Genomic DNA, 229,362 nt, shown 5'->3' with positions numbered 1-229,362 from the left:
AAACTCCAGATAAACAGCATTGAATTCTTTCCAGCGTGTCATGTCTTCCATCATGATGGTGCATTTGAATATTTGTTCCATGTTGGAGCCAAGAGAGGCAAGGGCATTGGAAATGTTCGTCATGGTATTACGAGTTTGGTCGGCAAGGCTATCTGGCAGGGTGCCGTCAGGATTATTACCAATTTGGCCAGAGAGGTACAGAATATTGCCAACCTGTACAGCCCTTGAGAAGGGAGAACCGGGCCGTGTGCTTGGGAAAAATAAAATACCGCCATCATCTGATTTTGTATGGGGAATATGTGTCATGACATTGTCCTCTGAAAAGGGGGATTAATCAGGTAAAATACGTAAAAAGTTACGGCCCATTATGTCGGCGACTTCATGTTCATGCATGCCGCGTGCAAGTAAGGCTGCAGGAATCAGTGCCCAATCATGGTATGATGTGAAAACGGGCTTATACGTAAAATCCATATCGGTACCAATCACAACATGATCGGTTCCGAGTAAGTCACTCATACGAATGATCGTATCAATATAATCAGTGAAGTTTTTTTGCCCAAAGCCCGCAGGAACTGCACCGATAATACCGCCTGTTTCTGTTACCAACTTTGCGTGCTCAAGGCTGATAAGCCTGGGGTGCGTGTCATTGCTCTGTGCTATATTTGAATGTGAGATCATCATCGGTTTTGATGAAACCTCGGCAGCAGCAATACTTGCCTCAAAGCTTGCGTGTGCAAGATCAACGAGAATGCCCACGCGGTCCATTTCACGGATGATATTTTGGCCTAATTTTGTCAAGCCATTATGAAATGGGGTTTCTGTTTGAGTGTCACCAATCTGGTTAATATTATAATGAATAATAGTGATGGAACGAACACCGTTACAGTGTGCTTCTGTAATGCGGTCAAGCTGGTCTTCAATAAAATCGCCACCTTCAACAGAAAAAATACACGATACCGCACCGTTGCTATGACCAAGCTTGATGTCATGTTTATTGGTAGCATGTTGAAGTTTACTGTTTTGAACGAGAGACTGAAGAACAGAAATTTGACGGTTATGGTCTTCTAGCGCTTCGCCGGGATTGAAAGATCGCTGCGCCCCCATACCCGTTTTGGAGATTCCAAGTAAGGCATGATCTGCAACAGTGGCAAACATAACAGCACTAATGCCGCCCATGGCCATGTCTGAAATGGCTTGATCAGGGAATGGTGGGGTGTAATGCTTGTCAAGCGCTGAGCCAGCGTGAGGCCCAACCATGAAAAAGCGACCAGGGTGTGCATGGATATCAATGGTAGGGTATTTTTTTAGGAAAGCATGACCAGTATAGAGTTCAGCTTCAGTGAGGTTGTGCTCTATTTTTTGAAGTTGCGGCACTTTATCCGCAGCTTCGGTCTTGGTGGCTGAATCAAAATTTAAGCAGATACCACACATATCTTACCCTAACATTTTTGCCATGCGTTCAGCAGCTTCCTTGCGCCTTGTTGTCATGCCTTTTGTTAGGCTATTATATTTATCAACAATAGCTTTGGGGGCAGTAAACGGGGAGCCTGAATTAAAGGGCGGTTGCGGGTTATATTCATTCCCTAATTGGATCAGCTGTGCGCGTTCGGTGCCCCACAACTCTGCAATAACGGTTAGGGCAAAATCTATGCCTGCGGTCACGCCGCCACCTGAAATACGGTTACGGTCAATAACAACCCGTTCGTAAACCGGTGTTGCACCGAGAATGGGTAACAGATCCATTACGGTCCAGTGTGTTGCTGCCTTGTAGCCTTTAAAAAGGCCCGCTGCACCAAGAACAAGTGTTCCGGTACAAACAGCTGTAATCCACTTTGCGCCCGGCGCTTGTTTTTTGAAAAAGCCGATTACTTCCTCATCCTCCATCAATGCCGTTGTGCCGGGGCCACCTCCCACAAAAAGCATATCAAATTGTGGGGCGTCTTTAAGGGTCATTTTAGGGATGACTAAACAGCCAGAGTCTGTGAGAACGGGTTCGAGAGTTTTACCCAGTATCGTAACTTCGGCTTCACGCACACGGGACAGCATGTCGCAAGGCCCAACAAAATCAAGATTGGTCATATTGTTGAAAATTAGCATGCCAATTTTGAACGGCTGTTCCGGCTTTGTCATCGTGGTTGATCCTGATGCGGTTTTACGCGTTTCTGCAACAGCACCAGTATCTGCGATACCGGTGTTAGACACTGCGCCTGCAATAGCAGAAAGCCCAATAAGACGATTAAATGTTCTACGGTTCATGATTGTTGCCTCTAGAGCGTATTTTTGACTCGGCCCGTAAGGCGGTTAGCCTTCCTTGGGAACTGTAGCCGTACTCGTTTTTTCGTTCTTTTTTATGAAGAAAACTGGTTTGAGTGATAAAGTCATGCAGGCTGCAACTAATGTTGCGACAATAAAGATGATAAAAGTAGAATCGTAACTTCCCGTTGCGTCGTGCAGGTAGCCTGCAAGGGCTGGTCCAACAGCGCTACCAAGCATAAAGAAGGTAGATAAAACGGCAATTGCCCTGATCATTGCCTTTGGTCCAAAACAATGTTTTGCAAGAACGGGAATGTTAACAAGCATGCCACCTTGAGTAGGGCCGTAAATAAGGGCGAAAATGACAAGGCTTGTTATACCCGTAACAGGGAAAGCCATAGCAACACCAACGATAACCACACACCAGCAAAAGGCCATTCCTTTAATAGAGAAGCGGTCATAGAGCCAGCCATACCCTATCTTGCCAACATTGCTGAGAAGCATCACAAGTGAAAACCCTAGGGCCGCCATTTCTGCGCCTAACCCAACATCAGAGCTGAAATAAATAACCAGATGTGCAGACATCCCGTGGTCTACCATGCCGATTAAAAAATTGATAATGATGGCAAAAATAAAGGCTCGACCAAAACGTATTTCACTGAATGCAGGCACACTAGAAGGCTGTGCCGCCATTTCTGTTTTGGCTTGCTGTTTCTGCTCACCATTTAATTCTTTCGCCTTGGTGATGAAAAGAGGCAGGGCAATACACCATATGACAAGGCTCATGAGCGCACATGTGGCGCGCCAACCATAAGCTTCAGATAAAATGGTTGTAACGTAAGGTATAGCAACGCCTGCGCAGCTTGTCCCCATAAGGCTTATGCCTATGGCGAGGCCTTGGCGGGCAGAAAACCACTGCGATATAAATATCTTCATGCCTGTCGTTACGCCGAGTGCGCTAAAGCCCAGAAGAATACCCAGTAAATAGAGAAACGCGAGGCTGTTAACTAAAAGCATGGAAAGCAGGCACAAACCTGCAAGTATAGAACAGAGTATGGTAAGGATTCTTACACCAAAACGCTCAACAAGCGGCCCCGTTAAATAAGCGGCAATTGCTCCAAAGCCGAACTTTAACGAGCTAAACATCGCAACATCGCCGCGTGACCAGCCTGTGTCATTAATGATCGATTCGTATAGAACCGGGATCATCATCGCGGGGATACCAAGGACAGAGAAAAATATAATAAAAGCGCAGGCTACATTCCAGTTAGCATCGCTGTTTCTTTGCCTTAAGGCCCCTGCCGCGTCTGTCGTCATAAGATATTTTCCATTCTTTTACTGATACAGGATGCAACAGGCAAAACTCTAACGTTTTTTCATTGCGTTTTGAGAAATACACGATTTACAAGTAACGTCAAGTGCAATAGCGTATCGTAATACGTAACAAAAAGGAAATGGTAATGTTTACAAACTTGTCCGTAGCACCAGCTGATCCAATTCTAAGCTTGGCTCAACTCTTTGCGAACGACAAGAGCGCCGATAAGGTGGATCTTGGGATTGGAATTTATAAAGATCATACAGGCAAGGCTCCTGTTTTAAAGGCAGTTAAAAAAGCCGAGCAATGGCTTCTGGAGACACAGGCGACCAAGGCTTATATCTCATCGGCGGGTAACCCGGATTATAATCTTGTGACGCGAGAGCTTTTGTTCGGGGCGAATAAGGACTTGCTGGGGCGTAGCCTGACGGTTCAAACCCCGGGGGGTACAGGGGCGCTTCGGATCGCGGCAGACTATATTCGTAAACTTCAAGGCAAGACCCGCATTTTTATCCCTGACCCAACATGGACGAACCATAAAGCAATCTTCACAGTGGCGGGTTATGAACTGGTGCCGTATTCTTACTATGATGTCGCTTCTGGTGAGCTCACTTTTGATGCGATGATGACATCCCTCAAGGGTATGAAAGAAGGTGATGTTCTTTTATTACATGGGTGCTGTCATAACCCAAGCGGGGCTGACCCTGACCTTGAGCAGTGGCAACAAATTGCAGACCTTCTGGTGAAAACAGGTGCGTTGCCGCTTGTTGACCTTGCTTACCTTGGCTTTGGTAATGGATTAAATGAAGATGCGGAGGGCCTTCGTTTACTGGCATCATGTGTGCCTGAAATGGTGATAGCAAGTTCATATTCGAAGAACTTTGCCTTGTACCGTGAACGTGTGGGGGCCCTAACACTGGTCGCAAGAGATACGGACAATGTTACGCTTGCTCGGGCCCATATGATGCCGGTTGCCCGCACAAACTATTCCATGCCACCTGATCACGGTGCTGCGATCGTTGCAAAAATTCTGGGTACACCAGATCTGCGCCGTGAATGGGAAGTGGAGCTAAGTACTATGCGCAACCGTATTAACACTATGCGATCAAGATTGGTTACATTATTAGCAGAGCATGGCAGTAAGCGTGATTATAGCTACCTTGAAAACCAGCGCGGTATGTTTGCTTTACTTGGCATTTCCCCAGAAGCTGTTGAGAAACTGCGCTCAGAGCACCATGTTCATATCATTGGCTCAGGGCGGGTAAATATAGCTGGATTAACGGAAGACAATATCCTTCATGTGGCGCGGGCTATTGCTGCCATTAGTTAGGCTTCGGTGCAGCTTAGTTTATAATAGAGCCAAGCAGTTCGTTTGTTGAACGTATTCCAAGGCGTGCATAAGCCCGCTGGCGGTATGTAAGAACTGTATTTGGGCTTATACCAAGAGTATTTGCAATTTCTGGTGCCTTGATCCCGGCAAGGGTCAGGGCACATATTTCTGCCTCTCTCACGGTTAGCATTGGATATCTTTCATTGATAATTGAATGGAGTCTGTCTGCGAGAGGGCAAGCGTGCTTCTCAAGGATATCTCTGTGATGTATCAAGACCGTTAGGCACATATTACCAAATGCTTCAAATAGCGGTGTAGAAGGAAGTTCATTTTTGTCTTTCACATAAAAGGTAAGGACAAAGCTCTCCTTGCCGCGCTGCCAGCCAAAACAAAGTTTGTCTGTAAAGCCTGGCTTTTCAAAACAGTGCCAGCGGTAATCCCCGCGCTCGATTTGGGAAATATTCACATGCTGATAAAAACCCGTATCAGGCTTGATGTTATACCGTGTTTTTCTGATAGGGTCGGATATAAAGAAATGTGCCGCAAAAGATGTTGCTCGTCGTTCTGCGCCGCTATCCATTCCGTATGATAGCAGCATCTCAGGAGTACTGCTTTCAGTTGCTCTATAAGCAAATATCTCCTTTGCAGGGATCATTGTTTGGGCTGCGGCAAGCATGGCCTCAGAAAGCAGGTTGGTGCCTGCCTTTTCAAACAGCCTAAGGCCAATATCTGGATTTATAAACTTCATGCAAGCAATCTAGTTGATTTATCAACAAAATAAAAGATGTAATTAGAACTAATGACAAGGATATGTGTGGGCCATCTTTATGGTGGCTACAAACCAAAGTATTCAGGAGCTTATTTATGTCAAAGCCATTTGCATCATCTACTGACCTAACAGAAAAAAAAGAAACACTCGAAGTCCTTGATAAGGGTGTTTATGCACTCACCGCTGAGGGGGACCCGAATGTAGGTGCCATTGAAGGTGAGGACTTTCTGGTTTGCATAGAAGCGCGGGCGACACCTGCGGCGGCTGGCGACTGGCTTAAGAAGCTGCGGGTGCATACGGATAAACCCATAAAATACCTTATTTTGACACATTACCACGCTGTGCGCGTGCTGGGCGCCAGCGCTTTTGGGGCAGAGACAATTATCACATCTTCTGTAACCAAAAAACTGATCGAAGAACGCGGTAAAGAAGATTGGGATAGTGAGTTTGGCCGTATGCCACGCCTATTTAAGGAGCCAGAAGGTATTCCGGGTCTTACGCGGCCCAATATTACTTTTGATGACCATATGACGATTGAGCTAGGCGGTAACTATGGGATCCTTGATCTGCAGTTTTGTGGGCGTGGACATACGGCTGGAGATATTGCTGTCTACCACGATAGATCAAAAACCCTGTTTGCAGGTGACTTGGTGGAGGCACAGGCAGCCCTTTACACGGGGGACGCCTTCCATATGGACTGGAGCGAAGGCACCCTCGATAAGGTAAAATCCTTTAGGGCAGAAAAACTGGTTGGTGGCCGGGGTGCCGTTGCAATTGGTGTTGACGCCTGTGATGCTGCGATCGAACAAACGCGAGGCTTTTTGAATGGTATGATTGACAATGTTGGTGCAGTGCACAAACGGGGTGGCACCTTGAAAGAGGCTTTTGAAGCAACGCACAAGGCTCTTGCGCCGAAGTTTGGTCACTGGCCTATTTTTGAACATTGTCTGCCTTTTAATGTGCAACGCCTGTGGGATGAGTTTGACGGTATAGACTGGCCGCGCATCTGGACAATGGAACGTGACCGGGAAGTTTGGGCACAGTTGCAGGACTAAGACAATGGCGAATGTTTCCGGGATTCCCGTTTGGCGGGAAATTGGCCAAACACCGCTGCCTTTAATGGCCACAGGTGTCGAAGATGCTAGGGTGGTGATTGTGGGAGCAGGTCCTGTTGGCCTTGCTGCAGCTCTTGATCTTGCTCAGCGGGGTCACAAGGTGCTGGTTCTTACGCTGTTTGATTTTATAGCAGCAGGCTCGAAAGCAATCTGCTTTTCAAAGCGCTCACTCGATATTTTTGACCGGCTTGGTGTTGGGGATAAAATGGTTGAAAAGGGCGTGATATGGAATGTTGGAAAAGTCTTTTGGGGCGATAGGGCTGACGCGATTTACCAGTTTGATTTGTTGCCGGTGAAAGACCAGAAACGGCCAGCATTTATTAATATTCAACAGTATTATGTTGAAGAGTATCTCTATGAAGCTGTCTGCCGTAACCCTAACATAACAGTGCGGTGGGGGCACGGGGTTGTGGGCGTGGAGCAACAGGAAGGGTATGTACAGCTTGAGGTTCAAGCAGGTGATTACGCGTATTCAGTGAAGACAGAATGGTTAATTGCTTGTGATGGTAGTCGCTCGCTCGTTCGCACTGCGCTTGGGCTTGATTTTGATGGAAGAGTTTTTGAAGATAACTTTCTGATATCAGATATAAAGATGACTGGAAACCACCCGCCGGAGAGGTGGTTTTGGTTTGACCCACCTTTTAATCCAGGGCAGTCAGCATTGCTACACAAGCAGCCTGATGATGTGTGGCGCCTTGATTTTCAACTTGGTTGGAATATTGACCGTCAGGAGGCCATGAAACCAGAAAATGTTGAGCCCTTGGTAAGAGGAATGCTTGGGGATAATATCGAATTTACTGAAGAATGGTATAGTGTTTACACTTTTCAGTGTCGGCGTATGAGTAGGTTTGTACACGGGAATATCATTTTTGCGGGCGATAGTGCCCATTTGGTTTCGCCTTTCGGCGCGCGAGGCTGTAATGGCGGCCTTGCTGACATTGATAACCTTGGCTGGAAGCTGGACCTGATTTTACGAGGTGAAGCCGGTGAAGGGTTGCTGGAGAGTTATAATACAGAAGCCATTATCACGGCCGATGAAAATATCCTTAATTCAAGCCGTTCAACTGATTTTATGACACCAAAAACAGAAATGAGCCGGATTTTTCGGGATGCCGTACTGGAGCTTGCTTCTGAGGTAGCTTTTGCGCGACCACTGGTAAATTCAGGCCGGCTATCAACAGCTGTATGCTACCCAGAAAGTAGCTTGAACACGCCTGATAGAGATGATTGGTCAGGTAAGGGAATAAAGCCCGGCGCGCCAGCTCTAGATGCCCCTATAGGCAATGGTTGGCTTTACGATTTTCTTCAAGCTGGTTTTGTGCTTCTAACAAAGGGTGGTGGGGTTGACTGTGACCTAGGTATTATGGTTGTAGATATTGATAACGCGGTAGGTGATTGTCGCATTGTTCTCGATCGGTATGACCTTATGTCGGGTAGTGCCTACTTGATTAGGCCTGATCAGTATGTTGCGGCTAGGTGGAAACAGGTTGATGTGCCTAGCCTACGTGCAGCTTTGAAAAAAGCGAAAGGGTATTAATATGAGCTTGTTAAACACCTCGGCTAATATAGCTGCGGCTGATGATTTTTACGGGTCACTCATCAGGCTGCATGATGGCCGCAAGATAGAAGATAGTATGAGGATAAACGCCCGCTTGATCCTGATCCTCGCAAATCATGTAGGGGATAAAGATATTCTAGAGCAGGCTCTTCGTCTTGCCGCAGGTAATAGCCTTAAATAATGAAAATACTTCTGAATTTTTAAGCCCGTAGCCCTTCTTGTAAACAGGCGTTAGGCGTTGCTCTATTATAATTGGTGTTCTGGTGTTAGTGCGCCAAAGCGTTTGCTTTACGTTAGAAACTTGTCTTTTTCATGCGGTTTGGGCAATGTGGCATTAAGTAGATTTTCCAACGATAGAGAGTCCTGAATGGCCTATGCTTTTGAATGCCCAAGCCCGATTGTAGCTGCAATTGCTGGCGGCGCAAAATTTCCTGTACGTCGAGTTTTTTGTGTTGGCCGAAATTATGCGGAACATGCTCGTGAAATGGGGCAAGACCCTGAACGAAACCCACCCTTCTTTTTTACAAAATGGTCTGAGACTGTGGTGCCATCGGGTAGTATTATACCTTATCCTCAGGGCACTACTGATTTTCACTATGAAGCAGAGCTTGTTGTTGCCATTGGCAAGTCAGGGCGTAATATTCAAAGTGCCGATGCGTTGAGCCATGTATTTGGCTATGCGACAGGGCTGGATATGACCCGGCGCGATATTCAAACTATGGCCCGCGAAAAAGGCTGGCCTTGGGATACCAGTAAAAATGTGGAACAGTCAGCACCGCTAGGGCTTATTCACCGAGTTGCTGATGTTGGGCATCTGAGTTCTGGTTCTATAAGCTTGTCAGTGAACGGTGATACTAGGCAGCAAGCTGACCTAGCGGACATGATTTGGCCGGTCGCTGATATTATTTCGCTCCTGTCGAGGCTATATCGTGTTGAGGCTGGCGATCTGATTTATACAGGGACGCCAGCTGGCATCGGACCTGTTGAGACAGGTGATGAAATACTTGTACAGATTAGCAAATTGACAGACTTGAAAGTCAGTATAGGCCCTATCGCTGCTGATTAATCTTTAGTGCCTTGAGGGGCACGTCTCTTCTTGCCTCATTATAGATAACTGGTTAATAGGGAAAAATGATCCAAGAAAGCACAAAAAAACCTGAGGAAAAAACGCTGGGCAGTTTGCTTGGTGCGGTAAGGCGCAGTAACGGCTGGACTTTGAAGCAGATGAGCCAAGTGATTGGTATTCCGCTCTCAACTCTTGGCAAGGTTGAAAGTGATAAGCTTTCCCTTACTTTTGATAAATTACAACAGGTAACAGCCCGCTTGGGTATGAGTATTGCAGAATTCGTGGCAGGGCCTTCAGACAAGCCTGAAACGGTAACTATCCCTGTTACGGCACGTCGCAGCCTTGTGAATGGCGCAAACCAATTGCGAGTTGAAACCGCTAATTACGATTATAAATATCTGTGCGCTGATCTTAGAAAAAAGAGAATGGTACCAATTCTAGTGACGGTCCGCACAAAAAGCCTTGAAGAATTTGGCCCTCTTGCTGAACACGACGGTGAAGAGTTTCTATATGTGCTTTCAGGATCTATTGAGGTGCATTTGGCTTTTTATACACCCATAAGGCTTGATGCAGGGCAAGGCATATATATTGATAGTGGTATGGGGCACGCCTATATTGCGCTAGACTGTGATGAGGCAGAAATTCTCTGCATTTGCTCCAGCGATGACCACGAGTTTCAGTCAAAACTTGTAACGCTTGCTGAGGCAGAACAAAAAAGGCTCTCCGCCGTAGCAGAGAGCTAGTTGCTCGTCCCTTGATGCCGTTAAGGCATAATAGAAAACTCTATATAGGAAGCTGCGTCTATAGTGTGGTGTACACTATTCCGTGCAGTAACACTTTCGCTTTCGGTCACATTATCGCCACCTGTGTTGAGATTTCGGGCAAACTTTGGAAAGTTTGACGATGTGATTTCAATACGAATTTTGTGGCCTTTTTCAATGGTCAGGCTTGTTGTCATGGGGGAAAGCTCAAGTTTGTAAACTTGATCTTTATCCATCATTACTTCTTTATCAAAGCCTTCCCTGTATCGTGCTCGCAGAATCGTATCACCAATTATGTATGCAGTGCCCTCTGGTGTTACATCAACAAGTTTGACGGCAAAGTCTGTATCTTTTGCATCTGAAGAAACATAAATAACTGGTGTAATCGCACCCGTTATCTCAAGCGGCTTATCAAAGGCTTCAGTTGTGTAAACTAACACATCGTTTCTTGCTTCAATAATGCGCTGATCATATGCACCCGGTATCACGAGGCCGCCGTTGCAGCAATCAGCCCCCCCAATTGTTTGTACCGGGTTCTGCGGGTCATATACAAATGTGTCAGCTGCTTGATCTGTTTCAGGAGCAGTTGCTCTCAAGGTGCCGTCACCGTATAGGCTATTGGCATTGCCATCACTATGCAGGTAAAAACGTTTTGATTTGGTTTTGCGCGGTGGCCACTCGTTCGAAGAGTTCCATTTATTCTCGCCCATTGTGAAATATTGAACAGGCGGGGTAGATTTAGGCCACGCAGACTTGTTGCCTTTTAGCCAATAGTCAAACCAAGCAAAGATTGATTTATCAACCTCAAAACTTGTGTCACCCATAGGACGTTCGCCTACCACTGTGTCAGGGCCAAGCTTGTTGTACTGGCAGTGTGGCACCGGCGCGATGACAGCATATTGGTTTGCGCTCGCTTCTTTGTCTGTTTTGGCGTTACGGGCATGGTTAAAGAGTGCGAGATTGGGGCCAATAGAAACATCATACCATGAATTGAACCATAAAGCCGGAACGCCCCAGCCCTCATTGTCGTGATATAAGCCACCTTCGAACCATTCTGGATCATTTGGTTTGCGAGCAATGAATTTTTCGTATGTCCCTTCAGGTTCACCCAACCCGGTTAGCAGGTCAATTAAAGGTAAATGTTTAATGCGTGTGGGCCAATCTACCTTGGGTTTTTGGGCTGCCAGGTCATTATAGCTTGCTATTCTGGCGCGTGTTTCTTGATCAAGGCCAAATGGGATTGTAGCGCGTAAGGGGTTGTCTACATGATAAAGCCAGACAAAAAACAGCGTGCGGGGTACGCCGCCTGTATACCAGTTGCCCTGTTCTTGGAAGGGTCCGACACGGCCAATGCCAGCACCTGATGCCATGGGTACCATCGCAGCATGTGCCGGGTGGTTTTGTGCGGCAAGCGCTAATTGCCATTCAGCTGATGACGAGCACCCAAGCGTACCTACCTTGCCATTTGACCAAGACTGTTTTTCAATCCAGCTTAAGGTATCATAGCCATCTGTGCGAGGGTGGCCTAGAATTTCAAATTCACCTTCAGAAAAATAGCGTCCGCGCTCGTTTTGGATAATAAAAATAAACCCATTGTCTATTGCTTCAGCGGCATAACGTAGTTGAAGCCAGTTAAGCTTTGAATAGTTATAGGGTGTTCGCCACAGAATAGTTGGCAGCACGCCCTTGGCGCCTTTGGGTATGTAAATATCTGATGCGAGGCTGGTACCATCGCGTGTTGGAACCATTTCCTTGGAGTGCAGATCGGCTTTTTGTGCCAAAATATTTTGAAGAGCTTCTTCGCTATACAGGCTATAGTCTTTATCTACTGCTGTAACGGCAAAGGATAGTAAGGCCAGTATGGCTATCGCTGCGTGTCTCATTTTATCTCCCCTTATTTTACCGCGATGTAAAACCCTGTATCCCGCGATGTCAACCTAATTGGAGAATATATTATATAATCAGAGAATATATTGCTGATAGAGTTTGACTTTTTAAAAGACCAAGACATGATGGCGCATCTGGACGGCAGGGAAAATACCAGACAGGCAAGGGGCTTTTGTGCAGCATAGATGGCAGGGGGTTATACGAATCCTGTGGTTTGAGGCATATATCAAGCTCCTTTTATAACAATAATAAGGAGAAGTTTCATGAAGTTTATCAAATATTTGGGCGTTTGCGCCTGCCTGATGTTTGCAGGGCAGGCTGTTTGCGCCGCTGACGATACAATTTATCTTCAGGTTGGGCGTGTACTGGCAGATCCTGAAAACGGAAAAGTTCTTGAAGATAAAACCATTGTGGTAACGGATGGAAAAATTACTTCCATTGAAGACGGTTTTGTTGGTGAAGGCACGGTCATTGACCTTAAAGATAAATTCATATTACCGGGTTTTATGGATTCTCATGTGCATTTATACGGTGTGGCTGGGAAGAGTGACGAGTTAGATGCCTTCAAGAAAACGGATTCTGATTATACGTTTGACGCTATGTTAAATGGGCAAAAAACCTTGCGGGCCGGTTTTACAACAGTGGCGGACCTTGGTGGTCCAACCGAAGCTATATATGCCCTGCGCGATGCGATTAAAGCAGGCAAGGTTCAGGGACCGCATATTATTGCCTCAGGCGGCGTTGGTGTGCACGGCGGCCACGGCGACATTAACGGATTTATTCCTGATGTGATAGCGGCCTTTCGGTCGCCTTTGGTGTGCACAGGCGCAGATAAGTGTGCCCAGTCTGTGCGTATGGCCATTCAGAACGGAGCTGATGTAATCAAGATCGCTTCCACGGGTGGTGTTATGTCTAACACCGCGACGGGCGTTGGTCAGCAAATGACAGATGCAGAGTTAGAGGCAATTGTAACCACAGCGCACCGTCTTGGTCGGCAAGTTGCATGTCATGCACACGGCACTGATGGTATTAATGCGGCTGTTAAAGCGGGTGTGGATTCGATTGAACACGGTAGTTACCTAGACGGCGAGTCTATTAAGCTCATGAAGAAAAATGGCACCTATCTTGTGCCTACACTTCTTGCTGGCGCAACAGTTACGCTTGCGGCGGCTGAATCAGACTGGATGCCAGATGCTGTAAGGGCAAAAGCTAAAACAGTTGGCCCCATTATGGTGGCTGCTGCTAGCCGTGCTCGTGAAGGGGGCGTTAAGTTTGCTTTTGGTACAGACAGCGGTGTGTCTGAGCACGGTGATAACGGAAAAGAGTTTGCGCTTATGGTAAAAGCAGGTTTTTCCCCACTTGATACCATTCGTTCAGCAACGGTCTGGGCCGCAAAACATTTGGGTGTTGATGCTCAGTCAGGGTCGCTTGTTGCGGGTAAGGTTGCAGATCTTGTCGCGGTTAATGGTAACCCACTTGAAGATGTAACAGTGCTTGAAAAAATGGCTTTTGTTATGAAGTCAGGCGCGGTTGTACCGATGGAAGATTAAAGCAAATAACAGCGCAGGCCCAAAAGGCCTGTGCTGCTATTGTTATTTTAGGAAGCTGGGCCGTGCAACAGCGGCTTTATATTCGGCTTCAATACGGGCAACAATATTTGCAACAGGCTCGATCTTTTTCACGGTGCCCACACCGTGACCTGCAGACCAGACATCCCGCCATGCGTTTATCTTTTGCTGTGACCCTGCAAAATTAGGCCCGTCTTTACTGCCGGGGTTATTGGGGTCAAGCCCCATGCGAATAAGGCTCTCTTTCAAATAGTAAGCATTAGCCCCTGATAAAGCATTTGTGAGTATCAGGTCTTCATATTCTGCGGCCAGTAACATGTCTTTATAGTCGCTACTTGCGATGCTTTCGTTTGCCGCAATAAAACTGGTTCCAATATAGGCAAGATTAGCACCAAGTATTTCAACCGCACGTACAGCAGCGCCTGTTGAAATACTGCCACCAACAATAAGAGGCCCGTCAAAAAAAGTTCGTACAGCTGTTACAAACGCCAGCGGCGACATATGGCCAGTATGCCCACCGGCGCCAGAGGTGACAAGCACCAGGCCATCTGCACCGGCAGATAAGGCTTTCTCGGCGTATGTTACTGAATTCACGTCAGCAAATACCAGCCCACCGTATTGATGTACTACATCTACAACAGGTTTGGGGCTACCGAGAGCAGTTATAACAATAGGGGGTTGATACTTGGCGACTAATTCTAGTTCAGCAGCTAATCTGTCATAGGAACTGTGTGCCACCATATTGGCTGCAAAAGGTGCTATTTTTGCTTCGGGCTGTTCTTTTTTCCATAATGCAAGTGTTGCGGTGACTGTTTTAAGCCATGCTTCCAGCTCTTCAAGCGTGCGGGCATTAGGAAATGGAAATGACCCCATAACACCGTTCCTGCATGCGGCGAGAACCAAATCTGGGCCGGATACCAAAAACATAGGCGCCGCTACAACAGGTAGGCTCATGCTGGCCATGAGCGTTAAAAGCTTATCTTGAGGTGTTGATATATGGTGTGTATCAGTGCTGTTCATATACATAACTTTCATAATAATACCTTTTGTTTATAATGGTTCGTTATGCTTTGCAATGGCATTATTATGCAGATAAGCCGCATTAAATATATAACTTGCAAAATAATACCAATAAACTACCTTACAGCTTAGCACTCTGTATCAAACTGAAAGGGGAAGGTATGAGCAAGGAGCTTACATTCTATTTTGATTTTTCATCGGCCTATTCTTATATCGCCCAAAAAACCGTGGAAGAGGCTTTTGCAAATACAGGTGTAACTGTTAAATGGCAGCCTATTTTGTTGGGTATTATTTTCCGGGAAAATGGCTGGTCCCCAGTTACGCCTGATACACCAAAGGGTAAATATACTTTTTGTGATGTGGCCCGCTATGCACGGGCTGAAAAGCTTGTATTCAAGCTACCTAAGGTTTTTCCTTACAACAGTATGCTTGCAGCCAGAGTTTTTTATACGTTGCCTGAAGCGACGGCGGTGCTATTTGCAAAGGCTATATTCCATGCTGTTTTTGCAGAAGGGCAAGATGCAGCAAGCCAGGAAGTGATTGGCAAGCTTTTGCAAAAACTGAACGTGGATGCTGCAAATATACTGGAAAAAAGCGGTAGTGATGAAATCAAGGCAGCGGTGCGCAGTGCAACGGCTATAGCATTGGAAAAGGGCGTATTCGGTGCGCCGACGTTTGCGATTGGAGATGAGCTTTTTTGGGGAGCAGACAGGCTTGAGCACGCAAAACGCTGGTGTGAAACAGGCGGTTGGTAACAGGGAAAAGAAAATGGCGAATGATGTTTTTATTTTAGGCGGCTACCAGACGGATTTCAGCAGGAACTGGGCACGCGAAAACCTTGAGCTTATGGATATGTTCAAGGAAACTCTAGAAGAAGGCATGGCAGAAACTGGGCTTGCCGCTACAGATATTGACGCTGCTCATGTGGGTAACTTCACGGCGGAACTTTTCTGTGGTCAAGGTCATTTAGGTGGCTTTTTTGCCGAAGCTGATCCGGCTTTTTCTGGCATGCCCGCAGGGCGTCATGAAGCGGCATGTGCATCAAGTAGCATTGCCATGCTTTCTGCCACTGCAGAAATTGAAGCGGGCCGATATGATGTGGTGGCTGTGCTAGGCATTGAAATGATGCGCAATATACCGGGTGATCAGGCTGCTAAATTTATCGGTGGTACTGCAATGTGGGCAGGTCATGAATGCACAGATGTGAAATACCCTTGGCCACATATGTTTTCCCGCCTTGGGGATGAATATGATAGGCGTTACGGACTAAAGCAGCAGCATTTGGCAGGCATCGCGGAAGTGAACTTTGCGAACGCAAAACGAAACCCTAATGCACAGACCAAAAAATGGGAGTTTGGCCCGAAAAGCTTTACTGAAGATAACGAGGCAAACCCTGTTATTGATGGCCGCATTCGTCGACAAGACTGCGGTCAAGTAACGGACGGGGCTGCTGTTGTGTTTCTGGCAAGCCGCAAAGGCGCAGAAAAATATGCTAGCAAACACGGCCTTGCCTTGGAAAATATTCCCCGTATTCAAGGTTGGGGGCATTCTGTGGCGCCCATTTCTCTTGATAGCAAATTGGCAGAAGGTATGAAAAGTAATTCACCTTATATATTTCCGCATGTAAGGCGCGCGATTATGGATGCGTTTGGCCGTGCCGCGATAAATGGCTCGTTCGATTTGGATGCCATTGAGACACATGACTGTTTTACCACAACAGAATATATGGCGATTGATCATTTTGGTATTACCAAGCCCGGTGAAAGCTGGAAAGCTATTGAAGATAGCACCATTGCGTTTGACGGAAAACTACCTGTTAACCCAAGTGGCGGGCTTATCGGGCTCGGGCACCCTGTTGGTGCAACCGGTGCCCGAATGGTGCTTGATGCGGCAAAACAGGTTGCAGGTAAGGCTGGCGACTATCAGGTGGAAGGGGCCCGCCGTGTTGGTACACTGAATATCGGGGGTAGTGCGACCACCACTGTATCCTTCATCGTGGGACGATAACCAATTATACTCATGAAGGTATAAAACGGGCAGCAAAAGCACTGCCCGTTTTTCTTTACAGGAAATCGCTAAGTTGCTGGCGCACGACTTTGTTCATGGCATTGCGGGGCAAGGCGTTTGTAATTACAAGTTTTTCTGGCCATTTGTATTTTGCTACACCGCGCTCGGCCAAATAGGCCTTGAGAGTTTCGAGTGTGAAGTCTGTCTGTGATGTTACGATAACGGCAGCAACTTTTTCGCCCATCACGTCATCAGGGTATCCAACAACAGCAGCTTCTGTAATGTAGGGGTGGTCACCGACCACAGTATCTAGTTCTTCTGGCGATATATTCATGCCGCCTCTGATAATCAGCTCCTTGCGGCGACCGACAAATATATAAAAACGTCCATCATCAGATATTTGGAACAAGTCGCCCGTTCGAAAATATCCTTCTGGGTCAAAAACCGCCGGGTTATTAGGTATGTCTCCTAAGTAGCCGTCAAAAACATTGGGCCCAGTTACGAGCAGTTCTCCGGTTTCTTTGGCGCTAGTAATTTCGCGGTCGCCATTTTGCCAGTCCACAAGCTTTGTGCGGCTGCGGGCAGCAAATCTGTTTGACCATTTTATCTCGGGTCGGCCAAAGCGTGGGAACATGGTCGCGCGCACTTCAGTATCTGGCACATCTACAGGGCCACCAACAAGGCCAGCGCCCTCATTTGATCCAAAGAAATTTACGATTTCAACATCAAACAGCTCTTTAAAGCCTTTGGTAACGGCAGGGCTTATCGGGGCTGATCCTGAAGCTATATAACGCACATGACTAAGGTCGACTTTGTCGTGCAGTTCTGTGTGTTGCAAGAACATGCTGAGCACAGCTGGCGGGGCAATAGTATAGGAAACTTTCTCCTGCATAATCTGGGTAAGGAAAAGTTGCAGATCAAATGGGTGATGCAAAACAAGGCAGGCTTTGGCCATCGGCCAATAGTATAGAAATCCTGAAATTGCGCCCATGTTGGTAAGAGGGAAAGGGTTTAACATGACGGCACCGTCATCAACTGGGGCGGCATCTCGTACAGCATAAACTTGTGATAGCCAGTGATTATGATGGCGTGGCACACCCTTTGGCACACCTGTTGTGCCAGATGTCCAGCAAATAGTGTATATATCATCAGCGGAACTTATCGCTCGGTCAAAGACAGCTTGGCCTTCAAGCGTTTCGGGGCTGATATCTGAAAAGTAGGGTACTGTTATGTAGTTTTCTTTTGGTTCTGCGGCAAAAGTAAACAGTTTAGTTTTTGCCGGAAACGCAGTGAGCCGGTTTTCCAGATAATTTTTGCCGTTAAAATCTGCGACCGTAAGGTAGGCATCAGCTTCAGTTTCCTGTGCAGCATGTGATAACTCAAACCTGCCATATTGCATGGGAACCGGGCTTAATATGGCACCAAGGCGGTCAAGTGCCAGATACGAGATAACCAGCTCTGCAATGTTAGGTAATTGCACTATAACCTTGTCGCCTTGCCCAATTCCTTTTTCTCTAAACCTGTGCGCCAGAAAATCAGCAAGCCTTGACACATCAGTGTACGTGAGCCGGCACTGTGTGCCACCCGTGATGACGGCGCGGTTCAGAGGGTCAATGAGGGCTACTCTATCTGGCGCTCCCAAAATGGCTTCATCCATAAGGCTTGTAAAGGTGGTGTTCCCCCACCAACCTTTTTCCCTAAAATATGCGGACTTAGCCGGATCTGTTGTTTGCATGTGTGGTGCCCTCCCGTCCCATTTATAACTTGCATAAAGATACCAATATACAGGTCTTATGGAAAGTCAATATGGGCTGAAAATATCTTATACCAAAGATTGTGATAAAGTGACAGCCACTTCGGGGCCTAGACTATCTGCGGAAATGGGGTATTATGCAGAGAAATAGCTTGACTAGTTAGTGATCTAAAAATTCAGTGTGTAAGGGAAATCTGTGGCAGAACAAAAATTTATACGTACATGTTCTATATGGCGTGCACTAGGTGTTGTGGGAGATTTTGCCACGCTGCTGATTTTAGAGTCTATTTGGCAAGGTGCCCGGCGCTTTAGCGAAATTCAAACACGCACGGGTATGCTGAAGGCGCTTGTAAGTGGTCGCCTGAAGCAATTGATTGCTAATGGTCTATTAGTGAAAGTAGCTTACAGCGAAACGCCCAAGCGCTATGATTACCGTATGACTGAAAAATGTATGGAGCTTTATTGGACCGCGCTCATGATGCTGCGCTGGGAAAAAAAATGGAGCTCTGGACAGGAAAAGACCAGTGTCCAGCTTACACACAAGGTGTGTGGGCATGTGTTTGACCCAGTACCAAGTTGTGGCCACTGTGAGAAAGAAATCTTTGCGCGAGATGTAACGTGGGACGAAGGCCCAGGAGTTGGCTGGATGGCACCATCTTACAGCAGGCGCAGGCAAGGTGAAGGCCGCCAAAATGTTGCTGAGTGTACAAGCTTGTTTCATGAAATTGCGATGGTGACGGGCGACCGGTGGGCTGGTCTTATCTTGCGGTCTGTTTTTACAAGGTTGCGCAAGTTTGATGAAATCAGAAAAGACACAGGTATTGCCACAAATATTTTGTCTGACAGATTAAACCAGCTGGTTGATAATGGTTTTTTGTATACGCACGCCTATCAAGATGCGCCTACACGGTATGAATACAGGCTTACAGACAGGAGCTGGGATTATTACCCTGTGCTGCTGATGCTGCTGCAATGGGGTGATAAATGGTATGCCTCACCCGAGGGGCCACCGCTGCTGCTTAACCATACACCTTGTGGACACGAGCTTACACCAACAGTGAATTGTTCTCATTGTGGGGGCGCTATTAGGGCTGGTGATGTGGCTTATGAGTTATCAACCGTAGCAGAAAAGCCAGCTAAGGTGTTTGCTGAATAAAATTTCAAAAAGTAACTTTTAAAATCATACTTACTATGCTAGCGTCTCTGTTAGATAACGGGGAGGTTATGTATGACTATGGCAGGCATATCTTTATGCAAAACTGCTGTTATAACAGGTGCAGGCAAAGGCTTGGGTCGTGCTTTTGCGCATGCTTTAGCGGCAGCTGGTTATAATGTTGTGGTCAATAACCGTGTGCACGCAGACCAAGAGAACGCCGCAGATAAAGTGGTTTCTGAAATACTTTCTCTTGGAGGCAAAGCTGTTGCTGACTATAGCGACATGCAAGATGGTAACGCTGCAGAGACAATCGTTAAAACAGCGCTGACGGCTTTTGGCAGCATTGATGTTTTAATCTTGAATGCAGGTATTTCAGGCACGGCAAGTAAAGTGCAAGATACAGCATTATCGGCCTTTATGTCTGTTTTTGAAACTAACTTGTTCTCTGCTATTTCTATCACGCAGGAAGCCTTGCCTTATATCCAAAAGTCTTCTGCTGGGCGGGTGATTTTCATTGGTTCTACAGCGGGGCTATACGGTGTGCGGGGGCGCGCCCCTTATTCGGCATCAAAAGGCGCTCTTATTGCTTTTGCTAAAACATTGGCTGCAGAAGTCCGACGCTCTGATATTTATGTGAATGTTGTGGTGCCTTATGCAGAAACACAAATGACAGCAGGTATGGGCGGCGATAGTGCTGCTCCTGATATGGCTCCTGCTAAGGTAGCCCCACTAATAGAATGGTTGGCAAGTGATGCCTGCAATCGAACAGGGGATGTGTGGGTTGCAGGCGGTGGTTATTTTAGGGTTGCTGAAACAGTTGAGAGCACAGGGGCCGCTGTTACACCTAATGTGGATAGTACATCGGCGTGGTTCGATGAAAATCTAGATACGCTTACGGATATGAGTGGCGCTTGTGGTTTTGTAGGTGCGGAAGCATCGTTTGTTGATCTGGTAAACAAAATAATGGTTTCAAAAAAGGCGCTGCCATGACCTATAAAGTTGTACAATGGGCAACGGGTGCCATGGGGAAAACCTGTTTAAGGGCTGTGATAGACCACCCAGATCTGGAGCTTGTGGGCCTTTATGTTTATAATCCCAAGAAAGTTGGTGCTGATGCAGGCGACATTGCCCACCGCGCCAAAACAGGCATTCTTGCAACAAATGCTATTGATGATATTTTAGCACTGAATGCTGATATTGTTATTCACACCCCTATGGTGCAGCCGCCGTATACAAGCCATGACAGCGACATCCAGCGCTTATTGGCATCCGGTAAGAATGTTATTAGCATTAATGGTCATAGCTATCCACAGCATTGGGGTGCCGATCACTTTAGCAAGTTTGAAGATGCTTGTAATAAAGGGCAATCCACCTTGTTGGGTGGTGGTTTAAATCCTGGATTTATTGTTGAGCGTATTGCTGCAACGGCAACGGGTATATGTACGCGCCTTGATAATATTACAGTTCGTGAGATTGTTAAATGTAATGAAATGCGCAGCCCGCAGTATGTATTTGATATGCTGGGTTTTGGCTCTAAACCCGGCAAGATAAACCCGAATAACGTCAAGTGGCCACCTGCGGAATTGTTGAACGGTCTCTATAGCGAAGTGGTTGCCCAGTTGGCAGCGCGCCTTGGCCGTGTGCCAGATGTAATTGAAACAGAACATAAGATGCTGCCCGCCAGTACCGATATTGAAATGGCAGCAGGCATTATTCCAAAAGGAACGATCAGTCACACGGCATGGTGCTGGCATGCAATGTCTGGCGGAAAGCCTTTTGTGTCGCTTGCAATTGATTGGATTATGGAAACTGTACATCTGCCAGAGCCGGAGTTCCCCCTTTGGCATGTTTCCATCACAGGTGACCCGTGCGTTGATTTGAAAATAGACCTGAGCCGCAGAGCCGATGACCCTTATAAAACATCACCAGAACAATACGGTGTTGCTGGGTCTGTGATGAATTCCATTCCATTGCTTATGAGCGCCGCGCCGGGTGTGCTGGCTATGCCATCTGCACCAATATTTCAGTGCCGTTTGGCACCTGACGATCAGTAAGGAGAAATAGTATGCCAGCCACCCTAGTGCAGCATGTGCACAGCACGCTTAAAGAAAATGACCACCCCTATATGAATGGGGCATGGACACCAAACTTTGATGAATATAACGCTACAGATATGGAAGTTATTGGCGAAATACCTTCTGATATTGACGGTGTTTATGTGCGCAATACTGAAAACCCTGTCCATGAAGCAATTGGTAAGTATCACCCTTTTGACGGTGATGGCATGGTGCACATCATGCGGTTTGAGGATGGCAAGGCAGAATATCGAAACCGATTTGTGCGCACAAAGGGCTTTGATGAAGAAGCCGCTGTTGGTCATGCTCTTTGGGCGGGTATTGCAGAAAACCCCAATAAATCACTACGCCCGGGTTGGGGCGCGCAGGGTGCTTTAAAAGATTCGTCCTCAACAGATGTTGTAGTTCATGCGGGCAAGATTATGTCGACCTTTTACCAGTGCGGTGAAGGATACCGGCTTGACCCTTATACTCTTGATCAATTTGGCCCTGAAAGTTGGGTTCCCAAAGGCGGTATATCAGCGCATCCCAAGGTTGATGAAGCAACAGGTGATATGCTGTTTTTCAATTATGGTAAAGATGCACCCTATATGAATTACGGGGTAGTTGGCCCTGACAATAAACTGAAACACTATATACCGGTAGACTTACCCGGCCCGCGCTTGCCGCATGATATGGCCTTTACTGAGAATTATTCCATAATGGCAGATCTACCCTTGTTCTGGGACCCTGAAGGGCTGAAAGTCGGCTATCATACGAGCAAGTTTTTCCGCGATATTCCTACCCGTTTTGCCATTGTGCCGCGCTACGGAAACCCAGAAGATATTAAGTGGTTTGAAGCTGCACCCACATATGTATTGCACTGGATGAATGCTTATGAGGACGGTGATGAAATTGTCCTTGATGGATATTTTCAGGAATCGCCGTATCCGAAGCCGCTTGAAGGCATGCCGCCAAGCGCCGGCCTGATGATGGCGTTTCTGGATGAACATTCCTTTAAACCCAAGCTGCACCGCTGGCGTTTTAACCTAAAAACCGGTGAAACCAAAGAACAGCGCCTTGATGACCGGGTGTTGGAGTTTGGGTCCTTTAACCAGAAAATAGCAGGCCGGTATGGCCGCTATCTCTATAGCACCACCAGTAAGCCCGGTTGGTTTTTGTTTACCGGTGTTGTGAAGCATGATCTGGAAACGGGAAAAAGCTGGTCGTATGAGTTTGGTAAAGGGCGTTATGGTAGTGAGGCTCCGTTTGCACCGCGGATAAACGCAAAGACGGAGGATGATGGATATATCGTAAGCTTTATTACCGACATGAATGAAAACCGGTCCGAATGTGTGCTGCTTGACGCTGCAGATATTGAGGCTGGCCCAGTATGCCGGATTATCCTGCCACACAGGATTTCAAGTGGAACACATGCTTGCTGGGCAAATGCGAGTGATATTTCGCATCCCGGCTACAAAACTTCATAGCTACGGGGTCTTAAAGGGGAGTAAGGCAAAATGGAAATTTCGGGTTTAGCTGAACTTTTGGCAGTTGAGTTTGCTGTTATTATGGCTTGTATGATCGTCTTATGGCTGCTGTCTATTGCCATTGATGATGTATCATTTGTTGATAGCTTTTGGGCGGCAGGATTTGTGGTTCTTGCGGGTTTTGGCTACTGGGTAACCGGTGCTGAAGGAGGCGGTATTAAGCAACTGGTTCTGATAGTCGCTGCGGTTTGGGGAACACGGCTTGGCCTTTATATATTTGTGCGGTGGCGCAAAGACGGGCCAGATGGCCGGTATGTGGCCCTAAAGGCAAAAGCAAAAGGCAATGTGCATATCTATACCCTGAAAAATGTATTCCTTATTCAGGGCGTTATGCTGTGGATTGTGGCGCTGCCAATTCTCTTTGTGATGGCGGGACCTACGATCATGCCTTTGGGCCTTCTTGCCTTTGTTGGGGTTGGATTATCAACACTTGGTTTTTTCTTTGAAAGCGTGGGTGATTGGCAGATGGCGCGTTTTCGAAGTAAGCCAGAGAATAAAGGTAAAGTAATGGACCAAGGGTTGTGGCGCTATACCCGGCATCCAAATTATTTTGGTGACGCTTGTGTTTTCTGGGGCCTGTACCTTATCGCGTTAGGGGCACCGTATGGATACCTTAGTATTTTTGGTCCGGCCCTTTTGACATGGACACTTGTAAAATGGTCTGGTGCCGCCCTTTTGGAACGGCGCTTGTCACGGTCAAAACCTGGGTATGAAGACTATTTGGCGCGGACACGGTCATTCATTCCGTGGTTTCCAAAGAACGTAAAGGGGAGGGTGTAATGGCTGAGTATGATGATGCCATACAGGCACTGCTTGATAAAAAAGCAATTGAAGAAGTTTTGGTAAAATATTGCCGAGGGGCGGACCGCGGGGATGCGGACCTGATTGCAGAAGCTTATCATCCTGCTGCAACGGAAGATCACGGCGGCACTTTTCTTGGTTCGGCGGCAGACTATCTTGAAATGATTAGAAAAGTTCTGCCGTCTGCAGGGCGCATGAGCCATGCGATTACAAACATGCTGATTGAGCTTGAAGATAGCACCCATGCCACCAGTGAATGCTATATTATGACCTTTTCCCGGCGCGAGGCAAAAGGCGAGGCTTTTGACAGCCTTACGATGGCACGCCTGATTGACAAGTTTGAAAAACGGGGTGGTAAGTGGGCGATCGTGCACCGGCGGCTTGCATGGGAATGGAATCATGAGATGCCAACTCGTGAAACATGGGGGCGCGGCATGATAGCCCCAGATGTTTCAAAACTGATCAGAGGTGGCAAAAAGCCGAATGATATTCTCTATAATTTTGGTTTCGGGAGGGAATGAAATGAACATCGAGAACGCAGTTGCCCTTGTAACTGGTGGCAATCGAGGCATAGGGCTTGGTTTTGTAACCGAGCTTTTAAAAGCGGGCGCTAAAAAAGTATATATTGGTTGCCGGTCCTTATCAGAAGGTGAGGCTATTGCCACAGAAAACCCAAAACAACTGGTTGCTGTTGCACTTGATGTTACGAGGCCAGAGACTATTGAAAATGCTGCCATGAACTGCACCGATGTTTCTTTGCTGGTGAATAATGCTGGGGCCTTTATTAATGAAAGGCTTATTGGCGCCAAAGACATGTCGGCCATGCGCACTGAGATGGAGGTCAACTATTTTGGTGTGGTTGCTATGTGCCGTGCGTTTGCCCCTGTTTTGAAGCGAAATGGCGGCGGGGCAATTGTTAATGTGTTGTCGGCAGGTGGCATTGTTGCCGTGCCGGGCATGGGGGGGTATAGCCCGTCCAAGTTTGCATCGCGGGCAGCCTCAACCTGTATCAGGGCAGAGCTTGCGGGGCAGGGCACTACAGTTTCTGCGCTTATTGTTGGATCAGTTGATACGCGCATGGCTTCTCATATAAAACGAGAAAAATCTACACCGGAAGCGATTGCAAGAGCAGGTATCGCTGCTGCCCGAAACGGTGTTGATGAAATGGATACAGACCCGCACGCAATGGAAGTGCGGGCAGCACTAGCCCGTGACCCAAAAGCCTTGGAACATGCCATGGCAGCGCAAGTACGTACCTAGAAGGGATAAAAGTATGACACAGCCAAATACGCTAGAAACATTACTTGCGAAGCAGGATATTCATGATGTTCTTGTGAATTATGCACGTGCGGTCGACCGGGCAGATGCACCTCTACTTAAGTCCTGTTATCACAGTGATGCTATTGAAGAACACGGTAATACATACACCGGGCCAGCCCACGCTTATGCGGACGGTGCGGCAGAGCGGCTTATGAAGCTCAAACATCCGATGGCACACTATTTGTGCAATGTGCACATTGATCTGAATTTAGGCCAAAATATTGCGTATGTTGAAAGTTATTTACTGACATTTGCACGCTTTGATAAAGGCACAGATCCATGGGATACACTAACCGGAGGGCGTATTGTTGATCGTTTTGAATGCCGTGATGGTGTGTGGAAAATTGCACACCGTAAAATGGCGTTTGACTGGAACCATGACATGCCATCAAGCGAAGGTTGGTGCCTCGGTCTTTTTAAGCCCGAAGACCCAGGCATGATTATGGGTAAGCGCGGACAGGCAGACCTATCCTACCAGCGCTTCTAGTTATCTGTTAAAGGTGGTGGCTATGAGGCCGTTTCTATATCGCGCAGTGCTTTTGTCCACATAGATTGTGAGCCACCTTCTTTGACCTTTTGCAGCAGGCTTGAATCAAAATAGTCACGCCAGCGAATAACAAGGCCGTCTTTTAATTCCAGAATACCCATATAGGGCATTTGAATATGGACGCCTTCGGCGTTTACATAGTCATCAATGCCTTCAACCAGTACGGCATTTCCGGTTTCGGCATAGTTGGTTAAACGCCAATTGATGTTCGTTTGCCCTGATCCAAATTTGTCCAGAAAGGCTTTTACTGCAGTCTTGCCTTCAAGGGGCGGTGATCCAATATGGTAGTGATAGACAACATCATCAGCGAGTTGAGCAAGGATTGTTTCTATATCGCCAGCTTTCCAAGAAGAAATGAGCGTTTTAAGGGTTGAGAGCGCAGTCATTTATGATGTCCTTTGTCTAAGGTCTAATATACTGGGTTAGATGACAGGCCTGTATCGATTTTTGTTGGTCTTTATGTAACATTTTGTTACTTTCATAAAGAAACAAAAATAATATAAATATGCCTTTTTTGGTTAAATTTTGTTATTTTACTCATTAAAAATGATCATAAGGTATTATTGTGCAACTATCAATAAAAGATGCTACCCTTAGAGAGATAGACCTGCCTGCGGTGGATTTGGATATCAAGAAGCTATCTGACGGCACAATATTTTTAAAAAACAATGTTGCGCTACCGGACTTTGACCCCCTTTTGTATGGGCATCTGAAAAAACGTGCTGCCATAAGCCCGGATAAGATTGCTTTGGCAGAAAGAGACAAGGTAACAGGCGCATGGAGGACATGCACATTTGCTGAACTGATGGCGCGAATTAGGTCTGTAGCGCAGTGGCTTTTAAAGTTTGAGGTGGGTTCTGAGCGGCCCCTTATGATTATTTCAGGCAATACAATTGGGCATGCCGTTATGCGTTTGGGGGCAGTTGCGGCAGGTGTCCCTGTGTGCCCTATCAGCAGTAATTACGCCCTGATGGGGGGAGACTTCGGTCGGTTAAAATATGTTTTCGAGCTGGTAAAGCCTGCTCTGATCTATGCCGAAGAAGGGAGCCTTTATAATAAGGCGCTTTTATCCCTCGATTTGTCGGCCTGTACTATCATTTCAGCTTTAACTGACAATATGTCTGTAAAAACAGTAAGCTATTCGGAGCTTCTGGAAACTGTGCCAGCCCAATCATTGGAGGATGTTATTGGTTCGGTCAATCCAGATGGTCACGCGGTTTACATGTTAACATCAGGATCAACGGGCAGGCCAAAAGCAGTTATTTTGACCCAGCGTATGATTATGACCAGCATCTTTCAGGCCCATGCTATTTTGGGCGCAGGAATGCACTGGGATGATAAAATACTCGACTGGTTACCTTGGAGCCATGTTTCGGGTGCTACTAATTTGGTGGGCGCCCTTGTTTTTGGCGGTAGTTTTTATATTGACGACGGTAAACCAGCGCCGGGCCTCTTTGAAAAAACACTGAAAAACCTTAAAGAACTGTCAGTGCCTTATTTTGCAAATGTGCCGTTTGGCTATGCAATGCTGGTTGGGGCACTGGAGGACGACCCGCTGCTTCGTAAAGCTTTTTTTAAAAACCTGCATTTAATGCTCTACGGGGGTGCGGGCCTTTCGCAAGACCTTTATGAGCGATTGCAGGCAATGGCGGTGGCCGAAACGGGACACCGGATTTTTATCACAACAGGGTATGGAGCAACCGAAACAACATCTGGCTGTATGGCTATTTTCTTTGATACCCGCAAGGTGGGTGTTGGGCTACCTCTACCGGGTGTAGAGGTGAAGCTGGTGCCAACGGACGGTGAGTTTGAAATCCGTATGCGCGGCCCTCATATCATGTCTGGCTATCTTGATGACCCAGAAAAATCGGCGCAGTCTTTTGATAGTGAAGGCTTTTACAAGCTTGGGGATCTGGTTAACTTTCATGACCCGAATGATTTTGCAAAGGGTATGTATTTTTCAGGCAGACTTGCAGAACAGTTTAAGCTTGGTACGGGTTCATGGGTGTCGGGGGGGCAAGTGCGGGCGGGCATAATAGCGTGTCTCTCGCCGCTTGTTACAGATCTTATTCTGTGCGGTGAAGGCCGTGATGCACTTGGGGCGCTTTTGGTGCTTAATGCGCCGGGCCTAAAATCCATTTTTGGTCTTACGCTGGCCGATGATCTATCAGCGCATCCTGAAGTACTTGGGTATGTAAAAGAAAAGCTTACAGCCTATAATGCGGTAAATCCTGGTAAGTCTAGCCGTATTGCTAGGGCGGCTTTTCTTGCAACCCCCCTAAGTGCTGATCAGCACGAATTGTCAGATAAGGGGACTATTAATCAGGCAATAGCGTCTAAAAATCGGGTTGAAGAAATTGAGGCACTTTACGCCGACGACCCCTCTGAAAAGGTTATTGTGTTTTAAGGCGCGGTGCGAAAAAAAGGCACCCAGTACTGGATGCCTTCATTGCAAGTATGGGAAAATTTAATGTTTGTTTAGTGCCGGGCTATCAATTTGTGCCACACCCATTTCTGATAGTAGTTGAGCACGGTCATAATATTCACGCCATTCCTGAACATGGCCATCTTTGATCACCAGAATACCGACAACCGGAACAGCGCCTTCCTGTTCGCCAACCTTAAAGGTGTCTACACGTTCAAGAAAAACAACATTTCCTGAAACGGCAACATTCTTTAATTGCAGCTCCAGATAACTGGCACCTTTTAAAAGGGCAGCAAGGTGAGCACGTAGAACTTCACGCCCCTGTATGGGTTCTATCATGACAGAATGTAGAACGGCATCCTCTGCAAAAAGATCAGCAATTTTATCAACGTCTAGCTCATTCCATGCCTGCACCATATCCATGGCAACGCTTAGAGAGGCTTTTTCAGTTTCTGTTTCAGCGATTGCTTGTGTTGACATGGCAAATATTACTCCAATTAAAGCGGTTTTTAAGTGTTTGATCATGGGTATGTTCCCGTTCCAAAAGGTTTTCTGATTTAGAGAAATAGCTGCCCGACCATTCAGTAAAGAGAAGGTCGGGCAGGACTGGGGTTATTAGAAGTCTAGTGATAACTCAATGCCATAGGTTCTTGGTGTGCCAAGGGTAGATACTTCGTCACCGAGGAAGGCAATAATGTTCGTGCGATAAAGTTTATCTGTCAGGTTTTTACCCCAGATAGAGAATGACCAGTTGGAATCTGCGGGGTGCAATGTGATCCGTGCATCAAGAAGACCGTACGAATCTTCATACTGGAAGTTGTCTGGTAACCAGTATAGTTTGCCTTGCTGCGAGTAATTTGCCCGTATTTGCAGGGCATCGGGCATGTCCATAAAATCAGTTGTTACTTCTGCGCCGATGTTAAACTGATAGTTTGGTGTGCGTTGCAGTTTGTTGCCGGTGTTCACAAGACCATTACTGTCGATAAAGTCTTTATATTCAGTGTCAAGAATTGTACCAGCAGCCCAGATATACAGGAAGTCAGTGGCTACAAATTGTAGCTCTGTTTCTATCCCTTTGATTTTTGCATCTGCGGCATTGTCTGTAATGTTGCATAAGCAGCCATCATCGGTTTGTGTGACTTGCAGGTTTTTATAATCCATTGTGAAAGCTGCAGTATTGAGCCTTGCACGACCGTCAAGGAACTCCCACTTTGCGCCCACTTCATAGCTTGTAACCGTTTCAGGGTCATATGCAATTTGAGCAGCAACAGCGTTGGCTGGAGTGTCTTCAAAGCCGCCACCTTTGTAGCCCTTTGCGGCGCTTACATAGAGCATCAGATTGTCTGTTGGTGTAAACTCAAGGATTGCTTGCGGTGTAAATTCACCCCAGCTTTCACCGTACTCGGTTGTAAAGCTTTCACCTTCCGCAAGGCCGACAATAGGTGTTAGCGAAACTGTGTCATTCGGGAAGAACTGGTCACCCGTTTCAACCGCAATACCTGTAACTGTTCCGCTTTTTTTGTCTCGGGAATAGCGAAGGCCAGCTGTTAGTTTCCATGCGTCAGCAAATTGGTACCCAACTTGGCCAAAGGCTGCATAACTGGTGGTTTTACCGACATTATCCCAGTGAGATTCACCAGAAATAGAAGGTAAACCCACAGGAATCTCGCCCCAGTATTTATCGTACTTATCAACTTTGTCATGTTGATAATATGCACCTAAAATCCAGTCAAAACGACTATCGCTATAATCAGATGTTAAGCGTAGCTCTTGTGTGAACTGAGAAATTTTTTCTTCTTCATTCACAGGAAATGAAAACGCAAAGGGGCTTATGACTCCAAAGCCGCTGTCTGGGCCAGCGCCGGATTGGTCGTACACGCCTGTTGCATCACCGTCGCGGTACCCTGTTATGCTGGTGAGAACAATATCATCGCTGATTTTGTTCTCCATTTGCAAGGTTAGGCCAAGGGCTTCACGTTTATGGCCTTGGGGTGTATCGAAGTTGTCACCCTTATAACGTGGGTGCTCTGGCAAGCTTTCCCTGATGCTAAGCCCACCTTCGCGGTTTGCTGCAATGAAGGCACGCGTTGTGCTCCATGGGTTTAACCCAGGGTTGTTTGGGTCTGCAATAGCGACACGGTGAATGCCGTTAGAGCTATCTTTCATATAATCTACAATCAGGCGGGCACTGAAATCAGAGCCATCTGGTGCATATGCAAGCTGGCCGCGCATCTGTATGGAATCAAGGTTATCAAGGTCGCGGTCATGCAGGATATCATGGTTGTAGCCATCATGGTGCCGGGCCTGAAAGGAGAAACGGCCTGTGAGAGAATCGCTTAAAGAACCAGTAATATAACCAGATGTATGCATGGCATTATAATTACCGTATCCAAACGTAACATGGGCTGATGTTTCTTCTTCTGGTTTTGCTGTAATAATGCTGATAGCACCGCCAACAACATTACGACCAAGTAGCACACCTTGTGGGCCGCGCACCACTTCTACGCGTTCAATGTCGTAAAAGTCTGCGTTTAATAAGCCAGAGCGGCCAACATATACATCATCGATGAATATACCGATAGATTGGTCGGCGGACGGCGCATCAAGGCGCGTGTTGGTAATGCCGCGAATATTGAATTCTTGGTCGAGCGGCGAGTTTTCTGTGTATGAAAGTGAAGCAACACTACGAGCAAGGTCAGAGTAGTTATAAATCCGATCTTTCTCCAGTGATGCGCCTGTAACCGCAGAAACAGCAACGGCGCTGTCTTGCAAGCCAACTTCGCGGCGCTGCGATGTAATAAGTATTTCTTCAAGTTGCCTTGGTTCCGCAGCGGCATTCTCTGCTGTAGCTGCTGCGGTATAGGTTGAAGACGCAAGCAAAGCCCACGCCATGACAGAAAAAGATGTGGTTGAATGGTAGCGCATTTTTTTTCCTTCCCCTTGACAATCCCTAGGCCTCCCCGCCTGTGTCTCCTCAAATAAGCTTGTGGAGCTGGGATTTCATGAAAATACGTTACGCTGGAAATAGTAGGTATGTCAATGCAAGTCTTATATGAGTAATTAATTTTATAAAAATGTCACTATATAAGCCAATAATAAGAATTTTTTTATTATCTATTATGATTGTATAAAAATACTATATTGCAATAAAATGCCGTGTGCTGCTTGGGGTGACGTGTGGGGTTTATTGCAAGAGTTTCTTTTGTAACCCTATATCATATTTAATTGCATAATAGTACTTATAATCATTTATTTTTCAGTAATTTTGAAAATATATTGAGATTATTTATGGAATAAAAGGAAAAATCTGGCGATTGACAGTTTGCTAACTGCTTATTAGTACTATTAAGCAAGTTACTTATTTTTAATGAATAGCGATCGTGCCGTATAAAATATGTCTAGATCAGGATGGAGTTTCATGCATGTCGCCTGTTTTTATATGTGATGCAGTTAGAACGCCGCGCGGTAAGGCGCGTGCAGGCGGTGGGTTACATGCTGTTAAGCCTGTTGATCTTATGGCATTAGTCCTTAAGGCTCTAGAAGAACGTAATAGGTTTGATACTAAAGCTGTCCATGATATTATTTTAGGCTGTGTAACGCAGGTTGGTGATCAGGGCGGTAACATTGCCCGTACGGCATGTCTAGTGGGGGGCTGGTCTTCTATGGTGCCCGGCATGACAATTAACCGTTATTGTACATCAGGTCTTGATGCGGCGGTTCTTGCAAGTTCCAAAATTATGGCAGGTGTCGATTCCCTCTCTGTCGCGGGTGGAATAGAGGTTATGTCGCGTGTGCCAATGCTGTCTGATAACGGCGCATACTATGCAGACCCGGATGTGGCGAGCCGCGCGCCTTTTATACCACTGGGTATCGCTGCTGATTTGGTAGCCACACTTGAGAATATATCCCGCAGTGATGTTGATGGCTACGCAGCTACATCACAGCAGCGTGCCGCCCGTGCTCGCAGGGATGGGTATTTTAATAAGTCAATGGTGCCTGTAACTGACCCGCTATCTGGTGACACCATTGAGGCGGATGAAAACATTAGGGAAGATACAACAGTTGATAGTTTGGCTGCCTTTGAGCCAATTTTTGCGGACCTTGGTAAAGAAGGATATGATGATCTGGCCTTGAAGCGCTATCGAGCACTGAATGCTATTAATCATGTACATCATATTGGTAATTCCCCAGCAATGGCGGATGGCGCCTCTGCAATTTTGCTGGCAAACCAAAATGCTGTTTTGGCACATACCTTAAAGCCACGGGCTAAAGTTCTTTCCATGGCGAATGTAAGTGTTGATCCGGTTTTAATGCTGACTGGTGGTATTGATGCAGCAGGGCTGGCCTTGAAACGTGCTGATATGGTGGCCTCTGATATTGATCTGGTTGAGTTTAACGAGGCTTTTGCTGCGGTTGTTATTAAATTTATGCGTGATATGCGGTTTGATATGGACCGCGTAAATGTCAATGGTGGTGCTATAGCGCTTGGCCACGCAATGGGCTCAACAGGTACAAGCCTGATTGGTATGGCGCTGGATGAACTAGAGCGTAGGGATTTAACAACAGGGCTGATTTCGGTTTCTGGTGGTGCGGGTGTTGGAACGGCGATGGTTATTGAGCGAGTTTAAACGTAAAGTGTCAGCTTTCATAGCTGCGGCGTACGTTAACCGCATGGTTTTTTAGTTTATCCAGCAAGAAGCAAAGCTGCTGTTTTTCCTGTAGGTTAAGGCCTGCGGTTAGTTCTTCTGCTTGGCGAATAAAATGCGGTTCTGTTTCGCGGTAAAAAGCTTTGCCCTGTTTTGTAAAAGCAAGAATTGGACTGGATTTGTGTTGATCATTAGCAAGGCGTTTTAAGAGGCCTTTTTTCTCAAGCTCAGTTGCTGCTCTGCTTAAAGTGGATTTGTCGTGGAAAATAATTTTTGCAATTTCCCCAAGTGTTAAAGGGCCTGCATTTGCGATAGACCCTATAATACGCCACTGACACAGCGTTAACCCATAGCGTTTTTGGTTTTCTTTAGTGCCGCCAAACGCCATCAAGTTTGATACAATGGTCACCTGATAGCTGATGTGCGAAGCAGGTTCCATATTGTGCGTTAGTAAGTCTTTTTCAGGCGTCTCATTTTTCATAAAGCTACTCTTGCGTAATTGGGTTGAAATATCAATTGCAATCGCATGTGCCCTAAGTGTTGCATATGCAACGAATTGCTGATACGATTTTATTGAATTTTCAACGTTTGTTGTGAATTTACCGTAATATTTAGGGGGATACCAATGCAAAAGAATGTGGGACTTAAAACAGCACTTAAGGTGCTGAGTGGTGCGCTAAGCGTATCGTATTTGACAGCAGGATTGCTCGCGGCTGATTACGACCTTGTCATTAAAAACGGTATAATGGTTGATGGCACTGGTGTGCCCGGCGTTGCCGCAACCATAGGTATTAAAGATGGTTTGATCACATATGTTGGGGATGCTGAAAGCCTGGATGCAGACGAGGTTGTTGATGCTAAGGGGCTTGTTGTTTCACCAGGGTTTGTTGATGCACATAACCATTCGGAAAGTGTGTATATAAACCCTGCAGACCATTTAAACACAGCTTATTTGTTGCAAGGGGTGACAACTACTATTGTTGGAAACGATGGTTTTTTAAACCCAGAACAGATCAAAGGTTTGCAAAAATATATCGCCGAATATGGAACGGGCACAAATGTGGCTGCCTATGTCGGGCATAACGGTGTTCGGCGTGTTGTTATGGGTAGTGAGCAGCGCGCCCCGACCAGTGAAGAACTGGCAAAAATGAAGGCATTAGTGCATGAAGGCATGGAAGAGGGCGCAATAGGCTTTTCAACAGGTTTGATGTACGATCCGGGTAAGTTCTCTGATACTGCGGAAGTTATTGCACTGGCAAAAGAAGCTGCTCCGTATGGCGGTACGTACGATTCGCACATCAGAAATCCGGTACACGACTTAATTGGCTCAGCAACAGAAGCAATTGAAATCGGCCGTTCTGCAGGTATTGGTGCTAAAATAAGCCACGCAAAGCTTGTTGGGTTGCCAAACAAATCGAAGATGCCAGAATTCCTGAAACTGGTAGAGGATGCCCGCAGTGAAGGATTGAATGTGGTGACAGACCAATACCCTTATAACGGTGCTGCAACCAGTTTTTTGTGGGACATGATTGCTCTGCCAGAGCAATTTGCAGAGTCTCAGAATAAAGATGACGCATATGGCAGTGCAAAGGACAGGGCTACTTTAAAGACCTTACTTGCTGTGCAGGAAAACCTGCCTTCAATTGCAGCGTTTAATGAAGCAGGTGGGCGCGGTTTTAGCTGGGTTGACGCTGTAGGATACACAGCGATGCGTATTGTGGATGCGCCCGAAAACCCTGAGCTTGTAGGTAAGCATATCTCAGAGCTTGCATCTGAATGGGCTGTTTCGGGGTTTGAAGCGCTGGCCCGTATCATTGTTAACTCAAGCCAGCCTATTTTAATGACTTTGGGATCTGTTGAAGAAAGCAATGTCCAGAAGCTTCTCGTGCAGCCATGGAACATGGTTTCCAGTGATGGAGCATGGGCAGATGCCAGTAAAGAACTGCGTATGCATCACCCCCGCTCAACGGGTAGCTTCCCACGTGTTGTGGGGCATTATGCTCGTGATTTGAAGCTTATGAGCATGGAAGAAGCCATTCGTAAAATGACCTCGTTTCCTGTTGCTTTTATGGGGCTTGGCAAGCGTGGTATCATCCGGGAAGGGTATGTGGCCGATATTGCCATCTTTAACCCGGATGAGATTGTTGATCGCTCAACATGGGTGGACCCTGATTTAATGTCTGTGGGTATGGTGGATGTTATTGTTGCTGGTAAGCTTGTTCTTAAAGATGGCAAGCCTACAGGTACAGCTAGTGGCACATTCATTAAGCTTGCACACGACTAAAACAGGCTAAATTGGCGGGGAGTGCTTAGCGGATGCACTCCCTGAACTGATGTGGATCAATATTCCCGCCACTTATTACCAGCACAGTATTTTTGTTCTGTGTGGTGCATTTTTTTGCCAGTATAGCGGCTAAGCCTGTTGCGCCGCCGGGCTCAATAATTATTTTAAGGGCCTGATAGGCAAATCTTATAGCGGCCTTTACTTCATCGTCTGTAACCGAAATGCCGCTGACGCCTTTTGCATGCATAATGGGAAAGGTAAGCTCGCCGGGTGAGGGTGCCATTAAGGCATCACATATGGATGTGCTATCAGGTGTAAGCTTTATACGGTGGCCTGCTGCAAGGGATTGCTCGGTATCATTATAGGCTGCGGGTTCAAGGGTATAAATCTGTGTGTTTGGGCTGGTTTCTTTCACGGCAATGGTAACGCCAGCGCACAAACCGCCGCCGCTACACGGCACAAGAATAGCATCCGGCTTTATACCCAGTACGGTTAAGTCCGCCATGATTTCAAGCCCAATGGTACCTTGCCCTGCAATAATATAAGGGTCGTCAAAGGGTGGTACAATTACTGCACCTTTTTCAGCAGCAATGTGAGTACCAATTTCTTCTCGGCTTTCAGTGTAACGGTTGTAAAGATGTACATGGGCCCCAAATGCACGTGTATTTTCAATTTTCATATAAGGGGCATCTTCGGGCATGATGATAGTCGCTTCGATGCCGAGCATCTTGGCGGCTGCTGCAACACCCTGTGCATGGTTCCCTGATGACCATGCCACCACACCAGCTTGGCGGGCGGTTGTATCAAGTGCTGAAAGGCGGTTATAAGCCCCACGAAATTTGAAGGCTCCAACATGCTGGAGGTTTTCGAGTTTTAGAAAGACTCGGCCTTCAGTAAAGTCATTAAGGTAGAGATTCTCGATTAAAGGGGTTCTAACCGCAATGCCTTCAATACGGCTGGCTGCGTCTAGGATGTCTCTGTAAGAAACGGGGTTTTCCATATAAACCTGAAACCTTTTCATGTGTTTGTGCCAGCTTAGCATAGTAGGCTTTCTGCGGCTTACAAGCATATAAATCTGATTTTGCTACTATTGTTTTCAATCCCGTCTGTTTGCTGGAAAGCTAGTAAAAATAGGCGAAAATATCCACAGCTAGACCACTGGGTAAAATGTGGGATGAGATAGAATCGTTGCGTTTTTATTAAAATTGCTTCAAATTTCTTGTTGTTAGAGGGTGTGATTTAGGGGACTTGATTATGAAAACCCAATTTGTACGTGTAGCTGCACTTGGTGCAGCATTTGTTGTTTTTGGTAACCAATCTGTATTCGCTGGTGATGAAGGCGCAGAGTGCCTGCAACCACTGATGAATTTTACGAACGGTTTACCTGTTAATGAAGGTGCTAGTGCTCTTTCAAATAACCAGAAGATTGAAGAAACCACAACAATTTTTAAGGCTGCCATGAAAGGTGCGACAGAAGCACAAGAATGTTATGCTGGTAAAATTGCTGCGACGAGCGATGCAGCAAAAATAGAAAAACTGCAAGCTGGTGCAGAAGAGGCATCTCGTATTTTCCGCTTGGCGCAAGCCCAGTTTGAAAAAACACTTGATGATATCTCAAGTTCTGCCTTGTCTGATATGGCACCAGCTGCTGGCCCTGAAACTGCTATGGGGAGCGATGACACCATGATGGTTGATTCCATGGAACAGGTATTTGATTCTTACATGGTTCTGGAACGTTCTCAGCAAATCAGCGCACAGTTTGCGAGCCTAAAAGCTAAATAAAGCAGCTTTGGCATATTGAATCTTTAAAGGCGTCTTTTTAGGCGCCTTTATTTTTTAGGCTATAGGGTATCAATGCCTTGTTATTTGACGGCTGCCTATGTACAAAGCCGCTATTAACAAGCACTTGGGTATGCTTGTTTGTATGTATAGCATAACGAGAAATACAATGACGACAGCACATATCCGACCAGAGATTCTGGCTGCAATAAAAAACACTATAGTGCCGGAAGATAAAACTTTTGGACGGGCTCTGTTTCCGGTCATTGCGGCGGCCACTTACCGCAATGGTACATGGTCAGATCTTGAGATTAAGCTTGATACAGAACATGCGGTATCGGCTGGGTCTGTTGTTGTACAGTACGGACAAAGTATTTTTGAGGGCATGAAGGCATACAGGGTTACGCAGGATATACCGCAAATTTTTCGCCCCTACGATCACGCGAAACGGTTTCAGCGGTCTGCTGACCGTTTGTGCATGCCTCATGTACCAGAAGAGTTGTTTGTAAGTGCGGTTAAAAAAATAGCCGATTTATATACAGACCTGATCCCACGTGAACATAATAGCGCGCTTTATGTTCGGCCCGCCTTATTTGGTGACGATTATTCGCTCGAAATAACGCCTTCGGCTGGCTACAGCTTTACCGTTCATGTAGCGCCTACTGTGCCGTTTTCAGTGAATATGAAATCGGTTCTGATAGAGCGGGAAAACACCCGCGCAGCGGTTGGCGGTACGGGGGGCGTGAAAGCGGCAGGGAATTATGCTGCAAGTTTCCTTTCTGTGCAGCGGGCACGCTCGGTTGGTTGTGCAACCAGTATATGGTTGGATCCTATCGAACATAGGTATGTAGAAGAACTGTCTCTCATGAACTTTTTTATTGTGAAGGACGAGAAATTATACACACCAGAGCTTACAAAAAGCTTCCTGCCGGGCCTTACCCGCCAGTCTATTTTGCAGATGGCAAACCACCTAGGTATCGAAACGGTGGAACAGCCAATTGATATTAATGAGCTGGTGGCAGACCTTAAAAAGGGACGTGAGATTGAGGCTTTTTCAAGTGGAACTGCCGCTGTAATCTCGCCAATTAAATCCTTTAAGGAGATTGACGGGCAGGAGTTTGTGGTGGGCACAGAGCCGGGCCCGGTCACAAGCAAGCTTAGGGCTGCTCTGGTTGATATTCAGGAAGGCCGTGCCGAAGATTTGTTCGGCTGGATGCAGAATGTGAAATAAACTCACGGGAGTTTATTTCACAAAAGATGCTTGCCTGCTTGGAGTTTTCTTCAGGCACAAATGACTATAGGCGCTGCTATTCCCCGCCTTTTACATATTTGTTATACCAGTCAATATAACGCTCATATTTATCTTTTATAAAGCTTGGACGGGTGAACCCATGCGATTCACCGGGATAAACGACAAGCTGGGTGGGTACGCCGATACGTTTTAGGGCTTGGTAGAGCTGCTCTGAATTTAAAATTGGTACGTTCCAATCTTCCTTGCCGCCCATAACTAGGGTTGGTGTGGTAATATGCCCAAGGTTGTTGAACGGGTTTATGCGCTCCCATGCATCCTTGTTTTCCCACGGCAAGCCCAGCTCTGCCTCCCATAGAGCCTGATAAATATCATGGCCATAGTTTGCAGTATGGTTAACTTCGCTTGCACCAGATATGGCACCTTTAAAGCGTCCCGTTTTTGTAATGACATAGTTGGTCAGAATGCCACCATAAGACCAGCCGCCAACGCCCATTTTGTCGGGGTCGGTGTAGCCTTCTTTAATGGCGTAATCTATAGCGGCGTTTACATCTTCAAAGTCTTTATTACCCCAGTCTGCCAGCAGGACGGCGGAAAAATCCTCGCCGTAGCCAGAAGAACCCCGCGGATTAGAGATCACCACAACATAACCCTGTGCAGCGAGTAGCTGCGCTTCATAATTGAAGGAAAAATCATACTGGGAAACCGGGCCACCGTGTATGCGCAGTAACGTCGGGTATTTTTTACCCGCTTCATAGGAGGGGGGCAGGAATATAAATCCTTCTATTTCTGTTCCATCACTTGATGGAAACGTAATATTTTTAACGCTGGCTAGGGGTTTGTTGGCCAACAAGTTTTTGTTAAGGTTTGTTACCTGTTTAAGAGTGTTATTTTTATAGAAAAACACTTCATCTGGTAGGTCGGGCTTGGAAATAAGCAGGGCTGTGCCGTTTTTAGTGTTATAGTCAAAGCTGCTTATCGCGAGGTCGCCTTTAACCAGCCGGTTTATTTTACCAGACTTTAGCGTGAGGCTAGCAAGTTGTTGCTCGGCGCTATCTTCAAGGGAAAAAACAATGCCTTTATCGTCTTGTGTGAAAGCGGGGCTGTTAATATTGCGGTCAAGGCCGGCCGTTAGAATCTGAAGCTCCCCACCCGTTGCGGGGGTGATTGCAAGATGGTTGGTGGCATACCAGATTTTGTTAACAGCCGTTACGGAAACATGGGCTATGGTTTTGCCGTCATGGCTCCACGCTGGGCTATGGTCTGCGCCCGGATTAGAGGTGATTTGACGCAGCTCTGCAGGCGCGCCAGAGGGTGTTGCTGAAACAACCCAAATATCGCTGTTTGTATTGCTATCAGGTTCCTCTGTGCGGTTGCTGACAAAGGCAATCTCGCTACCATCTGGCGACCATAATGCTTCACTGTCATCATAATCACCGAAAGTGACCTGTTCAGCTGGTGCCATCATACCATTTTGTATATAAATGTGGGTCCGGGTCCGGTCTAGGTAACCTACATAGTCTTCTTTAAACTGAAGCCGGTCTATAACCCATGGGCGGGGTTTTTCTTCTTCATCCGGGTTCTCTAGTTGCTCTTTTTCTGCGTCGCTCATGTCTTGCACAATAAGCAGCATTTTTGTGCTGTCGGGTGCCCAAGAAAAATCAGACACGCCTTGTTTCACATTAGTATATTGTTGTGCTTCACCGCCGCGCATATCTAGCACCCAAACTTGGTCTGTGGCATCATCGCCGCCTTTTGCTGCCATAAAGGCAAGCCATGTACCGTCAGGTGACCAGCGCGGTGTGTTGGCAGAATAATCATTTGCGGTCATAGGAAGGCTGGTTTTACCGTCAGATGACGTAATCCAAAGCTGATTGGTGCGTTTGTCTTTTTCCATATCGTTGGTGCGCACCTGATAGGCAATCCATTTACCATCTGGGCTTAGCGCAGGGTTTAGGGGCACTTTAAGCGCGAGAATATCATCGGGGTTGATAACAGGCGTGGTATCAGCTTGAACAGCATAGCTTGCTAGAAACACGCTGAGTGCCAGCAGGTTTGATATTGGATTATTTTTTTTGCGCATTGTTATCCCCTTGTCTATCCTGTGATAGGTTGTTGCAAGCATCAGAACGAAATGTTTGAATAATCGCAAGCTTATTTTGCTGCGAAAGGGGAGCATGACATGCTGAAAAAGTGCTGTATTCTAGCAATGGACCAAGGAACAACCAGTAGTCGGGCAATGGTTTTTGGCCTTGACGGCTCTGTTATTGCTGTGGCGCAGCAAGAGTTTAGACAAATATATCCTCACGATGGCTGGGTAGAGCATGACCCTGCTGATATATGGAAAACCAGCCTTGCAACAGCGCAGCAGGCTTTTCAGGAAGCTGAGGGAAAAGGGTTTAGTGTTGAAGCTATCGGTATTACAAACCAGCGTGAAACCACCCTTGTTTGGGATAAAAAAACGGGTGAGCCAGTTTATAATGCAATCGTCTGGCAAGACCGCCGCACAGCGGCTGAATGCAGGCGCCTAAAGTCTGATGCCGGGGCAGAAGAAAGCGTTCAGCAAAAGTCAGGGCTGCTACTGGACCCTTATTTTTCAGCCAGTAAAATTACCTGGATTCTAGATAATGTTGAAGGTGCCCGTGTGCGGGCTGATAACGGTGAGCTTGCTTTTGGAACAGTAGACAGCTTTCTCATATGGCACCTAACCGGGGGCACACAGCACGTGACGGATGCCACAAATGCAAGCCGAACAAACCTGTTTAATATAACAACTCAGTGCTGGGACCAGGAATTGCTTTCACTTTTTAAGGTGCCAGCTTCGATGGTGCCAGAAGTGCTCGACTGTGCGGCACAATACGGCGTAACAGCGGAGGGTATTTTAAACCGAGAAATTCCTATTATGGGCGTTGCGGGCGACCAGCAAGCTGCGGCATTTGGCCAGTGCTGTTTTGATAAAGGCACTATTAAAAGCACCTATGGAACAGGGTGCTTTGCTATACTTAATACAGGATCTGAGCCGCTATTTTCCAAAAACCGTTTGCTTACAACGACCGCGTTTCGACTGGGCGGAAAACCAACATATGCCCTTGAAGGCTCTATTTTTATAGCGGGTGCCGCTGTGCAGTGGTTAAGGGACGGCTTGAAAATTGTTCAGAGCGCGGCAGAAACGGAAGACCTGGCAGCAAGTTTGAAGTCAAACAACGGTGTTTATATGGTGCCAGCTTTTACTGGGTTAGGCGCGCCCTACTGGGACCCGGAGGCGCGAGCCAGCCTGTTTGGTATGACTCGCGCCACAGGCAAGGCAGAAATTGTTAGGGCCACACTCGAATCTATTTGTTTTCAAACAGCAGACCTTTTAGAGGCTATGGCCGCTGATGGTACGCACCCGGCTGACCTTAGGGTTGATGGTGGTATGGTTGGAAACGACTGGCTGGTGCAGTTCCTTGCTGATGTTTTGCAATTGCCAGTTTCAAGACCTGTAATTATGGAAACAACGGCTCTGGGTGCGGCTATGCTTGCTGGGTTATCAGCGGGGTTATATGGCTCTTTGTCAGAGGTCGCAAAAATATGGCAACAGGACAGGCTTTTTAAACCGGCGGCGAGTAAAGCTAAAGAACTGACACGGTGGCGACATGCGGTAGAGGCTACCCGTGCTTTTGCGAGGGATGGCATGAGTGATGAAGGGTGAAAAGTGCATGACACACTATTGCCTTAAAGGATGAATACATTCATCTCAGAGGAAAAAGAGGCATTATAAAGCAATAAAACTGTAAAAAAGTCTGTTGATTTATTGTTTTTCCAGATCACGGTTGTATTTAAAAGTGTAGTAATATCAATTGATTATGTATGTTTTATGCTATTGATTAAATTTTAACTAAAATTTTAATCAATTCTTTACGGAGACACTAGCAAAGGCCATTATCCTCTAGTTTGCATGGGTGATGCGTAGCGGGGTCGTATTTAAAAATGGATTTGAAAACTTTAACAAGTATGTTTCCAGATCATAAGCTGGTAATGGGTGAACAGTTCGCACAAGAAAGCATTAGCGCCTTGAAAATTAAGGCGATCTTGAATTGGTCTGATACTATTTTTGTGAATTGTGACTTTAGTGAAACTCAGTTCCATTTGCTTATGATGACAAGTGCGATCTTTTTTAAGTGCGACTTCTCTGGTGCCCATTTTCGGGCGTGTGATATTGATGGCTGTGAGTTTATTTCCTGTAACTTGACGTATACAGATATTAAAGGTGCATCCGTTATTGATACAAGTTTTACGGACTGTATCATCGGCGGGTTGATAGGACCTGAGGATTTTTCTAACTGTACCTTTGTTTACCCACGATATTCACGGACAACCCAGATTACATCACCTATACCCTACTTTATCATCACCACTGAATCTGACCCTTTGTATGTTTTTAAAACTGAAACTATGTGGCGAATTCATCGTGGCACCAAACATCATAATATCGACTTTTCAGCTATGGACGAAGCTCCGATGTTATACCGCACGGCAATAGCGTATGCTGAAATAGCAATTCAGGAACATCTTGAAATACTTGCAAGTTCTATGGCGGAATATAGCAACGCCTGATGTGCTTCCCATCATAACCTCGGTTTGAAATTCAACATTTGATGAATGTGCAAGCAGTTGTGCTTGACCACTGTAGTCATCTGCCACTAGTCTCACTCATGTTCTGGAGGGGAGACCAGTTTTGAAGCCAATCTATCTTGTTTTTGTGTTGTTGCTGATGCTGGCAGCCATAACAGTTTTTGTCTTGCTGAGTGGGGAACCTCAACACGCAACAGGTATCAGCTCCGAGTTTGCGAGAGGCATGAAGATGGGCGGAGATGGTGCCGCCCGCCTTGAGACTATTGGCCGCGCGCCATTTTATTTTCAACTGGTTGTAACAGGGCTTGCTGGCGTACTCCTGTATATGGGGATTGCCCCTGCAAGGCGCGATAAACCGCTTATCGGTTTTATAGTGCTTGTCACGTTTGTTAATTTGGCTGTTTGGGCGTTTTTATATACAGGGTATGAGGCGTATCTGCAAACAGGGGAAACCAGCATTGCGTTTGGGTTTCCTGCACCAACCAATTGGACCTTTTGGGGTATTTGGCTTGGGTACATGCTGTTTAATATTTTTTATGTCATAGGGTTTCGTCGGTATTTTTTCACCCACGATGATGAGGCCGCTTTTAAAAAGCTTGTTCAGGAATGCAAGAGTTCTGAGAGGGGCATATAATGGAAGATATGCGTCAGGCCATCATACTGTCATGCGTTTTTATATATTTGCTCATCTGTATTGGGGTCGGCGTTTGGGCTATGCGCCGTACAAAGTCGGCAGGGGATTTTTTTGTAGCAGGGCGCGGCCTTGGGCCTGTTGTTGTTAGCCTTGCGGTATTTTCCTCGACACTTTCCGGCTTTGGTTTTGTTGGTGGGCCGGGGCTTGTTTATGCAAGTGGCCTATCGTCGGTGTGGATGGTGGTGTGTGCAGCTCTTGGATATGCAACAGGATTTTACCTGATCTCAAAGCGTATCCGCATGATCGCCGAGGTCAGAGATACAATGTCGCTGCCTGATCTCATTTTTGCCAGATATAACAGTGAAGCTACCCGGCTCTTGACAGCAAGCACGATCTTGCTGGGGGTAATGGGGTACATGGCAACACAGATTTTGGCTATGGCGCTTGTTTTACAGTCTATCCTGATTTCAACAGAAATGTTTGCAGGGATCAGCCTGTTTACCTGTGTGGTTATTTCGTCAACAGTGCTTATTTTTTACTGTGTTACGGGCGGTATTATCGCGTCAGTATATACTGACCTGGTACAGGGTATTGTCATGATTGTGTCTGGCGCGCTTGTTGTAATTACTGCGGCGCATGTGTTTGAGGGCGGTTTTGCGGAAGCAAGCAGCATTTTACTGATGCATGACGGCGAAGATATTATGCCCTTTGGTACAATGGGGGCAATGGCCTCACTTTCATGGTTTTTCCTATTTGGGTTAGGGCTTTCTGGTCAGCCGCATGTTGTTACCAAAATGATGATGAATAGGAATATTTCTGATAACCGTATTATCCTGCCCATGACAACACTTGGCTATCTTGTTGCTGCAATGCTATGGATTTCTGTTGGCGTTGTGATGCGGGCACTGGTGCTTGGTGATGTTGCCTTGCCGCTTGGTAGCCCGGATGAAGCAGCTCCCTTTTTTCTAACAGCATACGCACCGCCTTTACTGGCAGGCATTGTGTTTGCAGGGTTATTTGCGGCCATTATGTCTACAGCGGATAGCTTTTTAAACATTGGGGCTGCGGCTATTATTCATGATATTCCAAAGGCTTTGCGGGGTAGGTCTCTCAATAATGAATTGTTGTGGGCGCGTGTTGCAACGGTAGGGTTGTCTGTGTTGGCGGCGGGTTTTGCGCTGTATAGTTATTATGAAAATGCGGCTCTTGTTGCTTTGCTGGGGGCATTTGGCTGGGGCACATTTGCTGCAGCTTTAACGCCAATTGTACTTTTTGGTCTGAATTGGAAAAAGGCATCAGCTAATGCCGCCATTGTTGCTATCATAAGCAGCGTAGCCATTAACCTTACGGTTCATCTTTTACAGATTAAAATACCGTACGGTATATCTGCGGGTTTTTTAGCAATGCTAACATCAATGATCCTTTTTATTGGCATCTCTCTTTTGGAAAAGCAGAAAGCGCTTCCTAAAGATATTGACCGGATACTCGATTTGTAACTATATCGGCCCTGTATGGAAACGCCTTTAATAGTTTTAATGAATAATGCCCTTCGGCTCGCAGACCATCCTGCTTTGGCGGCGGCATGCGCTACATCCGGCCCGGTTATACCGCTGTATGTATATGATAATACGCATGATAACGCACCGGGTGCCGCTTCGCGCTGGTGGCTGTTGCAATCTCTTTCTAAACTTGATGCCAGCCTTAAAAAGCTAGGTTCAGGCCTTGTTGTAAGGCGCGGCACCGTTGCAGATGTAGTGATGGATGTGTGCACGGAGACTGGGGCATGCGGTGTTTACATGACACGAGGTTACAGCGAGCATGATAAAAAAACCGAAGAATACCTGCATGACTTTGCCGAGAAAAATGGGCTGACGTGTAAGCGCTATGCTGGGCGGCTGCTTTTAGAGCCAGAGCAGGTCGTGAGCAAATCTGGCACGCCGTACAGTGTTTTTACGCCGTTCTGGAAACAGGCCCTGTCGTTAATAGATAACGCAGTGCCGCTACCTGTGCCCCAAAAAATACAGGCGCCAGTAAGCTGGCCCGCAACAACCAGTATTGGCGCATTAGGGCTTGAGCCAAAACCAGCATCATGGGCTGAACCAATAGCAGCAGAATGGCAAGTGGGCGAAGAGGCGGCTATTGAAAGGTTAGACTTTTTTGTAGATGCCACGATGGATGAATACCAAACAGCGCGTGATATTCCGGGGGTTGATGGTACTTCAAAAATATCTCCTTATTTAGCTTTCGGGGAAATAAGCCCGCGCCAAATCTGGCATAAGGTCAGTATGCACCTTGGTGATGCGACTAAAAGCACGGCAGCGCTTGCGTATCTTAGGGAGTTGGGTTGGCGTGACTTTAGCTATCATCAGCTCTTTTATAATCCAGAGATGCGCATCAAGCCGTTGAAGGCTAAGTTTCTGCATTTTCCGTGGCATGAAGGCACAAGCCCCGCGGTGAAGGCATGGCAAAAAGGAATGACAGGGTTTCCTATTGTGGATGCAGGGATGCGCCAGCTTTGGCAAACCGGGTGGATGCATAATCGTGTCAGGATGATTGTTGGCTCATTTTTGGTCAAAGATTTGCTATGGCACTGGCATGAAGGCGAGACATGGTTCTGGGATACCCTTGTTGACGCCGATATTGCCAGTAATGCGGCTAGTTGGCAGTGGGTAGCAGGGTGCGGTGCTGATGCATCGCCGTATTTTAGAATTTTTAATCCTGTAACGCAGGGTGAAAAATTTGATCCGGCGGGTGCCTATATCCGTAGCTTTGTACCAGAATTGTGCGATTTGCCGAATGAATGGATTCATAAACCTTTTGATGCCCCGCTTGAGGTTCTTGCAGTGGCAGGTATTACGCTTGGGCACACATACCCGGCACCTCTGGTAGACAGAAAAAAAGCTAGGGCATCAGCCCTTGCCGCCCTTGCCAGCATTAAAGATTAGCTACTTTTTAGGTCGGTAATTTCTGCGTCAGTATATCCAAGTTCCCTTAAAAGGGTTTCGGTATCAGTGCCATTTGGTGTTTGGCCAAATTGCACTTCTGGTTTTGTTCTGGAAAATTTGGGTGCCGGGCCGGGCTGAAGCATCCCGTCAATTTCAATAAAGCTATTGCGGGCTTTATTGTGGGGGTGGTTATGGGCCTCCCAGAAGGGTAAAATAGGGGCAAAGCAGGCGTCTGTACCTTCAAGGATTTCTTGCCACTCTACACTGGTTTTAGTTCTGAAAAGCGCTGTTAGCTCTTCCTTGAGTTTTGGCCACATAGAAGGGTTCATATGGTTTTGCAGCCAGCTTTTATCTAACCCAACTTTATCTATGAATGCTTGCATGAATTGAGGCTCAATGGCCCCAAAGCTGATATATTGATCATCGGCTGTTTGGTATGTGCTGTAAAAGTGCGCGGCACCATCAAGCATATTGGAGGCTCGCTTTTCTGCCCATAATCCACTTGCTTTCAAGGAATGCATCAGTGACATTAGAAGGGAAGCCCCTTCAACCATACTAACGTCAACCGTTTGGCCTTTGCCGGACTTCTGTGCTTCAAGCAGCGCGCTTACCATGCCAAATGCCAGCATCATGGCACCACCGCCGTAATCACCAATCAGGTTAAGGGGTACAGTTGGTGGTATGTCTGGGTTACCAATAGAATATAAGGCGCCAGATAGGGCAATGTAATTGAGGTCGTGTCCAGCTGCTTTCGAAAGCGGCCCGGTTTGGCCCCACCCTGTCATGCGCCCATAGACAAGTTTTGGGTTTCTACTTGCAACATCATCAGGCCCTAAACCTAGCTTTTCCATAACACCAGGCCGAAAGCCTTCAAACAGGCCGTCTGCTGTCTCTGCAAGTTTTAATAAAGCTTCTTTGCCAGCATCTGTTTTTAGATCGAGGATTACAGTGCGCTTGCCGCGCCGGTTCATATCCACTTTTAAGCCAAGTGGGTTATTAGGCCCGGGTCTGTCTACCGCAATAACGTCTGCACCCATATCAGCAAACATCATACCAGCAAACGGGCCGGGGCCGATGCCTGATATTTCTATTATTCTTATACCAGTTAGAGGCCCCATTGCTTTCTCCCTCAAGTTCGTAAAACAATGTAGTTTTGTATATGAGGAAAGCAAGTAATGAAACAGCTGGCTAAGGCAATATGGTTGGGCGCACAAATTTTACTTGGTTCACAAAGGCCCCTTACCCATATAAGTTATCTATAAGCATTAAGGCCGGAGAGAATGTATGAGTTTTGATTATGATTTATTTGTTATAGGCGCAGGGTCTGGCGGGGTTCGTGCCAGCCGTATTGCTGCGGGCTTTGGTGCAAAGGTTGCTGTAGCAGAAGAGTACAGGGTCGGTGGTACATGTGTTATCCGGGGCTGTGTCCCTAAAAAGCTGCTTGTTTACGCTTCTCATTTTGCGGAGGATTTTGAAACAGCTGAAGGCTATGGCTGGTCTGTTGGTGAGAGAAAATTTAACTGGCAAACACTGATCGCCCGTAAGGATGCAGAAATTGACCGGTTAAATGGGCTTTATCTTAAAACTCTTGAAGGCGCTGGGGTGCAGCTTATAGATGGCCGCGCAGTTATTACAGGCCCCAATAGTGTTTCAGTTGGCGGTAAAACATACACGGCCAGCAAAATTCTGGTGGCAGTTGGTGGCTGGCCTTCCATACCGGATGTCCCCGGTATAGAGCACGCAATCACATCAAACGAGGCACTGCATCTAGACAAGCTGCCTAAGGATATTGTTATTGTTGGCGGCGGCTATATTGCTGTTGAATTTGCCAGCATTTTTGCTGGTATGGGCAGTAAAGTAACCTTGCTCTATCGCGGCGAGCAAATTATGCGCGGCTTTGATGATGATATTCGCGAAAGACTAGCGAAGGAACTTGTTGCAAAAGGTATTGATCTTCGGCTTCAGACAAATATTACCGCGATCGCTGAAACAGCACAGGGTGTTAGCCTGACCCTCACGGATGGTTCAGTCCTTGAAACGGAAAAGGTTATGTATGCAACAGGGCGGTCACCGAAAACAGAAGGCCTTGGTCTTGATGCCGCAGGTGTAGCTACTACCAAATCCGGTGCCATAAAAGTTGATGAGTTTAGCAAAACAAGCTGCGACAGTATTTATGCAGTTGGTGATGTGACAGACCGTGTCCAGCTAACGCCTGTCGCTATTAAAGAGGGGCATGCCTTTGCCTTAACTGTGTTTGGTAATATAGCTGTATCACCTGAGCATGATGCAGTGCCTTCTGCTGTATTCTCGCAGCCTCCAATTGGCACTGTGGGGCTAACAGAGAAAGAGGCTCGCGCTAAATACGGTGATATTGCTGTTTTTGTGTCCGACTTTAAGCCAATGAAACATACGCTTGGTGGGTCAAGCGAGCGTGCCTTTACAAAGCTTATTGTTGATAGGGCAACAGATGTGGTTGTTGGAGCACACATGATTGGCATGGATGCTGCCGAGATTATTCAAGGTATTGGTATTGCTGTAAAAGCAGGGCTGACAAAGGCGCAGTTTGATGCCACGGTAGCTGTACACCCCTCAAGCGCAGAAGAGTTTGTTTTAATGCGCACAGAGAGAGCGGCTTCATAATTACTGGGGCTGTGATGATATTTTCGAAGTAAGCTTTGTGCCGCAAACGTGGCACAGAGTGCTGGCACTCTGTGCCTAGGTGAACTGATGATATAGCTCTTAATATTCGGCGCCGATATGACCCGGTATGGTGCATGAAATGGTGCTGGCAGTATAAAACCATCCTTGATACCTGTGTCGTTTTTCCATAGGGTTACTTTATGGTTAACATAGACATTGGTGGCTGTGGCCACGTGTGCCGGGAACAGGTATGATTAAAAAAACACTGTTGTGGCTGTTAAGTATTGTTGCAGGGGCCATTTTACTTGGCTGGTTTTTCTGGCCAGCTAACTGGTCTGTACGCGGCCCTGTGTTCGACTTTATAACGGGCAGGCAAGCTGCTACTCCGTCAGATGCTATGTTGCAGGCGCGCCTAAAGTTACCTGCTGGTTTTAGAATAGGCATTTTTGCAGATAATGTACCACATGCCAGAATGATGGCTGTCACTAAAACCGGTGATATTGCGGTTTCCAGTATGAGGGATGGAAATGTCATTCTGTTACACCGTGATGTAAATGCTGATGGTAAAAGTGATGGACGCACTATCCTTTTTTCAGGCTTGAATGTACCGCACGGGATCGCATTCCATGACGGTTATATATATATCGCAGAAACTGGGCGCATTGTACGGGCACCGTATAATGATGCGGCCCGCAGCGTAGGTGCGCTTGAAACGGTTTTTGATGGTCTGCCACCGGGTGGCAACCACCGTACCCGAACCATTGGTTTTGGCCCTGATGGCTGGCTATATGTGACGGTTGGCAGTAGCTGCAATGTATGTGTTGAAGATCACCCATACAGGGCTGCCATGCTGCGGATGCGCCCCAACGGCAAAGATGCTATCGTTTACGCGCATGGCCTTAGAAATACAGTAGGCTTTGATTGGCAGCCGGGCACACGGCGGCTTTACGGTACTGATAATGGCCGTGACCTCTTGGGCGATAACATTCCAAACTGTGAAATAAATTATATTGAGGAAGGCCAGTTTTATGGATGGCCCTATACCTATGACGATAAGGTAGTAGACCCTGATGTTGGTGCCGGGCACAGTAAAGAGATTGCAAGAGCAAGAGTTATGGAACACGGCCTTGGTGCTCATGTGGCGCCTCTTGGAATTCGGTTTATTGCGCCCAGCCTTTCTGTGCCGGGGCTTGAAAATTCTGCTCTTGTGGCACTTCACGGTTCGTGGAACCGCAGTACACTATCTGGCTACAAAGTGGTTGCGCTGCATTTTGCGGCAGATGACACTATAACGGAGGAAGACTTTCTAACCGGCTTTGAGAAAGACGGTGATGTTATTGGTCGGCCCGTGGATATTGTTACAGGGAGCGATGGTAGTATTTATATTTCAGACGATTATGCGGGCGTTGTTTACCGTGTTGGCTGGGATACTATTCCGGTCTCGTCAGATCAGGTGATTGCACCGGAAGATAAAACAGATGGTGACCCTGTGGACGCAGCGCTTGAGGTGCCGTCTGCTGCGCTTTTGGCACAGGGTGCAGCGCTGTTTGAACAAAATAACTGTGCCCAGTGCCACGAACCGTTAGCGACTACAGGTAAGCCATCAGTTGAGATATTTAAAGGATTAAAGGGTCGGTACGGCGTTGAAGAGGTAATGGATATTCTGGATATTCCACCGGGGCCAATGCCCCGGCCGGAGATTTCTGACGCAGAACGTAAGGCTCTGGCCGTTTACTTGTTGTCGCGGTCTAACTAAGCTACTAGCAGCCTAGCCTATACCTTAGATATAATAGGCTTTCAGCGGCGGAAAACCGTTAAATTCAATCGCGCTGTAACTGGTGGTGTAAGCACCTGTTGTGAACCAGTATAACCTGTCTCCAATCGCCAAATTAAGTGGCAATTCGTACTTATAATCCTCATACATAATATCGGCGCTGTCGCATGTTGGGCCCGCAATGATAACCTCTTCCACTTCGCCGTTCTTTTCTGTGTAAAGCGGGTATTTAAGGGCTTCATCCATTGTTTCGATCAGGCCAGAGAATTTGCCAACATCAACATAGATCCAGCGATGCAGCGATGTTCTGGATTTGCGGGAGGTCAGCACAACTTCGCTTACCAATATACCAGCGTTTGCCACCATTGACCGGCCGGGTTCGAGAATGATCTCTGGCATATCATCGCCAAAATCTTCTTCCAGAAACCGTGTGATTTCTTCTGCGTAGGTTTTTAAGTCATGCGTACGCATAACATAATTGCCGGGGAAGCCGCCGCCCATATTGATCATTTTAAGCTTGATATTGTCTTCATCGCTCAAGCGGTCAAACAGGCTTTTTACTTTGGCAATTGTCGAATCCCAAGCGCCGATGTCGCGTTGCTGCGATCCAACATGAAAAGAAATGCCGTAAGGCTCAAGGCCGAGATCCCGTGCTAAAATTATTAGATCAAGCGCCATGTCATTTGAGCAGCCAAATTTGCGGGATAGCGGCCAATCTGCAGTATGCGTTCCCTCTGTTAAGAGGCGCACATATATTTTAGAACCTGGTGCTGCTTTTGCAATGTTACGAAGGTCAGCTTCAGAATCGGTTGCAAAAAGTCGCACGCCTTTTTCGTAGAAATAGCGAATGTCTTTTGATTTTTTAATCGTGTTGCCGTAGCTTAACCTGTCAGGGCTAACACCTTCACCGAGCACGCGGTCCAGTTCATAGATAGAGGCAATATCAAAGTTCGACCCCTTGTCCTTCAAAAGCGAAATAAGCTGGGGCGCAGGATTAGCCTTGACCGCATAATATACTTTTGCAACAGGAAATGCTTCTGTTAGCTCATCATAACACTGCCCGACAGTTTGTGTGTCTACCACCAAAAAAGGGGTCTCGTGCTTGTCGGCTTCAGCTTTAATACGAGCAAACGTTTCGGGTAGATAATAGTCTTCAATATCTGTTGTCATGGCGGTCACTCGCAAAAAAAAGGTTATGGGAGCAAAGCGGCAATACGGTATGCCGGATCCGGTGAATGTTTCGCGGACCATATCATGATTTTTCTATGTGACAACAAAGAATTGCTATTGGGTAGTTCATTTAGGAAGATAAAAAATAGCGCCTGAAACCTTAGATGTTGACGCTATTTTTAGCTTAAAATCATATTTTATAACGTGGAAGTCATTATCGCTGGGATACCAGCAATCAGAGCGAGGCCAATAGAACCTGTAATAAGTCCGACCCCGAGCAGGCGTGTCCCGTGCAGTTTACTCCAGAGCAGAATGCCTGAGAGGCTCATAAAAATGAAACTACCGGCAAGAACATCAAAGAACAATATCCATGCCACGCCAAAACCACTGCCTTTATGCATGTTTTTCAAAATGCCCCAAAAGTTGTTTGCGGTAGACCGCACATTGATATTGTTGCTGCCTGTTGTATGAGATGCCTTTATTGTGCTGTTTGGCGCATACACAGTAATTTCCCAAGCTTCTGGTAACGTTATGGTTTTACCCTCAAATTGCACTGTTTCTGATGGGGAAACTTTTGGGTATGCCCTGCCAGAAGAAAGTGAAAACTCGCTAAAAAGCCATTGTTGAAAGGCCTCAATTGATGTCATTTTTTGTGGGTCAACCGCGACGTTCACATTCGCCGTTTCTGTTGGAGCACCGGTATCAATTTTCATGGTACCTCGGTGGTTTAACAGAACCGCAGATATACCGATGACAAGAAACATCACAGCGCCAAAAATGCCAGTCCAAGCATGGGTGCGTTTTAGCCACATCAGAATTTTAGCCTTCTGATATTCCTTTGGAATAAAATGATACCCAAGCCCTTTGGGTGTTTTTGGCTTTGTTTGTAAAGTGTCATGCATTGCAGGGAGGTCTTCCAGAATTGAGTTTTATACTGTGTTTATTTGTGTTTATACGACATTAGCTGACAAGAACCTTTTCATCTTGATATATTTTTTAGCGTTTTAGCTATAAAGGCATCTTTTACAAGTTTTTCTGTGCTGGGGGTTTAATCGCTCTAAATCAGTTTGTGTAATCATAATATGAGAGGGCTAAAGCCATGATAAAAGTGCACCACCTTAATAATTCGCGGTCCCAGCGTATTTTATGGATGCTGGAAGAATTGGCTGTGCCGTACGAAATTATATCGTATAAACGAAATCCTGAAACGCATTTAGCCCCAGACAGCCTTAAAGCCGTGCACCCACTTGGTAAATCACCAGTGATGGAAGACGGCAACGTGATTATTGCTGAATCTGGCGCTATTATTGACTATCTTATTCGCACATATGGTAATGGAAACTTTGCTCCAGACACTAGCAGTGCAGAGTATAATAGCTATGTTGAATGGCTGCATTACGGTGAAGGTTCGGCCATGTTGCCTTTAATGTTGGGGCTGTATGTTGGCCGGTTAGGCGAGGCAGGCGCACCGCTGCAACCCCGCATTCAAAGCGAGTTTATCAACCATTTTAGCTATATGGCCAAGTCGCTAGGGGGTCGCAGTTTTTTTGTGGGTGACAGTTTAACGGGCGCTGATGTGCAGCTTGTTTTTGTATTAGAGGCCGCGAATGTGAGAGGGGCTCTGTCTAATTTCCCTAATCTGGATGCGTACCTGAAAAATATGCAGGCCCGACCAGCCTATAAGCGCGCTATTGAACGCGGCGGTGTGTATCAATTAGGTTCCGCGTAAGGGTATTATCCCACCCCGTTCTGATTTATAAGAAACTGGCTCAGAAATGCCTGCTTAAAGGCTTTTCTGTCATAATAATGCGTTAGTTGAATCTTAAGGCATTAACCTCTAAGCTGTAGTGTGTTTGGGGGTGGTGGCAACGGAAGCCTGTTTCGCTTTGTGTTTTGTTGGGATCAGTACATGTTGAGTAAGGGGTGTCTTTCTATATTCTGGATGGTAGCGCACTTGGTGGTACCTTCGGCGCATGCGGATACTATGATGGTTTATACTGAAAACTATCCCCCCTATAATTATATGAATGAAAACGGCGAAGTTGTGGGTCTTGCGACCGAGAATATCCGCAAGGTTCTGGACGCTGCGGGGCTTGAGTACCAGATACGCCTCGTACCTTGGACAAGGGCAATGTATAATGCGCAGACGCAGAAAAATGCCCTCATCTATACAATCACACGTACTCCGAAACGGGAAGAGATGTTTGATTGGCTAGTTCCTATTGCAAAATCAAATTTCTATCTGTTTGTGCGTGCCGATGAAACGCGCTCTGTAACACCAGAAACACTGCGCTCTGGCATGTTTACAGCATCCTGTGTAACGGGGGACTTGGCGTGTGATTTGCTCAATTGGACTGATATTGGCTCAAATAACATTATCCCGATTTCGAAAGAAGGTACGGGCGATTTTCGTATGGTTATAGCAGGTAGATCAGATATTTACCTCAGTGATCTGGCGGTTAATGCGCAGCTTAGAAAACAGGAAGGCTATTCTCTTGATCTGACCAAGCCTGTTATGCGGTTGAATGGTAAAACCGGCCTTTTTCTGGCAGCAGGTACACAGGTTCCTGAGAATATTCGGCAAAATATCAAAGCCGCATATCAAGGCCTTATTGCTGAGGGTAATTATGCGCTGGTTGATACGACACCGGCTGCTGAATAACGTGGCTTACCAGTCCCAGCCTTCCTCGTCTTGATCGTCATCAATAACAACATGGCCGTAGAGGTCATAGGCACTTGCATCGTCAATATGCGCCATCACCATATCACCGGGTACATAGTCGATTGCGCCCTCAAGGAAAACTTTACCGTCAATTTCGGGTGCGTCGGCATAGGTGCGGCCAATCGCGCCTTCGTCAGTTACCTCATCAATGAGTACGGCCATTTCCATGCCAATGCGCTGTTGGAGCTTGGCAGCAGAAATTTCCTGTGAAACCGCCATAAAGCGTTCCCAGCGATCCTGTTTCACATCTTCAGGTACTGGGTCTGGCAGGGCGTTTGCGGCAGCGCCATCAACCGCTTCATACTTAAAGCAGCCAACACGGTCGAGCTGTGCTTCCTGCAACCAGTTCAACAGATATTCAAAATCTTCTTCTGTTTCACCGGGAAAGCCCACAATGAAAGTGGACCGAATAACAATTTCAGGGCAAATGCTACGCCATTTCTTAAGGCGCTCTAGCACCTTGGCATCATTTGCTGGGCGTTTCATCGCCTTCAACACCTTGGGGCTTGCATGCTGGAACGGTATATCGAGGTAAGGCAGAATTTTACCTTCCGCCATAAGGGGGATCACATCGTCCACGTGCGGGTAAGGGTAAACATAATGTAGGCGTACCCAAACGTCCATATCACCAAGCGCGTTTGCAAGGTCTGTCATATGGGCGCGGATCTCGCGGTCTTTCCATTTTTCAAGGCCGTGCTTCAGGTCAAGGCCGTAAGCCGAGGTATCTTGGCTAATAATCAGCAGTTCCTGTGTGCCAGCTTCCACCAGTTTTTCTGCCTCACGCAGAACCGCACGAATAGGGCGTGATACCAGATCGCCGCGCAGGCTTGGGATAATGCAAAATTTGCAGCGGTGGTTACAGCCCTCTGAAATTTTCACATAGCTATAATGGCGCGGCGTTAGTTTTAGGCCTGCTTCTGGCACCAGATGTGTGAAGGGGTCATGGGGTTGCGGTGCAGCTTTATGCACCTCGTTTACCACTTGCTCATATTGCTGTGGGCCAGTGACCGCTAGAACACCGGGGGTTACTTCGCGCACAGCACCTTCATCGACACCTAGGCAGCCGGTTACAATAACCTTACCGTTCTCGTTCATGGCTTCCTTGATTGCGTTAAAGCTTTCTTCCTTCGCGCTATCAATAAAACCGCAGGTGTTCACAATCACCACGTCAGAGCCTTTATACTCAGCGGCGATTTCATAGCCCTCAGAGCGTAGCTTTGTCAGGATGCGTTCGCTATCCACCAGCGCCTTGGGGCAGCCGAGGGAAACAAAACCAACTTTTGATGTGTGTGTCTGTGTCATGGAGCGGGCTTATACAGCGCCCGCCCCGTGGAATCCAGTGTAATTAAAGATACTCGGCATTTGCCCCTTAAAATATTGATTTAAAGGGGCTGGTTCGCGGCCTTTATCAGCCTTGTTTGCCGTTTAGGCGCTCCCGCACGCTTTGAGGAGCCGTAAGAGTGTGTTCAAGAATCACTTCCTCAGCTTCTTTGGCAGCAACAGAGGCGGTTTTTGTGCCTTCTTCCACTTCGCTCGCAATGCCCAGAATTGCCATATAAATCTCGGTTGGTTCACCAAGCACAGTCAGGCCAAAACGGTCGTGTGTGGCGGCAAGGTTGTTCCAGCTTTCACGAATTTCTGCCCAGAAGCCTTTTGTTTTATCCCAGTAAGTTAGGGCTGTGCTTGTATCAAAACTGTTGTCACGAATGTAGGTGTTGATCCCGATTTCATGCACCAGTGTTGCTGGTTCAGCGCCTGAAAGCACGACTTTGGCGTTATCTTGCTCGTGCACCCAGCCTTGTGGTGTGATGGCGTGCCGGTTACGGGCAACAATTACGTGATAATCGTCCCTTTTTGTGGCGTCCCTCCGGGGTAGGGGGCGTTTGCTTGGCGGCGATGTCCATGAGGAAACACCATTTTCATGGGACCATGCGGCCACTGCCGCGTAGCGCGGGGCATCATCCACCTGATAGACAATCTGGGCCCATTTACCCTTGCTGCCTGCTGCTGTAATTGTTTCTTTGTGCCAGATGTTTGCACCGTCATATGTTACAATCGACGTTGGCTCATAAATCCAGTCTTGCCGCCAGTGCTTTACGGGGAATGTGCTGCCGTCATCGTCCGACACCACCAAAATATGCTGAAGGCTGATAAAGTTCGGGCGGTCTTCAATCACGCGGACAATTTCATGTGCGCCTGTTTTGTAGCGGTCTTTTGGGGTATAGTTTTCTTGAAAAGCAACTGTTTCCTGAAAATCAAAAGTCACTTTAAAATCACCGGCCATTTTTATAATGGCGGACCTGTCTTCAGCATAAGTGCTGCTTTCAGCTGCTTTGATTATCTGTGTTTTTGGTGCATCTGCCACAGTTGTTGTGTTGCATGCTGCAGTGAACGTGAGCGTACCCAGCAGCATTACCTGTGCGATGTGTTGTTTAAAACGTGCCACGGTCATATGATTCATCCTAAGTTAATAATGATAATTACTTGCATTTATAATTCGAGTTATGTATTGGCCTTTTAATGAAACTAATAATCATTTGCAATAACTATTGCTTCAGGAAGCTTCTTATCATGACCCATTTATTCCATGCGCTATTAACAAGGCCTGTAAAGTTGACACTTTGCTCTGGTATTTCAATATTGGCGGTTGCTGCATCCGCCAAAGCAGATATGGCAGCAGCAGACATTACTGAAATTACTGTCAGTGCCACAAAAAACGCGGTGCCTGTTTTCTCTGTTCCAGCTTCTGTTAGCATTATCAGCAAGGAAGAGATTGATGATCTCGTCGTTTCTTCTGTGTCCGATATGTTTGAAAGCGTGCCCGGCGTGTTTTTTGATGGTGGCCCGCGCAGAACAGGCGAAGTGCCTGCTATTCGCGGTGTTCAGGGTGAGGGGGTTGTTATCCTTTTTGATGGTGTCCGCCAGAGCTTTCTGTCTGGCCATGATGGGCGCTTTTTTATTGAACCAGACCTTCTTAAATCGGCTGAGGTTGTACGCGGCAGCGGGTCTTCCCTTTATGGTTCAGGGGCTGTTGGTGGTGTTATTACATTTAATACCGTTGATGCTGCTGACTTGTTAAAAGAAGGCTCATCCTTAGGGTATCGCCTTTCTGGTGGATACCAGAGTGTACATGATGAATGGATGCAAAGTGCAGCCCTTTTTGGGAAAACGGATGATGGCTTTCTTGATGGTCTTGTGAGTTTCAGTTTCCGCAATTCCGGCGATATCAGCCTTGGTGATGGAAACAGCCTGCAGTCTGATGACAATATTGGTTCGGGCTTGGCCAAGGGCACCATTGCACCCACAGACGACCTGAAATTAACCTTTAGCTGGATGCGGTATGCAAATGATGCCGTTGAGCCAAACAATGGCATGGCTAACAATACAGGCGACCTGATGGATAAAGATATCAAAAGTGATACCTTCCGCATGGGCGGTATCTACAACCCGGATAGTAACCTGATTGATTTGTCTTTTGTTACTTTTATTAATAAAGCACACGTGAAAGAGGCAGACCTTGATACAACGCGTGTGATTAACCGCAAGGTTAAAACTACAGGCTTTTCCCTCGATAACCGTAGCCGGTTTGACCTTGCTCCTACCGCCCTTCTAACTTTTACATACGGCGGGGAATATTACCGCGATGAACAGGTTGGTACTGATACGGACACGGTTGAAGGAACACGCGGTGGTGTGCCGAATGCGGAAGCGGAAACTTTAGGCCTGTTTTTGCAAGCGGAATTCAAGGCAGAAACCGCATTAGGTGACTTTTATCTGGTACCGGGGCTACGCTATGACAGCTTTAAAAACAAACTTGATGACGGCAGCATGGAAACAAAGGAAAGCGCGACGTCACCCAAGGTTGCGCTCTCGTGGCAGCCGGTGCCGCAGGTGATGATCTACGGTAGTTACGGTGAAGCGTTTAGGGCGCCGTCATTCAATGAAATTTTTGCCGATGATGTGCATTTCACCATTCCGTTAGGCCCGGGCTTGGAAGCTTCTAATTTCTTTATTGCGAACACTGACCTAAGCGCCGAAAAATCAAAAACATGGGAAGTGGGCGCGGGTCTTGATTTTGCAAATCTGATGTTTGATGACGACAGGTTTGTGATTAAAGGGTCTTACTTTTCATCTGATGTAAATGATTTGATTGACCTTGAAGTGGATTTTGAATTTTCACCATCCTGTTTTGTACCAACAATACCGTTGCCATGTAGCGCAGGTACTAGCCGCAATATAAACACAGGCAGTGCGACACTTGACGGTATTGAAATAGAGGCTGTGTATGACAGTCAGTATTTCAAGTCGCTTGCTTCTTATTCAAGCGTGACAGGTAAAGACAGTGATAGCGGCGATTATGTTGGTATTTTATCACCAAACCGCTTTTTTGTTTCAGGGGAGTTTAAAGTGCCGTCCTTGTCAGCGCGGCTTGGTGCTCGCCTCACGGTCGCAAGTAAATTTGACAAAGTAAATGATAGCACAGAGGGACGCCCAAGCTATGAAACGCTGGATGTGTTTGCAGTATGGCAACCCAAGGGCACCCTTGACGGGCTTCGGGTCGATGCGGGTCTCGATAATATTACAGATGCTGCGGTGCAGTCTGTTTATGCAGGTGTGATTGACCCCGGTAGAAATGCAAAACTGCGTGTAAGCTGGACAGGTGCATTTTAATACACGGTCCGCAAAGTGACTTTATAGGGCCCCGCCACATGTTAGGCGGGGCTTTTATTATGGTTAGGCCCTCGCGTTAGAGAAAAATCTTGAAAGCCTGAGGGCCGAAAGATCGCGTGGCTTGTGGTTGGCAGCCATACGCTCAGACAGCAAACTTGCACCAGTACCCCGGCCAATGCCGCCGAGCATCATAAAACGCCGCTTTGAGCGCGGGCGGTACTGCCATGCCAGTTGCTGCTTTTGCTGTTCTGCCTTCAAAAAGGACAAAGCATCAGCAATAACATCGCTTTCATTTGTATAGGCACCAGATACAATCTGGTTTTCTACAAATTTAGCAAGGTCAGGTGTTAGATTTATGGAAGTATTTTTCATGACTAATCCCTCCTATCATGGGAGGGCATTATACATGAAATAGGCCGTTCAGACAAACGCAGGAGTTATTCAGCACCTACAAGGGCTTGGGCAAAATCGCGCGCGCTGAAGGGCTGTAGGTCCTCAATCGCTTCCCCCACGCCGATCGCGTGTACAGGCAGGCCAAATTTTTCGGCGCAGGCCACTAGTACGCCGCCTTTTGCGCTGCCATCAAGCTTGGTCATGATAATGCCGGTAATGTTTGCAAGTTTTTGGAACACTTCCACCTGATGCAGGGCGTTTTGGCCAGTGGTGGCATCCAGCACAATCACTGTATCGTGCGGGGCACCGTCCAGTTTTTTACCGATAACGCGGATCACTTTGGCAAGTTCTGCCATCAATTCCTCGCGGTTTTGCAGGCGGCCAGCGGTGTCGATCAGCAGCACATCAATATTTTCGCGCACGGCGCGGTCTACCGCTTCGAACGCAAGGGCTGCAGCTTCTGAACCAATCTCTTTCGTGACAACCGGCACGCCGTTCCTGTCACCCCACACCTGCAATTGCTCAACCGCTGCGGCGCGGAACGTGTCGCCCGCTGCCAGCATTACAGATTTGCCGTCGTCGCGGAATTTTTTTGCAAGCTTGCCAATAGTGGTGGTTTTGCCAGCGCCGTTCACCCCTGCCATTAAAATCACGTGTGGTTTGTTCGCGGGGTTTACGGTGAGGGGTTTTGCTACCGGCTCAAGAATTTTTTCAATCTCAGCGGCGAGAATATCTTTTACCTCGTCGCCGGTAATTTCCTTGTTGAAGCGGTCTTTCGAGAGGGCTTCGGTTAGTTTAGCCGCCACAGTAACACCTAGGTCTGTGGTGATCAGCAAGTCCTCAAGGTCTTCCAGTGTGTCTGCGTCCAGCTTTGCTTTGGTGAAAATATCTGTAATACCGCCAGAGATCGCCCCGGTTGATTTTTTCAGGCCGTCGCGCAAGCGCTGAAACCAGCCGCGTTTCCCGGCTTGTTGCTGCGTGGTCTCAACCGCTTCTACAGGCGGGGCAGGGGACGGTGTATTATGTTCCGCATCTGAAACGATAGTTGGTTCTGCAATAGCAGGCATTTCTGGTGGCATTTCTGGCGCTGATGGTTGCTCTTTAGGGGGTTCTTTGCCCTTCAAGCGCTGGAACCAGTTTTTTTTCTCCGTCATACGCCTAAATCCATTTACTTTATTACTGCGTGCATGGCCGTATTTGTGCCCGCCTTTAATATCACGTCTACTATATCGCCAGGGTTTACAGGTGTTTCAAGAGCAACAGGGATAAACTGCTCGGTGTGACCAGTTGCTTTTCCGTCACCGCTTGCGCGTTCGATCAACACTTGTGCTGGTTTGCCGGTGGATGCAGCAAACAGTTTTTCAACCTGTGCTTCACCGGCTGCACGTAAGCGGGCGGCGCGCTCTTTGCGTTCTGCCTTGGGCACTTTGCTCGGGATTTTGGCGGCAGGTGTGCCCTCGCGTTCGCTGTAGGGGAACACATGCAGCCATGTAAGGTTACAGTCTTCTATCAGTTTCAGGCTGTTCTCAAACATTGCTTCTGTCTCTGTTGGAAAACCGGCGATAATGTCAGCACCGTATACCATGTCGGGTCGGGCTTTGCTCACCCGGTCGCAGAATGCAATGGCATCCTCGCGCAGATGGCGGCGCTTCATGCGTTTTAAAATCATATTGTCGCCCGCTTGCAGGCTTAGGTGCAAGTGCGGCATCAGGCGCGTATCGCCGATGATGGCATCATACAGGGGTTCATCTACCTCGATACTGTCAATCGATGATATGCGCAGGCGCGGCAGGTCGGGCACCAGTTTCAGAATTTTCTGGGTGAGCGTACCCAGTGTGGGTTTACCGGGCAGATCTTCGCCGTAACTGGTGATATCAACACCCGTTAGCACCACTTCGTTATAGCCTTTGGCCACCAGCCGTTTGATCTGGTCTACCACCTCGCCCATGGCAACAGACCGGCTGTTACCGCGGCCATAAGGGATAATGCAAAATGTGCAGCGGTGGTTACAACCGTTCTGGATTTGCACAAAGGCGCGGGCGCGGTCCATCAGGCCGTCAATTAAATGCCCAGCGGTTTCTGTAACCGAGAAAATATCGTTCACTTGCACCCGCTCGAGCCCGTCAAGTTTTAAGCCAGCAAACGACTTAGCTTCCAGCTTTTCCTGATTACCCATCACGCTTGCCACTTCGGGCATGGCGGCAAAGCTTGCAGGGTCCACTTGGGCAGCGCAGCCCGTTACAATGATAGGTGTATCTGGCCGCTCACGCTTCATGCGGCGAATGCTTTGGCGTGCTTGGCGAGTGGCCTCTGCTGTTACAGCACAGGTGTTAACAATGATCATATCATTAAGGCCAGCGTCTTCCGCGTGGCGGCGCATCACTTCGCTCTCATAGGTATTGAGGCGGCAACCGAAAGTGACAATGTCGAGGTTTTTACTCATAGGCTGCACTCGCCAGTGTACACCAGTTCAGCAGGGCCTGCCATTTGAACGGTACCATCTGCCAGCCATTCAACAAGCAAGTCTCCGCCGTCAAGCCGGACAGTTGCCTTGCGGTCAATCAGGCCGCGCCGGGTGGCTGCCACAACACTGGCGCAAGCGGCAGTCCCGCACGCTTCTGTAATGCCAGCGCCGCGCTCCCACACCCGGAGGCGTATAATATTGCCGTCAAGTAGTTCCGCTACCGAAACGTTCGCGCGTTCAGGGAACAGGGCGTCGTGCTCAAGTTCTGGCCCAAAGGTAGAGAGGGCAACCGATTCTACATCATCCACAAAAAAGACAGCATGGGGGTTGCCCATATTCACGCAGCCCGGTGTACCAAGTGTGCCAACATCTGTGCCATGTGTGCCTGTATTTGTGCCAAAACTATGCACAATTGTGTCTGTTGGGCTTTCGTGTGCCAGCGGTATCTCGTCCCAGTTCAGTCGGGCAAGCCCCATATTCACACGGATGCCATTTTCAGCAGTTTCAGCTGTTAAAATTCCGGCGTCGGTTTCGATGGTGATTTGCTGTTGCCCTGTTTCAGAGAGAATCAGTTTGCCAATACATCTTGTAGCATTACCGCAGGCGCCCACACGGCTGCCGTCAGCGTTCCAGATTTCCATAAAGACATCAGCGGTTGTAGACGGGCGCATAATGATAAGCTGATCGCAGCCAATACCGCGCCGCCGGTTCGCAATGATGCTGGCGCGTTCTGGGTTTACGGCGAATTCACACATGCGGGCATCCACCACGACAAAATCATTGCCGAGTCCGTGCATCTTTATAAAGGGCCATATGTCAAAACTGGTGCTCATGGCCTGCTTATATGGGGGATGCAGGCGAAGAGTCTATGCTTTACTCACCACACTTGATGCTATTTTAAACTTTTTTCATCTGACTAGGGGATTAAAGGTGACAGCGACACCTCTTCACAAGTAGAAGGAGGGTATGAAAAAAATTATTATTCACATGGGTCTGCATAGAACTGCCTCCACAATGCTGCAAACCCAATTAAAGGCAGTTAAAAAGCCCCTCAAAGTGCTGGCGACAGAGTTACTTCTGCGCGAGGACATGGAGGCCAATCCCGCTTTTGATATGCGGCGTTGGCACAGGGGAGGCTTTTTGGGTAGCAGGCTGATGTCGGGCCTTGTCTCGCGCGAGAGTTCGTTTGCACATTCCGTGAATAGTTTGCCGGGATGGCGTATTATTATCAGCGACGAAAACCTTGTAGGCACGATGCCGGGTATTAAAGCGGGCCTTGGTGGTGGATCAAAGTTTTATCCGCAATATGCAAAATTTGTGGCCGGGCTCAAGCGGCTTGATAAATATGCAAAAGTTTATCCGCGCTTGGTTGTGCGGCGGCAGGATGGCTTGCTCGAATCAATATATGCGTTTCGGGTTGCGCGCGGGCTAACGCTTGATTTTCCTGATTTTGTTAAAAGCTTTGGTGCTTGTACGTTTGATTTTAACCCGTTTGCAGAAGCATTGTTGCCTTTTGGTATTCGTGCTGAAATAGCGGTTATTGAAAACTGGCAAAAGGCTGATAATTTTGCTGCAGCAGCACTGGCTTTTATGGGTGCAGAAACGCCTGTTAAACCTTTGGCCGGGCGCGGTAATCGCAGGCTTGGCGTAAAAAGTCTGCAACTTGTTCTCGCGCTTAACCGCCTGAAATTACTGCCAGACCAGGTGGAGCGTAAAGAGAAGCTGTTTCCAGCCCTTGATGAGGCAGAAAAAGCAGGGGCCGACGTGATGAACACATTAACGGCTATGCCGCTGACCAAAGAACAGCTTGCAAGCATCAAGGCCCATATTGGGGAAAACCATGCTGTGACCTTTACTGACAGTGATAGAGAAGCGTTTCTCGCTGACCTTAAACAGGCAAATCACCGTTTCCTTGTGCGCCCTGAAGTGAAAGCAAAAGCTAATATCTGGCTTTAAAGCTGCTTTTGATAATTGGCCCGGAAAACTCTACCAGCAAAATATTTACCAAAGGACATGAGCGCTTTCAGGAGCGTTCCTGTCCATTTTGGCAAGGCTAGGGTATGTGCCGTGAAACAGCCAGCCTACGAATAAAGTATCATCTAAACCCTATCATGATTTTAGACAGCACCTTGAGCTTGTCAAAGTGCTGGTAAAGCTGTGACTATAGGTGCGCTTTCTGCTATTTCCTTAAGAAAAGATCAGGGGCAGAATAAAGTAGCATACGCTTGAAACCGCAAAGGTGCCAAGTACGTTGAGCCATAAGCCAGCCCTTACCATTTGCGGTATTTTTATTTGGCCAGTTGCAAAAACAACAGCATTCGGTCCTGTTGCAACAGGCAGCATGAAAGCACAGCTTGCCGCCATTGCCGCAGGCGCCGCCAGAAAAATGGGGTCCAGATCAGCGCTAACCGCAAGGGCACCAAGAACAGGTACAAAGGCGGCTGTTGTCGCCGTATTGCTGGTGAGCTCGGTCAAGAAGGTAATAAGGGCAACAGTTGCGAGCATAATGATAAAGAGCGGTGCATTGCCGATTGCGGCCATGCTTTCGCCGAGCCAAAGGGCCAGACCAGTTGCTTTAATGGCAGCGGCGATACTAAGGCCGCCCCCAAATAGTAAAATTACACTCCAGGGCAGGCCAACAGCGCTTTCCCAGTCAAGTAGCATGCCGCCTTCACGTTTGCAGCCGGAGGGGATTAAAAACATGGTAAGCGCAGCGCCCACAGCGATATGCATATCTTGCAGGTTAGCAACAAAAGGCAATATGTCTATCAGAGGTTGCCACGTGACCAAAACTTGCCTGAAACACCACAAAAACGCCATGCTGCTCATCACAAAAGCAACCCGTTTTTCGGGTTTATTCATAGCACCCAGCGCTTTAAGTTCGTCTTGCACTACTGAGCCGCCACCCATAAGCAGGTGGGCTTCAAAACGAAAGCAAATACGCGTTAATACAAGCCATGCAAGGGGCACCATTACCAGAACTACAGGAACACCAAAAGCCATCCATTCAATGAATAGAATTTCCCGCCCGGTTGTTTGCTCAATAAACCCTTTTACAAACAGGTTAGGCGGCGTTCCAATATAGGTACCAAGCCCACCGATGGAAGCAGCCCACGCACAGCCAATAATAAGGGCAACCGTAAAGCGGTGACCATGAGCTTTATTGCCGAGGATAGTTGTCGCTACTGTCAGGGCAATAGGCACCAGCATAAGTGTGGTAGCCGTGTTTGATATCCACATGGACAGAAGTGCGCTTGCTGCCATAAAGCCAGCTATTAGGGCATAAGGGTGGTCACCAACGCGCGCCAAAATGTTAAGGGCAATCCGCCTGTGTAATTGCCACTTTTGCATGGCCATAGCCGCAATAAAGCCGCCGAGGAGTAGAAAAATAACAGGTTCAGCGTACGGGAGTGAGGCTTCCTTGCTGCTGGTTATGTTAAGAAGCGGCAAAAGTATGAGCGGCAGGAGACTGGTTGCAGGTACGGGAATGGCTTCGGTTGCCCACCAGCAGGCAATGAACAAGCTGGCTGCTACCGTTTTCCATGCAATATCGGGCATGCCTTCTGGTGCCGGTGTCATCAGAACAATAGCAAATAATACGGGGCCTAAAATAAGGCCAATGTTTTGGTAAAGTGCGCGGCCTGTGCCTGCATCTGTGGTATTCACGGTTCCCTCCCCTATAGTCCAAGTCTCTTTGGAGTATAGGGAAAAAAAACGGATGTGAAGTTATTTCGGGGTAGGTATTGCTGATTGGCTAATTTATTCTATTATCGAGAACCAATATGCTAATTTATTCTGGATATTTATAGCATGTGGTGATGAAGCGGGGTCGAACTATGAACTGGTATGGCAGAAAAGTAGAGCCAGAAACCAAGAGGGAGCTTGATTCGGTTTATCAGGCACAGCTGAATATTATCAGCCTTGTTATTTGTTCTTATTACACGTTCATATCGATTTCCCATGTGCTTGTGCTTGAGGCAGATATTTTCTGGCCTATTTTTACGACCTCGGTTTTGACAGCAGTTACAGCACTGGCTGTTAACCTGTTACTCCGGTTAAAACGAATTACGGCAGACCAGTGCCATAAAGCTTTTATACCCATTGGACTTTTTGCGCTCACGACCGTTTACACCCATGTATTCACTGGCGGTAACCAAATGGAGCTTATGAGTGCGATCCTGATACTGTATGGTTTTGGCTTCGTTACGTTATCGCCTGTCCTTTATTATGCATTTACGGGCATTGCTGTTTTATTGTACTTGTTGGCTCTTGCTGTTTTACCCGGTGATTATGCCTTACATTTTATGTTTGTGTTAATTGCAGCGCTTGCGCTCAGTGTGATGGGCTTTAACCTTCGATATATTACCCTTTATAAGTGGGTTAAGCTTTCTCTGGTTAATAAGCAAAGAACCCAAAGCCTTGCAGCTACATCAAAACAGTTGCGCGAAAAAATGGCTGAATTACAGCAAGCAAATGCGGCAAGGGATGTTTTTCTGGCAAATGTAACGCATGAACTTAGAACGCCGCTGACAGGCGTGATGGGCATGCTGGACCTGCTCGAGGATACCGGCCTTGAAGGCGACCGCAACCTGCTTGTGACAACAGCAAAGAAAAGCGCGATACACTTGATGCATATTGTGAATGACCTGCTGGATTTGGCGCAACTTGACGCAAAAAAGCTGGCACTTAGGCCGCGCACCATTGATGTGGTTACGATCACCCGTGATGTGGTTGAAAGCCTGCGCGGTCAGGCTCAAGCAAAAGGGATAGCGCTAGATTTTATTTTGCCGCAAGACAAAGCCATTTATGTCCATGCAGACGGTATGCGTATTAGCCAAATTCTTTTTAACTTAATGGGGAATGCAGTCAAATTTACGGATGAAGGCAGCGTACTTGTTTATCTTGTATGGACACCAGCGGAAGCAAGGCCTGAGCAAAAGAAAGATCAATTGGTTTGGCATATAGCGGATACAGGCCCTGGTATTCCGGAAGAAAAATCTTTGGCGATCTTTGAGCGTTTTGAACAGGTGGATTCTGCGGCAACGCGTGCAAGCTATGGTACAGGCCTTGGGCTTGCCATAGTTCATGAACTTTTAGACCTGATGCAAGGGTCTGTCTCGTTGAAAAGCGAAATAGGCAAAGGCTCTATATTCACCGTGACACTTCAATTGGATTCAGCCGAGCCTGAACTTGCTGACCAGAAAGCCAGTAAAGCGGTGGCTTATGATGATGCACTATATGCAGAACTGGGCCTAAGGGTGCTGCTCGCAGAAGATAATGAGATTAATCAGGTGCTTATTTCTCGTATTTTAGGTCAGTTTGGTATGGAAGTGTCTATCGTATCAAACGGGGAAGAGGCGGTTCAGGCCCTTAGTGACAGTGAAGAACCTTTTGACCTGATTTTTATGGATGCTCAGATGCCTGTGATGGACGGTATAACAGCAGCCCGTGTTATTAAGGCAAAGTTTACATCTTCCCCGCCAATCATTGCGATGACGGCTAATACAAGCATGGAAGATATTGCAGATTACAAATCTGCGGGCATGGCGGGAGTTATTGCAAAGCCTATTGATCTGAATCAGTTTAGGTCAATCATTATGCAGGTGTTGCAACAGAAAGATAGTAAGCCATAGCCTTTCTAAAGGGTTAGTCAGGGCTGCTTTTACTTGACTTGGTGCGGTTATTGCCATAAACAGCCTTCGCTTCCCGTGGAAGAAACAATTCAGCATGCGTCTTTAATGGTTCGCCCTGAGATGCCCACCAGTTAGCGAGTTTCGCCCACTGGTGTATTTTTGCTTGGATTAGCTTTCAAGGGGTAACGGTTTGAAATAGAATGCTTTTTTAAAGGGTAATAACCTTAATGTTTGATAGCCTTTCGGATAAACTGAGTGGCATTTTTGATGGCCTGAAACGTCGTGGTGCCTTAAAGGAATCAGATGTTACAGCAGCTATGCGGGAAGTGCGCATTGCGCTGCTTGAAGCAGATGTTGCGCTACCGGTTGTTAAAGATTTCATTAAAAAAGTATCTGAAAAGGCAGTTGGCAGCACGGTTCTGAAATCAGTAACCCCCGGCCAGCAGGTTATTAAGATTGTTAACGATGAACTGATCGCCATGCTCGGTTCTGAAGCCAGTACCATCAACACCCTTGGTGTGCCGCCAACCGCTATCCTGATGGTGGGTTTGCAAGGTTCTGGTAAAACAACCACCACCGCTAAAATAGCAAAACGCCTGACCGAAAAAGACAAGCTTAAGGTGATGATGGCATCCCTTGATGTGCGCCGCCCGGCAGCACAAGAACAGCTTAAAATTCTTGGTGAACAGATCGGTGTTAAAACACTGCCTATCATAAACGGCCAGATGCCGGTTGATATTGCACGTAGGGCAATGGACGCTGCGCGGTTGCAGGGTTTTGACGTTGTGCTGCTGGATACGGCGGGGCGTTTGCACATTGACCAAAGTCTGATGGCAGAAGTCGTGGCGGTGCGTGATGCTACCCACCCTGTAGAAACGCTGCTGGTTGCGGATAGTCTTACCGGGCAGGATGCCGTTAATGTTGCGAAAGAATTTGACGCGCAGGTTGGTATTACGGGCGTTGCGCTTACACGGATGGACGGCGATGGCCGTGGTGGTGCGGCGCTTTCCATGCGTGCGGTTACCGGCAAACCGATCAAGCTTGCGGGATACGGCGAGAAAATGGATGCGCTTGAGGATTTCCATCCCGAGCGTGTAGCAGGCCGTATTCTTGGCATGGGCGATGTTGTTAGCCTTGTTGAAAAAGCGGCTGCAACAATCGAACAGGCTGACGCTGAAAAAATGGCCAAGAAAATGGCCAAGGGTGAGTTTGATCTTGATGATCTCAGGAGCCAGCTTCAGCAAATGTCCAAACTGGGCGGCATGAAGGGCGTGCTTAACATGCTTCCGGGTATCGGGAAGATGAAAAGTGCCATCAACCAATCAGGTATGGATGATAAAGTTTTTAAACGTCAGGAAGCAATTATTTCTTCCATGACGACAATGGAGCGGAAAAAACCACAGGTTATAAATGCCTCACGCAAAAAGCGGATTGCCGCTGGTGCAGGTGTTGGTGTGCCTGAGGTGAATAAGCTTCTTAAAATGCATATGCAGATGGCCAAAATGATGAAAAAAATGTCCAGAATGGGCAAAGGTGGCCGGATGCCGGGACTGCCCGGTGGTATGGGTGGCATGATGGGCGGTATGCCCGGCGGCCTTCCCCCCGGATTTGATAAACTGCTCAAATAGAGCGACCTAACTATCCCTTAAGGGATTAACCAACTTGAGAATATTTCCGGCACGGTGCTGGAAATCTGAAAGGAACTTAAAATGGCACTAGCAATTCGTCTCGCCCGTGGCGGCGCAAAAAAACGTCCTTACTACCGTATCGTTGTGGCTGATACGCGCGCACCACGTGATGGTAAATATATTGAAAAAGTAGGCGCCTATAACCCTATGCTGCCAAAGGACGACGAAAACCGCGTTACGCTTCTTGAAGACCGTATTAAAGAGTGGATCGGTAAAGGTGCAAAACCTTCTGACCGCGTTGAGAAGATTTTGGGTAAAGCTGGTATTGTTGAAGTGAAAGCCCGCAATAACCCGAATAAAGGTAAGCCTGGTCAGAAAGCCGTTGACCGGATTGAAGAGAAAAAAGAAAAAGCAGAAGCTGCCGCCGCCGCTGAAGCTGAGGCAAAAGAAGCCGCTGCTGCCGCTGCTGCCGCTCCAGCACCAGCTGAAGAGCCTGCTGCAGAAGAAGCACCAGCAGAAGAAGTTACTGAGTAAAACCTCAGTTTTTCTGGCAACCGGAGTTTGGAAATGGCTGCCACGGATCAAACAGAACGCCAGCAAGCTGGTGTTGAAGGTGACTGGATATGTGTGGGGGCTTTTGCTGGTTCCCACGGTGTCAAAGGCGATGTGCGCCTAAAGTCCTTTACGGAAGATCCTGCCGCCATTTTTTCCTATACGGAAATACACAAGGGGCCGACCGGCCCCTTGCTGCGTTTTAAAAAACTGCGCGACAGTAAAGAAGGTTTTATTGTGCGTGTTGAAGGGCTTTTAACACCCGAAGATGCCCAAGCCCTAAGTGGCACCAAGCTTTATGTCAGCCGCGCAGCGTTTGCAGAGCATGCAGATGATGATGAATTTTATCTTGCCGACCTTATTGGTCTAAGGGCAATAGATGAAGACGGTATAGATATTGGTTTTGTGCGGGCAGTGGAAAACTTCGGTGCGGAAGACCTGCTGGAACTGGTGCTGCCCGAGCCAATAAAAGGCCTTGGCCGCTATATATATGTGCCCTTCAGGAAGGCTTTTGTGCCTGAAGTGGCGCTTGGCGCAGGGACCGTTTCAATTGCCTTTAAAGAATGGCAAAAAACCCAGGTGAGCGAACGCGATGGGGCTGATGAAGTATGACACAGCCATCCTTTACAGCACAGGTGTTGACCATCTTTCCTGACATGTTTCCGGGCACCCTTGGACAGTCGCTTGCAGGGAAAGGCTTAAATGACGCGAAATGGGCGCTAAAAACGCTGGACATTCGCGATTTTTCGAGCGATAAGCACCGCTCGATTGACGATACCCCCGCGGGCGGTGGCCCCGGCATGGTAATACGAGCCGATATTTTGGGTAAAGCTATTGATGCTGCGAAGGCAGATGCTGAACCAAAATGGCCTCTGGTGTATATGTCCCCGCGTGGACGCCGGTTTGATCAGGCGGAAGCACAGCGGTGGAAAGAGGCAGGCGGTGTTACCATACTTTGTGGTCGCTTCGAAGGCGTTGATGAGCGCGTTCTTGAGGCCCGTGAAGTGGAAGAAATTAGTGTCGGCGATTTTGTGCTGTCAGGCGGTGAGCCAGCAGCACTGGTGATGCTGGACGCAGTGATACGCTTACTCCCCGGTGTGATGGGTGAGGCTGGGACACTGGATGAAGAGAGTTTTGAAGACGGGCTTCTTGAATACCCACACTATACCAGACCTCAGGTTTGGGAGGGACGAGAGATACCCGAGGTGCTTACAAGTGGGCACCACAAAAAAATCGCCGAGTGGCGGCGTGAAAAACGAGAAGAGCTAACGCGTATACGCCGGCCTGATATGTGGTCGACCTATGTACGGGAAAAGTAGAAAAGGTAAAGACCGATGAATATTATTGAGAAACTTGAACAAGAACAGATTGAAAAGCTTACTGAAGGCAAAACTGTTCCAGAATTTGCAGCCGGTGACACTCTGCGCGTTGACGTGAAAGTACGTGAGGGCGAGCGTGAGCGTATTCAGGCATTTGAAGGCGTGTGCATTGCGCGTTCAAACAAGGGTATCAACTCCAACTTCACAGTACGTAAGCTTTCTTACGGTGAAGGTGTTGAGCGTGTATTCCCACTTTATGGCCCTTCCGTTGACAGTATTACTGTTGTACGCCGTGGTAAAGTTCGCCGTGCGAAACTATATTACCTACGTGGTCGTACTGGTAAGGCAGCCCGTATTGTTGAAAAGAAAGATTTTAACCGCGGTTAAATCTTTTTGAAATAATATTTCAATCTTTGGCTGTCTGACAATATTTTGTTGTGCAACGCCATCGATGACATTAAAGAGCGGGGGCGAGAAATTCTTGTCCCCGTTTTTTTTGGTCATGGATATTGAGCGCAGGTTTGTGTGGATATGGTTGAGGTTGATAATTTCCGATATGCTTGGCGGCAGGCTGTTAAAGCAGATATCCCTGTCTTGAAAGGTATCATGGAAGCATCAATCTTGCAGCTGATGAATGAGTTTCTGACACCAAATCAGGTTCGGGCCTCATTTGAGGTCATGGGCCTTGATACACAGCTTATAGAGGATGGCACCTATTATGCCATTCTTGAAGGTGATGAGATTATAGGGTGTGGTGGCTGGTCTGCCAGACAAACACTATACGGCGGCGACCAGACTAAGGGCCGTGATGCCCGTATGCTAAACCCTGAAACTGATGCTGCGCGTATCAGGGCTATGTATACGCATCCGAACTATAAGCGCCGGGGTGTTGGTCGTATGACCTTAGCGCTGTGTGAAGCAAAAGCACATGCAAAAGGGTTTGCCTGTTTTGAGTTAATGGCCACGCTGGCTGGTAAAGAGTTATATCAGGTGTGTGGTTATGAAAACGTGGAAGAAGAGACTGTTAAAACGTCTGCCGGGATTTTAGTCCCGCTGGTTAAAATGAGAAAATGGGCCTGATTGGCCTTTTGCTGCTGTTGGGGCTGGAAAGCTAGGCTCTGACCTGAGAGATGGAAACGCTGGAGTAATATTATGCCAAAAACTATGTATGATAAAATATGGGAAAACCATGTTGTTGAAGACAGAGGTAACGGCGTTGCGCTTCTCTATATTGATCGCCACCTCGTGCATGAAGTAACCAGCCCGCAAGCCTTTGAAGGGCTTAGGCAGTCTGGCCGCACAATTCACCGGCCTGACAGCATAATTGCAGTGCCTGACCATAATGTGCCGACAAAAGACCGGCATTTACCAAACCCTGACCCTATGTCCACAGCGCAGCTTAAGGCGCTTAGTGAAAATGTGGCAGAGTTTGGCCTTGATTATATCCCGATGGATGATATCCGGCAGGGTATCGTTCATGTGATTGGGCCAGAGCAGGGCTTTACCCAGCCGGGTGTTACACTGGTGTGCGGTGACAGCCATACCTCTACGCACGGTGCTTTTGGGGCGCTGGCGTTTGGTATTGGCACGTCTGAGGTAGAGCACGTAATGGCAACCCAGACATTACAGCTTAAAAAATCTAAAAATATGCGGGTTACTGTAACCGGCGAATTGCCTGAAGGCTGCTCTGCAAAGGATGTGGCGCTTGCGATCATCGGCGCAATTGGCACGGGCGGCGGTACAGCGCAGGTTATTGAATATGCGGGCCCTGTTATTGAAGGCTTGTCTATGGAAGGTCGCATGACGCTGTGCAATATGGCGATTGAAGCAGGCGCGCGCGCTGGCCTTGTAGCACCAGACGAGAAGACCTTTGAATATTTGAAAGGCCGCCCATATGCCCCAAAAGCCGGGCAGTGGAACAGTGCTGTTTCTTTCTGGGAAGGCCTGAAGACCGATGAAGGTGCCGTCTTCGACCGTGAAGTCGTGATTGATGGCAGCGAGATTGCCCCGCTTGTGACATGGGGTACAAGCCCAGAGGATGTAGTGCCTATTACAGGCACTGTGCCGATGGTTGCCTCGTTCAGTGATCCTGCAAAACGGGAATCTGCAGAGAAATCTCTTGTCTATATGGGCTTGCGTGAAGGCCAGCCTATGACAGAGGTTCCTGTAGACCGTGTGTTTATTGGTAGCTGCACCAATAGCCGTATCGAGGATATTCGTGCGGCAGCGGCTGTTATTAAAGGCAGGAAAGTATCTAGTCGGGTGATTGAAGCTTTGGTGGTGCCAGGCTCTGGCCTTGTGAAAGAGCAAGCTGAAGCAGAAGGCCTTGATAAAATTTTGATCGAAGCGGGCTTCCTGTGGCGCGAACCGGGCTGCTCTATGTGCCTTGCTATGAACCCTGATAAAGCGGGGAAAGGTGAACATGTGGCCTCAACCAGCAACCGTAACTTTGTGAGCAGGCAAGGGCCGGGTGCCCGCACCCATCTTGTGAGCCCCGCTATGGCTGCGGCCGCTGCAATTGCAGGCCATTTTGTTGATGTTCGCAAGTTCTAGGGAAAGGAATACTGGTGGAGAAGTTTACTAAAATAACGTCAATCGCAACACCGTTCCCACGTGTGAATGTTGATACAGATATTATTATTCCGGCAAAACACTTGAAGTCTATCAAGCGTACTGGGTTTGGCGAATTTGCCTTTGAGTCAGTTCGTTATGACAGTGACGGCAACTTGTTAAAGGATAATATTTTCGACGGCGCAAAATATAAAGGCGCGAAAATACTGATAGCGGGCGATAATTTCGGTTGTGGGTCCAGCCGCGAGCATGCGCCGTGGGCTATTTCAGAGCTTGGTTTTCGCTGTATCATTGCGCCAAGCTTTGCTGATATTTTTGCCGGCAACTGCGTTAAAAACGGCATTTTAACCATTGCCTTGCCACCTGAACAGGTGGATGCGCTTGTAATTGCAGCAGAAGCGGGCCAAAGCATTGTGGTTGATCTTGATGACCAGACGGTAAGCTGCGGTAACGCACACTATGAATTTGATTATAGCCCGTCGCATAAGGAAATGCTGTTGAACGGCCTTGATGAAATTGGCCAGACTTTGCAGGCAAAACCGGCGGTCGTGTCTTATGAGAGTAAACGTAAACTGATGACGCCGTGGCTGTTTAGGGATTAGGCGAGTTAGGGAATTTCATGACTACATATAAAATAATGTTATTGCCGGGTGATGGTATCGGCCCCGAAATTATGGCGCAGGTTCGCCGTGTTATGACATGGGTTGAAGGCACATACGGTGTTAGCTTTGATATTACTGAAGGTCTTATCGGGGGCTGTTCATACGATGCTTACGGCGACCCGTTTACAGATGAAGCGCTTGCAACTGCAAAAGCGTCTGACGCCATTGTTATGGGCTGTGTTGGTGGCCCTAAGTGGGACGGTAAAACTGCCTATGATAAGCGTCCAGAAGCTGGCCTCTTGAAGCTCCGGAAACAGCTTGACCTGTTCGCTAACCTAAGACCTGCGATGTGTTTTGATGCGCTTGCTGATGCTTCAAGCCTGAAACGCGAATTTGTAGCCGGGCTGGACATTCTTTTTGTGCGTGAACTGGCAGGTGGTGTTTATTTTGGTGAACCACGCGGTATTGAAGATTTGCCGGGCGGGGGCCGTGTTGGCATTAATACCCAGCGCTATGAAGATTGGGAAATTATTCGTATTTCCCGCGTTGCTTTCGAAATGGCCCGCAAACGCGGAAGCCGCGTTCACAGTGCCGAAAAGGCCAATGTGATGGAAGCAGGCTTACTTTGGCGCGAGGAAGTAACCAAACTGCATGCTGCAGAATATAGTGATGTGAAGCTTGAGCATATTCTGGCTGATAACTGTGCAATGCAGCTTGTAAAAGCACCTAAGCAGTTTGATGTGATTCTGACAGATAACCTGTTTGGTGATATTCTGTCGGACGCTGCTGCCATGCTAACGGGTTCCCTTGGTATGTTGCCGTCTGCGTCACTTGGTGATGGCGGCCCGGGCCTTTATGAGCCCGTACATGGTTCTGCGCCTGATATTGCAGGCAAAGGCATTGCAAACCCTATTGCGGCTATCCTTAGCTTTGCTATGGCCCTCAGGTATTCGCTGGATATGGGGGACGCTGCAGATAAAATTGAAACGGCGGTTTCTGCAACACTTGAAGCGGGACTGCGGACTGGTGACTTAATGAGCGCAGGTATGACAGAGGTTGGCACCATCGGTATGGGTGACGGTATTCTGAACGCACTTGGTTAATTTAATAGAAGATTTTTTATAGGCCCAAAGGGCCTTTCTACCCACAGGAGAGTAAAATGGGTTTTCGTGTCGCTGTTGTCGGTGCGACTGGTAATGTCGGTCGTGAAGTATTGAATATCCTTGCAGAACGTGATTTTCCAGCAAGTGAAATTATTGCGATTGCATCACGAAAGTCTATCGGCCAAACCGCCATGTACGGCGATAAAGAGCTGAAAGTTGTAGCACTTGATACCTTTGACCCAAAAGGGGTTGATATTGCTTTATTTGCGGCAGGCTCTGGTGTTGCGAAAGAGTATGCACCCAAGTTTGGTAAGGCTGGCTGTGTTGTTATTGATAATTCATCCCATTATCGGATGGACCCTGATGTACCACTGGTGGTACCTGAGGTAAATCCTGATGCTCTGAAGGATTTCGCAAAGAAAAACATCATTGCGAACCCAAACTGCTCAACAGCACAGATGCTGGTTGCGCTAAAACCTTTGCATGATGCAGCGACAATCAAACGGGTTGTGGTTTCTACCTACCAGTCTGTGTCAGGTTCAGGGAATGCTGCCATGGACGAGCTGTTCACGCAGACACGGGCGATTTTTGTGAACGACCCAATTGTGAAAGAGGTTTATACAAAGCAGATCGCCTTTAACGTGATCCCGCATATTGATGTCTTTATGGACGACGGCTACACCAAAGAAGAATGGAAGATGGTCGCTGAAACGCACAAGATGCTTGACCCTAACATCAAGCTTACAGCAACAGCGGTGCGTGTGCCGGTATTTGTTGGCCATTCTGAAGCGATCAATATTGAATTTGAAAAGCCCCTTTCAGAAAAAGATGCGCGCAAGATTCTGCGTGAGGCGCCGGGCTGTCTGGTTATTGATAAGCGCGAAGATGGTGGTTATATTACCCCGATTGAATGTGTGGGTGATTTTGCGACCTATATCTCCCGTATTCGGGAAGATAAAACGGTTGATCACGGCCTTAATATCTGGGTTGTTTCAGATAACCTTCGCAAAGGTGCGGCCCTTAATGCTGTGCAGATTGCAGAATCTCTCCTTAATCAAGGCTTGCTGAAAGTTTCATAAAGCTTGATACAAAATGTAAGGTTAAAAGGCTCAAGGTTGATACTTTGGGCCTTTTTCTGTTTCATACAGGCAGCCTACTGGTACTTTTGGGTCAGGGGTATATAATGAAGGCTGGTAATTTATAGACAGGCAATGTGGGGACAAAAAATGAAAATAGGGATGACACGTTTTAAAGGTTTGGCGTTTGGTTGTAGCTGCATGGCATTGCTGGCAGCGTGCGGTGAAGAAAAGGCAGTAATGCAAGATGCCCCCTTAACTGTTGCTGACGCAGCAGCGTTTATGGAGGATGCAGAAACACAGTTGTCTGAGGCAGGCCAGCATCTGGAACGGCTTTCATGGGTGAATGCCAATTTCATTACATATGACACCAATATGCTTGTTGCAAATGCGGATGAAGACTTTATCAAGCTTTCTGTGTCGCTTGCAAATGCGGCTAAAAAATACCAAGGGCTTGATATGCCCGCTGATCTTGCACGCAAGTTTGAAAAACTAAAGCAAACTATGGTTCTGCCCGCTCCTGAAGATGCGGCCAAAACAGCGAGCCTTGCGCGGATCAAGGCAGACCTTACGGCGACCTATTCAACTGGTAAGGTCGCGATGGAAGGCGAAGAGAAAACCCTAGGAGATGTATCTGACATTATAGCTAGTGATCGCACCCCCGAACGCCTGCTTGCTGCATGGGATGGCTGGCGCAAGGTTTCTGTACCTATGAAAAGCGACTATGCTGAAATGGTTGCGATCGCGAACGAAGGTGCCAAAGAGCTAGGGTATGCCGATGTGGGCGCTATGTGGCGCGCAGGCTATGATATGGACCCTGATGAGTTTGCAAAAGTTGCGGACAAACTTTGGGACCAAGTGAAGCCGCTTTACACAGCCTTGCATTGTTATGTGCGGGCAGAACTGTCTGATTATTACGGCGACAGGGTTGTGGCTGATGCAGGCCCAATACCCGCCCATTTGCTTGGCAACATGTGGGCGCAGGCATGGGGTAACATATACCCGCTTGTAAAACCAGAAACCAGTGCAAGCGGGGTTGATGTAACGGCGGCTCTTAAAGAAAAGGGTTATGACGCTATCAAGATGGTAAAAACCGGGGAAGGCTTCTTTTCGTCGCTTGGGTTTGAGCCACTGCCTGATACATTTTGGGAACGGTCACTCTTCACCAAACCAGAAGACCGCGAGGTTATTTGCCATGCATCGGCGTGGGACCTAGATGGTAAAAATGATGTACGTATCAAGATGTGCACCAAGGTGAATGATGTGGATTTCACAACGGTACACCACGAACTGGGACACAACTATTACCAGCGCGCATACCAGAACAACACTTACCTGCATTTGACAGGTGCCAATGACGGTTTTCATGAAGCGATCGGCGATATGGTCGCCCTTTCAATAACGCCAGAGTATTTGCAGAAAATTGGCCTGATCAGCGACGTGCCGCCAGAAGAAGCGGACATTGGCCTCCTGATGAAACGTGCACTTGATAAAGTGGCCTTCCTGCCGTTTGGGTTGATGGTAGATAAATGGCGCTGGCAGGTATTTTCCGGCGAATTGACACCAGAAAATTATAATGATGGCTGGTGGAAACTAAGGGAGGAATATCAAGGTATTAAGGCGCCAAATGATCGCCCAGCAGATGCATTTGACCCCGGTGCCAAGTTCCATATTCCCGGTAATACGCCTTATATGCGTTATTTTCTGGCGCATATCCTGCAATTCCAGTTCCATAAAGCTGCATGCGAGCAGGCTGGGTGGGAAGGCCCGTTGCACCGCTGTTCTATATACGGCAATAAGGAAGTGGGCGATCGCTTTAAGGCAATGCTGGAGATGGGGGCATCGAAGCCTTGGCCAGAAGCCCTTGAAGCCTTTACTGGTTCACGCGAGATGGATGGTAGCGCCGTTGTTGCCTATTTTGCGCCCCTTAAACAATGGCTGGATAAACAGAATGAAGGCCGTACATGCGGTTGGTAGCGAGTGATTTATGGATGATATAATACCAAGGCGCAGCGCGCTTTTTATGCCAGCGTCGAACGAACGGGCGCTTGAAAAAGCAAAAAGCCTGCCCTGTGATGTGGTGATCTTTGATCTTGAAGATGCTGTTAGCCCTGATGCTAAAGAGGCAGCGCGCACGCTCGCGGCCTCTGCAGTTTCGTCGGGCGAGTATGGCAGGCGCGAACTGGTTATCCGTATAAATGCGTTTGATACCCCTTGGGGACAGGAAGACATGAAGGCGGCTATTGCGGCAAAACCAGCGGCCATTCTGGTGCCAAAGGTAACAGCGGCTGATGACTTGATACCGTATCTTCAGTATCTGGATAATACGAACATTAGCCTGTGGGCTATGATGGAAACCCCGCTGGCGTTTCTTAATGCGCAGGCCATTTGTGCAGTGTCACATAAATTGACAGCGCTGGTGATCGGCCCGAATGACCTGACAAAAGACCTGCGCGCCAGAAGGGTGCCGGGCAGAGCGCCCATTATGGCAGCGCTGTCGACTGCGCTTCTGGGGGGGCGTGCTTACGGCAAAATTGTTCTGGATGGCGTATATAATGATTTTCGCGACAGCGAAGGCTTTCAGGCAGAATGTATGGCTGCCCGTGATATGGGCTTTGATGGTAAAACCCTTATCCACCCCAGCCAGATTGAGGGCGCGAACGAAGCCTTTGCTCCGTCAGACACTGAAGTGGCAGGGGCCGAGCGCTTGATCGCCGCGTTTGAGGCGGCGAAAGCTGCAGGTAAGGGTGTTGCAACCCTCGACGGCAAGATGATCGAAGACCTGCATGTTACAGAAGCGCGCTATCTGCTTTCTGTGGCTAGGGCAATTACCGCAGGAGAATAGGGGGCAACGGCCCCCTTTGTTTATCAGCCTTTTTTAATGGCCTATGTGCTTTTCTAAAAACTTCTCTGTTTCGGTCAGCATTGTTGTTTTGGCCGCTTTGGTCATAAGCCAGTGGTCTCCATCAGCCATCTCTATATAAGTGCTATCTTTCCCAAGGCTTTTAAGTTTTTTATGCATACGAGTTGATTGGTCATACGGTACGCGGCCATCATTAACGGCTGCAATCAAGAGAATAGGAATATTGACCTCGTTTGCTCTGTGGTAGGGGGAAACAAATTCTGGTTCATGCCCTTCAAGGCCAACATCCTGTATCCAGTTATCCTTAGAAAAATCGCGGATGTCCTCACGCCGCATCATGGGAATGTCGGCTACACCGTTAATGGAAACAGCACATTTATAAAGATCAGGTTCCTTGATGGGGGCAAAAAGTGATGCATATCCGCCGTAAGACCCGCCTAGAATGCAAATGCGGTCTGGGTCACTGTAACCATTTTCTATCATCCAGTATGTGGCGTCTGTTACATCATCCTGCATCAGGCCGCCCCACTGTTTGCGCCCCGCTTCATAAAAAGATTTGCCGTAGCCGGTTGAGCCCCTGAAGTTTGGTTGAATAACGGCATAGCCACGGTTGGCATAAAACTGCGCCCAGTAATCCCAGTTCATAGTATCGCGTGCGTATGGGCCGCCGTGGGGCAATATAATCGTTGGTAGGTTTTTATCCCTGCCTTGGGGTAGGGTCAGATAGGCGGGAATCTTTTGGCCATCTCGTGCTTTGTAATTAATGCGTTTCACAGGTGCCATATCTTCAGGGTAAATACCGTCATGTGTTGGCGCGATATACTGAAGCTGCCCGGTATCTCGGTTATAAAGATAATAGTCACCGGGGTTTGTGGGTGTCGATGCGTAAATGAGGTAAAGTTCTTTATGCCGTGCCTTGCCAGAAATGCGGACATTTTGGCTCTTAAGGGCTGCGGAAAGGCTACGCTGCAATTTGGCATACTCTTCGTCAAAATACAGATATTCTGTGACATCGGCGGTGTAATAAACACCTATAATATTGCCGGTGTCGGGATGCCGCAAGAATCCACCTGGGCCAATATCTTCCCGTTCAAAAACAGTATCTACAATCTCGCCTGTTCTAAAATTAAAAGTGTAAATACTGTTTGAATCGTATTTGTTGGGGGCGGATATATAGATAATGTCAGGATTTTCTGTGAAGCCCTCAATAGCATGATATTCGAACCAGTCATCATGAGCCTTGAACCAGTCCATTTCTGTAATGTCGGTTAGGGAACCATTTTTTTCAACAATAACAGCGACCTCATCACTATCCACCCAGCTACCTGTAGAGTTCCTGCTACCATAACCGTATCGGATATTGCCATCAAAGTCTGCAAACCAACTGTAGATGCCGCGCCTGCCGGGTTTAACTCTGTTGCGCTTTCCTGTACGGACATTAACCTTAAAAACACTGGGCTTGCCTAAGTTGTGCTCGTCGAATTGCATTAGAATTTGTTCTGGCTCATCAGGTAGAAGGTGTAAAACAGTTTCGCCCCACATGATGTGTTCGTTGCTCCCCATTTCTTTTTGAGGAGCACCTAACCATTCAAATTTCCCATTTGTTAGGTCGTAACTAATACTTCTGGTTTCCCTTACGGATTCGCCAAAATACCGTTGGTTATGAGATAATAGATATTGAAGCAGAAGAACTTCGTCGTTTGCCCAGAAAAAGTCGAATAATTCTGCATCACCAAATTTAGGAATGAGCACACTTTCACCACTTGTGGTATCGAGCGCAATCATCACCGTTTGATTATCTTTTTCGGTTAGAAACCCGATCTTTTCCCCAGAGGGCGATAGTTTTGCGCCAGAAAATGTTGGATTAGAGGCAAAGGCATCTAGGGGTACTTTTTCTTGCCCATATGCCGTTACAGACACAGCAAGCAGACACAAAGCGATAGCAATTTTAAACGGATTGTACATAGCGGCTCCTAAGATAGCACGGACGCATGAAGGTTTAAAAAGTGTGTTCATGTTGTAAAGGCCTTAGTCCAGATACTGTTTGAGGAACTTTTCTGCAGCCTTCAGGGTTTCAAACCGGGCTTCAGCCGTTACCATATGATGCGTGCCGTTTTTCAGTTCAACATAGTCTACCGGCTTCTTTAAGCGTTTGAGGCGGCTATATAGATCACGTGACAAATCATAGGGCACACGGGCATCATCTTTTGCGGCAACCAGAAGGACCGGGGCGCTAATGTCTTCTGCCCTGTGATAGGGTGATACTTCTTTGTCGTCCACGCCTTCAAGACCCATGTCTTTAACCCACGACCGCCCACCAATATAGTGTTTGTCACCGGATTTAAGGCGAACAAGGTCTGCAACACCGTTAACGGATACAGCGCATTTATAAAGGCCGGGTTCTTTAATCGTTGCAAATAATGCCGCGTAACCACCGTAGGATGAGCCAACAATACAGATACGGTCAGGGTCTGCCACGCCTTCTGCAACCAGCCATTTGGTCGCGTCTGTTACATCATCCTGCATCAGGCCGCCCCACTGTAGGTCGCCTGCGTGCTCAAAGGCAGGGCCATAGCCCTCTGAACCACGGAAGTTGGGTTTCAATACCAGCCAGCCCCGGCTTGCATAAAACTGTGCTTCATAGTCCCATTCGGCACTATCGCGGGCAGACGGTCCGCCGTGCGGCAAGATGATAGTTGGCAGGTTTTTGGCCTCTTTGCCATGGGGCAGTGTTACATAGCCGGGTATCGTGCTGCCGTCCCGTACGGGGATTATAACAGGCTTGGTGGTCGCCATGATGGCTTCGTTAATCGCGGTACGTTTGCTTACAAAGTAGCCGAGGCTTTTTTTCTCGCGGTCATAGAAATAATAATCTCCGGGGTTTTGGTCTGACCTGACAAGTATAAGATACAGTTCTCTGTTTCTGGCTTTACTCACAATCCGGTTTATTGTGCCAGGTAGAACATGGTCTATGCTGCGCTGTAATAGGTCTAAGTCCTCATCAAAATAATAAAGTTTGGTGTAGTCATCTGTGTAAAAAACGCCAGCCAGCCGGTTGGTAACCGGATGGTAATAGAGATAATCAATATCATGGTTTTTCATGGTAAAGACAGAAGACAGTATTTTACCTGAAAGCATATCGAGCTTGTAAATACCCGTGGTGCCCTTTTCTGACAGGCCGTACACATAGGCTGTATTGTCGTTATCAGCCGTAAAACCCGCAAACGTATAGTGATTTGTCCATTCAAGGTCATTCAGGTCGAGCCAGTCGCCCTCAACGGTTTTATACTTCATGTTCAGTTCGGTACTTTGAACGCGGTACCCTTTGCCCAGACGTACTTCCCCTGCGTTGTCACTATACCAGCGGTTTATACCGGTTCTGCCGGACTGCGCGGTTCTACGACCACCGTCCAGAACATCAACACGGTAAACAGTAGGATAGCCATCAAGCTCGTGATCAAGCGAAAGCAGTATGTGATCAGGATCGTCAGGCAAAAGATCTATCATACTGTCATACTGTGAAACACGTTCGTCTGATCTGCTGCGTTTGGGGCGGCCAAGCCATTTGAAATCCATTTCCTCAAGATTTAAGCTGACCATGCGGCTTTCATCACTATTGCCCCTAAAAATCCATCTGTTGAGCGATAGGTCGAACCGGATTAACAGCACATTATCGCTTTTCCAGAATACGGCGCCGTAATCAACCTTGTCCTGCGGTGGTATCAGGATCGGTTTCTCGCCGGTTAGGCTATATATTACAAGGTTCCTGCGGCCTTCATCTTCAGTGAAAAAAGCCATTTTGGTGCCATCCGGTGACAGCTTTGGGTTTTCAAAGTTAGGAAGTGCGGCAAAGACCTCAACCTGCATATCTGCAGGGTTTAAGGCAGCATCTTTTGCCCAGCCGGAACAAGAAAAAAAGACAAGAGACAAGCTTGCCATGATAGCAATACAACGAAACATAGAATAATACCCCCAAATCAATATGTTTTTTACATAGCGGGCCTTTTTACTGAGGGCAAATAGTAATTTCAGGTAGGGTTAAAATGCACGATTAGGGGTTTATCTGCAGTTTTTGTAATATCAGTACTTGCAGGCGCCCCCCTCGCGGGGCTAAAACTACAGCCGAATCAAACCGCAATGCCTGTAAGGTGTGCGGAAAACAAGTTGGTCAACTACTGTCAGGGGACAATTCATGGCACAGGCGAAACGCCCGCTTTCTCCTCACCTGCAGGTTTATCGCTGGGGCGCGCATATGGCAGTTTCCATTATGCACCGCGCAACAGGGTCTGCACTTGCTGTTGGGGCTATCCTCTTAACCTGGTGGCTGGTAGCCATAGCAACCGGTTATGAATATTTTAATACGGTACAATCTTTTGCGTCCTCTATTCCGGGCAGGATTATTCTCCTCGGGATTACATTTTCCCTAATGCAGCATTTAGCATCTGGTATTCGCCACCTGTTTATGGACATGGGTTATCTTTATGACCTGAAAGCAAACAGCCTGTCTGCAAAGCTGACGTTTGTTTTTTCTGTCATTGCGACGCTGGCAATATGGTTTGCTGCCTATAAAGTGATGGGGGTTATTTAACATGACTGACATGAAAAACCCTCTCGCTAAAGTACGCGGCCTAGGTTCTGCAAAAGACGGCACTGGTCACTGGCTAACACACCGGATGACAGCCATAGCAAACATACCCCTTACCATATTTTTTGTGGTTTCGTTTGTTGGTAATGTGGGTAAAACCCATGCGGAATGGGTGGCATGGCTGAAGCAGCCACTGGTCGCTATATTACTGATCCTTTTTGTCGCAAACTTTACGCACCATATGCGGTCTGGCTTGCAGGAAGTGGTGGAAGACTATGCCCACACGCCTGGCATGAAGCTGATAGCGACGCTAGCTATTAAGGGTGTTTGCATTTTGATTGCAGCTCTTAGTATTTTTTCAATTTTACGTATCTCTTTCGGGGGCTAAGTCATGAGCACAGCCTATCCAATTACACAGCATACCTATGACGCCATCGTAATCGGCGCCGGTGGTTCTGGCCTTCGTGCTACGATGGGCCTTGCTGAATCAGGCCTGAAAACGGCTTGTATCACAAAAGTATTTCCTACCCGGTCGCATACTGTTGCGGCTCAGGGCGGTATCGCAGCATCCCTTGGTAACATGGGCCCAGATAGCTGGCAGTGGCATATGTATGACACTGTTAAGGGTTCTGACTGGCTTGGGGACCAAGACGCGATTGAATATATGGTACGCGAGGCACCAGCAGCTGTTTACGAGCTGGAGCATTACGGCGTACCGTTTAGCCGCACGGAAGAAGGCAAGATATACCAGCGTGCTTTCGGCGGTATGACAACAGAATTTGGTGAAGGCCCGGCGGCACAGCGCACATGCGCGGCGGCAGACCGAACTGGCCACGCTATGTTGCACGCACTTTACCAGCAGTCGCTAAAGTATGACAGTGACTTTTATATTGAGTATTTCGCGATCGACCTGATCATGGAAAACGGTGAATGCCGGGGTGTAATTGCCATGAACATGGAAGATGGTTCCATGCATGCATTCCGTGCCAAGGTAACTGTGCTGGCGACAGGCGGTTACGGCCGGGCGTATTTCTCTGCCACATCAGCGCACACATGCACAGGTGACGGCGGCGGTATGGTGCTGCGGGCTGGCCTTGCCTTGCAAGACCTTGAGTTTGTTCAGTTCCACCCAACCGGCATTTACGGTGCTGGTGTGCTGATTACAGAAGGTGCGCGCGGTGAAGGCGGCATTCTGATTAACTCTGAGGGCGAACGCTTTATGGAGCGGTATGCGCCGTCAGCGAAAGACCTTGCTAGCCGCGATGTGGTATCACGCTCTATTTCAAACGAGATCCGTGAAGGTCGTGGTGTTGGCCCTGATAAGGACCATATGTACCTGCACCTTGATCACCTTGATCCGGCCATTTTGGCTGAACGCCTGCCGGGTATTTCTGAATCAGCGAAAATTTTCGCGAATGTGGACGTGACCAAAGAGCCGATACCGATTTTGCCGACAGTGCATTATAATATGGGCGGTATTCCAACCAACTTCCACGGTGAAGTGATTAACCCTACCAAAGACAACCCGGATAATATTGTGCCGGGCCTGTTTGCTGTGGGTGAAGCTGCGTGCGTTTCTGTACACGGGGCGAACCGTCTTGGGTCTAACAGCCTTATTGACCTTGTGGTGTTTGGCCGCGCGGTTGGCAAGCGGGTGCCTGAGCTTGTAAAAGCAGGCGAGACGCAAAAGCCACTACCTGAAGGCTATGCTGATATGGCCCTTAGTCGCCTTGACGCAGCACGCTATGCGAACGGCAGTACACCAACGGCTGATATGCGCCTGAAAATGCAGAAAGTTATGCAAAATAACTGCGCAGTATTCCGGACAGAAGAAGTGCTTACGGAAGGCGTTGAGAAAATCGATGCCATTGCTGCTGACTTTGGTGACCTTAAGACAACGGACCGCAGCCTTGTGTGGAACAGTGACCTCATTGAGACACTGGAACTGCAAAACCTGATTGGTCAGGCTGTACTTACCATGCACGGTGCATCTGCGCGTAAGGAAAGCCGCGGTGCCCATATGCACGAGGATTACCCGGACCGCGATGACAAGAACTGGATGAAACATACCGTTTCATGGTTCGACGGTAAAAAAGTTACACTTGGTGACCGCCCGGTTCATGAGTATACCATGAGTACCGAGATGGAATATATTAAACCAAAAGCACGTGTTTATTAAGGGAAGGAAAGAGACATGGCTGAATTTTCACTTCCTAAAAACTCTAAAGTTGGCAAGGGTAAAACCGTAAAAGCAGAAGGTGCGGCTAATACACGTGATTTCCATGTGTATCGCTGGAATCCAGATGACGGTGAAAACCCGCATATGGATACTTTCAAAGTTGATATGGATAGCTGCGGCCCCATGGTTTTGGACGCGCTTATCAAAATCAAGAATGAAATGGACAGTACTGTAACGTTCCGTCGTTCCTGCCGGGAAGGTGTTTGTGGCTCATGTGCCATGAATATTAACGGCAAAAATGGCCTTGCGTGTACAACTGCGATTGAAGATGCGAAGGGTGATGTGTCGATCACACCGCTGCCGCACCAGGAAGTTATTAAGGATCTGGTACCAGACCTCTCTAACTTCTATGCACAGTATGCGTCTATCAAACCGTGGATGGAAACACAGTCCCCAGCACCTGAGAAAGAGCGGCTTCAGTCTCCTGAAGACAGGAAAAAACTGGACGGTCTTTATGAATGTATCCTGTGTGCTTGTTGTTCTACATCATGCCCAAGCTATTGGTGGAATGGCGACAAATATCTCGGACCTGCTATTCTTTTACAGGCCTATCGCTGGCTGATTGATAGCCGCGATGAAAATACAGGCGAGCGTCTTGATAACCTTGAAGACCCTTTCCGCCTGTATCGGTGCCACACGATTATGAACTGTGCGAACGCATGCCCGAAAGGCTTGAACCCTGCTAAAGCTATTGCAGAAACCAAAAAAATGATGGTGGAACGCAGAGGATAAATCTGTGAGTCTGTCTGATATAAAAAGCCGGGTTTTCCCGGCTTTTTTTATGAAGAGTTGTTTTGTGTTGATTATTACCTATTCTTAATATGTGGAATATTGGTTTTGAAAGCAGGGCAAGAGATGAGGCTTTTTGTGGTTAAGCTACTGGTTGTCTTCGTGTGGGCGAGCGTATCATTCAGTGGTGCATTGCAGGCTGAAAACTCTGTGAAAGCCAGCAGGCTTGGCGATAGTGTTTTCCGGGATGTCTGGCACGCTATTCTGGATAAGGCAGGCATTGAAGCTGAAATGATTGCTGCCACTCGTGATATAAGGCGTGATATGTTCGCGCGCGGCGAATTGGTTCTGGATTGTTGCTCAGTGCCTGCATGGCGCAGCCGTCCTGAAGAGGTGGCCGCGCAATTGTGGAGCGAGCCTTTCTTTTATACGGCTGATCACCTTATCTTGCACAAAGACCGAACTTACGATTTGCCTAATCCTCTTGACTTGAGGTCTTATCGGGTTGGTGTTGTACAAGGCTTTGCCTATGCAGAGGATACTCTTTTTGGTGAGAAGGTTATAAGGCCCTCATTGGCTGATGTTTTTCAGTCAGTTGTCAACGAGGAAGCAGATTTGACAATCGCTAACCACCAGGAATTTTGGCGTCGGCAGAAGCTTGCGCCAAAGCCCCTTGTGTTAGGCCCTGTATACCATGAATTGGCACTTATGGCGCGCGTGCATAACAGCAGACCAGATTTGTTGGCTCGGGTAAACGAAGCTATTAGAGAGTTAAAAAATACCGGCCAAATTACGATTTTAACAGGTGCCCGAATACGGGATGTGTCAGAGGCAGAATGATACACTCTAAACTACATATGACATACCAAAAGCTTATATGTTTAATAACATGCTAATGTTTATATGAAAAAAAACCTGAGGGTTTCTGCGGGTGATCTACGGTTTATTAACGTTTTTGTCATATTCTACCCATTCTTATTTTATGAGGTAGTTATGAGTTTTCGTTTATATTTTTTTCTATTCTTGTGTCTATGTGCCCCTCCTGTTTTGAGGGCAGAGCAGGTAACTGCCTATAACCATGCCGATAGTGTTTTTGAATATGCCTGGAAAGCGATCATTGATGAAGCGGGCATAGATGCGATTTATATCGATGTGCCCCATGAAGAGCAGCGCAAGCTTTTTGCCGAAGGTAAGCTAATTTTAACCTGCTGCTCTATCCCTGAATGGCGAACGCGCCCGGAAGAAGAAGCTGTACAGTTATTTACTGAGCCATTCTTTTATGTGTACGACCACCTAATTTACCGATCAGATAAACCAATACATGCGGCGAATCCAAATGATTTAACAGCTTATACCGTTGCTATAGTGAAAGGCTATTCATTCCCTGACTATCAGCACTTTGGTGAGATTTTGGAAGCTGGGTCTATTCATGAGGCTTTTCAGATGGTTGTTGATGGTAGGGCAGACTTAACTGTTGCCAACAATCAGGATTTTTATTTGCAAATGCGCTTGTATGGATACCCGCTTGTGTTAGGTGATGTTCATAGTGAAAATATTCTGCGCGCTCGGGTGCATAAAAGCAGGGCAGATTTGTTGGGCCGGTTGAATAGTGCGATTACCCAGCTAAAGGCAAACAAGCAGTTTTCCTTGTTGCTGGCAAAACGGTTAAGAGGCACGCAGAACCTTGAGGGAAAATAAGGCAAGCACTCTTTAGGCGCCTGCCTTATGGATGTTTGTTATTTGGGCTTGAATACAGCGGCAACTTTACTTGAATTAAACAGGTATGTTTCAACAAAATCAGACCACGTGCATTCGTAGTCTAGTGTATGCATGGCACCAGCAAGGGCACACCAGTTGAGCAACTCTTGATCACCAGCCTCTTCAATACGGCTGAGCGGCACATTTCGGAACTCTTCATAATTGCCTTCTGTAAGCGCTTTATACATATGCTTGTCGAATTCAACATCTGGCTGCATACGGTATGTTTTATCTACAAGGAAAGCATGTGACCAACTGGAAGATGCAAGCAAAGCAACCCGCCAAGGGCTTTCTTTGATAATGCGGGCAATAGCAGCACCCATTTCAAATACCCGTTTTGGGGATGGAGAAGGGGGGTCAAGGGGACGTTCGTCACCAAGCTGGCTGATAAAGCCGCGATACCCAATAATCCGGCTACCATAACAATTGATCGTGACAGGTAGAATAGGGTAATTCCAACCCTTTCTTTCATAATCCAGATACAAAATTGCATTCAGGAAAGCATGTGCCAAACCTGGGTGCTCATTCGGTTTGTAGGAATAAGACATATCAAAATCATTTTCGATAAGCTTTGATGCAAGCTGCTTTGCGGCTTCTTTGTTAAACTTTATGGGAATGCTTTTATTCCCTTTTTCACCCCAAACATTAGGTTTGCCGCCGCCCCATTCATCGGCATGTCCTTCACTGAACATGGCAGATTCTGAAGCATCCCGCCAAGGGTATACATCCATGTCGTCATAAGCATGAATACAGAAAGGAGGTATGATGCTTTCCTTAAAGTTTTCATATTGGTCATCACCCCAGATGAGAACGAAATCCGGGTTAAACTCGTCCAATGCTTCGCGAACATGCTCAAGCCCATGACGCATTTTCTCGCGGTGTTTCCTTGCGCCTGTTACAGAGGCATCATCACCCCATTCTTCACGCATAAGGGCAGGCCAGTTCGCTGGGTCTTTTGCCTCATCAGGAACACCGGGGTCACGCATACGGCCCTTAAGAATGTTTGCCATATCTTCATCTTTGCTGCTCAGTGGCGGGTAATGTGAAACGCCAATTCCCAGTATTTCCCCCATTATAGGCTCCTGTGTTTGAATAATAATTATCGACTATACATAAAATTATCGACAATTCAAAAAAAATCGATATTTTGTGGCTATATAATATGATGCTGTGTTGTCAAGCTAACAATATCAAAAAAACTATCAGCGGTAGCTGAGAGGGAGGAGTATAATGCCAATTGTGCAAATCAGCATGGTCAAGGGCCGCTCGCACGAAAGCAAAAACCGGATGATGAAAGAAATTAGCTGGATTGTGAGCGAATGTGCAGAGGTGAAGCTGGAGGCTGTTCGTGTTTTGATTACGGAAGTGGATGCCGAGCACTGGTCAGTTGGCGGTGTTCTCAAAAGCCAAACAGTAAATAATGGTCATCGGTAAAAATTTGGGAGGGATATATGATGGGGCTGTCTGGTAATAACCGTGAAGCGTCTGAAAATGTGTGGGTGCAAACAAGGGTCGCTGTGCTTTGTTGTATAGTTGCAATGCTTGATGGGTTTGATGCTCAGGCAATTGCATTTGTTGCTCCTGTTCTTGCGGATGATTGGGGCATTGAGCCTGCTAAAATGGGTGTGATTTTTTCAGCGGCCTTGTTTGGTATTATGGTGGGCCAACTTACGCTAAGCCCTTTATCGGATATTTTTGGTCGGCGCCCTGTCATTATGTTTTGCACACTCATGTTTGGAGTGTTCAGCCTTCTAACCGCTTATTCATCTGATTGGGTTATGCTTTTTATTTTACGGTTTATCACAGGGATTGGGCTTGGCGGGGTAATGCCCAATCTTATTGCGTTAACATCAGAGACTGCGCCTAAAAAACACCGTTCAACAATTGTTACCATGATGTTTGGGGGGTTCCCAATCGGCGCTGCAATCGGTGGCTACTTAAGCAACATGATTATACCGGTATATGGCTGGCACTCTGTTTTTCTGATGGGGGGAATTATCCCGCTTGCACTATTGTTTCCCCTTTTTATCTGGCTAAAAGAATCGCCTGATTTTGAAACAGATAAAGCCCTTGAAAAGGGTGGTTTTATACTAAAGTTGGCGTCGGCTTTCAGAAAGCAGGACGGTGTTGAAGTAAGTGGCAATATCATTACACGGTATGCAGCTCTTTTTATGGGCACCATGAAACGTATTACACTGCCAATATGGTTTGCTTACTTCAACAGCCTGTTAATGGTATATTTTCTCTTTAGTTGGATACCGTCACTTGCCAAACAATCAGGGTTAGAGCTTGATACGGCTATTATTTCTGCCGTGTTTTTAAATATAGGCGGTGCAATTGGCGGCGTAATGCTTGGTATGGTATCTGATCGCTTTGGCGCATTCAAAGTGCTTACTGTAGGTTATGTATGTGCCGGTTTAAGTCTTGTGTTGATGGGGCTTACGGCAATGGATCCAAGGTTTCTTTTGTGGCTTGTCTTTGCATCAGGGTTCTTTGTTGTTGGGGGGCAAACAGCTATGAACGCTGCTATAGCAAATATTTATCCTGCAAAAGTACGGGCTACAGCGATCGGGGCGGCACTTGCTGTAGGTCGGGCTGGGTCTATTGTTGGGCCATCGGTTGGTGGCTTGCTTGTTGCCTCAGGTATGTCTCTATCGGCTATTCTGATTATTATAGCCGTCCCTGCATTTTTAACAGCGGGAATCTCTATGTGGCTTGCACCGCATACAAAAAGTGCTGCTAATTAGGGGCTAGTCTGACAGAAACTTGCCCTTAAGCATTTGAAGGCGATTTTCTGTCAGGCCCATTTCTGTGTGCAGGTAATTTTCCATGCTGCCACTATGATTTTGTATTGCTTGAAACGCATTATGTAGGAAATCGGCTTCTACGCCAACCAGGGGCAAAAGGTCTTTTGGGTTAATAGAGCGCTCTGCTTTTATAGAAAGGCGTTCAGCAATTTCGGCAGTCTTTTGATCGAGATCCACAGCAGTATTTGTCAGTAGAAAATCTTCCATAATCTGATCGGGGTCAATGCCTAGTGCTGCCATAACAAGCGCACCAGCAATGCCGGTGCGGTCTTTACCTGCTGTGCAGTGAAAAAGGACGGCGCCATTGGTCTTTTCGTCTGTGAGGCAGGTGAAAAAAGCTTTTAGTCCGCTGCGGTTTTCTATGGGGATAGTGCGAAACGCGAGCAAAAATTGTGCCCGTAATTCCTCGCCCGGAAAATCAGAATTCTTGAGTTTTTCAAACAGCTCCTGAACCCATGCAGCGGCATTGCCGCCTATAGAGAGCGAATGGTACGAAGGTGTGAAAGGTGTTTGCCATGCAACCGGGTTACGGCTCTTTTCCGCATCAGACCTGAAATCAATCACATGCAAAATGCCTTTAGCGGCAAGAGCTTCCCGGCAAGGTGTTGTTGTATGCGATAAATGGCCAGAACGAAATAAGCTGCCATACCGAATGGATTGGCCATTTGCAGCTACATAACCGCCCATGTCGCGAAAATTTTGAACACCATCAAGGCGGTGGATACGCGGGTTGATCATTTGAAGCTGTGACCTTCTTGGTTGAAACCTATGTATTTTATTAGGGCTGTTTTGCAGAAAAGCAACTTATGCACATAAAACACTGTTGTTATGTGCAGCTTTCCCTTTATTGCAGCACGATAGGCATGTTAGAGAAAATATATGATTGTTGTTACGGTGTACCAGTATCAAAGGTAGTTGTGTGTCAGACATAACAAAAGACAAAAAAGTGCCCCACCCACAAGGCCCTCTCGCTGCCTATATGGCACTGCAAGCTGACGGTGAAATCAGGCCTGATGAAGACCAGCAACGCATTGTTATGCGGTTGGAACGGTTATTTCTGGAACTGGAAACATACCCTGAAGTGCAGGGCAGAGGTGGTAGCCTCTCGATTAAAAGCTGGCGACTTTCCAACCTGTTTCAGTGGGCGGGTGGTGACAAACCAGTGCCGCGTAGCCTTTATATGTACGGCGGCGTGGGGCGCGGTAAATCCATGTTGATGGACCTTTTTTACGAAGTAGCTCCGGTAAAGGCTAAAAAGCGTGTTCATTTTCATGAGTTTATGCTTGATGTGCATGCCCGCATGAAGGTGTGGCGCGGCCTGTCTGGTAAAGAGCGTGCAGCGCTTGGGGGTCGTGCAAGTGAAGATGACCCTATCCCGCCGGTTGCCCGTCAGATTGCCGCAGAAGCAACCCTTTTATGCTTTGATGAACTGCAGGTAACAGACATTGCTGATGCAATGGTGCTATCACGATTGTTTACAGAATTGATGGAGCATGGGGTAGTGGTGGTAGCTACCTCTAACCGCCCGCCTGATGATCTTTATAAAGGCGGGCTTAACCGCCAGCTTTTTCTGCCCTTTATTGAACGGGTGAAAAAAGATTTTGATATTCTAACTCTCGATGGGCCCACGGATTACAGGTATGATCGCCTGAAAGGTGTGGAAACCTATTACTGCCCTGTAAATGAAGAAACGACGGCAAAGCTTTCAGAAGCATTTTTCCGCCTGACAGACCGGAATGTGGAAGACCGGGATAAGGTGCCGAGTGAAACCTTACTGGTGCAGGGTCGGTCGTTATATGTACCAAAGGCAGCGCGCGGTGTGGCTGTGTTTTCCTTTAAGCGGCTTTGCGCCAACGCGCTTGGGGCTGCAGATTATCTGACTATAGCCCGGGCCTATCATACTGTCATTATGGTTGCGATCCCAAGGCTTGGAAAACATAACCGTAATGAGGCAAAGCGGTTTGTAACTTTCATAGATGCTTTATACGAGCACGGGGTAAAGTTTTTGTGCTCGGCAGAAGTCCCGCCACAAGAACTTTATGAAGCGGGTGATGGTGCTTTTGAGTTTGAGCGCACGGTTTCCCGTTTGATGGAAATGCAGTCAGAAGAATATTTACACATCGGGCATGGCCACAAGGCTTGATGATAGCTTTGTCTATTACTGGATGAAAAATAGTTAAATTGATTCGTTTTGAGGGGCAGTTTTGTAATATTTGAATAGAAAATTCTTTGAGAAACCGTTTGTTTGTCACTTTTGCACCGTTATTATGCTTATGGCCTTTGAGGCTGTGGAGCTTAAAGCAGCAGAAAAATGTTAAAAAGGCTGGAAAATATCCTAAATATGCAATTTATAAGATAAAACTAGGGTGAGTATTGCAGAAACTGCATGGCTGGTGCGATAAAAAGACGTATCTGTTGTTGTGTTTTTTCAATAAGGTAACGTTTCTTCAACTAATCACACGGATTGTAGGGTATTCATGGCTTGTGTCTGTTGGGCAAACACGGTAGTTACCACATTGATTATTCTTTCGTTTTTAGTAGGTGGCTGTACCACTAGGCGGCTACCCCAATTTATGGCTGGAGCATTTTAATGGCACGTAAAAAAATTGCACTTATCGGTGGCGGGCAAATTGGTGGCACATTGGCACACCTCGCAGCACTGAAAGAAATGGGCGACGTTGTACTGTTTGATATTGTTGAGGGCTTGCCGCAGGGTAAAACTCTGGACCTTTCACAGTCTAGCCCGGTTGAAGGCTTTAATTCAAAGCTTAAAGGTGCCAATGATTATGCTGACATTGCAGGCGCAGATGTTGTGATTGTGACAGCCGGTGTGCCAAGGAAGCCGGGGATGAGCCGTGATGACCTTCTTGGCATCAACCTGAAAGTTATGAAGGCAGTAGGTGAAGGCATCGGCAAATATGCGCCAGATGCCTTTGTTATTTGTATCACAAACCCACTTGATGCGATGGTTTGGGCGCTTCAGCAATTCTCTGGTCTGCCAACAAATAAAGTATGTGGTATGGCGGGTGTTCTTGATAGCTCACGCTTCAGTCATTTCCTTGCAGAAGAATTTAATGTGTCTGTGCAGGATGTAACATCATTTGTGCTTGGTGGTCACGGCGATACAATGGTGCCGCTGATACGCTATTCAACTGTTGCCGGTATCCCGGTGCCAGATCTTATTAAAATGGGTTGGTCAACTCAGGAAAAAATCGATCAGATTGTTCAGCGCACCCGTGATGGCGGCGCAGAAATTGTTGGCCTTCTTAAAACCGGTTCTGCTTTCTATGCGCCTGCGACAAGCGCAATCGAAATGGCTGAAAGCTATTTAAAAGATAAAAAACGGCTTCTGCCATGTGCAGCTTTCTTAAGCGGTGAATATGGGCTCAGCGACATGTACGTTGGTGTTCCTGTTATTATCGGTGAAGGTGGCATCGAGAAAATTGTTGAGATTGAATTACAAGGCGAAGAAAAAACTGGCTTCGATCATTCTGTGAACGCTGTAAAAGGCTTAATGGATGCATGTCAGAACATTGATTCTTCACTTGCTTAATTATAAAACAGGGACAATCCAGGAGGATATGGATTCACAATGAATATCCATGAGTATCAGGCGAAAAGCCTGCTAAAAGAATACGGGGCACCCGTGCTGGAAGGCGGCGTGGCTTATACTGCGGCTGAGGCAGTAGATGCGGCAAAAAAACTTGGCGGCCCGGTTTGGGTGGTTAAGGCGCAAATTCATGCCGGTGGTCGCGGTAAAGCGGGCGGCGTGAAAGTGGTTAAGTCGCTTGATGCAGTTGAAGCAGCGGCAAAAGAACTTATCGGTAAAGTCCTTGTAACGCACCAGACTGGCCCAGAGGGCAAAGAGGTTAAGCGCGTTTACGTTGAAGACGGTTGCGCGATTAAAAAAGAATTTTACCTCTCTATGCTTCTTGACCGTGCGAGCGGCAAACTTGCCATTATGGCATCTACTGAAGGCGGTATGGATATTGAGGAAGTTGCGGAAGCAACGCCTGAAAAAATCTTCACTGTTACAATTGATGCCGCAACAGGGTTGCAGGGCTTCCACTGCCGTAAGGTTGCTTTTGGCTTAGGGCTTGATGGTGCGGCTGGTAAAGCGTGTCAGCAAGTGGTTTCATCACTGTATGCTGCATACGTCGCAAAAGATGCTGCCATGCTTGAAATTAATCCGCTTGTTCTTACAGAAGACGACAAGATGGTCGTTCTGGATGCAAAAATGTCATTCGATGGCAACGCTCTGTTCCGTCACCCTGATGTTCGCGAACTGCGCGACGAAAGCGAAGAAGATCCAAAAGAAATTGAAGCTTCCAAGTATCAGCTAAACTATATCAGCCTCGACGGTTCTATTGGCTGTATGGTGAACGGTGCTGGTCTTGCTATGGCAACGATGGATATTATTCAGCTTAAAGGTGGTTCACCTGCTAACTTTCTTGATGTTGGTGGCGGCGCAACAAAAGAGCGTGTTACAGAAGCTTTCAAAATCATTCTGTCTGACGACAATGTTGAGGGCATTCTGGTAAACATCTTTGGAGGCATTATGCGCTGTGATGTTATTGCTGAGGGTGTTATTGCTGCTGCCCGCGAAGTTGCGCTTTCTGTGCCGCTTGTTGTCCGTCTAGAAGGTACAAATGTTGAACTTGGCAAACAGATTATGGCTGATAGTGGTTTGCCGATTATCTCTGCTGACGATTTAAACGATGCAGCTGAGAAAATCGTTAAAGCCGTGAAGGAGGCCGCGTAATGTCTGTTCTTGTTGGAAAAAACACGAAAGTAATCTGTCAGGGATTTACCGGCGCTCAAGGTACCTTCCATTCTGAGCAAGCGATTGCTTATGGCACACAAATGGTTGGTGGTGTAACGCCCGGTAAAGGCGGCCAAAAGCACCTTGATTTGCCCGTTTTCAATACTGTTGGTGAAGCAAAAGATGTAACAGGGTGTAATGCCTCTGTTATTTATGTGCCACCACCATTTGCAGCGGATTCAATCCTTGAAGCGATCGATGCTGAGATTGAGCTGGTTGTTTGTATCACGGAGGGTATTCCTGTTCTTGATATGGTGCGTGTTAAACGCGCTCTTCGAAACTCGAAAACACGCCTTGTTGGTCCTAACTGTCCTGGTGTTATTACGCCTGGTCAGTGTAAAATTGGCATTATGCCGGGCCATATCCATAAGCCAGGTAATGTGGGGATTGTTTCCCGTTCAGGTACACTGACATACGAAGCGGTTGCACAGACAACGGCTGCAGGCCTTGGCCAAAGCACATGTATTGGTATCGGCGGTGATCCAGTAAACGGCACCAACTTTATTGATTGCCTTGATATGTTCCTTAGCGACCCTGATACACATTCAATCATTATGATTGGTGAAATTGGTGGTTCTGCAGAAGAAGAAGCTGCCCAGTTCCTTAAAGATAGTAAAGTTAAGAAACCTGTAGCAGGCTTTATTGCGGGTAGAACAGCACCTCCGGGCCGTACAATGGGCCATGCTGGCGCTATTGTATCTGGTGGCCAAGGCGGCGCTGACGACAAGATCGAAGCCATGCGCTCTGCTGGTATTATCGTGTCTGATAGCCCTGCGGCTCTTGGTACTACACTTTTGAAAGCAATTGGTTAATTACGAATAGGGGGGCGCGGTGACAAGCACCGCGCCATAAACTATGGGTGCAGATCTGGACCGTATCGCGGCATTAGAGGGTGTTAGCCCTCAATTTGTTGAATCCCTGTATGATCAGTATGTCAGTGACCCTTTGTCACTGGATCAAGGTTGGCAGGACTACTTCAGTGCCCTTGAAGCGGGTATCAGTGCATCAGGCCCAAGTTGGGCACGAAATGATTGGCCTCTGCGACCGGATGATGACCTGACAACAGGCCTTGATGGTTCAGATATGTTTATTGAAAGCACCTCCGGTAAAACGGTAGGTGCTTCAACGTCTGCGGCAGATATTCGTGCCGCAACAATTGATAGTATTCGCGCTCTTATGATGGTGCGGACATACCGTGTGCGTGGCCATCTTATGGCTAACCTTGACCCATTGGGTTTGGAAGAACGTCCTAAAAATCCAGAGCTTGAACCTGCATCGTATGGTTTTGGTTCTGGCGATATGGATCGTCCAATTTTTATGGACGGTGTTTTAGGGCTTGAGGTTGCCACTATACGCGAGATTATCACAATCCTGAAGCGGACATACTGTTCCAATTTGGGTGTGGAATTTATGCATATTAATGATCCAGATGAAAAATCCTGGATCCAGCGTAAAATTGAAGGTCGTGATAAGGAAATACATTTTACCGACAAGGGTAAAATTGCGATTTTGAATAAGCTTATTGAAGCTGTTCAGTTTGAATTATTCCTAGGCAAGAAATACACTGGCACAAAGCGCTTTGGCCTTGACGGCGGCGAAGCAATGGTTCCTGCGCTTGAGGCCATCATGAAAACCGGTGGCCAGTACGGCCTTGATGAAATAGTTATTGGAATGCCGCACCGTGGGCGCCTTAATGTGCTTGCCAATGTGATGCAAAAACCTTACCGGGCCATTTTCAATGAATTTCATGGCGGCTCGTTCAAGCCTGACGATGTGCAAGGTTCTGGGGATGTGAAATACCATCTTGGTACCAGTGCCGACCGTGAATTTGATGGTAACAATGTGCATTTGTCACTGAATGCAAACCCGTCTCATCTTGAAGCTGTTAACCCGGTAGTGATTGGTAAAACCCGCGCCAAGCAGGAACAGAAAAAAGATATTGAACGTAAAACAACGCTTTCTCTGCTTTTGCATGGTGATGCGGCATTTGCTGGGCAAGGGGTTATCGCGGAATGTTTTGGCATGTCTGGCCTGCGGGGTTACAACACTGGCGGTACGATCCACTTTATCGTTAATAACCAGATTGGCTTTACAACAAGCCCGCAGTATGCGCGCTCTAGCCCATACCCTTCTGATGTTGCTAAAATGGTGCAGGCACCGATCTTCCATGTGAACGGTGATGACCCGGAAGCTGTGGTTTTTGCAACAAAGCTTGCAACAGAATTCAGGCAGGAATTTAAGCGCGATGTGGTTATTGATATGTTCTGTTATCGCCGGTTTGGCCATAACGAATCTGATGAGCCATCTTTCACGCAGCCGCTGATGTATGCAGCGATTAAAAAGCATCCAAGTGTTGTTAAAATATACTCAGAGAAATTGATATCTGAAGGTGTGCTAACGGCAGAGCAGTTTGCTCATATGGAATCTGAGTTTGTTAGCTACCTTGAGGACGAGTTTGAATCAGCAAAAGATTATGCTGTGAACAAGGCAGACTGGTTTGAAGGCAAATGGCAGGGCCTTGGTCTTGCTGATCAAGATCATGAAAAACGCCGCGCTGAAACTGGTGTATCAGAAATTATGCTACGTGAAGTTGGCGAGCAACTTACCGAAGTGCCGGAAAACTTCAATATTCACCGCACGCTGAAGCGGGTTCTGGAAAACAAACAGAAAATGTTTGAAGAAGGCGCTGGTTTTGACTGGGCTACAGCGGAAGCTCTTGCTTTTGGTACATTACTGCGTGAAGGGTACGGCGTTCGTCTTTCTGGGCAGGACTGTGGACGAGGAACCTTTAGCCAGCGTCATGCGGTGTTTGTCGACCAGAAAACTGAAAATCGTTATGTGCCGCTTGATCAGGTTAATCCGAATGCGCCGTTTGTGGTGCTCGATAGCCATTTGTCAGAGTTTGGCGTTATGGGCTTTGAATATGGGTATTCTATGGCCGAGCCGAACAGCTTGACACTATGGGAAGGCCAGTTTGGCGATTTTGCCAACGGCGCGCAGATTATTATTGACCAGTTTATCTGTTCTGCTGAAGCTAAATGGCTTCGGATGTCTGGCCTTGTGCTGCTGTTACCGCATGGTTATGAAGGGCAGGGGCCTGAGCATTCGTCAGCACGGCTTGAGCGTTACCTGCAGCTTTCCGCCGAAGATAACTGGCAGGTTGTAAACTGTACAACACCAGCAAACTATTTCCACGTTCTTCGGCGTCAAATGCACCGCCAGTTCAGGAAGCCGCTGGTTATTATGACACCAAAATCGCTGCTGCGGCATAAACGCTGTGTTTCCAATCTTGAAGACTTTGGACCTGGGTCACAGTTCCACAGGGTTTTCTGGGATCATGCTGATATTGAAAACGGTGGTTCAATTAAGCTGAAGGCGGATAACAAAATCAAACGGTTGGTGCTTTGTACCGGCAAGGTTTATTACGACCTTCTTGATGAACGTGATAACCGCAATATGGACGACACATATTTGCTGCGTGTGGAACAACTTTACCCCTTCCCTGCAAAAGCGCTTGCAGTGGAATTAGCGCGCTTCAAGAATGTTGACCGTGTTGTTTGGTGTCAGGAAGAGCCACGTAATATGGGGGCATGGTCTCATATTCATGAACCATTAGAAGATGTTCTGCTGGAACTGAAAATGCCTGTAACCCGCGCCGTTTATGCAGGGCGTGCAGCGAGCGCTGCAACAGCAACTGGTTTGGCATCAAAACATGCGGCGCAGCAAGCAGCACTTGTTGATGAAGCGCTAACAATATAAGTACGTGTAGTGTAGGGACACATAAAGTTTAGGAGCACAAAAGGTGGCAATCGAAGATATTGTAATCCCGCAAATGGGCGAATCTGTTGCCGAAGGCACAGTTGGTACTTGGCTTAAGGCTGTAGGTGAAGCTGTTGCCCAAGATGAACCGATTGTTGAAATCGAAACAGATAAAGTGGCAATGGAAGTTCCTAGCCCTTTTGCCGGTGTCCTCAAAGAACAGCTGGTTGCTGAAGGGGATACAGTAGAAATCGGCGCACTTATTGCTCGCGTTGACACAGAAGGTTCGGCGTCAGCTGCTCCAAAGGCTGAAACGCCTGCTCCTGAAGCTGAGTCTGCACCGTCGCCAGCACCACAATCTAAAACTGCTACAGAGCCAGCAGCTTCTGCACCAGCGCAGACCGAAGCGCCAGCTAGCTTGATGCCTATGTCTCCAGCAGTTCGCCGGATTGTTGACGATTATAATCTGGATCCGTCGTCCGTTACAGGAACGGGTAAAGATGGTCGCTTGACAAAAGCTGATGTTCTTGCCGCCATTGAAAGTGGCAAGGCGCGCACACTATCTGCCCCAGCAAATGCCGCCGCGGCCCCTGTTGATACAGGCCCGCGTGAAGAACGTGTGAAAATGACACGGCTTCGTAAAACATTGGCACAGCGCCTGAAGGATGCACAGAATACGGCTGCCATGCTAACCACCTATAATGAGGTGGATATGACAGCAGTGATGCAGGCACGTGAGAAGTATAAAGACTTGTTTGCGAAGAAACATAGCATCAAGCTTGGTTTTATGAGTTTCTTTACAAAAGCATGTTGTCTTGCGCTGCGGGAAGTACCTGCTGTGAATGCCATGATCGACGGTGAAGAAATTGTGTATCATAATTATGCAAATATTGGTGTTGCTGTTTCTGCACCGAACGGTCTTGTTGTGCCGGTACTGCGCGATGCGCAAGATATGTCGTTTGCAGGCACTGAGCTTGCAATTGCCAACTTTGGTAAAAAGGCGCGTGACGGCAAGCTAACGATTGCTGAAATGCAGGGTGGTACGTTTACTATTTCTAATGGCGGTATTTTTGGGTCTCTGATGTCTAGCCCTATTCTGAATGCACCACAGTCTGCTATTCTTGGGATGCATAAGATACAGGACCGCCCAGTCGCAATTAATGGTCAGATTGAAATTCGCCCAATGATGTATTTGGCTCTGTCTTATGACCACCGTATTATTGATGGCCGTGAAGCGGTTACTTTCCTTGTCCGTGTTAAAGAGGCGCTGGAAGATCCAACCCGCCTTCTATTGGATATGTAGGATTGCTATAAAGTTATTAATGGGTGGGGTTTTGGTTTGCTCCGCCCATTCGTTTTAAAAAGGGACAAAAAATGTCGGATGTATTTGATGTTGTTGTAATAGGCTCTGGCCCTGGTGGATATGTGGCAGCGATACGCGCCGCGCAGCTCGGCCTAAAAACAGCCTGTATTGAAAAGCGCGAAACGCTTGGGGGCACTTGCCTTAATATTGGCTGTATGCCCTCAAAAGCCTTGCTGCATGCATCGCATATGTATGATGAAGCAAATCACGGTTTTGAGCAGTTTGGCCTGTCTGTTAAGGGGCTGGACTATGACATTGAAAAGGTTCTGGCCGTAAAAGACGAAACTGTAAAAGGCCTGACTGGCGGTATTGAATTTCTTTTCAAGAAAAACAAAATTGAATGGATTAAAGGTACTGGTAAATTCAGTGCCAAAGATACTATTACTGTTGCCCTGAATGATGGCGGTACGCGCACGGTGAAAACCAAAAACGCAATCATTGCAACAGGTAGCGATGTTGCAAGCTTGCCGGGCATTGAAATCGATGAAAAAATTATTGTGTCTTCAACCGGTGCCCTTGACCTAAACCCGGTTCCAAAGAGCATGGTAGTGATTGGTGGCGGCGTAATTGGGCTTGAGCTTGGCTCAGTGTGGCGCCGGTTTGGTACAGAAGTAACGGTCATTGAATTTATGGACCAGCTTCTGCCTGGTATGGACATGGAAGTTCGGAAAAACTTTGGGCGTATTTTGAAAAAGCAAGGCATGAAGCTTAACCTTTCTTCCAAAGTGACGGCGGTTGAAAAAACCAAATCTGGTGCGAAAGTAACCTTTGAGCCTGTAAAGGGCGGGGATGCAACGACAATCGAGACAGATGTCGTGTTGGTTTCTGTTGGACGCAGACCTTATACTGCGGGCCTTGGGCTTGAGACTATCGGTGTTGAAATGGACGACAGGTCCCGTATTAAAACAGCACATGATTTTTCCACAAATGTGCCGGGTGTATGGGCAATTGGTGATGTGATTATTGGCCCTATGCTTGCTCATAAAGCGGAAGATGAAGGCATTGCATGCGCTGAAAATATCGCAGGGTTAACAGGTTATGTGAACCATGATGTTATTCCGGGCGTTGTCTACACATATCCTGAGGTTGCAAGTGTTGGTAAAACCGAGGAAGAGCTTAAAGATGCTGGTGTTTCCTATAACGTGGGTAAATACCCCTTCACAGCCAACAGCCGTGCAAAAGCCAACAAATCTACAGAGGGTTTTGTAAAAATATTGGCCGACAGTGAAACTGATCGTGTGCTTGGTGTTCATATCATTGGTGCAGATGCGGGTAACATGATTGCGCAGGCAGCTATAGCAATGGAGTTTGGCGCGTCATCAGAAGATATAGCTCTGACATGCCATGCGCACCCAACAGAAACAGAAGCTGTTAAAGAAGCAGCGCTTGCTGTGCATAAGCGCACTATCCATATGTAATCAGCTTAAAAGCTTATTTAAAAGCCCCGCTTTTGCGGGGCTTTTTTTGTGGGTGTAGCTTAGGTTAGGGTACAAGTGTTATGGGTACGCCGAGTGTATGGGCAAGCGTATTAGCAACGCTGCCAAGGATCAGGTCAGAGATTTTAGACCGGCCACGGCGACCAACAAATACCTGTGCCGCTTTTAGTTTTTTTGCCCGATCATGGATTACTTCGCTAGGGTTCCCCCAGTGATATTCGGTGCTGATATCAATTTTGGTATCCTTGTATTTATCGTATAACGGATCAAGCACGTTTTTTTTTGCAAGATCTTCTTCAATGCCTTTATCAATAGGCCGATAAGCGATTTCATCCATCGTTAATGGCTGAAACCCTGACCAAGGAATAACGGTAATAAAGATAATGCGGGCATTTTCTTTTGATGCTTTTTCTACAGCAAAAGCCGCGGCCCTGTCACTCCATTCACTACCGTCAACGGCTACAAGGTACAGTGATTTGTCTTTGCTCATAATATACCCCCTTTCAAGATATGGTTTAGGAATATTACATGCTAATGATGGGACGTTCTTTGATTGTTGTCAAATCAGAGGGAGCTAAAGCGCATTCTCATGTGCTAACAGCCACTCTTTACGCTCTATGCCGCCTGCATACCCTGTTAGGCTACCATCTGCACCAATAACGCGGTGGCAGGGGTGAATAAGACATACCGGGTTCCTACCATTTGCCCGCCCAATAGCACGGGCGCCAGACTGCAGTTTTTTGGCAAGCATGCCATATGAAGTAGTTGTGCCTACAGGGATTTCTCGCAGTGTTTTCCAGACGGTTTTTTCAAAAACTGTACCTTCTGGTTCTGACACTAAGGTATTCAAGGCGCCTAGATTTCCAGAAAAATATTGCTGAAATGCGGTTAAAATAGGTTCAGGAAGCGCGCCGTGGGTAATTTGTACCGCAGTGTAAAACCGGTCTATCTGCTTTGTGATGCGCTCTGGTTTATCAGAAAATTCGCAGATAAGAATGATACTTTCTTTTGTAAGCAGCGTTAGGGCTCCAACGGGGCTATGATATTCCGTGTATATATAGGTGTTATGCATGTTCTTTTCTCCAGTTGCTTGGGCTTAGGCCGTAGGCAATCTTAAAAGCAGCATTAAAGCGTCGTAAGCTTGAAAAACCAGATGAATAGGCAATATCTGTGATGCGTGATTTTTTGTCAGTCAATAATGTAAGTGCCAATTGCAGGCGTTGCTCTTGCCGTACATCAAGCGGGGATTTACCAAGATAGTGCTGAAAGAGCCTGCGTAGGTGTCTGTCTGTGATACCAAGACTATCTGCAACCTGTTCAATGGACTTATCGGATAAGGGAGTTGCCAGTATCCTGAGCGCCCGCTCCAGTGTGGCCTGTGTACCTTTCCATGCGGGGCTACCTTCGCGTGCTTCGGGGCGGCACCGTTTGCAGGGCCGAAAGCCTGCCTTTTGTGCGGCATCAGCTTTTGGGAAATACAAAACATTTTGTGGTTTTGGTTTTGGTGCAGGGCATACAGGCCTGCAATATATACCGGTTGTTACAACAGCAAAAAAGAGCCGGCCGTCGAAAGTAGGGTCACGGTTTAGCAAGGCTTCGTAAAGGATGTTGTGTGTTTCTTTCATGCAACCGACTATATCTGTTTTTCATGAAAAAACTCGCTATTTTCGGACCTCTATTTAAGGCATTTTAAATGCTTGCAAATAGCTTACCTGCTAGCGCGAGCATAATCATTACCAGTAAAAAAGGGGGGATATGCAAACGGGGAATGCCTACTTTGGCTTTCATCACCTTTGCAAAATGAAGGCAAGAATTTGTGCAGCTAGTAATGGCAAGTAAGGAAGCTATGAATGTGCAGGATTTTAACGCAAAATAGCCCTGAATGTGCGGCCATAACCTTAATACGGCAAGGGCTATTAGAATAGAAAATAATCCAAGCGCACAATAAAGGCACGTAACAGCCCAGCCGCGGAATCGGTCAATCTGATTACTTGAATTTGTCATCTCAGTGCCTTGATAAACTATTGCTATGGCTATTTCCTGCGAAAGCTTTGATCATATACGGCTTTTAAGCGGGCACTGTCTACCTCTGTATAAATTTGGGTGGCCTTAAGGTCTGTGTGGCCAAGCAGTTCCTGAATAGTGCGTAGGTCGCCGCCGCGTGACAAAAGATGTGTTGCAAAGCTATGGCGCATAGCGTGGGGCGTTGCTGTTTCAGGTAGCCCAAGGGCAATGCGTGCGGCCTGCATTGCAAGCTGAACTAAGCGCGGTGATAGACGGTTGCCCCGAACACCTACAAACAAGGGCATGTCAGCTGTTAGAATGAAGGGGCATAGTTTAATATATGTGTCGATTGCTGTGCGTACGATAGGCAGAACCGGTACAATGCGCTCTTTCCCACCTTTCCCACTGATCCGCATACTGTCTGATTTTGGTATATCGCAGACATTAAGGGAAAGCGCTTCACTGATACGCAGGCCACAGCCATAAAGAAGGGTAATAACGGCTGTATTTCGAGCTGCAACCCAGCTTTCAATGTCTTGCTCGGTTACTGTTTCAAGGAGTGTTTTTGCGCCGTCTTCTGAGAGGGGGCGAGGCACACGGTGTGGAATCTTGGGCGCCTGTATTGCTTTAATTGCATCATTATTAATGTTTTCTACGCGGGCTAAATAGCGGTAAAAGTTTCGGATGGACGATAACGCTCGTGCGGTAGAGCGTGCAGATAGTTTGTTGCTGCGCAGTTTAGCTAAAAACGCTCGAAAATCACGTATTTCAAGTTTTTGTAAAAGCGTCAGTGTTACATTTGCACCGCGATATTCTGTAAGCAGCTTAAAAAAGCTATTCATATCGCTTATGTAGGCTGAAACTGTATGGTCTGACATGTGGCGCTCACTCGTCAGGTATCGTACCCAGCGGTTCATGGTCGCGGCAGTTTCTGTGTCGAGAGACACGAGGGGTATGATATTTTGCCTGCCTGTCATGCCCGTTGCCAATCCATATAACCGGGGTTATAGCTGTGGGTAGCGTAGACGCCCTAAAAACCTTGATAATGAAGGTATATGAGCGGTCGTGCGGCGCATATCATATTTGGTTTTTTCAATTTTCATGACATCTTCAATCCGGCGATCCAAAAACGCCCATGTCTCAGTATAGCCGTCAGAATCATCGTTTAACCAGTATAACAGTACGGCACTGTATACAGCGCATAAGGTTGCTCGCTTTGTATACCAGTTGTGATCTGTTGAGGTGTCACCGGCGGCGCGCCACATAATGTCGGCAGTGTTCCAGAGCGCCTTACTGCCTAGGGCAATGTTTTGGGGTAGGGCTAGGGTTGCTAGGCCACGTCTTACGGCTTCTCTGTTAACCAGTTGCTCGGTTAGGCGTGTGCGGATAGCTATAGTGATTCGGTCTCTTATCTTCATTGTGGGCAGCTTCATCTCTGCAAGCTCGGCTGCGAGTAGGGCGTCCGCCTCAGTCAGGTGATATTCTAAAACCTCTATAGCACCGCGTGGGAAAGCAAGTTCGGCAAGCTCAAATGATATACCAATATCACTAGCTGCGGCTTTCAGGGATTTGACCGACCAGCCATCAAACGGCACATGTAAAAGCATTGCCTTTAGGAGCGGCTGGCGCAGTTCTTCTGGTGTTTTATCACATGTCATAGGTTTTCCTTGCCTTTAAGTAAGCCTACTCTTTTAGAACGATATCATCAAGCCACCATATAATGAGCTGACATAGAGCCACGTTTTGCATTGCCTAAAAAATGTGGTATAGTCCGTCAGGAAATAAAAGGCAGTGTACCTTTTTTGAGGGTGCAGAAGCCTTTTTCGTGATTTTAACTTGTGCGCTATAGTTTGCTTTGCTATATGGCCGGGGCCCAGTGAGTGTGCGCCCGACTTGCCACTTGCGAATTATGGCTATGAAAGGAGTGAGAAACCCATGGAGGTTTCCGTTCGGGATAACAATGTGGATCAAGCTCTTCGTGCCCTGAAGAAAAAACTTCAGCGTGAAGGCGTATACCGCGAAATGAAGATGCGTCGCTTTTATGAAAAGCCATCTGAAAAGAGGGCTCGTGAGCAGGCCGCAGCAGTGCGCCGTGCCCGCAAGCTGGAGCGTAAGCGCCTTGAGCGTGACGGTATGGTAGTTCGTACTCGTTAATTCGATACCAACACCACATGAATAAAAAGCCTCGCAGATTATGTCTGCGGGGCTTTTCTATGATGTGATAACGATCAAATGAGCCGTTTTTGTTGGTGCAGCACCTAGCCGTTGGAGGGCAGGGTTAGTAATGATTATTCTGCTCAATCTCTGGTAACTGCATTAAACGCTTTGGCATTTGCCGGTCATTCTCAGCCCTAAGAAAGGCACCATAAACAGGGTTGTGGGCAACGACTATTCTCTCTGCTCCCTGATCTTCGCGGTGCATAAAAAAAGCAAACCTACCGCTTTGAATACTGGAAATAGCTTCTTCTGCTGAAATAGACCACGGTGTTCCATCAGGCATTGTGCCGCCAATATGTGTTACCTGATGACTAGGGGGTTTTTGGGCATCTGTTCTTACAAACAAGACTTTGTGTTTTTGGACCATATATGTTTCCGCTAATTGGGATGACGGGTTTTATTTTTCCTATGCCTGAATAGGTAAAAATTACTCCAAAACTCATGTGAAAAATAGCAGTGTTAAATTTCCAATTTGCAGTACAGCTTTGAAAAATTATCTTAAATTATACGTTAAATGTAACTATTCGACTCGGCATCAAAGCAAAGACGTCACAGCAATAGGCCGTGACGTCTTAATGCTTTTAATGGCGACTGCTTTACCTGTTTTGAAGTGCAGACAGGGTTGTTGTTGGTGCTATAGCTTCAGGGTCCACCCGAATTTCAAGCAACGCAGGTTTGCCAGCCTTTAGGGCACGTTCCAGTGCTGGTGCAAAAGCTGTAGTTGATGTAACAAGTTCTGCTTGCACACCGAAGCTTTCGGCAAATTTGACAAAGTCAGGGTTGGTCAGGTCAGTTCCTGACGTTCGCCTTGGATATTCACGTTCCTGATGCATCCTGATTGTGCCATACATATTGTTATTAAAAACCAGAAATACAACATTGGCTCCGTACCGGACGGCGGTTGCAAGATCTACTGCGTTCATCATGAAACAGCCATCACCAGATATAGAGATAACCGTTTTTTCAGGGTGTGTGAGCTTGGCACCTATGGCAGATGGCACACCGTAGCCCATAGCCCCAGAAGTGGGGCCTAACTGGCTAGGAAAACTTCTGTATCGATAGAAACGGTGTAGCCAAGAAGCATAATTACCTGCGCCGTTACAAACAATAGCATCATCTGGTAATGTTTCCCGCATATAACGGTACAGGTCAGATAACTGCACATCTCCAGTATTTGCTATGGGGGTGGTCCATTTTTCAAAGGACGCTCTCGCTTCTAATGTATCTTTCTTCCAGGGGTTCGAGCCCGCGAGTTTCATGGATGCGAGGAAAGGTGCAATGGTAATGGGTGTTGCATTAATTGCTAGATCTGGCTGATAGACGCGTCCCAGTTCCTCTGCTCCCTGATGAATATGAACAAGAGTTTGGTCCGGCACCGGCACTTTTAAACGATTGTAGCCATCCGTTGTCATTTCACCGAGGCGAGGACCAAGAACTATCAGCACATCGGCATCTGTCATGCGTTTAATCAATGCCGGGTTTGCACCGATCCCCATATCACCAATATAATTTGGATGATTGTTATTGAACCTGTCTTGGCAACGAAAGGAAACAGTCACGGGGATATGGTTGTTTTCGGAGAATTGTTCAATTTCATGCACTGCAGTGGCAGACCAACCGCTGCCCCCCAGCATAAGAAGGGGGCGTTCTGATTTTTCAAGAAGCGCTTTCATACTAGCCATATCAGCTTGCCCGGGGTGTGCAAGCGTGGGTGTATATGGCATTGATTGCTGTTCACCACATAGTTTTCTGAGCATATCCTCTGGTAAAGCAAGTGCGACAGGCCCAGGCCGGCCTGATGTTGCAACACGGAAAGCGCGGCCCACATATTCAGCAATGCGGTTAGGGTCTTGAATTTCGGCGGTCCATTTTGTCACTTCACTTAAAAAGCGACGATAATCAATCTCTTGAAAGGCCTCTCTATCCATTTGGTCAGAGGCAACTTGCCCAATAAACATAATCATCGGTGTGCTGTCTTGGTAGGCGGTATGCAGGCCTATAGAGGCGTGGGTTGTACCGGGTCCACGTGTGACAAAGCAGATGCCGGGTTTGCCCGTTAGTTTGCCATATGCTTCTGCCATGTTAGCAGCACTTGCTTCATGGCGGCATGTTATAAAGGGCAATTTGTTTGATACATCGTGTAAAGCATCAAGAACGGCAAGATAGCTTTCGCCTGGCACACCAAATGCAATGTTGGCTTCGTTTGTTATAAGGGCGTCAACAAGCGCTTTGCCCCCAGTGATTTGCTCAGTTGTCATAGTCCCTCCATACGGCAACTTCTTCTTCCCCATGAAATGTTCTGGTCTGAACACAGAAGTAGCCTTCATAACCGAGTTTAAGCCTACATTTTGCTAACATAAATAATCATAATGAACAAAAGCGTGTATTTCATTTGCCAATGTGCCGGAAACCTTGGTGAAATGACACGGCTTTGCGGTGCTGGATTTTTTGTGATTGGTCACTAGGGTGTGAAGAGGGTTGATATGACCTTTGTAATATTGTCATTCTAAAGTTCTAAGCATAGAACCTCTTACAAGCTGAACTAGAGTGAATGATTTGGGCGAAATAAAACGACAATATTATCAGCCTGTTAGAGTTGCGAAGGGTATTAGTTGTGTGCTTGCTAATAACCCAAACGCTTATACAGGGCCGGGAACTAATACCTATATTGTAGGCGAAGAAACACTGTGGATTATTGACCCGGGGCCAGAAGACATCCGCCATGTTGATGCTGTTTTGGCAGTTGTTGATGGCAGACCTGTGGCAGGTATTTTAGTAACCCATACCCATATGGATCATAGCCCAGCAGCGCACTTGCTGAAAGCTGCAATGCAGGCCCCAACATATGGGTATGGCCCCTTATGTCAGCTCATTGCCGCAGAAACAGAAGAAGATGTTGATACTTGCTTTTCTCCTGACAACAGTCTTAGCCACGGAACGGCTATTGGTATGGGACGGTGGCGTGTCATAGCTCTCCATACACCGGGGCACTTTCCTAATCACATGTGTTATGTCTTGCCGGAGCAGGGTGTGTTGTTTTCTGGCGATCATGTCATGGCTTGGTCCACGACAGCGATTGTACCGCCGCTTGGTAATTTTCTGGACTATATGAATAGCCTTGACCTGCTGGAAAATGTTCATGCTAACCTTATGTTGCCCAGCCATGGATGCCCTGTTTATGCACCGTTTGAAAGAATTGATGCAGTGAGGAAGCATCGGCACAAAAGGCACAATCAGGTAAGAATGTGCCTGCAGGCTGGAGTTGGGGACGTGCATGCTATCGTGGGCAGCATATACAAGGATGCCGATTTAACACCGAGTTTATATAAGGCCGCATATGGATGTGTGCAGGCCCATATAGACCATTTGAATGTTCAGGGTATAGGTGACCCGCTTGAGCAGGCAATTGTTGAAGCTTAATCTTATTGGTAAAACAGTGTTCTATGTCTAATTAGTTAAAATTTTATTCAAATTAAATGTAAGTATAGATAAGTATAGTTTAAATAAATAAAATTTTATCGAAGTATTGACTATTTTTAAAAACAATTGCGATATCTTGGCGTAAATCAAGGTTTCTGCCAGCACGGCAGATATGGAGTAGAAGCCATGCAGTTCGCAAGTGCATCATTAGTAGATGCAGTAAAAATGGAAAAGATCCAGCTGGCCAAACGTATTGGTCAGTACCTTAACGCTGATCAGGCGGATGAGGACCGTGCGCTGATAGAAGATATTGCGCGCAAGCTTGCGAGTGACATTTCTCGGCAGGTCCGGGAAGTACTGGCCTATGAATTGCGCCGCTGCAATCGCTTGGTTCCTGACCTTGCAGAAAAAATAGCCAAAGATGTTGAAGAAGTTGCTGGGCCGTTTCTTCAGGAAACGAAGGCAATCTCTGATAAGGCAATGGTTAAACTTATTCCACAACTCCAAGAATATGCGCGGGTTGCTCTAGCGCGTAGAAATGATTTAAGTGACGAAGTGCTTGGTGCTCTCATTGAAAGCGGGCGGACAGACAGTATAGCAACACTCGTGAGGAACGACAGAGTTGTTCTTGCTGAGCCTGTTTGTGGAACACTGGTAAACCGCTTTTCAGATAACATCTGGATTATGGATCAATTTAGCGCTCGCGCCGATTTGCCCCTTTCCATTGTAGACCGGATTATGGATAAAGTTTCTGATCATTGTCGGTCAATCATGCTTAATCATTATCCAGTACGTTCTGATGTTGCAGCTATTATTTTTGATAATGCAAAAGTTGAAATGATTTGGAATCAGGTGCGTAAAATTGACGATACGCAAATTCATGCTGTTGTTTCAGAACTGCGCACCAATCAGCGCTTGAACCCTGCAATCGCTATTGAAATGGCTAAAAAAGGCAGCCTTGCGTTTTTGGAAAGCATGCTTGCACTTGAGGCTGGTATGACAATTCAGCGTGTACGCGATATTTTGCGGTTGGAAGATAAAACATCTTTTGTGCGTCTTATGCATGCTGCAAAAGTTGGTGAGAAGCTAGCGCCTGCTATTCTGAAACTGGCTAAAGAAAACTATTCTGTGCCAGCGGGAGGCAAGGCATGACATTCATTACAGTTTCTGGTTTTACATTTTTTGACACTGGTGTGTTGGTGGCTGCTCAATTATCATTTTTTTTACTCTTATGCGGTAAGTTAATACCCGGTGGGGCGTCGGTACAGAGTGAGGGTATAAAAAGATATGTCCGTATTCAGTGCAGCAGGCCCATTGGTGATGAGTAGGTTAGGGACAGTTGACGTTGTAAATGCTGCAACGCTTGAAAAGCTGGTGCTAACCCAGAGAGTTTCTAGTTTTTTGGCGCGGCACACCGACGATGAAGAACGGGTTGCAATAGAAAATGTTGCCCGGATGCTTGCACAGGATATGTCTATACAAGTGCGCGAATCACTGGCTTTTGAATTGCGGTCCTGCAAATCGCTGCCTTTTGATCTAGCTGCTAAAATAGCAACCGATGTTGAAAGCGTTGCAGGCCCTTTTCTTGCTTCCACTGAAGCCTTTAATGACGCCGAGCTTGCAGGGCTTATTCCTCAGCTTGAAGAACATGCACATGTAACATTAGCGCGCCGGTCTGACATAGGGATTGCTACATGTCATGCCATTGTTACTGTTGGTAATGAAAAGCCGGTAAGTTTTTTAGTGCGGAATAATAAAATTGTTTTACATGAGCAAACATGCTCGACAATCCTTAATCGTTTTAGGGGTAATGAAACTATACTTCAGCATATGACAAAGCGGGTTGATTTGCCGCTTTCTATTGTTGAGCAGCTGATATTGTTGGTTTCTGCTGAATATCAGGATATTTTAGTTAAGCATTATAGCGTTACAGAGACTGTAGCGCAGCAAGCTATTAAGGCGGCCCACGGTGATATTATGTGGCAGCACCTAGAGCATGCTAGCCCGGCTCAGATACATGCCTATGTGATCGACCTAAGAAAAGCCCGGCGCCTGTCACATGATGTGATGATAGAGATGACAAGCCGTGGTTGCCTGCCGTTTCTGGAAAGTGTTCTTGCCCTTGAGGCAGGCTTAACGCTAGGTGCTGTTCGTGAGCGCCTTTACGGTGGTAATATGGTGTCTTTTGTCGGCCTTATGAAAGAAGCTAATGTAAGTAAAGCAGACGCACAAAGGTTGAGGCAAATGGTTTTGTTGCATGGCGGTAGCTCTGGTTGGCAGGCTATGAAACGCCCCAATTAATGCATGCCGCTCTTATTTAAAGTGGTTTCCAACCAAAGCTAGTCTGGACCTGTTTCTGTAGGCTATAAGTGTGCCAAGAATGAAAGCTATTATAGCGGTATAAAATAGCGAGCCATCACTCATTATTTCTCCGTTCACTACATATTCGACTGTAACACCTAAGGGAGTGAAGAGGTGAAAGAAGATTGCGCCTGCCATAATACCCATTGTTAAAATGCCACCAAATGCCCGAGTTTTAGGGATGAGCAAGAGTATGGAGGCAATGAGCTCTGCAATGCCAATGATGATAGCCCCATATGCTTTGAAAAAATCTAACCCCAAAAACTCACCTACAACATTAAAAATATGGGTTGGCATAGGGTGCCCGCTAAATTTGAAAGGCAGGCTGCCACATAGGATAAAGGCAATGATTATCGCCGCAATCCAGTCTCCATATTTGTTAAGAAAAACCATGGTTTTCTCCTACTATTAGTGCGTTATTGGATAGTGTTTGGTTAGTTTTTTTTCGTGGCGCCATGCCTTGAAAAGGCTGAATAGCGGTGTTGGTAGAAAACCTCTCTTTCGGTTTTTGTTCCCGATCACATAAAGGTGCCTAAACTGGCCCATAAGTGCTTTATAGGCGCCCCATAATGTCATACGGGAATCCCAAATATGGGTTACTTCGCCGCCAGCACCGTTCACTTCGATGATTTTGAATCCTGTACCGTTCTGCAATTCTGAAAAACTGTTAAATCGAACATCAAAACGGCCAATGTAAAATTCGCCCATAGATTTTGCCAGCTTATCAAAAGTGTCAATCATGGTGTCTGTAATGAAGTCATTACCATTGCGGAAAATGGTGCCTCTACAATGGTTGCCAGCAAAGGCTAACCGTACTTTCTCACCGTCAGGGACTATGGTGTCTAGCTTGCTTTTATGGCGCTCTAGGTATAGGTGCGATAGTTTGCCAGCGCGTTTGTCGGCCCGTATGAGCTCATATAGTGTGTTGGTACCGTTCCCAATTACAGAGGGGAAATATTTTAAAGTGAGGCTAATGATCTGGCCTTTGGGTTCCTCTGGGTGACGCACATAAAAAATGCCTGCTTCGCCTTCCATATCGATGAGTGTTTGCAGCAGAAAATTAGCGCCGGACGGAAACACTGAAATATAATGCCGTAAGTCTGTGTCGTTTTTAATAACCTGCACACCAGCGCCGCGCATGCCAATATCAGGTTTTGCCACAACCGGATAGCGTAGGCCAGTTGCTGTCATCCCGCTTGTGGCTTCCCTGAAGGTCCTATCCGTGCCACCATCCCCGGGCCAGCGTAGAAAGCGTGCATATGGTGCCGTGTAATCCCGTGCGGTACCGTTTAGCTGGTTCAGTACAGAAAACTTGCTTTCACCGACAAGGCCAGAGTAAGGCAACGCCGGGTTTGCATTGGTAAGTAGGGTTGGGCCTAAATGCCGAAGGGAAAGCCAGGCACAGTAAAGGGCGATAGGGACATAAAAAAAGTGTGCCGGGGCAAATTCAAACCAAGATGTTTCGGCGGCTGTATCATCGAGGGCAGGCATGCCTGCATGTTCGGGCAAAGGCATGGCATGTTTCACAGCTAGTGCGTTATCGGTGGCTGGTTGCATGCTGTTTCCTAATTTCGGAGCTTTCATGGTCTAAAATAATAGAGGTGGGCCTTAACCATTTTAACAGCCGAGGCAGGCCAAAAAGGACAGTTATTGCAATGATGCTTGTAGTGGTGGCCGCTACATAGGGGCCCATATGCTGTACAGCAGCTTGTATTTCACTGATGAAAAGCACCATTACTGTTACCCATAGGCATGCAGCTATCGATAATACGGTGCTGAAGCGTGCGAGGGACATGCGAAGAAAGCCAAAACTGACATATGTAATGAAACGTGTGCCGGGGGTGAACCGGGAGAGGAATAATAGCGCAGATTGCCGCTGAGATAACCAGTTCTTTAATTTAATGGCGCGCTCTATTGGTACTTTTGAGGCAATGAAGGCATTATGGCTCGCAGCCCAACCAAGAATGTAAAGCCCAATATCACCTACGATAATACCGGTTGCGAGTGCAGGGATAACAATACCTTCAGGCATATGGCCGCTTCCTACCAAGAGGCCTCCTATGATCAGGGAGCCGTCTTCAGAGGCAAAGGTGGTAGCCGCTAAAATGCATGCTGCAATAAGCGGTTTATTTGCCGCAAAATGCAGTATCAGCTCTAGCCACTGTTCTATTGTGTCTGTCATACGGCCCCTATTGCTCCTAATAAACCTCAAACGTAAAACTTGCTATTGTCAAGCCAAACTAGCTTCCAGACGCGGTGCAAAAAATCAACTCAATTTGACTATAGAATTTTATATGTAAGCAAAAGACACATCAGGGCTTTATAACACTATTGTGTTAGCGCGTGATGGCTATGTTTAAGGATGCTTTCACTATAGCCGCAATAAGTTTTCACTATTGTTCCAGACCTTTTTTAGGGTGCCTCTAGGCCCAGAGCCTGTTAATGAAAAGGCTGCTATTATTTAAACTCTCTATGGTAACGGTGCAGATAGTTATGGCTTTGAAAGACTATATTCGAACAATTCCAGATTTTCCAAAACCGGGCATTCTGTTTAGAGATGTTACAAGCTTGTTTGCAGATGCTGCTGGCTTTGAACTGATGCTCGATAGTATGGTTAATGCTTTGTCTGGTATACGCTTTGATGTGATTGCGGGTATAGATGCTCGAGGCTTTATTGTTGGGGCGGCACTTGCCGGGAGGCTTCAAAAAGGCTTTGTGCCGCTCCGCAAGGAAGGCAAACTTCCGGGTAGCGTTATCCGGGTAGCCTATAGACTTGAATACGGCGAGGCTGTGCTGGAAGTGCATACGGGTAGTTTTAAGAAAGGTATGCGTGTTTTGCTGATTGATGACCTCATAGCAACAGGTGGCACAGCTGAAGCCGGTGTGCAGCTCATAAAGGCACAGAGTGCCGATATTGCAGCTTGTGCCTTTGTGGTTGACTTACCTGACCTTGGCGGTAGTGCCCGCCTGCAAGAGGCGGGGCACACTGTTATTAGCTTATGCAGTTTTGAAGGGGCTTAAAGCTCGTCTACTATTTGGTACAGGGCATTTAGGCATGCAATGGCTAGATTACGGCACCGTTCTGGGCTCCAGCCATAGAGTGTGTCGGGCAGGTCTGCATTGTCTTTAAATGGCATTTCAAGCGTCATGGCAGGGCATTTGAAAGCTTCTGCCATATAATTGGTGCATACACCCATGTTGGCAGTGCCTGCCACATCAACCGGATAGCCTTTTTCTGTTTGAAAGTCTGGTGTTATAGATGCCAGTGTATCGCGGTATTTGTAAAATAGATCCAGCCGTGCTTCTTTGGCTGACGGTACGCCGTCGAAGCCTGCCAAGAAATTATAAGGCAGGGCTTCATCCCCGTGTACATCCATATGGAAATCAACACCAGTTTCAAGCATTTTTTTGCGAACCAGATATACTTCTGGTTCTGTTGCTGGGTTTGGGTTTTCCCACACTCTGTTCAGATTTACGCCTGCCGCATTTGTCCGTAAATGCCCACGTTTTGAGCCATCAGGGTTCATGTTGGGCACAATGTAAAAATGTGCTTTTTCAAGGAGGCCTTTAGCAACAGGGTTGTCTTCATCCAGCAAAAATTCAAGCGCGCCTTCCATCCACCATTCAGCCATGGTTTCGCCTGGGTGCTGGCGAGCGCAGAGCCATATCTTTTTGCGACCTTCTGGACCATAACCAACTTCAACTAGGTCCATGTCCTGCCCGTCTAGAGTGTGGCCAAGAACGTGTGTCTTCACTATGGGTGAAGCCGCGACATCTGCAATCAGGTCGGCATGACGATCCATCGAATAGGGTGCAAAGTAGGCAAAGTAAATGCTATCGGAATCGGGTTCAAAGTGCCACGTAAGCTCTTTGCCATTATAGCTTGTGGGAATGCGGAACCATGTTTCGCGGTCATATGAGGCGCATACGCTATAGTTATTCCAGCCATCAAGATAAGCAGCATCCCCTGCATTTTCTATCGTTAGGGTGCATGCAGTATCAGCAACACCAGAAAGGCGAAAATGGAACCACTGAAGAAATTCAGACTGATGGTCTGCCCTGATTTTAAGGCGTATATCCGCTGGCGATTCTACAGAAATAACGTCTATGTTGCCGCTGTCGAATGAACTTGAAACAAGCATGCTGTCCTCTTTCGTTGTTACTATTTGCTGCCCACGGGTAATGCTTCATACCCTTGAGGTCAATATAGGAAAAGTACGATAAAGGATATTGGGTTTTAGGGCAAAACCTCTGTCAGCCCTCTGGGTAAATTAGAATCGGCTTTTGTTTGTCATAATAGTCCAGTTATGGTATTATCATGAAACTGACGCGGTAAAGCGTGAGCGGACTACCCCTGCTTACAAACAGGGGGGAATGGGGCGTTCCACAGGGCATGGGGGGCGCCCCTGTTTTGTGCACCTCGCTTGGTTTTAGGTGTGCAATTTTAGTATTCAATGAAATTGCTTCCAGAAGCTATTGACAGAAACGGCTCTCACCCTTATGTTCCGCGCCCAATGGATTCGGGAAATGGCAATTGTGCTGTTTCCGCCTTAACCATGCAGTTTAAAAGCATTTGAACTGGTATGGAAAAGGCATTGTTTAAACTGATTTTTAGGAAGGCGAGCCATGAAAATTCGCAATAGCCTGAAGTCTCTTAAGACACGTCACCGCGATTGCCGTGTGATTCGCCGCAAGGGACGTACATACGTTATTAACAAGACTCAGCGTCGTTTCAAGGCGCGTCAGGGTTAATACCCCCCTATTTAAGTTATTGATTAAGCCGTGCACTCGTATGTAGAGTGGCACGGCTTTTTCTTTGCGGGGTAAGTTTATGAAGCAGATTTCTGCTGTTCTTTTTGATATTGGCAATGTGTTTGTGCGGTGGGATCCCCGTTATCTGTATGAAAAGCTTATAGCTGATCCGGTTGAGCTGGATTTTTTTCTGACAAATGTTGTGACACTTGCATGGCATACCGAGCACGATAGGGGCCGCCCTTTTGCCGAGGGCGTGCGGAAATTATCGGCACAGTTTCCAGAGTATGAAGATCTTATTCAGTCTTTTGATACAAAATGGGCTGAAACAATTGGTGAGACTATAACAGGCACTGTCGATGTTTTGGGCGCATTGGTCGCTGAAGGCATGCCTGTATATGCAATTACGAACTTCTCTGCTGAAAAATGGCCCCTGTTTTGTAAAAGCTATGCCTTTACAGACCTGTTCGATGGAGTGGTTGTCTCTGGTGAAGAAAAACTGGTGAAGCCTGATCCTGCACTTTTTGATATTGCTATAAAACGCTTTGGACTGGTGCCAGAGGAAACGTTTTTTATTGATGACCGGTTTGATAATATTCGGGCTGCAGAAAAGATAGGTATGCAGTGCCATACCTTCCGCGACCCAGCTACTTTAAAGAAAGATTTGTGGTCACGCCGTTTTAGGCACCTATCATTTTAGGTGCCTAAAGATGTTCTCTGCCTAAACAGTGGTTTTGTTGATCCAGGCAATGTGCAGCACATTTGTGGCCCCCGGTGTGCCAAAAGGCACGCCAGCAGTGATAACGATTCTGTCTCCAGCTTTTGCCAGACCACTACGCACTGCCATACGCTGCGATTTACCGACCATTTCTTCAAAAGAAGTGACATCTCTGGTCTTAATCGTATTCATGCCCCATACAATCGCTAGCTTGCGTGCAATTGACATTTTTGGGGTGAGTGTAAGGATAGGTACCTTGGGGCGCTCTCTTGCTGCGCGTAGGGCTGTTGAGCCAGATGTGGTGAAGGTCACAATAGCGCATGCCGAAATAGATTCGGCTACTTGGCGTGCCGCAGCTGTAACGGCATCTTCAATACGGGTGTTATAGGTGCCAGTATCAAGCCTGCTGCCCAGTAAGTAGTCGGGCTCATTTTCGATACGGCGTGCCACGCGGTCCATAACGGCAACCGCTTCTATAGGGTAATCCCCCACAGCTGATTCAGCAGATAGCATGACCGCATCAGCACCGTCTGCAACTGCGGTTGCAACGTCAGACACTTCAGCCCGTGTTGGTACGGGTGATTTGATCATTGATTCGAGCATTTGCGTTGCAACAACTACAGGCTTGCCTGCTAGGCGGCATTTGCGGATAATTTTTTTCTGAATGCCCGGTACTTTCTCAACTGGCTCTTCAACACCCAAATCGCCGCGTGCCACCATTACACCGTCAGAGAGTTCAATAATTTCATCAAGTGCTTCAACTGCCGCGGGCTTTTCAATTTTGGCCATCACCGCTGCCCGCCCTGCAACCAGTTTTTTGGCTTCTGCAACATCTGCGGCACGCTGAACAAAAGACAGCGCTATCCAGTCAGCGCCGCACTTGAGGGCAAAGGCCAGATCCTTACGATCTTTTTCTGTGAGAGCAGCAAGCGGTAATACAGCGTTTGGCACATTCACGCCCTTACGATCAGAAAGCACGCCGCCAACAATTACCGTGCATTCAGCTTTTACTGTTTCCGCTTTGGTGACTTCAAGACGGACTTTACCGTCATCGAGCAAAATTTGCGTACCAGCATCAATAGCAGAGAAAATTTCTTTATGAGGCATGCCAACACGGTCTTGTGTGCCGGGTTCATCCGTTAGGTCAAGGGTGAAGGTGTCGCCGTTTTTGAGGGTAATTTTACCGTTTGCAAATGTACCAATACGCAGCTTAGGACCTTGAAGGTCTGCGAGAATGGCAATCGGTCTGCCTATTTCTCGTTCAACAGCGCGTATCGTATGGACAAGGGCTTCTTTGTCCTTGTGTTCGCCGTGGCTCATGTTCAGGCGAAAAACATCCGCTCCTGCAGTTGCCAATGCTTTAAGTTGTTCGAATGTACTGGAGGCAGGCCCCAGTGTTGCGACAATACGTGTTTTACGATTGCGTCGAATATTTATAAACTCAGGGACAGCGGTGGGTGCCAAATGTGCCTCCATATGGATAGTGTTGTTTCAAATTGGTTCATTGGGGGCTTTTATTTTGCCAGATGCTGCGTTAAAGCTGGCAAAAGGTCCAGTACTTTCTTGTAATGCCTTCAAATCTTCATGCTCTGACTGGTGATTTATGACAAACTTTAGCCTTGCTAGCGAAATTTTGAACCCCAATGTTATTGGCGATGTTATTATCCTCTGTGACCATGCAACAAACCATATTCCGGAAAACTATCAAAACCTTGGCTTAGGTCAGGCAGACTTAGAGCGCCACATAGCGTGGGATATTGGTGCAGCAGAGGTAACCAGAAAAATTTGTTCCATGATGGGCGTGGCAGGGGTTCTTGCGCCTGTCTCGCGGCTGCTGATTGATTGTAACAGAGAACCCGACCATGCAACCCTGATACCGCCGCAGAGTGATGGTACTATTATCCCGGCTAACCGTGATTTGCCGGAAAGCGCAGTTGCTGCTCGTAAAAAGGCTTATTACGTGCCGTTTCATATGGCATGCGCAGATTTGGTTGAAAAACACCTTAATGCTGGAAAAACGCCTATCATTATTGGGATGCACAGTTTCACACCCGTTATGAAAGATGAGGGCCGCCCTTGGCATATTGGATTTTTGTGGAATAAAGACCCGCGCCTTGCACAAGCAATGATCGGGCTGTTGGAGCGTGAGACAGACCTTATTGTTGGTGATAATCTGCCATATTCAGGGAAAGACCTATATTATACCATGCAGCGACATGGTGCTGACAATGGCCTGCCTCAAACCACCATCGAGATTAGGCAGGACTTGCTTGCAGATGATAAGATGACAAGTGAATGGGCCGCTTTGCTTGCAGATGTACTTGATGAATGTACCGAGCGTCACGATATAATGTCTATTCAGTATTATTAGGGGAAAGTTATGACATCAAATCAGGAAAAAATTGATGCGGCCGTATTGAGACGCCTGCTAAAACATTTAGATGACCGTAAGGATGTTCAGAACATTGACCTTATGGGGTACGGTGGCTTCTGTCGTAACTGTCTTTCTGATTGGTATCAGGAAGCAGCAGAGGAGCAGGGGCAACCTGTTACAAAAGATACTGCGCGTGAGCGCATCTACGGCATGCCTTACAGCGCCTATAAAGAAAAGTATCAAGCACCCGCAACAGATGAGCAGCTAGAGCGCATGAATGTTAGTGTTGCAAAAAACAAAGCCGCTCGCGGCCAAAGTTAAGGCTGGCTTTCAAACCACTGTGCGACAGAGTGTTGTTCTTCCTCTGTCATATGGAGGCCCAGTTTTGAGCGCCGCCATAAGGCATCTTCTGCAGTTGTAGCCCATTCGTGTTGTTTTAAATATACAAGCTCTGCTTCATATAAGCTGGCCCCAAAAGCTTGCCCCATATCTTCAAGAGATGTTTTGCGGCTTAGCAAGGTTTCTGTAAGCGTTCCATATGATCTTATGTATCTATGGCAAAGACTATCAGGTAGCCAAGGGTATGCTGTTTTTATGGCGCCTATGTAAAAGACAATGTTTTCATAGCCCATTTCCCCGCCGGGTAGGGGGGCAGATGCTGTCCAAGGTTGCCCGCCGTATTGAAGGAAAGCTTGTAGTTTTTCTAGTGCTTCTTCGGCAAGGCACCTGAAGGTGGTTATTTTACCGCCATACACACTTAGCATAGGCGCGCCTTCCTGTGTATCAAGCTCCAGAACATAATCACGGGTGGTTTTTGAGGCATTTTCTGCGCCGTCGTCAACAAGCGGTCTGACGCCTGCATAGGACCATATAATGCTTTCAGGTATTACTGGGGCTTCCAAATATTCACTGACAACGCTGCAAAGATATTCTTTCTCATGTTTATCAATTGATACTTGGTCAGGGTCGCCGCTGAAGGCAACATCAGTAGTACCTATAAGGGTATAATTATTCTCGTAAGGGATGGTGAAAATAACACGCCCGTCAGTATGCTGGAAAGTAAAAGCCTGTTCGCCGTGGTAAAGGCGGGGCACTACAATATGGCTACCTTTTACCATTTTAATCTGTTTGCTGCTTTGGGGGGGCGGGGAAGCCTTATCTTCTATTTTATCAACCCAAGGCCCGGCCGCATTGACCAGCGCGGAGGCTTTTATTACGTGCATCTCGCCGTTTGGCTCGCGCACGGTAATGTTCCACAAGCCCTTTTGCCTTTTTGCCCCCAATACCTTTGTTCTGGTTAGGATTGTTGCTCCATGTCTGGCAGCATCTACGGCAGACATGGCTACAAGGCGGGCATCATCAACCCAGCAATCAGAATATTCGAAGCCTTTTGTAAGTGTAGGCTTAAGCGGTTTTCCGTGTGGGTGTTTGGTTAAGGCAAGGGTTTTTGTTGGTGGTAGAATTTTGCGCCCACCAATGTAGTCATATAAAAAAAGCCCTAAGCGCAGTATAAAGGCTGGCCGTAATCCTTTGTGGTGCGGTAAGACAAAACGTAGTGGCCTAATAAGGTGTGGCGCAGCGTTTAATAATATTTCACGCTCCATAAGCGATTCTCGAACCAGCCGAAACTCATAGTGCTCCAGATACCTGAGACCACCATGTATCAGTTTGGAACTTGATGATGACGTGTGAGATGCAAGGTCATCCTTTTCAGCTAGGATCACTTTTAAACCACGACCAGCGGCATCACGGGCAATGCCAACCCCGTTAATACCGCCTCCAATAATAAAAATATCTGCTACTTGTGCCATAAACCCTATTAAGACGTTATTTCACTCAAATGCCAACAGATGAAATCACCAAACTAATAAAAATTCAGTTGGGAATTGATCCTCTCATTTTCACACGTTAGAGTGCGGCCGAATTGTAGCCCTATGGAGTATGAAGGCATGGTACAGGCTGGTGGTGTTGCTGGAGATCAGTTGCGCAGTTTTATTGAGCGCATTGAACGTTTGGAAGAAGAAAGAAAAGGTATCGCTGAAGATATCAAGGAAGTGTATGCCGGGGCTAAGGCTGTAGGGTTCGATACCAAAATAATGCGTAAAGTTATCGCTATTCGCAAGATGGATCAGGCAGAGCGGCAAGAAATAGAGAGCCTGCTGGATGTTTATCTGCATGCGATTGAAGGCGGTGAACGCCCTGAGCCTGTAAGCGAATAATATTGGGGACTATGTAGACAGCTTTATGAATGTCTGCAAATGCGGCGGTAAATACTGGTTTGCCGCCGTAACATCTTTCGGGTCGCCCGATGTTAACAGAGTAACGCGGCCCGTTTCATTAGGGCTTGCCGTAAATTCCGGGTGCCTTTCCAGATAATCTATCAAAGCACGAGCGACAATTTCAGGCTGGGAATACAAAGCAATTTTGTCTCCAAGCGCGGCTTCAAAGTGTCGTTTTATGAGTGGGAAATGTGTGCAGCCGAGAACGGCTGCATCTGGCCTGCTACTCAGGATCTCACTGACATAACCGCTTACCAAGCCTGCAATGGGGGCATATCCAGCACCGCCCTCAATAGCATCGACAAGGCCGGGGCAAGCTTTAGCTGTGAGGTTTATATGATTGGCGCGTTTTTTTATCTCTTCGCCGTATGCATTGCTTTCAATCGTTTTTTTTGTGGCAAATAATGTAACATTCAGAGGACGTTTTTTATGTGAACCGGGGTGTTCTTGCGACCATGGTACCTCGGTAATCGCTTCGACCATTGGTACAAGTACCCCCAAGATGCGGCGGTCTGGGTAGTTATCAAGTAGCCAAGTTTGCTGAAGGCTTCTCAGTGCCACGGCTGCTGCGGTATTGCAGGCCAGTACCACAAGAGTACAGCCCCGTTGCATTAAGGCATCCACACCTTTTCGCGTCAGGTCAACGATCTGCTGGTTGCTTCTGTGGCCATAGGGGGCATTGGCATGGTCACCCAGATAAAGAAAATCTTGTTTGGGTAGCTGTTTATGCAGGGCTTCCAAAATCGTTACGCCGCCAGAACCAGAATCAAAAACGCCAATCATAGAAGTACCTTATTTACCAAGACCATATTCTTCCAGCTTTCTATACAGGGTAGACCTGCCAATTTTCAGTCTTTTTGCGACTTCTGTCATTTTGCCTTCATAACGACCAAGGGCTGCTTTGATGATGTCTTTTTCCAGGTCGGCAAGGTTCCGTATATGCCCATCCGTATTATGCAGAGACAAATACACATCTTCTTGTGGCCCTTTAAAGGCGGTAGAGGGTAGGAATGCTACAGGTGCTGACGGCTGTATGCTGCCTTCTATCATTAAATGTGGAAAATCCTGTGGTTGCAGGGTTTCATGATCAGTTAGAATAACGGCTCTAAACAGGGCGTTTTGTAACTGCCGGATATTACCGGGCCAGTCATATTCTATTATAGCGGTGACGGCAGCCTCAGATAGACTGCATTTGGGCAGGCCTTCCATTTCAGAAATTTGTGAGAGAAAGTATTCGGCTAGATCACGAATGTCATCTTTTCTGTTTCGCAAGGGAGGTAATAAAACTGGATATACATTTAGCCGGTAGAACAAGTCTTCCCGGAAGGCCCCATCTGACACACGCTCTGCAAGATTACGGTTGGTGGCAGATATAATCCTGATATCAACCTGTGTGCTTTGCTTGCCGCCGACAGGGTCAATCTCTTTTTCCTGTATAGCGCGCAGTAGCTTTACCTGAATATCAAGGGGTAACTCCCCCACTTCATCCAAAAACAGGGTGCCACCGTGCGCTTCCTGAAATTTTCCGATCCGTTTTTCTGTGGCGCCGGTGAAGGACCCCTTTTCATGGCCGAACAGGATGCTTTCAACCAAGTTTTCAGGAATGGCACCACAGTTTACAGCTACAAAAGGCTTATTTTTCCTATCGCTGGCGGCATGGATTGCATGTGCAAAAACTTCCTTTCCAACACCGGATTCGCCCTCAATTAACACAGGAATGGTTGCAGTTGCCGCTTTTCTGCTGAGTTTGATGGCGTGTTTAATACCGGCACTTTTACCCACCATGCTATCAAAATTAATGGAACCGCCTTTATCTGAAACGCCGGTTATTTCACCCACAAATGACGTGGTTTTAATCGCTGCATCCAGCGCCGTACGGATACGCTCTGCACTGGCAGGTTTTACGATAAAGTCATTTGCGCCTGCGCGCATGGCATCAACCACGGTGCTGATGGAAGAATGTGCGGTTAACATAATCACAGGCAAGTTTGGCAGGGATGGGCGAATCGCTTGCAGTACTTCAATCCCATTCATTTCAGGCATCATGAGATCAAGGAGGATAACATCAAGCGCAGGCGCGTTGGTATTTAAGATGCGCTGTGTTGCAATTTTGCCAGAGGTGGCTGTTTCTACAGAATAGCCTGCCTTTTTGATAATACCCTCTAATAGGGTAATCTGCGTTAGTTCATCTTCCACAATAAGTATGCGTTTTTCATTCATACCACATCTACCCCGAATCGATTGTACGCAATATGTATCATATTGGGACATTTGTTAAAAGATACCTAATGTTTATCTGAAACTTTTTAGAGCTAGTAAGGATATTTTCTTGCGTACAGAAACAATTGCTCTAGTTTCTTGCGCAAGGCTAGAACGGCTCATGGGGGGCATGAACCGTAACCATCAAAAGTTTCTGGTGCCGATTTGCCTGTTAAACAATAGTCATTAACCGTTTTTGGAGGACTTCCTATGAAACTAGCGGTTATTCGGGAAAGACGCGAAGCTGAAAAGCGTGTAGCGGCATCACCCGAAACAGTCAAAAAACTAACGGCGCTTGGATTTGCCGTCACAGTTGAAGCTGGTGCCGGTATTGCAGCATCACTCCCTGATTCTGCATTTGAAGCAGTTGGTGCAAAAATTGCTCCTGATCTAAAAACTGCAATCAAAGAAGCAGATGTTATTTTTTCAATTCAGGGGCTGGAAGCTGCTGATGCGAAACTAGCAAAAAAAGGTGCGCTGTTACTGTCCAGCCTAAATCCTTTCATTGAGAAAGACCGCATGCAAGCTTTTGCTGATGCGGGCATTATGGCAGTCGCCATGGAATTTGTACCACGTATCACGCGGGCGCAGTCTATGGATGTACTTTCTAGCCAATCTAATCTTGCTGGCTATAAAGCCGTTCTGGATGCAGCGGCAGTTTATGGCCGTGGTTTCCCAATGATGATGACAGCTGCGGGTACAATTGCACCGGCAAAAGTTATGATCATGGGGGTTGGTGTTGCTGGCCTGCAGGCTATTGCTACAGCGAAGCGGCTTGGTGCTATTGTAAGTGCCACTGACGTTCGTGCAGCCACCAAAGAACAGGTGGAAAGTCTTGGCGGTAAATTCGTTATGGTTGAAGATGAAGAAACAGCCGCCGCTGAAACTGCTGGTGGTTATGCCAAAGAAATGAGCCCTGAGTATAAAGCCAAACAGGCGAAGCTTATTGCTGAAACGTTGGCCAAGCAGGATATTGCTATTACGACGGCCTTAATCCCGGGGCGCCCAGCACCTGTGCTGATTACCGAGGAAATGGTAAAGTCCATGAAACCGGGCAGCGTGATTGTTGATTTGGCTGTGGAAGCAGGCGGTAACTGTGCTTTGTCTAAGGCTGGCGAAGTTGTTGAAGTGAACGGCGTGACAATTGTGGGCCACAAAAATGTGCCTTCGCGGTTAGCGTCTGATGCTTCTGCGCTGTATGCTCGGAATTTGGTGCATTATATTACACCCCACGTAAAAGAGGGCGCACTCCAGATCGACTTTGAAGATGAAATTGTCCGTGAATCGCTCATTACTAAAGATGGTGCGATTGTGAACCCACGCCTGACAGGGGGGCAGTAAGATGCATGATATTCTTGTAAATCCGTTTATTCAGCAGTTCAGTGTTTTCTTAATGGCCATTTTTGTTGGCTATTATGTGGTTTGGTCGGTAACGCCTGCACTTCATACTCCTTTGATGGCTGTGACAAATGCTATATCCAGCGTGATCATTGTAGGTGCCCTTATTGCAGCGGGCCCTGAAGGGGCTACTATTTCAAAACTTCTGGGAGCGATAGCAATTGCGCTTGCTTCCGTTAATATATTTGGTGGTTTTGCGGTTACTGCCCGCATGCTGGCCATGTATAAGAAAAAGAAATAGGGGGCCACGAACATGTCTGATCAATTCCTTGTTGATATGACGGCGGTGGCTTATTTGGTCGCTGCTGTTTGTTTCATTATGTCACTGCGTGGCCTTTCGAGCCCTGTTACTAGCCGTAAAGGTAATATTTACGGCATGGTCGGTATGGCTATCGCGATGATTACAACTATTCTTAACCCTGAGATTGTGTCTTATGATTGGATCATTGGCGCTATTGTTGTGGGTGGTGGTATAGGCTTTGTCATTGCCCGTAAAATAGCCATGACGGCGATGCCACAGCTTGTAGCTGCCTTCCATAGCCTTGTGGGTCTTGCTGCTGTGTTTGTGGCAGGCAGCGCCTTTCTGAACCCGGTTGCCTTTGGTATTGCAGATATGGCAGGGCATATCCATATGGCATCAAAAATTGAAATGACACTGGGTATTGCAATTGGTGCCATCACATTCTCTGGTTCCATCATCGCTTTTGCCAAATTACAGGGCCTGATGTCTGGTGCGCCAATCATGTTACCGGGTAGGCACATGATAAACATTCTAATTGCGGTGGGTATTGTTGGTGGTATTGCATGGTTTTGCAATGATCAATCAGCGGCGATTGCTGGGATTAGTATCTTTTGGATTGTGACAGGGCTTGCCTTCCTGATCGGCTTTTTGCTTATTGTTCCTATTGGCGGCGCTGATATGCCGGTGGTTGTGTCTATGCTGAACAGCTATTCTGGTTGGGCTGCGGCAGGCATTGGTTTCACGCTTGCTAACACGGCTCTAATCGTTACGGGTGCGCTTGTGGGTTCATCAGGGGCTATCCTATCTTACATTATGTGTAAGGGTATGAACCGGAGCTTTATTTCTGTTATTCTAGGTGGCTTTGGCGGTGATGCTGCCGCAGCTGTTGGTGGTGTCGGTGCTGAAACACGACCAGTGAAGCAGGGGTCTGCGGAAGATGCAGCCTTCATTATGAAAAATGCAGGCAAGGTTATCATTGTACCGGGGTACGGTATGGCGGTCGCACAAGCGCAGCATGCCCTGAAAGAAATGGCAGACACCTTGAAGGCAGAAGGTGTTGAAGTGTCTTATGCTATTCACCCTGTTGCGGGCCGGATGCCTGGGCATATGAATGTGCTGCTTGCAGAAGCCAATGTGCCATATGATGAAGTGTTCGAGCTTGAAGATATCAATAGCGAGTTTTCTCAGGCGGATGTGGCTTTTGTTATTGGCGCCAATGATGTGACAAACCCGGCAGCAAAAACAGATACAGCCAGCCCGATTTTTGGTATGCCAATTCTGGATGTTGAAAAGGCGCGTACTGTGCTGTTTATCAAACGCTCGATGGGTAGTGGTTACGCGGGTGTTGAGAATGAATTGTTCTTCCGCGATAACACCATGATGCTTTTCTCTGATGCGAAGAAAATGGTGGAAGAGATTGTGAAATCACTACACTAGAATAGCATACATTCAAGGATAAAGGCCGTATCATGTGTGCGGCCTTTATTGCATATAGATTGTTGTAAAAAGTGAGGCCGTTTTCCTACCCATGGCTGGTTGGAAAACGGCCTTGTCTTTTGCCTTAGGAACAAAAGGTCTGGCGGGCGTCCAGGGCCAACAGGATTGGCCCGCCATCTAACGCCGCTGTCAGGTTCGGCGTACAAGCCTCGCCCCTTGAACTGCGATGCTTGTACCAGCATAAAAACATACCTGTAATTAATAATCAATCGCAAAAACATGAAATCTGCAATTTTTTTTCATTCTCATTTGTATTAAGGTTGCATATAAGGTCAGCGTCAAAGCGACACAGCTTTGTGTCCAGTGTTGAGTATGAGCACTGTTTCGCTGTATGAATGGAAATGAGAAGATGTTTGTTGTTCGTCTCGGCAACCGCTATAGGTAGCGCATACATCAAAAGGAACAATCGTGAACGAGCAGGCTACCATCATTGACTTTGTCAGCGCGAGCTTACACAGCTTAGAGGCAAGCGGTAGAACGTTGCTTTCACCGACCGAGCAGGAAGTGGCTGATGATCTGGCAGTTACGTTGGATCAAACACTGGGAACCATGGTGAAAGAACTCGAGAGGATTGCATCTTGTCAGCAGGATACACCTGTTGTTGAAGGCCTTGATGAGTTGCCACCGTTTGAGGCTTTTTGTGTTGGTCTAAAGCATATTGGTGCCGCGCTTTTACCTCATATGATTGAGGTGTTTGAGCAATTCTGTAGCGATAATGCTGCTCCCAAGAAACCCTTTGGGTGGATACTGCGGGCAAGAGCAGATGCTTTTGTTGCTTATTTATTGCAGCTTGCGCAAGTACACGGCTTGGCATTTGATGATTCGTTAGAGCGACTTGGCAAAAAAGAGCAAATTGCGTTGGCTAGGCTTGGTGCTGATTTACGAATTCTAATGCAAAGCGCGCTAGAAAAAACATTGTAAGCCTGCTTCTCTAAATATAAGTGTTGTTCAGCGTCTGTTAAGGCAGTCATCTTTACTATGACAGTCTGGGCTACAGGAATATGTATAATGATTGTTAAAATATTATCTTCGTTCTTGGTTGCTGTGTTGATAACCGGAGCGGCCATTACTGATGATACCGAGATGAGCAAGTCAGAAAAGCGACTTGCCAAGCTTGAGGAAGACTATGTGCCAACGGGTAAAACACGCCGCTGTGTTTCCCTCAATCGGTTACGCGATTCTATTATCATTGATGATCAGACAATATTTTTTAGAGCCCCTGGTAAAACTGCTTATGTGAACCGCTTACCGCGTAAATGCAGTAGGCTCGCTGTAGAAGAAAGATATTCTTACAGTACCAGCATTGGTCAACTGTGCCGTTTTGATCTGATTACGGTGCTTGATAGCTTTGGTCAGTCATGGAACCGCTGCGGCCTTGGTGATTTTGAAGAGTGGGAAAAGAAACCCAAGGATGGGGGCACCTCAGATGCCGATACAGGTAACGATGACGAGCAGCCTGAATAAAGTTTAGGCCAGTACATTCTTTCCTTCGGTGCTTTTTCCCATCTTGCCGCGTTGTATACTCGGTTTGTCGCATTGATATTTCATGGTCTAGGGGCGCTAGATAGTATCAATCTTTCTGAAAGATGGTATTGAACGTGTGCAGTTGTTGTTCGTCGTAAGGACAAGACTGGATGCGGCCTATTCTGAATGAGTTAGAGTTATGACCATGACGTGGTTTTTTAATAGCAAGGAACGCTCCTTCTGGACTTTTCAAGTGGGGGGCTGGATCGGCTATGGCATGGTGCGTACATTTCACGGCATGATTGCAGGGTGGCAACTTTTGGAGTATTTGCCAGTTGTACTAGTAACAACATTTGTCGGCTTCTTGATTACTATTGCGCTACGTTATTTTTACCGGACTGTGCGTAACCTTAGCCAGCCCTTTATTATTCTTGCGGTTTTTTCTGCCAGTGCGTCGCTTGGCGCTATTTTTTCTGCCATTGAAACCTCTATTTTGCCGTTCTTAATTCCGAATGATGAGCCTTATCAAGGGCTACAAAAATTGGGCAATGCCATGTTTGAATCAACGGTGATATTTGCGTGGTCCGCCATTTATTTTGGATATCATTATTACAGGGGTTTTCAGATACAGCAGGAGCGTGCGCTGAAAGCAACGGCAATGGCACATCAGGCACAGTTGAAAATGCTGCGATATCAACTTAATCCGCATTTTCTTTTTAATACACTGAATGCGATTTCAACCTTGGTGCTAGAAAAGTCAGAAGTTGATGCCAATAGAATGCTCACGAAGCTTTCAAGTTTTTTGCGCTATACACTTGTAAACCAGCCGACACAGCGAGTGACACTTGATCAGGAACTCCACGCTTTAGGCTTGTATCTTGACATAGAAAAGGTGCGCTTTCAGGACAGGTTAATACTGGACTTTGATATTGATGAGCGGGCGCGAGATGCCCTTATCCCTAGCCTAATTTTACAGCCTCTTATTGAGAATGCCATTAAGTATGCCGTTGCTCCGTCTATTGATGGTGGGCAGATCAGGCTGAAGGCCACCATTGCAAATAACCGATTATTGATTTCAATAATTGATAGTGGCCCAGGCATGGAAGATCCTGATCATATTGTTAGCAAATCAGGGTCTGGCGTTGGTATTGTGAATACCAAGGAACGCCTAAAACAGATTTATACTGACGATCATCAGCTTCAAATTCGCAATCTGGAGCCAACCGGACTTGGAATCTTTATTGAAATTCCTTGCGAACGCAAAAAACAGCCTTAAAATTTAACCAGATTTGGGAAAGATATATGGCTGCTATCAAAACATTACTCATAGATGATGAACCTCTTGCTCTAAGGGGGCTTTCAATTCGGCTTCAGGTACACGAAGATATTACTATTATAGGCACCTGTGCGAATGGTCGCGAAGCGGTAAAGGCTATTAAAGAACAAAAGCCTGACCTGGTTTTTCTGGATATTCAAATGCCAGGGTTTGATGGTTTCTCTGTTGTGCGCTCGCTGGTGGGTGAAATAGAAATTCCACTGGTGATTTTTGTAACAGCTTATGATCAATATGCCGTTGATGCTTTTGAAGCTCATGCCCTTGATTATCTTTTAAAACCGGTGGAAGAAGACCGGCTCGCGGAAGCCATTGAACGGGTACGGGATGCGCTTTCACAGCGCGCTGCCGTAGAACAGAATGCGCGGCTGCTGGAGTTGCTTGAGAAGATGGATAACCCACCCTCTGAAGCCTTAACCGCTATTCTTGAAAAGCCTGTAGAAATGCCAAGCGCTCGTTTTGATCCACACCTGAGGATTAAGGATAGAGGGCGTATCACCATTATTGATGTGGCGGATGTTAGCTATATTGATGCCGCAGGGGATTATATGTGCATTCATGTGGGCGATAAAACGCATATTTTGCGAGAAACCATGAAAACCATGGAAAAACGCCTTGACCCAAAAGTGTTTCAACGAGTTCACAGGTCAACCATTATCAATCTTGATAAGGTAAAGGAGGTGCGTCCTCACGCTAATGGTGAATGCTTTTTAAAACTGGAGGGAGGAACGGAACTTAAAGTAAGCCGGTCATATAAAGATGTTATTGGCCGGTTTTTGTAGACTTACTTTACGAAGTAGTGCTTTAAGGCTGTTTCAAAATTAGATAGGTCAACATTGCGAGGAAGGCTTGCAGCATTAAAAAGCTGGTTTTTACTAAACTGCAAATCGAGATACCGTGAAATTTCTCTTATATGCAGCACAGGGTCAGATGTAAGTTCTTCATAACTCATTTCAATATAATTGTTGAGGATGCCTTGCTTTTTCATGCTGTGAATAAAGTGCAGTTGTTCGAGAACAAACTCCATACTGCCGTTAAGTGTTGCACAGCGCTGCGTGAACTGAATACGCCCTTTCTTGAAATCTCTGTGTGCAGGAAAAATGCCCTTATCAATCAGCTCCAGATGGCGCGATGTAAGCGACTTGGCTGATGCCAGTGGGCTGCGCCGTATAATAATAGTTTTTGCATCGCTAAATAGGTCTAGCCATAGGGGTAACGTGGTAACAGTGCGAGGATCTTTGAAGGCCCAAAGGCCTTCCATCGGGCCAAAATGTTCATGAAGGGCTGCTTGGTTTTTTTCAAAAACGCGTTTTATAATGTTATTCTGAAGGTCTGAGGGCTTTGGATAAACCGGTTTGTCCCAACTGGATTTCGTTTCTTCAAAATATCGATTATTTATTTGAATAAAACTTCGGCTTTCGTGATCACCCTGAAGGTCATGCCCTACAAAAACACCTAGCTTCTCAAGCATGCGTGTTAACATGCTGGTACCACTTCTGTGAACACCGAGAATGATCAGAGGTGTTGATGGCATTTAATATCCTTTAATCTTGAGGTCGCTCGGATGAAATTTTTATAGGTGGTTCAATTGCGTTTGCAAGGCGTGCTAAGGCTAGTACAGTTTCACTTTGGCTATCTTGGATATATCGGTCATACTGGCAAGGAATATTGCTGTCAGGCTCAATATCAAGCATGTTCAGGTTAGTTCCCAGTTGCTTTGAAACCCAGTCAGTGTCTTCTTCCATGGCCTTCAAATATGGCTCAAGTATACTGGAATGTATTCTAAACTCAGGTCCCTTTAATCGCAGGGCATAGCTCACTAAAATAGGGCTGCGGTTCTTATTTACTTTCCCTTTAATTTGATGAGGGAAGAGCTTGTTAAATATATCCATAAGGACAATACCGGGCCAAGTCAGCGACTGATTGTTATTGTATACTCTGATTTTTTGTATCAGGGCTGGCGTAGTATCCTTCTCTATGGTGGATAGCATATCCGCCACAATACAATTGTTGTGCAGAAGCTCTTTGGCAAAAGGCCGACATAGTACATTTTTTGCACCAAAAATATCAATGTAAGGCTGCAATTTAGCGCGGTATTCAGGCAAGGGAGGATTTTCTAGTGCCCTTACCATAGGGTTGCCCATGCGTATTTGTTGCTGGGTCATGGTTTGAATATAACTTATGGGGGGACGGCAGTATGCTATGACCTTGATGTCATCAAAAAACTGTAAAAGAAACGCTTTGAGGTTGCTAACATTTATCAGGGGTAGCCTTGTTAAGCCTTCCCCTGAAATGATGGTAAGGCTTTCTTTAATTGAACCAAGATAGCGTGACCACTGTTTGAGGTCAGTGTTTTTTACATGATTAAGGTCTTGGTGTCCTTCAACTCCCTGAATTGTGTTCATTACATAGTTTTCAGGTGTTTCTGTAAACATTCGGTAAAAGGGTACTGAATGATTTTCTCTGATATTGGGATAATGGATATCATGCTGCAATAGGATTTTTTGGGCCTTGTGCAAGCTTTGTTGCAGCGCACTTGTGCCGGTTTTATGCATTCCAATATGTAATATAAGTTTTTTGGTCATTTGTCAGCGATACTTAAAAAAAGCCTATAATTCTGGCATGTGTTCCGCTAGGCGTGGACCCATGCGCACGGGTTCTACACGCTTCGCAAGGCCTGTGCGGTCATCAGTTTCTACAAAAGTACCACAGACAGTTGCTTCTCCTTCAGCAGGGCTATAGCGCTCTTTGTTCATTTTAGTGAGGAAACGATTAATAGGCTCCGTTTTATCCATGCCAATCACGCTGTTGTAATCGCCGCACATGCCTGCATCTGTTTGGTAAGCGGTGCCGCCATCCAAAATCTGGCAATCAGCCGTTGGTACATGACTGTGGGTGCCAACCACAAGGCTAACGCGACCATCCAGATAATGCCCCATTGCCATTTTTTCGCTTGTTGCTTCGCCGTGAAAGTCAACCAGAATGGCATCAACAGTTGCTCCTAGTCGGTATTTCTTTAGGACAGCATCAATTGTCCGGAAAGGACATTCCATGGGGTTCATGAATACACGCCCCATGGCATTTATTATCATGATTTTTTTGCCTCTAGGGGCATTATATATATTCCAGCCTCTACCGGGTGTGCCTTCTGGGTAATTAATTGGTCGCAGAATACGGTCGTCCGTATCAACGGCGGTCATAAATTCTTTTTGGTCGAATGTGTGATTGCCGCCTGTCAGGACATCAGCGCCAGCTTGAATAACCTGACTAGCAATTTTACTGGTTGTCCCAAATCCTGAGGCTGCATTTTCGGCATTCACAACCACAAAGTCTAGTTTGAGCTTTTCTCGAAGCGCAGGTAAGGCATCTGCTGCGGCCGTTCTGCCGGTACGGCCCATCAAATCACCTAAAAATAATAACCGCATAAACCTGCTTTCTTCAGACTATTGTACTTTTGGCAGCACGACACCAGCCTCTGTTATGATACCCTGCATGGGCCAATCATAACTGCTGCGGGGTATATGTTCCACATATTGGGCAGCATAGGCAAAGCCAAAAGCTTTTATAGAGGTATTTAATGCAAGTGTGCGGTCATAAAAACCACCACCCCACCCTAAGCGGTAACAATCAGCATCAAAGGCTAGCAGCGGGGCCAGTAAAACATGGGGCGTGACAAGCGGTGCATCTCCGGGTGGTTGTAAGGTACCAAAAGGCCCTTTTTCTAACGGATCACCATTTCCCCACAGCCGGAAGGCAAGGGGTTTGTCTTTGCCTGTAATAACAGGAAGAGCCAGTTTGAAATTGCGCCGTTCCAGAGTGTGCAACAGAAATCGTGGGTCTAGTTCGTCGCCAATAGGCCAGTAACCAGCAATAATGGCACCTTTTTCGAAGCTAGATAATAAGGTTAGCCCGTGTGTGGTGGCTTGCTCTGAAGCTTTAAAGCCTAGCATCTTAGAGGCACCTGCCCGTATTTGCTTTGCTTCAAGTCTTAACTGCTGTTTTTCGGTTTCTTGTATCATATTCTCTTAGAAGGGTGCGGGACCGCATCTGCCGTTTTGACGTTTGTACTCTCCGGAACCTGATAAATCAGGTGGGCGCCGTGTGGTAAGGACCACGATCCGAACCAGGGACAGCTCCCCGGAGGTGCTTATAGCCCCGGGAGTTACTGCGTATCTTACGCACAGCGCAGTGCCCGCTTACCTTACTTAAGGTGTCGGAAGCTTTTCTGCAATGCCTTCTACCTCAGAAGCCACCTCATTTATGATTTTTGCTAGCTCATCTTCGCTAACTGAGCCAATTATGCCACGACTTCCTTTGTTTTCGAGCGCATCATGGAGCTCATCTGCAATGAGAACGGCTGACATGAGCATTAGACGTGATTCGTTAATGTGGCCGAGTTTGGATGATAGGCTTTTTGCTTTGCTATCTACATAAGAGGCAAGTTTGTGAAGGCGTTCTTCATCACCGTCAGCGCATGCAAGCGGGTAGGTCTTTCCGTTTATAGAAACAGTAATTTGGGCCATTATGCGGTCTCCACCATCGTTTCAAGGTCTTGAATCGTTTTATCCAGCTCAGCCTTGATTGTATTTTTTTCATATTCCATATCGGCAATTTTTGCTTTTAAGGCGTTGTTTTCGCTTTGCAGTTCTTGATCCGCATTATCGCTCTGGCTTGTGGGGGGCGCACTTAGTTTTTCCTGAAGAGAATCAAATTCATCACGAAGTGCTGCATAGCGGTTCTTGAGCAGTTGGTAGTTTTGCTCAAGCGCCGCATTTTGATGCTCTAATTCTTGTATACGACTATCAGGGGCATCCGTATCAGTTAGGGCAAGTGTCGCGACTTGCTCATGTAGTTTCAGGTTTTCCTGTTCAAGCGATGCAATATGGGCTTTTAGAAAAGTGTTTTCCTGAACCTTTTGCTCTACGCGCATTAAGGCATCTCGGTTAGCAGCAACACCATGTGCAAGGCTTGAAAGGGCGGCTTCGAGTCGCGCCCGTGCAGTGTCTAATGTATTATTTGTTTGTTTATCTGGCATCGCATGTCTCCCTGAAACGAACACTTTTTATCTAAAAGCATATTGTGGCGCTTTATGGTCCGCACAATCGTCAAGCCCATTGAAGATAGGGTTTTTACAACACTGCCGTCAATCGTCCCTCTGTGGTTTATTATACGATTTATGGCGAAAGCAATAATTTAAGCGGTTTCTTATGTTGACTAGGGCCAACTTCCTCGCCATTTTGGCGCAAATTTTGAACGCAGCCCCTTCGGGATAAAATAGCAAGTTTAATGATATGAACCAAATGCCCCTGCAAATTGAAAATGAAACACACGCCAATATGGCTAATGCCATCCGCGCACTCTCTATGGATGCTGTGCAAAAGGCTAACTCAGGCCACCCCGGTATGCCGATGGGTATGGCCGATGTTGCAACTGTATTGTTTTCGAAATTTTTAAACTTTGATCCAGCTTGGCCAACTTGGCCAAACCGCGACCGTTTTGTTTTGTCTGCGGGGCATGGCTCCATGCTGATTTACTCACTGTTGCATCTTACAGGGTATGAGCGTCCTACAATGCAGGATCTAGAAAACTTCCGTCAGTTGCATAGCCCAACGGCGGGTCACCCTGAATTTGGTGAATGCCCCGGCGTAGAGACCACAACAGGCCCTTTAGGGCAGGGGCTTGCAACATCTGTTGGTATGGCGATTGCGGAACGCCTTTCAAATGCTGAATACGGAAATAACATTGTTGATCATTATACATATGTCATTAGCGGTGATGGCTGTTTGATGGAAGGTGTTAGCCAAGAGGCTATCTCTCTTGCTGGCCACCTGAAACTTTCCAAGCTTATTGTTCTGTGGGACGATAACAGCATTTCGATTGACGGCTCGACTGATCTTTCAACTAGCGAAGATCAAGCTGCTCGTTTCGAGGCTGCTGGCTGGCATGTGCAAAGTGTTGACGGCCATGACCCGGAAGCGATTGAAGTCGCCCTTGGCCTTGCTCGTGAAAGCGACCAGCCATCTATGATTGCCTGTAAAACTACAATTGGTTTTGGCGCTCCTAATAAGCAAGGCACATCTGGTGTGCACGGTGCGCCGCTTGGTGATGATGAAATTGCGGCTACGCGTGAGGCTATTGGCTGGGCGCATGCGCCTTTTGTTATTCCTGATGATGTTATGGCAGACTGGCGTGCGGTTGGTGCTGCTGGCGCAAAAAAATCTGCAAAATGGAAGTCTAAATTTGACTCTCTTGATGCGGCCGTTAAGGCAGATTTTAATCGTCGCCAAAATAAAGACCTGCCAGCAGGCTTCACTGCTGCCATAAACGATTATAAAGCCAAACTAGCAGCAAACCCTGTTAAGGTTGCGACACGTAAAGCAAGCCAAATGGCGCTTGAGGTTATTAATGGTGTAGTACCTGAAACAATTGGTGGTTCTGCAGACCTCACGGGCTCGAACCTTACCAAGACAAGCCAAACAGAAGGTGTTTCAGCGACTAACTTCACGGGTCGGTACATGTATTATGGTATCCGTGAATTTGGTATGGCGGCTGCGATGAACGGTATTGCGCTATATAGCAACCATATTCCATATGGTGGCACATTCTTGGTGTTTACTGATTATGCCCGCCCAGCAATTCGCCTTGCTGCGCTGATGAAGCAACGTGCAATTTATGTTATGACCCACGATAGTATTGGCCTTGGTGAAGATGGGCCAACTCACCAGCCGGTAGAGCATGTGGCAAGTTTGCGCGCGATGCCAAATCTGAATGTTTTCAGGCCGTGTGATGTGGTGGAAACCGCTGAGTGTTGGGCGCTGGCGCTTGAAGCTAAGGAAACACCTAGTGTAATTTCATTAACCCGGCAGAATGTACCGCAGCTGCGTGTTGAATATACAGAAGAAAACTTGTGTGCTAAAGGTGGCTATATTCTTCAGGAAGCAACGGGTGGCACACCAAAAGTTGTGTTGATTGGTACAGGTTCTGAGGTGGAGCTCGCGGTGATTGCGCGTACGGCACTAGAGGCTGACGGCATACCAACACGCGTTGTTTCTATGCCGTGTACAGATTTGTTTGATGCGCAAGACGCTGCATATAAAGCTGCTGTTTTGCCTGCCACTGCTGTTAAAGCTTCTATTGAAGCAGGCACTACTTATGGCTGGGAACGCTATACTGGCCTTGACGGTGTTAATATAGGCATGACAACTTTTGGTGCATCAGCACCAGCGGAAGAACTTTACGAATATTTTGGTATAACTTCAGACGCACTACTTGCAGCTGTGCGTGAGAAGCTATAAACAGAGGCAATTTTAACGACTATTTTGTACCATATTGGAGGACTTTCTCGATGACTGTACGTGTTTCCATTAACGGTTTTGGCCGCATCGGCCGGAATGTTCTGCGCGCAATCTATGAAAGCGGCCGCACTGATATTAAGGTTGTTGCAATCAATGATCTTGGTGATGTGGAAATGAACGCGTACCTTCTAAAGCGGGATAGTGTTCATGGCCCGTTTCCTGGTGAGGTAAGTGTGGACGGCAATTATATTGTCGTAAACGGCGACCGTATACGTGTAATTGCTGAACGTAACCCAGCCGATTTGCCTTGGGCAGAAGAAAAAGTTGATGTTGCGATGGAGTGCACCGGTATTTTCACAAAGCGTGAAAAAGCGGCTCTACACCTTGAAGCAGGCGCTAAAAAGGTCCTGATTTCTGCACCGGGTACTGATGTTGATCGCACTGTTGTTTTTGGTGTGAACAGCAACGAGCTTACAAAAGACGACATCATTGTCTCTAACGCATCTTGCACAACAAATTGTCTGGCTCCTGTTGCTCAGGTTTTAAACAATCTTGTTGGTATTGAGCGCGGCTATATGACAACAGTACACTCTTATACGGGTGATCAGCCTGTTCTCGATACGCTGCACAGCGATCCACGTAGGGCACGTGCGGCAGCTTTGTCTATGATCCCGACATCGACGGGTGCAGCAAAAGCTGTTGGTCTTGTTTTGCCAGAGCTTGCTGGCAAGCTGGATGGTTCTGCGATCCGTGTACCAACGCCGAATGTTTCTTTGGTTGATCTGAAATTTGATGCGGGCCGCGATACTACAGCTGAAGAGATCAATGCGGCAATTCAGGAAGCGGCGAATGGCAAGCTGAAAGGTGTGCTGGGCTTTGAAGATATGCCCGCCGTTTCGATTGACTTTAACCACAACGCAAACAGCTCTACATTTGACCTGAGCCAGACAAAGGTTATTGATGGCCGGTTTGTACGTATCCTTACATGGTACGATAACGAATGGGGTTTCTCGAACCGTATGTCAGACACGGCTGTTGCCATGGCAAAACTCGGTTAAGGTAAAAATTGAATTTTATAATAAAGGCGGTCATATTTGGCCGCCTTTTCTTTAAGTGAACGGATACAGGATTTAAAATGGCATTTAACAGAATTGCAGACCTAGGCGACTTGACTGGAAAAATAGCCCTGATCAGGGTTGATTTGAATGTTCCGATGCAGGATGGCAGAGTGACAGACCTGACACGCCTTCAGGCTGTAAAAGCTTCGGTTGATGCTGTTGCTGCGGTTGGTGGTCGTTCTGTTCTGCTTGCACACTTTGACCGGCCTAAAGGCAAGGTTGTGCCTTCAATGTCATTAAAGCCTGTTGTTCCAGCACTGTCAGATGTTCTTGGTAGAAAAGTGGGCTTTGCGGTTCTGGGTGATACGTTGCCAGATGACGAGGTGATTGTGCTGGAAAACACCCGCTTTTCCCCGGGGGAAGAAAAAAATGACCCTGCGCTCGCTGCACAGTTTGCCGCCCTCGGCGATGTTTATATTAATGATGCTTTTTCAGCGGCTCACAGAGCTCACGCCTCTACTGAAGCAATTGCACATATACTGCCGTCTGCGGCTGGTGAAACCATGGGTGCTGAACTTGAAGCGCTTGAAAAAGCATTGGGGGCACCAAAGCGTCCTGTTGTTGCGGTTGTTGGCGGTGCGAAAGTGTCATCAAAACTTGCGGTACTTGAAAACCTTGTAGAAAAGGTTGACCACCTGATTATTGGTGGCGGTATGGCAAACACCTTCCTGTATGCACAAGGGATTGGTATTGGCTCAAGTCTCTGCGAAAAAGACTTAAAAGATACAGCCCTTATCATTCTTGAAAAAGCAAAAACTGCTGGATGTGCTGTACATTTGCCAACTGATGTTGTGGTGGCACGTGAATTTAAAGCACATGCTGATAATGAAGTGAAACCTGCAACTGAGGTGGAAGAGGGTGAAATGATCCTTGATGCAGGGCCTGAGACAGTGAAAGTCTTGGCTGGTGTTCTTACGGGCTGCAAAACTTTAGTATGGAATGGCCCAATGGGCGCGTTTGAAATGGAACCATTCGATGCAGCAACTGTTGGTTTAGCAAAGGCTGCTGCGGCTCTTTCCGAAAAGGGTGATTTGCTGACCGTTGCCGGAGGCGGTGATACAGTCGCGGCACTTGCTCATGCTGGAGTGAAAGATAGCTTTACACATATTTCAACTGCGGGCGGTGCTTTCCTTGAATGGATGGAAGGCAAAGAATTGCCGGGTGTGGCTGCATTAAGCATTAAGTAGCGAAATAAGGTATTTAATACGTGATAAGCTTCACATTTTAGGCACTTTATTTGGTATGGGCGACTAGTTAGAGCGTTTAAGTAGCTGCTTTCTAGAAAATGAGTCATCATGCGTTGCGCAGACCAACGGTTTTGTGTATCAACGGGGCATTCCATGGCAAAAGCCAAATTATAAAGACATCTTCCTTTTTCAGGGGGCCCCAATGAAAGTTACTAAACTCGTTAAAAATATTCTATCTAAGTATGAATCTGATTGCCCTGGAACCAAGGCTAATCTTGCTCGTATTCTTTGCACAGGTAAACTGGCTGGTACGGGTAAAATGATCATTCTTCCTGTGGATCAAGGTTTTGAGCATGGACCAGCACGGTCTTTTGCACCTAATCCCGATGCCTATGATCCTCACTATCATTACCAACTAGCCATTGATGCTGGGTTGAACGCTTATGCATCAACTCTTGGTATGCTGGAAGCTGGCGCAGACACGTTTGCTGGCCAAATACCTACTATTTTGAAAATTAACAGCTCTAATAGCTGGGCAACGACAAAAGACCAGTCCTTGAACGCATCAGTTGATGATGCCATTCGCTTAGGCTGTGCAGCAGTTGGTTTTACAATTTACCCAGGTTCTGAGCATGCTCTTGACCTGTTTGAAGAATTCCGTGCTGTAGCAGAAGAAGCCAAAGCAAAAGGCCTTGCCGTTGTATTATGGTCGTATCCTCGTGGCGGCAACCTTTCAAGCGCAGGCGAAACTGCAATGGATGTTGGCGCTTATGCCGCTCATCTCGCAGCAGAACTTGGCGCCCATATCATTAAGGTAAAACTTCCAAGTGATCACCTTGAGCAGCCAGAAGCTAAAAAAGCTTTTGTTGATGCTGGTATTGACCTTTCTTCGCAGGCAGCACGTGTTCGCGAAGTGGTTCGGTCATGCTTTAACGGGCGCCGAATTGTTGTATTCTCTGGCGGCGCCAAAAAAGGCGCTGATAGCATATACGACGATGCTCGCGCTATTCGTGATGGTGGCGGTAATGGCTCGATTATTGGCCGTAATACATTTCAGCGCCCACGCGAAGAAGCTATTGCTATGCTGACCCAGATTGTTGATATCTATAAAGGTAAAGCTTGATCATTCTGTTCTGAATTCGCTTTAAGGAGCCCTTCCCCTGTGGCATACCGGGGGGAGGGTTTGTTTTAGGATCTTAAAAATGGCAGACAAAAACGCACAAAAAGAACCATGTGGTCTGTATTTACTCACACCAGAAAAAATTGATGATCTGGTGAGATTTATTGATACGCTTGATTTGGTTTTAGCGACAGGTGTTGTTACTTGCTTGCAGCTCCGCCTAAAAAGTGTGGATGATTCTGTTATCATTGAAACAGCAAAGGCGCTGCTTCCCATATGCCACAAGCATGAAGTGCCCTTGTTGCTTAATGATAGAGCTGACATTGCTGCTGAGGTTGATGCTGATGGTGTGCATCTTGGTCAGGAAGACGGCGATGTTGCATCTGCGCGTACGCTACTCGGCCACAATAAAGATATTGGTGTCACATGCCATTCAAGCCTGCACCTTGCTTTTGAAGCCGGGGAGGCGGGTGCCAATTATGTAGCTTTTGGATCCTTTTTCCCCAGTGTAACCAAGAAGAACGCTACACCTGCGGATAAAGAAATTCTGTCTACGTGGGATGAAGTAACGGATATAGCCTGTGTTGCTATTGGTGGTATAACCCCCGATAACTGCCGCGAACTTGCTGATAGCGGTGCTCATTTCGTAGCTGTAAGCAGCGCTGTGTGGAATCATAAGGATGGCCCGGTAGCGGCAGTCAGGGTTTTTGAGGCTGCTTTAGCATAAAACTAATGCATCACTGTACTGAGCGGCCATTATTGCAACATTTTCCCGCGTTTTATAGCTTTCCATGTGTTCAAGCTCCATTGCCTAATCGGTGCAAATCTGGTAAACGGCGCCAACTTTGTTCTTTTGCAATTAAAAATGTTTTAAGAGGTACGCCATGAAAATTGACGGCAATGCTATCCGTCCGGGTAATGTTATTGAGCATAAAGGTGGTTTGTGGCGTGCAGTTAAAATTGCCCATACCCAGCCTGGCAAGGGTGGCGCTTACCTGCAGGTTGAACTGAAAAACATTAAAGACGGAACCAAGCAGAACGAGCGTTTCCGGTCGAGTGAAAAAGTTGAACGCGCTATCCTAGAGCAAAAAGACTACCAGTATCTTTATGCTGATGGCCCTATGCATACATTTATGGATGAAGACACATACGAGCAAATTTCCATGTCAGATGAAGACTTGGGAGATGATGCTGTATTCCTGCAAAGTGGTATGAAAGTAACCATTGAAATGTATCAGGAAAAGCCCCTTGGTGTTGCTTTGCCTGAGAAAGTCATTCTTGAAGTTGTTGAGACAGAGCCAGCTTTAAAAGGGCAGACTGTTTCCAGTTCCTATAAGCCTGCAACACTTGAAAACGGCTTACGCATTGGTGTGCCACCGTTTATTAAGCAAGGCGAGCGTATCATTGTGACTACAGCAGAGCGGGAATATGTGAGCCGCGCTGACTAAACTGATTCGTTACTATGTTGTTTCTGGTTCCTGCGCTGTAAGTGTGCGGGAACATTTTTTAGACTTAAGGAATAAAAGCCAATGGCACGTCGATCCCCGCTTATCAATGTAATGGTTTCTGCCCTCATGAAGGCAAGTAGGGGGCTTCGCCGTGACTTTGGAGAAGTCGAGCATTTGCAGGTCTCTATGAAAGGCCCAGCGGATTTTGTATCTCTTGCTGACCAGCGTGCAGAAAAAACAATTTACGAAGAACTTTCAAATGCACGCCCAGACTTCGGTTTTTTGATGGAAGAGGGCGGCGAAATAAAGGGTAAACGCGAAGATATCCGCTTCATTGTTGACCCACTGGATGGCACCACAAATTTTTTACACGGTGTACCGCATTTTGCCATGACAATTGCTGTTGAAGAACGGGGTGAAATTACTGCAGGGGTCATTTATGCGCCGCTCACAGATGAGTTATTCTGGGCTGAAAAAGGTCAGGGCGCATACGTTAATGATTCTCGCCTTCGAGTTTCTGGCCGTAAAAAAATGGAATCAGCGCTTCTTGCTACAGGAATTCCATTTTTAGGGCGTGAGGGCCATGATACATTCATCGCGGAAATGCAGGAATTTATGCCAAAGGTTGCAGGTATCCGCCGCTTTGGTGCGGCGACACTTGATCTTGCTTATGTTGCCGCTGGTCGGTTTGATGGCTTTTGGGAAGCAGGCCTTAGCCCTTGGGATATGGCCGCAGGTATTTTGATTGTACGCGAAGCTGGTGGTTATGTATCTGATATGGCTGGTGGCTCTAATATGCTCAAAACGGGCGGTATTATTGCAGCGAATGATCAGCTTCATGCACCGCTTGAACGTGCCATCAAGCGTGTGCACCGAGGATTAAAGGCTTAAGTCTTTGTAAGTAGAACGTTAAAACTTACCAAAAATGAATAACACTCTTTCAGAAATGAAAGGGTGTTTTTTCTTGTGCTTTGGGCAGCCCTTCGGCAATTTCCTCTGCAAAGGAGAAGGTATATGACAGACTCAATAACGCTCTATGGCCACCCTGTTTCCCCGTACGTTCGAAAAGTGCTGATTGCCTTTGCCTTTAAAGGGATGAAGCCGGATGTTATTATTCCGGTTAGCCCATTCATTGCTGACGACGGTTTTAAAAAAATTAGCCCGTTAAAACGTATCCCTGTTCTGCAGATTGGTGATTTTATTCTGCCTGATTCAACAGCAATATGTGAATATATCGATGAAGCTTATTCTGGTGAAAAGTGTTATCCGGGTGATGTAACTTTGCGAGCAAAAGCCCGCTGGTTCGAAGAATATGCCGACGACCATATTGCACGAAATGCAGTTTTTGGGCTGTTTTTTGAAAAGATTATTAAGCCTGCCCTTCTAAAGCAGGAAACAAATATGGATACAGTGAACACGACACTGACGGAAAAATTGCCTGATATTATGAGCTATCTTGAATTGCAGCTTCAAAATGCCGACTATCTTCTTGGCGAGAAGCCTTTCATGGCTGACTTTGCAGTTGCTAGTTTCTTTGTGAATGCGGGGTTTGCAGGCTGGTTACCAGATGCAGCTTTGTGGCCTAAAACAACAGCCTATCTGAAACGCATATCGGCAAACCCACATTATGCTAGTGTAACAGAGTTTGGCACAAAGGCTCTGAAGTGTAGGCGCGCAGAGCTGGAAGAACTTATTCAGGCATACATTAGCCCCGATAAATAATAGACCGATTGCAAAGCTTTCCTTTGCAAGTCATAATTTCGCCCTTAAACTAGGATTGAGTTTAAATACTATGTTTCTCATAGTATGAACCACATCAGGGGGATGGCGGAATATGCAAAAACCGCAAAAATTTATCAGTCGTATGACTTTGTTTCTGCTCGCCGTTGTTATTTTGGCGGTGCTGTTATGGGAGCCTCTCTTATTAGCCTTTATGGCTAATCCGGCCCTGAACGGTGTTATTGCAGCAACCCTCCTGATAGGGGTTATCTTTGCTTACCGCAGGGTTTTTGACCTGAAACCAGAAGTGGAATGGATAAAAGCTTTCAAGCGCCACGAAAGTGCGACATCGTCTATTACGCCGAGGCTTATGGCCCCCGCTGCAGCGCTTTTGTCTGAGCAGGCTGAAGGCGGTATGCGCCTTTCAACTATTTCAATGCGATCTGTACTAGATGGTATCGCTTCGCGACTTGAGGAAAGCCGTGAAGTAAGCCGCTACTTTACCCAGCTTCTCATCTTTTTAGGCTTGCTTGGTACGTTCTGGGGCTTGCTTGGCACCATTGGTGCGATTGGCGGCACAATAAATGGCCTAACCGTTGATGGCGGTGATATGGCTCTTATGTTTGATGAGCTGAAGGCAGGTTTACAGTCACCCCTGACAGGCATGGGTACAGCTTTTTCCAGTTCGCTTTTTGGCCTTGCTGGCAGCTTAACACTTGGTTTTCTTGATCTGCAGGCTAGCCAAGCTCAAACCCGCTTTTACAACGGGGTGGAAGATTGGTTGGCCTCTGCTACCCGCTTGTCGCGCGGTGAGGTGTCTGAGGGCAGTGGTTCCAGCCCTAATGCTTATACAACAGCCCTCATGGAACAAACAGCAGATGGTATTGAGCGCTTGCAGCGCATTTTGAAACAGTCGGAAGAAAGTCGTTCACAAGGGCAGGCTGCAATGACAGCAATTGCAGAATCATTGGCAGGTCTTGCCGATAAAATGGATGCACAGTCAGAACATTTGGCGCGAGGCGAGCAAACCAGTCGGGCGCTAGCCGATGCTATTACTAAGCTTGCAGAAAGCTCTGCGCGGCATCATGAGCCGGTTGCCGCGACGCAAACACTTGACGAGGCGAGCAAACAGCACCTTCGCAACCTAGATGTCGGCATGAAGCGCCTGATAGAGGAGCAAAGCCGTTCATCCGAAGCTATGGTTGACGATTTGCGTACTGAATTAAAGCTGGTTGCGCGTACTATTGCTGCTGGGCTGGACCAGAATAATAGGGATGGGCAGGCAAGCGAATGATTGGTTCTCGCAGGCGCATAGGGTCTGCCCCTGATAGCAGCTGGCCGGGTTTTGTTGATGCCCTGTCATCGCTTTTACTTGTTATTATTTTTCTTCTGTCAATGTTTGTGCTTTCACAATTCTTTTTAGGTCAGGCTTTATCCGGTCGTGACAAGGCTCTGGCCGAACTTAGGGGGCAGGTGGCAGAGCTTGGCAATTTGTTAAAGCTCGAACAGCAGGCGAATACCTCCCTGAGAGACAGTATGGCAGATTTGTCTACCTCATTGACTGCCGCCAATGCTGATAGGGATACCTTGACTGCGGAGCTGGATCAGGTTCGTAGTGCGTTAGAAGTTTCAGAGGGGCGATTAAGTGAAATAGATGCTGCCCGTAAGCGATTTGAAGAGGAAGCCACAGATCTGGCAGCCAAATATAAAATTGCGAGTTCAGCTCTTACCGAAGAACAGGTGATTTCCCGCCGCGCACAAGAGCAAGTAGCGCAGTTACAGCGTAGTATTACGGCTCTGCGTGAGCAGCTTTCACGTCTTGAAGCAGCCCTAAATGCCAGTGAAGAACGTGATAAGCGTAATCAGGCGGTTATCGTTGATATGGGGCGCAGGCTTAACCGAGCTTTGGCAAGTAAAGTTGAAGAGCTGGCTGGATACCGTTCAGAGTTTTTTGGCAGGCTGAAGGAGGTTTTGTCTTCACGGCCTGAAATTCGCATTGAGGGTGATAGGTTTGTCTTTGATTCGGAGTTGCTTTTTGCCAGTGGCAGCGCGGAGCTTGGGCCTGAAGGGCGTGCAGAAATGCGTAAATTTGCAGAAACGCTGGTCTCTATCTCGCGCGAAATTCCATCAGAGTTGAACTGGATTTTACGTGTAGACGGGCATACTGACAAACGTCCTATTTCAACCGCCCAGTTTCATAATAATTGGGAGCTTTCAAGTGCGCGGGCTATAAGCGTGGTTGAGTTTTTAATTGGCGCAGGGGTGCCGCCAAACCGTTTGGGTGCAACAGGCTTTGGTGAGTTTCAACCAATTGACCCAGCAGAGAATGTGTTTGCTTATAGCCGCAATCGCCGCATTGAAATGCGCTTAACGCAACGGTAACAATCTATCCTGTAGTAAACTGGAGGTCAGCAAGGCGTTTATATAGGCCCCCTTGCTGCATTAAGGTGTCATGGGTGCCTTCAGCTATAATGCGGCCGCCGTCCATGACAATTATACGGTCTGCTTTTTTAACGGTGGCTAGCCTGTGGGCAATAACGAGCGTTGTACGGCCCGTCATTAAGTTTTCAAGGGCACCTTGTACCTTTAGCTCGCTTTCAGCGTCCAGAGCACTTGTAGCCTCGTCTAGTAATAGAATAGGGGCATCTCTAAGAATGGCCCGGGCGATGGCAAGCCGCTGGCGCTGGCCACCTGAAAGCCGTGTACCACGCTCGCCTAGGTAGGTATCGAACCCCTCTGGAGCTTCGAGGATAAACTCGGTTGCGGCTGCTGCATCGGCTGCTGCTTTTACTTCTGCATCTGTAGCATTCAGCCTGCCGTAGCGAATGTTTTCAGCAATTGTATCAGCAAAAATAATTGTATCTTGCGGTACAAAGGCAATGTGTTTGCGAAAGTCGGTTGGGTCTGTTTCACGGATGTTAATGCTATCAATTGTTACGCAGCCTGATTGAGGGTCATAAAAGCGCAGTAACAGCTGCAAAACGGTTGATTTACCAGCCCCAGAAGGCCCAACAAGCGCGACAGTTTCCCCAGATCTAATGTTAAGTTCAAAGTTTTGAAGGGCAGCGGTATCTTTTTTGCTGGGGTAATGAAATGTTATTTTGTCAAAATGAATGTTGCCAGCAACCTTTTGGGGCATGGCTATGCAGTTGGCAGGGGCTTTTATATTGGTATCAGAATTTAGAAGCTCAGCTAAGCGGCCCGCAGCACCAGCAGCTCGCTGGAGTTCGCTGTATACTTCTGAAAGAGCACCAAAAGCACCTGCTACAAAAACGGCCCGCATGATGAAATCAAGCATTTCGCCGCCTGACATTGTGCCGGCGATAACATCCTGTGCGCCTTCATAGAGAATGAAGGCGATGGCACTGAAAATCATGAAAATCATAGTGAAAGTTAGGCCCGCGCGAACCTGAATGCGTCTTTTGGCTGCAAGAAAGGCGTCATCCACATGGTCGCCAAAACGGGTTGCTTCGGCTTTTTCCTGCGTGAAAGCCTGTACTATATTGAGTGCGGAGAGTGATTCGTTTGCTCTGGCTCCAACATCAGCCACTTTATCTTGGCTGGTACGAGATAAGTTGCGCACTTTTCTGCCAACAACAATAATAATAACCAGCAATAGCGGAATACCGATTGCAATATAGGCCATAAGCTTTGGCGACATGACAAACAGCCAAATGGTGCCAACAATAGCGATTAGAAAATTCCGGGCCCATACCGATGCGCTTGATCCCACAATCGTTTGTACAAGAGTGGTGTCCGCGGTTAGACGTGATACAATTTCACCAGGCCTGTTTTCTTCAAAAAACTCTGGTGACAAGGTGAGAAGGCGTTCGTAAACAGCTTTTCTAATGTCTGCTACAACTCGCTCGCCAAGCCATGTTACAAAATAGAATCGGGCCGCTGTTGCAACGGCCATAACAACAACAATGCCAACAAAAACAAGAAAATAGTCTTTTACTTTCCCGGCATTGTCTGCCGAGAAGCCTTTATCAACAATATCTCCAAGTGCTGTTGGCACAATCATAACGGTGATGGCTGCGACTAGAAGAAAGAACGACGCCCAAAAAAGCTGCAGTTTATAGGGCTTAACGAAAGACCATAAAGTACTGAGATTTACCAGTTTACCCTTTGGGGCTTCATCCTCGCGGCGAATAACGCTGTCTGACATTGATTAGTCCTTGTTTTATCTTGCAGAAGATATAGGAAGTCTTTGTACGCTTGCCAATGGCTGACGTGCAACGGATGCAAAGAACTGTGAGAAAAGCATACTTTCTTGAGAATAATAGCAAGAAATACCAGAATCAGTCTTGCCAAGCTGTAAACTATACCCTATACGGACGCCTCGTTTTGGAGATTTGAGCCATGAAACAAGAAATTCATCCCGATTACCACACAATCAAGGTGGTTATGACTGACGGGACCACTTTCGAAACCCGTTCAACATGGGGTTCGGAAGGCGATACTATGAACCTTGAAATTGATCCTAAGTCCCATCCAGCTTGGACTGGTGGTGCACGTAACGTTCTTGAAGGTGGTCAGGTTGCCCGCTTTAAGAAGCGTTTTGGTGGCGGCCTTAGCCTCAAAAAATAAACGGTTTATAGATAGTAAATCTAGAAAAAGGTGCCTTTTGGGTGCCTTTTTTGTTTGTCTACCACTTGAAGCCTGTTTCCTGCCTTCCTAAATTAAGTGTACTGGCCGCTGCAATAAGGCGGGGCTAGTATTTAAGAGCCTGACCATGGTGGTAGGCTCGGACTTAACTTGTCGCTTCTGAAGGAGGACTTGAAATGAGAAACTTTGATCTAACACCTTTAATGCGGAGCAGTGTAGGCTTCGACCACTTGAGCCGTCTTGTTGATTCGGCGCTTAATAGCGACACAACAACCGCTTATCCCCCGTATAATATTGAAAAACTGAGCGACGATGACTACCAGATAACAATGGCTGTCGCCGGTTTTGCGCCAGAAGAACTAACCGTAACAGTTCAGGAAGGCGTACTTGTAATATCAGGTCGAGGATCCGAAGAAGATGAAGGCAGAAAGTTTTTGCATCGTGGTATTGCAAAGCGCGCCTTTGATCGACGATTTGAACTAGCAGATACGATTCAGGTCGGATCGGCAGCTTTTACCAACGGTTTGCTGCAAATTGACCTGAAGCGGGTGATCCCTGACCATAAAAAACCAAGGGTTATTGAAATTCGAGCGAATGACAAACCCGGTGTTAAGACCATAGAGGCTAGTGCCGCTTAAATAGGCATTATCCCTCCCTCCCAATCCTCACGCACTTGCTGTCGTGAATACTGAAGGGGACCGAACCCAAGTAGTTCTGTCCCCTCTTTTTGTGCGGTTTAGGATTTAAAGAAAGCCTCAGCTGCGCTTTTACTTGATTGCTTGGCTTTTATTTCCTGTTCGGTACGCAGTATTTCTGCCTTTAGGCGGGCAGTGCGTTCGGACAGTTCGTTTTCGCTATATGTAGACAGATCTTCTTTTTCAACCATGTTGATTGGGGTATCTTTTTTTATTGGTAAATCATCAAAGTTCATTTGAGCCTCCGTTGAAACTCCTGTTACGGTATGGCTTAAAAGTATGTGGGAGCAGACAATGATGCAAGTAATTGAGATTACAGAGTTTGGTGGCCCAGATGTTTTGAAGCCTGCCTTGCGCCCTAAACCTACAGCTAAAGCCGGTGAAGTATTGATTGCTGTAAAAGCCGCCGGCGTGAATAGACCTGATGTTATACAGCGGCTGGGTAACTATCCTGCCCCGAAAGGTGCATCTGACATACCAGGGCTGGAAGTTGCGGGTACTGTTGTTGCTACAGGATCTGGTGTTCAGGGCTTAAAAGTGGGAGATGCTGTTTGTGCTCTGGTGCAGGGTGGTGGTTACAGCGAATATGTTACGGCTCCAATAGAAACGGTTTTACCTATTCCTGAAGGACTTTCTTTTGTTGAGGCCGCTGCTTTACCCGAAACTTTCTATACCGTGTGGTCTAACGTGTTTGACCGTGCGGGCCTAAAAGCAGGGGAGAGGTTTCTGGTGCACGGTGGTTCTTCAGGTATCGGCAGCACGGCAATTCAGCTTGCTAAAGCATTTGGCGCTGAAGTGTTTACGACTGTTGGAGGCGTTGATAAAGCAGCATTCTGTAAAACTTTGGGGGCTGATGTTGTTATTGAATACAACAAGCAGGACTATGTAGAGATTATAAATCAGCATACTGGTGGTGCAGGTGTTGATGTGGTTCTGGACATGGTTGGCGGGGACTATATAAACCGGAATTTATCTGTGTTAGCAGTTGAAGGCAGGCATGTATCGATTGCATTTCTCAGTGGTGCGAAAACAGAGGTTAATATGTTGCCGGTTATGATAAAGCGGCTAGTGATTACTGGCAGTACGTTAAGGGCACGTGACAAGACTTTTAAAGGCGCTATTGCAACCAGCCTCTATAAGAAGGTGTGGCCTCTATTGAAAGATGGCAAGGTTAAGCCTGTTATTGATTCGATTTTCCCTTTTGAACAAGCTGCTGACGCTCACAAATTAATGGAAACCAGTGCCCATAAAGGTAAAATTGTCCTTACTGTTGGGAAATAAAGTAAAAAATCAGGCATAAACTTGATGATTCGCGGTGACACGGCATTGATGACCTGCTAAACACAATTTTGAGAAAATATTCTCACCCCTTCACCGTAAATTTTACTAAAGGGGTCAGGTCAGCGGGGGCTGGCCTGAGCGAAGAGAGTATTTATAATAATATGTTAGGATCATTGGGATGACACAACCTTTAATGCCGATGGCAACAGCAGTTTGGCTTGTTGATAACACGGCCCTTACATTTGAGCAGATTGGTGCTTTGTGTGACCTGCACGAACTGGAAATACAGGGCATCGCTGATGGTACTGTAGGTATCAATATTGTTGGTCAGGACCCAACGGCAAGCGGCCAGCTTACATGGGATGAGATCAACAGGTGTCAGGCTGATCCAGATGCGCGATTAAAACTGGTTATAGATGCGGTGAAAGCATTGCCTCGCACTAAGGGGCCTCGTTATACACCTGTTTCAAAGAGGCAGGATAAGCCTGATGCAATTGCGTGGCTTGTGCGGCACCACCCTGAACTGAGTGATTTACAGCTAAGCCGCTTAGTGGGCACTACAAAACCGACGATTCAGGCTATTCGCGAGCGCTCGCACTGGAATATACAGAATATTCACGCCAAAGACCCTGTTGGACTTGGGCTTTGCAAACAGGTTGAGCTTGATGAAGCTGTCCAGCTTGCTGCTGCCCGACGTGAAAAAATGGTTGCGAAGGCCGGTGCGCCTGTGGATGCCGACAGTGTTGATGCAACGAAAACTGCTACAGAAGAAGATAACGGTTAAAATACCGCTTTCTGCGGCAAATAAAAAAGCGCGGGGAACTCCTCGCGCTTTATTGTTATTAGTGATGTCTTGATATTCGTCTGAGCTGTTCTTTTAGTCGGAGTTTTTCCCGCTTCAGCTGCATAAGACGCATTGCGTCAGGGTAGGGCCTTACTTCTTCCTTTTCTATGGATGTTTCAATTTCAGCATGTTTTTGGTTGAGTGATTCGACATGCGTATTGAGGCTCATTCCTACACTCCTTTGTTCTGACTTTGTGACAAGTTTATTGCAACATTCCTTGAAGCATTTGTCACGGAAAAGATTTGCTCTCGTCAAGTTACACTGTATCTTCGGGTACTTAGCATGGGTGGTTTCACCGTACAAAAATGGAAGTTTTTCTTAAAATGGCAGAGACTCGCAGCAGGAAGATAATTGTGGCCATAACGGGTGCTAGTGGTGCCTGTTACGGTGTTCGTGCACTGGAACTATTGTCGAGAGCCGGTGTTGAAACACATCTGGTTATTTCAAAGGCTGGCGATCGTACTATTCAGGAAGAAACAGGCATGACCAGCAAGGATATTAAAGCCCTTGCAACGGTGGTTTACCCAGCGCAGGATATTGGTGCAGCAATTGCTAGCGGTTCATTTATAACACACGGCATGCTGGTGGCTCCGTGCTCTGTTAAAACCATGGGAGAAATCGCAACCGGGATTACGTCGTCGCTAGTAAGCAGGGCTGCCGATGTTATTTTGAAAGAGCGCAGAAGGTTGGTGTTAATGGTGCGGGAAACCCCTTTTCATACTGGACACTTGCGCACAATGACCAAGCTTTCTGAGATGGGTGCTATTATAGCGCCGCCGGTTCCGGCATTTTATGCAAAGCCTGAAAACCTTGAAGAAATGGTAACTCATACAGTAGGGCGTGTGCTGGATCTTTTTGAAATTGACACACCTGACCTTAATCGTTGGCAAGGGTAGGTACAAAACTTCTCTAGCCATATTATTCATGCTATAACACCTTTATAACACCATCACACGGGACACATTTATGAATCTGGATGAGGATGTCATTCGGGAACGCCTCGCAGTTATTGCAGAGGAGCACCGGGATCTGGATGATGCCATAGCGGCCTTAATGCTTGCCGGGTCAGTTGATCTCTTGCTTATTCAGCGTATGAAAAAGCGTAAGCTTTCGCTCAAAGATGAGATTGGGAAGTTACAAAATATGTTGGTCCCAGATATTATAGCTTAAAGCTATTATATCTTTTACCGTATGTTATCTTCGCCTTTTATTTCGCGCTTGTTCTCGTACATGGCTTTGTCTGCCTTGTCGAGCGCATCATCTGGCTTATCACCAGACTTGAAGGTGTAGGTACCAAAAGCAAGGCTCATGGTTACTTTTTCCTCATTGAGAGTAACAGGATTTCTAGCAATAATGTTCGCTAGTTCCTGTGCTTTCTGGAGGCCAACGGTTTCGTCGGCTTGTGCCAGAATAACGCCAAACTCATCGCCGCCCAAGCGGGCAACCACATCCGTGCCCCGGATGTTTTCTACAAGAAGGCTGGCAACATGATACAAGGCTTTGTCGCCAGCCTCGTGGCCATATGTATCATTGATTTTTTTCATATCGTTTAAATCAATAAACATCAGGGTAGAGGGTGCGCCGTAGCGTTCCGCAAACGAAATCATGCGGTTTAATTCGCGGACAAAAGCCCGGCGATTCGGGATTGGGAGAAGGGCATCTGTGTCTGCTACGTCTTCCATTTCCCTGAGGCGCCTATTGGTGTTATCTAGTTCTCGGCGCAGGTTATCTACTTCTTCCATTAAACCAAGGATCGCGCGGTGGACACGTTCGGTCATTTCTTCTGGCGGAATGCCAAGGATGTTAACAGTGTCTTCAATGCGACGCGGCGCACTGCTTGTGCTAACAGAATCAGCTCTTTCCGTGCGTTTTGCAGACTTAAGCGGCGCTGTTCTAGATAGGCCGGATGTATTGGTTATCTTCATCTATAGGGTCACTACTCGCCGTTAACAGCCACAAAGTATATATAGTATGGCGTCAACTATAGCAGACTTGCAAGTAATACAATGCGCTAGCCTCAGAAGCAGCCCTTGCAATACAAAGTTTCCTTCCTATAATGCGCGCTCCGCATCTGAGCATAATAGCTTTTTTGTATTATAATCCTTTAAAAGGATGGGCATATCTATGACGAGTATAAAACCCCTTGTCGGGATTATAATGGGAAGCCAGTCAGACTGGCCTACAATGAAACATGCAGCTGATATTATGGCTGAACTTGGCGTGCCTTTTGAAAGTAGAATTGTCTCTGCTCACCGTACCCCAGACCGGCTTTATGAGTATGCAAAGTCGGCTAAAGGCCGGGGCTTAAAGTGCATCATTGCAGGCGCTGGTGGGGCAGCTCACCTGCCGGGGATGACAGCTGCCATGACACCATTACCTGTGTTTGGTGTGCCGGTGCAGTCAAGCACGCTTTCTGGTAAAGATAGTTTGCTCTCTATTGTGCAGATGCCAGGCGGTGTACCTGTTGGTACGCTTGCAATTGGTAAAGCTGGCGCTAAAAATGCTGGCTTGCTTGCAACCAGTGTTTTGGCCCTGATGGATGAGGCGTTAGCCGCAAGGCTGGACGCATGGCGAGTGGCCCAAACGGAAAGTGTTGCTGAAACACCCGTTGAAACTGAGTAATACTATTATGACAGTCATTAAACCAGGTGGTGTTATTGGAATACTTGGCGGCGGCCAACTGGGCCGCATGATTGCACTTGCTGCAGCAAATCTGGGATATCGCTGTCATATATTCTGCCCAGATGAAAGAAGCCCTGCCTTTCAGGTGGCACATGAAACGACCATAGCTGACTATACTGACATGGAGGCGATAGCCGCCTTTTGCCGTTGTGTTGATGTGGTGACCTATGAATTCGAAAATATCCCCTCTGAAACGGCGCGTGCTGTTGCAGAACTGAAGCCACTGCACCCCGGTGTCCGTGCACTTGAAACGACACAGGACAGATTACTTGAAAAAGACTTTTTAAACGCATCAGGTGTTGATACAGCGCCATATATGGCCTTCCAGACACGGGAAGAGCTCGACGTGGCCTATAAAAAGATAGGCCGTCCGGCTGTCGCAAAAACCCGCAGATTTGGGTATGACGGCAAAGGCCAAACGCTCGTTAGGTCTAAAAGTAATTTTGATGAAGTGATGAAGGTCACAAATGGTACCCCTGCTATTCTAGAGGGCTTTGTTCAGTTTGACCGTGAAATCAGTGTAGTAGTTGCGCGCAATGCCCTTGGTGAAGTGGCGGCATTTCCCGTTTCAGAAAATGTTCATACTAACCATATTCTTGATACTACAATAGTGCCAGCCAACATTAAGGATGTTGTTGAGGCAAAAGCAAAAGTGATGGCCACCAAGGTTGCGAATGCGCTTGAATATGTCGGCGTTATGGCGGTTGAAATGTTTGTCAGCGACGAATCAAAACAGATTATCGTTAACGAGATTGCACCGCGCGTGCATAATAGTGGTCACTGGACAATTGAAGGCGCTGTTACAAGCCAGTTCGAGCAGCATGTAAGAGCGATTTGTGGCTTGCCACTTGGTCCAACAACTGCACACGGCAATGTGGTGATGAAAAATCTTCTTGGCGCCGATATTCTGGATTATCAGAAATATTTGGAAGACCCAAAAGCCCACTTTCATCATTACGGTAAACAGGACCCTCGGCCCGGCCGTAAAATGGGTCATGTAACTTGGATAAACCCAGAAGGTTAGATAGGGTGTGAGCCAGCCTTTGCCCGTTATTGATCAGATACTCTTTTGCATTATGCTTTTTTCTGTCTCGAGTGCACTTTCAATTGCGCTCTATGGGCATGATAAAAAAGCTGCAGTGACAAAAAATCGGCGTATCTCTGAAGATACATTTCATATTCTTGCATTGTTAGGCGGTTGGCCAGGGGCGCTTTATGCGCAGAAAGCTTTTTGCCATAAAACTAAAAAAGTGTCTTTTAGGGCGGTTTTCTGGGTAACGGTATGGTTAAATGTGGCAGGTGTTATATATAGCTTTACCCCGCATGCACAAACTTACATTCAAAGGCTGACAGGCTTCACTTAAGGGGCTGTAAGACCCATGTAGCCCATTCAGCTTCTACGCTATAGCCATGTTTCTCAGCAAATCCATACACGATTTTGCGCATAGGATAGCCGTGGGCGCGGTTCCAGTGCCAATCATCTCCAGTAATGCGGGCACTGGGCCATAGGGTATGGCTAACCTCAAGGTCAGTCATGTTTTTACCAGCATCAATATAGACAAGGTCAGGTTCAAAACCTTTTTCCTTCAGTTCATAGAGAGCATTGGGGGAAAGGCCCCTGTAGGGTATAAAGCGATCTTCAAGCCCACGCAAATTTGCCAGTGCGGTGCAAAAGGGTGTCTGGGTTTCGACATCATGCACAAATTGTAGCTGTGTTTCGCGGTCTGGGTATTTGCGGGTTAAGTTTGGGCGGCCTACATAGCGTTTCACCTGCTCAGTGAGGCCCTCTTCATCCCAAGGGTCTACCCCGACAAGCTTCAGGTCTGGATCAAGGTTTAGCCAGCGCTTGGCGGACGCACACAAGAAACAGCCTATTTCCAGCATAAATTTAGGTTTGTCTGATTTGATAAGAGCATCCACAAGCTCGCGGCCGCCGCCGCCAAGCGTATAATCCCACGCGGTAAGACCTGTTATATCAGGCCATGGGTTTTCTGTTTGCAGAGCTTTAAAAGCTGAATGGGTCATGTAAAAAAGGGCGCAGTGAAAGCCGCGCCCCTCCCTTGAAACTGATGATCAGTTACAGAATGGAAAAGCCTGTTGCAGCCCAGTCTTTATCGAACGCTGCAAGCCCACTTGATGTAAGCGGATGGTTAAAGAGCTTCCGAAGAACATCGATTGGGAAGGTTGCTACATCGGCACCAATGCGCGCTGATTCGAGAATGTGTGTGGGGTGTCGAACGCTCGCAACAAGGATTTGTGTATCAAATGCATAGTTATCGTAGATGTTACGAATATCTTCGATCAGTTCCATGCCGTTAAAGCCAACATCATCGTGCCTGCCAACAAAGGGCGAAATGAACGTAGCGCCAGCTTTTGCTGCAAGCAGAGCCTGATTTGCGGAAAAGCAAAGTGTTACATTCACCATAATGCCTTCTGCGCGAAGGGCCTTGCATGTTTTCAGGCCCTCAATGGTAAGCGGCACTTTTACTGCAATGTTATCAGCTATTTTGGCGCACTTCAGGCCTTCTTTCATCATGGTTTCATGGTCGTGCGCTACAGTTTCAGCAGAAACCGGGCCGTCAACTTCTTTGGCAATTTCGCTAATAACCTCGAAAAATTCACGACCGGCTTTTTTAATCAGTGACGGGTTAGTGGTAACGCCGTCAAGGAGGCCGGTTGCATTTGCCTCCCGAATTTCATCAATGTTAGCTGTGTCGAGGAAAAATTTCATTTCTAACTCCTTCATGCCTTTTGGGCACATACCTGCGTGTGGCAGGCGTTTGTATCATTGGCGGTTAGGCCGCACACTAAAGCAAATTTCTTCGTCTGCCTAATAAAGATCACAGGGGAATGCAAGCCAAATGGCAGGAAATTATGCTTCAACCGGATGTGCTTCGGACGGTTCCATGTTTTCTTTTGGCTGTTTGATGAAAAAGGCAATCACAATAACCGATAGGGCAGCAATGAATAAAAGGATATAGGCATTGTTATAAGCGATCATGGCTGCCTCCCTCTGGACAATGAGGTTGCTGAGAGCAAGGCTTTTTTGTGCGCCTGCTTCGCCTGGTAGCGCGATGGCGCTTGCCGCGATGCTTCTATACGGGATTAGGCGTTCAACGAGCTCAGCGTGATTGATCTGGGTGTAACGGCTCACCATGCTGATAACCACGGATATGGATATAGATTGGCCAATCCCCCTGAATAGAGAGAATACTGACGAAGCATCGACCTGTAAGTGGTGGGGAATGGTGGCGTAAGCTGTGGTAGAGGCCATAACAAACATCATGCCAAGGCCAAAACCATGAAATATGGGAGGTATGGATAATAAGGGGGCTGGTGTTTCAGCCGTAAGGAAAATAAAAGGGTATATTCCCCCAACCATGAAAATGCCGCCTATACCAATAAGGATGCGAAGATTAATAAGTTTACTTAGTCTTGGCGCCAAGAGCATGCCAAGCATCATACCCACGCCGCGCCACATAAGTAGAACGCCAGTGTCTAGTACCCCGTATCCCATAAGATTTTGCATCATGGGTGGCTGCAAGACTACAGCAACAGTCATATTGCCTGCGGTTACAAGAATAAGGAACATGCCTAGCATAAAGTTTCGGTTTCGAAACAATTCTGGAGGCAAAAAAGGCTGAGGACTAAGTTTGCTATTAATAATAAACATCCACAGTGCTGAGGCGGCTATTAAAAAGTAAGCAATTATTTCATAGCTTTCGAACCAGTCCTCTGATTCGCCTCGGTCAAGGGCTAACTGAAAAGTACCGATCACAACAGCAAGGGTTAGAAAGCCAATAATATTTAATTTATGCCCGGGAATGCGCATCCCGGCTTTCATGGTGGCGCCAAGCCCAATCACGGCCAAAATGCCGACAGGCAGGTTAATAAAAAATACCCAGCGCCATGATGATATATCTGTAATATACCCACCAAGGGACGGCCCAAGAACAGGGCCAACCATAGTGCCAAGCCCAAACAGGGCCATAAATTTTGCACGGTCTTCTTTTGTATCAGACAGGCGGTTTAATGTTGCGATGGCAAGCGGTATGAGGGGCGCACCTGACGCACCTTGCAGGGTTCGGGCGGCAAGCATTGCCTCAAGGGTTATGGCCAGACCGCAAAGAACAGACGACAAGGTAAAAATAGATACTGATATTATAAGCAGGCGTTTGACACCAAATCGGCTAGAGGCCCAGCCAACGAGAGGGGTGAGCACGACAGATGCCAAAATATATGTGGTAACAACCCATGAAATTTGCTCAAAAGTAGCTTGCAGCGACCCTTGCATCATGGGCAGGGCCACATTGACAATCGTTGCGTCAATGGTGTGCAATGAAACGCATGTCATAAGGCAGCACACCAACCCTATCCGGTGATGAGCGATTGACGCACCAGCCTTTTCTGGTTCGGACGGTTTCAAGGACTGACTGGTATTTGCTGACATAAGGGGGCCTACAAGCCAATAATATGAAGTAGATCATCCATTGATCGTTCATATCCGGTATCGATGGACACTTCGACACTGTAACCGGCTCGAAGGTTTGAAAGGTCCTGCTGTTTATCAAGCTCGATTTGCACTGGAATACGCTGCGTTACCTTCACCCAATTGCCGGTGGCGTTTTGTGCCGGAAGAACAGCAAACTCAGAGCCGGTTGCTGGGTTGATAGAGACGATTTTGCCTTTGAATATTATGCCGGGTAGTGCGTCTACTTCGACATCTGCGACTTGACCTATTTTAACATGGGTCAATTCAGTTTCCTTAAGGTTTGCCTCAATACGCATGTCGTCTTCAACAGTTAGGCCAAATATAGGATAACCAGCAGTAACAAATTCACCGGGGTGCAGATCAAGCTGTGTAATGATCCCGTCGGTATGCACCCTTACTTCCAGATGCTCAAGTGCAAGCTCCGCAAGCCGAACGGCGGCAAGCGCTTGCAGAACCATAGGGTGCTGGTCGCCATTAAAATCAGGGTTATTACCAATTTGGGACAAGGCCATTTTGACATCCTGTTCCAATACAGCGATTTCTCGTTTTGATTCTTCCACCTTATGGCGGTGATCATCAAGGTTAGCTTCGGAAACAGCTTGATCCTTAGCCAATTTTTCCGCGCGTTTAAATTCGCGGGTTTCAAAGGCGAGGGTTTCTTGTTCTTTCTCAAGAGCAGCTTTAGTTTTGAAATAATGGAGACGAATCGCTTCAACCAAGCTGCGCTGTGACAGCAGTTTAGCTTTTGCTTCAAGTAATTTGGCTTGGGCATCAACATCATCAAGCTCTGCAATCAGGTCACCTGCTGTAACGTGCTGGTTGCGCTTGACATGGACAGCAGTAATTTCGCCTGAAACTTTTGATGCACCAGAAATAATACCCATGCGAATATAAGCATTGTCAGAGACAATAATGCGGCCACCAGAAATATAGACAAAGGCTACAATAAAAATTATGGCAGCAGGCACACTTATATAAAGCAGGAGGCGTTTCATGATTTCCCCCCTGCTTTGTGGGTGGTTCTATATTCAATCATACGATTTAGAAATCTTATTAGCATGTCACGTTCATCTTTATCGAGGGGAGTAAGGAATAGTTCCGACACTTCTTTAAGGTGTTCAATGGCTTCTTTTATGACAGGTACCGTTTTTTCAGTTGTAAACAAGCGGCGGGCTCGACGGTCTTTCGGGTCAGTCTTTCTTTCAAGCATGCCACGTTCTTCAAGAGTATCTACCTGACGACAAACCGACATATTGGCAATCTCAAGTTGTTTGGCCAAGCCTTGCTGTGTAATGCCTGGGTTACGCCATACTGTGATTAGCAACTTGATTTGTGACCGTGTAACTTCGGTGCCTTCTTCAGTTACGAAATGTTGTTTCATCATGCGCAGCAGGTCGCTGATCTGGAAAACAAATATATCTTTTGAAATGTCATGTTTCATCAGCTGCTGTTTATGCCCTCTTAAATTAATAAGCAATAGTTATTATAAGCTAAGCTTACTATTTTTCTATCTTCTCAAATTGCAGGCTGCTTCGATGTTCCCTATGGTGGTGGTTCTATCCGTATGGTTCATCTTCAATAGGCAGGCAGAGCTTGGCGCAATCACATCTATTTGACAGGCAAGAAAAAGCGACTGCATCAAACCCTTGCAGAGTTAAAGTGCTATTGCCTGTACCGTTTTCTGGGCCGCTTGATTATTTATTACCAGCGACGATTGGTGAACTGCATGCGGGAAGCTTAGTAAAAGTGCCGCTGTCGGGCAGAATAGTTGTTGGTGTTGTATGGCCTTTTAAAAATCAGCCTGAGCAGAAAACTTTGCCAGACAACAAGCTTAAATATGTGCTGGAAACAATTGACCTGTTGCCATTCCCTGAGGACCTTATCGAGTTTGTTGATTGGGTTTCCGCTTACACTCTGGCACCTCAGGGTGCTGTACTTAAAATGTGTCTTTCCTGCCCGCAAGCATTAGAGCCGGTACCGGTTAAGCATCATTATATTGCCGGTAATATTGATGATCCTGCGCAGCGAATTACGTCTGGCCGTGAAAAGGTTTTAAATATAGTTGCGGACGGCATACCGCGCACTGCTGCCGATATTGCTGCTAAGGCAGCCGTGGGGGAATCTGTTGTCAGAGCAATGGCAACAAAAGCTATGTTAAGTGTAGTTGATTTGCCGGTCGATTCGCCCTTTAGGCAACCAGATATAACTTTAACGGGACCGGTATTATCATCAGAGCAAGAAGTGGCGGCTCTGGCGATACGTGCTGCAGTTTGGGTGCAGGGGTTCAAGCCGTTTCTTCTCGATGGTGTTACCGGCTCTGGTAAAACCGAAGTATATTTCGAGGGCTTGGCAGAGGCCCTGCAAGTACCCGGGGCGCAGGTTTTGGTTTTGGTTCCAGAAATTGCTCTTACATCCCAGTGGTTAGAAAGATTTGAAGATCGCTTTGGTGTTGCGCCTGCCATCTGGCATTCAGATATTGGCACAGCTGAGCGGCGCAGGGTCTGGCGCGCTGTGTCATCTGGCGATGCCCGGGTTGTCGTGGGGGCACGATCTGCACTGTTTCTGCCTTTTAGGCAGCTTGGTTTTATTGTGGTGGATGAAGAGCATGATCCGTCTTTCAAGCAGGAAGAAGGGGTACTTTACCATGCGCGTGATATGGCGGTGGTAAGGGCAAAGCTTGCTGCTTGTCCGCTGGTGCTGGCCAGTGCCACGCCGTCGATCGAAACGCTGGTTAATGCGAAAGAGGGGCGCTATGAAGCGCTTATAATGCGCGAGCGGCATGGGTCTGCAGTGCTTCCTGAAATGAAGTTTATTGATATGCGCGCAGAGCCACCAGAAGCGGGTATGTGGCTCTCTCCTATTCTGGTGAAAGAAATAGAGGCTACACTTGCCGCGCGCGAGCAGGTAATGCTGTTTTTGAACCGCAGAGGCTACGCTCCCCTGACGCTTTGTCGCACATGTGGTCATAGGATTGAATGTCCAAGCTGTTCAGCCTGGCTTGTAGAGCATAGGTTTAAGCGTGAATTACAGTGCCATCACTGCGGTCACACCGAAGAAATTCCGAAGGCTTGTCCTACCTGTAAAAAAGAGGAAACACTTGTTGCGTGTGGCCCTGGGGTTGAAAGGCTTTTTGAAGAAGTTATAGCCCGATTCCCAACAGCAAAAGTTTCCGTTGTAACAAGCGACACCATGACCAGCCCAACATCAACGGGCCAGATGATTGCACAAATAGCAGAAGGCGGTGTTGATATCATTATTGGTACACAGATTGTAACCAAGGGCTATCACTTCCCCGGCTTAACACTTGTAGGTGTGGTTGATGCAGACTTGGGCCTTAGGGGCGGCGACCTCAGAGCGGGCGAGCGCACATTCCAGCAGCTTGTTCAGGTTTCTGGTCGTGCGGGCCGGGCGGAGAAAAAAGGCCGGGTGTATTTGCAAACCTATGAGCCTGAGCATCCTGTTGTGGCGGCTTTGCTGTCAGGAGACAGTGAAAGCTTTTTAGAGCTTGAGCAGTCTATCAGGCAAAGCCATGCCATGCCGCCTTATGGGCGATTAGTTGCTATCATATTAAGCGGGCCTGATATTGGGGCTGTTATTGAGCAGGGCAGAGCGCTTGCTGCAACTGCCCCTGCCGAGGACGGCATTGCTGTTGTGGGGCCAGCACCGGCACCTTTAACCCGTGTTCGGGGTCAATACCGCTTTCGTATGTTACTTCACAGCCGGTCCAGAGATAAAGTTCAAGGTATAGTGAGTGAGTGGGTGCGGCGTTCTAAAAAAATAAAAGGTGTTAGGTTACGAGTTGATATTGATCCGTATAGCTTCATGTAGGCTTTTATAAGTTACTTTAAATCACCTATATTATTTCTGTTTTTTGCTGAAATAGGTAGACGTAAAAGCGGTGTTTGAGTGTACGAATACTAAAAGAATCAAAAAATGCGGTAGATGGCGGCTTGCAAGGGTGAAATCTCTATGCTAGAGGGGGCACGCATTTGGCTGGTCAGCGCCGTGGCACGGGTTTTACCTTTGTTAAAAGCGACCAAATGAGCGCAAGCAGCGTGAAGCTGTCTTGTATGTGTGTCCAAAGGTTCAGGCCTAACCCAGGGGAACGTCTGAGGTGACCTCGCACAAAGCGATAGTTTCAGGGATATCAGGCCGCTATGCCATAGCGCTTTTTGAGCTCGCATTAGAGAACAAAGCGCTGAAAGCGGTTGAATCCGACCTTGCCACGTTAAAGGATCTGCTTACTGAGAGCAGTGACCTGAAAGCGTTGGTAGTATCACCACTTTTCAGCCGGACTGAGCAGTCTAAGGGTGTGGAGAGTATTGCTAAACTTGCAAAACTTTCTGACCTGACATCCAAATTTTTGGGTGTGTTAGCTGCGAATCGCAGGCTGGATACGCTAAAATCCATCATTGTGGCATTCGACCAACTGGTTGCCCACCACAATGGAGAGATTAAAGCGGAAGTTGTTAGTGCGCATGCTCTAACAAAAACGCAACTTACCGAATTGAAGAAAAATTTGAAAGCGGCAGTCGGGCAAGATGTTATCATCGACGCATCGGTTGATGAAGGATTGCTTGGCGGCCTTAAGGTTAAAGTTGGTTCTCGTATGATCGATAGCTCACTTAAAACTAAACTCGACAACCTCGCAATCGCTATGAAAGGGGTTCAGTAATGGATATCCGTGCGGCGGAAATTTCCAAGGTCCTGAAAGACCAAATCGTAAACTTTGGCAACGAAGCTGAAGTTTCTGAAGTAGGTACAGTTCTTTCTGTAGGTGACGGTATTGCCCGTGTTTACGGCCTTGACCAGGTTCAAGCTGGTGAAATGGTCGAATTCCCAGGCGGTGTTAAGGGCATGGCCCTAAACCTGGAGACAGACAACGTTGGTATCGTTATTTTTGGTAACGACCGTGGTATTAAAGAAGGCGATACAGTTAAGCGTACTGGCGCTATTGTGGATACGCCTGTTGGTATGGGTTTGCTAGGCCGCGTTGTTGACGCCCTAGGTAACCCAATCGACGGTAAAGGCCCACTGAAAGACGTGAAAAGAACACGTGTGGAAGTGAAAGCGCCGGGCATTATCCCGCGCCAGTCAGTTTCTGAGCCAATGCAGTCAGGCCTTAAAGCGATTGATGCGCTTGTGCCTGTTGGACGTGGTCAGCGGGAATTGATCATTGGTGACCGCCAAACTGGTAAAACAGCCGTTGCTATTGACACCTTCATTAACCAGAAGGCGACTAACGACGCTGCGAAAGATGACAGTGGCAAGCTTTTCTGTATCTATGTTGCTGTTGGCCAAAAGCGTTCAACTGTAGCCCAGATTGTTAAGTCTCTTGAAGAGCAGGGTGCGCTTGAGTATTCGATCATTATTGCGGCGACTGCTTCTGAGCCAGCGCCAATGCAGTTCCTTGCACCTTATACTGGTACAGCAATGGGTGAGTTCTTCCGTGATAATGGCATGCATGCTGTTATCGTGCATGATGACCTTACAAAACAAGCTGTTGCATATCGTCAGATGTCTTTGCTTCTTCGTCGTCCTCCTGGACGTGAAGCCTATCCTGGTGACGTATTCTATCTTCATAGCCGCCTTCTTGAGCGTGCTGCGAAAATGTCTGACGCGCAGGGTGGTGGTTCGCTTACAGCATTGCCTGTAATTGAAACACAAGCTGGTGACGTGTCTGCCTATATTCCAACAAACGTGATTTCGATCACTGATGGCCAGATCTTCCTTGAAACTGAGCTTTTCTATAAAGGTGTACGTCCTGCGATTAACGTAGGTCTGTCGGTTTCTCGTGTGGGTTCTGCGGCACAGATTAAAGCTATGAAACAGGTTGCTGGTTCTATTAAACTTGAGCTTGCTCAGTACCGTGAGATGGAAGCCTTTGCCCAGTTTGGTTCAGACCTTGATGCTGCAACACAGAAACTGCTTAACCGTGGTGCACGTCTAACTGAGCTTCTAAAGCAGGGTCAATATAGCCCACTGCCGGTTGAAGAACAGGTTGTGTCTATCTTTGCTGGTGTGAATGGATATCTGGACAAGGTTGCCACTTCAGCGGTAACACGCTTTGAAGAGCAATTCTTGGCTGAAATTCGTTCCAAGCATGCTGATATACTTGCAACAATTCGGACTGAGCAGAAACTGTCAGACGGTACGATTTCTAAGCTGAAATCTATCCTTGATGCTTTCACAAAGTCTTTTAGCTAAGTAACTGGATGGGAGAGGCTCTGCAATGCCAAGCCTTAAAGACCTAAAAGTCCGGATTAACTCCGTTAAGTCGACGCAGAAGATTACAAAAGCCATGAAAATGGTTGCTGCGTCGAAACTGCGGCGTGCTCAAGAAGCTGCGGAAAGTGCGCGGCCATATGCAGAGCGTATGGCTAAAGTGCTAGCAGGCCTTGGTTCGGCGGTTAAGGACCAACCCGGTGCTTCGCCGCTTCTTGTTGGTTCCGGCAAACACGAAGTTGAGCTTGTTGTTGTTGCAACGTCTGAACGTGGCCTTTGTGGTGGTTTTAACACTAATATTGTTAAGCCCGCGCGCGCGCACATTAAGCAGTTGTTGCAAGACGGTAAGACTGTGAAAATTCTGTGCATTGGCAAAAAAGGTGCAGCACAACTGCGCCGTGATTTTCGCCATCTGATCATTGACGTTAAGGATATGTCAGCTGCGAAACGCCTTGGATTTTCTCACGCTCAACCTATTGCACAAGAAATTCTGGTGATGTTTGAGCGTGGTGAATTTGACGTGGCGACACTCTTTTATGCCAAGTTTCAGTCTGCATTGGTTCAAATTAACACTAAGCAGCAGCTTATACCGGTCCCACTGCCAGAAATTGCGAATGATGATGAGGCAGATGACCTCGCTGGTGCAGTTTATGAGTATGAGCCTGATGAAGCGGCTATTCTTGATGACTTGCTGCCAAGGAATGTCGCGGTTCAGATCTATCGTGGGCTTCTTGAAAATGCCGCTTCCGAGCAAGGTTCTCGCATGACAGCAATGGATAATGCAACCCGTAACGCTGGTGACATGATTGATAGGCTTTCGATTACATACAACCGTACCCGTCAGGCTAATATCACCAAAGAATTGATTGAAATTATTTCAGGCGCTGAAGCGCTATAAGTAGTTACACGAAGGAGTGTAAAAAATGGCTAAGAATACAGGCCGCATCACACAGGTAATCGGCGCCGTTGTTGACGTTCAGTTTGACACCGATCTGCCCGCTATTCTGAATGCGCTAGAAACAACAAATAACGGTGGTCGTCTGGTTCTCGAGGTTGCACAGCACCTCGGCGAAAATACAGTCCGCACAATTGCAATGGATGCAACTGAAGGTCTCGTTCGCGGGACAGCAGTTACAGATACTGGTGCGCCGATTTCTGTGCCAGTTGGCCCAGAAACACTTGGTCGTATCCTGAACGTGATCGGTGAGCCAATTGATGACCGCGGGCCTATCGGCCACAAGCAGGTTGCGCCAATTCACGCAGAAGCACCAGCTTTTGAAGACCAGTCAACAGAATCAGAAGTTCTGGTGACAGGTATTAAAGTTGTGGATCTACTAGCGCCTTACGCTAAAGGTGGTAAAATTGGTCTCTTCGGCGGTGCTGGTGTGGGTAAGACAGTTCTTATTATGGAACTGATCAACAACATCGCTAAAGGCCATGGTGGGTATTCTGTATTTGCCGGTGTGGGCGAGCGTACGCGTGAGGGTAATGACCTTTATCACGAAATGATCGAATCCAAGGTTATTAACCTTGAAGGCGAGAGTAAAGCAGCGCTGGTTTACGGCCAGATGAACGAGCCTCCAGGAGCACGTGCTCGTGTGGCCCTTACAGGTCTTACACTTGCAGAGTATTTCCGTGATCAAGAAGGTCAGGACGTTCTGTTCTTCGTTGATAATATTTTCCGCTTTACACAGGCGGGCGCAGAAGTGTCGGCCCTTCTTGGTCGTATTCCTTCAGCTGTGGGTTACCAGCCTACTCTGTCAACAGACATGGGTGCGCTGCAAGAACGTATTACATCTACGAAAAAGGGCTCGATTACATCAGTTCAGGCCGTTTATGTTCCTGCAGATGACTTGACTGACCCGGCACCTGCTACATCATTTGCTCACCTTGACGCGACGACAGTTCTGTCACGTCAGATTGCGGAACTTGGTATCTATCCTGCGGTTGACCCGCTTGACAGTACAAGCCGTATTCTTGACCCACGCGTTCTTGGTGACGAGCACTATGCTGTTGCCCGTTCTGTTCAGGAAGTGTTGCAGAAGTATAAATCGCTGCAAGATATTATCGCGATTTTGGGTATGGATGAGCTTTCAGAAGACGATAAACTGGTTGTGGCACGCGCCCGTAAGATCCAGCGTTTCCTTTCTCAGCCTTTCCACGTTGCAGAAATCTTTACAGGTATTCCGGGTGAGCTTGTTTCACTTGAAGATACTATCAAAGGTTTCAAAGCAATTGTGGCTGGTGAGTATGATCACCTTCCAGAGGCAGCTTTCTATCTAGTTGGAAATATTGAAGCAGCAGTTGCTAAAGCCGAGAAACTTGCCGCAGACGCAGCATAAGGGGTAGGGCCTGTGACCGATACACTCCATTTTGAAATCGTATCGCCTGAGCGTCTCCTAAAGGATGAAGACGTTGCCATGGTGGTGGTGCCGGGTGCAGAAGGGCAGTTTACTGCTTTGCCTAGCCACGCCCCCATGATGTCAACGCTGAAACCCGGTGTTGTTGAAATATATGTTTCTGAAAGCTCTGAACCGGAGCGCCTTTTTATAAAAGGTGGTTTGGCGCAGATTAACCCTAAGGGGCTGACTATTCTTGCGGAAGAAACTTTGGCGCTTGACGATATTGACACGGCTGATTTGGCAACAAAAATTGCGAATACACGTGAAGACATTGAAGATGCTAAAGACGATGTAGAGCGTGGTTTACTTGAAAAAGAGCTAAAATGGATGCTGGCGCTGTCTGAAGTTGCAGCAGCTTAAACAGATTCAGCATTTCATAGTATGATTTAAAGAAACGGTGCCTATAGGGTGCCGTTTTTTTATGGCTACCATATCAATTATGTAGTCCTGAAATTTTCTAAATAATCGTTTTACGTACCTTCTGAAACTGGGAACTATCGGGTTCATTCTGATGAAAAAACATTGGAATGGGTATGACTGGGCAGGGGGATATGAGGGTGGCGGATGCAAGCGCGCATTGATCAAAATAATATACTTTTTCATCCTGCCTAATAATTTTATTCAGTAGGGTATGTTCGCAAAGCTCTGCGACAGTCTTTGCATAACCCATTACGGCCTCGCTTTTATGAATAATTAAATTACCGGCATAATAACTATTCCAAGGTAGCCTTATGTCGTCAACGCTCTGTGTGTCAGCGACATTAGCGTACACTGCAGGTGCGTTACACTGTAATAAAGGGTGCAGGGTTGGTTTAATATAGCCGTCAATGTCACTTACAACGCATATATCAAAGAATTTTAATATATGCGGTAAAACCCGAAAGCGGGATGCTGCACACCATGTTACAAAGCTATCTCCGGCCCTACTAACAGAGAAGTCTTCTACGGACAGGTTTATACGTATGCCATATTTTTCTTCTAGGGCGTTAACGTCCGGCTGAAAATTAATACAGTGCACATGTAGGATCAGGTCTTCTAATGCAGACAGTTTGCAAAAGGAGTTAAAATAAAGATCGTAATAATTTTTATCACACGCAACCACTATACACTTCCGCCCAGTGTGATGCATGTGAAAATCAATTTTTGGTGCTACGGCATTGGATGGTCTGATCGCTGTTATGTGGTCATAAAAAAGGTTAACGGCGGCCATTGGGGTACAATAAGTTTCATTACCAGCCCGAGCTTCTGCACACAGTCGTATTGCTTGTTCCTGTTCATTTTTTATGGAAGCATAGATAGCTGAATAGGCTGTTTCCCGTGCGGAAGAAACTGTAAATTCACAGCATGAAAGGCAGTGTGCGTACGTTTTTGTGAAATCGTCGGCGATACTATCCCTAGTGTCACTGTGGCTGTCACGTGCGAGGTAGAAAGCGCACAAAACCTGAAAGTCTAATACCTGAGGTGATTGGACCAGGGCCTTGCTCTGCATAATAAACCCTAAATATGCCTGTATGATGGGTATTGATTTACCATGAAATACAAAGCTGCTGATCAGTAATGGGTACGAGGCCAAAGTTGCTTGGGTTAAGAACACATACTTGAAAGTGTCAAGTGTGGGGAGCTCTTTAAAAAGGAAGAATCGGAGCAACAAGGTTTCTGGATATAATGAACTTTCGGGATTCGGCTTGGCACCTCTGATCGATAATTTTTCTATTTTAGGGAGCGCTTTGTTAAAAAAAACATGTGGCTCAACGGGGATATAATCATCTTTCTGAAGGGTTTCATACAGATAAAGATAGCTGGCTATTCTCCCTGGTATTGAGCCGTTATTGTCGATCTGGTCCAGATATGGTTTTGCTTTATGTATGAAGCTCGCAAGCATTAACAGCTTTCTGATTGCTCTGTAGGTATCTCAGGAAGCAGGCCTTTAAGCACCTTTTCATAGACGGTACGTTTGAAGGGTACAATCTCAGTTACAAGTTCTTGGTGTGTCGACCATTTCCAACGGCTAAACTCAGGGTGCTCGGTTTCAATCTTAATATGGCTTTCACTTCCGGTTAGCTGCATGAGAAACCATTTTTGTTTTTGACCGCGGAATTTTCCACCCCAAACCTTACCAATAAGGTGGTCTGGTAGGTCATAACTAACCCAGTCTGGTGCTTCTTTCAGAACCATAACGGCATGTTCAGGCACGCTGATTTCTTCTTCCAGTTCGCGCAGAGCAGCAGTTTTTGGGTCTTCGCCTTTATCAATGCCGCCTTGTGGCATTTGCCATGCACCGGGCATATCAAGCCGTTCTGCTGTAAAGATAAGGCCGTGGGCGTTGATAAGCATAATCCCTACGCAGGGGCGATAAGGAAGGCTAGAGGGTGCCATAAAGCTATTCCTAAATTAGCGTGGTAGTGCTTGCATATTAGCGACCGCTGTTACAGGCACTAAAATAAACCCTTTTGCTTTCAGGCCTTCAGACCAGGTCTGGATGGCTTCAATGGTAACAGGGTATGGTCGCCCAATACCCATAGCGGCACCTTGGGCCTGTGCGCGCTTCTCCAGTTTATCCAGCGCTTCCATAATTTGTTCTTGAGCGAGGTCTTCGTCCAGGTACTCATTGTTGATAGCCGTTGGTACGCCAATAGCTTTTGCCATGGTTGCACCGCGTGTATACGGCGTTGTTTTACTATCGACAAACATCAGTCCGCGTAATTTTAGCTCGTCAAGAACAGGGCTCATGCTTTCACTTGCCGCAGTAAAGCGTGAACCCATATCGTTGACGATACCAACATAACCTGTGAGACGAATTAGTGATGAGCGTAGCATATTCACATTTTCACGTGAGCTCATGGATGTCAGCAGGGATAGAGAACCAGGGTCATTTTGTGGGTAATTCACGGGTTCCATAGGAATGGTCAGGAATACTTCATGCCCACTTCTTCGAGCCTGCTCCCCCCACATATTAAGGTTGCTGGCATAGGGTGAGAAGGCAAGTGACACTGCTTTTGGTAAGTTGGCAAGAGCGTGTTTTGTAATGTTGGACTTCATACCCAACCCCGTAACCATTAGTGCAATTCTGGGGCTAGTGTCATCGCGTGGGCGCGCAGCTGCGTATACATCAAAGGGTTTGCGTCCATCATCTGAAATTTTTGGAAGAAGGCCAATAGTATTATCTTCCAAAAGCTCAGGTAAAGCTGTGGCTGGGATAACATGGTCAAACTCTGAGAAGTCTACCATGCTGCTATTATTTGCGGGTTGACCGGGGGCAGGGAGGTCTGAATATGTATTGCCAGCATCCGGCATCTGGGTGTCGGGCTCTTCATGGCGCGGTGGTTGCTCGTGAGCATCATTCTCGTGCGCAGTAGCAGCAGGCGTATCATGGCTCGTATTGTTGCCCTGTGGTTGTTGTGCACTATCATGAGCTACAGGCGCATGTTCTGGCGGTGTATAAACCGCTTCCATCAACAAAATGCCCCCTACCACCAAAATCAAACTAGTGGCCCAAGCACTTAATAGGGCATTTACAGTTGATGGCATGATAACACTATTCCTTTTATTCGTCTCTTAACCACTAAATCACTGCTGAGGGCTGAGTGCTGCCATCTGTTCTGTTGGAAGAGTCGACATATTTTTGAGCAACTTAATCGCATACTGTAGTTGTATGTCAACTGGTTGCTCTTTGTTTTCTTGCACTGCATCTTCTGGTGTTTCGGCGTCAGCGGTTTCTGGAGTGTCCTGATCTTCACCAGAGCGATCAATATTCTTTTGGGTATTTTCAATGTGGCCATTCAGGTCCGCTTCACGGCGAACTCTAAAGCCTTCTGGGCGAGGGTTTAAAAGTTCAATATCAGGCTCAACCCCGCGTTCCTGAATTGACTGGCCGCTCGGCGTATAATAGCGGGCTGTTGTTAGACGAATGGCTTGATTACCCTTGCGGCCAAGCTGTATTTCGCTTTGTACCGTGCCCTTACCAAAGGTTTTATCACCTAGAATAATGGCCCTGCGGTGGTCTTTCAGCGCGCCCGCAACAATTTCAGAAGCAGAGGCAGAATAGGCATTGGTTAGAACAATCATAGGAAGCCCATCCAACAAATCACCGGGAGTGGCATGCCACCTGTTATTATTTTGGCGTTTGCGGCCTCGGGTGGACACAATTTCTCCGCGGTCAAGGAACGTGTCAGAGATGCGGATGGCCTCATCCAGTAGACCGCCTGGGTTATTTCTCAGGTCAAGGATCAATCCATCAAGGTGTCCACCAGAGGTTTTTAGAATATCTTTGATGGCTTCTTCAACACCTTTACCTGCTTGCATATTAAAAGTTGTTACGCGTACATATCCAATTGTGTCTTCTTCAATTCTGTGCCGCACAGAGTGCACCAGAATTTTTTCCCTGATAATTTCAAGATCAAAGGGCTTTTCTTCGCCGCGCACAATGGTAACAATAATTGGTGCACCAATTGGGCCGCGCATTTGCTTAACCGCTTCGGTTAGCGTTTTACCTGAAATCGCTTCGCCGTCGATGTGTGTAATATAATCGCCGCCCATCACGCCAGCTTTGTCGGCAGGGGTATCATCAATTGGCGAGACAACTTTTACAACACCCTTTTCCATTTGCACTTCAATGCCAAGGCCGCCGTATTCGCCCTCCATTTGTACACGAACCTGTTGGTATACATCAGGGTTCATATAGGTGGAGTGCGGGTCAAGAGAACGCAGCATACCTTGTATGGCAGCTTCAATAATCTCTTTGTCATCAACCTCATCTACATAGTCTGTACGGACGCGATCAAAAATGCGCATGAGGAGATCAAGCTGCTCATAAAACTCATCTTGTGAAGATTGTGTCTCAGCCTGAACTGGCACAGCAATCATAAGGGCTATTGTGATACTTGCTAGAATTTTACGCATACTGAAACCTGCTTGCATTTTACCGTCCATCTTGCTGCTATTGTGTTTTATTACAGCCTGTTTGTCTAATGTCATTTTTTGAGCCATGTCTCAGGGTTAATGGCTTGCCCACGTTCTCTGATTTCAAGATAGAGGTCCTGCGATGAGGTTGCCCTGTTCATGACCCCCACTGGTTCACCTGACAGTACCCATTGCCCTACAGTATTATATAGTTCGCCAATTCCTGCCAGTAAACTATGGTACCCCCCTTTATGTTCAATGATAATTAAGTTGCCATAATCCCTAAAGGGGCCAGCAAAAACGATTTGTCCATCATAAGGGGAAACGACTTGTGCATTTTCCCGTGATTTTATTTTTATACCGTGCGCAGTGCCAACTGCCAGTTTGTCACCGTAATGTTCTATTATGGTGCCTACCACGGGCAATGATAACAAACCTTTCATTTTCGACATAGGCTGGCTATTAGGTTTAAAGCCGTTTTCAAGCTGTTTTTGGACGGGCCTTCGTTTAGCGGCCAGTTCTTCTGCAGCTTTTCGTCTTGCGAGGTTCTCAAGTAGCTCGCGCAGGCTTTTGGCTTCTTTTGCCAGTTTGTTAATGTCGCTTCCTGTTTTTAGGGCGGCAGATGATGCAGAAGAAGCATCGTCCTGCCTTTTCTGTAGCAGTGAAGCAAGTTTTAGTTGATGTTCGGTTAATCTCACCAAAGTATTTTTCAGAGTAAAGCGTTCTTTAGAGAGTTTCTCCTGAATAACAGCCAAACTTTTGAGATCAGCTCGTAGTCCATCAGCCTTGACGGTAATCTGGGGCACAATGGTGCCCATTACGGAGGCGCTTCTTGCTGTTGTCAGGGCTTCACTTGGCTGTAGCAGGGCCAAAGCGGCGGGTCTGCGAGAAAGTCTTTCAAGCGATGAAATCAGAATTAGCAGTTCATCTTGTCGTTTCGAAAGTGATTCCTGCTTATTTTTTACTTCTGTTTCCAGCGTTGTTATACGCTGCTCCAGCCTACTTGCATTTTCTTCTGTTTGCTGAATGTCATGCCCTGCGATAACAAGCTCGCGTGACAGGCGTTCTGCTTCAGTGGCAGCATTATTATAAGCCTCTTCAAGTGTTGCTTTTTCCTTGCGCTTGGCCTCAAGTATTTGTTCAAGCTCTTTCAGGCGCTTTGACGGGTCTTCATCTGCATGTGCAGGAACGGCGAAGGCCGCACAAAGTAAAGCGACAGCCGCAAGAATGCTGCATAGCGCCCCAAACACCGGCTTATAAGTGCCTGAAATTTCAGGCTGCATCATCCACAAGATTTTTACCTGTCATTTCTGCTGGTTGCGGGATGCCCATAATATGTAAAAGCGTTGGGGCAATATCGGAAAGGGCGCCGTCATGGAATGAACCTTGATGGTTTATAAGAAGCGCCGGCACGTCAAAGTTTGTATGGGCAGTGTGGGGCTGACCGGTTGTGTCATCGGTCATCATTTCCACATTGCCGTGATCTGCTGTAACAATCATGGCACCACCCGCCTTTTTAACGGCAGCTTCAAGTTTTGTGATGCAGTCATCAATCGTTTCAACAGCTTTAATAGCGGCTGAAAGAATACCGGTATGGCCCACCATATCAGGATTGGCAAAGTTCACAATTATGGCCCCATACTTGCCGCTGGTAATGGCCGCGACAAGCTTGTCTGTCACTTCTGGTGCCGACATTTCAGGTTTTAGGTCATACGTTGCAACGTCTGGGGAGGGCACAAGAATACGGTCTTCTCTATCAAAGGGTACTTCAAGCCCCCCATTGAAGAAGAAGGTAACATGGGCGTATTTTTCGGTTTCGGCAATTCGTAGCTGGTTAATGCCAGCGTCTGCCAGAATTTCACCAAGGCTGTTTTTAATGTCTTCTGACGGGAAAACTGTTTTAAGGTATGCATTCAGGTGGCTGGAATATTCTACCATGCCAAGCTCGGCTGCAAATTTCACAGGATCTGGGCGGCTGAAACCACTGAAACCAGGGTCAACAAGAGCTTCCAGAATTTCCCGGGCGCGGTCAGCACGAAAGTTTGCCATCAGCAAGCCATCACCGCTTTTCATGCCGGTATAATCACCAATAATGGTTGGAGCTGCAAACTCGTCGTTTTCATCGCGGCCGTAAGCAGCATTAACCGCTTCTGTAGCAGAAGAGGCAGTGTGCTCGCCTTTGCCCTTGACCATGGCATTATACGCTTTTGCAACCCGGTCCCAGCGTTTATCGCGGTCCATTGCCCAATAGCGACCAACGATTGACGCAATCGCAGCGTTTTTAGCGCCCGCAATATCTGCTTCAAATTTCTCAAGGAACGTAAGGGCAGAGCGCGGCGGTGTATCGCGGCCATCAAGGAACGCATGCACTTTTACAGGTACGCCAGCGCTGCTAAGGATCTGCACTAGGGTAGCTATGTGGTCTTGGTGGCTGTGTACTCCGCCAGGGGATAGAAGGCCTGTAACATGCGCTGTGCCGCCTGATTTTTTGATGGCGTCAATAAAGGCTATTAATTCAGGGTTTTTTGCAAGGCCCCCATTTTTGCAGGCCAAATCAATTTTGGGCAGGTCTTGCAGCACAACACGGCCACTGCCCAAATTCATGTGCCCTACTTCTGAATTACCCATTTGCCCTTCTGGCAGGCCAACGGCGAGACCACTGGTTTTTAGCCATGCACGCGGCACACTGTTCCATAATCTGTCATAGGTGGGTGTGTTTGCAAGTTTGATCGCGTTATTTTCTTCCTGATCGCGGTAACCCCAGCCATCGAGAATACAAAGTACAACCGGTTTTTTTATTGTATGCAACACATCAGTCATGGGTAGTTCCTTAAAAGTATACAAACAGCTTATATCAGGGTTTAGGGCGTAATAATCAATCCCTGTGATACGGGTGGCCTGACCTAATGGACCATGCCCGGTAAACCTGTTCTGCCACCATAACACGCACTAACATATGGGGCCATGTTAGGGTGCCAAAAGCAAGCTGTAGATCGGCTTTTTCTCTAACACGAGGGGAAAGTCCATCAGCGCCGCCTATAATAAAAGCCAAGCTGTTAAACCCTGCAACCATCCAGTCGTCAATTTTTTTTGCAAAAGCGCGAGATGAAAGCGCTTTGCCTCTTTCATCGAGAACAACAACAGCGGCACCGTCAGGAAGGGCGGCCAGCAGTTTATCTGCTTCGCGTTCTTTGCGTTCATCAGCTGTTGGGGGCTGTTTTTTCATGTCAATTTCTATGACAGAGGATTTCCATGGTAATCGCCGCAGGTATTCGTCAATTAAATCTTGCTCGGGTCCGCGCTGCATGCGCCCGATGGCTATGATGGAAACTTGCACAAAACCCTCTTCGAAACCAGCAGGCTTCGTTCCTTAAGTCAAAGTTGAAAAGTGTGGTTTAGTTTACCACATCTCCGTCTTCCAGTTCCGCACCCCACATTTTGTCCAGATTATAGAAGCTTCTAACTTCTGGGCGGAAAATGTGAATAACGATGTCGGCGGCATCTATCAGAACCCAGTCTGATTGCTCAAGCCCTTGAATGATGAGGTTTTTGTGCCCAACATTTTTCAGGTCTTTTATAACATAGTCGGCCAGTGCTGCAACTTGCCGCGGTGAGCGACCGTTTGCAATCACGATATGATCGGCTATGCCTGATTTTCCAGCTAGATCGATTGAGACAATATCTTCAGCCTTGTTAGAATCAAGGCTTTCCATAACTGTTTTGAGGAGTACATCGACACTTGGTGCCGATAGAGTGTCAGTGACGCTATGCGTCTCCGATGATGCTTGCAACTAGGTTTCCTTTCCTTGTTGGTTCATAAACCATTCGGTTTCCCTTTGGTTCCGAACTTCTGTAGCTGAACCGGGGTGACGCGGTATTGTCACAAAGGTCCATGCCGGTGTTTGGGCCGATTTAAGCTGTTTGGGCGCTACATGAAATTTATGGTAATAACGCGCCAAATCACTTTTTAGTCCGTCTATAGCATAGCCTGCGCGGTCGAAAATCGCAATGGGAAGCATTCTTACAATATTTTGCCAGTGTTTCCAGTGTTGAAAACCAACAAAATTATCTGCTCCCATCACCCATATAAACTTTGTTTTAGGTAATGCTTTTTTCAATTCGCTAACCATTGTTGCTGTGTAAACGGTATCCAGCTTTTGTTCTATATCTGTGGCTGTCATGTTAGGACGGCAACCGATAAGCTTTGATATGCTTGACATTCTTTCGCTAAAGGGTGCCATGCCCACAGCGCCTTTAAGAGGGTTCCCTGGGCTAACAACAAACCATATTTCGTCGAGTTTTAAGCGTTTCAAAGCTTCTTTTGCGACATGCAGGTGCCCTTCGTGCGCCGGGTTGAAGCTACCACCGTAAAGGCCGATTACCCGGCCTTCAGTGCGCTTTGCTTCACGCCGCATAATGCTTTTCCCTGTTGGTTTCATTATCTGCTGTTATGGCCGTGTCTGGCCATTGCCTCGAACCTGATATTTAAAGCTTGTGAGTTGCTCTAGTCCCACGGGGCCGCGCGCATGAATACGGCCTGTCGCAATACCGATTTCTGCGCCCATGCCAAATTCTCCGCCGTCTGCAAACTGGGTTGATGCATTATGCATGACAATAGCGCTATCAACGAGATTCAGGAACTTTTCAGCAGTTTCTGTATTTTCTGTGATGATCGATTCTGTATGCCCGGAAGAATGGGCCGCGATATGTGTTATGGCATCATCAACCCCGTCCACCATTTTGACAGATAAAATCGCATCCAGATACTCGGTATCCCAGTCTGTATCGGTTGCAGATTTAACTCTGTTATCCGCAGCCTGAACTTGTATGTCGCCGCGAATTTCGCAGCCGGCGCTGAATAAAGGCTCTAAGATTGCAGGCAGCATTGCTGCTGCTTTAACATCAACAAGAAGGGTCTCTGAAGAACCGCAAATTCCAGTACGGCGCATTTTGGCATTCAAATTAATAGCCACAGCTTTTTCAATGTCGGCGGCCTCGTCAACATAGACATGGCAAATGCCTTCCAGGTGCGCAAAAACTGGCACACGGCTTTCCGTTTGGACACGTTCAACGAGGGAGCGACCACCACGAGGCACAATAATATCAATCACCCCGGTCATGGTCAGCATCTCGCCCACTGCGGCACGGTCCCGTGTTGGCACTAACTGAATTGCGTCTGCGGGCAGGCCCGCTTTCTGAAGGCCTTCAACCAAGCAACCATGAATGCGGGTGCTGGAATGGAAGCTTTCACTGCCGCCGCGTAAAATAACAGCATTCCCTGCTTTCAAGCAAAGGGCACCTGCATCAGCCGTTACATTGGGGCGGCTCTCATAAATAACGCCAATAACACCAAGCGGCACACGCACGCGGCTTATATGCAGGCCGTTTGGCCGATCCCAGCTTGCCATAATGTCGCCAACAGGGTCAGGGAGATTAGCAATTGCCTCAAGGCCCATAGCAATCGCTTCAATGCGGTCTTCGTTCAAGAGAAGACGGTCTATCATGGCGGCAGACAGGTTTTTGGCTTTGCCGTATTCAATATCTTTGGTATTCGCTTCCATAATAGCAGGTATTGAGGCACGCAGCGCTGTCGCGGCCTCCATAAGGGCTTTGTTTTTTTGTACAGTTGTGGCGGTTGCCAGCTTTTTAGCAGCCGTTTTTGCTTGCGCACCGATAGCCTGCATTAAGTCAGGTATATGTTGTATGTCGTCCATAATCTGTCCTTACAGCAAAACCAGATCATCTCTATGTACAAGCGCCGAGCGCCCTACATAGCCTAAAATGTCTGTTGCCTCGCTCATTTTTTTACCTTGAATGCGGCTTGTATCGCTCGAGCTGTAGGAAACCAGCCCCTGACCGATAATATGGTTATCAGGACTAATAAAAGCCACTAAGTCGCCGCGCTCAAAGTTGCCGTCACATTCCACTACACCGGCAGGTAGAAGGCTTGCACCTTTCATAAGGGCATCAACTGCTCCTTGATCAATATGCAAAAAGCCTTGCGGTGCCATCATGCCCTGTATCCACTGCTTTCTGACATCCAGCGGTGTTGATGAAGCTTGAAATATGGTGCAGGTTTCGCCAGATAAAAGCCGTTTTATTGGATTTTCTGCAAGGCCACTCATAATAATCATGGAGCATCCTGCGGATAGAGCAATTTTAGCGGCTGCAATTTTGGTTACCATACCACCAGAGCCAACACTTACACGAGCAGGAGGCCCCGCCATCTCTTCAATGGCGGGCGTTATTTTTTCAACAATACGGATGAGGGACGCATTAGGGTTTGTACGAGGGTCACTATCATACAGGCCGTCAATATCGCTTAACAGAATGAGGGTGTCAGCGCCTGCAACCTGCGCTACCCTTGCAGCCAGCCTGTCATTATCACCAAACCTGATTTCTGTTGTGGCAACGGTATCATTTTCATTGATAACGGGAATGGCACCGCGGTCTAAAAGCGCCTCAATTGTGTTACGGGCATTCAGAAAACGCGGCCTGTCCTCCAGATCGTCAATGGTTACGAGAATTTGAGCAATAACAATGTCGTGGCTATCGAAAAGTGATTGGTATGCCTGTGCGAGCCTGATCTGGCCAACAGCAGCGGCAGCTTGTGCTTCTTCCAGCCGCTCTGGGCGTTTTTCAAAGCCAAGTGGCTTGCGCCCAAGCGCTACTGCGCCAGATGATACTAGAATTACCTGTGTGCCGCTACTGCGCAGTGCAACAATGTCTTCCGCAAGGCGTGCAAGCCATTCTTTGCGTAGCTTGCCGTCAGGCCCAACAAGAAGGGCAGACCCAACCTTGATAACGATCCGGTCAGCATCTTCGATAACAGATTTCTGTGTCATAACGGTCATGGCATTGCTCTAAACTGGAGACCATCCACCAGGCGTGGTTTCCTCCGCTTCTGGTTCTTCCTGCTCGGCGATTTCGGCTTCGCGTTCTTTGCGGTCTTTTACTACAATTTCCCAGAGGGCGCCAAGCACATCCTCGACTCCAGCCCCTGTGACACCAGACAGAGCCATAACCGGCATGCCAGAAACTTTTTTCAGCAATGCCTTTTTCTTGGTGATGGTTTTTTCATCCAGAGTATCACATTTGTTAAGGCCTAGAATCATAGGCTTGCCAATTAGCTCGCCGCCGTATTCATTCACTTCAGCCATAATGGTTTTGTAGGCTGCTACAACATCATCCTGAGAGCCATCAACCAGATGCAGTAATACACCGCAGCGCTCGACATGGCCCAAGAAACGATGGCCTAGTCCTACGCCTTCGCTGGCGCCTTCGATCAAGCCGGGAATGTCAGCAAGAACAAATTCATGGGTTTTATAACCAACAACACCGAGTTGCGGGTAAATTGTTGTGAACGGATAGTCTGCAATTTTGGGTTTGGCACGGGATACTGCGGCCAAAAATGTTGATTTTCCAGCATTTGGAAGCCCAAGAAGGCCCGCATCTGCAAGGAGTTTCAAGCGCAGAATAATCCAAGTTTCTTCGCCTTCACCGCCCGGTGTACATCGCCGTGGTGCCCGGTTGGTTGAGGATTTAAAGTGTGTGTTGCCAAGGCCGCCGTGTCCACCTTTTGCAAGAACAATTGTGTCACCGTCCCTTACAAGGTCAGCAATTAGAAATTCCTGATCTTCATCATATATTTGTGTGCCAACGGGTACTTCGAGAAGCAAGTCTGTGCCTGATGCACCGGTCATGTTGCTGCCCATGCCGTGGCGGCCTTTGTCAGCTTTGAAATGCCGTTTATAGCGGTAATCTACAAGGGTATTTAAGCCTTTAACCGCTTTAACGATGACATCACCACCTTTGCCGCCATCACCGCCATTTGGGCCACCAAACTCAATGAATTTTTCACGGCGAAAGGAGATGATCCCGTTACCACCGGGCCCGCTTTTGACGAATATTCTTGCCTGATCTACAAATCTCATGAGTCGTTTCTAACAGATAGCGTATAGATGGGGAAGTAGATGCATAAATCTCTGTGCATACAGCTACGGTACCGTCTATATCATTGACAGAAAAAGGCGAGCCTAAGGCCCGCCTTTTGGAATGGTTCGGTGAAGCTTGGTTTTTTAGTTTACAATAGAAACAAAAGCTCTGTTGTCTTTGCCTTTTGTAAACTTGACCTGACCTTCAACCAGGGCGAAGAGCGTGTGGTCTTTGCCCATGCCAACGTTATTACCCGGGTACCATTTGGTGCCGCGCTGACGAACAAGAATGTTGCCAGGGATAACGTTTTCACCGCCAAATTTCTTAACGCCTAGGCGACGACCAATACTGTCGCGGCCGTTGCGGGAACTACCACCAGCTTTTTTGTGAGCCATCTGTGTATCTCCTAATCTCTATGGGCCGCTTATTCAGCCGTTTTCTTTGTTGCTTTTTTAGCAGGGGCTTTTTTCGCGGGAGCTTCTTTCGCTTCTGCTTTTTTAGCCGGAGCTTTTGCAGCCTTTGCTGGCGCAGCCGCTTTTTCCTCTGCCTTTGCTTCAGTCTTTTTAGCAGCGGCTTTACCGATGCCTGTTACGCGCAAAACAGTAATCTCCTGACGGTGACCTCTTTTGCGGCGATAGTTCTGGCGGCGCTTCTTTTTGAAAACGACGATTTTCTTGTCTTTTTTCTGCTCAAGTACTTCAGCAGTTACAGAAACGTCTTTTAAAAGTGGCTCGCCAACTTTTACGCCCTTGTCGTCCCCAAGCATGAGAACATCACCAAGAACGATGCTTTTTCCTGTTTCGCCATCAAGTTTCTCAACTTTAATGACATCACCTTCGGTAACACGGTACTGTTTACCGCCGGTCTTTACGACTGCGAACATGTTAGTTCCTTCTCTTCATTCACGCCGCAGTAAACCGGGTGGGTTTAACCCTTTAGTAAAACCCCACACTTTGGGCGGTTTCCGCAGGCTTTTTTCAAAGCTAACGAGCAGGAGGAATAACTTCCTTCTGCCTGAACGCCGGGAATATACGGATGTAGCGGCTTATGTCAATCTTTAATACAGGGTTTCTGCTGTATTTTATGTAGGCAAGGATCAGTTGGTTTGGCTTAGCCCTAAACGAATTGCAAAACCGCCCAGAATAGAGGCCGAAAACCAGCGTAGTATTTTGCCTGTAAGGGGGGTCGCTTTTATTTTTGAGGATGAATAGCCAGAGAATAGAAGAATGGGAATGACAATGAGGTTAGCAATAAGGCTAAAAACTAAACCGAGACTCAGGCTTTGCAAACCGGTTGCGCCTTTTGCTGGGTCTATAAACTGCGGTAAAAAAGCCAGAAAAAATAAGGCTACTTTAGGGTTTAGCAGGTTGATCATTATACCGCGTTTAATAAGGCGCAGGCCCTGTGCGGAGGTGTTTGTCGCGGGCATATCGGCTTTATCGTCTTTTGCGGTCAACACTTGATAGGCGGTGTAAAGCAGGTATGCGGCACCTACAAACTTAAGCGCAGTAAAGGCCCCCGGCATTGCTGCAATCAATGCAGTAAGGCCAATGGAAGCAAGTGTAATATGGACAAAGCACCCAATATTTATGCCGGCAAGCGCATAGAAGCCACTTTTTATCCCTCGCCTGACTGTCTCTGTCACCACATATGTCATGTCTGGGCCGGGTATTACGGCCAGCGCTATGGAAGCAACAATAAAGGCAATCAGGTTTTCACTGCCGGGCAGCATTTGGGTGTCTCCAGTGGCTTTATTCTAGTTGTTAAGCGCATATGCGCTTCTGAGCAGCTTTATATTCCTCTTCCAGTCGGTCAACAAGCCCCGAAGTAGGCAAAATAGCTTTTACAGCCCCGATGCCTTGACCGCAGCCCCAAATGTCACGCCATGCTTTTGATTTTTCACCGCCACCAGAACCAAAGTTCATTTTTGATGGGTCACTTTCGGGTAAATTATCGGGGTCCATGCCCGCAGCTTCGATGGAGGGTTTCAGGTAATTGCCGTGAATACCCGTGAAGAGGTTTGTATAGACAATATCCCCTGCGTTATGGTCCACAATGCACTGTTTGTAACGTTCGTCGGCATTTGCTTCTTTTGTGGCAATAAAAGCAGAGCCAATATAACCAAGGTCAGCACCCATTGCTTGCGCCGCAAGCACTGCACCGCCCGTTGCAATCGAGCCTGAAAGGGCAAGAGGGCCATCAAACCATTCGCGTATTTCCTGAATAAGGGCAAAAGGGGATAGGGTGCCAGCATGCCCGCCAGCGCCGGATGCCACTGCAATAAGGCCGTCAGCGCCTTTTTCCACTGCTTTTTTAGCAAAGGTGTTGTTGATGATATCGTGCAGGACAATGCCGCCGTATGAATGAATGGCGTCATTCACTTCTGTGCGGGCACCAAGAGATGTAATAACAACAGGTACTTTATATTTAACACACATCTCCACATCATGCTCTAGCCGGTCATTCGAGCGGTGCACAATCTGGTTTACAGCGAACGGTGCGGCTGGTTTGTCGGGGTTGGCTTGGTTATGGGCGTCAAGTTCTTCGTTAATCCGCTTCAGCCATTCTTCCAGCACTGGTCCCGGTCTTGCATTCAGTGCAGGAAACGAACCCACAATACCCGCTTTGCACTGAGCAATAACCAAATCTGGATTGGAGATAATGAAAAGCGGTGATCCAATGACCGGAATTCGCAGATTGGAAAGTACCTTTGGTAACGCCATAAAATATCCTCATGAGCTTATAAGCAATTTAGGTTTGACGTGATAATAGGTTTGAGTAGCGACTAGTCCAGTTTATTTCATGATTTTTAATACAGGTAAGAGCCAAAACAAACAGGCCGCAAAGCTGCGGCCTGAAGAAATATAGAGTATGGTATGTAAAATCAGGCTATAGCCTAAAGGCCTTTATTAACTTTCACTTCAAGCAAGCGCTGTTTTTCAATTGTACCTTGCAGGCTTTCGTAGATACCCAGATACTGCTGGCTTGAGGCGGCTACAGCCTGAAGGCCTTGCTGTGAGGTATCGTCTGCATTTGCTTCGTTAGAGAGCATGCCAGCAAGACCTGAAAGAGTACCTGCATTGAACATGCCCCCGGCAGTTGCCCCGCGCAAATTTGCGATGCTTGATACGGTACCCGCACCAGCAACACCGCCAATAGTGGCAACCTGATTATAAGCGCTTTGGGTAATTCCCGCATTTACACTATTTTGCTGTGCGGCAAATAGGGATTGTATATTGGGCTGAAAGGCTTGGGTTTCTGTATTTAAAACCTGATCGTAGGAGGTAATGTTTTTATTAATATGATCCATTGCGTTTATGAGAACATCACCAGTTGCCTTTGAGCCTTTTTGAATTTCACCAAGCTGTTTTTTTGCTTTGCTTTTTTTCAGTTCGCCAGCGGCAACCTGTGCGGAAAGTGTATCGAACGCTGTGTTATAGCATTCTTGTGACTGTGTAACTGCAGACTGTACCTTCTCAAGGTCTGTTGCATCATTGCTCATGTGGGTGCCGTATGCAGCAAAACGATCATTTGGGTCTGGATGGTCTGTTGCCATTTGGGCACTAAAGCCGCCAACATCGTCAATCAGGCCGCTATATTTGTTTATCTTTTGCATAGTGGTTGCCGCTTTTGACAGGCTACCGCCAAAACCGCCAATGCCGGCAAAACTGCCAACCGAGCCTAAAAGACCAGTCGCTTTTCCTGCGGTATCACTCAGACTTGTGGTGGGCTTTACAAGATCTGCGACCGCGTCAACTTCGGCGTAACATTCTTTATAGTATTTCGCTTTGAATGATTTTGCAGATGCGGGTGCTGAAATTAGGTGCACAGCAGTTATGGCAGTTAGCCCCAGTGCAATAGACTTGTTGATACGCATATTGGCCCCTTTTCCTTGATTGATGCCTTTGAATGCCGCAACCGGCAAAGGCGTAACTATAAAGGGCGGGCAGAAAGGGCATATCCCCGGAATAGGGGTGAATTTGACTTTAAAAATCGAGCTATTGTGCTGCCAGTATAGGCATGCGCCAAGGTGTCAAAGGGAAATACCCAAGAAAAAGCATACACATACCCTGTTTAGGGGATACGTGCCGGGGCGGTGCTCGGGTATATCACGTTTAAGGCGAGCTTCGGGGGAAACCACAGCCTTAACAATGATAACTTACATAGGATCTGGAGACGCAAATGAAATGCAGAAACTGGATAGCCGCAGGCTATCTGATGAGTTTTTTGTGTGCCACGGGAACACAGGCCGCAGATACTTTTCTTGAACAGGCCGAAAGTTTGGTCAAGGCTGGAAAATTTACGGAAGCATATCAAATGCTTTCAAGTAAAGAACGACAATATGCCGGTAATTTTGAGTATGATTTTTTACTAGGGGTCTCCGCACTGGATGCTGGCATGCCTCAAGTTTCTATTTTTGCACTTGAGCGTGCCGTGGCAACACGCCCAGATGATGCAAATGCCCGTGTTGCGATCGCTCGTAACTATTATGTGCTGGGCGAACGCTTGTCAGCAAAGCAAGAATTCCAGACAGCGCGTCAAAAACAGCTTCCACCAGAAGTTCTAACAGGTGTTGAGCGGTATCTTGCAGCTCTTGAGGCGCCTAAGGCGTCACAAAGCGGGTTTAGCGGGTATGTTGGGGTTGCTGTTGGATATGACGACAATATCAATAGCGCGACTGAAGAAACGCAGATTTTCATACCAGCTTTTGCAGCCCTCGGGATGGCAAATTTGTCTGCCGCTGCCCGCGAGCAGGGCGACGAATATATGCAGTTTAGTGCAGGCTTTGGCTACCGTCACCAGCTTAATGAAAGCGCTGCAATCGTTGCTGGTGTAAACCTGTCCCAAAAAGTTCATTTCTCTGCTGATGATCTGGATATTGGTGTTTATTCTGGTTCTCTTGGATATGTTCATGCGTCTGGGGCTGACAAATTCAGCGTTGCAGTGCAGGGGCAGATATTCACGGTTGGCTACGATCAGTTTAGACGTGCTTACGGCCTTTCTGGTCAGTGGGATCATGCTCTATCCGACACTTTCATGGTCGGTGCTTTTGCGCAGGTTCTTGATCTGGATTATCCTGACCAGCCTATTCGTGATGCTGTGCGGTATTCAGGCGGCGCGAGTGCTGTCTTTAAGTTTGGCAGCGCTGCCAAATCTGCTCCCGGGCGTGTTCTGCTGCGTGCAAATGTTGGTACTGAAGACGAAAAAGCAAGCGCAAGGCCTGATTTGGGGCATAACTTCTGGGGTGGGTCTGCGACTGTGGCCTATTCTTTAAACGCTGAAACGTCTGTGCGTGCAACAGCTGCCTATGAAAACCGTAACTACGGCGGTACCGATCCTTTGTTTTTGACTGGCAGATCTGACGATAACTGGAGCTTGTCTGGTGCAGTAAACTACCAACTAACTGATAGCATCAGCCTTGTACCTGAACTCAGTTACTCCAGAAATAAATCTAACATTGTCATTAATGATTATGATCGCTTTACGGCGCAGGTCGGCCTGCGTCTTAGCTTCTGATCCGGGAGACAGAAAAATGTTTAATACTATACATTTCAAAACCAGTGGTAAAATATTAGGGCTGGCTGTTTCCGCTCTGATGCTCTTACCTGTTGCGCCGGTAAGTGTGCATGCACAGTCAATCGGCGAAGTCGCTTTTTCTATAGGGTCAACGACACTTCCCAGCAAAGGCCAGTCCATTTCTGTGGGCGATACAATCAATACATCATCAGGCCGTTTGCAAATTCGCCTGAACAACCAAAGCTTTGTTTCACTTCAGCCAAACTCGGCCCTGACGGTGGACGCATTCAATGCGGCAACAGGCACGTTTGAAATGACAATGGAACATGGTGGCATGCGTGCCATTGGTGGCACGGGGTCGGTTTCCGGCACAATTTCTTATGAAATAAGCACGCCTTACGGTGATGTTAAAGTTGATAGCCTTGAGTTTTTGGTGAGTGTTGACGATGGCATGACGGTTAGCGTTGGCCGTGGTACCGTTACTGTTACAAATAATGCGGGTACTTTTGTTGTTGAGGGCGGCGAAAGCGCGCAGGTTACAAACATTAACAGTCTGCCAGAACTTATTCGGGACCGTTTACAATTACTGGCGGCACAGCCCGGCGATTACCAAGCATGGTTCGATACTCTTGAGACAGTATTTGCTGTTGGAGACGTGCGCGGGGAAGGTGGTATACCTTTTGTTCTTGCAAGTATTTTGAATGGTGAAATAGACACACCGGATACACCAGACACTCCAGACACTCCAGACACTCCAGACACTCCAGACACGCCGGATACACCGGATACACCGGATACACCAGACACGCCGGATACGCCGGATACACCAACAACAGGTGTATCAGCACCGCTCAATGCCGGGCCATATTTCCTCGTGTATGCTGGGTCGCAAATTGGCATAGATTCACGCGGTCCCGTAGATGCTACATTCGGCACCTCAGGTGAATTGACATCCTATATCTGGACTACAAATACATCTGAATCGCCCGAAATTGGTACAACCACGGCGTCAGAAGTGGCGGGTAATGAATATATCGCAATTGGACGTTGGTCTGACGGCGATACAGCAGGCTCTTACTTCAATAATACGTTTACGTTTGATGCTGATGAAGGCTTTCATTATGCGATTGGCCTTGAAACAGAAACTTTACCGCAAAGTGGCACGGCAACTTATGGCCTGATTGCAGCCACCTCGCCTGCGTGGGGCGCATCTTCATCAGGAGCGCCAGGTACGTTAACGGGCGATATCGCGGTTGCTTTTGGCAGTACACCAGCAGTTGGGGTTGACCTATCTGTCGATATGCCGGGTGATGCAGTATATGATATTGTATCAACTGGGGGCCTTGCTGATCCATCTCAATCAGGGATGACTTTCCGGTCGGGTGCGGCTTCATTTTACGGTAATGTGGCTATTAGCGGCGGCGGTGCAGCCTGTTCATCAGCCGGTGGAAGCTGTGAAGCAATTATTAATGGCTTTTTGGCGGGTCCAAACGCTGACTATGCGGGTATCAGTTATATGATCTGGTCCGGCGGCGGCGGCGGCGCACCGGGCACCATTGAAGGTGCTGCCATGTTTGGCAAGTAAGCTAGAGCGATACTATGGCATAAGGCAGAGGGTGACATAAAAGCCCTCTGCCTTAAAGTATTTGTACCTAGTATGTGGTTTTGTGTAAATGTATCCAGTGTTATACGAATATAATAATACGGCGAAAGAGAGGGGTAAGCCTCTGTCTTTCTGGGGGAAATGCCAGGGGTGGAGACAGGCATGAGGTTTTATTCGCCTACTAGGGTTGTGCAGGCTGCGGTGTTATTGTCACTGGCAACGGTCGGCATATGTTATTGGCTTGCAACCAGTGTGCAGTGGATGGGTCTTACATTAACGCCTGATGCTGTGATAGGCCAAGTTGTGATCATTGATACTGTTTCAAATTCGCCAGCAGAAGATATCGATGTTCCCGCAATACTGAAGGCTGTGAACGGTTTTCCTCTAACTGCGACAGATATTGTGGAAGAGCCGGATTTGCTGAACGATAATAAGACTGTTCGTGCCTTTCTTGAGCGGCAAACAGCCTTATGGTCCCATCTGCAAAGTAAAACAGTTATTTTAACGCTTGGGTACGGCGATGAACAGGAAAGAACGGTTGCCATTGTACCCACAAGCAGGCCTGCGGCATCCTTGCCTGCGGTGTTTTGGGTGCAGATACTTGTTGGGGCTGCAAGCTTTTTGATTAGTACATGGGTTTGGTCCTTAAGGCAAAGCGACTGGGGGGCCCGCTGTTTTGCGCTTTCTGGGCTTAGCACCCTGACGTTTGCCTGTGCAGCGGCAATATATAGCACAAGGGAACTTGCGTTTGATGGTGCACTGTTCAAGCTATTGTCAACATTAAACTATAGCGGTGCAGTTGCCTTTGGTATTGCAATACCAGCCATGTTTCTCGTTTACCCAAAGCAGCTTGTGAAGGTGCGCTATCTGCTTTTTGTGCCAGTGCTTTTTGCGCCAGTTGTGATACTGGATATTCTGCAAAGATACGGGTTGGGTTGGCCGTTATTTTCCGGCCTTTATTTGCCGCCGATTGTGGGCGCGGCAGAAATGTTCCTGATTGTGGCTCTTGTGGTGGTGCAATGGTTTGCAACCAGAAAAGACCCGCATAACAGAGCCGTTTTGCGGTGGCTTGGTTTATCTGTTGTAGTTTGTGCGGGCGCCTTTATATCGCTTGCTATGCTGCCGCTTGTCATACAGGAAAGCCCGCAGGTTTCTCAGGGCTGGATGTTTGTCTTTTTCCTGCTGATTTACATTGGGCTGGCGCTTGGACTGCGGCGCTACCGGCTCTTTGAGCTTGATACATGGGCTTTCAGAATCATTTTCTATATGGCCGCGCTTATCTTGTTTGTCGTTCTTGATGCGCTCATCATTTACGCGCTTGATTTTGGTGCCAGCTTTTCAACCGGGCTTTCTGTATTGCTTATCGGTATTCTGTATTTACCGCTACGTGATATATTGTGGCGTAAGATGCTAGGGCACAGAAATGTGGAAAATCATGCCCTGTTTCATCAGGTGATTGAAATTGCCTTTACCAGTACCCAGCAGGAAAGGGTAAAACGCTGGAAAACATTATTATATGCGATTTTTGATCCCCTTGAAATACGCGAACTAAGCCATGATGCAGGGCAGGTTGTTGTAAAGCGCGACGGTATTGAACTGCAGTTACCAGCGCTTGCCGGTATTGCACCGCTTGCTATGTGTTATTCGCACCGGGGCAGAGCGCTTTTTAGCCCGGCAGATTTGAATTTGGCGCAGCAAATTATAACATTAATGCGTCATGCAGAAAAAAGCCGTGATGCTTATGAGCGCGGCAAAACAGAAGAACGCAAGCGCATTGCTCAGGACCTGCACGATGATATTGGTGCCGGGCTTTTAACCAGCTTGCATACAGAAAATATGCAAGACATTAAATCTACAATCAGGAAAACACTTTCTGATATGCGCACTGTGGTAAGCGGGCTGATTGGCGGTACCATACCGCTTTATCAGCTTATTGCGGCGCTGCGCCATGAAAGCCATATCAGGCTTGAAGCTGCAGGGATCGAGCTTAATTGGCCACTTTCAGCCTCTGAGGAGCGGGAAGACCTTCTTGATTATCAGGTGTATAAAAATTATATTTCTATTCACCGTGAAATTATTAGCAATATTATTGTCCATTCTGGTGCTAAGGCGGTGGATGTCACGGTTGAGGCTGTTGGGAATATTATTCGTATTTGCATTAGTGATGACGGCGCAGGCCTTATGCTGGAAACAGCGGTGGGCAAGGCAAGTTCTTCAGGGGGGAATGGTATCCCGAATATGCGCCGCAGGGCAGAAGAAATTGGTGGTCGGCTAGAGTTCCCGGTCACAGAGAAAGGCTATGCCGTGCAAATTGAATTTTCGCTCGCGCAGATGGCAGTATAAAGCATGCTAGAGCAGGCAATGGAAAAAACACCGCCGCTGATGGAAGGGCTGGTTGTTGAGGATATTCCGCAAACCTGCGCGTGGCTGGCGGGTGTTCTGGAAGATGCCTTTGAGGGCATTTCTATAGCCCGCGCGGAAAATCTGACAATAGCCAGAAAGTGGCTTTCAGAACATTGGGCACTAGAAAAAACGGATAGAGCAGGTCCCCCTAGAATTGCGCTCATTGATCTGGGTTTGCCGGATGGTTCGGGGATAGCGCTGGTGCGCGATCTGGCCGAAAACTACCCCAATGTTATGCCCGTTGTTATAACAATTTATGACGATGATGCTCATTTGTTTGATGCCATTGCGGCCGGTGCAAAAGGGTATCTGTTGAAAGATCAGCAGCCAGAAATTTTGATCAAATATTTGCTGAGAATTCAGCAGGGTGAGCCGCCGCTTTCGCCTTCAATTGCCCAGCGCATGATGGCCTATTTTCAGAAGAAAAACCAGCAAACCATTACCGGCGATCTTCAGGCTGAAAGCTTAACAGCCCGTGAGATAGAGGTGTTGCGACTTTTAGCCAAGGGGCTTAGAAACAGTGATGTTTCCCGCATTTTGGGGATTAGTGAACACACGGTTGCAGGGTATGTAAAAACTATTTACCGCAAACTAGAGATTTGTTCCCGCGCTGAGGCAACGCTTGCCGCTGTAAATATGGGCCTGCTATAAATAAGCGCGACTTTTGGTCTATTTTATTATTATTTTTCAGTATGTTAAGTGTTTTGTGTATCTTGTGTGGGACAAGCTGACGCAGGCAGCCTTGTTTTGACAAAAGTCAAAACCCTCCCTTGTAAATAAAGATATGTTACCGAGTATGTTTAGTCACACTACTGGGGCCAATAGTGGAATATTTTCTGCAACATTGTCAGGTAATTATTGAAAATAAAGGCGGGATTTTGCTGTCTTTGTTTCTTGGTGGGCTGTTTGGCAGCCTGTCACACTGTACTGGCATGTGTGGCCCTTTTGTTATGGCGCAAGTGTCTGGCACAAGCAAAGCGGGCGAAGGTATGTTTAGGCGGCTTAGGGGCGCTGCTCTTTTGCCATACCATGCCGGGCGCATCACAACATACAGCTTGCTGGGGTTGCTGGCGGCAACACTTTCTGGCTCGCTTATGGGAACGCCGTTTGAGCGCGGCGTTATTTTTACATTCCTGATGCTTTCCGGGGTGCTGTTTTTAGCAAATGCTATCCCTGCGCTTAAAGCCATTTTTCCTATGCCTGACATGGGGGGTATAGCGGGTAAAATGGGCGCTGCCATTGGCAAGATCGCGGCACCTTTCATGCAGTCGCACAGCCCTGTGCGGCGTTATGCCCTTGGTATGATGCTGGGGTTGCTGCCTTGTGGGCTGGTGCTAGCCGCCCTTATGGCGGTGACGGCAACGGGCGACCCTTTGGTCGCTGTTGCGGGAATGATGTTTTTTGGATTGGGAACGGTTCCAGCCCTTTTTGTGGTTGGAACAGGCACACGGCTTGCGCTTGCGCGTTGGCCAAATGAGGTACAGCTGATTGCCAGTGGCATGATGGCTGTGAACGGTGTCAGCCTGATGGTCGTGGCTGGCTCAGTGGTTATGTGAGGAAAGAAATATGAATACGCTCACTGAAACACCCAAATATAACGATGAGGTTGTGAAACTGTTCACAATCGCAACAGTATTTTGGGGTATTGTCGGGTTTGCTGTTGGGGTTTTTATTGCCCTCCAGATGGCATTCCCCGCTTTAAATATTGGTGAATATTTAACCTTTGGCAGGCTACGGCCATTGCATACATCGGCTGTGATTTTTGCCTTTGGCGGCAACGCCCTGTTTGCAACAAGCTATTTTTCAGTGCAGCGTACATGCCGTACGCGCCTCTGGGGCGATAGTTGGGCTACCTTTACTTTTTGGGGTTACCAGCTTTTCATCGTTTTGGCGGCACTAGGCTATGTAACAGGGGTAACGCAGGCAAAAGAGTATGCCGAGCCTGAATGGTACGCAGACCTTTGGCTCACTTTTGTGTGGGTGGCGTATCTGATTGTTTTTCTGATGACGCTAAAGAACCGCAGGGAACCCCATATTTATGTGGGTAACTGGTTCTTCCTCGCCTTTATTGTCACGGTTGCTGTTCTACACCTCGTGAATAATATTTCTGTGCCGGTGTCCCTGACAGGGGCTAAAAGCTACCCTGTGTGGGGCGGTGTTCAGTCTGCCCTTATTCAGTGGTGGTACGGCCATAACGCTGTGGGCTTTTTCCTGACAGCGGGCTTTTTGGGCATTATGTATTATTTCGTACCAAAGCGGGCAGAGCGGCCTGTTTACAGTTACCGGCTGTCTATCCTCCATTTTTGGGGCCTGATTTTCATCTATATTTGGGCGGGGCCACACCATTTGCATTATACCAGCTTGCCTGATTGGGCGCAGACCCTTGGGGCAACCTTCTCTATCATGCTGTGGATGCCGTCTTGGGGTGGTATGATCAACGGTATGATGACCCTGTCTGGTGCGTGGCATAAACTGCGCGAAGACCCGGTTCTCAGGTTCATGATTATATCCCTCGCATTCTACGGTATGAGCACGTTTGAAGGCCCCTTAATGTCTATCAAGACAGTGAATGCGCTTTCTCATTATACTGACTGGACCATTGGTCACGTACATTCTGGTGCGCTTGGCTGGGTGGCGTTCATTACCTTTGGGGCTGTGTACCATATGGTGCCAGTGCTGTGGAAAAAACAGCGCCTCTATTCCATGCGCCTTGTAAATATGCATCTGTGGATCGCAACGATTGGTATTGTTCTTTATATTGCCGCCATGTGGGTGTCCGGTATTATGCAGGGTCTGATGTGGCGTTCTTATGATGAACTTGGCTTCCTGCAATATAGCTTTGTTGAAACTGTTATGGCCATGCATCCCTTCTATCTCATTAGGGCGCTTGGGGGCATTCTGTTCCTCACAGGCGGGCTGATCATGGCTTATAACCTGATTAAAACGGTTAAGGGTGACGCTGTGCCTATGAAGACAAAAGTAGGGGAGAAAGCCCATGCTTAAACATCATGAAAAACTGGAGAAAAACTCCATCCTGCTGCTTATTTTCATTGTGCTAGCTATCTCTGTTGGTGGCTTAATCGAAATCGTACCACTTTTTAGGGTGGAAACAACGATTGAGCCAGTAAAAGGCGTGCGGCCTTATACACCGCTTGAGCTTGCTGGGCAGAATGTATATGTCCGCGAGGGCTGTTATAACTGCCATAGCCAGCAAATTCGCCCGCTCAGGGATGAAGTAGAGCGTTACGGTCATTATTCGCTTGCAGCAGAAAGCATGTATGACCACCCGTTCCAGTGGGGGTCAAAGCGCACAGGGCCAGACCTTGCCCGTGTTGGCGGCAAATATTCTGATGACTGGCATGTGCAGCATATGCATAGGCCGCAAGATCTGGTGCCAGAAAGCATTATGCCACCATACCCCCATTTGGCGGAACGCGGCGCTAACCTTGATGACATAGGGCAGGATATGAAAGCCCTGCGTATGGTGGGTGTGCCCTACACAGACGAGATGATCGAGTTCGCGAGCCGCGATGCGTATGCTCAGGCAGCAGACGAAAGCGATTATCACGATGGCTTGGCTGAGCGTTACGGCAAGGTAACCATGCGTAACTTTGACGGCCAAAACCATACGACAGAGCTTGATGCACTTATTGCTTATCTGCAAGTGCTGGGCACCATGGCAGAGCTTCAAGACTATGAAGCGCCTTCAGTGCAGGGAGAGGACAAATGATAGACTGGCTTTCACAGCATGCTGGCATGGCAGGCCTTTTATTTTTCTTCACGGTTTTCCTGCTGATAGCAGGCTGGGCTTATCGGCCCAAAGCCAAAGAACAAATGGAATCTTATAAATTCATCCCTTTAGCGGAGGATGACAAATGACTAAAAAACAGAATGAAATTGATAAAATATCTGGCGTTCAAACAACGGGTCACGAATGGGACGGTATCAAGGAACTTGATAACCCCATGCCGCGCTGGTGGCTGATTGTCTTTTACCTGTGCATCATATGGGCCATAGGGTACTGGGTTGTCTATCCGGCGTGGCCAACGCTGTCTGGCGATGGTGAACGGGGTGGTACAGAAGGCTCACAGGGCTGGACCCAGTACAAACAGTTGAAAGAAGCTCAGGCAGAGATTGTGGCCCGTAAAGCTGTTTATCAAGGTCGGTTTGATCAGGCGTCGTATGCCGAGATTAAAGAAGACCCAAGCCTGTATGCTTTTGCGCTTGCAGGCGGTAAGGCAGCGTTCGGTGATAACTGTGCTACGTGCCACGGTACAGGCGGTGCGGGTGCTAGTGGGTACCCGAACCTGAATGATGACGATTGGCTGTGGGGCGGTGATATTGATGCGATTGAACAGACACTGCGGTATGGTGTCAGGTCTGGTCACGATGAAGCCCGGTTTAATGAAATGCCTGCTTTTGGCAGCTTTATGGACACCGCAGACATTCAAGCAGTGGCCGATTATGTTTATGCGGTGGCGCACGGTGAGGCGCTTCCCGAAGCGGGTGAAGCTATCTTTGACGAGCAATGCTCTGTTTGTCACGGTTCAGCGGGTGTTGGTGTGCAGGAGTTGGGTGGCCCCAAACTTGCCGATGCTATCTGGCTGTACGGCGGCAGCAAGAGTGATATTGTTGCCCAAATAAGAAACCCAAAACACGGTATTATGCCGGCGTGGGATGGCCGCTTAAGCGATAGCACTATTCGCCAGCTAACAGTTTATGTTCATTCACTTGGCGGTGGGGAATAGGATCAGAGTATGACTGACACTGCGGCCCCCCTAAAACTATTTGTTAAAAAAGAACGGATTTTCCCCAAACGTGTTTGGGGGAAATTTCGCAAGATCAAATGGCTGTCTATGGTAACATTGCTGGGTATTTATTATCTTGCACCGTTTATCAGGTGGGACCGCGGCCCTCATGCGCCTGATCAGGCTATCCTTATCGATATGCCAGCCCGGCGCGCCTATTTCTTTTTTATCGAGATATGGCCACAGGAAGTTTACTATCTTACCGGGCTTCTTATTCTGGCGGCCATTGGGTTGTTTCTGGTAACCAGTTTGCTGGGCCGTGTCTGGTGTGGGTATGCGTGCCCGCAAACCGTGTGGACAGACCTGTTTGTGTGGGTAGAGCGTATTGTGCAAGGCGACCGTGCCAAGCGGCAAAGGCTTTATCAGGCCCCGTGGTCTTTCGAAAAGCTTTGGAAGCTTGGCCTAACTCATAGTGCCTGGTTGGTTATTGGCATGCTAACCGGTGGTGCATGGGTGTTTTATTTTAATGATGCTCCAACCCTGATTGAGCAGATAGTACATCTGGATGTGCCGTGGTCTGTGCTTGGCTGGATTATTGCCTTAACACTTTCCACCTATGTAATGGCTGGTTTTGCTCGCGAGCAGGTGTGCATCTATATGTGCCCTTATGCGCGGTTTCAGTCAGCCATGTTTGACAAAGACACCCTTGTTATTGGTTATGATGAACTGCGCGGTGAACAGCGCGGCAAGCATAAAAAAGGCGAGAGCTGGGAAGGGCGCGGTCACTGCATCGATTGTACTGCCTGTGTACAGGTGTGCCCGGTTGGTATTGATATTCGCGATGGCTTGCAGATGGAATGTATTGCTTGTGGCCTTTGTATTGATGCCTGTAATGACATTATGCACAAGCTTGAATTGCCGCCTGATCTTATCCGTTATGACACGCCTCATAATCAGGAGTGTCGAAAAGAAGGAAAGCCAGAATATTTTAGCCTGTTTAGGCTTCGAACCTTTTATTACATAGCGATTATGACTGTTGTTGGCGGCGCTATTCTGTTTGGGCTTTTGAACAGAAGCGAGACAGAATTACATGTTCTGCACGATAGAAACCCCATGTTTGTGCAGCTCTCAAACGGCGATATTCGAAATGGGTATGATATTAAAATTTTGAATAAAACACAGGAAGACAGAATTTTTAGCCTGAGCGCAGAAGGCTTGACGGGTCTCACACTTAAAGCACAAGGTGCGGGCGAGCTTGATGCAGGCTCCTTACTGGTTTTTGCTGATAGTGTTGGGCATTTCCGGGTGTTTGCGTTTGCGCCAAAGCCAGAAACAACACGAAGTGATATTAGGTTTGTGCTTCAGGAAAAAGAGACTGAAGCACGGGAAGAGTATGAAACCCTTTTTGTAAGTGGGAAACAATAGTGCAGGAGCCACGCCAAAACACGGAAGTGCCTCTATCTGGCCCGCGGCCATCTGACCGTTGGATACCGTGGTATTTTGTAGCATTTTTTGTGGTGCTTATTATGATCAGTGCCGGGTTTGTTGCCATTGCTGTTACAACCCATACCGGCGTTGTAACAGAGCATGCTTACCAAAAGGGCCTCGACTATAACGATACGATAGCCGCCGCCGAGAAGATGCACCACACAGGCTGGGCCGGCACCGTAACATTCAACCCTGTTGCCTCTGCCCTAGAGGGGAATATGGTTTTTACCTTGCAGGATAAGGCCGGAAAACCAGTTGAAAATGCGGCTGTAATGGCTTCCGTGTTTCGCCCAACGCAATCTGGCTATGATTTTGCTTTCCCACTGGATGCCCGTGGTGCAGGTGTTTATAGTGCAGATGTAGTTTTTCCTTTATCTGGCCAGTGGGAAGTCCGGTTTTTTGCGGAAAAGCCAGACGCGACTTTCCAGATGGCTGAACGGCTAGTGCTTGTTAAATGACACAGTGTAAACAGTGCGGTAAAGATTGTAAAACGGGTGACTTCTGTTGTAGTGGCTGTGAAGCCGCCTGTGCAGCAAGAGAGAGTATAAGCGCAGAAGGCCAATATAGTGCCCTTGCGCAGGATCTTGGGAATGGGACCTACCAGCTAGAGCTGGCAGTAGAGGGTATCCACTGTGCTTCTTGCATCCGGTTGATTGAAAATGCCCTTGCTGCGCAGCCTGATGTAACCGCCGCCCGCGTTAACATGACAACAGAACGCCTTGCCTTTTCATGGACAGGCGAAAAAAGCCGTGGTGACGCTTTAGCCGCCGAAGTGAGTAAGCTTGGTTACAAGCTGTTTTCTTTTGATGCTGAAAAGGAAAATAGCGGTGCCGACACGGAAAAAACCTTAATTAAAGCTATCGCAGCCTCTGGCTTTGCAGCGGGTAACTTGATGCTTATTTCCGTCGGCTTGTGGTCAAGCACAGCTGAAACCATGGGTTTTGCAACGCGCGACTTTTTCCACTGGGTTTCTGCCCTTATTGCCTTACCTATTGTGCTTTATTCAGGGCAACCTTTTTTCAGGTCTGCCTTTGCGGCGCTCAGGGGTGGCCATACAAACATGGATGTGCCCATTTCCCTTGCTGTGATTTTAGCCTCTGTCATGAGTGTTTCAGAAACGATCCGTCACGGTGATCATGTTTATTTTGATTCCGCCGTTATGTTGCTGTTTTTTCTGCTTATTGGCCGGTATCTGGATGCGCGGGCAAAAGGAAAAGCAAGGGCTTCTGCATCCCGGCTGTTGTCGCAACTGGCTGGTATGGCCGCTGTTAAAGAGGCTGGTGCCCTAAAGCGGGTGCCTATAAGCCAGCTTAAAAGCGGTATGCAGGTGCTTGTCACAGCAGGGGAAAACTTCCCGGCGGACGGCATTATAACAGCAGGTGAAACTGACATGGATATGTCGCTTATTAGCGGCGAAACCATACCGCTTCATGCGGGTGTTGGCACAGACGTGTTTGCTGGCACCCTTAACCTTACGGCCCCCGTCGATATAGAAGTGACAAAGGCCAGCGAAAACAGTTTGCTTAGCGCCATTGTTCGTATGATGGAAGTTGCTGAACAAGGCGCCGCTAAATATGTCCGTATTGCCGACAAAGCCGCAGCTCTTTATACGCCTGTGGTACATATTATGGGTTTTGCCACGTTTGCAGGCTGGTGGTTACTGGCCAGCGCTGACTGGCAGGTGGCGCTATTGCACGCTGTGACAGTGCTGATCATTACTTGCCCTTGTGCACTCGGGCTTGCGGTGCCTGTTGTGCAAGTGCTGGCAAGTGGTGTGCTTTTGAAAAATGGTGTGCTGTTAAAATCTGGTGATGCGCTGGAACGCCTTGCAGGTATTGATACCGTTGTGTTCGACAAAACCGGTACGCTTACTGTTGGGAGGCCAGAACTGCTTCCCGCTGGCTATAGTCCTGCTGAGCTGAAATTGGCAGCGTCTCTTGCCGCCAATAGCAGGCACCCGCTTTCAAAAGCCCTTGCCGAAGCCTACACGGGTGAATTGATCACTCTTGAGGTAAAAGAACATCCAGGTAAGGGGCTTTCTGCTTTTTATGATGGGCAAGAAGTACGAGTTGGCAGCCGAGCATGGTGTGGCACAGACGGCACAAAAAATGGCACAGATGGCACAGAAAGTGGCACACGTGGTACAGACACTGTGCTGGAGCTTTTTTTGTGGGTCGGTGGTCAGACCAAAAAGCGTTTTACCTTTGCAGATCAGTTACGTAGTGATGCCGTGGACACCATTACCCGCCTCAAAGCGGCAGGGCTTGACTGTATTTTGCTGTCTGGCGATAGAAAAGCAGTTGCTGGCATTATAGGCGGCAGGCTGGGTATCGAGCGCATTATTGCCGAAGTAACACCGGCTGAAAAATGCGCAGAGCTTAAAGCCTTGAAAGAAAAAGGCCGGTCTGTCCTAATGGTGGGGGACGGCCTGAATGATGCGCCAGCTCTTGCTGCTGCTGATGCATCCATGTCACCGTCAAGCGCGGTTGATATAACCCAGAATACCGCCGATATTGTGTTTCAGGGCGAGCGTTTAATGCCTGTTTATGATACACTCCTTGTGGCCCGTCGTTCAAATGCGCTGGTCAGAGAGAACTTTGCTCTTGCGATTCTCTACAATATTGTTGCGGTACCAATGGCGGTTATGGGATATGTTACCCCTATGGTGGCTGCCGCTGCCATGTCTGGTTCGTCGCTGATTGTTATCATGAATGCCTTTCGGCTTACTTTGGGAAGGAAAAAATCATGAGTGCACTTTTATATCTGGTACCCATTGCATTAGGGCTTGGCTTTCTAGGGCTGGGAGCATTTTTATGGTGTATGAAAAGCGGCCAGTATGACGACCTTGAAGGGGCGGCTCACAGAATTTTACTGGACGACGAAGAATAATATATAAGTATTTGAATTAAATATTTTATTTGACTTTTATCAAGGTTAAAAGCCCTTTTTAAATGCATATTTTCCTCAATGATTAACAGAGAGGAAAAACAGATGTCTATCTCCCCCTTTTTTAAAGTTCTTACATGTGCGGCGGCGCTTCAGTTGGCAGCTGGTGCGGCCATTGCAGAAGATAAAAGCCCTTGGCTTGTTCGTCTGCGCCTTATTGACGTTGCGCCAGATGAAAGCAGTACAGTTTCTATTGGTGGTGCGGTTACAGCTGACAGTAAAATTATGCCTGAGCTTGATATCAGCTATTTCTGGACAGACCATTTTGCCACTGAGCTGATTTTGGCGACCACCAAACACTCTATGGGGGCAACAGGCACCGCTCTTGGTGATCTGGACCTAGGTCATGTTTGGGTGCTGCCACCAACCTTTTTGGCGCAGTATCATTTTAACCCGGGAGGGCAGGTTCGCCCGTATGTGGGTGCTGGCTTGAATTACACGTTCTTTTACAACAATAATCCGGGTGATGTGGCCAGTATAAAATATAGCAACGGCTTTGGGTATGCCTTGCAGGCTGGTGTCGATGTTGGGCTGGATGATCACTGGGCTATTAACGCCGATGTGAAAAAGCTTTTCCTGAATACAGATGCAAGCATTAACGGCGGCGCTGTTACAGCTGATGTTGATCTGGACCCTTGGGTTTTTGGTCTAGGTCTCGCATACCGGTTCTAAACGTTAACCCTTAGTCTCACCCCCCCATAGGACTGATCCTGTGGGGGCTTCGTTTTTTGTAAGAAGATGTTTAAGCAATCTGAGAATGCTGAGCCTGTTTTGGCTGTAGGTAACTATCAAAGACAGATGCCGCAAGCCGGCTTGCTTGTGCAATTTTTACAGTGAAGGCTTTGTCCTGTTCCGAAAAATCGATTAGCCCGTCAACAGCAAGCTCTTGAAGCATTATTTTAGCCTGCTGAAAGGCAATATGAGCAAGAGAACTGGATCTGCTATCCCGTTTTTCAGTGAAATCTTTCAGACTAAACTCCCCGTAGCACATGATATGCTGAATAATAAGCCGCCTTATGTGATCTTCCGGTGTTAGTTTTATACCGCGCGTTGCCGGCAGGTCGCCAGCATCAAGAGCTTTGTAATACGCCCTGATGTCAGGTTTGTTCTGGCTATAGCCTTGAGGCAGGCTGCTAATAGCTGAAGCGCCAAAGCCGAGAAGGTTTTCTGCTGTATCGGCTGTGTAGCCTTGGAAATTACGGTGTATTTTTTTTGTCTGATATTGGAGGGCTAGGGGGTCGCTTTTTTGTACAAAGTGATCCAGCCCAATTTGCTGGTAACCACCTTCAATAAGCGCATTTCGCGCAAGGTCAAATTGCCTAAGCCGCTCTTCGGCACCGGGCAGGGCCATTTCATCAATAAGCCGCATATGCTTTTTCATCCATGGTACATGAGCATAACCAAACAGGGATATTCGGCTGGGTTTTAACATAAGGGCATAGGCGATATTGTCCCGAATGTGTTTTGATGTTTGCACAGGCAGGCCGTATAGCAAGTCCATGTTGCAGGCCTTAATGCCGTATTGTCGTAGTAAATCAAGGCCGCGGTAAACGGTGTTTAAGGGCTGCACGCGGTTAATGGCTTTTTGCACATCGATGTGGAAATCCTGCACACCGAGGCTGGCGCGGTTAACGCCTGCCTTACTATAGGCCGCCACTTTGGCTTCTGTGATTTCACGAGGGTCTAGTTCTATGGCAATTTCTGCCTCGGTATCAACAGAGAATACATGGTTTATATGGTCCATCAGGCTGGTAAAGTCTGAAGCCGACAAATAACTTGGCGACCCGCCGCCAAAGTGAATATGGCTGACCTTTCTTTTAGATGACTCCTGCATCTCGGCTGCCGTTAAGGTGATCTCTTTTTTAAGATAATCAAGGTATATGCTGACCGGCTGATAAAGTGCGGTGGCTTTGGTGTGGCAACCACAATACCAACATAGTTTTTTGCAGAAGGGTATATGGATATATAGCGAAAGCGGTGCGTCTGCTTCGATGTCTTGCAGCCATGTTTTATAGACCTGCCCATTAATGCCTGCATGAAAGTGCGGCGCTGTTGGGTAGCTTGTATATCGTGGTATGTTTTGGTTGCGTTTGAGTAAAGCGCTATAATGATTTGCTCGCACCGGCTTATCCTTTTAGTTAATTACCCTGAAAGTCTAGTCGGCTTTACCCTTTAGGCGCTTGATCATTGTCAAATACGCCAATTTTCTTTTTGTTTACTATCAGGGTCTTATGAAGGGTGGGTACTCGGATGGCTGATGCACGCGGAAATATAAATGTTTCAGGTTTGGAAGAGTATCTGGCTAATTATGTGCGGGTGTGTAACTATGTGCTTGAAGCCAATGAGAACCGTTTTCCTTTTCTGGAGATTTGGCGCGCAGGAGAAGAAAGCCTAACAGGTATGTCGATCGAGTTTTCGACAAGTAACCAGTCTGAAACGGCTGTGTATGCTGTTGTTTTTCATCAAAAACGCTTGAACTCTATTGGCCCTGCACTTGCTGCCTGTTTGCCAAAACATCATAAAAAGCTGCATTTTGACTATGTGCTTGCGGTGCTCACGGAGCCATATAAATATATAACAAATCCAAGCCTGATCGATTGGGACTGGATGAGCCGCAATAAAAACAAGACAGGTCTATAAGCGTTAGTGCAGGTCTGAGCACGGAAACTCGTTAGAGCAGCTATTGCAAGCGTAGTTAGACAGTGTTTCAAGGTTAGGTATCGTCACACTTGACCCCTGAACGGTGATGTCTGTTTCTTTGCGCAGTTTGTTGAGAGCGCGCGAAAATGTTTCACACTGCATGCCAAGACGGGCGGCAATGAGAGATTTGTCGTATGGCAGTGTCATCTCGTATGGCTCAGTGTTACTGAGATTGCATAGACGTAGCATAAAGCAGCCAATACGCTGGGGTGCATTATGCATATTCAGGCTTTCAATTTCCTGAGTTTGGCGTTTACGCTGGCGGGAAAGTGAGGCCAGCATAGCAAGCGCAACATCATGGCTTTCACCAACAGCTTTTTTAAGCAAGCTTGCAGGTAAGCGAAGCAGGGTTACATGTTCTGCGGCTGCCGCGCTCACGGTGTGTATGTCGCCGTCTAGAATCGCAGTTTCCCCAAAAATATGACCACTTGTCAGCATGTCCAGAACGGCTTCACTACCTTCCAACGTTTCTCTGAATAGTTTCACCCAACCAGACTTGATAAGATAAAACCATTCTGATGCGTCATCCTGCAGGAAAATGACATTACCTTTTTCATAGCTAACTTCTTGTGCAGCCTGACTGAGTGCTTGTAATAAGGCAGGCGGCATTGATTGAAACAGCGAGTGCTGTTTCAGCATGTCATGTTTGGAGATGATGTTTGTTGTCTCAATCATAGAAGTTGTCATGTCTGATCCCCTTACCGTTTATCAAACAGATGTAACAGCCAGTGGTTACATATTAGTAAATGTTTGACCGCAGGGGGATGCGACAGAAGATCACACTATGAAGGTTTAGACGGCAAAATCAGTTGAAATTTGTTGCAGCACGGTTTTTTGGGCTTCTTCAAAAATAGCTTTTCCCTGTACGGCAACAGCGGCTGCAATAACTGGTTGCAGGGTGATCATTTTTTCAAAATGAGGGGATTGTTCTTTTTCCATAAGGATAGAACGCAGTTCATCTTTATTGAAATGCTGGTTGTAAATACCGGCCATCATGGTGTTCCATTCACCTGCATATGTGGTTTGTGCAACCCTTATGGCCTGTACAACAGCTGTTTTTACAGTTTCAAAGCCATGCTGCCGAATAGCGGCCTGCACCGGAGTAGATGTTTTGACTTCGTTTAAAAGCAGTAAAGACAGGTTTTTATATATGCCGGTTGCTTCAATAAACTTGAGCGCGGCGGCATCTGATGCCGTGTTTGTGTGTGCTGGTGTATCTATAAAAGGTGTTGCAAGGATATGTGCGTTATTATCTGGCCTGCTAGACTGTCCGGTATTTGGTACAGAGACCAGTTTATTCGACATCATGGCCGCGAAAACAGCTGGTGATCCAGCGGCAATCAGTATGGCTACTGAAAGCGATAAATATACAACCCTGACTTTATGACTCACTGTATGCATTTTAAATGTCGCGTCTGTTAAAGAAATATTAAAATCGGCTTCTTAGAGCCTTGCTAATACATCTTGAACGGCATTTCTGCTTTTTTGTGAGGGTGTCATAAAAAATTCACGTAAGAGGGTGCGACTCAAGTTTAATTTTCATAACCATATGTTTTTAAATGGATTTATTTGTAACAAAAAATGAAAAAAAATTACTTTAACGATTTCAGGGGCTTAAATATCGTATGGTTGGACCTTCTTACATGTGGTACATAATAGTGTAACAAACATGTCTATAATAGAAAGTTTTGCCGTAGGAGATTCGATATGCGTTATACATCTATCGGTGCAATTATAAGTGTAGCTTTTTTTGCAAGCACAGTGTCAGCAGAAGAGATTCGCGTTGCGTTTGACGATACCGCAACCAGCTATGCTGCACAAGAACTCAGTACTGGTGATTGGAGCAGCGCAGAGGCTGCCCTTGTTGGCGGTGAGTTCTCGGAAGAAGATCAGGTTTTTGCGAAGTTAAACCTCGCTTTTGTATATAGTACAACAGGCAGGCGTGATCAGGCTGTTGCTATTTACCGGGATATTCTGGCGGACAAGGAAAATCCTTATGCGCTTTTAAGGAATGGCGAGCCACGCCGGGTGAAAACAATCGCTATGACAGCGCTAAACCGCTTAGGCGAATAATAGCAGCCTTCAATAAAGGCTGAAGGTGAGGAAAAGGTGCACAGTTTCTGTGCGCCTTTTTTTATGGTAAAACCTTTATTTGTCGCTAGGCATTAGCATACTGTGCCGAGAGCAAAAGGGTGCACCATGCCGGAAGATGAAATGTCAGAGATGCCAGAGCCGCAAATAGTGCAGAAAAACTTGTGGCTGTCGCTTTTTGCGCTTGCTGCATTATTTCCCGCCATTTTGCTTCTTATGGTTTCCGCCCGTTGGGCTGAAAGCGCTAGTCTGTATTTAATCTTATGGGTGCTGGCTGTTAGTGACTGGCATACATATAGGCTGCCTAATGTGTGGAATGCCATCTTAGTTATATCGGGCCTGATATTGCATTATCTGTCCGACCCAGCGTCTTTCAGTTATTATTATATAGGGGCTATTGCTGGCTTTGGTTCTTTGGCGCTTTTGAGTATCGCTTACTATTATGTGCGTGGTCGACATGGCTTGGGTATGGGAGATGCCAAGTTTATGGCAGGTAGTGGTGCATGGGTGGGGTGGCCCGTTTTGCCGCAGGTGTTTTTGCTTGCGTCATGTGCAGCGCTTATCTTTGCTATGATACAAAAGTTGAGAGGGCAATCTGTAACCATGCAGAGTCGTTTACCATTTGGCCCTTTTTTATGTCTCTCGACATGGCTTGTGTGGGTTTTTATGCACCAGAATTTATTTTAAATCGTAAAGTTTTTGTTTAATTTTATTAATTAAAACAATGGCTTGAAAAATTGTTACACATTGTAACAATTGGTGCAAATAACCGCAACCAAACTGAAACAATTGTTAATTACCCCGTGCATCGGGAGCTGGCTGGTTAATTAGCTGGTCCGTTCGCTTGGCTCTTAAACATAAACGTATTTCCAGGCCCATTGAGCACCGTACGGGGAAAACAATGACAAAACTTCAGATTCTAAAGAATACATTACTGGCAGCGGTTGCTGCTTGCGCGCTCGTCGCTTGCGGCGACGATAGCACTGAGCTGGCATCGCCAGGCACAGTTGCACCAAACCCAGGTACAGGCACTCCTGAACCACAACCAGAACCTGAACCAGAACCATCGTCTAAAATTGACCGTGGTGGTTTCGAGAGAACATCTGCGGGTGACTGCCCATCAGGTACATCTGCTACAACAGTAGGCGATCAGACACACTGTACGCTTTCTGGTACTGTTACAAACGACGTGACGCTAACTTCAGGTAATATTTACCAGCTTTCCGGTAAAGTGGTTATTGGTGTTGACGTTGGTGCAGACGGTACTGCCGCTGCAGGCGACCCGGCGACACTTACAATCGAACCAGGTACTGTAATTTACGGCCCTTCGAAAACAGACCTTCTGGTAATTTCTCGTGGCTCAAAAATTGAAGCTGCGGGTACTGCTTCTTCCCCCATTATTTTTACATCAGCACTTGATCTTGATTTGGCAAGTGAACTGGGTGTTACGCCAGCTGCATCATACAGCGGCTTGGCCCTTGAGGAGCCTTTCACGTCAGAGTGGGGCGGCATTGTTATCAGTGGGCGTGCTTCCATCAACACCTGTAACGGTGCTGGAATTTGTGAAGCTGAAGGTGAAGGCGATAGTGGTCTTTACGGCGGCGATGATGATACTGACGACAGTGGTACATTCAAGTATGTACAGGTTAAATATGCGGGTAACCCGATCACCGCTGATGACGAGCTGAACGGTATTGCGTTCCAGGGCGTTGGTTCAGGCACAGAAATCGATTATGTGCATGTACACAACGGCGCGGATGACGGCGTTGAGTTCTTTGGTGGTACAGCACAAGTAAAACACCTTGTTATTACGGGCGCTGATGATGATGGCTTTGACTGGACACAAGGTTGGCGCGGTAAAGCCCAGCATGTTGTGATCATTCAAAACCCGGCGCAGCCTGCATCTGACCAAGGTATTGAAGCTGATAACTACGGTGATGGTAACGACTTCTTGCCACGTGCAAAGCCACGCCTTGCTAACTTCACAATTGTTGGTTCTTACAGCAAGGGCGGCGAAAGTGACATTGGTATGCTGCTGCGTGAAGGTACTGGCGCGAATATCTATAACACTGTTGTTTCTGACTTCGGTGATGCTTGCCTTGATATTGACCAGACTTCAACTTTCACTAACGCTGGTTCAAGTGCAACAAACCTAACTGGTAATCTTACAATCCAGTCTACCTTGTTCTCTAGCAACTGTAAGACTGTGTTTAAAGATGACGGCGCAGATGATGCGTTTGATCTTGAGGCATATTTCACTAACCAGTCCAACAACGTTGTGGGTGCAACATCACTCTTTAACAACTTTATTAATGGCACTGCGGAAACAGCTGTTACAGCAACAGACGTAAGTGCGGTTGATACTTTCTTTGTTGCAACAGACTATATCGGTGCGGTTGCAAGTACTTCTGCCTCTGATAACTGGACTTTAGGCTGGACATACGGCCTGAACCCAACACCAGAGTGTCCAGAAGCTACAACTGAAAACTCTGACGGTGCCTGTGTTGTATCTGGTACTATCACGGAAGACCTGACACTGGTTGCCGGCCTTGATTATATTCTTTCAGGCAAGGTTGTTGTTGGTGTGGATATGGGCCCAGACGCTTCTAGCCCACTTGCAACTGGCGATGCGGCAACGCTCACTGTCGAGCCTGGCGTAACGGTAATGGGTGCTGACCTTTCTTCTTACCTTGTTGTTACACGTGGTTCAAAACTGAACTCAAACGGTACAGCAGATGCACCAGTAACCTTTACAGCGATTGACCCTGATACACGCGATCTTGACACAGACACCTCTCTTTGGGGTGGTATTGTGATCAACGGCCGTGCCACGATCAATACATGTAACGGTGTTGGTACACCTTGTGAAGCTGAAGGCGAAGGCGACAGCGGCCTTTACGGTGGTGTTGATGACACTGACGATAGCGGCCAGATTTTCTACACTCGTGTGATATATGCCGGTAACCCAATCACAGCAGACGACGAACTGAATGGTATTGCGTTCCAGGGCGTTGGGTCTGAAACTGAGATTGACTATCTGCAAGTTCACAACGGTGCAGACGATGCGGTTGAGTTCTTCGGTGGTACAGCGCAAGCTAAACACCTTGTTCTAACCGGCGCTGACGATGACAGCCTCGATTGGACACAGGGCTGGCGTGGTAAGGTTCAGCACGTTCTGATCATTCAGAACCCGAACCAGCCTGCAACAGACCAAGGCTTTGAAGCTGACAACTACGGTGACGGTAACGACTTCCTGCCTCGTGCACATCCAATGATCGCTAACGCGACAGTTCTGGGTGCGGGCGAAGCTGGCGGTGAAAGCGACATCGGTATCCTTCTCCGCGAAGGTACAGCAGCTAACCTTTACAACATTGTAGTGGCTGACTTTGGCGATGCCTGCCTTGATATCGACCAAACTGCTACCTTCACTGTATCTGGTGCCAATGCAACGACCCTCACTGGTGACTTGACAATGGAATCAACACTTCTGAGCACGACATGTGCCACAGTCTTCAAAGACGACGGTGCAGACGATGTGTTTAGTGTGGAAGACTGGTTCCTTGGCCAAAGCAACAACCTTGTTGCAGCAGACACACTGACAGCTACTTCTGGTGGTGCAGCCTTCAAAACCTACATCAACGGCGCAACAGAGAACGGCGTAACTGCGACAGACGTAAGTGCAGTGAACAGCTTCTTTGATGCAACCACCTACGTTGGTGCGGTTCAAAATGCTGCAAACGACTGGACTGCCGGCTGGACAGTTTGGCTTAACCAATAATCAAGCCTAATGCGGTGCCGCAGTGCAAGACGAGAGGTCTTCACTGCGGCACTGTCTCGTAAATTTTGAAAGCTGATGGTGGCCGTAATGAAAATGAACCACAATAAATTTAAGAGCGCACTTCTTGCCTCAACTGTTCTTTTGGTGCCGGGGCAGGCTTTCGCACAGGATACAGCGGCTCAGGACCGGAATGACGTTGAAGAAATTACAGTCCAGGGCCGATATATTCCCGACGAAAAGCGCGCAACCTCTGAAATTGCCAATATTCTTGATAGTGAGAGTTTTTCACAAGCCGGTGACAGCGATGTAGCTGTTGCCTTACAGCGTGTGCCGGGTCTCTCTGTTGTTGGCGGCAAATATGTCTTTGTACGGGGTCTTGGTGACAGGTATTCATCAACACTTCTAAATGGATCTTCCATTCCAAGCCCAGAGCCGCTTCGCCGCGTTGTGCCACTGGATATTTTCCCGACTGCAATGATCGAAAATGTTCTGGTACAAAAAACCTACTCGCCTGAATACCCGGCGTCTTTTGGCGGTGGTGTGATCGACCTTAGAACCAAAACCATTCCTGACGAATTTGTGCTCGAACTGGGTGTTGGCACAAAGGTAAATACAGCATCTACCTTCAAAAAAGGCCTTAGCTACGATGGTTCTGGCTCAGAAATACTGGGTTTTGGCGGTTCCATGCGGAATATTCCAAAAGAAATTCTGGCTGATGTAACGCTTGAGAGCCTGACACCTGCTGAACTTGAAGCCGCAGGCGAAGCTTTGCCAAATATCTGGTCTATCGATGAGGAAAAGAACCTGCCCGGTGGTAGTTTCAACTTCCTTTGGGGTAACCGTTATGATGTTGGCAGTGAAAGCGCATGGGGCTTTTTTGCAGCTGTAACTTATGATGTTGAGCAAACAAACCAGTTTGGTTTTCAAAAGGGTTTCAATACCTCGAATGCTGGCCTTGTTGAGCGTTATAGCTTCTCTCCAGAAGTGTGTGACAGCTATGACGGTGCCGGTGATGACTGTGGCACGCGTCAGACAGAGATGGAAATTAACCTGAATGGCATTCTGTCCCTCGGGTATGAGATTAACGCAAACAACTCTCTGAACCTTACAAGTATGGTTCTGCGTCAATCCAAGAAAACATCTTTAATCCAGAAAGGTTTCACAGCATCAGAAAAAGATGAACTGCGGACGCTTTCCTATATAGACTGGACTGAAAGTCAGGTTTTAACCAACCAGCTTTCTGGTGAGCACACATTCGCCCTGTTTGGTGATAATGGCATGTTTCAGGATATGGATTTTGACTGGCGTGTAAACTATTCACGAGCAGACCGCGATGCACCACTGCGCCGTGAAATCACCTATGTTTTTGACGATAACGACGATGTGTTCCGCACACTTGCACGGTCTGATGCCAATACAACATCATACAGTGCTCTTGATGATGAATCATACGAGGCTGGTTTTAACTTTGTCCAGCCAATGAGCATCGGTGATTTCGCTGTTGATATAAAAGGTGGCTTTACTTACGAAGATAAAGAACGCAGCTACGGTGTGGTTCGCTACTTCTTTGACTTCCCTGCAGGTGCAAACTTCGACCTTAGGGAACTGGTGCCTGAAATTATCTTTGGCCCAGCAAACATTGCTCCGGGTGGCATTGAACTGGCGGAAAAATTTGACCCGTCAGATTATTTCACGGCTTCGTTTGAAAACAAGCAAGGCTATTTAGGGGCAGACGTTCAGGTAACAGACAAGCTGCGGGCCGCCTTTGGTATGCGGTATGAAAACTCAACCCAGATTGTCTCCACTGTAGACCGTACGACAGATACACCCGTGGTGGTAACGCAGAACGCAGAATACTGGCTGCCATCTGCAACACTGACGTATGAATTTGTTGATAACATGCAACTTCGTCTTGCTTACAGCCAGACAATCACCCGTCCTGATATGCGGGAACTGTCATCTGCTCCGTTTATCAATGACGAGCGTCGCCGGACTGTTCGCGGTAACTTGAACCTGCAAATTACCGAGATCAATAACTATGATGCACGCTTCGAATGGTATTTTGCGGCAGGCGAATCTGTAACACTGGGTCTGTTCTACAAAGAGTTCAGTAATCCGATTGAAGAGACATTCACTATTCTTGGTGAAGGCCCGCTTCAAGGTTATATCAATGCGGACTCTGCTGAACTGAAAGGTGTGGAACTTGAGGTTCACAAAATCCTGCCACTTCAGGACTGGTTAGGTTGGGATTGGCTTGGTAGCCGCGAAGTTTATGTTCGTGCAAACGGATCGTATATCGATTCAGAAACCATAATCGACCCAAGCTCTAGTTTTGCATCAACTGCAACCAATCTTGTGCGTTCTATGCAAGGTCAGTCTGACTGGCTTGGTAACCTACAGTTTGGTTGGGAAGATGTTGAACGCGGTGAATCTCTCGCTTTGGTGTTGAACTATACTGGCAAGCGCCTGTCTGGCGTTGGCATCAACGGTGTTCAGGATGAATATGAAGTGCCGCCAATGATGCTGAACTTTGTGTACCGCAAAGAGCTTGAAATCGGCAGCAACATTGTTGAGCTGAAAATGGAAGCAGAAAACATTCTGGGCGACAAAGCTGAGTGGACTCAGGAAGGCCAGATTGTTGAGCAGTATGACCTTGGTCGTACCTTTGCTGTTGGTGTTACCTACAAGTTCTAGAACTATTTACTAACAATATTGGTCAGTCGCTGAGGCGGCTGACCACACATAAAGCAAAAAAAATGCTGATTAGAAACAAAGAAACATCCGGCGGAGATCACAAAAGTGACACGTCGACCGCAGCTAAAGCTGCACATCTGTTTACCTCTGTTCCCTTGTGGCTCAGGGGCCTTGTTGTTTGTACCGAAATTATACTGGTTTTGGCGCTTGGTTATTTTAGTGCCGGGTGGATAACGGGGTATCAGGCAGAAGAAAACTGGCAAATGCCGGTGGTGCCGCATGCCGCAAAGGGTGTGCCTCTGCATTCTAAAGCGCCTGCTGCCATTAGCGGTTTTGATCCTTTTTATAGAACAATTGTGCAAAAAGCAGCTACCGGCAAGGCCGCGCCAGAAAGCAGCATGAAAATAGCTATCTTTGGTCTAAGGACAGATAAAAACGGTGGCGGTAGCGCTATTTTGAAAGTGGGTGATGACCCACAGCAACTTGTGCAACTGGGTGGTGCCATCAAACCGGGTGTGACATTAACCGGTATTTTTAATGACCGGATCGAGATTTCACGCTCTGGTGTACGGGAAACAGTTTATATGTACCCGGCATCTGCGCGTAAGACGCCGCAGCCACAAGGTTTATCAACCTCTAATGGGCGCTCCGTTGCTGGGGCAGAATTAGCGGGCTTAGTGCAAGGTCTTGCACTAACGCCAGCTTATTCAGGTGGTCGTATTGCTGGCTTTCAGGTGGGTATTGCTGCGTCAGATCCCAGTTTGCAGGCGCTTAGCCTTGAACCCGATGACATTGTTTTGTCTGTTAATGATATTGCCCTTGTCTCTTTTGAACGCCTAACCGAACTGGCAGACGAATTAAACGGCGTTCGCCGCGTGTCTTTTACATATGAACGACGCGGTGAAAAACGCGTTCAAACCATTCCTGTAGTGTGGTGAAATTTATGATCAAATCAATGAAATATGCCTTGTTGTCATGTCTGTTAATGAGCAGTTTCCAAACTGGTGCTGTACAAGCAGCAAGTGAAGGGCAGGTGCTGAATTACAATGATGCCGATATCAGGGTGTTTATCGACGATATTGCAGCGCTCACGGGTAGAACCTTCATTATTGATCCGCGTGTTAAAGGCAAGGTGAACGTTGTTTCAAGCGAACAGGTTTCGGCGGAAGGTGTGTTTCAGACGTTTCTATCTGCCCTTCGAGTGAATGGCTTTACTGTTGTGCCTACGGCAAGTGGCGCCTTTAAAATTGTACCCGATGATGTGGCGGGGCAAGATTCTACGCTTGTTGGTGCCAGTGGTCGTGGTGACCAGTTGGTCACGCGGGTGTTTACTCTTAAATTTGCTGACCCCCTTGCGGTGCAAGCAGCCGCAAAGCCGTTCATTGATAAAAATGGCCGCACGTTTGCCCGCAAAGGTATGCAGCTTGTTATCATGACAGATTATGCAGAAAACCTGCGCCGTATTGCTGACTTGATAGCCTCTATGGATACAGACCCTTCTGTTATCCGCACCTTGACACTCGAAAATACATCCGCCACAGAAATGGCAGAAATTGCCCTTAGCCTGTCAACACAGCCGGGCTTTGAAGATAGCGCACGTCTAACCCTTACGGCTTTGCCGCTTGAAAGCAGCAACACCCTTATTTTAAAAGGCTCCCGCGACGTTATTGATAGCTTTTTACCTGTTTTGAAAGAACTGGATAAAAGCAATGCCTCACGCGGCGACCTGCGGGTTATTTACTTGAAGCATGCCAGTGCAGAAAAGCTTTTGCCAATGCTGGAAACGATCACAAAATCGCTTTCCCGCAAGGATGCAACGGGTAAAGAATTGCCCGGTAACAGCGATGTTACGATTTCGTCGTATGCTGGCGCAAATGCGCTGGTTATTAATGCATCTTCCGAAATGCAGCAAAAGGTCGCGGGTGTTATTCACATGCTGGACCTGCCGCGCGCGCAGGTGCTGGTAGAAGCTATCGTTGTTGAAGTATCTGAAGGGGCTGCAAAAAACCTTGGTGTGCAGTATATTCTCGCAGGTGGAGATCGGAGCAATATACCGTTCACCGTTGCTAACTATTCCAATACAGCACCCAATATTTTAGCCGTTACTGGCGCGCTTGCTCTGGACGGTGATAGCAGTAGTAGCGATGGCGATTCTGATAGTACCTCAACGTCTGATTTACTGAAAGCAACAGCGGTTGATTCTCTGCTAGGCTTAAATGGCTTTGCGCTTGGTATTGGTGGGCAATCAGATAACGGCACTATTTTTGGCGCAGTTTTAACGGCGCTCAAACAGGATACCGGCAGTAATATCCTTTCAACACCTTCGATTGTTACAATGGATAACGAGCCTGCACGTTTTCTCTCTGGGCAGGAAATCCCGGTTACAACAGGTGAGGCCCTTGGCAGTTCAAATACAAACCCGTTCCGCACTATTGAGCGGAAGGATGTTGGTGTGCAGCTTGAAGTAACTCCGCAAGTAAATGAGGGCGATGAAATCCGGCTCGCTATCAGGCAAGAAATTTCGTCTATCGCTGGTTCTGTGGGCACAGACTCTTCACAGTTGATTACCAATAAGCGCGAAATTCAAACCACCGTTAGGGTGAAAGACGGCGAAATTGTTGTACTCGGCGGCCTTATTGAACAAACGGAAAGCACGCGTACTGATAAAATACCGTTGTTGGGAGATATTCCCATATTAGGGCACGCTTTCCGGTCTGATAGCAAATCATCAGCAAAAACCAATCTGATGATTTTCTTGCGCCCAACAATTCTGCGTAGCAGCGACGACCTGAAAGCCGCCACAGGCCATAAATATGGTTATATGCGTGCAAAGCAGGCTGGCATTAAATCACAGATCCCTCTGGATGTGTTGGTACAGGAAGTGATGGGCGGAACCGCGCCTGATATGCAGGGTAACAATTAGGTTCAGCCATGACAGAAAAACCAGACACACTTCTAAAATATGGCTTTGCAAAAGACTTTGGTTTTGCCGTGGCAGGCTATGAAGAAGGCGCGGCGCTGGTCGCCATGCGGGCAGGGGCTGATATAGCTTATCTCCGTGAAGTGCGACGTGTGATAGGCCAGCCTATTAGGCTTGTGCACAAAAGCCAGCAGGAATTTGATGCACATCTTTCAACCGTTTATGCGGCAGATGGTTTTGATGCATCGTTGCATGATAACCTGCCGGTTGAAGGGCTGGACAGCGCCTTGGAAGGGTTGCCTCAAACAGCGGATTTACTGGCGAATGATGACGATGCCCCCGTTATACGCCTTATTAATGGCCTGATGGCGGAAGCGGTGAAAACCCGTGCCTCTGATGTGCATTTGGAACCATTTGAACATACACTTTCCGTACGGTTGCGCATAGACGGTGTTCTGGCAGAAGTTGCCAGTTTGCCTGCGCGGTTGGCACCGTTTATTGTTTCGCGTATCAAGGTAATGTCACGGCTTGATATTGCTGAAAAGCGCTTGCCGCAAGATGGCAGGCTTTCCCTGACACTCGGCGAAAAAGCAATTGACGTGCGGGTTTCAACATTGCCTTCGAGGCACGGCGAGCGGGTGGTTCTTCGGTTGCTGGATACAGCGCAGGCGCATTTAACCCTGCCTGACCTTGGTATGCCGGATGCGGTTTATAGGGGCATGAAGAACCTGCTTGCAGAACCTAACGGTATTTTGCTGGTAACCGGGCCAACAGGCTCTGGTAAAACAACCACGCTTTATGCCAGCCTGTCGCTGCTAAACGACCAAACCCGCAATATTATGACGGTAGAAGACCCTGTTGAATATGCTGTACCGGGGGTGAGCCAAACGCAGGTAAACTCTAAGGTTGGGATGACTTTCGCATCTGGCCTGCGCGCAATTTTACGGCAGGATCCTGATGTGGTGATGGTGGGTGAAATCCGCGATATGGAAACGGCTGAAATGGCTATTCAGGCTAGCTTGACCGGCCACCTTGTGCTTTCGACAGTGCATACAAACAGCGCTGCTGCCGCTGTTACACGCTTGAAAGATATGGGCGTAGAGCCGTTTTTGATGTCATCAACTGTTAAGGGAGTGTTGGCACAGCGCCTTGTGCGCAAACTGTGCCCCGTGTGCAAACAGCCACACAGTAACGCGGCCCATGTAGCAACACTTTTAAGTATTACGGATACGAAACGTCTTGCGGAGCCTGTAGGGTGCCCAGCGTGCAATGGTACAGGGTATAAAGGCCGTATCGGTATTTATGAGCTTTTGCATGTTGATGACACAGTGCGCCATCTTATACAGGAAAACGTTTCGGAGCAGGCGATTGAGAAACACGCCTTTCAAAACGGGGGCACCCTGTCGCAGTCTGGTGCTCAGCTGGTTGAAGAAGGCATCACGACCGTGGAAGAAGTGATGCGGGTTTCAAGGGTTTCAGGGGCTACACATGCAGGCGTTTGATTACAAAGCCCTTGATAGCAGGGGCAAACAAAAAACCGGTGTGATCGCGGCAGAAAGTGAACGCGAGGCGCGCCGACGGTTGAAAGATGGCAATCTTTATGTCACGGCGCTTGCACAGTCTGGCCGGGATAAAAAATCGGGCTTTAGTTTTGCTGCGATGACAGACAAAATATCCTCGCGCGATGTGGCACTGGTTACCCGCCAGCTTGCAACATTGCTTGAGGCTGGCGCGCCGGTTGAAGAGGCGGTTAGTACCATTGCCGGGCAGTCGGAAAAGCCTGCTGTGCGCCGTGTGCTGATGCGGGTGCGCACCCGCGTGATGGAGGGAATGCGACTGTCACAGGCACTAGAGCAGGAACCCGCAACATTTGACAGTTTATACAGGTCAATGGTGGCAGCGGGCGAGGCATCTGGTGATATTGGCCGTATTCTTTCCCGTATTGCGGACCACAGGGAAAAGTCGGAGGAGATAAGTGCTAAAATACAGACAGCGCTGCTATATCCTGCGGTTCTGTCTGTTGTGGCGTTTGGTGTGATCTGTGCCATGATGGTTTTTGTAGTGCCCAAGGTGGTAACCCAGTTTGAGGGGTACGGCCATGCCTTGCCGCTTCTTACGCAGATCGTTGTCGCGGTGTCTGGCTTTATGGTTGATTATGGTATCGTGTTGTTGCTTGTGGCCGTCAGCGGTGTGGCGGGTTTTATTGCTTTGATGCGTCGCCCAGATTTTAAATACAGGATTCATAGTGTGCTATTGGCCTTACCGCTTATTGGCAGGCTTATACGCACCGTTAATACGGCGCGGTTTGCGCGGTCAGTTGGCACCCTTGTAGATGGCGGAAGCCCGCTTCTGGAGGCCATGACAGCCTCAAAGGCAACAGTGATGAATGCACCCATGCACAAGGCCCTTGAAAGCATTATTGCCGAAGTGCGTGAAGGGGTGGCCGCATCTGCTGCCATCAGGCAGTCTGGCATGTTTATTCCCATGTTGTCATACATGATGGCGGCGGGCGAAAAAAGCGGGCGTATTGCAGATATGCTGAGCCGGGTTGCAGATTATCTGGACCGGGAATTTGATGATTTTTCCAAAAAAGCATTAAGCCTTTTAGAACCTATGATCGTTGTGCTCATGGGTGTTGTTGTTGGTACAATTGTTATGTCTATCATGCTGCCAATCTTGCAATTGAACAGCCTGATTTTGAAGTAACGGAGAAACGAGATGAAAAACATAATGATGAAAAGACTGCGGCAGATGCTTAAAAATGCTCGTGCAGATGATGGTTTTTCCCTAATCGAACTGATGGTCGTAATTGTTATTATGGGCCTGCTGACAACTGTTGTTGTTATCAATGTGATGCCAAGCAGCGACCGTGCTATGGTAGACAAGGCCCGTGTTGACATTAGCCGCCTTGATCAAGCGGTTGAAATGTTCCGGATGGAAGCCCGCCGCTATCCTACTACTGAAGAAGGTGTTGAGGTGCTGACAAAGGCTCCTAAAGGCTCGTCGCTTAGAAGTGAGGGTATTATCAAAGACCTACCAAATGACCCATGGGGCAATGATTACCAGTATCTCTACCCCGGTGAGCACGGCACGTATGATATTTTCTCGTATGGGGCTGATGGTCGCCTTGGTGGTGAAGGCCTGAGTGCTGATATTGGCAACTGGAAACAGGACTAAACAGCATGAACCTGAAGGCGGATAATGGTTTTTCCCTAATTGAAATGCTTGTAGCAACAGCTATTCTGGCGCTGACAGCCGTTGCTTTGCTGGACGGACAAGCAGGTTCACTTCGGGTTACGCACCAGCTTCAGGATAAAACACTAGCGGCTATTGTTGCAGACAACAGAACGGCGCTTGCCCTTGGGTCTGCAGCACTGCCTGTACCCGGCAACCGAAGCGGCGAAGAAGACCAACTTGGCAGCCGGTATATGTGGCGCGAACAGGTACGGCTCATGCCTGAAAATGATATATTGGTAATTGATATTGCTGTTCTGGATGCAGAGGGGGGGCACACACTTGTCAAGCGTACCGCCTACAGGAGGGCAGAGTGAAAAGTGAACTAGGCTTTTCCCTTATTGAAACACTGGTTGCGGTGGTGGTTTTTGCTGCCGTAAGTGCCGCGGGCGTTGGTGTATATTCCAACTACCAGAAGGGCCAAACAAGCCTGTTTGTGGCTGATGCGCTAACAACACGGCTGCAGGCGGTGCAGCAGGTTTTAAAAGAAGACATGGACAGCGTTTTGGTGCGCCCAGTGCGCGGTGTGTACGGTGGTACTGAACCAGCTTTTAAAAGCGGTGAAAAAGGTAATAGTGATACGCCTTTACTGCGCTTTGTTCGCGGCGGGAAAATGGTGATGGAAGCTGGTACATCATTGCCCTCACTGGAGCTTGTTGAATACTGGCTGAAGGAAGGCCAGCTTGTGCGCAGGTCCTATAGTCAGCCTGATAGAACACCAGATTCTGTATATCATGATCAAACGCTTATTACGGGTGTGAAGGCTCTTGAAATACGGTTCCAAAAAGACACTGTTTGGCTGCAAGATTGGCAACCTGCCTCTCTTGCAGGTAGTTACATGCCAGATTTGGTTGACTTGAAATTGCAGTTAGGCGGTAAAGGCACGGTACATACACTACTAGCTGTGGGGGTGCGTGGATGAACCGCTTTCTTCTTACGCTGCAATCTGTGACGGGCGCTATCACGTCGGATAAAGGCGCAGCCCTTGTGATGGTGATGGTGATTGTGTCCGCCATGAGTGCGGGTGCAGTGTTGGCATTTGATACGATGAATTTTTCTATCAGGAAAACGGCACGCACCGATATGTATGATCAGGCCCGGCTTTATGCATACGGCGGGGAAAATATAGCTCGTATATATGCTGAAAAACTTAACCAGCAGGATCAGGCAATAAAAAATTACATGGGGCTTAATAGCGCACAGGCCTTAACCTACCCGATTGATGGTGGCAGTGTGACCGGCACCCTTGCAGATGCCAGCAATTGTTTTAACGTGAACAGCCTTCTCTATAACCCTGTAGATACGGTGCCCACAAACGATATGACAGACGGCATGATACGCTATCAGAGCCTTCTGGCTGCTGCAGGCTTTGCGGATGGGCACGCCGCGCACTTGACGGCCACATTGAAAGACTGGCTGGATACAGATACACGCCCAAGCCCAGCTGGTGCTGAAGATTATGATTATGCGCTTGGCAAGGCCCCATACCGGGCAGCTAACACCCTGATGGCTGATATTAGCGAGCTTAGGTTGGTAAAAGGCTACAGCCTCGAAGTGCTGGAAGCGATAAAACCTTTTTTATGTGTGCGTCCTGATAGTGCACCAAGCGCGTTGCAGGTCAACAGCTTGCTACCTTATCAGGCGCCGCTTCTTGTTAGTTTGATGGGCGGTAAAATATCGCTCTCGGAAGCGGCAGTTTTGATATCAGAGCGGCCTAGTGCGGGGTATGCCAGCGTGGCTGCGTTTTGGAAAGAACGACTGTTTAACGGTATGATAATTCCACAGGAAACACGGGCGCACATTACACTGAAGCCACAAGCTTATCTAGCGACTATAAAAGTTCAGTTTCAGGATGCAGTTTATGTCATGGCTTCTACAATTGGAATGCAGGATGATGGCACTAGCCTTGTACTTTCCCGTACCAGAGGGGTATGGAAATGAGTAAATATTTGCTTCTTGAAATAGGTGCCTCCGCTAGAGAGCTGAAACGGACTGGTTTTGTTTCTGAGGCGGGTGTGTGGCTTGCAGATGTGCCTGTAGGGGATGTCGCAGAAAGGGCGGTAGAGGCCGATAAAACCATTGTGGTATGTGAAGGAGCGGCCTTTTCTAGTTGGGTGGTTGATGTACCTGTACTTGGGGCAGCTAAACTGCAGAAAATCCTGCCGAACCTGATGGCTGATCTGTGTGCAACACCCATAATGGATACTCACTTTTCCCTTATCGGGCAACCAGAGAGCGGGAAGGCATTTATCATTGCTGCTGCGCGGTCGTTTCTAGATAACGTGCTTGAATTTACAAATAGTATAGGGGTTTCACCCGACAGGGTTTTGCCTGATTATTGCCTTTTGCCTGTGCAGGCTGAGCATGCCGTGGCAGTAACCCCTGAAGGAAATGTAGTGGTGCGCATGGCAGATGGTAGCGGCTTTTGCGGGGAGCCTGATCTTGCAGTTCTTATGGTGCCCGACCTGATATTGCCAGCCGCCTTGACAGAGCAGGTTTGGAAGACGTTTTTGGCGAAGGCATTAGAGACTGAGGCAAATATACTGACTGGGCCTTACGCAAAACACACTAATGTTTTTGCTTTTATACCTTTGTTTAAACGATCTGCCATCCTTGCAATGATTTGTTTTTTTACATGGGCTGCGGGTACATTTTATATGGCGCAATCCTACAACGACAAGGCAGAAGTCTTGTACGAGGCGGCGGAAGAAAAGTTTAAAAAGGCTTTTCCTGATGTGAAACGCATTGTGAACCTTGAAGCGCAAATGCGCAGTAAAATCAAGGATGCAGAAGAAAAGCAGGGTGGGCAGTTTTTATCTGTATCTTCGGCCTTTTTTAAGGTGCTATCTGGCGTGGAGGGAGCTTCTCTTGACGGGGTGCGCTATGATCAGAGCCGGACTGAGTATACCTTGACACTTGCCTTCAGCAGTTTTGCTGAGGCTGATACATTCAGGCAAAAAATGAACGCATCTGGTATCGCTTTTTCAGAAGGTAGTAGCCGGCAGGAAGGCCCTGTTATCCTGACAGATATTTCCCTTAACCTTAATGCGGGAGCAAGTAGATGATAGGGTATTGGAATATGTTATCAGCCCGCGAACGGCTGTTGTTGATGATAGCTGCAGGGCTTGCGTTTATTGTGCTTCTATATGCTTTTGTGGTGCGCCCCGTTACTTTGTACAAGGAGGAGGCAGAGCAAAATTATGAACGTGCTATAACTCTGTATGAAAATATTATCTCCGGCTCAGATCAAGCTTTGGCACTGCAAGCAGCTACACCTAAAAGAATAAAGGCTGATACTGACCAGCCCGCACGGGTTGTGATCGCTCTCGCTGCACGAGATGCTGATGTGCAAGTTAGCCGTATTCAACCGGGGGAAGAAGGTGCGCTTGCCATATGGGTGGACAGTGCGGCTGCGCCTAATATTTATCGCTGGCTTGCTGCGCTTGAGGCAAAGCACAGTATCAGCCCTGTTAAGGTTTCCATGAACAAAACCAGCGTCGACGGTATGGTTAGAGCGCAAGTTGAGTTTGGGCCAGAAGCATGATGCGTTCTCTACCTCTTAAAAACTGGTTTTTGGTGTTGCTTGGTTTTGTGGCGTTCGTGTTTTTTGTTGTCTTGCAGGCGCCTGCATCCTTTGTTTTCTCAAACATTTCTCAGGTTTCTGGCACTTTTGAAGGCACCCTATGGCAGGCTCGTGCCCGTGCTTTGACCGTAAACGGTATTATGCTTGAAAATGTCACGCTGGAAACAGGCTTTTGGCCTTTGTTGGCTGGTGATTTAGTAACACGGGCAACTGTAAACGGGCGCGATGTGCGCGGTATGGCAACCTTTGTTTCATCGGGGGGTACATATTCGGTGAACGAACTACAGGGGCAGTTTTCAAAAGCCATTGGTTTGTATGGTGTTCGCTTTTTGCCAACAACCCATATTCAGGCAACAACACTGGTGTTTAGTGATACAGGCGAGTGTATGAGCGGTAGTTTCCAGCTTGAAACCACTTTTCTGCAAGATATGCTCAGGCAGCTTGGCGGCGATGCGCCTGTTCTTTCAGGGATGGGTGTTTGCACGGATATGGGCATCAAGCTGGACCTTGCAGGTAGCGATGATGGAATGCGGGTTGAAATTCCTGTTAGTGTTAATCAACAAGGTATGGCATCTGCCGATATTACTGTTATACCAGTAATATCGGCAGATGAAGGCATGCGAGCAGTTGCCGGAGTGGCAGGCTTGCAGTATGACGGCACGGCGTATAAGGGCACACTGCAGTTTAGCCTGAAACCATAGGGGAACGATGTGAAACATAGTGTTGCAATGGTTTTGATGGTGTTTTTGGCGGCATGTGGGGCTGAAAAAAAAGCACCAAGCCAAAGTGTTTCCATGGCTGCGGCAGAATCTAAAACGCTGGGAAACGATGAAGTTCTTTCTCGTATTGGTATTGTTGCACAGCAGAAATTGCAGGCAGGCGAGTGTGGCTTGTTTTTGTGGCTTCGCCGCGAAGACGCGCCCCTGATTTATTTTCAGCGGTCTGCAGAGGATGCCGCACTTATGATCCTTGACGGCCAGCGAGCAGCACTGAAACTTCGATCAAAAGAGAAGCTGATTGGCGCGTCATTCCACGAGCAGCAATCTTTTTTGTCAGGGGATATGGAAATCACTCTGGCTATTCATGCCGAAAAAGATAAGAGCCTGAGGCAAGGTTTGAAGGTACCATCTGGTACCTTGACTCTGCGCGAAAAAAGTGGCTGGTCAGCCTCTTTGCCCGTTGCTGGTGCGATTGGTTGTAAATAAGACACTAAATTGACTGTTAACTGTCATAAAACTGGCGAATAACAGCCCTAAATATTTCAAATCCTTGAATTTTTTGTGACGCGGCCTTGAGGCTGTTGACTGTGTATGCCGTCCACTTAAGATGCCCGGAGTTTCTATACAGCATAAACTCTTTAGCCGTAGCTTTGCTACGGCTTTTTTTTGTCTTCTTTGTGGGTGTAGCTTGTGTCGAATTGTCGCGACATAAGGTTTTTTCTGGACGCTTGCGTGCAGGGTCTTTATCTTGCCGCGCATGTTATAACTCTATCGAGTTGGAAAGGTAACAGACGATGAAATTAGCACGCATGTTAGTGGCAATTGGTTTTGTTGCACATCTTGCTTTGCCCGCAGCGGCAGACGGTGATGTGGAAAAAGGCGAACGGGTTTTTCGTAAATGCAAGGCATGTCACTCCCTTGAGGAAGGCCAAATGATGATGGGACCTTCTTTGCACGGTGTTATGGGCCGCACGTCCGGTACGGTTGAAGGCTATAAATATTCAAAAGCAATGGTTGATGCGGCTATTGTCTGGAACGAGGAAACTTTGGCGGCGTACCTGCAGTCACCGCGTACCTATGTTAAGGGCACGAAAATGGCGTTTGTTGGCCTCAGGAAACCAGAGGAAATTACCGATCTTCTTGCTTATTTGGAAGCAAACGGCGGCTAATAGCCTGCCAACCGGTGTATATATTAAAAGGCGACACCGCAGGCTGTGCGAGGTCGCCTTTTTATATTCCGCATGGGGGGAGGCGGAATAACAGTTCAATTTTCTTAACGGGGCAGTTAGTGGGCAAGAACCAGTGTTTCAACGCGCACAGCCCTTACGGTCACAATTTGGCGAATTTTATTCATCAAAAGGTTTGTATTCTGGTCTTCCACATCGCTGCAATCCAGCTCAATCCATTGCTGGCCATTATCTGTTTGGCGCGCGGACATGTTATAATACGGCACACCGCGAACGCTAAAAAGCTCAAGAACGCGCGAAAGTGTGCTGACCTCATAATCAGCCTGCACTGAAAATCTGGTCCGGGTTTTACCTCTTAATACCATGGGTCGTCTCCGTTTGGTTATTTGTTGACAGGAAAATAGCCGCAATAATGTGGAATGTGTTCCCTATAATTTGACAAAATAAGGTTTATGTGAGAAAATATTTCATATTATGGTTTTAATGTGGAAATAAGTACCGTATGATAGACGATCTTGATGCACGCATCCTGAATATCTTGCAGGATGATGCCACTATTCCCCTTAATGATTTAGCAGACAAGGTGGCTTCAAGCCGGTCCGCTGTGTGGCGGCGCATCCAAAAACTAACAGATGATGGTGTTATCAAACGCCATACTATTATTCTGGATCCGGAAAAGGCTGGGCTTGGCGTTATGGTGATAGCGCAGGTTAAAATGCAGGCTCACAGCCGCGATAGCTTGCCACATTTCATTGACAAGGTGAAAAGTTTTCCCGAAGTGATCGAGTGCCATACCCTGATGGGCGACGTGGATTTTTTCCTTAAAATCCGCGTGAAAGATGTACAGGCTTATGAGGACTTTTTCTGGAATAGCTTGTCGCAAATTGAAGGCGTACGCGAAATAAATTCCTCCATTGCTCTCACCGCATGGAAAAACACCACTAAAATTGCGGTTAAGCCAACAAAATGATCTTGTCCGGGCTGGTTTACCTTTTCCACATGGAGCAACAGGTTGACGACCTTATTGAGTTTAAGGCATTAATATTGCAATGAAGTAAGATCGTACTGGTTATTTCTTCATCTGTTTGTGGCGTTAGTAAAGGGTCATCATGCTTGGGCATGTGTTGGTATATGTGCGTTTGCTGGTGATCAGGGTGTTCCTTCTATTACTGTGCTTTCCCGGTAGTTTGTTTGCTGAAGAGTTTATCTTGCGTTTGGGGGACGATGAGTATTTCCCGACACTCCTTGAAGCTGCCCTGAAAGAGGCTGACGGCGATCACACCCTGACAACTTACCGTTTTCCTGAACAGATACCTCAGCAGCGCGCTTTTAGATCGCTTAAAAAAGAGAACGGCATAATCAATGTGCTCTATACCGGTCATAGTATAGAGCGGGAGCAATCTTATGCACAAGTGGATATACCCTTAACGCGCGGCTTGCTCGGATACCGTATGATGGTGCTTAAGGATGAAAACCTGCATCTTTTAAAAAACATTTCCAGCCTAGATGATATAATTCAGAATATTGATGTGGGGTCTGGTACATACTGGCCTGATACGAAGATACTGAAAGCTGCTGGATTTAAAGTGTTTACGGGTGACCACCCCTATTTATGGCCAATGCTTATGTATGGCCGTTTTACGGCTTTTCCGCGCGGGCTGAGCGAGGTTTCTGTTGAACTTGATATGTTAAAAGATGATCCGCTTGCCGAGCGACTGGTGATAGAGAAGAATATTTTATTATATTACAAATTTGACCATTTTTTCTATTTAGCGAAAGACGATACAGTAAGAGCCGCTATCATTGAGCAGGGGTTAAAGCGCCTTTATGAGAATGGTAAATTCATGGAAATTTTCATGAAGGCGGGTTTTTATAAAGAGGCGCAAAAACTTGTTGGCGATCATCCAAAACATGTTTTTGAGCTTGCGAACCCGCTGCTAAGTGAAAAGGTACAGGCTATACCCGACCAGTACTGGCATAATTTTCATGATTAGCGAGTAAAGAATAATAGACCAGCCTGTTTCTATATGCGATTAAGGCGGTAACATGGTTCCATAGCTTGGAACCAGTGATATGCCAGCCGCATGGTCTTCCGTGCGCTGTTTTGGGGTTTCTTAGGGTAAAATGGAGCATTTTTTTCTTGAGGGCACGGGCGCGCTTGACACTGGCGACGCGTGCCTGTTGTTTGCATCAATTGCTGATGATATTCAGGATAAGGGCTATAGCTGCCAGCCTGGTGCGCTACCGTCTGCGCTTTCTGCATTGTTATGGCAGCAAGTGGGCGAGATGCCACCGGTTAAGTTTAGGGAGGCAGGTGTTGGCCGCGCCGCAAACCATACCGTAGACTCTGACATTCGCCGCGATCAGATATGCTGGATAACAGGTGCTTCTGTAGCTGGAAAAGCATGGCTTGACTGGGCAGAAAATTTGCAAGCTTATTTGAATAAGCATTTATTTTTAGGCCTTTTTTCCTTTGAAAGCCATTATGCACATTATCCTGAAGGTGGCTTTTATGCTCAACACCAGGATGCCTTTAAAGGGGAAGCAAACAGGGTTGTTTCGGTTGTTGTATACTTAAACCCTGACTGGATGCCGGGTGATGGCGGCGAACTGGTGTTATATGACCCTGAGGGCACAACCGAGCTTATGCGCATTGCACCCACTTTTGGCACTATTGCTGTGTTTCTGAGCGAAGACTTCCCACATGAAGTATTGCCTACAAACCGAGATCGTTTTTCGATTGCAGGATGGTACCGCCTTAATGGCTTTAACCCGCTAATAAGCTTGTAAGGCTTTGTATTTTTAAGTAGCTAAGGTAGATGGCTAGAACTTTTCAAGGTTCTTTTGAGGGGCATATGTGCTTTTTTTGCTAGCGGCCTTGAGTAAGCGCTGGAATTTTGGGCATTCCATGTGGCTTGGGGCCGTGCACAGTGCAGCATGCTGCAAACCATCCCTCATTGTTTCAAGCTGTTTGATTGTGCGGTCCAGTTCATGAGCTTTGGCAACCAATTGCTCTCTGTTAATTTTGGGCGTGCCGTCAGGAGCAAACATGCGGGCGATATCATCTAGCGAAAAACCGGCCTTGCGCCCTAATGTAATAAGCGCCAGCCTTTCCATAATAGTGGCTGGAAAAAGCCGTCGCAGACCCCGTCGTCCGATCGAATGTATGAGCCTTTTCTCTTCATAAAATCGCAGTGTTGAAGCGGGTAATCCGGATAGTTTGGAAACCTCACTAATATCAATAACCGCTGTACTAACCATTTTCTCTTGACCTCAAGTTAACTTGAACTTGTAAACTAGTGCAAACACAGAAAAGATCAACACGGAAAGGTTACGTGATGGAAAATGAATTTTGGTTAGATAAATGGCAAAAAAACGATATTGCATTTCATGAAGGACAGGCAAATGAGCAGCTTGTAAAACACTTTAACGCTCTAGCGTTGCCTGTGGCAGCGCGGGTTTTTGTGCCACTTTGTGGTAAAACACGCGATATCGCCTGGCTCCTTTCCCGAAATTACACTGTTGTTGGTGCAGAGCTAAGTGAACTGGCTGTAAAGCAGCTTTTTGATGAACTTGGCGTAACCCCGCATGTGGTAGATGGTACCCTGACCACATACAGTGCAGAAAATATTGATATTTTTGTTGGGGATATTTTCGCCCTGTCAGCAGAGCTGCTAGGGCAGGTTGATGCTGTCTACGACCGGGCAGCCCTTGTGGCTTTGCCAGCAACCGTTCGGGCGCACTACACAAAGCATTTATGTATGATAACACATACAGCCCCGCAACTGGCTATCACTTACACATATGACCAAAGCCAGATGGCAGGGCCTCCGTTTTCCGTGCCGGATGAAGAAGTCAGGCAGCATTACGGTAGCGCATACAAGCTTAGGCTTCTTGCGAGGGAGCAAGTGCAAGGTGGCCTCAAAGGAAAATGTGCTGCAGAGGAAAGTGTTTGGGTTATAGAGCCCCATATGTAGTATCTTGTTGTCACATGTTTTGTGGAAGCGATATTTTTGAGTGCAACGAAGTGTCTCTTGCCTCCACCCTTCACATGTATTATAGCCACCCCAGATGGTTCGGCTGGTGTATGCCAGTCGCTAAGAGGGAACACGGTTAAAAACCGTGGCTGTACCCGCAACTGTATGTGAGGAGTGCGTGGCAATTTATCCACTGGTGTACATCACCGGGAAGGATGCCAGGCACATCGATCCACAAGCCAGGAGACCTGCCGTCTAGTCGCCTTTCTGATGGTCGGGTTAACCACTCAGAAGCGGACCTCCGTGTCGGCGACAATCGCCGCTGTGCACGGAGATTGTAAGGAGAAGGCCGTTCCGGCCTTATCAGACAAACTCCCCACAGTTTTATAAAAGACGGCCTTTTAGGCTCAGTTGGATGAAACTTATTATGTCTGATACATTAAAAATATTGCTATTGGCTTCCACCACTTTCACAGCTTCAAGCGCTATATATGCCGAGGCTGCTTTGGAAGAAGTTGTTGTAACAGCATCGCGCCGCGAACAAAACATCAGTGATGTTGGTGCCAGTATTTCTGTGATGAGCGAGGAAGCTCTTACACGCGGGCAATATAGCTTTGCGCTTGATGCCATTCAAACCCTGCCGGGTGTATCGATTAACCAGAATGGTGGTTTTGGCACGCAGGCAACTGTTAGTATTCGCGGTAACGCAACCGACCAAACTGTGGTGCTGATCGACGGTGTGCAGGTGAATGATGTGTCTGCCCCCGGCGGCGGTTTTAACTTTGGTACGCTGGACCCCGCCACGATTGAACGCATAGAAGTGCTGAAAGGCCCGCAGTCTGTGCTTTATGGTTCTGATGCCATTGGCGGTGTGGTGAACATCATCACCAAACGTGCAAACGGTGATGGTTTTTCTGGTAACGTTTTTGGCGAATACGGCGCTTTTGATACGTTCCGCGGTGGGGCTACGCTGCGCGGAGGTAGTGAAAAGCTGGGCTTTGTCTTGTCTGGCAGCGCGGTAGAAACAGACGGTATTTCTGTGGCAGATGAAGCTGCGGGTAACACAGAAAAAGATGGCTACAACAGCTATACGCTGCGCGCGCGCGTGCATGCGGCCCTGTCTGACCTTGTGACGGCAGAAGTGTTTGGTAGCTATACAGATAGCCACGCAGATGTTGATAGTTCTGCCTTTAACCCGGCCTCTGGTGCATATGAACCTGCAGACGGACCAGACAGAGCCTTGTCAGAAGAATATCTGGTGGGTGGTAAACTGGTGGCAGACCTTCTGGATGGCCGGTTTAATAACACGGTGTCTGTCGAGTATTCGGCCCTGTCCCGGCAGAGCATTTCTGCATATGGCACATATCCCGGCAAAGGCGAGCGCCTGAACCTTGATTATCTGGGCGTTTACAGCTTTACAGAGGCATGGTCACTGACAGCAGGTGCGCAACATGAAAACATTAAGCTGAAAGAACCTGCTGATCAGGCAAATACAGTGGATATCAACAGTGTCTTTGGTGTTGTGGCCTATGAAGAGGGCGGCTTATCACTGTCAGCGGGCCTTAGGCTTGATGATCATTCTGATTTTGGCTCCAGCACAAACGGGCAACTGCGGGCATCCTATAATTTTGCTGAAATTGGCACACGGGTATTTGCTAACTGGGGTGAGGGCTTTAAGGCACCAAGCCTGTACCAGCTATCTTATATATGCACTTACTGCTATCCAGTTGCGCAAACAGAGCCGAACGTGAATTTGTTGCCTGAACGGGCAAAGTCTTGGGAAGCAGGGGTTGAGCAAACGGTGCTAGACGGCACAGTGAAATTTGCTGCAACCTATTTTGACCAGAAAACAGATGATCTGATCATTTATACCAGCACCATTGGCTACGATAACGTAGACCGTGCACGGTCAAAAGGTGTGGAGCTTTCTGTTGATGCCGCTCTGAGCAGTGCGGTTACTTTTGCTGCGAATTATACATATGCTTCAAGCAAAGACAGGGATACGGACCTGCGCCTTATTAGAAGGCCAAAGCATCAGGCTTACGCCGTGATTGACTGGGATGTAACAGACCGCCTGTCTACACAGGTTTCTGCTACATATAACGGCAATGAGCTGGATACAGGCAACCGCACGAATGACAGCTGGATAAGGCTAGACCTAACTGCGGCCTATAAGGTGACAGATAGTATTGAGCTATATGGCCGGGTCAACAATCTGCTAGATGAAGAGTATCAGCAAATTCTAGGCTATGGTACACCCGGGATTGCCAGCTATTTTGGTGTACGTGCTAACTTCTGATAGGGGATGGTGATGGGCGCTTCTGCGCTGCATAAGCACTTTTACCCTTCTAAAGGGATATGGGGGCGGTTTGCCGCCTCCATTCTTTCTATATGCCTTATCACTGGGCCGCTTTATGCGGG

At 47.3% G+C, this 229,362-nt stretch carries 221 protein-coding genes, 1 other RNA gene and 1 riboswitch (2 of these 223 cut by a window edge); of the genes, 141 read left to right on the top strand and 81 right to left on the bottom strand.

The window, feature by feature from the left end; genetic code table 11:
* The 4 genes in view from ICL80_RS16225 to ICL80_RS16210 are tightly spaced (at most 45 nt apart) and all read right to left on the bottom strand, a layout consistent with a single transcriptional unit that may run on beyond the window.
* Positions 1-306 carry the 5' portion of a RidA family protein gene (locus ICL80_RS16225; RefSeq protein ID WP_194213769.1) on the bottom strand. The gene continues 105 nt to the left of window position 1, outside the view, so 306 of the gene's 411 nt are visible here — the first part of the coding sequence; its start codon is at positions 304-306; the stop codon falls past the left edge of the window.
* 24 nt (positions 307-330) lie between these two features.
* Positions 331-1,431 (bottom strand): dipeptidase, encoded by a 1,101-nt coding sequence (locus tag ICL80_RS16220; RefSeq protein WP_194213768.1) that lies wholly within the window; start codon positions 1,429-1,431, stop codon positions 331-333.
* A gap of 3 nt (positions 1,432-1,434) precedes the next feature.
* Positions 1,435-2,256 carry a DJ-1/PfpI family protein gene (locus ICL80_RS16215; protein ID WP_194213767.1) on the bottom strand — a complete coding sequence of 274 codons (822 nt, stop codon included), beginning with the start codon at positions 2,254-2,256 and terminating at the stop codon, positions 1,435-1,437.
* Positions 2,257-2,301: 45 nt separating this feature from the next.
* On the bottom strand, positions 2,302-3,570 hold the full coding sequence (locus ICL80_RS16210; RefSeq protein ID WP_194213766.1) for an MFS transporter: 1,269 nt from the start codon (positions 3,568-3,570) through the stop codon (positions 2,302-2,304).
* 143 nt (positions 3,571-3,713) lie between these two features.
* Between ICL80_RS16210 and ICL80_RS16205 the strand changes: the two genes are divergently transcribed.
* Positions 3,714-4,898: an amino acid aminotransferase gene (locus tag ICL80_RS16205; protein ID WP_194213765.1), complete on the top strand. Its 1,185-nt coding sequence runs from the start codon at positions 3,714-3,716 to the stop codon at positions 4,896-4,898.
* Positions 4,899-4,911: 13 nt separating this feature from the next.
* Here ICL80_RS16205 and ICL80_RS16200 read toward each other — a convergent pair whose 3' ends face one another.
* Positions 4,912-5,646, bottom strand: coding sequence for a helix-turn-helix transcriptional regulator (locus ICL80_RS16200; RefSeq protein ID WP_194213764.1), 735 nt, complete (start codon positions 5,644-5,646; stop codon positions 4,912-4,914).
* A 116-nt stretch (positions 5,647-5,762) separates the two neighbouring features.
* Here ICL80_RS16200 and ICL80_RS16195 point away from each other — a divergent pair, with 116 nt between their 5' ends.
* From ICL80_RS16195 to ICL80_RS16175, 5 genes are all read left to right on the top strand, one after another.
* Complete coding sequence (locus tag ICL80_RS16195; protein ID WP_194213763.1) at positions 5,763-6,722, top strand: MBL fold metallo-hydrolase; 960 nt, start codon at positions 5,763-5,765, stop codon at positions 6,720-6,722.
* 4 nt (positions 6,723-6,726) lie between these two features.
* Positions 6,727-8,319 (top strand): FAD-dependent oxidoreductase, encoded by a 1,593-nt coding sequence (locus ICL80_RS16190; RefSeq protein ID WP_194213762.1) that lies wholly within the window; start codon positions 6,727-6,729, stop codon positions 8,317-8,319.
* Between the two features lies 1 nt (position 8,320).
* On the top strand, positions 8,321-8,521 hold the full coding sequence (locus tag ICL80_RS16185; RefSeq protein ID WP_194213761.1) for a DUF2783 domain-containing protein: 201 nt from the start codon (positions 8,321-8,323) through the stop codon (positions 8,519-8,521).
* A 186-nt stretch (positions 8,522-8,707) separates the two neighbouring features.
* On the top strand, positions 8,708-9,406 hold the full coding sequence (locus ICL80_RS16180; RefSeq protein ID WP_194213760.1) for a fumarylacetoacetate hydrolase family protein: 699 nt from the start codon (positions 8,708-8,710) through the stop codon (positions 9,404-9,406).
* Positions 9,407-9,471: 65 nt separating this feature from the next.
* Entirely contained in the window at positions 9,472-10,149 is a 678-nt protein-coding gene (locus ICL80_RS16175) for a helix-turn-helix domain-containing protein (protein WP_194213759.1), read from the top strand.
* Positions 10,150-10,169: 20 nt separating this feature from the next.
* Here ICL80_RS16175 and ICL80_RS16170 read toward each other — a convergent pair whose 3' ends face one another.
* Entirely contained in the window at positions 10,170-12,050 is a 1,881-nt protein-coding gene (locus ICL80_RS16170; protein WP_194213758.1) for a CocE/NonD family hydrolase, read from the bottom strand.
* Between the two features lie 267 nt (positions 12,051-12,317).
* Here ICL80_RS16170 and ICL80_RS16165 point away from each other — a divergent pair, with 267 nt between their 5' ends.
* Positions 12,318-13,604 (top strand): metal-dependent hydrolase family protein, encoded by a 1,287-nt coding sequence (locus tag ICL80_RS16165; protein ID WP_194213757.1) that lies wholly within the window; start codon positions 12,318-12,320, stop codon positions 13,602-13,604.
* Positions 13,605-13,646: 42 nt separating this feature from the next.
* Here the strand turns inward: ICL80_RS16165 and ICL80_RS16160 are convergent, their stop codons facing one another.
* Positions 13,647-14,657 carry an NAD(P)H-dependent flavin oxidoreductase gene (locus tag ICL80_RS16160; protein ID WP_228073616.1) on the bottom strand — a complete coding sequence of 337 codons (1,011 nt, stop codon included), beginning with the start codon at positions 14,655-14,657 and terminating at the stop codon, positions 13,647-13,649.
* A 146-nt stretch (positions 14,658-14,803) separates the two neighbouring features.
* On the opposite strand from ICL80_RS16160, the gene ICL80_RS16155 reads away from it, so the two are divergent.
* Positions 14,804-15,397: a 2-hydroxychromene-2-carboxylate isomerase gene (locus tag ICL80_RS16155; RefSeq protein ID WP_194213756.1), complete on the top strand. Its 594-nt coding sequence runs from the start codon at positions 14,804-14,806 to the stop codon at positions 15,395-15,397.
* Between the two features lie 13 nt (positions 15,398-15,410).
* Positions 15,411-16,649 (top strand): acetyl-CoA acetyltransferase, encoded by a 1,239-nt coding sequence (locus tag ICL80_RS16150; RefSeq protein WP_194215915.1) that lies wholly within the window; start codon positions 15,411-15,413, stop codon positions 16,647-16,649.
* Between the two features lie 55 nt (positions 16,650-16,704).
* On the opposite strand, the gene ICL80_RS16145 is transcribed toward ICL80_RS16150, so the two are convergent.
* The gene (locus ICL80_RS16145) at positions 16,705-18,384 is read right to left on the bottom strand and encodes a class I adenylate-forming enzyme family protein (RefSeq protein ID WP_194213755.1); all 1,680 of its coding nucleotides are present in this window, start codon (positions 18,382-18,384) and stop codon (positions 16,705-16,707) included.
* A 214-nt stretch (positions 18,385-18,598) separates the two neighbouring features.
* Here ICL80_RS16145 and ICL80_RS16140 point away from each other — a divergent pair, with 214 nt between their 5' ends.
* The 8 genes from ICL80_RS16140 to ICL80_RS16105 all read left to right on the top strand — a co-directional run bounded on the left by ICL80_RS16140 (position 18,599) and on the right by ICL80_RS16105 (position 25,770).
* Positions 18,599-19,558, top strand: coding sequence for a winged helix-turn-helix transcriptional regulator (locus tag ICL80_RS16140; protein WP_194213754.1), 960 nt, complete (start codon positions 18,599-18,601; stop codon positions 19,556-19,558).
* A 72-nt stretch (positions 19,559-19,630) separates the two neighbouring features.
* Positions 19,631-20,548, top strand: a complete 918-nt coding sequence (locus ICL80_RS16135; RefSeq protein ID WP_194213753.1) for an SDR family NAD(P)-dependent oxidoreductase — start codon at positions 19,631-19,633, stop codon at positions 20,546-20,548.
* Positions 20,545-21,612 carry an NAD(P)H-dependent amine dehydrogenase family protein gene (locus ICL80_RS16130; RefSeq protein ID WP_194213752.1) on the top strand — a complete coding sequence of 356 codons (1,068 nt, stop codon included), beginning with the start codon at positions 20,545-20,547 and terminating at the stop codon, positions 21,610-21,612. Before ICL80_RS16135 ends, ICL80_RS16130 begins: the two co-directional genes overlap by 4 nt.
* Positions 21,613-21,623: 11 nt before the next feature.
* Complete coding sequence (locus ICL80_RS16125) at positions 21,624-23,102, top strand: carotenoid oxygenase family protein (RefSeq protein ID WP_194213751.1); 1,479 nt, start codon at positions 21,624-21,626, stop codon at positions 23,100-23,102.
* 30 nt (positions 23,103-23,132) lie between these two features.
* Positions 23,133-23,942, top strand: coding sequence for a DUF1295 domain-containing protein (locus ICL80_RS16120; protein WP_194213750.1), 810 nt, complete (start codon positions 23,133-23,135; stop codon positions 23,940-23,942).
* Entirely contained in the window at positions 23,942-24,484 is a 543-nt protein-coding gene (locus ICL80_RS16115) for a nuclear transport factor 2 family protein (protein ID WP_194213749.1), read from the top strand. The genes ICL80_RS16120 and ICL80_RS16115 overlap by 1 nt, the downstream gene beginning before the upstream one ends.
* Before the next feature lies 1 nt (position 24,485).
* Entirely contained in the window at positions 24,486-25,223 is a 738-nt protein-coding gene (locus ICL80_RS16110) for an SDR family oxidoreductase (RefSeq protein WP_194213748.1), read from the top strand.
* Between the two features lie 13 nt (positions 25,224-25,236).
* Positions 25,237-25,770, top strand: a complete 534-nt coding sequence (locus ICL80_RS16105) for a nuclear transport factor 2 family protein (protein ID WP_194213747.1) — start codon at positions 25,237-25,239, stop codon at positions 25,768-25,770.
* A gap of 20 nt (positions 25,771-25,790) precedes the next feature.
* On the opposite strand, the gene ICL80_RS16100 is transcribed toward ICL80_RS16105, so the two are convergent.
* A complete protein-coding gene (locus ICL80_RS16100; protein WP_194213746.1) occupies positions 25,791-26,216 on the bottom strand; it encodes a nuclear transport factor 2 family protein in 426 nt (141 codons plus the stop codon).
* Between the two features lie 179 nt (positions 26,217-26,395).
* Between ICL80_RS16100 and ICL80_RS16095 the strand changes: the two genes are divergently transcribed.
* Positions 26,396-28,237 carry an AMP-binding protein gene (locus ICL80_RS16095; protein ID WP_194213745.1) on the top strand — a complete coding sequence of 614 codons (1,842 nt, stop codon included), beginning with the start codon at positions 26,396-26,398 and terminating at the stop codon, positions 28,235-28,237.
* A gap of 60 nt (positions 28,238-28,297) precedes the next feature.
* Here ICL80_RS16095 and ICL80_RS16090 read toward each other — a convergent pair whose 3' ends face one another.
* Both ICL80_RS16090 and ICL80_RS16085 read right to left on the bottom strand, forming a co-directional pair.
* Positions 28,298-28,735: an SgcJ/EcaC family oxidoreductase gene (locus tag ICL80_RS16090; protein WP_194213744.1), complete on the bottom strand. Its 438-nt coding sequence runs from the start codon at positions 28,733-28,735 to the stop codon at positions 28,298-28,300.
* 135 nt (positions 28,736-28,870) lie between these two features.
* Positions 28,871-31,180, bottom strand: coding sequence for a TonB-dependent receptor (locus ICL80_RS16085; protein WP_194213743.1), 2,310 nt, complete (start codon positions 31,178-31,180; stop codon positions 28,871-28,873).
* A gap of 497 nt (positions 31,181-31,677) precedes the next feature.
* On the opposite strand from ICL80_RS16085, the gene ICL80_RS16080 reads away from it, so the two are divergent.
* Positions 31,678-32,883 (top strand): acetyl-CoA C-acyltransferase, encoded by a 1,206-nt coding sequence (locus tag ICL80_RS16080; protein WP_194213742.1) that lies wholly within the window; start codon positions 31,678-31,680, stop codon positions 32,881-32,883.
* 10 nt (positions 32,884-32,893) lie between these two features.
* On the opposite strand, the gene ICL80_RS16075 is transcribed toward ICL80_RS16080, so the two are convergent.
* The gene (locus ICL80_RS16075; protein WP_194213741.1) at positions 32,894-33,382 is read right to left on the bottom strand and encodes a MarR family winged helix-turn-helix transcriptional regulator; all 489 of its coding nucleotides are present in this window, start codon (positions 33,380-33,382) and stop codon (positions 32,894-32,896) included.
* 144 nt (positions 33,383-33,526) lie between these two features.
* Here ICL80_RS16075 and ICL80_RS16070 point away from each other — a divergent pair, with 144 nt between their 5' ends.
* Entirely contained in the window at positions 33,527-35,185 is a 1,659-nt protein-coding gene (locus tag ICL80_RS16070) for an N-acyl-D-amino-acid deacylase family protein (RefSeq protein WP_194213740.1), read from the top strand.
* A 25-nt stretch (positions 35,186-35,210) separates the two neighbouring features.
* Here the strand turns inward: ICL80_RS16070 and ICL80_RS16065 are convergent, their stop codons facing one another.
* Positions 35,211-36,206, bottom strand: a complete 996-nt coding sequence (locus ICL80_RS16065) for a threonine ammonia-lyase (protein WP_228073613.1) — start codon at positions 36,204-36,206, stop codon at positions 35,211-35,213.
* 233 nt (positions 36,207-36,439) lie between these two features.
* On the opposite strand from ICL80_RS16065, the gene ICL80_RS16060 reads away from it, so the two are divergent.
* Together ICL80_RS16060 and ICL80_RS16055 are read left to right on the top strand one after the other, a co-directional pair.
* Entirely contained in the window at positions 36,440-36,967 is a 528-nt protein-coding gene (locus ICL80_RS16060; RefSeq protein ID WP_194213739.1) for a hypothetical protein, read from the top strand.
* Positions 36,968-37,133: 166 nt separating this feature from the next.
* Positions 37,134-38,195, top strand: coding sequence for a branched-chain amino acid aminotransferase (locus tag ICL80_RS16055; RefSeq protein ID WP_194213738.1), 1,062 nt, complete (start codon positions 37,134-37,136; stop codon positions 38,193-38,195).
* Between the two features lie 76 nt (positions 38,196-38,271).
* Here the strand turns inward: ICL80_RS16055 and ICL80_RS16050 are convergent, their stop codons facing one another.
* On the bottom strand, positions 38,272-40,296 hold the full coding sequence (locus ICL80_RS16050) for a S9 family peptidase (RefSeq protein WP_194213737.1): 2,025 nt from the start codon (positions 40,294-40,296) through the stop codon (positions 38,272-38,274).
* A gap of 99 nt (positions 40,297-40,395) precedes the next feature.
* Here ICL80_RS16050 and glpK point away from each other — a divergent pair, with 99 nt between their 5' ends.
* From glpK to ICL80_RS16025, 5 genes are all read left to right on the top strand, one after another.
* The gene (glpK, locus tag ICL80_RS16045; RefSeq protein ID WP_194213736.1) at positions 40,396-41,904 is read left to right on the top strand and encodes a glycerol kinase GlpK; all 1,509 of its coding nucleotides are present in this window, start codon (positions 40,396-40,398) and stop codon (positions 41,902-41,904) included.
* A 278-nt stretch (positions 41,905-42,182) separates the two neighbouring features.
* Positions 42,183-42,809: a pentapeptide repeat-containing protein gene (locus ICL80_RS16040; RefSeq protein WP_194213735.1), complete on the top strand. Its 627-nt coding sequence runs from the start codon at positions 42,183-42,185 to the stop codon at positions 42,807-42,809.
* A 121-nt stretch (positions 42,810-42,930) separates the two neighbouring features.
* A complete protein-coding gene (locus ICL80_RS16035) occupies positions 42,931-43,461 on the top strand; it encodes a hypothetical protein (RefSeq protein ID WP_194213734.1) in 531 nt (176 codons plus the stop codon).
* Entirely contained in the window at positions 43,461-44,957 is a 1,497-nt protein-coding gene (locus ICL80_RS16030; protein ID WP_194213733.1) for a sodium:solute symporter family transporter, read from the top strand. The genes ICL80_RS16035 and ICL80_RS16030 overlap by 1 nt, the downstream gene beginning before the upstream one ends.
* 15 nt (positions 44,958-44,972) lie before the next feature.
* Positions 44,973-46,406, top strand: coding sequence for a cryptochrome/photolyase family protein (locus ICL80_RS16025; protein ID WP_194213732.1), 1,434 nt, complete (start codon positions 44,973-44,975; stop codon positions 46,404-46,406).
* Here the strand turns inward: ICL80_RS16025 and ICL80_RS16020 are convergent.
* Positions 46,403-47,524: a CaiB/BaiF CoA transferase family protein gene (locus tag ICL80_RS16020; RefSeq protein WP_194213731.1), complete on the bottom strand. Its 1,122-nt coding sequence runs from the start codon at positions 47,522-47,524 to the stop codon at positions 46,403-46,405. The two genes, ICL80_RS16025 and ICL80_RS16020, sit on opposite strands and share 4 nt — an antisense overlap.
* 166 nt (positions 47,525-47,690) lie before the next feature.
* Between ICL80_RS16020 and gor the strand changes: the two genes are divergently transcribed.
* A complete protein-coding gene (gene gor, locus ICL80_RS16015) occupies positions 47,691-49,046 on the top strand; it encodes a glutathione-disulfide reductase (RefSeq protein ID WP_194213730.1) in 1,356 nt (451 codons plus the stop codon).
* Positions 49,047-49,296: 250 nt separating this feature from the next.
* Positions 49,297-50,802 carry a DUF7133 domain-containing protein gene (locus ICL80_RS16010; RefSeq protein ID WP_194213729.1) on the top strand — a complete coding sequence of 502 codons (1,506 nt, stop codon included), beginning with the start codon at positions 49,297-49,299 and terminating at the stop codon, positions 50,800-50,802.
* 24 nt (positions 50,803-50,826) lie between these two features.
* Here ICL80_RS16010 and ICL80_RS16005 read toward each other — a convergent pair whose 3' ends face one another.
* Both ICL80_RS16005 and ICL80_RS16000 read right to left on the bottom strand, forming a co-directional pair.
* Complete coding sequence (locus ICL80_RS16005; protein WP_194213728.1) at positions 50,827-51,990, bottom strand: type III PLP-dependent enzyme; 1,164 nt, start codon at positions 51,988-51,990, stop codon at positions 50,827-50,829.
* 197 nt (positions 51,991-52,187) lie between these two features.
* Positions 52,188-52,892: a PepSY-associated TM helix domain-containing protein gene (locus ICL80_RS16000; RefSeq protein ID WP_194213727.1), complete on the bottom strand. Its 705-nt coding sequence runs from the start codon at positions 52,890-52,892 to the stop codon at positions 52,188-52,190.
* Between the two features lie 197 nt (positions 52,893-53,089).
* Between ICL80_RS16000 and ICL80_RS15995 the strand changes: the two genes are divergently transcribed.
* Positions 53,090-53,719, top strand: coding sequence for a glutathione S-transferase family protein (locus ICL80_RS15995; protein ID WP_194213726.1), 630 nt, complete (start codon positions 53,090-53,092; stop codon positions 53,717-53,719).
* Between the two features lie 180 nt (positions 53,720-53,899).
* The gene (locus ICL80_RS15990) at positions 53,900-54,652 is read left to right on the top strand and encodes a substrate-binding periplasmic protein (protein ID WP_194213725.1); all 753 of its coding nucleotides are present in this window, start codon (positions 53,900-53,902) and stop codon (positions 54,650-54,652) included.
* 6 nt (positions 54,653-54,658) lie between these two features.
* Here the strand turns inward: ICL80_RS15990 and rimO are convergent, their stop codons facing one another.
* Positions 54,659-56,014, bottom strand: a complete 1,356-nt coding sequence (gene rimO, locus ICL80_RS15985; protein ID WP_194213724.1) for a 30S ribosomal protein S12 methylthiotransferase RimO — start codon at positions 56,012-56,014, stop codon at positions 54,659-54,661.
* Between the two features lie 106 nt (positions 56,015-56,120).
* The gene (locus tag ICL80_RS15980) at positions 56,121-57,164 is read right to left on the bottom strand and encodes a DUF6607 family protein (RefSeq protein ID WP_194213723.1); all 1,044 of its coding nucleotides are present in this window, start codon (positions 57,162-57,164) and stop codon (positions 56,121-56,123) included.
* Between the two features lie 119 nt (positions 57,165-57,283).
* On the opposite strand from ICL80_RS15980, the gene ICL80_RS15975 reads away from it, so the two are divergent.
* Positions 57,284-59,383: a TonB-dependent hemoglobin/transferrin/lactoferrin family receptor gene (locus ICL80_RS15975; protein WP_194213722.1), complete on the top strand. Its 2,100-nt coding sequence runs from the start codon at positions 57,284-57,286 to the stop codon at positions 59,381-59,383.
* A gap of 63 nt (positions 59,384-59,446) precedes the next feature.
* On the opposite strand, the gene ICL80_RS15970 is transcribed toward ICL80_RS15975, so the two are convergent.
* From ICL80_RS15970 to dapF, 4 genes are all read right to left on the bottom strand, one after another.
* Positions 59,447-59,755 carry a ribbon-helix-helix domain-containing protein gene (locus ICL80_RS15970; RefSeq protein ID WP_194213721.1) on the bottom strand — a complete coding sequence of 103 codons (309 nt, stop codon included), beginning with the start codon at positions 59,753-59,755 and terminating at the stop codon, positions 59,447-59,449.
* Between the two features lie 65 nt (positions 59,756-59,820).
* A complete protein-coding gene (gene ftsY / locus ICL80_RS15965; protein ID WP_228073611.1) occupies positions 59,821-60,930 on the bottom strand; it encodes a signal recognition particle-docking protein FtsY in 1,110 nt (369 codons plus the stop codon).
* Positions 60,931-60,944: 14 nt separating this feature from the next.
* The gene (gene mtaB / locus ICL80_RS15960) at positions 60,945-62,219 is read right to left on the bottom strand and encodes a tRNA (N(6)-L-threonylcarbamoyladenosine(37)-C(2))-methylthiotransferase MtaB (RefSeq protein ID WP_194213720.1); all 1,275 of its coding nucleotides are present in this window, start codon (positions 62,217-62,219) and stop codon (positions 60,945-60,947) included.
* Complete coding sequence (gene dapF / locus ICL80_RS15955) at positions 62,216-63,073, bottom strand: diaminopimelate epimerase (protein ID WP_194213719.1); 858 nt, start codon at positions 63,071-63,073, stop codon at positions 62,216-62,218. The genes mtaB and dapF overlap by 4 nt, the downstream gene beginning before the upstream one ends.
* 133 nt (positions 63,074-63,206) lie before the next feature.
* On the opposite strand from dapF, the gene ICL80_RS15950 reads away from it, so the two are divergent.
* Entirely contained in the window at positions 63,207-64,196 is a 990-nt protein-coding gene (locus ICL80_RS15950; protein WP_194213718.1) for a hypothetical protein, read from the top strand.
* 231 nt (positions 64,197-64,427) lie between these two features.
* On the opposite strand, the gene ICL80_RS15945 is transcribed toward ICL80_RS15950, so the two are convergent.
* The gene (locus tag ICL80_RS15945; RefSeq protein WP_228073609.1) at positions 64,428-65,906 is read right to left on the bottom strand and encodes an SLC13 family permease; all 1,479 of its coding nucleotides are present in this window, start codon (positions 65,904-65,906) and stop codon (positions 64,428-64,430) included.
* A gap of 170 nt (positions 65,907-66,076) precedes the next feature.
* Here ICL80_RS15945 and ICL80_RS15940 point away from each other — a divergent pair, with 170 nt between their 5' ends.
* From ICL80_RS15940 to ICL80_RS15880, 13 genes are all read left to right on the top strand, one after another.
* Positions 66,077-67,873 (top strand): ATP-binding protein, encoded by a 1,797-nt coding sequence (locus tag ICL80_RS15940; RefSeq protein ID WP_194213717.1) that lies wholly within the window; start codon positions 66,077-66,079, stop codon positions 67,871-67,873.
* Positions 67,874-68,100: 227 nt separating this feature from the next.
* Positions 68,101-69,501 (top strand): signal recognition particle protein, encoded by a 1,401-nt coding sequence (gene ffh / locus ICL80_RS15935; RefSeq protein WP_194213716.1) that lies wholly within the window; start codon positions 68,101-68,103, stop codon positions 69,499-69,501.
* An 81-nt stretch (positions 69,502-69,582) separates the two neighbouring features.
* On the top strand, positions 69,583-70,035 hold the full coding sequence (gene rpsP / locus ICL80_RS18295) for a 30S ribosomal protein S16 (protein ID WP_194213715.1): 453 nt from the start codon (positions 69,583-69,585) through the stop codon (positions 70,033-70,035).
* Between the two features lie 33 nt (positions 70,036-70,068).
* A complete protein-coding gene (gene rimM, locus ICL80_RS15925; protein ID WP_194213714.1) occupies positions 70,069-70,665 on the top strand; it encodes a ribosome maturation factor RimM in 597 nt (198 codons plus the stop codon).
* Complete coding sequence (trmD, locus tag ICL80_RS15920) at positions 70,662-71,372, top strand: tRNA (guanosine(37)-N1)-methyltransferase TrmD (protein WP_194213713.1); 711 nt, start codon at positions 70,662-70,664, stop codon at positions 71,370-71,372. The genes rimM and trmD overlap by 4 nt, the downstream gene beginning before the upstream one ends.
* Before the next feature lie 15 nt (positions 71,373-71,387).
* The gene (gene rplS / locus ICL80_RS15915; protein WP_194213712.1) at positions 71,388-71,759 is read left to right on the top strand and encodes a 50S ribosomal protein L19; all 372 of its coding nucleotides are present in this window, start codon (positions 71,388-71,390) and stop codon (positions 71,757-71,759) included.
* A 144-nt stretch (positions 71,760-71,903) separates the two neighbouring features.
* On the top strand, positions 71,904-72,452 hold the full coding sequence (locus ICL80_RS15910; RefSeq protein WP_194215911.1) for a GNAT family N-acetyltransferase: 549 nt from the start codon (positions 71,904-71,906) through the stop codon (positions 72,450-72,452).
* 72 nt (positions 72,453-72,524) lie between these two features.
* A complete protein-coding gene (gene leuC / locus ICL80_RS15905) occupies positions 72,525-73,925 on the top strand; it encodes a 3-isopropylmalate dehydratase large subunit (protein ID WP_194213711.1) in 1,401 nt (466 codons plus the stop codon).
* A gap of 14 nt (positions 73,926-73,939) precedes the next feature.
* Positions 73,940-74,545 (top strand): 3-isopropylmalate dehydratase small subunit, encoded by a 606-nt coding sequence (leuD, locus tag ICL80_RS15900; protein ID WP_194213710.1) that lies wholly within the window; start codon positions 73,940-73,942, stop codon positions 74,543-74,545.
* A 17-nt stretch (positions 74,546-74,562) separates the two neighbouring features.
* Positions 74,563-75,648 (top strand): 3-isopropylmalate dehydrogenase, encoded by a 1,086-nt coding sequence (gene leuB, locus ICL80_RS15895; RefSeq protein ID WP_194213709.1) that lies wholly within the window; start codon positions 74,563-74,565, stop codon positions 75,646-75,648.
* 56 nt (positions 75,649-75,704) lie between these two features.
* The gene (locus ICL80_RS15890) at positions 75,705-76,727 is read left to right on the top strand and encodes an aspartate-semialdehyde dehydrogenase (protein ID WP_194213708.1); all 1,023 of its coding nucleotides are present in this window, start codon (positions 75,705-75,707) and stop codon (positions 76,725-76,727) included.
* A 159-nt stretch (positions 76,728-76,886) separates the two neighbouring features.
* The gene (locus ICL80_RS15885; protein WP_228073608.1) at positions 76,887-78,701 is read left to right on the top strand and encodes a M2 family metallopeptidase; all 1,815 of its coding nucleotides are present in this window, start codon (positions 76,887-76,889) and stop codon (positions 78,699-78,701) included.
* 10 nt (positions 78,702-78,711) lie between these two features.
* Positions 78,712-79,569, top strand: coding sequence for an HpcH/HpaI aldolase/citrate lyase family protein (locus ICL80_RS15880; RefSeq protein ID WP_194213706.1), 858 nt, complete (start codon positions 78,712-78,714; stop codon positions 79,567-79,569).
* 33 nt (positions 79,570-79,602) lie between these two features.
* Here the strand turns inward: ICL80_RS15880 and ICL80_RS15875 are convergent, their stop codons facing one another.
* A complete protein-coding gene (locus tag ICL80_RS15875) occupies positions 79,603-81,552 on the bottom strand; it encodes an alpha/beta hydrolase family protein (RefSeq protein WP_194213705.1) in 1,950 nt (649 codons plus the stop codon).
* A 63-nt stretch (positions 81,553-81,615) separates the two neighbouring features.
* Positions 81,616-83,547, bottom strand: coding sequence for a S9 family peptidase (locus ICL80_RS15870; protein ID WP_194213704.1), 1,932 nt, complete (start codon positions 83,545-83,547; stop codon positions 81,616-81,618).
* A gap of 232 nt (positions 83,548-83,779) precedes the next feature.
* Here ICL80_RS15870 and sdhC point away from each other — a divergent pair, with 232 nt between their 5' ends.
* The 6 genes from sdhC to ICL80_RS15840 all read left to right on the top strand — a co-directional run bounded on the left by sdhC (position 83,780) and on the right by ICL80_RS15840 (position 88,838).
* Entirely contained in the window at positions 83,780-84,175 is a 396-nt protein-coding gene (sdhC, locus tag ICL80_RS15865; protein WP_194213703.1) for a succinate dehydrogenase, cytochrome b556 subunit, read from the top strand.
* A 1-nt stretch (position 84,176) separates the two neighbouring features.
* Entirely contained in the window at positions 84,177-84,560 is a 384-nt protein-coding gene (sdhD, locus tag ICL80_RS15860) for a succinate dehydrogenase, hydrophobic membrane anchor protein (RefSeq protein WP_194213702.1), read from the top strand.
* A 3-nt stretch (positions 84,561-84,563) separates the two neighbouring features.
* The gene (sdhA, locus tag ICL80_RS15855) at positions 84,564-86,351 is read left to right on the top strand and encodes a succinate dehydrogenase flavoprotein subunit (protein ID WP_194213701.1); all 1,788 of its coding nucleotides are present in this window, start codon (positions 84,564-84,566) and stop codon (positions 86,349-86,351) included.
* Between the two features lie 15 nt (positions 86,352-86,366).
* Entirely contained in the window at positions 86,367-87,143 is a 777-nt protein-coding gene (locus ICL80_RS15850; RefSeq protein ID WP_194213700.1) for a succinate dehydrogenase iron-sulfur subunit, read from the top strand.
* A gap of 135 nt (positions 87,144-87,278) precedes the next feature.
* Positions 87,279-87,980 (top strand): substrate-binding periplasmic protein, encoded by a 702-nt coding sequence (locus ICL80_RS15845; RefSeq protein WP_194213699.1) that lies wholly within the window; start codon positions 87,279-87,281, stop codon positions 87,978-87,980.
* Positions 87,981-88,133: 153 nt separating this feature from the next.
* A complete protein-coding gene (locus tag ICL80_RS15840; RefSeq protein ID WP_194213698.1) occupies positions 88,134-88,838 on the top strand; it encodes a substrate-binding periplasmic protein in 705 nt (234 codons plus the stop codon).
* Between the two features lie 38 nt (positions 88,839-88,876).
* On the opposite strand, the gene ICL80_RS15835 is transcribed toward ICL80_RS15840, so the two are convergent.
* Positions 88,877-89,971 (bottom strand): DODA-type extradiol aromatic ring-opening family dioxygenase, encoded by a 1,095-nt coding sequence (locus ICL80_RS15835; RefSeq protein ID WP_194213697.1) that lies wholly within the window; start codon positions 89,969-89,971, stop codon positions 88,877-88,879.
* A gap of 157 nt (positions 89,972-90,128) precedes the next feature.
* Between ICL80_RS15835 and ICL80_RS15830 the strand changes: the two genes are divergently transcribed.
* Positions 90,129-90,332, top strand: coding sequence for a tautomerase family protein (locus tag ICL80_RS15830; protein WP_194213696.1), 204 nt, complete (start codon positions 90,129-90,131; stop codon positions 90,330-90,332).
* A gap of 17 nt (positions 90,333-90,349) precedes the next feature.
* Entirely contained in the window at positions 90,350-91,645 is a 1,296-nt protein-coding gene (locus ICL80_RS15825) for an MFS transporter (RefSeq protein WP_194213695.1), read from the top strand.
* Positions 91,646-91,648: 3 nt separating this feature from the next.
* Here ICL80_RS15825 and ICL80_RS15820 read toward each other — a convergent pair whose 3' ends face one another.
* Complete coding sequence (locus ICL80_RS15820) at positions 91,649-92,443, bottom strand: tyrosine-protein phosphatase (RefSeq protein WP_194213694.1); 795 nt, start codon at positions 92,441-92,443, stop codon at positions 91,649-91,651.
* Positions 92,444-92,624: 181 nt separating this feature from the next.
* On the opposite strand from ICL80_RS15820, the gene zapE reads away from it, so the two are divergent.
* From zapE to lpdA, 7 genes are all read left to right on the top strand, one after another.
* The gene (zapE, locus tag ICL80_RS15815; RefSeq protein ID WP_228073607.1) at positions 92,625-93,848 is read left to right on the top strand and encodes a cell division protein ZapE; all 1,224 of its coding nucleotides are present in this window, start codon (positions 92,625-92,627) and stop codon (positions 93,846-93,848) included.
* A 447-nt stretch (positions 93,849-94,295) separates the two neighbouring features.
* Positions 94,296-95,258, top strand: coding sequence for a malate dehydrogenase (gene mdh / locus ICL80_RS15810; RefSeq protein ID WP_194213693.1), 963 nt, complete (start codon positions 94,296-94,298; stop codon positions 95,256-95,258).
* A 39-nt stretch (positions 95,259-95,297) separates the two neighbouring features.
* On the top strand, positions 95,298-96,467 hold the full coding sequence (sucC, locus tag ICL80_RS15805) for an ADP-forming succinate--CoA ligase subunit beta (protein WP_194213692.1): 1,170 nt from the start codon (positions 95,298-95,300) through the stop codon (positions 96,465-96,467).
* Positions 96,467-97,339: a succinate--CoA ligase subunit alpha gene (gene sucD, locus ICL80_RS15800; RefSeq protein WP_194213691.1), complete on the top strand. Its 873-nt coding sequence runs from the start codon at positions 96,467-96,469 to the stop codon at positions 97,337-97,339. Before sucC ends, sucD begins: the two co-directional genes overlap by 1 nt.
* 43 nt (positions 97,340-97,382) lie before the next feature.
* Positions 97,383-100,286 (top strand): 2-oxoglutarate dehydrogenase E1 component, encoded by a 2,904-nt coding sequence (locus tag ICL80_RS15795; protein ID WP_194213690.1) that lies wholly within the window; start codon positions 97,383-97,385, stop codon positions 100,284-100,286.
* A 43-nt stretch (positions 100,287-100,329) separates the two neighbouring features.
* Positions 100,330-101,589, top strand: a complete 1,260-nt coding sequence (gene odhB / locus ICL80_RS15790) for a 2-oxoglutarate dehydrogenase complex dihydrolipoyllysine-residue succinyltransferase (RefSeq protein WP_194213689.1) — start codon at positions 100,330-100,332, stop codon at positions 101,587-101,589.
* 71 nt (positions 101,590-101,660) lie between these two features.
* Entirely contained in the window at positions 101,661-103,067 is a 1,407-nt protein-coding gene (gene lpdA, locus ICL80_RS15785) for a dihydrolipoyl dehydrogenase (protein ID WP_194213688.1), read from the top strand.
* 64 nt (positions 103,068-103,131) lie between these two features.
* Here lpdA and ICL80_RS15780 read toward each other — a convergent pair whose 3' ends face one another.
* The 5 genes from ICL80_RS15780 to ICL80_RS15760 all read right to left on the bottom strand — a co-directional run bounded on the left by ICL80_RS15780 (position 103,132) and on the right by ICL80_RS15760 (position 106,747).
* Positions 103,132-103,575 carry a universal stress protein gene (locus ICL80_RS15780; protein ID WP_194213687.1) on the bottom strand — a complete coding sequence of 148 codons (444 nt, stop codon included), beginning with the start codon at positions 103,573-103,575 and terminating at the stop codon, positions 103,132-103,134.
* 84 nt (positions 103,576-103,659) lie between these two features.
* Positions 103,660-104,157, bottom strand: coding sequence for a methylated-DNA--[protein]-cysteine S-methyltransferase (locus ICL80_RS15775; RefSeq protein ID WP_194213686.1), 498 nt, complete (start codon positions 104,155-104,157; stop codon positions 103,660-103,662).
* Positions 104,150-104,710: a bifunctional transcriptional activator/DNA repair enzyme AdaA gene (locus ICL80_RS15770; protein ID WP_194213685.1), complete on the bottom strand. Its 561-nt coding sequence runs from the start codon at positions 104,708-104,710 to the stop codon at positions 104,150-104,152. Before ICL80_RS15770 ends, ICL80_RS15775 begins: the two co-directional genes overlap by 8 nt.
* A 408-nt stretch (positions 104,711-105,118) precedes the next feature.
* Entirely contained in the window at positions 105,119-106,066 is a 948-nt protein-coding gene (locus tag ICL80_RS15765) for a tyrosine recombinase XerC (RefSeq protein WP_194213684.1), read from the bottom strand.
* A gap of 27 nt (positions 106,067-106,093) precedes the next feature.
* The gene (locus tag ICL80_RS15760) at positions 106,094-106,747 is read right to left on the bottom strand and encodes a COQ9 family protein (protein ID WP_194213683.1); all 654 of its coding nucleotides are present in this window, start codon (positions 106,745-106,747) and stop codon (positions 106,094-106,096) included.
* 277 nt (positions 106,748-107,024) lie between these two features.
* Between ICL80_RS15760 and rpsU the strand changes: the two genes are divergently transcribed.
* Positions 107,025-107,243, top strand: coding sequence for a 30S ribosomal protein S21 (gene rpsU, locus ICL80_RS15755; RefSeq protein WP_194213682.1), 219 nt, complete (start codon positions 107,025-107,027; stop codon positions 107,241-107,243).
* A 124-nt stretch (positions 107,244-107,367) separates the two neighbouring features.
* Here rpsU and ICL80_RS15750 read toward each other — a convergent pair whose 3' ends face one another.
* Complete coding sequence (locus ICL80_RS15750) at positions 107,368-107,673, bottom strand: hypothetical protein (RefSeq protein WP_194213681.1); 306 nt, start codon at positions 107,671-107,673, stop codon at positions 107,368-107,370.
* A gap of 229 nt (positions 107,674-107,902) precedes the next feature.
* On the bottom strand, positions 107,903-109,564 hold the full coding sequence (locus tag ICL80_RS15745) for a thiamine pyrophosphate-binding protein (RefSeq protein ID WP_194213680.1): 1,662 nt from the start codon (positions 109,562-109,564) through the stop codon (positions 107,903-107,905).
* Between the two features lie 358 nt (positions 109,565-109,922).
* On the opposite strand from ICL80_RS15745, the gene ICL80_RS15740 reads away from it, so the two are divergent.
* The 3 genes from ICL80_RS15740 to ICL80_RS15730 all read left to right on the top strand — a co-directional run bounded on the left by ICL80_RS15740 (position 109,923) and on the right by ICL80_RS15730 (position 113,027).
* A complete protein-coding gene (locus tag ICL80_RS15740) occupies positions 109,923-110,726 on the top strand; it encodes an MBL fold metallo-hydrolase (RefSeq protein ID WP_194213679.1) in 804 nt (267 codons plus the stop codon).
* A gap of 186 nt (positions 110,727-110,912) precedes the next feature.
* Entirely contained in the window at positions 110,913-111,878 is a 966-nt protein-coding gene (locus ICL80_RS15735) for a DUF2336 domain-containing protein (protein ID WP_194213678.1), read from the top strand.
* Positions 111,879-112,013: 135 nt separating this feature from the next.
* The gene (locus ICL80_RS15730) at positions 112,014-113,027 is read left to right on the top strand and encodes a DUF2336 domain-containing protein (RefSeq protein WP_194213677.1); all 1,014 of its coding nucleotides are present in this window, start codon (positions 112,014-112,016) and stop codon (positions 113,025-113,027) included.
* 12 nt (positions 113,028-113,039) lie between these two features.
* Here ICL80_RS15730 and ICL80_RS15725 read toward each other — a convergent pair whose 3' ends face one another.
* The 3 genes from ICL80_RS15725 to ICL80_RS15715 are packed head-to-tail and all read right to left on the bottom strand — an operon-like array spanning position 113,040 to position 115,269.
* Positions 113,040-113,480, bottom strand: coding sequence for a hypothetical protein (locus ICL80_RS15725; RefSeq protein ID WP_194213676.1), 441 nt, complete (start codon positions 113,478-113,480; stop codon positions 113,040-113,042).
* Between the two features lie 15 nt (positions 113,481-113,495).
* Complete coding sequence (locus tag ICL80_RS15720) at positions 113,496-114,644, bottom strand: ATP-grasp domain-containing protein (RefSeq protein ID WP_194213675.1); 1,149 nt, start codon at positions 114,642-114,644, stop codon at positions 113,496-113,498.
* The gene (locus tag ICL80_RS15715; protein ID WP_194213674.1) at positions 114,625-115,269 is read right to left on the bottom strand and encodes a DedA family protein; all 645 of its coding nucleotides are present in this window, start codon (positions 115,267-115,269) and stop codon (positions 114,625-114,627) included. Before ICL80_RS15715 ends, ICL80_RS15720 begins: the two co-directional genes overlap by 20 nt.
* Before the next feature lie 311 nt (positions 115,270-115,580).
* On the opposite strand from ICL80_RS15715, the gene ICL80_RS15710 reads away from it, so the two are divergent.
* Positions 115,581-116,108, top strand: a complete 528-nt coding sequence (locus tag ICL80_RS15710; RefSeq protein ID WP_194213673.1) for an adenine phosphoribosyltransferase — start codon at positions 115,581-115,583, stop codon at positions 116,106-116,108.
* Here the strand turns inward: ICL80_RS15710 and ICL80_RS15705 are convergent.
* Positions 116,105-117,229, bottom strand: coding sequence for a M14 family metallopeptidase (locus tag ICL80_RS15705; RefSeq protein WP_194213672.1), 1,125 nt, complete (start codon positions 117,227-117,229; stop codon positions 116,105-116,107). The two genes, ICL80_RS15710 and ICL80_RS15705, sit on opposite strands and share 4 nt — an antisense overlap.
* Positions 117,230-117,713: 484 nt before the next feature.
* On the opposite strand from ICL80_RS15705, the gene ykgO reads away from it, so the two are divergent.
* Positions 117,714-117,839 (top strand): type B 50S ribosomal protein L36, encoded by a 126-nt coding sequence (ykgO, locus tag ICL80_RS15700; RefSeq protein ID WP_194213671.1) that lies wholly within the window; start codon positions 117,714-117,716, stop codon positions 117,837-117,839.
* 79 nt (positions 117,840-117,918) lie between these two features.
* Positions 117,919-118,539: an HAD family hydrolase gene (locus ICL80_RS15695; RefSeq protein WP_194213670.1), complete on the top strand. Its 621-nt coding sequence runs from the start codon at positions 117,919-117,921 to the stop codon at positions 118,537-118,539.
* 21 nt (positions 118,540-118,560) lie between these two features.
* Here ICL80_RS15695 and pyk read toward each other — a convergent pair whose 3' ends face one another.
* The gene (pyk, locus tag ICL80_RS15690; RefSeq protein ID WP_228073606.1) at positions 118,561-120,021 is read right to left on the bottom strand and encodes a pyruvate kinase; all 1,461 of its coding nucleotides are present in this window, start codon (positions 120,019-120,021) and stop codon (positions 118,561-118,563) included.
* 139 nt (positions 120,022-120,160) lie between these two features.
* Between pyk and ICL80_RS15685 the strand changes: the two genes are divergently transcribed.
* Together ICL80_RS15685 and ICL80_RS15680 are read left to right on the top strand one after the other, a co-directional pair.
* A complete protein-coding gene (locus ICL80_RS15685) occupies positions 120,161-120,928 on the top strand; it encodes an N-formylglutamate amidohydrolase (protein WP_194213668.1) in 768 nt (255 codons plus the stop codon).
* Positions 120,929-120,937: 9 nt separating this feature from the next.
* On the top strand, positions 120,938-121,252 hold the full coding sequence (locus ICL80_RS15680) for a DUF1244 domain-containing protein (RefSeq protein WP_194213667.1): 315 nt from the start codon (positions 120,938-120,940) through the stop codon (positions 121,250-121,252).
* On the opposite strand, the gene glpD is transcribed toward ICL80_RS15680, so the two are convergent.
* On the bottom strand, positions 121,249-122,742 hold the full coding sequence (gene glpD / locus ICL80_RS15675) for a glycerol-3-phosphate dehydrogenase (RefSeq protein WP_194213666.1): 1,494 nt from the start codon (positions 122,740-122,742) through the stop codon (positions 121,249-121,251). The genes ICL80_RS15680 and glpD overlap by 4 nt on opposite strands.
* A 138-nt stretch (positions 122,743-122,880) precedes the next feature.
* Here glpD and ICL80_RS15670 point away from each other — a divergent pair, with 138 nt between their 5' ends.
* Entirely contained in the window at positions 122,881-123,150 is a 270-nt protein-coding gene (locus ICL80_RS15670) for a DUF2312 domain-containing protein (protein WP_194213665.1), read from the top strand.
* Between the two features lie 9 nt (positions 123,151-123,159).
* Here ICL80_RS15670 and murI read toward each other — a convergent pair whose 3' ends face one another.
* Positions 123,160-123,993 (bottom strand): glutamate racemase, encoded by an 834-nt coding sequence (gene murI / locus ICL80_RS15665; protein WP_194213664.1) that lies wholly within the window; start codon positions 123,991-123,993, stop codon positions 123,160-123,162.
* Between the two features lie 9 nt (positions 123,994-124,002).
* Complete coding sequence (locus ICL80_RS15660) at positions 124,003-125,430, bottom strand: sigma-54-dependent transcriptional regulator (protein WP_194213663.1); 1,428 nt, start codon at positions 125,428-125,430, stop codon at positions 124,003-124,005.
* 249 nt (positions 125,431-125,679) lie between these two features.
* On the opposite strand from ICL80_RS15660, the gene ICL80_RS15655 reads away from it, so the two are divergent.
* The 7 genes from ICL80_RS15655 to ICL80_RS15625 all read left to right on the top strand — a co-directional run bounded on the left by ICL80_RS15655 (position 125,680) and on the right by ICL80_RS15625 (position 132,184).
* Complete coding sequence (locus ICL80_RS15655; RefSeq protein ID WP_194213662.1) at positions 125,680-126,810, top strand: Re/Si-specific NAD(P)(+) transhydrogenase subunit alpha; 1,131 nt, start codon at positions 125,680-125,682, stop codon at positions 126,808-126,810.
* 1 nt (position 126,811) lies between these two features.
* Positions 126,812-127,108 carry a proton-translocating transhydrogenase family protein gene (locus ICL80_RS15650; RefSeq protein ID WP_194213661.1) on the top strand — a complete coding sequence of 99 codons (297 nt, stop codon included), beginning with the start codon at positions 126,812-126,814 and terminating at the stop codon, positions 127,106-127,108.
* Positions 127,109-127,120: 12 nt separating this feature from the next.
* Positions 127,121-128,545: an NAD(P)(+) transhydrogenase (Re/Si-specific) subunit beta gene (locus tag ICL80_RS15645; RefSeq protein ID WP_194213660.1), complete on the top strand. Its 1,425-nt coding sequence runs from the start codon at positions 127,121-127,123 to the stop codon at positions 128,543-128,545.
* Positions 128,546-129,013: 468 nt separating this feature from the next.
* The gene (locus ICL80_RS15640) at positions 129,014-129,526 is read left to right on the top strand and encodes a hypothetical protein (protein ID WP_194213659.1); all 513 of its coding nucleotides are present in this window, start codon (positions 129,014-129,016) and stop codon (positions 129,524-129,526) included.
* 87 nt (positions 129,527-129,613) lie between these two features.
* Positions 129,614-130,069, top strand: coding sequence for a hypothetical protein (locus ICL80_RS15635; RefSeq protein ID WP_194213658.1), 456 nt, complete (start codon positions 129,614-129,616; stop codon positions 130,067-130,069).
* Positions 130,070-130,274: 205 nt separating this feature from the next.
* Positions 130,275-131,345, top strand: coding sequence for a sensor histidine kinase (locus ICL80_RS15630; RefSeq protein ID WP_194213657.1), 1,071 nt, complete (start codon positions 130,275-130,277; stop codon positions 131,343-131,345).
* A 26-nt stretch (positions 131,346-131,371) separates the two neighbouring features.
* A complete protein-coding gene (locus tag ICL80_RS15625) occupies positions 131,372-132,184 on the top strand; it encodes a LytR/AlgR family response regulator transcription factor (protein WP_194213656.1) in 813 nt (270 codons plus the stop codon).
* Between the two features lie 2 nt (positions 132,185-132,186).
* On the opposite strand, the gene ICL80_RS15620 is transcribed toward ICL80_RS15625, so the two are convergent.
* From ICL80_RS15620 to ICL80_RS15590, 7 genes are all read right to left on the bottom strand, one after another.
* A complete protein-coding gene (locus tag ICL80_RS15620; protein WP_194213655.1) occupies positions 132,187-132,936 on the bottom strand; it encodes a sulfotransferase in 750 nt (249 codons plus the stop codon).
* 10 nt (positions 132,937-132,946) lie between these two features.
* Complete coding sequence (locus ICL80_RS15615) at positions 132,947-133,987, bottom strand: hypothetical protein (RefSeq protein WP_194213654.1); 1,041 nt, start codon at positions 133,985-133,987, stop codon at positions 132,947-132,949.
* A 24-nt stretch (positions 133,988-134,011) separates the two neighbouring features.
* The gene (locus ICL80_RS15610; RefSeq protein ID WP_194213653.1) at positions 134,012-134,827 is read right to left on the bottom strand and encodes a TIGR00282 family metallophosphoesterase; all 816 of its coding nucleotides are present in this window, start codon (positions 134,825-134,827) and stop codon (positions 134,012-134,014) included.
* 18 nt (positions 134,828-134,845) lie between these two features.
* The gene (locus ICL80_RS15605; protein WP_194213652.1) at positions 134,846-135,421 is read right to left on the bottom strand and encodes a 5-formyltetrahydrofolate cyclo-ligase; all 576 of its coding nucleotides are present in this window, start codon (positions 135,419-135,421) and stop codon (positions 134,846-134,848) included.
* A 15-nt stretch (positions 135,422-135,436) separates the two neighbouring features.
* A non-coding RNA gene (gene ssrS, locus ICL80_RS15600) (6S RNA) lies at positions 135,437-135,597 on the bottom strand.
* A gap of 10 nt (positions 135,598-135,607) precedes the next feature.
* Entirely contained in the window at positions 135,608-135,925 is a 318-nt protein-coding gene (locus ICL80_RS15595) for a cell division protein ZapA (RefSeq protein WP_194213651.1), read from the bottom strand.
* Positions 135,925-136,437, bottom strand: coding sequence for a hypothetical protein (locus tag ICL80_RS15590; RefSeq protein WP_194213650.1), 513 nt, complete (start codon positions 136,435-136,437; stop codon positions 135,925-135,927). The genes ICL80_RS15595 and ICL80_RS15590 overlap by 1 nt, the downstream gene beginning before the upstream one ends.
* 265 nt (positions 136,438-136,702) lie before the next feature.
* Here ICL80_RS15590 and tkt point away from each other — a divergent pair, with 265 nt between their 5' ends.
* From tkt to ICL80_RS15540, 10 genes are all read left to right on the top strand, one after another.
* Complete coding sequence (tkt, locus tag ICL80_RS15585) at positions 136,703-138,697, top strand: transketolase (RefSeq protein ID WP_194215909.1); 1,995 nt, start codon at positions 136,703-136,705, stop codon at positions 138,695-138,697.
* Positions 138,698-138,747: 50 nt separating this feature from the next.
* Positions 138,748-139,755 (top strand): type I glyceraldehyde-3-phosphate dehydrogenase, encoded by a 1,008-nt coding sequence (gene gap, locus ICL80_RS15580; RefSeq protein ID WP_194213649.1) that lies wholly within the window; start codon positions 138,748-138,750, stop codon positions 139,753-139,755.
* Positions 139,756-139,832: 77 nt separating this feature from the next.
* A complete protein-coding gene (locus ICL80_RS15575; RefSeq protein ID WP_194213648.1) occupies positions 139,833-141,002 on the top strand; it encodes a phosphoglycerate kinase in 1,170 nt (389 codons plus the stop codon).
* Positions 141,003-141,204: 202 nt separating this feature from the next.
* Entirely contained in the window at positions 141,205-142,125 is a 921-nt protein-coding gene (locus ICL80_RS15570) for a class I fructose-bisphosphate aldolase (protein ID WP_194213647.1), read from the top strand.
* Positions 142,126-142,204: 79 nt separating this feature from the next.
* Positions 142,205-142,849: a thiamine phosphate synthase gene (gene thiE / locus ICL80_RS15565; protein ID WP_194213646.1), complete on the top strand. Its 645-nt coding sequence runs from the start codon at positions 142,205-142,207 to the stop codon at positions 142,847-142,849.
* Between the two features lie 157 nt (positions 142,850-143,006).
* Positions 143,007-143,570: an elongation factor P gene (gene efp / locus ICL80_RS15560; RefSeq protein ID WP_194213645.1), complete on the top strand. Its 564-nt coding sequence runs from the start codon at positions 143,007-143,009 to the stop codon at positions 143,568-143,570.
* An 81-nt stretch (positions 143,571-143,651) separates the two neighbouring features.
* The gene (locus ICL80_RS15555) at positions 143,652-144,461 is read left to right on the top strand and encodes an inositol monophosphatase family protein (protein WP_194213644.1); all 810 of its coding nucleotides are present in this window, start codon (positions 143,652-143,654) and stop codon (positions 144,459-144,461) included.
* 123 nt (positions 144,462-144,584) lie between these two features.
* Positions 144,585-145,292 (top strand): glutathione S-transferase family protein, encoded by a 708-nt coding sequence (locus tag ICL80_RS15550; RefSeq protein WP_194213643.1) that lies wholly within the window; start codon positions 144,585-144,587, stop codon positions 145,290-145,292.
* A 112-nt stretch (positions 145,293-145,404) separates the two neighbouring features.
* Positions 145,405-146,583: a flagellar motor protein MotA gene (locus ICL80_RS15545; RefSeq protein ID WP_194213642.1), complete on the top strand. Its 1,179-nt coding sequence runs from the start codon at positions 145,405-145,407 to the stop codon at positions 146,581-146,583.
* Positions 146,580-147,671: a peptidoglycan -binding protein gene (locus ICL80_RS15540; protein WP_194213641.1), complete on the top strand. Its 1,092-nt coding sequence runs from the start codon at positions 146,580-146,582 to the stop codon at positions 147,669-147,671. The genes ICL80_RS15545 and ICL80_RS15540 overlap by 4 nt, the downstream gene beginning before the upstream one ends.
* 4 nt (positions 147,672-147,675) lie before the next feature.
* Here the strand turns inward: ICL80_RS15540 and ICL80_RS15535 are convergent, their stop codons facing one another.
* Complete coding sequence (locus ICL80_RS15535; RefSeq protein ID WP_194213640.1) at positions 147,676-149,457, bottom strand: ABC transporter transmembrane domain-containing protein; 1,782 nt, start codon at positions 149,455-149,457, stop codon at positions 147,676-147,678.
* Positions 149,458-149,651: 194 nt separating this feature from the next.
* Here ICL80_RS15535 and rpmE point away from each other — a divergent pair, with 194 nt between their 5' ends.
* Complete coding sequence (rpmE, locus tag ICL80_RS15530) at positions 149,652-149,879, top strand: 50S ribosomal protein L31 (protein WP_194213639.1); 228 nt, start codon at positions 149,652-149,654, stop codon at positions 149,877-149,879.
* Positions 149,880-150,073: 194 nt separating this feature from the next.
* Positions 150,074-150,535, top strand: a complete 462-nt coding sequence (locus ICL80_RS15525) for an Hsp20 family protein (protein ID WP_194213638.1) — start codon at positions 150,074-150,076, stop codon at positions 150,533-150,535.
* A 98-nt stretch (positions 150,536-150,633) separates the two neighbouring features.
* Here ICL80_RS15525 and ICL80_RS15520 read toward each other — a convergent pair whose 3' ends face one another.
* Positions 150,634-150,828: a DUF1192 domain-containing protein gene (locus ICL80_RS15520; protein WP_194213637.1), complete on the bottom strand. Its 195-nt coding sequence runs from the start codon at positions 150,826-150,828 to the stop codon at positions 150,634-150,636.
* A 61-nt stretch (positions 150,829-150,889) separates the two neighbouring features.
* On the opposite strand from ICL80_RS15520, the gene ICL80_RS15515 reads away from it, so the two are divergent.
* On the top strand, positions 150,890-151,873 hold the full coding sequence (locus ICL80_RS15515; protein ID WP_194215908.1) for an NAD(P)H-quinone oxidoreductase: 984 nt from the start codon (positions 150,890-150,892) through the stop codon (positions 151,871-151,873).
* A gap of 178 nt (positions 151,874-152,051) precedes the next feature.
* The gene (locus ICL80_RS15510; protein WP_194213636.1) at positions 152,052-152,657 is read left to right on the top strand and encodes a DUF1013 domain-containing protein; all 606 of its coding nucleotides are present in this window, start codon (positions 152,052-152,054) and stop codon (positions 152,655-152,657) included.
* 58 nt (positions 152,658-152,715) lie between these two features.
* Here ICL80_RS15510 and ICL80_RS15505 read toward each other — a convergent pair whose 3' ends face one another.
* Positions 152,716-152,886, bottom strand: a complete 171-nt coding sequence (locus ICL80_RS15505) for a YdcH family protein (protein WP_194213635.1) — start codon at positions 152,884-152,886, stop codon at positions 152,716-152,718.
* A gap of 155 nt (positions 152,887-153,041) precedes the next feature.
* On the opposite strand from ICL80_RS15505, the gene ICL80_RS15500 reads away from it, so the two are divergent.
* Positions 153,042-153,614, top strand: coding sequence for a UbiX family flavin prenyltransferase (locus ICL80_RS15500; RefSeq protein WP_194213634.1), 573 nt, complete (start codon positions 153,042-153,044; stop codon positions 153,612-153,614).
* Positions 153,615-153,684: 70 nt separating this feature from the next.
* Complete coding sequence (locus ICL80_RS15495; protein ID WP_194213633.1) at positions 153,685-153,888, top strand: YdcH family protein; 204 nt, start codon at positions 153,685-153,687, stop codon at positions 153,886-153,888.
* 14 nt (positions 153,889-153,902) lie between these two features.
* On the opposite strand, the gene ICL80_RS15490 is transcribed toward ICL80_RS15495, so the two are convergent.
* Complete coding sequence (locus ICL80_RS15490) at positions 153,903-154,643, bottom strand: GGDEF domain-containing protein (protein WP_194213632.1); 741 nt, start codon at positions 154,641-154,643, stop codon at positions 153,903-153,905.
* A gap of 199 nt (positions 154,644-154,842) precedes the next feature.
* On the opposite strand from ICL80_RS15490, the gene purE reads away from it, so the two are divergent.
* From purE to ICL80_RS15475, 3 genes are read left to right on the top strand one after another with little or no spacing between them, the layout of a single operon-like run.
* Positions 154,843-155,340 (top strand): 5-(carboxyamino)imidazole ribonucleotide mutase, encoded by a 498-nt coding sequence (gene purE / locus ICL80_RS15485; protein WP_194213631.1) that lies wholly within the window; start codon positions 154,843-154,845, stop codon positions 155,338-155,340.
* Positions 155,341-155,347: 7 nt separating this feature from the next.
* The gene (locus ICL80_RS15480) at positions 155,348-156,424 is read left to right on the top strand and encodes a 5-(carboxyamino)imidazole ribonucleotide synthase (protein WP_194213630.1); all 1,077 of its coding nucleotides are present in this window, start codon (positions 155,348-155,350) and stop codon (positions 156,422-156,424) included.
* A 7-nt stretch (positions 156,425-156,431) separates the two neighbouring features.
* Entirely contained in the window at positions 156,432-156,764 is a 333-nt protein-coding gene (locus ICL80_RS15475) for a DUF1294 domain-containing protein (RefSeq protein WP_228073604.1), read from the top strand.
* Here the strand turns inward: ICL80_RS15475 and ICL80_RS15470 are convergent.
* From ICL80_RS15470 to ICL80_RS15450, 5 genes are all read right to left on the bottom strand, one after another.
* Complete coding sequence (locus tag ICL80_RS15470) at positions 156,757-157,425, bottom strand: hypothetical protein (protein WP_194213629.1); 669 nt, start codon at positions 157,423-157,425, stop codon at positions 156,757-156,759. The genes ICL80_RS15475 and ICL80_RS15470 overlap by 8 nt on opposite strands.
* Positions 157,426-157,477: 52 nt before the next feature.
* Positions 157,478-158,131: a fructose-6-phosphate aldolase gene (gene fsa, locus ICL80_RS15465; RefSeq protein ID WP_194213628.1), complete on the bottom strand. Its 654-nt coding sequence runs from the start codon at positions 158,129-158,131 to the stop codon at positions 157,478-157,480.
* A 141-nt stretch (positions 158,132-158,272) separates the two neighbouring features.
* The gene (locus ICL80_RS15460) at positions 158,273-159,850 is read right to left on the bottom strand and encodes a DHA2 family efflux MFS transporter permease subunit (protein ID WP_194213627.1); all 1,578 of its coding nucleotides are present in this window, start codon (positions 159,848-159,850) and stop codon (positions 158,273-158,275) included.
* A gap of 8 nt (positions 159,851-159,858) precedes the next feature.
* The gene (locus ICL80_RS15455; protein WP_194213626.1) at positions 159,859-160,887 is read right to left on the bottom strand and encodes an HlyD family secretion protein; all 1,029 of its coding nucleotides are present in this window, start codon (positions 160,885-160,887) and stop codon (positions 159,859-159,861) included.
* Entirely contained in the window at positions 160,884-161,333 is a 450-nt protein-coding gene (locus ICL80_RS15450; RefSeq protein ID WP_194213625.1) for a MarR family winged helix-turn-helix transcriptional regulator, read from the bottom strand. Before ICL80_RS15450 ends, ICL80_RS15455 begins: the two co-directional genes overlap by 4 nt.
* Before the next feature lie 152 nt (positions 161,334-161,485).
* Here ICL80_RS15450 and ICL80_RS15445 point away from each other — a divergent pair, with 152 nt between their 5' ends.
* The 6 genes from ICL80_RS15445 to ICL80_RS15420 all read left to right on the top strand — a co-directional run bounded on the left by ICL80_RS15445 (position 161,486) and on the right by ICL80_RS15420 (position 168,879).
* Positions 161,486-163,720, top strand: a complete 2,235-nt coding sequence (locus tag ICL80_RS15445) for a primosomal protein N' (protein ID WP_194213624.1) — start codon at positions 161,486-161,488, stop codon at positions 163,718-163,720.
* A gap of 286 nt (positions 163,721-164,006) precedes the next feature.
* The gene (locus ICL80_RS15440) at positions 164,007-164,567 is read left to right on the top strand and encodes a F0F1 ATP synthase subunit delta (RefSeq protein WP_194213623.1); all 561 of its coding nucleotides are present in this window, start codon (positions 164,007-164,009) and stop codon (positions 164,565-164,567) included.
* Positions 164,567-166,099: a F0F1 ATP synthase subunit alpha gene (gene atpA, locus ICL80_RS15435; RefSeq protein WP_194213622.1), complete on the top strand. Its 1,533-nt coding sequence runs from the start codon at positions 164,567-164,569 to the stop codon at positions 166,097-166,099. Before ICL80_RS15440 ends, atpA begins: the two co-directional genes overlap by 1 nt.
* A gap of 25 nt (positions 166,100-166,124) precedes the next feature.
* The gene (locus tag ICL80_RS15430; protein WP_194213621.1) at positions 166,125-167,015 is read left to right on the top strand and encodes a F0F1 ATP synthase subunit gamma; all 891 of its coding nucleotides are present in this window, start codon (positions 166,125-166,127) and stop codon (positions 167,013-167,015) included.
* 25 nt (positions 167,016-167,040) lie between these two features.
* Positions 167,041-168,459 carry a F0F1 ATP synthase subunit beta gene (atpD, locus tag ICL80_RS15425; protein ID WP_194213620.1) on the top strand — a complete coding sequence of 473 codons (1,419 nt, stop codon included), beginning with the start codon at positions 167,041-167,043 and terminating at the stop codon, positions 168,457-168,459.
* A gap of 12 nt (positions 168,460-168,471) precedes the next feature.
* The gene (locus ICL80_RS15420) at positions 168,472-168,879 is read left to right on the top strand and encodes a F0F1 ATP synthase subunit epsilon (protein WP_194213619.1); all 408 of its coding nucleotides are present in this window, start codon (positions 168,472-168,474) and stop codon (positions 168,877-168,879) included.
* A gap of 97 nt (positions 168,880-168,976) precedes the next feature.
* Here ICL80_RS15420 and ICL80_RS15415 read toward each other — a convergent pair whose 3' ends face one another.
* The 17 genes from ICL80_RS15415 to ICL80_RS15335 form a co-directional block, all read right to left on the bottom strand.
* Entirely contained in the window at positions 168,977-170,008 is a 1,032-nt protein-coding gene (locus ICL80_RS15415) for a hypothetical protein (RefSeq protein ID WP_194213618.1), read from the bottom strand.
* 392 nt (positions 170,009-170,400) lie between these two features.
* On the bottom strand, positions 170,401-170,895 hold the full coding sequence (locus ICL80_RS15410) for an RNA pyrophosphohydrolase (RefSeq protein ID WP_194213617.1): 495 nt from the start codon (positions 170,893-170,895) through the stop codon (positions 170,401-170,403).
* A 15-nt stretch (positions 170,896-170,910) separates the two neighbouring features.
* On the bottom strand, positions 170,911-172,047 hold the full coding sequence (locus ICL80_RS15405) for a divergent polysaccharide deacetylase family protein (protein ID WP_194213616.1): 1,137 nt from the start codon (positions 172,045-172,047) through the stop codon (positions 170,911-170,913).
* 39 nt (positions 172,048-172,086) lie between these two features.
* Complete coding sequence (locus ICL80_RS15400) at positions 172,087-173,418, bottom strand: S41 family peptidase (protein ID WP_194215906.1); 1,332 nt, start codon at positions 173,416-173,418, stop codon at positions 172,087-172,089.
* A gap of 71 nt (positions 173,419-173,489) precedes the next feature.
* Positions 173,490-174,704, bottom strand: a complete 1,215-nt coding sequence (locus ICL80_RS15395) for a murein hydrolase activator EnvC family protein (RefSeq protein WP_194213615.1) — start codon at positions 174,702-174,704, stop codon at positions 173,490-173,492.
* Complete coding sequence (gene gpmI, locus ICL80_RS15390; protein WP_194213614.1) at positions 174,691-176,238, bottom strand: 2,3-bisphosphoglycerate-independent phosphoglycerate mutase; 1,548 nt, start codon at positions 176,236-176,238, stop codon at positions 174,691-174,693. Before gpmI ends, ICL80_RS15395 begins: the two co-directional genes overlap by 14 nt.
* A 55-nt stretch (positions 176,239-176,293) precedes the next feature.
* Positions 176,294-176,755, bottom strand: coding sequence for a 23S rRNA (pseudouridine(1915)-N(3))-methyltransferase RlmH (rlmH, locus tag ICL80_RS15385; protein ID WP_194213613.1), 462 nt, complete (start codon positions 176,753-176,755; stop codon positions 176,294-176,296).
* Positions 176,756-176,813: 58 nt separating this feature from the next.
* Positions 176,814-177,209 (bottom strand): ribosome silencing factor, encoded by a 396-nt coding sequence (gene rsfS, locus ICL80_RS15380; protein ID WP_228073600.1) that lies wholly within the window; start codon positions 177,207-177,209, stop codon positions 176,814-176,816.
* Positions 177,210-177,833, bottom strand: coding sequence for a nicotinate (nicotinamide) nucleotide adenylyltransferase (gene nadD, locus ICL80_RS15375; RefSeq protein WP_194213612.1), 624 nt, complete (start codon positions 177,831-177,833; stop codon positions 177,210-177,212).
* A gap of 33 nt (positions 177,834-177,866) precedes the next feature.
* Positions 177,867-179,132 carry a glutamate-5-semialdehyde dehydrogenase gene (locus tag ICL80_RS15370; protein ID WP_194213611.1) on the bottom strand — a complete coding sequence of 422 codons (1,266 nt, stop codon included), beginning with the start codon at positions 179,130-179,132 and terminating at the stop codon, positions 177,867-177,869.
* Between the two features lie 9 nt (positions 179,133-179,141).
* Entirely contained in the window at positions 179,142-180,272 is a 1,131-nt protein-coding gene (gene proB / locus ICL80_RS15365) for a glutamate 5-kinase (RefSeq protein WP_194213610.1), read from the bottom strand.
* A gap of 9 nt (positions 180,273-180,281) precedes the next feature.
* On the bottom strand, positions 180,282-181,352 hold the full coding sequence (gene obgE, locus ICL80_RS15360) for a GTPase ObgE (RefSeq protein ID WP_194213609.1): 1,071 nt from the start codon (positions 181,350-181,352) through the stop codon (positions 180,282-180,284).
* A 144-nt stretch (positions 181,353-181,496) separates the two neighbouring features.
* Entirely contained in the window at positions 181,497-181,748 is a 252-nt protein-coding gene (gene rpmA / locus ICL80_RS15355) for a 50S ribosomal protein L27 (protein WP_194213608.1), read from the bottom strand.
* 29 nt (positions 181,749-181,777) lie between these two features.
* Positions 181,778-182,236, bottom strand: coding sequence for a 50S ribosomal protein L21 (gene rplU / locus ICL80_RS15350; RefSeq protein ID WP_194213607.1), 459 nt, complete (start codon positions 182,234-182,236; stop codon positions 181,778-181,780).
* A 213-nt stretch (positions 182,237-182,449) separates the two neighbouring features.
* Complete coding sequence (locus ICL80_RS15345; RefSeq protein WP_194213606.1) at positions 182,450-183,085, bottom strand: LysE family translocator; 636 nt, start codon at positions 183,083-183,085, stop codon at positions 182,450-182,452.
* A gap of 31 nt (positions 183,086-183,116) precedes the next feature.
* Positions 183,117-184,076 carry an NAD(P)H-dependent flavin oxidoreductase gene (locus ICL80_RS15340; protein WP_194213605.1) on the bottom strand — a complete coding sequence of 320 codons (960 nt, stop codon included), beginning with the start codon at positions 184,074-184,076 and terminating at the stop codon, positions 183,117-183,119.
* Positions 184,077-184,249: 173 nt separating this feature from the next.
* The gene (locus ICL80_RS15335; protein WP_194213604.1) at positions 184,250-185,230 is read right to left on the bottom strand and encodes a hypothetical protein; all 981 of its coding nucleotides are present in this window, start codon (positions 185,228-185,230) and stop codon (positions 184,250-184,252) included.
* A 305-nt stretch (positions 185,231-185,535) separates the two neighbouring features.
* Here ICL80_RS15335 and ICL80_RS15330 point away from each other — a divergent pair, with 305 nt between their 5' ends.
* The 14 genes from ICL80_RS15330 (at position 185,536) to ICL80_RS15265 (ending at position 200,730) form a co-directional block, all read left to right on the top strand.
* Positions 185,536-186,870 carry a surface lipoprotein assembly modifier gene (locus ICL80_RS15330; protein WP_194213603.1) on the top strand — a complete coding sequence of 445 codons (1,335 nt, stop codon included), beginning with the start codon at positions 185,536-185,538 and terminating at the stop codon, positions 186,868-186,870.
* 16 nt (positions 186,871-186,886) lie between these two features.
* Positions 186,887-188,455 (top strand): FecR family protein, encoded by a 1,569-nt coding sequence (locus tag ICL80_RS15325; protein WP_194213602.1) that lies wholly within the window; start codon positions 186,887-186,889, stop codon positions 188,453-188,455.
* Positions 188,456-188,635: 180 nt separating this feature from the next.
* On the top strand, positions 188,636-190,816 hold the full coding sequence (locus ICL80_RS15320) for a sensor histidine kinase (RefSeq protein ID WP_194213601.1): 2,181 nt from the start codon (positions 188,636-188,638) through the stop codon (positions 190,814-190,816).
* 18 nt (positions 190,817-190,834) lie between these two features.
* Complete coding sequence (locus ICL80_RS15315) at positions 190,835-191,527, top strand: response regulator transcription factor (RefSeq protein ID WP_194213600.1); 693 nt, start codon at positions 190,835-190,837, stop codon at positions 191,525-191,527.
* Positions 191,528-191,700: 173 nt separating this feature from the next.
* Entirely contained in the window at positions 191,701-192,432 is a 732-nt protein-coding gene (locus ICL80_RS15310) for a sulfite exporter TauE/SafE family protein (RefSeq protein ID WP_194213599.1), read from the top strand.
* Between the two features lie 10 nt (positions 192,433-192,442).
* The gene (gene ccoN / locus ICL80_RS15305; RefSeq protein ID WP_194213598.1) at positions 192,443-193,879 is read left to right on the top strand and encodes a cytochrome-c oxidase, cbb3-type subunit I; all 1,437 of its coding nucleotides are present in this window, start codon (positions 192,443-192,445) and stop codon (positions 193,877-193,879) included.
* A complete protein-coding gene (ccoO, locus tag ICL80_RS15300; protein WP_194213597.1) occupies positions 193,872-194,606 on the top strand; it encodes a cytochrome-c oxidase, cbb3-type subunit II in 735 nt (244 codons plus the stop codon). The genes ccoN and ccoO overlap by 8 nt, the downstream gene beginning before the upstream one ends.
* Complete coding sequence (locus tag ICL80_RS15295; protein ID WP_194213596.1) at positions 194,603-194,755, top strand: CcoQ/FixQ family Cbb3-type cytochrome c oxidase assembly chaperone; 153 nt, start codon at positions 194,603-194,605, stop codon at positions 194,753-194,755. The genes ccoO and ICL80_RS15295 overlap by 4 nt, the downstream gene beginning before the upstream one ends.
* On the top strand, positions 194,752-195,624 hold the full coding sequence (ccoP, locus tag ICL80_RS15290) for a cytochrome-c oxidase, cbb3-type subunit III (RefSeq protein WP_194213595.1): 873 nt from the start codon (positions 194,752-194,754) through the stop codon (positions 195,622-195,624). Before ICL80_RS15295 ends, ccoP begins: the two co-directional genes overlap by 4 nt.
* Before the next feature lie 9 nt (positions 195,625-195,633).
* Positions 195,634-197,049 (top strand): cytochrome c oxidase accessory protein CcoG, encoded by a 1,416-nt coding sequence (gene ccoG, locus ICL80_RS15285; RefSeq protein ID WP_194213594.1) that lies wholly within the window; start codon positions 195,634-195,636, stop codon positions 197,047-197,049.
* The gene (locus tag ICL80_RS15280) at positions 197,049-197,570 is read left to right on the top strand and encodes a FixH family protein (protein WP_194213593.1); all 522 of its coding nucleotides are present in this window, start codon (positions 197,049-197,051) and stop codon (positions 197,568-197,570) included. Before ccoG ends, ICL80_RS15280 begins: the two co-directional genes overlap by 1 nt.
* Positions 197,567-199,861 carry a heavy metal translocating P-type ATPase gene (locus ICL80_RS15275; protein WP_194213592.1) on the top strand — a complete coding sequence of 765 codons (2,295 nt, stop codon included), beginning with the start codon at positions 197,567-197,569 and terminating at the stop codon, positions 199,859-199,861. The genes ICL80_RS15280 and ICL80_RS15275 overlap by 4 nt, the downstream gene beginning before the upstream one ends.
* On the top strand, positions 199,858-200,001 hold the full coding sequence (ccoS, locus tag ICL80_RS15270; protein WP_194213591.1) for a cbb3-type cytochrome oxidase assembly protein CcoS: 144 nt from the start codon (positions 199,858-199,860) through the stop codon (positions 199,999-200,001). Before ICL80_RS15275 ends, ccoS begins: the two co-directional genes overlap by 4 nt.
* Before the next feature lie 102 nt (positions 200,002-200,103).
* A complete protein-coding gene (locus ICL80_RS15265) occupies positions 200,104-200,730 on the top strand; it encodes an OmpW/AlkL family protein (RefSeq protein WP_194213590.1) in 627 nt (208 codons plus the stop codon).
* A 70-nt stretch (positions 200,731-200,800) separates the two neighbouring features.
* On the opposite strand, the gene hemN is transcribed toward ICL80_RS15265, so the two are convergent.
* Entirely contained in the window at positions 200,801-202,180 is a 1,380-nt protein-coding gene (gene hemN, locus ICL80_RS15260) for an oxygen-independent coproporphyrinogen III oxidase (protein ID WP_194213589.1), read from the bottom strand.
* A gap of 128 nt (positions 202,181-202,308) precedes the next feature.
* On the opposite strand from hemN, the gene ICL80_RS15255 reads away from it, so the two are divergent.
* Entirely contained in the window at positions 202,309-202,698 is a 390-nt protein-coding gene (locus ICL80_RS15255; RefSeq protein WP_194213588.1) for a hypothetical protein, read from the top strand.
* A 3-nt stretch (positions 202,699-202,701) separates the two neighbouring features.
* Here ICL80_RS15255 and ICL80_RS15250 read toward each other — a convergent pair whose 3' ends face one another.
* Together ICL80_RS15250 and ICL80_RS15245 are read right to left on the bottom strand one after the other, a co-directional pair.
* Positions 202,702-203,445: a Crp/Fnr family transcriptional regulator gene (locus tag ICL80_RS15250; protein WP_194213587.1), complete on the bottom strand. Its 744-nt coding sequence runs from the start codon at positions 203,443-203,445 to the stop codon at positions 202,702-202,704.
* Positions 203,446-203,550: 105 nt separating this feature from the next.
* Entirely contained in the window at positions 203,551-204,159 is a 609-nt protein-coding gene (locus ICL80_RS15245) for a DUF2059 domain-containing protein (RefSeq protein WP_194213586.1), read from the bottom strand.
* A gap of 306 nt (positions 204,160-204,465) precedes the next feature.
* Between ICL80_RS15245 and ICL80_RS15240 the strand changes: the two genes are divergently transcribed.
* From ICL80_RS15240 to ICL80_RS15160, 17 genes are all read left to right on the top strand, one after another.
* Positions 204,466-204,831 (top strand): hypothetical protein, encoded by a 366-nt coding sequence (locus tag ICL80_RS15240; RefSeq protein ID WP_194213585.1) that lies wholly within the window; start codon positions 204,466-204,468, stop codon positions 204,829-204,831.
* 126 nt (positions 204,832-204,957) lie between these two features.
* Entirely contained in the window at positions 204,958-205,536 is a 579-nt protein-coding gene (locus tag ICL80_RS15235) for a prepilin peptidase (protein WP_194213584.1), read from the top strand.
* Between the two features lie 214 nt (positions 205,537-205,750).
* On the top strand, positions 205,751-208,627 hold the full coding sequence (locus ICL80_RS15230) for a hypothetical protein (protein WP_194213583.1): 2,877 nt from the start codon (positions 205,751-205,753) through the stop codon (positions 208,625-208,627).
* A gap of 87 nt (positions 208,628-208,714) precedes the next feature.
* Positions 208,715-211,321, top strand: coding sequence for a TonB-dependent receptor domain-containing protein (locus tag ICL80_RS15225; RefSeq protein ID WP_194213582.1), 2,607 nt, complete (start codon positions 208,715-208,717; stop codon positions 211,319-211,321).
* Between the two features lie 62 nt (positions 211,322-211,383).
* Positions 211,384-212,259: a type II secretion system protein N gene (locus tag ICL80_RS15220; RefSeq protein WP_194213581.1), complete on the top strand. Its 876-nt coding sequence runs from the start codon at positions 211,384-211,386 to the stop codon at positions 212,257-212,259.
* A gap of 5 nt (positions 212,260-212,264) precedes the next feature.
* Positions 212,265-214,244, top strand: coding sequence for a type II secretion system secretin GspD (gspD, locus tag ICL80_RS15215; RefSeq protein ID WP_194213580.1), 1,980 nt, complete (start codon positions 212,265-212,267; stop codon positions 214,242-214,244).
* 8 nt (positions 214,245-214,252) lie between these two features.
* The gene (gene gspE / locus ICL80_RS15210) at positions 214,253-215,743 is read left to right on the top strand and encodes a type II secretion system ATPase GspE (protein ID WP_194213579.1); all 1,491 of its coding nucleotides are present in this window, start codon (positions 214,253-214,255) and stop codon (positions 215,741-215,743) included.
* Positions 215,730-216,947, top strand: a complete 1,218-nt coding sequence (gene gspF / locus ICL80_RS15205) for a type II secretion system inner membrane protein GspF (protein ID WP_194213578.1) — start codon at positions 215,730-215,732, stop codon at positions 216,945-216,947. The genes gspE and gspF overlap by 14 nt, the downstream gene beginning before the upstream one ends.
* 12 nt (positions 216,948-216,959) lie before the next feature.
* Positions 216,960-217,418, top strand: coding sequence for a type II secretion system major pseudopilin GspG (gspG, locus tag ICL80_RS15200; protein ID WP_228073597.1), 459 nt, complete (start codon positions 216,960-216,962; stop codon positions 217,416-217,418).
* 5 nt (positions 217,419-217,423) lie between these two features.
* Positions 217,424-217,792, top strand: a complete 369-nt coding sequence (gene gspI, locus ICL80_RS15195) for a type II secretion system minor pseudopilin GspI (protein ID WP_194213577.1) — start codon at positions 217,424-217,426, stop codon at positions 217,790-217,792.
* Entirely contained in the window at positions 217,789-218,397 is a 609-nt protein-coding gene (gspJ, locus tag ICL80_RS15190; protein WP_194213576.1) for a type II secretion system minor pseudopilin GspJ, read from the top strand. The genes gspI and gspJ overlap by 4 nt, the downstream gene beginning before the upstream one ends.
* On the top strand, positions 218,394-219,416 hold the full coding sequence (gene gspK, locus ICL80_RS15185; protein ID WP_194213575.1) for a type II secretion system minor pseudopilin GspK: 1,023 nt from the start codon (positions 218,394-218,396) through the stop codon (positions 219,414-219,416). Before gspJ ends, gspK begins: the two co-directional genes overlap by 4 nt.
* Positions 219,413-220,540 carry a type II secretion system protein GspL gene (gspL, locus tag ICL80_RS15180; protein WP_194213574.1) on the top strand — a complete coding sequence of 376 codons (1,128 nt, stop codon included), beginning with the start codon at positions 219,413-219,415 and terminating at the stop codon, positions 220,538-220,540. The genes gspK and gspL overlap by 4 nt, the downstream gene beginning before the upstream one ends.
* Positions 220,537-221,019 carry a type II secretion system protein GspM gene (gene gspM / locus ICL80_RS15175; RefSeq protein ID WP_194213573.1) on the top strand — a complete coding sequence of 161 codons (483 nt, stop codon included), beginning with the start codon at positions 220,537-220,539 and terminating at the stop codon, positions 221,017-221,019. The genes gspL and gspM overlap by 4 nt, the downstream gene beginning before the upstream one ends.
* On the top strand, positions 221,016-221,759 hold the full coding sequence (gene gspN, locus ICL80_RS15170) for a type II secretion system protein N (RefSeq protein ID WP_194213572.1): 744 nt from the start codon (positions 221,016-221,018) through the stop codon (positions 221,757-221,759). Before gspM ends, gspN begins: the two co-directional genes overlap by 4 nt.
* Before the next feature lie 9 nt (positions 221,760-221,768).
* Positions 221,769-222,263 (top strand): hypothetical protein, encoded by a 495-nt coding sequence (locus tag ICL80_RS15165; protein WP_194213571.1) that lies wholly within the window; start codon positions 221,769-221,771, stop codon positions 222,261-222,263.
* A 308-nt stretch (positions 222,264-222,571) separates the two neighbouring features.
* Positions 222,572-222,946: a c-type cytochrome gene (locus ICL80_RS15160; RefSeq protein WP_194213570.1), complete on the top strand. Its 375-nt coding sequence runs from the start codon at positions 222,572-222,574 to the stop codon at positions 222,944-222,946.
* A gap of 116 nt (positions 222,947-223,062) precedes the next feature.
* Here the strand turns inward: ICL80_RS15160 and ICL80_RS15155 are convergent, their stop codons facing one another.
* Positions 223,063-223,329, bottom strand: coding sequence for an ACT domain-containing protein (locus tag ICL80_RS15155; RefSeq protein ID WP_194213569.1), 267 nt, complete (start codon positions 223,327-223,329; stop codon positions 223,063-223,065).
* A 137-nt stretch (positions 223,330-223,466) separates the two neighbouring features.
* Here ICL80_RS15155 and ICL80_RS15150 point away from each other — a divergent pair, with 137 nt between their 5' ends.
* From ICL80_RS15150 to ICL80_RS15140, 3 genes are all read left to right on the top strand, one after another.
* Entirely contained in the window at positions 223,467-223,934 is a 468-nt protein-coding gene (locus ICL80_RS15150; RefSeq protein ID WP_194213568.1) for an Lrp/AsnC family transcriptional regulator, read from the top strand.
* Positions 223,935-224,073: 139 nt separating this feature from the next.
* Positions 224,074-224,958 (top strand): hypothetical protein, encoded by an 885-nt coding sequence (locus tag ICL80_RS15145; RefSeq protein WP_194213567.1) that lies wholly within the window; start codon positions 224,074-224,076, stop codon positions 224,956-224,958.
* Positions 224,959-225,088: 130 nt separating this feature from the next.
* Positions 225,089-225,754 carry a 2OG-Fe(II) oxygenase gene (locus ICL80_RS15140; protein ID WP_194213566.1) on the top strand — a complete coding sequence of 222 codons (666 nt, stop codon included), beginning with the start codon at positions 225,089-225,091 and terminating at the stop codon, positions 225,752-225,754.
* Positions 225,755-225,787: 33 nt separating this feature from the next.
* On the opposite strand, the gene ICL80_RS15135 is transcribed toward ICL80_RS15140, so the two are convergent.
* Positions 225,788-226,225, bottom strand: a complete 438-nt coding sequence (locus tag ICL80_RS15135; RefSeq protein ID WP_194213565.1) for a helix-turn-helix domain-containing protein — start codon at positions 226,223-226,225, stop codon at positions 225,788-225,790.
* 77 nt (positions 226,226-226,302) lie between these two features.
* Between ICL80_RS15135 and tmpT the strand changes: the two genes are divergently transcribed.
* From tmpT to ICL80_RS15120, 3 genes are all read left to right on the top strand, one after another.
* Positions 226,303-226,941, top strand: a complete 639-nt coding sequence (tmpT, locus tag ICL80_RS15130) for a thiopurine S-methyltransferase (protein WP_194213564.1) — start codon at positions 226,303-226,305, stop codon at positions 226,939-226,941.
* A 78-nt stretch (positions 226,942-227,019) separates the two neighbouring features.
* Positions 227,020-227,211, top strand: a riboswitch (cobalamin riboswitch).
* Between the two features lie 157 nt (positions 227,212-227,368).
* Positions 227,369-229,240, top strand: a complete 1,872-nt coding sequence (locus tag ICL80_RS15125) for a TonB-dependent receptor plug domain-containing protein (protein WP_194213563.1) — start codon at positions 227,369-227,371, stop codon at positions 229,238-229,240.
* A 12-nt stretch (positions 229,241-229,252) separates the two neighbouring features.
* Positions 229,253-229,362: the 5' portion of an ABC transporter substrate-binding protein gene (locus ICL80_RS15120; RefSeq protein ID WP_194213562.1), read on the top strand. The gene runs 775 nt beyond the window's last position; 110 of the gene's 885 nt are visible here — the first part of the coding sequence; the start codon lies at positions 229,253-229,255; its stop codon lies off the right edge, out of view.

The organism is Kordiimonas pumila, from assembly GCF_015240255.1.
Taxonomy (GTDB): domain Bacteria; phylum Pseudomonadota; class Alphaproteobacteria; order Sphingomonadales; family Kordiimonadaceae; genus Kordiimonas; species Kordiimonas pumila.
The sequence above is the reverse complement of the archived record's forward strand: the minus strand, read 5'-3'. Positions and strand labels throughout refer to the sequence as shown.

What these genes read in the sequence shown, in the direction of transcription:
- ICL80_RS16220 (WP_194213768.1), bottom strand. Translation starts at nt 1,431, where the DNA reads ATGTGTGGTATCTGCTTAAATTTTGATTCAGCCACCAAGACCGAAGCT.
- ICL80_RS16215 (WP_194213767.1), bottom strand. Translation starts at nt 2,256, where the DNA reads ATGAACCGTAGAACATTTAATCGTCTTATTGGGCTTTCTGCTATTGCA.
- ICL80_RS16210 (WP_194213766.1), bottom strand. Translation starts at nt 3,570, where the DNA reads ATGACGACAGACGCGGCAGGGGCCTTAAGGCAAAGAAACAGCGATGCT.
- ICL80_RS16205 (WP_194213765.1), top strand. Translation starts at nt 3,714, where the DNA reads ATGTTTACAAACTTGTCCGTAGCACCAGCTGATCCAATTCTAAGCTTG.
- ICL80_RS16200 (WP_194213764.1), bottom strand. Translation starts at nt 5,646, where the DNA reads ATGAAGTTTATAAATCCAGATATTGGCCTTAGGCTGTTTGAAAAGGCA.
- ICL80_RS16195 (WP_194213763.1), top strand. Translation starts at nt 5,763, where the DNA reads ATGTCAAAGCCATTTGCATCATCTACTGACCTAACAGAAAAAAAAGAA.
- ICL80_RS16190 (WP_194213762.1), top strand. Translation starts at nt 6,727, where the DNA reads ATGGCGAATGTTTCCGGGATTCCCGTTTGGCGGGAAATTGGCCAAACA.
- ICL80_RS16185 (WP_194213761.1), top strand. Translation starts at nt 8,321, where the DNA reads ATGAGCTTGTTAAACACCTCGGCTAATATAGCTGCGGCTGATGATTTT.
- ICL80_RS16180 (WP_194213760.1), top strand. Translation starts at nt 8,708, where the DNA reads ATGGCCTATGCTTTTGAATGCCCAAGCCCGATTGTAGCTGCAATTGCT.
- ICL80_RS16175 (WP_194213759.1), top strand. Translation starts at nt 9,472, where the DNA reads ATGATCCAAGAAAGCACAAAAAAACCTGAGGAAAAAACGCTGGGCAGT.
- ICL80_RS16170 (WP_194213758.1), bottom strand. Translation starts at nt 12,050, where the DNA reads ATGAGACACGCAGCGATAGCCATACTGGCCTTACTATCCTTTGCCGTT.
- ICL80_RS16165 (WP_194213757.1), top strand. Translation starts at nt 12,318, where the DNA reads ATGAAGTTTATCAAATATTTGGGCGTTTGCGCCTGCCTGATGTTTGCA.
- ICL80_RS16160 (WP_228073616.1), bottom strand. Translation starts at nt 14,657, where the DNA reads ATGAAAGTTATGTATATGAACAGCACTGATACACACCATATATCAACA.
- ICL80_RS16155 (WP_194213756.1), top strand. Translation starts at nt 14,804, where the DNA reads ATGAGCAAGGAGCTTACATTCTATTTTGATTTTTCATCGGCCTATTCT.
- ICL80_RS16150 (WP_194215915.1), top strand. Translation starts at nt 15,411, where the DNA reads ATGGCGAATGATGTTTTTATTTTAGGCGGCTACCAGACGGATTTCAGC.
- ICL80_RS16145 (WP_194213755.1), bottom strand. Translation starts at nt 18,384, where the DNA reads ATGCAAACAACAGATCCGGCTAAGTCCGCATATTTTAGGGAAAAAGGT.
- ICL80_RS16135 (WP_194213753.1), top strand. Translation starts at nt 19,631, where the DNA reads ATGACTATGGCAGGCATATCTTTATGCAAAACTGCTGTTATAACAGGT.
- ICL80_RS16130 (WP_194213752.1), top strand. Translation starts at nt 20,545, where the DNA reads ATGACCTATAAAGTTGTACAATGGGCAACGGGTGCCATGGGGAAAACC.
- ICL80_RS16125 (WP_194213751.1), top strand. Translation starts at nt 21,624, where the DNA reads ATGCCAGCCACCCTAGTGCAGCATGTGCACAGCACGCTTAAAGAAAAT.
- ICL80_RS16120 (WP_194213750.1), top strand. Translation starts at nt 23,133, where the DNA reads ATGGAAATTTCGGGTTTAGCTGAACTTTTGGCAGTTGAGTTTGCTGTT.
- ICL80_RS16115 (WP_194213749.1), top strand. Translation starts at nt 23,942, where the DNA reads ATGGCTGAGTATGATGATGCCATACAGGCACTGCTTGATAAAAAAGCA.
- ICL80_RS16110 (WP_194213748.1), top strand. Translation starts at nt 24,486, where the DNA reads ATGAACATCGAGAACGCAGTTGCCCTTGTAACTGGTGGCAATCGAGGC.
- ICL80_RS16105 (WP_194213747.1), top strand. Translation starts at nt 25,237, where the DNA reads ATGACACAGCCAAATACGCTAGAAACATTACTTGCGAAGCAGGATATT.
- ICL80_RS16100 (WP_194213746.1), bottom strand. Translation starts at nt 26,216, where the DNA reads ATGACTGCGCTCTCAACCCTTAAAACGCTCATTTCTTCTTGGAAAGCT.
- ICL80_RS16090 (WP_194213744.1), bottom strand. Translation starts at nt 28,735, where the DNA reads ATGTCAACACAAGCAATCGCTGAAACAGAAACTGAAAAAGCCTCTCTA.
- ICL80_RS16085 (WP_194213743.1), bottom strand. Translation starts at nt 31,180, where the DNA reads ATGCGCTACCATTCAACCACATCTTTTTCTGTCATGGCGTGGGCTTTG.
- ICL80_RS16080 (WP_194213742.1), top strand. Translation starts at nt 31,678, where the DNA reads ATGTCGCCTGTTTTTATATGTGATGCAGTTAGAACGCCGCGCGGTAAG.
- ICL80_RS16075 (WP_194213741.1), bottom strand. Translation starts at nt 33,382, where the DNA reads ATGAAAAATGAGACGCCTGAAAAAGACTTACTAACGCACAATATGGAA.
- ICL80_RS16070 (WP_194213740.1), top strand. Translation starts at nt 33,527, where the DNA reads ATGCAAAAGAATGTGGGACTTAAAACAGCACTTAAGGTGCTGAGTGGT.
- ICL80_RS16065 (WP_228073613.1), bottom strand. Translation starts at nt 36,206, where the DNA reads ATGAAAAGGTTTCAGGTTTATATGGAAAACCCCGTTTCTTACAGAGAC.
- ICL80_RS16060 (WP_194213739.1), top strand. Translation starts at nt 36,440, where the DNA reads ATGAAAACCCAATTTGTACGTGTAGCTGCACTTGGTGCAGCATTTGTT.
- ICL80_RS16055 (WP_194213738.1), top strand. Translation starts at nt 37,134, where the DNA reads ATGACGACAGCACATATCCGACCAGAGATTCTGGCTGCAATAAAAAAC.
- ICL80_RS16050 (WP_194213737.1), bottom strand. Translation starts at nt 40,296, where the DNA reads ATGCGCAAAAAAAATAATCCAATATCAAACCTGCTGGCACTCAGCGTG.
- glpK (WP_194213736.1), top strand. Translation starts at nt 40,396, where the DNA reads ATGCTGAAAAAGTGCTGTATTCTAGCAATGGACCAAGGAACAACCAGT.
- ICL80_RS16040 (WP_194213735.1), top strand. Translation starts at nt 42,183, where the DNA reads ATGGATTTGAAAACTTTAACAAGTATGTTTCCAGATCATAAGCTGGTA.
- ICL80_RS16030 (WP_194213733.1), top strand. Translation starts at nt 43,461, where the DNA reads ATGGAAGATATGCGTCAGGCCATCATACTGTCATGCGTTTTTATATAT.
- ICL80_RS16025 (WP_194213732.1), top strand. Translation starts at nt 44,973, where the DNA reads ATGGAAACGCCTTTAATAGTTTTAATGAATAATGCCCTTCGGCTCGCA.
- ICL80_RS16020 (WP_194213731.1), bottom strand. Translation starts at nt 47,524, where the DNA reads ATGGGGCCTCTAACTGGTATAAGAATAATAGAAATATCAGGCATCGGC.
- gor (WP_194213730.1), top strand. Translation starts at nt 47,691, where the DNA reads ATGAGTTTTGATTATGATTTATTTGTTATAGGCGCAGGGTCTGGCGGG.
- ICL80_RS16010 (WP_194213729.1), top strand. Translation starts at nt 49,297, where the DNA reads ATGATTAAAAAAACACTGTTGTGGCTGTTAAGTATTGTTGCAGGGGCC.
- ICL80_RS16005 (WP_194213728.1), bottom strand. Translation starts at nt 51,990, where the DNA reads ATGACAACAGATATTGAAGACTATTATCTACCCGAAACGTTTGCTCGT.
- ICL80_RS16000 (WP_194213727.1), bottom strand. Translation starts at nt 52,892, where the DNA reads ATGCATGACACTTTACAAACAAAGCCAAAAACACCCAAAGGGCTTGGG.
- ICL80_RS15995 (WP_194213726.1), top strand. Translation starts at nt 53,090, where the DNA reads ATGATAAAAGTGCACCACCTTAATAATTCGCGGTCCCAGCGTATTTTA.
- ICL80_RS15990 (WP_194213725.1), top strand. Translation starts at nt 53,900, where the DNA reads ATGTTGAGTAAGGGGTGTCTTTCTATATTCTGGATGGTAGCGCACTTG.
- rimO (WP_194213724.1), bottom strand. Translation starts at nt 56,014, where the DNA reads ATGACACAGACACACACATCAAAAGTTGGTTTTGTTTCCCTCGGCTGC.
- ICL80_RS15980 (WP_194213723.1), bottom strand. Translation starts at nt 57,164, where the DNA reads ATGACCGTGGCACGTTTTAAACAACACATCGCACAGGTAATGCTGCTG.
- ICL80_RS15975 (WP_194213722.1), top strand. Translation starts at nt 57,284, where the DNA reads ATGACCCATTTATTCCATGCGCTATTAACAAGGCCTGTAAAGTTGACA.
- ICL80_RS15970 (WP_194213721.1), bottom strand. Translation starts at nt 59,755, where the DNA reads ATGAAAAATACTTCCATAAATCTAACACCTGACCTTGCTAAATTTGTA.
- ftsY (WP_228073611.1), bottom strand. Translation starts at nt 60,930, where the DNA reads ATGACGGAGAAAAAAAACTGGTTCCAGCGCTTGAAGGGCAAAGAACCC.
- mtaB (WP_194213720.1), bottom strand. Translation starts at nt 62,219, where the DNA reads ATGAGTAAAAACCTCGACATTGTCACTTTCGGTTGCCGCCTCAATACC.
- dapF (WP_194213719.1), bottom strand. Translation starts at nt 63,073, where the DNA reads ATGAGCACCAGTTTTGACATATGGCCCTTTATAAAGATGCACGGACTC.
- ICL80_RS15950 (WP_194213718.1), top strand. Translation starts at nt 63,207, where the DNA reads ATGAAAAAAATTATTATTCACATGGGTCTGCATAGAACTGCCTCCACA.
- ICL80_RS15940 (WP_194213717.1), top strand. Translation starts at nt 66,077, where the DNA reads ATGAACTGGTATGGCAGAAAAGTAGAGCCAGAAACCAAGAGGGAGCTT.
- ffh (WP_194213716.1), top strand. Translation starts at nt 68,101, where the DNA reads ATGTTTGATAGCCTTTCGGATAAACTGAGTGGCATTTTTGATGGCCTG.
- rpsP (WP_194213715.1), top strand. Translation starts at nt 69,583, where the DNA reads ATGGCACTAGCAATTCGTCTCGCCCGTGGCGGCGCAAAAAAACGTCCT.
- rimM (WP_194213714.1), top strand. Translation starts at nt 70,069, where the DNA reads ATGGCTGCCACGGATCAAACAGAACGCCAGCAAGCTGGTGTTGAAGGT.
- trmD (WP_194213713.1), top strand. Translation starts at nt 70,662, where the DNA reads ATGACACAGCCATCCTTTACAGCACAGGTGTTGACCATCTTTCCTGAC.
- rplS (WP_194213712.1), top strand. Translation starts at nt 71,388, where the DNA reads ATGAATATTATTGAGAAACTTGAACAAGAACAGATTGAAAAGCTTACT.
- ICL80_RS15910 (WP_194215911.1), top strand. Translation starts at nt 71,904, where the DNA reads ATGGTTGAGGTTGATAATTTCCGATATGCTTGGCGGCAGGCTGTTAAA.
- leuC (WP_194213711.1), top strand. Translation starts at nt 72,525, where the DNA reads ATGCCAAAAACTATGTATGATAAAATATGGGAAAACCATGTTGTTGAA.
- leuB (WP_194213709.1), top strand. Translation starts at nt 74,563, where the DNA reads ATGACTACATATAAAATAATGTTATTGCCGGGTGATGGTATCGGCCCC.
- ICL80_RS15890 (WP_194213708.1), top strand. Translation starts at nt 75,705, where the DNA reads ATGGGTTTTCGTGTCGCTGTTGTCGGTGCGACTGGTAATGTCGGTCGT.
- ICL80_RS15885 (WP_228073608.1), top strand. Translation starts at nt 76,887, where the DNA reads ATGACACGTTTTAAAGGTTTGGCGTTTGGTTGTAGCTGCATGGCATTG.
- ICL80_RS15880 (WP_194213706.1), top strand. Translation starts at nt 78,712, where the DNA reads ATGGATGATATAATACCAAGGCGCAGCGCGCTTTTTATGCCAGCGTCG.
- ICL80_RS15875 (WP_194213705.1), bottom strand. Translation starts at nt 81,552, where the DNA reads ATGTACAATCCGTTTAAAATTGCTATCGCTTTGTGTCTGCTTGCTGTG.
- ICL80_RS15870 (WP_194213704.1), bottom strand. Translation starts at nt 83,547, where the DNA reads ATGTTTCGTTGTATTGCTATCATGGCAAGCTTGTCTCTTGTCTTTTTT.
- sdhC (WP_194213703.1), top strand. Translation starts at nt 83,780, where the DNA reads ATGGCACAGGCGAAACGCCCGCTTTCTCCTCACCTGCAGGTTTATCGC.
- sdhD (WP_194213702.1), top strand. Translation starts at nt 84,177, where the DNA reads ATGACTGACATGAAAAACCCTCTCGCTAAAGTACGCGGCCTAGGTTCT.
- sdhA (WP_194213701.1), top strand. Translation starts at nt 84,564, where the DNA reads ATGAGCACAGCCTATCCAATTACACAGCATACCTATGACGCCATCGTA.
- ICL80_RS15850 (WP_194213700.1), top strand. Translation starts at nt 86,367, where the DNA reads ATGGCTGAATTTTCACTTCCTAAAAACTCTAAAGTTGGCAAGGGTAAA.
- ICL80_RS15840 (WP_194213698.1), top strand. Translation starts at nt 88,134, where the DNA reads ATGAGTTTTCGTTTATATTTTTTTCTATTCTTGTGTCTATGTGCCCCT.
- ICL80_RS15835 (WP_194213697.1), bottom strand. Translation starts at nt 89,971, where the DNA reads ATGGGGGAAATACTGGGAATTGGCGTTTCACATTACCCGCCACTGAGC.
- ICL80_RS15830 (WP_194213696.1), top strand. Translation starts at nt 90,129, where the DNA reads ATGCCAATTGTGCAAATCAGCATGGTCAAGGGCCGCTCGCACGAAAGC.
- ICL80_RS15825 (WP_194213695.1), top strand. Translation starts at nt 90,350, where the DNA reads ATGATGGGGCTGTCTGGTAATAACCGTGAAGCGTCTGAAAATGTGTGG.
- ICL80_RS15820 (WP_194213694.1), bottom strand. Translation starts at nt 92,443, where the DNA reads ATGATCAACCCGCGTATCCACCGCCTTGATGGTGTTCAAAATTTTCGC.
- mdh (WP_194213693.1), top strand. Translation starts at nt 94,296, where the DNA reads ATGGCACGTAAAAAAATTGCACTTATCGGTGGCGGGCAAATTGGTGGC.
- sucC (WP_194213692.1), top strand. Translation starts at nt 95,298, where the DNA reads ATGAATATCCATGAGTATCAGGCGAAAAGCCTGCTAAAAGAATACGGG.
- sucD (WP_194213691.1), top strand. Translation starts at nt 96,467, where the DNA reads ATGTCTGTTCTTGTTGGAAAAAACACGAAAGTAATCTGTCAGGGATTT.
- ICL80_RS15795 (WP_194213690.1), top strand. Translation starts at nt 97,383, where the DNA reads ATGGGTGCAGATCTGGACCGTATCGCGGCATTAGAGGGTGTTAGCCCT.
- lpdA (WP_194213688.1), top strand. Translation starts at nt 101,661, where the DNA reads ATGTCGGATGTATTTGATGTTGTTGTAATAGGCTCTGGCCCTGGTGGA.
- ICL80_RS15780 (WP_194213687.1), bottom strand. Translation starts at nt 103,575, where the DNA reads ATGAGCAAAGACAAATCACTGTACCTTGTAGCCGTTGACGGTAGTGAA.
- ICL80_RS15775 (WP_194213686.1), bottom strand. Translation starts at nt 104,157, where the DNA reads ATGCATAACACCTATATATACACGGAATATCATAGCCCCGTTGGAGCC.
- ICL80_RS15770 (WP_194213685.1), bottom strand. Translation starts at nt 104,710, where the DNA reads ATGAAAGAAACACACAACATCCTTTACGAAGCCTTGCTAAACCGTGAC.
- ICL80_RS15765 (WP_194213684.1), bottom strand. Translation starts at nt 106,066, where the DNA reads ATGACAGGCAGGCAAAATATCATACCCCTCGTGTCTCTCGACACAGAA.
- ICL80_RS15760 (WP_194213683.1), bottom strand. Translation starts at nt 106,747, where the DNA reads ATGACATGTGATAAAACACCAGAAGAACTGCGCCAGCCGCTCCTAAAG.
- rpsU (WP_194213682.1), top strand. Translation starts at nt 107,025, where the DNA reads ATGGAGGTTTCCGTTCGGGATAACAATGTGGATCAAGCTCTTCGTGCC.
- ICL80_RS15750 (WP_194213681.1), bottom strand. Translation starts at nt 107,673, where the DNA reads ATGGTCCAAAAACACAAAGTCTTGTTTGTAAGAACAGATGCCCAAAAA.
- ICL80_RS15745 (WP_194213680.1), bottom strand. Translation starts at nt 109,564, where the DNA reads ATGACAACTGAGCAAATCACTGGGGGCAAAGCGCTTGTTGACGCCCTT.
- ICL80_RS15735 (WP_194213678.1), top strand. Translation starts at nt 110,913, where the DNA reads ATGCAGTTCGCAAGTGCATCATTAGTAGATGCAGTAAAAATGGAAAAG.
- ICL80_RS15730 (WP_194213677.1), top strand. Translation starts at nt 112,014, where the DNA reads ATGTCCGTATTCAGTGCAGCAGGCCCATTGGTGATGAGTAGGTTAGGG.
- ICL80_RS15725 (WP_194213676.1), bottom strand. Translation starts at nt 113,480, where the DNA reads ATGGTTTTTCTTAACAAATATGGAGACTGGATTGCGGCGATAATCATT.
- ICL80_RS15720 (WP_194213675.1), bottom strand. Translation starts at nt 114,644, where the DNA reads ATGCAACCAGCCACCGATAACGCACTAGCTGTGAAACATGCCATGCCT.
- ICL80_RS15715 (WP_194213674.1), bottom strand. Translation starts at nt 115,269, where the DNA reads ATGACAGACACAATAGAACAGTGGCTAGAGCTGATACTGCATTTTGCG.
- ICL80_RS15710 (WP_194213673.1), top strand. Translation starts at nt 115,581, where the DNA reads ATGGCTTTGAAAGACTATATTCGAACAATTCCAGATTTTCCAAAACCG.
- ICL80_RS15705 (WP_194213672.1), bottom strand. Translation starts at nt 117,229, where the DNA reads ATGCTTGTTTCAAGTTCATTCGACAGCGGCAACATAGACGTTATTTCT.
- ykgO (WP_194213671.1), top strand. Translation starts at nt 117,714, where the DNA reads ATGAAAATTCGCAATAGCCTGAAGTCTCTTAAGACACGTCACCGCGAT.
- ICL80_RS15695 (WP_194213670.1), top strand. Translation starts at nt 117,919, where the DNA reads ATGAAGCAGATTTCTGCTGTTCTTTTTGATATTGGCAATGTGTTTGTG.
- ICL80_RS15685 (WP_194213668.1), top strand. Translation starts at nt 120,161, where the DNA reads ATGACAAACTTTAGCCTTGCTAGCGAAATTTTGAACCCCAATGTTATT.
- ICL80_RS15680 (WP_194213667.1), top strand. Translation starts at nt 120,938, where the DNA reads ATGACATCAAATCAGGAAAAAATTGATGCGGCCGTATTGAGACGCCTG.
- glpD (WP_194213666.1), bottom strand. Translation starts at nt 122,742, where the DNA reads ATGGCACAAGTAGCAGATATTTTTATTATTGGAGGCGGTATTAACGGG.
- ICL80_RS15670 (WP_194213665.1), top strand. Translation starts at nt 122,881, where the DNA reads ATGGTACAGGCTGGTGGTGTTGCTGGAGATCAGTTGCGCAGTTTTATT.
- murI (WP_194213664.1), bottom strand. Translation starts at nt 123,993, where the DNA reads ATGATTGGCGTTTTTGATTCTGGTTCTGGCGGCGTAACGATTTTGGAA.
- ICL80_RS15660 (WP_194213663.1), bottom strand. Translation starts at nt 125,430, where the DNA reads ATGAATGAAAAACGCATACTTATTGTGGAAGATGAACTAACGCAGATT.
- ICL80_RS15655 (WP_194213662.1), top strand. Translation starts at nt 125,680, where the DNA reads ATGAAACTAGCGGTTATTCGGGAAAGACGCGAAGCTGAAAAGCGTGTA.
- ICL80_RS15650 (WP_194213661.1), top strand. Translation starts at nt 126,812, where the DNA reads ATGCATGATATTCTTGTAAATCCGTTTATTCAGCAGTTCAGTGTTTTC.
- ICL80_RS15645 (WP_194213660.1), top strand. Translation starts at nt 127,121, where the DNA reads ATGTCTGATCAATTCCTTGTTGATATGACGGCGGTGGCTTATTTGGTC.
- ICL80_RS15635 (WP_194213658.1), top strand. Translation starts at nt 129,614, where the DNA reads ATGATTGTTAAAATATTATCTTCGTTCTTGGTTGCTGTGTTGATAACC.
- ICL80_RS15630 (WP_194213657.1), top strand. Translation starts at nt 130,275, where the DNA reads ATGACGTGGTTTTTTAATAGCAAGGAACGCTCCTTCTGGACTTTTCAA.
- ICL80_RS15625 (WP_194213656.1), top strand. Translation starts at nt 131,372, where the DNA reads ATGGCTGCTATCAAAACATTACTCATAGATGATGAACCTCTTGCTCTA.
- ICL80_RS15620 (WP_194213655.1), bottom strand. Translation starts at nt 132,936, where the DNA reads ATGCCATCAACACCTCTGATCATTCTCGGTGTTCACAGAAGTGGTACC.
- ICL80_RS15615 (WP_194213654.1), bottom strand. Translation starts at nt 133,987, where the DNA reads ATGACCAAAAAACTTATATTACATATTGGAATGCATAAAACCGGCACA.
- ICL80_RS15610 (WP_194213653.1), bottom strand. Translation starts at nt 134,827, where the DNA reads ATGCGGTTATTATTTTTAGGTGATTTGATGGGCCGTACCGGCAGAACG.
- ICL80_RS15605 (WP_194213652.1), bottom strand. Translation starts at nt 135,421, where the DNA reads ATGATACAAGAAACCGAAAAACAGCAGTTAAGACTTGAAGCAAAGCAA.
- ICL80_RS15595 (WP_194213651.1), bottom strand. Translation starts at nt 135,925, where the DNA reads ATGGCCCAAATTACTGTTTCTATAAACGGAAAGACCTACCCGCTTGCA.
- ICL80_RS15590 (WP_194213650.1), bottom strand. Translation starts at nt 136,437, where the DNA reads ATGCCAGATAAACAAACAAATAATACATTAGACACTGCACGGGCGCGA.
- tkt (WP_194215909.1), top strand. Translation starts at nt 136,703, where the DNA reads ATGCCCCTGCAAATTGAAAATGAAACACACGCCAATATGGCTAATGCC.
- gap (WP_194213649.1), top strand. Translation starts at nt 138,748, where the DNA reads ATGACTGTACGTGTTTCCATTAACGGTTTTGGCCGCATCGGCCGGAAT.
- ICL80_RS15575 (WP_194213648.1), top strand. Translation starts at nt 139,833, where the DNA reads ATGGCATTTAACAGAATTGCAGACCTAGGCGACTTGACTGGAAAAATA.
- ICL80_RS15570 (WP_194213647.1), top strand. Translation starts at nt 141,205, where the DNA reads ATGAAAGTTACTAAACTCGTTAAAAATATTCTATCTAAGTATGAATCT.
- thiE (WP_194213646.1), top strand. Translation starts at nt 142,205, where the DNA reads ATGGCAGACAAAAACGCACAAAAAGAACCATGTGGTCTGTATTTACTC.
- efp (WP_194213645.1), top strand. Translation starts at nt 143,007, where the DNA reads ATGAAAATTGACGGCAATGCTATCCGTCCGGGTAATGTTATTGAGCAT.
- ICL80_RS15555 (WP_194213644.1), top strand. Translation starts at nt 143,652, where the DNA reads ATGGCACGTCGATCCCCGCTTATCAATGTAATGGTTTCTGCCCTCATG.
- ICL80_RS15550 (WP_194213643.1), top strand. Translation starts at nt 144,585, where the DNA reads ATGACAGACTCAATAACGCTCTATGGCCACCCTGTTTCCCCGTACGTT.
- ICL80_RS15545 (WP_194213642.1), top strand. Translation starts at nt 145,405, where the DNA reads ATGCAAAAACCGCAAAAATTTATCAGTCGTATGACTTTGTTTCTGCTC.
- ICL80_RS15540 (WP_194213641.1), top strand. Translation starts at nt 146,580, where the DNA reads ATGATTGGTTCTCGCAGGCGCATAGGGTCTGCCCCTGATAGCAGCTGG.
- ICL80_RS15535 (WP_194213640.1), bottom strand. Translation starts at nt 149,457, where the DNA reads ATGTCAGACAGCGTTATTCGCCGCGAGGATGAAGCCCCAAAGGGTAAA.
- rpmE (WP_194213639.1), top strand. Translation starts at nt 149,652, where the DNA reads ATGAAACAAGAAATTCATCCCGATTACCACACAATCAAGGTGGTTATG.
- ICL80_RS15525 (WP_194213638.1), top strand. Translation starts at nt 150,074, where the DNA reads ATGAGAAACTTTGATCTAACACCTTTAATGCGGAGCAGTGTAGGCTTC.
- ICL80_RS15520 (WP_194213637.1), bottom strand. Translation starts at nt 150,828, where the DNA reads ATGAACTTTGATGATTTACCAATAAAAAAAGATACCCCAATCAACATG.
- ICL80_RS15515 (WP_194215908.1), top strand. Translation starts at nt 150,890, where the DNA reads ATGCAAGTAATTGAGATTACAGAGTTTGGTGGCCCAGATGTTTTGAAG.
- ICL80_RS15510 (WP_194213636.1), top strand. Translation starts at nt 152,052, where the DNA reads ATGACACAACCTTTAATGCCGATGGCAACAGCAGTTTGGCTTGTTGAT.
- ICL80_RS15505 (WP_194213635.1), bottom strand. Translation starts at nt 152,886, where the DNA reads ATGAGCCTCAATACGCATGTCGAATCACTCAACCAAAAACATGCTGAA.
- ICL80_RS15500 (WP_194213634.1), top strand. Translation starts at nt 153,042, where the DNA reads ATGGCAGAGACTCGCAGCAGGAAGATAATTGTGGCCATAACGGGTGCT.
- ICL80_RS15495 (WP_194213633.1), top strand. Translation starts at nt 153,685, where the DNA reads ATGAATCTGGATGAGGATGTCATTCGGGAACGCCTCGCAGTTATTGCA.
- ICL80_RS15490 (WP_194213632.1), bottom strand. Translation starts at nt 154,643, where the DNA reads ATGAAGATAACCAATACATCCGGCCTATCTAGAACAGCGCCGCTTAAG.
- purE (WP_194213631.1), top strand. Translation starts at nt 154,843, where the DNA reads ATGACGAGTATAAAACCCCTTGTCGGGATTATAATGGGAAGCCAGTCA.
- ICL80_RS15480 (WP_194213630.1), top strand. Translation starts at nt 155,348, where the DNA reads ATGACAGTCATTAAACCAGGTGGTGTTATTGGAATACTTGGCGGCGGC.
- ICL80_RS15470 (WP_194213629.1), bottom strand. Translation starts at nt 157,425, where the DNA reads ATGACCCATTCAGCTTTTAAAGCTCTGCAAACAGAAAACCCATGGCCT.
- fsa (WP_194213628.1), bottom strand. Translation starts at nt 158,131, where the DNA reads ATGAAATTTTTCCTCGACACAGCTAACATTGATGAAATTCGGGAGGCA.
- ICL80_RS15460 (WP_194213627.1), bottom strand. Translation starts at nt 159,850, where the DNA reads ATGTCAGCAAATACCAGTCAGTCCTTGAAACCGTCCGAACCAGAAAAG.
- ICL80_RS15455 (WP_194213626.1), bottom strand. Translation starts at nt 160,887, where the DNA reads ATGAAACGCCTCCTGCTTTATATAAGTGTGCCTGCTGCCATAATTTTT.
- ICL80_RS15450 (WP_194213625.1), bottom strand. Translation starts at nt 161,333, where the DNA reads ATGAAACATGACATTTCAAAAGATATATTTGTTTTCCAGATCAGCGAC.
- atpA (WP_194213622.1), top strand. Translation starts at nt 164,567, where the DNA reads ATGGATATCCGTGCGGCGGAAATTTCCAAGGTCCTGAAAGACCAAATC.
- ICL80_RS15430 (WP_194213621.1), top strand. Translation starts at nt 166,125, where the DNA reads ATGCCAAGCCTTAAAGACCTAAAAGTCCGGATTAACTCCGTTAAGTCG.
- atpD (WP_194213620.1), top strand. Translation starts at nt 167,041, where the DNA reads ATGGCTAAGAATACAGGCCGCATCACACAGGTAATCGGCGCCGTTGTT.
- ICL80_RS15415 (WP_194213618.1), bottom strand. Translation starts at nt 170,008, where the DNA reads ATGCAGAGCAAGGCCCTGGTCCAATCACCTCAGGTATTAGACTTTCAG.
- ICL80_RS15410 (WP_194213617.1), bottom strand. Translation starts at nt 170,895, where the DNA reads ATGGCACCCTCTAGCCTTCCTTATCGCCCCTGCGTAGGGATTATGCTT.
- ICL80_RS15405 (WP_194213616.1), bottom strand. Translation starts at nt 172,047, where the DNA reads ATGCCATCAACTGTAAATGCCCTATTAAGTGCTTGGGCCACTAGTTTG.
- ICL80_RS15400 (WP_194215906.1), bottom strand. Translation starts at nt 173,418, where the DNA reads ATGCGTAAAATTCTAGCAAGTATCACAATAGCCCTTATGATTGCTGTG.
- ICL80_RS15395 (WP_194213615.1), bottom strand. Translation starts at nt 174,704, where the DNA reads ATGATGCAGCCTGAAATTTCAGGCACTTATAAGCCGGTGTTTGGGGCG.
- gpmI (WP_194213614.1), bottom strand. Translation starts at nt 176,238, where the DNA reads ATGACTGATGTGTTGCATACAATAAAAAAACCGGTTGTACTTTGTATT.
- nadD (WP_194213612.1), bottom strand. Translation starts at nt 177,833, where the DNA reads ATGCGGCGTGAAGCAAAGCGCACTGAAGGCCGGGTAATCGGCCTTTAC.
- ICL80_RS15370 (WP_194213611.1), bottom strand. Translation starts at nt 179,132, where the DNA reads ATGGACGACATACAACATATACCTGACTTAATGCAGGCTATCGGTGCG.
- proB (WP_194213610.1), bottom strand. Translation starts at nt 180,272, where the DNA reads ATGACCGTTATGACACAGAAATCTGTTATCGAAGATGCTGACCGGATC.
- obgE (WP_194213609.1), bottom strand. Translation starts at nt 181,352, where the DNA reads ATGAGATTTGTAGATCAGGCAAGAATATTCGTCAAAAGCGGGCCCGGT.
- rpmA (WP_194213608.1), bottom strand. Translation starts at nt 181,748, where the DNA reads ATGGCTCACAAAAAAGCTGGTGGTAGTTCCCGCAACGGCCGCGACAGT.
- rplU (WP_194213607.1), bottom strand. Translation starts at nt 182,236, where the DNA reads ATGTTCGCAGTCGTAAAGACCGGCGGTAAACAGTACCGTGTTACCGAA.
- ICL80_RS15345 (WP_194213606.1), bottom strand. Translation starts at nt 183,085, where the DNA reads ATGCTGCCCGGCAGTGAAAACCTGATTGCCTTTATTGTTGCTTCCATA.
- ICL80_RS15340 (WP_194213605.1), bottom strand. Translation starts at nt 184,076, where the DNA reads ATGGCGTTACCAAAGGTACTTTCCAATCTGCGAATTCCGGTCATTGGA.
- ICL80_RS15335 (WP_194213604.1), bottom strand. Translation starts at nt 185,230, where the DNA reads ATGCGTATCAACAAGTCTATTGCACTGGGGCTAACTGCCATAACTGCT.
- ICL80_RS15330 (WP_194213603.1), top strand. Translation starts at nt 185,536, where the DNA reads ATGAAATGCAGAAACTGGATAGCCGCAGGCTATCTGATGAGTTTTTTG.
- ICL80_RS15325 (WP_194213602.1), top strand. Translation starts at nt 186,887, where the DNA reads ATGTTTAATACTATACATTTCAAAACCAGTGGTAAAATATTAGGGCTG.
- ICL80_RS15320 (WP_194213601.1), top strand. Translation starts at nt 188,636, where the DNA reads ATGAGGTTTTATTCGCCTACTAGGGTTGTGCAGGCTGCGGTGTTATTG.
- ICL80_RS15315 (WP_194213600.1), top strand. Translation starts at nt 190,835, where the DNA reads ATGGAAAAAACACCGCCGCTGATGGAAGGGCTGGTTGTTGAGGATATT.
- ccoN (WP_194213598.1), top strand. Translation starts at nt 192,443, where the DNA reads ATGAATACGCTCACTGAAACACCCAAATATAACGATGAGGTTGTGAAA.
- ccoO (WP_194213597.1), top strand. Translation starts at nt 193,872, where the DNA reads ATGCTTAAACATCATGAAAAACTGGAGAAAAACTCCATCCTGCTGCTT.
- ICL80_RS15295 (WP_194213596.1), top strand. Translation starts at nt 194,603, where the DNA reads ATGATAGACTGGCTTTCACAGCATGCTGGCATGGCAGGCCTTTTATTT.
- ccoP (WP_194213595.1), top strand. Translation starts at nt 194,752, where the DNA reads ATGACTAAAAAACAGAATGAAATTGATAAAATATCTGGCGTTCAAACA.
- ccoG (WP_194213594.1), top strand. Translation starts at nt 195,634, where the DNA reads ATGACTGACACTGCGGCCCCCCTAAAACTATTTGTTAAAAAAGAACGG.
- ICL80_RS15275 (WP_194213592.1), top strand. Translation starts at nt 197,567, where the DNA reads ATGACACAGTGTAAACAGTGCGGTAAAGATTGTAAAACGGGTGACTTC.
- ccoS (WP_194213591.1), top strand. Translation starts at nt 199,858, where the DNA reads ATGAGTGCACTTTTATATCTGGTACCCATTGCATTAGGGCTTGGCTTT.
- ICL80_RS15265 (WP_194213590.1), top strand. Translation starts at nt 200,104, where the DNA reads ATGTCTATCTCCCCCTTTTTTAAAGTTCTTACATGTGCGGCGGCGCTT.
- ICL80_RS15255 (WP_194213588.1), top strand. Translation starts at nt 202,309, where the DNA reads ATGGCTGATGCACGCGGAAATATAAATGTTTCAGGTTTGGAAGAGTAT.
- ICL80_RS15250 (WP_194213587.1), bottom strand. Translation starts at nt 203,445, where the DNA reads ATGACAACTTCTATGATTGAGACAACAAACATCATCTCCAAACATGAC.
- ICL80_RS15245 (WP_194213586.1), bottom strand. Translation starts at nt 204,159, where the DNA reads ATGCATACAGTGAGTCATAAAGTCAGGGTTGTATATTTATCGCTTTCA.
- ICL80_RS15240 (WP_194213585.1), top strand. Translation starts at nt 204,466, where the DNA reads ATGCGTTATACATCTATCGGTGCAATTATAAGTGTAGCTTTTTTTGCA.
- ICL80_RS15235 (WP_194213584.1), top strand. Translation starts at nt 204,958, where the DNA reads ATGCCGGAAGATGAAATGTCAGAGATGCCAGAGCCGCAAATAGTGCAG.
- ICL80_RS15230 (WP_194213583.1), top strand. Translation starts at nt 205,751, where the DNA reads ATGACAAAACTTCAGATTCTAAAGAATACATTACTGGCAGCGGTTGCT.
- ICL80_RS15225 (WP_194213582.1), top strand. Translation starts at nt 208,715, where the DNA reads ATGAAAATGAACCACAATAAATTTAAGAGCGCACTTCTTGCCTCAACT.
- ICL80_RS15220 (WP_194213581.1), top strand. Translation starts at nt 211,384, where the DNA reads ATGCTGATTAGAAACAAAGAAACATCCGGCGGAGATCACAAAAGTGAC.
- gspD (WP_194213580.1), top strand. Translation starts at nt 212,265, where the DNA reads ATGATCAAATCAATGAAATATGCCTTGTTGTCATGTCTGTTAATGAGC.
- gspE (WP_194213579.1), top strand. Translation starts at nt 214,253, where the DNA reads ATGACAGAAAAACCAGACACACTTCTAAAATATGGCTTTGCAAAAGAC.
- gspF (WP_194213578.1), top strand. Translation starts at nt 215,730, where the DNA reads ATGCAGGCGTTTGATTACAAAGCCCTTGATAGCAGGGGCAAACAAAAA.
- gspG (WP_228073597.1), top strand. Translation starts at nt 216,960, where the DNA reads ATGAAAAACATAATGATGAAAAGACTGCGGCAGATGCTTAAAAATGCT.
- gspI (WP_194213577.1), top strand. Translation starts at nt 217,424, where the DNA reads ATGAACCTGAAGGCGGATAATGGTTTTTCCCTAATTGAAATGCTTGTA.
- gspK (WP_194213575.1), top strand. Translation starts at nt 218,394, where the DNA reads ATGAACCGCTTTCTTCTTACGCTGCAATCTGTGACGGGCGCTATCACG.
- gspL (WP_194213574.1), top strand. Translation starts at nt 219,413, where the DNA reads ATGAGTAAATATTTGCTTCTTGAAATAGGTGCCTCCGCTAGAGAGCTG.
- gspM (WP_194213573.1), top strand. Translation starts at nt 220,537, where the DNA reads ATGATAGGGTATTGGAATATGTTATCAGCCCGCGAACGGCTGTTGTTG.
- gspN (WP_194213572.1), top strand. Translation starts at nt 221,016, where the DNA reads ATGATGCGTTCTCTACCTCTTAAAAACTGGTTTTTGGTGTTGCTTGGT.
- ICL80_RS15160 (WP_194213570.1), top strand. Translation starts at nt 222,572, where the DNA reads ATGAAATTAGCACGCATGTTAGTGGCAATTGGTTTTGTTGCACATCTT.
- ICL80_RS15155 (WP_194213569.1), bottom strand. Translation starts at nt 223,329, where the DNA reads ATGGTATTAAGAGGTAAAACCCGGACCAGATTTTCAGTGCAGGCTGAT.
- ICL80_RS15150 (WP_194213568.1), top strand. Translation starts at nt 223,467, where the DNA reads ATGATAGACGATCTTGATGCACGCATCCTGAATATCTTGCAGGATGAT.
- ICL80_RS15145 (WP_194213567.1), top strand. Translation starts at nt 224,074, where the DNA reads ATGCTTGGGCATGTGTTGGTATATGTGCGTTTGCTGGTGATCAGGGTG.
- ICL80_RS15140 (WP_194213566.1), top strand. Translation starts at nt 225,089, where the DNA reads ATGGAGCATTTTTTTCTTGAGGGCACGGGCGCGCTTGACACTGGCGAC.
- ICL80_RS15135 (WP_194213565.1), bottom strand. Translation starts at nt 226,225, where the DNA reads ATGGTTAGTACAGCGGTTATTGATATTAGTGAGGTTTCCAAACTATCC.
- tmpT (WP_194213564.1), top strand. Translation starts at nt 226,303, where the DNA reads ATGGAAAATGAATTTTGGTTAGATAAATGGCAAAAAAACGATATTGCA.
- ICL80_RS15125 (WP_194213563.1), top strand. Translation starts at nt 227,369, where the DNA reads ATGTCTGATACATTAAAAATATTGCTATTGGCTTCCACCACTTTCACA.